Annotated in this window: 208 protein-coding genes, 2 pseudogenes and 1 riboswitch (1 of these 211 running past the window's edge); of the genes and pseudogenes, 99 read left to right on the top strand and 111 right to left on the bottom strand. The window is 71.2% G+C overall.

The window, feature by feature from the left end:
• Positions 1-343 precede the first annotated feature (343 nt).
• Together AC067Z_RS02665 and AC067Z_RS02670 are read right to left on the bottom strand one after the other, a co-directional pair.
• Positions 344-1,363 (bottom strand): beta-propeller fold lactonase family protein, encoded by a 1,020-nt coding sequence (locus AC067Z_RS02665; RefSeq protein ID WP_478788036.1) that lies wholly within the window; start codon positions 1,361-1,363, stop codon positions 344-346.
• A gap of 1,243 nt (positions 1,364-2,606) precedes the next feature.
• Positions 2,607-3,998, bottom strand: a complete 1,392-nt coding sequence (locus tag AC067Z_RS02670; protein WP_478787601.1) for an NAD(P)/FAD-dependent oxidoreductase — start codon at positions 3,996-3,998, stop codon at positions 2,607-2,609.
• Between the two features lie 87 nt (positions 3,999-4,085).
• Here AC067Z_RS02670 and AC067Z_RS02675 point away from each other — a divergent pair.
• Both AC067Z_RS02675 and AC067Z_RS02680 read left to right on the top strand, forming a co-directional pair.
• Positions 4,086-4,969 (top strand): annotated as a pseudogene (locus tag AC067Z_RS02675) (aminoglycoside phosphotransferase family protein).
• A gap of 25 nt (positions 4,970-4,994) precedes the next feature.
• Complete coding sequence (locus AC067Z_RS02680) at positions 4,995-5,465, top strand: N-acetyltransferase family protein (RefSeq protein ID WP_478787602.1); 471 nt, start codon at positions 4,995-4,997, stop codon at positions 5,463-5,465.
• A 136-nt stretch (positions 5,466-5,601) separates the two neighbouring features.
• Here AC067Z_RS02680 and AC067Z_RS02685 read toward each other — a convergent pair whose 3' ends face one another.
• Both AC067Z_RS02685 and AC067Z_RS02690 read right to left on the bottom strand, forming a co-directional pair.
• A complete protein-coding gene (locus AC067Z_RS02685; RefSeq protein ID WP_478787603.1) occupies positions 5,602-6,600 on the bottom strand; it encodes a zinc-binding dehydrogenase in 999 nt (332 codons plus the stop codon).
• Positions 6,601-6,646: 46 nt separating this feature from the next.
• Positions 6,647-7,831, bottom strand: a complete 1,185-nt coding sequence (locus AC067Z_RS02690) for an FAD-dependent oxidoreductase (protein ID WP_478787604.1) — start codon at positions 7,829-7,831, stop codon at positions 6,647-6,649.
• Positions 7,832-7,950: 119 nt separating this feature from the next.
• Between AC067Z_RS02690 and AC067Z_RS02695 the strand changes: the two genes are divergently transcribed.
• Entirely contained in the window at positions 7,951-8,628 is a 678-nt protein-coding gene (locus AC067Z_RS02695) for a pentapeptide repeat-containing protein (RefSeq protein WP_478787605.1), read from the top strand.
• Positions 8,629-8,722: 94 nt separating this feature from the next.
• On the opposite strand, the gene AC067Z_RS02700 is transcribed toward AC067Z_RS02695, so the two are convergent.
• The 4 genes from AC067Z_RS02700 to AC067Z_RS02715 form a co-directional block, all read right to left on the bottom strand.
• Positions 8,723-9,223, bottom strand: coding sequence for a hypothetical protein (locus tag AC067Z_RS02700; RefSeq protein ID WP_478787606.1), 501 nt, complete (start codon positions 9,221-9,223; stop codon positions 8,723-8,725).
• A 13-nt stretch (positions 9,224-9,236) separates the two neighbouring features.
• A complete protein-coding gene (locus AC067Z_RS02705; RefSeq protein ID WP_478787607.1) occupies positions 9,237-9,728 on the bottom strand; it encodes a hypothetical protein in 492 nt (163 codons plus the stop codon).
• A gap of 399 nt (positions 9,729-10,127) precedes the next feature.
• On the bottom strand, positions 10,128-10,748 hold the full coding sequence (locus AC067Z_RS02710; protein WP_478787608.1) for a response regulator: 621 nt from the start codon (positions 10,746-10,748) through the stop codon (positions 10,128-10,130).
• On the bottom strand, positions 10,745-11,896 hold the full coding sequence (locus tag AC067Z_RS02715; RefSeq protein ID WP_478788037.1) for a sensor histidine kinase: 1,152 nt from the start codon (positions 11,894-11,896) through the stop codon (positions 10,745-10,747). The genes AC067Z_RS02710 and AC067Z_RS02715 overlap by 4 nt, the downstream gene beginning before the upstream one ends.
• A gap of 275 nt (positions 11,897-12,171) precedes the next feature.
• Here AC067Z_RS02715 and AC067Z_RS02720 point away from each other — a divergent pair, with 275 nt between their 5' ends.
• Together AC067Z_RS02720 and AC067Z_RS02725 are read left to right on the top strand one after the other, a co-directional pair.
• Complete coding sequence (locus tag AC067Z_RS02720) at positions 12,172-12,711, top strand: GlcG/HbpS family heme-binding protein (RefSeq protein ID WP_478787609.1); 540 nt, start codon at positions 12,172-12,174, stop codon at positions 12,709-12,711.
• A gap of 96 nt (positions 12,712-12,807) precedes the next feature.
• Positions 12,808-14,196 carry a M1 family metallopeptidase gene (locus AC067Z_RS02725; RefSeq protein WP_478787610.1) on the top strand — a complete coding sequence of 463 codons (1,389 nt, stop codon included), beginning with the start codon at positions 12,808-12,810 and terminating at the stop codon, positions 14,194-14,196.
• 63 nt (positions 14,197-14,259) lie between these two features.
• Here AC067Z_RS02725 and AC067Z_RS02730 read toward each other — a convergent pair whose 3' ends face one another.
• On the bottom strand, positions 14,260-14,835 hold the full coding sequence (locus tag AC067Z_RS02730; protein ID WP_478787611.1) for a TerD family protein: 576 nt from the start codon (positions 14,833-14,835) through the stop codon (positions 14,260-14,262).
• A 166-nt stretch (positions 14,836-15,001) separates the two neighbouring features.
• Between AC067Z_RS02730 and arfB the strand changes: the two genes are divergently transcribed.
• Positions 15,002-15,439 (top strand): alternative ribosome rescue aminoacyl-tRNA hydrolase ArfB, encoded by a 438-nt coding sequence (gene arfB / locus AC067Z_RS02735; protein ID WP_478787612.1) that lies wholly within the window; start codon positions 15,002-15,004, stop codon positions 15,437-15,439.
• A 19-nt stretch (positions 15,440-15,458) separates the two neighbouring features.
• Here the strand turns inward: arfB and AC067Z_RS02740 are convergent, their stop codons facing one another.
• Positions 15,459-16,013, bottom strand: a complete 555-nt coding sequence (locus tag AC067Z_RS02740; RefSeq protein ID WP_478787613.1) for a flavin reductase family protein — start codon at positions 16,011-16,013, stop codon at positions 15,459-15,461.
• Between the two features lie 339 nt (positions 16,014-16,352).
• Between AC067Z_RS02740 and cdgB the strand changes: the two genes are divergently transcribed.
• Both cdgB and AC067Z_RS02750 read left to right on the top strand, forming a co-directional pair.
• The gene (gene cdgB / locus AC067Z_RS02745) at positions 16,353-17,993 is read left to right on the top strand and encodes a diguanylate cyclase CdgB (RefSeq protein ID WP_478787614.1); all 1,641 of its coding nucleotides are present in this window, start codon (positions 16,353-16,355) and stop codon (positions 17,991-17,993) included.
• A gap of 87 nt (positions 17,994-18,080) precedes the next feature.
• Positions 18,081-19,049 carry a CBM35 domain-containing protein gene (locus AC067Z_RS02750; RefSeq protein ID WP_478787615.1) on the top strand — a complete coding sequence of 323 codons (969 nt, stop codon included), beginning with the start codon at positions 18,081-18,083 and terminating at the stop codon, positions 19,047-19,049.
• A gap of 79 nt (positions 19,050-19,128) precedes the next feature.
• Here the strand turns inward: AC067Z_RS02750 and AC067Z_RS02755 are convergent, their stop codons facing one another.
• From AC067Z_RS02755 to AC067Z_RS02765, 3 genes are all read right to left on the bottom strand, one after another.
• On the bottom strand, positions 19,129-20,055 hold the full coding sequence (locus AC067Z_RS02755; RefSeq protein ID WP_478787616.1) for a 1-phosphofructokinase family hexose kinase: 927 nt from the start codon (positions 20,053-20,055) through the stop codon (positions 19,129-19,131).
• Between the two features lie 112 nt (positions 20,056-20,167).
• Complete coding sequence (gene nagA, locus AC067Z_RS02760; protein WP_478787617.1) at positions 20,168-21,322, bottom strand: N-acetylglucosamine-6-phosphate deacetylase; 1,155 nt, start codon at positions 21,320-21,322, stop codon at positions 20,168-20,170.
• Positions 21,322-22,254: an ROK family protein gene (locus AC067Z_RS02765; protein ID WP_478787618.1), complete on the bottom strand. Its 933-nt coding sequence runs from the start codon at positions 22,252-22,254 to the stop codon at positions 21,322-21,324. The genes nagA and AC067Z_RS02765 overlap by 1 nt, the downstream gene beginning before the upstream one ends.
• Before the next feature lie 289 nt (positions 22,255-22,543).
• Between AC067Z_RS02765 and AC067Z_RS02770 the strand changes: the two genes are divergently transcribed.
• From AC067Z_RS02770 to AC067Z_RS02785, 4 genes are all read left to right on the top strand, one after another.
• Positions 22,544-23,812: an extracellular solute-binding protein gene (locus AC067Z_RS02770; protein WP_478787619.1), complete on the top strand. Its 1,269-nt coding sequence runs from the start codon at positions 22,544-22,546 to the stop codon at positions 23,810-23,812.
• Between the two features lie 165 nt (positions 23,813-23,977).
• Positions 23,978-24,214, top strand: coding sequence for a DUF3263 domain-containing protein (locus tag AC067Z_RS02775; RefSeq protein ID WP_478787620.1), 237 nt, complete (start codon positions 23,978-23,980; stop codon positions 24,212-24,214).
• 9 nt (positions 24,215-24,223) lie between these two features.
• Positions 24,224-25,072 (top strand): trehalose-phosphatase, encoded by an 849-nt coding sequence (gene otsB, locus AC067Z_RS02780; protein ID WP_478787621.1) that lies wholly within the window; start codon positions 24,224-24,226, stop codon positions 25,070-25,072.
• 152 nt (positions 25,073-25,224) lie between these two features.
• Entirely contained in the window at positions 25,225-26,445 is a 1,221-nt protein-coding gene (locus AC067Z_RS02785; RefSeq protein ID WP_478787622.1) for an FG-GAP-like repeat-containing protein, read from the top strand.
• 92 nt (positions 26,446-26,537) lie between these two features.
• Here the strand turns inward: AC067Z_RS02785 and AC067Z_RS02790 are convergent, their stop codons facing one another.
• From AC067Z_RS02790 to AC067Z_RS02800, 3 genes are read right to left on the bottom strand one after another with little or no spacing between them, the layout of a single operon-like run.
• Entirely contained in the window at positions 26,538-27,923 is a 1,386-nt protein-coding gene (locus tag AC067Z_RS02790) for an alpha,alpha-trehalose-phosphate synthase (UDP-forming) (RefSeq protein ID WP_478787623.1), read from the bottom strand.
• Positions 27,924-27,979: 56 nt separating this feature from the next.
• The gene (locus AC067Z_RS02795) at positions 27,980-28,186 is read right to left on the bottom strand and encodes a hypothetical protein (protein WP_478787624.1); all 207 of its coding nucleotides are present in this window, start codon (positions 28,184-28,186) and stop codon (positions 27,980-27,982) included.
• Between the two features lie 38 nt (positions 28,187-28,224).
• Positions 28,225-29,169, bottom strand: a complete 945-nt coding sequence (locus tag AC067Z_RS02800; protein ID WP_478787625.1) for a glucosyl-3-phosphoglycerate synthase — start codon at positions 29,167-29,169, stop codon at positions 28,225-28,227.
• A gap of 152 nt (positions 29,170-29,321) precedes the next feature.
• Positions 29,322-29,449: riboswitch (SAM riboswitch) on the top strand.
• Between the two features lie 17 nt (positions 29,450-29,466).
• Here AC067Z_RS02800 and thrC point away from each other — a divergent pair.
• The 4 genes from thrC (at position 29,467) to groL (ending at position 33,601) form a co-directional block, all read left to right on the top strand.
• Entirely contained in the window at positions 29,467-30,765 is a 1,299-nt protein-coding gene (thrC, locus tag AC067Z_RS02805) for a threonine synthase (RefSeq protein WP_478787626.1), read from the top strand.
• Positions 30,766-30,794: 29 nt separating this feature from the next.
• Positions 30,795-31,073, top strand: coding sequence for a MoaD/ThiS family protein (locus AC067Z_RS02810; RefSeq protein ID WP_478787627.1), 279 nt, complete (start codon positions 30,795-30,797; stop codon positions 31,071-31,073).
• A gap of 409 nt (positions 31,074-31,482) precedes the next feature.
• Entirely contained in the window at positions 31,483-31,686 is a 204-nt protein-coding gene (locus AC067Z_RS02815; protein WP_005315736.1) for a cold-shock protein, read from the top strand.
• A gap of 292 nt (positions 31,687-31,978) precedes the next feature.
• The gene (groL, locus tag AC067Z_RS02820; RefSeq protein ID WP_478787628.1) at positions 31,979-33,601 is read left to right on the top strand and encodes a chaperonin GroEL; all 1,623 of its coding nucleotides are present in this window, start codon (positions 31,979-31,981) and stop codon (positions 33,599-33,601) included.
• Between the two features lie 124 nt (positions 33,602-33,725).
• Here the strand turns inward: groL and AC067Z_RS02825 are convergent, their stop codons facing one another.
• Positions 33,726-34,259, bottom strand: a complete 534-nt coding sequence (locus AC067Z_RS02825; RefSeq protein ID WP_478787629.1) for an ATP-binding protein — start codon at positions 34,257-34,259, stop codon at positions 33,726-33,728.
• A gap of 606 nt (positions 34,260-34,865) precedes the next feature.
• On the opposite strand from AC067Z_RS02825, the gene AC067Z_RS02830 reads away from it, so the two are divergent.
• Positions 34,866-35,051 carry a hypothetical protein gene (locus AC067Z_RS02830; RefSeq protein WP_478787630.1) on the top strand — a complete coding sequence of 62 codons (186 nt, stop codon included), beginning with the start codon at positions 34,866-34,868 and terminating at the stop codon, positions 35,049-35,051.
• Here AC067Z_RS02830 and AC067Z_RS02835 read toward each other — a convergent pair.
• On the bottom strand, positions 35,041-35,319 hold the full coding sequence (locus AC067Z_RS02835; RefSeq protein WP_478787631.1) for a DUF397 domain-containing protein: 279 nt from the start codon (positions 35,317-35,319) through the stop codon (positions 35,041-35,043). The genes AC067Z_RS02830 and AC067Z_RS02835 overlap by 11 nt on opposite strands.
• Positions 35,300-35,644, bottom strand: a complete 345-nt coding sequence (locus AC067Z_RS02840; protein ID WP_478787632.1) for a helix-turn-helix domain-containing protein — start codon at positions 35,642-35,644, stop codon at positions 35,300-35,302. Before AC067Z_RS02840 ends, AC067Z_RS02835 begins: the two co-directional genes overlap by 20 nt.
• A 115-nt stretch (positions 35,645-35,759) precedes the next feature.
• On the opposite strand from AC067Z_RS02840, the gene AC067Z_RS02845 reads away from it, so the two are divergent.
• Together AC067Z_RS02845 and AC067Z_RS02850 are read left to right on the top strand one after the other, a co-directional pair.
• Complete coding sequence (locus AC067Z_RS02845; protein WP_478787633.1) at positions 35,760-35,987, top strand: hypothetical protein; 228 nt, start codon at positions 35,760-35,762, stop codon at positions 35,985-35,987.
• Positions 35,984-36,202, top strand: a complete 219-nt coding sequence (locus AC067Z_RS02850; protein ID WP_478788067.1) for a hypothetical protein — start codon at positions 35,984-35,986, stop codon at positions 36,200-36,202. Before AC067Z_RS02845 ends, AC067Z_RS02850 begins: the two co-directional genes overlap by 4 nt.
• A 32-nt stretch (positions 36,203-36,234) precedes the next feature.
• On the opposite strand, the gene AC067Z_RS02855 is transcribed toward AC067Z_RS02850, so the two are convergent.
• Positions 36,235-37,431: a serine hydrolase domain-containing protein gene (locus AC067Z_RS02855; RefSeq protein ID WP_478788038.1), complete on the bottom strand. Its 1,197-nt coding sequence runs from the start codon at positions 37,429-37,431 to the stop codon at positions 36,235-36,237.
• A gap of 459 nt (positions 37,432-37,890) precedes the next feature.
• Here AC067Z_RS02855 and AC067Z_RS02860 point away from each other — a divergent pair, with 459 nt between their 5' ends.
• Positions 37,891-38,814, top strand: a complete 924-nt coding sequence (locus tag AC067Z_RS02860) for a phosphotransferase family protein (protein WP_478787634.1) — start codon at positions 37,891-37,893, stop codon at positions 38,812-38,814.
• 1,112 nt (positions 38,815-39,926) lie between these two features.
• Here AC067Z_RS02860 and AC067Z_RS02865 read toward each other — a convergent pair.
• Positions 39,927-40,436, bottom strand: coding sequence for a hypothetical protein (locus AC067Z_RS02865; protein WP_478787635.1), 510 nt, complete (start codon positions 40,434-40,436; stop codon positions 39,927-39,929).
• A 210-nt stretch (positions 40,437-40,646) separates the two neighbouring features.
• Between AC067Z_RS02865 and AC067Z_RS02870 the strand changes: the two genes are divergently transcribed.
• Positions 40,647-41,444 carry an ArsR/SmtB family transcription factor gene (locus AC067Z_RS02870; protein ID WP_478787636.1) on the top strand — a complete coding sequence of 266 codons (798 nt, stop codon included), beginning with the start codon at positions 40,647-40,649 and terminating at the stop codon, positions 41,442-41,444.
• Positions 41,441-41,614, top strand: coding sequence for a hypothetical protein (locus AC067Z_RS02875; protein WP_478787637.1), 174 nt, complete (start codon positions 41,441-41,443; stop codon positions 41,612-41,614). Before AC067Z_RS02870 ends, AC067Z_RS02875 begins: the two co-directional genes overlap by 4 nt.
• Before the next feature lie 27 nt (positions 41,615-41,641).
• Here the strand turns inward: AC067Z_RS02875 and AC067Z_RS02880 are convergent, their stop codons facing one another.
• Together AC067Z_RS02880 and AC067Z_RS02885 are read right to left on the bottom strand one after the other, a co-directional pair.
• The gene (locus AC067Z_RS02880) at positions 41,642-42,094 is read right to left on the bottom strand and encodes a hypothetical protein (protein ID WP_478787638.1); all 453 of its coding nucleotides are present in this window, start codon (positions 42,092-42,094) and stop codon (positions 41,642-41,644) included.
• 170 nt (positions 42,095-42,264) lie between these two features.
• On the bottom strand, positions 42,265-43,875 hold the full coding sequence (locus AC067Z_RS02885; protein ID WP_478787639.1) for a serine hydrolase: 1,611 nt from the start codon (positions 43,873-43,875) through the stop codon (positions 42,265-42,267).
• Between the two features lie 245 nt (positions 43,876-44,120).
• On the opposite strand from AC067Z_RS02885, the gene AC067Z_RS02890 reads away from it, so the two are divergent.
• Positions 44,121-45,584 (top strand): ABC transporter permease, encoded by a 1,464-nt coding sequence (locus AC067Z_RS02890; RefSeq protein WP_478787640.1) that lies wholly within the window; start codon positions 44,121-44,123, stop codon positions 45,582-45,584.
• A gap of 37 nt (positions 45,585-45,621) precedes the next feature.
• Complete coding sequence (locus AC067Z_RS02895) at positions 45,622-46,317, top strand: ABC transporter ATP-binding protein (protein ID WP_478787641.1); 696 nt, start codon at positions 45,622-45,624, stop codon at positions 46,315-46,317.
• Between the two features lie 109 nt (positions 46,318-46,426).
• On the opposite strand, the gene murQ is transcribed toward AC067Z_RS02895, so the two are convergent.
• Both murQ and AC067Z_RS02905 read right to left on the bottom strand, forming a co-directional pair.
• Positions 46,427-47,386: an N-acetylmuramic acid 6-phosphate etherase gene (gene murQ, locus AC067Z_RS02900; RefSeq protein ID WP_478787642.1), complete on the bottom strand. Its 960-nt coding sequence runs from the start codon at positions 47,384-47,386 to the stop codon at positions 46,427-46,429.
• Between the two features lie 54 nt (positions 47,387-47,440).
• Positions 47,441-48,400: a MurR/RpiR family transcriptional regulator gene (locus tag AC067Z_RS02905; protein ID WP_478787643.1), complete on the bottom strand. Its 960-nt coding sequence runs from the start codon at positions 48,398-48,400 to the stop codon at positions 47,441-47,443.
• Positions 48,401-48,456: 56 nt separating this feature from the next.
• On the opposite strand from AC067Z_RS02905, the gene AC067Z_RS02910 reads away from it, so the two are divergent.
• Together AC067Z_RS02910 and AC067Z_RS02915 are read left to right on the top strand one after the other, a co-directional pair.
• Positions 48,457-48,813, top strand: a complete 357-nt coding sequence (locus AC067Z_RS02910) for a hypothetical protein (protein WP_478787644.1) — start codon at positions 48,457-48,459, stop codon at positions 48,811-48,813.
• Positions 48,810-49,076 (top strand): DUF4031 domain-containing protein, encoded by a 267-nt coding sequence (locus tag AC067Z_RS02915; RefSeq protein ID WP_478787645.1) that lies wholly within the window; start codon positions 48,810-48,812, stop codon positions 49,074-49,076. The genes AC067Z_RS02910 and AC067Z_RS02915 overlap by 4 nt, the downstream gene beginning before the upstream one ends.
• Positions 49,077-49,090: 14 nt before the next feature.
• Here the strand turns inward: AC067Z_RS02915 and AC067Z_RS02920 are convergent, their stop codons facing one another.
• From AC067Z_RS02920 to AC067Z_RS02935, 4 genes are all read right to left on the bottom strand, one after another.
• A complete protein-coding gene (locus AC067Z_RS02920; RefSeq protein WP_478787646.1) occupies positions 49,091-49,402 on the bottom strand; it encodes a Uma2 family endonuclease in 312 nt (103 codons plus the stop codon).
• A 117-nt stretch (positions 49,403-49,519) separates the two neighbouring features.
• Complete coding sequence (locus AC067Z_RS02925; RefSeq protein WP_478788039.1) at positions 49,520-50,722, bottom strand: Cmx/CmrA family chloramphenicol efflux MFS transporter; 1,203 nt, start codon at positions 50,720-50,722, stop codon at positions 49,520-49,522.
• An 88-nt stretch (positions 50,723-50,810) separates the two neighbouring features.
• A complete protein-coding gene (locus AC067Z_RS02930) occupies positions 50,811-51,461 on the bottom strand; it encodes an HD domain-containing protein (RefSeq protein WP_478787647.1) in 651 nt (216 codons plus the stop codon).
• 222 nt (positions 51,462-51,683) lie between these two features.
• Positions 51,684-53,951 (bottom strand): heavy metal translocating P-type ATPase, encoded by a 2,268-nt coding sequence (locus tag AC067Z_RS02935; RefSeq protein WP_478787648.1) that lies wholly within the window; start codon positions 53,949-53,951, stop codon positions 51,684-51,686.
• A 190-nt stretch (positions 53,952-54,141) separates the two neighbouring features.
• Between AC067Z_RS02935 and AC067Z_RS02940 the strand changes: the two genes are divergently transcribed.
• Together AC067Z_RS02940 and AC067Z_RS02945 are read left to right on the top strand one after the other, a co-directional pair.
• A complete protein-coding gene (locus AC067Z_RS02940) occupies positions 54,142-54,840 on the top strand; it encodes a copper homeostasis protein CutC (protein ID WP_478787649.1) in 699 nt (232 codons plus the stop codon).
• A 156-nt stretch (positions 54,841-54,996) separates the two neighbouring features.
• The gene (locus tag AC067Z_RS02945; protein ID WP_478787650.1) at positions 54,997-55,431 is read left to right on the top strand and encodes a hypothetical protein; all 435 of its coding nucleotides are present in this window, start codon (positions 54,997-54,999) and stop codon (positions 55,429-55,431) included.
• A 15-nt stretch (positions 55,432-55,446) separates the two neighbouring features.
• On the opposite strand, the gene AC067Z_RS02950 is transcribed toward AC067Z_RS02945, so the two are convergent.
• Positions 55,447-57,528 carry a HelD family protein gene (locus AC067Z_RS02950; RefSeq protein ID WP_478787651.1) on the bottom strand — a complete coding sequence of 694 codons (2,082 nt, stop codon included), beginning with the start codon at positions 57,526-57,528 and terminating at the stop codon, positions 55,447-55,449.
• Between the two features lie 319 nt (positions 57,529-57,847).
• On the opposite strand from AC067Z_RS02950, the gene AC067Z_RS02955 reads away from it, so the two are divergent.
• A complete protein-coding gene (locus AC067Z_RS02955; protein WP_478787652.1) occupies positions 57,848-58,033 on the top strand; it encodes a hypothetical protein in 186 nt (61 codons plus the stop codon).
• Positions 58,034-58,281: 248 nt separating this feature from the next.
• Here AC067Z_RS02955 and AC067Z_RS02960 read toward each other — a convergent pair whose 3' ends face one another.
• Positions 58,282-59,952, bottom strand: coding sequence for a DNA repair helicase XPB (locus AC067Z_RS02960; RefSeq protein ID WP_478787653.1), 1,671 nt, complete (start codon positions 59,950-59,952; stop codon positions 58,282-58,284).
• A gap of 129 nt (positions 59,953-60,081) precedes the next feature.
• Between AC067Z_RS02960 and AC067Z_RS02965 the strand changes: the two genes are divergently transcribed.
• Positions 60,082-60,501 (top strand): hypothetical protein, encoded by a 420-nt coding sequence (locus tag AC067Z_RS02965; protein ID WP_478787654.1) that lies wholly within the window; start codon positions 60,082-60,084, stop codon positions 60,499-60,501.
• Here the strand turns inward: AC067Z_RS02965 and AC067Z_RS02970 are convergent.
• Complete coding sequence (locus AC067Z_RS02970) at positions 60,491-63,016, bottom strand: helicase-associated domain-containing protein (protein ID WP_478787655.1); 2,526 nt, start codon at positions 63,014-63,016, stop codon at positions 60,491-60,493. The genes AC067Z_RS02965 and AC067Z_RS02970 overlap by 11 nt on opposite strands.
• A 101-nt stretch (positions 63,017-63,117) precedes the next feature.
• On the opposite strand from AC067Z_RS02970, the gene AC067Z_RS02975 reads away from it, so the two are divergent.
• Positions 63,118-64,122, top strand: a complete 1,005-nt coding sequence (locus AC067Z_RS02975; RefSeq protein WP_478787656.1) for a hypothetical protein — start codon at positions 63,118-63,120, stop codon at positions 64,120-64,122.
• Positions 64,123-64,902: 780 nt separating this feature from the next.
• Here AC067Z_RS02975 and AC067Z_RS02980 read toward each other — a convergent pair.
• The 4 genes from AC067Z_RS02980 to AC067Z_RS02995 all read right to left on the bottom strand — a co-directional run bounded on the left by AC067Z_RS02980 (position 64,903) and on the right by AC067Z_RS02995 (position 68,867).
• Complete coding sequence (locus AC067Z_RS02980) at positions 64,903-65,874, bottom strand: ABC transporter substrate-binding protein (protein WP_478787657.1); 972 nt, start codon at positions 65,872-65,874, stop codon at positions 64,903-64,905.
• Entirely contained in the window at positions 65,871-66,695 is an 825-nt protein-coding gene (locus tag AC067Z_RS02985) for an ABC transporter ATP-binding protein (protein ID WP_478787658.1), read from the bottom strand. The genes AC067Z_RS02980 and AC067Z_RS02985 overlap by 4 nt, the downstream gene beginning before the upstream one ends.
• On the bottom strand, positions 66,692-67,765 hold the full coding sequence (locus AC067Z_RS02990) for a FecCD family ABC transporter permease (protein ID WP_478787659.1): 1,074 nt from the start codon (positions 67,763-67,765) through the stop codon (positions 66,692-66,694). Before AC067Z_RS02990 ends, AC067Z_RS02985 begins: the two co-directional genes overlap by 4 nt.
• Positions 67,766-67,856: 91 nt before the next feature.
• A complete protein-coding gene (locus tag AC067Z_RS02995; RefSeq protein WP_478787660.1) occupies positions 67,857-68,867 on the bottom strand; it encodes a FecCD family ABC transporter permease in 1,011 nt (336 codons plus the stop codon).
• A gap of 101 nt (positions 68,868-68,968) precedes the next feature.
• Here AC067Z_RS02995 and AC067Z_RS03000 point away from each other — a divergent pair, with 101 nt between their 5' ends.
• Positions 68,969-69,628, top strand: a complete 660-nt coding sequence (locus tag AC067Z_RS03000) for an HAD family hydrolase (protein WP_478787661.1) — start codon at positions 68,969-68,971, stop codon at positions 69,626-69,628.
• Here AC067Z_RS03000 and AC067Z_RS03005 read toward each other — a convergent pair.
• Complete coding sequence (locus AC067Z_RS03005; RefSeq protein ID WP_478787662.1) at positions 69,604-69,843, bottom strand: hypothetical protein; 240 nt, start codon at positions 69,841-69,843, stop codon at positions 69,604-69,606. The two genes, AC067Z_RS03000 and AC067Z_RS03005, sit on opposite strands and share 25 nt — an antisense overlap.
• Positions 69,844-70,016: 173 nt before the next feature.
• Here AC067Z_RS03005 and AC067Z_RS03010 point away from each other — a divergent pair, with 173 nt between their 5' ends.
• Positions 70,017-70,400 (top strand): cold-shock protein, encoded by a 384-nt coding sequence (locus tag AC067Z_RS03010; protein ID WP_478787663.1) that lies wholly within the window; start codon positions 70,017-70,019, stop codon positions 70,398-70,400.
• Positions 70,401-70,407: 7 nt separating this feature from the next.
• On the opposite strand, the gene AC067Z_RS03015 is transcribed toward AC067Z_RS03010, so the two are convergent.
• The 4 genes from AC067Z_RS03015 to AC067Z_RS03030 all read right to left on the bottom strand — a co-directional run bounded on the left by AC067Z_RS03015 (position 70,408) and on the right by AC067Z_RS03030 (position 73,959).
• A complete protein-coding gene (locus AC067Z_RS03015; RefSeq protein ID WP_478787664.1) occupies positions 70,408-71,247 on the bottom strand; it encodes a 1,4-dihydroxy-6-naphthoate synthase in 840 nt (279 codons plus the stop codon).
• The gene (locus tag AC067Z_RS03020; protein ID WP_478787665.1) at positions 71,244-71,918 is read right to left on the bottom strand and encodes a futalosine hydrolase; all 675 of its coding nucleotides are present in this window, start codon (positions 71,916-71,918) and stop codon (positions 71,244-71,246) included. Before AC067Z_RS03020 ends, AC067Z_RS03015 begins: the two co-directional genes overlap by 4 nt.
• Positions 71,919-71,934: 16 nt before the next feature.
• Positions 71,935-72,414: a DUF2771 domain-containing protein gene (locus AC067Z_RS03025; RefSeq protein ID WP_478787666.1), complete on the bottom strand. Its 480-nt coding sequence runs from the start codon at positions 72,412-72,414 to the stop codon at positions 71,935-71,937.
• 195 nt (positions 72,415-72,609) lie between these two features.
• Positions 72,610-73,959 (bottom strand): MFS transporter, encoded by a 1,350-nt coding sequence (locus tag AC067Z_RS03030; protein WP_478787667.1) that lies wholly within the window; start codon positions 73,957-73,959, stop codon positions 72,610-72,612.
• Positions 73,960-74,343: 384 nt separating this feature from the next.
• Here AC067Z_RS03030 and AC067Z_RS03035 point away from each other — a divergent pair, with 384 nt between their 5' ends.
• The 3 genes from AC067Z_RS03035 to AC067Z_RS03045 all read left to right on the top strand — a co-directional run bounded on the left by AC067Z_RS03035 (position 74,344) and on the right by AC067Z_RS03045 (position 80,076).
• Positions 74,344-75,288, top strand: a complete 945-nt coding sequence (locus tag AC067Z_RS03035; RefSeq protein ID WP_478787668.1) for a DUF3027 domain-containing protein — start codon at positions 74,344-74,346, stop codon at positions 75,286-75,288.
• A gap of 350 nt (positions 75,289-75,638) precedes the next feature.
• Entirely contained in the window at positions 75,639-78,839 is a 3,201-nt protein-coding gene (locus tag AC067Z_RS03040; RefSeq protein WP_478787669.1) for a sacsin N-terminal ATP-binding-like domain-containing protein, read from the top strand.
• Between the two features lie 61 nt (positions 78,840-78,900).
• Positions 78,901-80,076 (top strand): epoxide hydrolase family protein, encoded by a 1,176-nt coding sequence (locus AC067Z_RS03045; protein WP_478787670.1) that lies wholly within the window; start codon positions 78,901-78,903, stop codon positions 80,074-80,076.
• A gap of 122 nt (positions 80,077-80,198) precedes the next feature.
• On the opposite strand, the gene AC067Z_RS03050 is transcribed toward AC067Z_RS03045, so the two are convergent.
• Positions 80,199-80,876, bottom strand: a complete 678-nt coding sequence (locus tag AC067Z_RS03050; RefSeq protein WP_478787671.1) for a maltokinase N-terminal cap-like domain-containing protein — start codon at positions 80,874-80,876, stop codon at positions 80,199-80,201.
• 64 nt (positions 80,877-80,940) lie between these two features.
• A complete protein-coding gene (locus AC067Z_RS03055; protein WP_478787672.1) occupies positions 80,941-81,519 on the bottom strand; it encodes a hypothetical protein in 579 nt (192 codons plus the stop codon).
• Positions 81,520-81,797: 278 nt separating this feature from the next.
• On the opposite strand from AC067Z_RS03055, the gene AC067Z_RS03060 reads away from it, so the two are divergent.
• The 3 genes from AC067Z_RS03060 to AC067Z_RS03070 all read left to right on the top strand — a co-directional run bounded on the left by AC067Z_RS03060 (position 81,798) and on the right by AC067Z_RS03070 (position 87,394).
• The gene (locus AC067Z_RS03060) at positions 81,798-82,217 is read left to right on the top strand and encodes a VOC family protein (protein WP_478787673.1); all 420 of its coding nucleotides are present in this window, start codon (positions 81,798-81,800) and stop codon (positions 82,215-82,217) included.
• Positions 82,218-82,359: 142 nt separating this feature from the next.
• Complete coding sequence (locus AC067Z_RS03065) at positions 82,360-83,466, top strand: baeRF3 domain-containing protein (protein WP_478787674.1); 1,107 nt, start codon at positions 82,360-82,362, stop codon at positions 83,464-83,466.
• A gap of 184 nt (positions 83,467-83,650) precedes the next feature.
• A complete protein-coding gene (locus tag AC067Z_RS03070) occupies positions 83,651-87,394 on the top strand; it encodes a Tat pathway signal protein (RefSeq protein ID WP_478787675.1) in 3,744 nt (1,247 codons plus the stop codon).
• 63 nt (positions 87,395-87,457) lie between these two features.
• Here AC067Z_RS03070 and AC067Z_RS03075 read toward each other — a convergent pair whose 3' ends face one another.
• Both AC067Z_RS03075 and AC067Z_RS03080 read right to left on the bottom strand, forming a co-directional pair.
• A complete protein-coding gene (locus tag AC067Z_RS03075) occupies positions 87,458-89,920 on the bottom strand; it encodes an HAD-IC family P-type ATPase (RefSeq protein ID WP_478787676.1) in 2,463 nt (820 codons plus the stop codon).
• 125 nt (positions 89,921-90,045) lie between these two features.
• Positions 90,046-90,330, bottom strand: a complete 285-nt coding sequence (locus AC067Z_RS03080; protein ID WP_478787677.1) for a DUF2530 domain-containing protein — start codon at positions 90,328-90,330, stop codon at positions 90,046-90,048.
• A gap of 175 nt (positions 90,331-90,505) precedes the next feature.
• Here AC067Z_RS03080 and AC067Z_RS03085 point away from each other — a divergent pair, with 175 nt between their 5' ends.
• Positions 90,506-91,960: an NCS2 family permease gene (locus AC067Z_RS03085; RefSeq protein ID WP_478787678.1), complete on the top strand. Its 1,455-nt coding sequence runs from the start codon at positions 90,506-90,508 to the stop codon at positions 91,958-91,960.
• 10 nt (positions 91,961-91,970) lie between these two features.
• Here the strand turns inward: AC067Z_RS03085 and AC067Z_RS03090 are convergent, their stop codons facing one another.
• A complete protein-coding gene (locus AC067Z_RS03090; RefSeq protein WP_478787679.1) occupies positions 91,971-92,153 on the bottom strand; it encodes a ribbon-helix-helix protein, CopG family in 183 nt (60 codons plus the stop codon).
• A gap of 143 nt (positions 92,154-92,296) precedes the next feature.
• Here AC067Z_RS03090 and AC067Z_RS03095 point away from each other — a divergent pair, with 143 nt between their 5' ends.
• The 3 genes from AC067Z_RS03095 (at position 92,297) to thpR (ending at position 94,979) form a co-directional block, all read left to right on the top strand.
• Entirely contained in the window at positions 92,297-92,743 is a 447-nt protein-coding gene (locus tag AC067Z_RS03095; protein WP_478787680.1) for a MarR family winged helix-turn-helix transcriptional regulator, read from the top strand.
• 26 nt (positions 92,744-92,769) lie between these two features.
• Entirely contained in the window at positions 92,770-94,110 is a 1,341-nt protein-coding gene (locus AC067Z_RS03100) for an MFS transporter (protein WP_478787681.1), read from the top strand.
• A gap of 299 nt (positions 94,111-94,409) precedes the next feature.
• Positions 94,410-94,979, top strand: coding sequence for an RNA 2',3'-cyclic phosphodiesterase (gene thpR, locus AC067Z_RS03105; protein ID WP_478787682.1), 570 nt, complete (start codon positions 94,410-94,412; stop codon positions 94,977-94,979).
• 132 nt (positions 94,980-95,111) lie between these two features.
• Here the strand turns inward: thpR and AC067Z_RS03110 are convergent, their stop codons facing one another.
• From AC067Z_RS03110 to AC067Z_RS03125, 4 genes are all read right to left on the bottom strand, one after another.
• Entirely contained in the window at positions 95,112-96,101 is a 990-nt protein-coding gene (locus AC067Z_RS03110; RefSeq protein WP_478787683.1) for an aldo/keto reductase, read from the bottom strand.
• A gap of 229 nt (positions 96,102-96,330) precedes the next feature.
• Entirely contained in the window at positions 96,331-97,245 is a 915-nt protein-coding gene (locus AC067Z_RS03115) for an FG-GAP and VCBS repeat-containing protein (RefSeq protein ID WP_478787684.1), read from the bottom strand.
• 22 nt (positions 97,246-97,267) lie between these two features.
• Entirely contained in the window at positions 97,268-97,582 is a 315-nt protein-coding gene (locus AC067Z_RS03120; protein WP_478787685.1) for an integrin alpha, read from the bottom strand.
• 221 nt (positions 97,583-97,803) lie between these two features.
• A complete protein-coding gene (locus AC067Z_RS03125) occupies positions 97,804-98,331 on the bottom strand; it encodes a MarR family winged helix-turn-helix transcriptional regulator (protein WP_478787686.1) in 528 nt (175 codons plus the stop codon).
• A 21-nt stretch (positions 98,332-98,352) separates the two neighbouring features.
• On the opposite strand from AC067Z_RS03125, the gene AC067Z_RS03130 reads away from it, so the two are divergent.
• Together AC067Z_RS03130 and AC067Z_RS03135 are read left to right on the top strand one after the other, a co-directional pair.
• Positions 98,353-98,874, top strand: coding sequence for a carboxymuconolactone decarboxylase family protein (locus AC067Z_RS03130; protein ID WP_478788040.1), 522 nt, complete (start codon positions 98,353-98,355; stop codon positions 98,872-98,874).
• A gap of 55 nt (positions 98,875-98,929) precedes the next feature.
• On the top strand, positions 98,930-100,084 hold the full coding sequence (locus AC067Z_RS03135) for a serine hydrolase domain-containing protein (RefSeq protein ID WP_478787687.1): 1,155 nt from the start codon (positions 98,930-98,932) through the stop codon (positions 100,082-100,084).
• 16 nt (positions 100,085-100,100) lie between these two features.
• On the opposite strand, the gene AC067Z_RS03140 is transcribed toward AC067Z_RS03135, so the two are convergent.
• The gene (locus tag AC067Z_RS03140) at positions 100,101-101,087 is read right to left on the bottom strand and encodes an aldo/keto reductase (RefSeq protein WP_478787688.1); all 987 of its coding nucleotides are present in this window, start codon (positions 101,085-101,087) and stop codon (positions 100,101-100,103) included.
• A gap of 225 nt (positions 101,088-101,312) precedes the next feature.
• On the opposite strand from AC067Z_RS03140, the gene AC067Z_RS03145 reads away from it, so the two are divergent.
• Both AC067Z_RS03145 and AC067Z_RS03150 read left to right on the top strand, forming a co-directional pair.
• A complete protein-coding gene (locus tag AC067Z_RS03145; protein ID WP_478787689.1) occupies positions 101,313-101,771 on the top strand; it encodes a hypothetical protein in 459 nt (152 codons plus the stop codon).
• Positions 101,772-101,928: 157 nt separating this feature from the next.
• Positions 101,929-102,345 carry an acyl-CoA thioesterase gene (locus AC067Z_RS03150; RefSeq protein WP_478787690.1) on the top strand — a complete coding sequence of 139 codons (417 nt, stop codon included), beginning with the start codon at positions 101,929-101,931 and terminating at the stop codon, positions 102,343-102,345.
• 55 nt (positions 102,346-102,400) lie between these two features.
• Here AC067Z_RS03150 and AC067Z_RS03155 read toward each other — a convergent pair whose 3' ends face one another.
• The gene (locus AC067Z_RS03155; RefSeq protein WP_478787691.1) at positions 102,401-103,099 is read right to left on the bottom strand and encodes a GDSL-type esterase/lipase family protein; all 699 of its coding nucleotides are present in this window, start codon (positions 103,097-103,099) and stop codon (positions 102,401-102,403) included.
• Positions 103,100-103,192: 93 nt separating this feature from the next.
• Here AC067Z_RS03155 and AC067Z_RS03160 point away from each other — a divergent pair, with 93 nt between their 5' ends.
• Positions 103,193-103,900, top strand: coding sequence for an N-acyl homoserine lactonase family protein (locus AC067Z_RS03160; protein ID WP_478787692.1), 708 nt, complete (start codon positions 103,193-103,195; stop codon positions 103,898-103,900).
• 82 nt (positions 103,901-103,982) lie between these two features.
• On the top strand, positions 103,983-104,957 hold the full coding sequence (locus AC067Z_RS03165; protein WP_478787693.1) for a WD40 repeat domain-containing protein: 975 nt from the start codon (positions 103,983-103,985) through the stop codon (positions 104,955-104,957).
• Positions 104,958-104,960: 3 nt separating this feature from the next.
• Here AC067Z_RS03165 and AC067Z_RS03170 read toward each other — a convergent pair whose 3' ends face one another.
• The gene (locus AC067Z_RS03170; protein WP_478787694.1) at positions 104,961-105,728 is read right to left on the bottom strand and encodes a TetR/AcrR family transcriptional regulator; all 768 of its coding nucleotides are present in this window, start codon (positions 105,726-105,728) and stop codon (positions 104,961-104,963) included.
• A gap of 96 nt (positions 105,729-105,824) precedes the next feature.
• On the opposite strand from AC067Z_RS03170, the gene AC067Z_RS03175 reads away from it, so the two are divergent.
• Both AC067Z_RS03175 and AC067Z_RS03180 read left to right on the top strand, forming a co-directional pair.
• Positions 105,825-106,796 (top strand): ATP-binding cassette domain-containing protein, encoded by a 972-nt coding sequence (locus AC067Z_RS03175; RefSeq protein WP_478787695.1) that lies wholly within the window; start codon positions 105,825-105,827, stop codon positions 106,794-106,796.
• The gene (locus AC067Z_RS03180; protein WP_478787696.1) at positions 106,793-107,635 is read left to right on the top strand and encodes an ABC transporter permease; all 843 of its coding nucleotides are present in this window, start codon (positions 106,793-106,795) and stop codon (positions 107,633-107,635) included. Before AC067Z_RS03175 ends, AC067Z_RS03180 begins: the two co-directional genes overlap by 4 nt.
• A 140-nt stretch (positions 107,636-107,775) precedes the next feature.
• Here AC067Z_RS03180 and serC read toward each other — a convergent pair whose 3' ends face one another.
• Both serC and AC067Z_RS03190 read right to left on the bottom strand, forming a co-directional pair.
• Positions 107,776-108,894 (bottom strand): phosphoserine transaminase, encoded by a 1,119-nt coding sequence (gene serC / locus AC067Z_RS03185; RefSeq protein WP_478787697.1) that lies wholly within the window; start codon positions 108,892-108,894, stop codon positions 107,776-107,778.
• A gap of 120 nt (positions 108,895-109,014) precedes the next feature.
• Complete coding sequence (locus tag AC067Z_RS03190) at positions 109,015-109,569, bottom strand: GTP-binding protein (RefSeq protein WP_478787698.1); 555 nt, start codon at positions 109,567-109,569, stop codon at positions 109,015-109,017.
• A gap of 156 nt (positions 109,570-109,725) precedes the next feature.
• Between AC067Z_RS03190 and AC067Z_RS03195 the strand changes: the two genes are divergently transcribed.
• Positions 109,726-112,584, top strand: coding sequence for an FAD-binding and (Fe-S)-binding domain-containing protein (locus AC067Z_RS03195; RefSeq protein ID WP_478787699.1), 2,859 nt, complete (start codon positions 109,726-109,728; stop codon positions 112,582-112,584).
• 6 nt (positions 112,585-112,590) lie between these two features.
• Here AC067Z_RS03195 and AC067Z_RS03200 read toward each other — a convergent pair whose 3' ends face one another.
• The 3 genes from AC067Z_RS03200 to AC067Z_RS03210 all read right to left on the bottom strand — a co-directional run bounded on the left by AC067Z_RS03200 (position 112,591) and on the right by AC067Z_RS03210 (position 118,538).
• Positions 112,591-117,153: a wHTH domain-containing protein gene (locus tag AC067Z_RS03200; protein WP_478787700.1), complete on the bottom strand. Its 4,563-nt coding sequence runs from the start codon at positions 117,151-117,153 to the stop codon at positions 112,591-112,593.
• Positions 117,154-117,170: 17 nt separating this feature from the next.
• Positions 117,171-117,584, bottom strand: a complete 414-nt coding sequence (locus tag AC067Z_RS03205; protein WP_478787701.1) for a Pepco domain-containing protein — start codon at positions 117,582-117,584, stop codon at positions 117,171-117,173.
• A gap of 87 nt (positions 117,585-117,671) precedes the next feature.
• Positions 117,672-118,538 carry a LysR family transcriptional regulator gene (locus tag AC067Z_RS03210; protein ID WP_478787702.1) on the bottom strand — a complete coding sequence of 289 codons (867 nt, stop codon included), beginning with the start codon at positions 118,536-118,538 and terminating at the stop codon, positions 117,672-117,674.
• A gap of 207 nt (positions 118,539-118,745) precedes the next feature.
• Between AC067Z_RS03210 and AC067Z_RS03215 the strand changes: the two genes are divergently transcribed.
• From AC067Z_RS03215 to AC067Z_RS03255, 9 genes are all read left to right on the top strand, one after another.
• Positions 118,746-119,645 carry an EamA family transporter gene (locus AC067Z_RS03215; RefSeq protein ID WP_478788041.1) on the top strand — a complete coding sequence of 300 codons (900 nt, stop codon included), beginning with the start codon at positions 118,746-118,748 and terminating at the stop codon, positions 119,643-119,645.
• A 149-nt stretch (positions 119,646-119,794) separates the two neighbouring features.
• Positions 119,795-120,589 carry a TIGR03084 family metal-binding protein gene (locus AC067Z_RS03220; protein ID WP_478787703.1) on the top strand — a complete coding sequence of 265 codons (795 nt, stop codon included), beginning with the start codon at positions 119,795-119,797 and terminating at the stop codon, positions 120,587-120,589.
• Complete coding sequence (locus AC067Z_RS03225; protein ID WP_478787704.1) at positions 120,586-122,268, top strand: acyclic terpene utilization AtuA family protein; 1,683 nt, start codon at positions 120,586-120,588, stop codon at positions 122,266-122,268. The genes AC067Z_RS03220 and AC067Z_RS03225 overlap by 4 nt, the downstream gene beginning before the upstream one ends.
• Positions 122,265-123,863 (top strand): acyl-CoA carboxylase subunit beta, encoded by a 1,599-nt coding sequence (locus AC067Z_RS03230; protein WP_478787705.1) that lies wholly within the window; start codon positions 122,265-122,267, stop codon positions 123,861-123,863. The genes AC067Z_RS03225 and AC067Z_RS03230 overlap by 4 nt, the downstream gene beginning before the upstream one ends.
• Positions 123,864-123,870: 7 nt before the next feature.
• Positions 123,871-125,805 (top strand): acetyl/propionyl/methylcrotonyl-CoA carboxylase subunit alpha, encoded by a 1,935-nt coding sequence (locus tag AC067Z_RS03235; RefSeq protein ID WP_478787706.1) that lies wholly within the window; start codon positions 123,871-123,873, stop codon positions 125,803-125,805.
• On the top strand, positions 125,802-126,944 hold the full coding sequence (locus tag AC067Z_RS03240) for an acyl-CoA dehydrogenase family protein (protein WP_478787707.1): 1,143 nt from the start codon (positions 125,802-125,804) through the stop codon (positions 126,942-126,944). The genes AC067Z_RS03235 and AC067Z_RS03240 overlap by 4 nt, the downstream gene beginning before the upstream one ends.
• A gap of 44 nt (positions 126,945-126,988) precedes the next feature.
• Positions 126,989-128,572 (top strand): 4-coumarate--CoA ligase family protein, encoded by a 1,584-nt coding sequence (locus AC067Z_RS03245; protein ID WP_478787708.1) that lies wholly within the window; start codon positions 126,989-126,991, stop codon positions 128,570-128,572.
• A gap of 3 nt (positions 128,573-128,575) precedes the next feature.
• Positions 128,576-129,307 (top strand): enoyl-CoA hydratase family protein, encoded by a 732-nt coding sequence (locus AC067Z_RS03250; protein ID WP_478787709.1) that lies wholly within the window; start codon positions 128,576-128,578, stop codon positions 129,305-129,307.
• Complete coding sequence (locus AC067Z_RS03255; protein WP_478787710.1) at positions 129,295-129,891, top strand: TetR/AcrR family transcriptional regulator; 597 nt, start codon at positions 129,295-129,297, stop codon at positions 129,889-129,891. Before AC067Z_RS03250 ends, AC067Z_RS03255 begins: the two co-directional genes overlap by 13 nt.
• A gap of 54 nt (positions 129,892-129,945) precedes the next feature.
• On the opposite strand, the gene AC067Z_RS03260 is transcribed toward AC067Z_RS03255, so the two are convergent.
• Complete coding sequence (locus AC067Z_RS03260) at positions 129,946-131,055, bottom strand: citrate synthase 2 (protein ID WP_478787711.1); 1,110 nt, start codon at positions 131,053-131,055, stop codon at positions 129,946-129,948.
• Positions 131,056-131,430: 375 nt separating this feature from the next.
• On the opposite strand from AC067Z_RS03260, the gene pdxH reads away from it, so the two are divergent.
• Complete coding sequence (gene pdxH / locus AC067Z_RS03265; RefSeq protein WP_478788042.1) at positions 131,431-132,054, top strand: pyridoxamine 5'-phosphate oxidase; 624 nt, start codon at positions 131,431-131,433, stop codon at positions 132,052-132,054.
• 257 nt (positions 132,055-132,311) lie between these two features.
• Here the strand turns inward: pdxH and AC067Z_RS03270 are convergent, their stop codons facing one another.
• The 3 genes from AC067Z_RS03270 to AC067Z_RS03280 all read right to left on the bottom strand — a co-directional run bounded on the left by AC067Z_RS03270 (position 132,312) and on the right by AC067Z_RS03280 (position 135,259).
• Positions 132,312-133,040, bottom strand: coding sequence for an HNH endonuclease (locus AC067Z_RS03270; RefSeq protein ID WP_478787712.1), 729 nt, complete (start codon positions 133,038-133,040; stop codon positions 132,312-132,314).
• Positions 132,995-133,900, bottom strand: a complete 906-nt coding sequence (gene iscB / locus AC067Z_RS03275; RefSeq protein ID WP_478787713.1) for an RNA-guided endonuclease IscB — start codon at positions 133,898-133,900, stop codon at positions 132,995-132,997. Before iscB ends, AC067Z_RS03270 begins: the two co-directional genes overlap by 46 nt.
• Before the next feature lie 225 nt (positions 133,901-134,125).
• Positions 134,126-135,259, bottom strand: a complete 1,134-nt coding sequence (locus AC067Z_RS03280; RefSeq protein ID WP_478787714.1) for a hypothetical protein — start codon at positions 135,257-135,259, stop codon at positions 134,126-134,128.
• Between the two features lie 144 nt (positions 135,260-135,403).
• Here AC067Z_RS03280 and AC067Z_RS03285 point away from each other — a divergent pair, with 144 nt between their 5' ends.
• Positions 135,404-136,780: a PAS domain-containing protein gene (locus AC067Z_RS03285; protein WP_478787715.1), complete on the top strand. Its 1,377-nt coding sequence runs from the start codon at positions 135,404-135,406 to the stop codon at positions 136,778-136,780.
• A gap of 48 nt (positions 136,781-136,828) precedes the next feature.
• Here AC067Z_RS03285 and AC067Z_RS03290 read toward each other — a convergent pair whose 3' ends face one another.
• Complete coding sequence (locus AC067Z_RS03290; protein WP_478787716.1) at positions 136,829-137,584, bottom strand: SIS domain-containing protein; 756 nt, start codon at positions 137,582-137,584, stop codon at positions 136,829-136,831.
• A 201-nt stretch (positions 137,585-137,785) separates the two neighbouring features.
• Here AC067Z_RS03290 and AC067Z_RS03295 point away from each other — a divergent pair, with 201 nt between their 5' ends.
• From AC067Z_RS03295 to AC067Z_RS03305, 3 genes are all read left to right on the top strand, one after another.
• Positions 137,786-138,478 carry an iron-dependent transcriptional repressor DtxR gene (locus tag AC067Z_RS03295; RefSeq protein WP_478787717.1) on the top strand — a complete coding sequence of 231 codons (693 nt, stop codon included), beginning with the start codon at positions 137,786-137,788 and terminating at the stop codon, positions 138,476-138,478.
• Between the two features lie 538 nt (positions 138,479-139,016).
• Complete coding sequence (locus AC067Z_RS03300) at positions 139,017-139,880, top strand: alpha/beta fold hydrolase (protein ID WP_478788043.1); 864 nt, start codon at positions 139,017-139,019, stop codon at positions 139,878-139,880.
• Positions 139,877-140,653: a hypothetical protein gene (locus tag AC067Z_RS03305; RefSeq protein ID WP_478787718.1), complete on the top strand. Its 777-nt coding sequence runs from the start codon at positions 139,877-139,879 to the stop codon at positions 140,651-140,653. The genes AC067Z_RS03300 and AC067Z_RS03305 overlap by 4 nt, the downstream gene beginning before the upstream one ends.
• On the opposite strand, the gene AC067Z_RS03310 is transcribed toward AC067Z_RS03305, so the two are convergent.
• From AC067Z_RS03310 to AC067Z_RS03325, 4 genes are all read right to left on the bottom strand, one after another.
• The gene (locus tag AC067Z_RS03310; RefSeq protein ID WP_478787719.1) at positions 140,646-141,494 is read right to left on the bottom strand and encodes a hypothetical protein; all 849 of its coding nucleotides are present in this window, start codon (positions 141,492-141,494) and stop codon (positions 140,646-140,648) included. The two genes, AC067Z_RS03305 and AC067Z_RS03310, sit on opposite strands and share 8 nt — an antisense overlap.
• Before the next feature lie 43 nt (positions 141,495-141,537).
• Entirely contained in the window at positions 141,538-143,151 is a 1,614-nt protein-coding gene (locus AC067Z_RS03315; protein ID WP_478788044.1) for a transporter, read from the bottom strand.
• A complete protein-coding gene (locus AC067Z_RS03320) occupies positions 143,127-143,939 on the bottom strand; it encodes an ABC transporter ATP-binding protein (RefSeq protein ID WP_478787720.1) in 813 nt (270 codons plus the stop codon). The genes AC067Z_RS03315 and AC067Z_RS03320 overlap by 25 nt, the downstream gene beginning before the upstream one ends.
• A gap of 92 nt (positions 143,940-144,031) precedes the next feature.
• Positions 144,032-144,709, bottom strand: coding sequence for a bifunctional DNA primase/polymerase (locus AC067Z_RS03325; RefSeq protein WP_478787721.1), 678 nt, complete (start codon positions 144,707-144,709; stop codon positions 144,032-144,034).
• 278 nt (positions 144,710-144,987) lie between these two features.
• Between AC067Z_RS03325 and AC067Z_RS03330 the strand changes: the two genes are divergently transcribed.
• Both AC067Z_RS03330 and AC067Z_RS03335 read left to right on the top strand, forming a co-directional pair.
• Complete coding sequence (locus AC067Z_RS03330; protein WP_478787722.1) at positions 144,988-146,373, top strand: transcriptional regulator; 1,386 nt, start codon at positions 144,988-144,990, stop codon at positions 146,371-146,373.
• 168 nt (positions 146,374-146,541) lie between these two features.
• Entirely contained in the window at positions 146,542-148,218 is a 1,677-nt protein-coding gene (locus AC067Z_RS03335) for a hypothetical protein (protein ID WP_478787723.1), read from the top strand.
• A 54-nt stretch (positions 148,219-148,272) separates the two neighbouring features.
• Here the strand turns inward: AC067Z_RS03335 and AC067Z_RS03340 are convergent, their stop codons facing one another.
• Complete coding sequence (locus AC067Z_RS03340) at positions 148,273-149,583, bottom strand: ABC transporter substrate-binding protein (RefSeq protein ID WP_478787724.1); 1,311 nt, start codon at positions 149,581-149,583, stop codon at positions 148,273-148,275.
• 173 nt (positions 149,584-149,756) lie between these two features.
• Between AC067Z_RS03340 and AC067Z_RS03345 the strand changes: the two genes are divergently transcribed.
• Positions 149,757-150,203, top strand: a complete 447-nt coding sequence (locus tag AC067Z_RS03345; RefSeq protein ID WP_478788045.1) for an SCO4402 family protein — start codon at positions 149,757-149,759, stop codon at positions 150,201-150,203.
• A 90-nt stretch (positions 150,204-150,293) separates the two neighbouring features.
• On the top strand, positions 150,294-151,145 hold the full coding sequence (gene purU / locus AC067Z_RS03350) for a formyltetrahydrofolate deformylase (protein WP_478787725.1): 852 nt from the start codon (positions 150,294-150,296) through the stop codon (positions 151,143-151,145).
• A gap of 44 nt (positions 151,146-151,189) precedes the next feature.
• On the opposite strand, the gene AC067Z_RS03355 is transcribed toward purU, so the two are convergent.
• The 3 genes from AC067Z_RS03355 to AC067Z_RS03365 all read right to left on the bottom strand — a co-directional run bounded on the left by AC067Z_RS03355 (position 151,190) and on the right by AC067Z_RS03365 (position 157,537).
• The gene (locus AC067Z_RS03355; RefSeq protein ID WP_478787726.1) at positions 151,190-152,485 is read right to left on the bottom strand and encodes an extracellular solute-binding protein; all 1,296 of its coding nucleotides are present in this window, start codon (positions 152,483-152,485) and stop codon (positions 151,190-151,192) included.
• On the bottom strand, positions 152,482-153,630 hold the full coding sequence (locus AC067Z_RS03360; RefSeq protein WP_478787727.1) for a hypothetical protein: 1,149 nt from the start codon (positions 153,628-153,630) through the stop codon (positions 152,482-152,484). The genes AC067Z_RS03355 and AC067Z_RS03360 overlap by 4 nt, the downstream gene beginning before the upstream one ends.
• Before the next feature lie 82 nt (positions 153,631-153,712).
• Entirely contained in the window at positions 153,713-157,537 is a 3,825-nt protein-coding gene (locus AC067Z_RS03365; RefSeq protein WP_478787728.1) for a tetratricopeptide repeat protein, read from the bottom strand.
• Positions 157,538-157,573: 36 nt separating this feature from the next.
• On the opposite strand from AC067Z_RS03365, the gene AC067Z_RS03370 reads away from it, so the two are divergent.
• On the top strand, positions 157,574-157,882 hold the full coding sequence (locus tag AC067Z_RS03370; protein ID WP_478787729.1) for a trypco2 family protein: 309 nt from the start codon (positions 157,574-157,576) through the stop codon (positions 157,880-157,882).
• Between the two features lie 68 nt (positions 157,883-157,950).
• Here the strand turns inward: AC067Z_RS03370 and AC067Z_RS03375 are convergent, their stop codons facing one another.
• Positions 157,951-159,369 carry a zf-HC2 domain-containing protein gene (locus AC067Z_RS03375; protein ID WP_478788046.1) on the bottom strand — a complete coding sequence of 473 codons (1,419 nt, stop codon included), beginning with the start codon at positions 159,367-159,369 and terminating at the stop codon, positions 157,951-157,953.
• 8 nt (positions 159,370-159,377) lie between these two features.
• Positions 159,378-159,959: a sigma-70 family RNA polymerase sigma factor gene (locus AC067Z_RS03380; RefSeq protein WP_478787730.1), complete on the bottom strand. Its 582-nt coding sequence runs from the start codon at positions 159,957-159,959 to the stop codon at positions 159,378-159,380.
• Positions 159,960-160,229: 270 nt separating this feature from the next.
• On the opposite strand from AC067Z_RS03380, the gene AC067Z_RS03385 reads away from it, so the two are divergent.
• Together AC067Z_RS03385 and AC067Z_RS03390 are read left to right on the top strand one after the other, a co-directional pair.
• The gene (locus tag AC067Z_RS03385; RefSeq protein ID WP_478788047.1) at positions 160,230-160,604 is read left to right on the top strand and encodes an STAS domain-containing protein; all 375 of its coding nucleotides are present in this window, start codon (positions 160,230-160,232) and stop codon (positions 160,602-160,604) included.
• Between the two features lie 250 nt (positions 160,605-160,854).
• A complete protein-coding gene (locus AC067Z_RS03390) occupies positions 160,855-161,373 on the top strand; it encodes an EF-hand domain-containing protein (protein ID WP_478787731.1) in 519 nt (172 codons plus the stop codon).
• A 54-nt stretch (positions 161,374-161,427) separates the two neighbouring features.
• On the opposite strand, the gene AC067Z_RS03395 is transcribed toward AC067Z_RS03390, so the two are convergent.
• Positions 161,428-162,939 (bottom strand): class I adenylate-forming enzyme family protein, encoded by a 1,512-nt coding sequence (locus AC067Z_RS03395; RefSeq protein ID WP_478787732.1) that lies wholly within the window; start codon positions 162,937-162,939, stop codon positions 161,428-161,430.
• A 131-nt stretch (positions 162,940-163,070) separates the two neighbouring features.
• On the opposite strand from AC067Z_RS03395, the gene AC067Z_RS03400 reads away from it, so the two are divergent.
• From AC067Z_RS03400 to AC067Z_RS03415, 4 genes are all read left to right on the top strand, one after another.
• Positions 163,071-164,264, top strand: coding sequence for an amidohydrolase family protein (locus AC067Z_RS03400; protein WP_478787733.1), 1,194 nt, complete (start codon positions 163,071-163,073; stop codon positions 164,262-164,264).
• On the top strand, positions 164,264-165,397 hold the full coding sequence (locus AC067Z_RS03405) for an acyl-CoA dehydrogenase family protein (protein WP_478787734.1): 1,134 nt from the start codon (positions 164,264-164,266) through the stop codon (positions 165,395-165,397). The genes AC067Z_RS03400 and AC067Z_RS03405 overlap by 1 nt, the downstream gene beginning before the upstream one ends.
• A complete protein-coding gene (locus tag AC067Z_RS03410) occupies positions 165,397-166,272 on the top strand; it encodes an acyl-CoA dehydrogenase family protein (RefSeq protein ID WP_478787735.1) in 876 nt (291 codons plus the stop codon). Before AC067Z_RS03405 ends, AC067Z_RS03410 begins: the two co-directional genes overlap by 1 nt.
• Positions 166,273-166,649: 377 nt before the next feature.
• A complete protein-coding gene (locus AC067Z_RS03415; RefSeq protein WP_478787736.1) occupies positions 166,650-167,138 on the top strand; it encodes an ATP-binding protein in 489 nt (162 codons plus the stop codon).
• A 46-nt stretch (positions 167,139-167,184) separates the two neighbouring features.
• On the opposite strand, the gene AC067Z_RS03420 is transcribed toward AC067Z_RS03415, so the two are convergent.
• Positions 167,185-168,111 (bottom strand): cyclase family protein, encoded by a 927-nt coding sequence (locus AC067Z_RS03420; RefSeq protein ID WP_478787737.1) that lies wholly within the window; start codon positions 168,109-168,111, stop codon positions 167,185-167,187.
• Positions 168,112-168,194: 83 nt separating this feature from the next.
• Between AC067Z_RS03420 and AC067Z_RS03425 the strand changes: the two genes are divergently transcribed.
• Entirely contained in the window at positions 168,195-169,106 is a 912-nt protein-coding gene (locus tag AC067Z_RS03425; RefSeq protein ID WP_478787738.1) for an SDR family oxidoreductase, read from the top strand.
• 44 nt (positions 169,107-169,150) lie between these two features.
• A complete protein-coding gene (locus AC067Z_RS03430; protein ID WP_478787739.1) occupies positions 169,151-170,200 on the top strand; it encodes a Zn-dependent alcohol dehydrogenase in 1,050 nt (349 codons plus the stop codon).
• 171 nt (positions 170,201-170,371) lie between these two features.
• On the opposite strand, the gene AC067Z_RS03435 is transcribed toward AC067Z_RS03430, so the two are convergent.
• The 6 genes from AC067Z_RS03435 to AC067Z_RS03460 all read right to left on the bottom strand — a co-directional run bounded on the left by AC067Z_RS03435 (position 170,372) and on the right by AC067Z_RS03460 (position 176,140).
• Positions 170,372-172,309 (bottom strand): ABC transporter permease, encoded by a 1,938-nt coding sequence (locus AC067Z_RS03435; RefSeq protein WP_478787740.1) that lies wholly within the window; start codon positions 172,307-172,309, stop codon positions 170,372-170,374.
• Positions 172,310-172,328: 19 nt separating this feature from the next.
• Positions 172,329-172,628, bottom strand: coding sequence for a hypothetical protein (locus tag AC067Z_RS03440; RefSeq protein ID WP_478787741.1), 300 nt, complete (start codon positions 172,626-172,628; stop codon positions 172,329-172,331).
• Positions 172,625-173,317 carry an ABC transporter ATP-binding protein gene (locus AC067Z_RS03445; RefSeq protein ID WP_478787742.1) on the bottom strand — a complete coding sequence of 231 codons (693 nt, stop codon included), beginning with the start codon at positions 173,315-173,317 and terminating at the stop codon, positions 172,625-172,627. Before AC067Z_RS03445 ends, AC067Z_RS03440 begins: the two co-directional genes overlap by 4 nt.
• 55 nt (positions 173,318-173,372) lie before the next feature.
• On the bottom strand, positions 173,373-173,705 hold the full coding sequence (locus AC067Z_RS03450) for a hypothetical protein (protein WP_478787743.1): 333 nt from the start codon (positions 173,703-173,705) through the stop codon (positions 173,373-173,375).
• A 343-nt stretch (positions 173,706-174,048) separates the two neighbouring features.
• Positions 174,049-175,065 carry an SCO7460 family lipoprotein gene (locus tag AC067Z_RS03455; RefSeq protein WP_478787744.1) on the bottom strand — a complete coding sequence of 339 codons (1,017 nt, stop codon included), beginning with the start codon at positions 175,063-175,065 and terminating at the stop codon, positions 174,049-174,051.
• An 85-nt stretch (positions 175,066-175,150) separates the two neighbouring features.
• The gene (locus tag AC067Z_RS03460) at positions 175,151-176,140 is read right to left on the bottom strand and encodes a GlxA family transcriptional regulator (protein ID WP_478787745.1); all 990 of its coding nucleotides are present in this window, start codon (positions 176,138-176,140) and stop codon (positions 175,151-175,153) included.
• 62 nt (positions 176,141-176,202) lie between these two features.
• On the opposite strand from AC067Z_RS03460, the gene AC067Z_RS03465 reads away from it, so the two are divergent.
• The gene (locus AC067Z_RS03465) at positions 176,203-177,522 is read left to right on the top strand and encodes an MFS transporter (protein WP_478788048.1); all 1,320 of its coding nucleotides are present in this window, start codon (positions 176,203-176,205) and stop codon (positions 177,520-177,522) included.
• Positions 177,523-177,531: 9 nt separating this feature from the next.
• Here the strand turns inward: AC067Z_RS03465 and AC067Z_RS03470 are convergent, their stop codons facing one another.
• The 4 genes from AC067Z_RS03470 to AC067Z_RS03485 all read right to left on the bottom strand — a co-directional run bounded on the left by AC067Z_RS03470 (position 177,532) and on the right by AC067Z_RS03485 (position 183,105).
• The gene (locus tag AC067Z_RS03470) at positions 177,532-178,152 is read right to left on the bottom strand and encodes a flavin reductase family protein (protein ID WP_478788049.1); all 621 of its coding nucleotides are present in this window, start codon (positions 178,150-178,152) and stop codon (positions 177,532-177,534) included.
• A 107-nt stretch (positions 178,153-178,259) separates the two neighbouring features.
• Positions 178,260-179,051, bottom strand: a complete 792-nt coding sequence (locus AC067Z_RS03475) for an enoyl-CoA hydratase/isomerase family protein (protein WP_478787746.1) — start codon at positions 179,049-179,051, stop codon at positions 178,260-178,262.
• A complete protein-coding gene (locus tag AC067Z_RS03480; RefSeq protein ID WP_478787747.1) occupies positions 179,048-181,279 on the bottom strand; it encodes an acetate--CoA ligase family protein in 2,232 nt (743 codons plus the stop codon). Before AC067Z_RS03480 ends, AC067Z_RS03475 begins: the two co-directional genes overlap by 4 nt.
• Before the next feature lie 92 nt (positions 181,280-181,371).
• Positions 181,372-183,105 (bottom strand): ABC transporter ATP-binding protein, encoded by a 1,734-nt coding sequence (locus tag AC067Z_RS03485; protein ID WP_478787748.1) that lies wholly within the window; start codon positions 183,103-183,105, stop codon positions 181,372-181,374.
• A 411-nt stretch (positions 183,106-183,516) separates the two neighbouring features.
• Here AC067Z_RS03485 and AC067Z_RS03490 point away from each other — a divergent pair, with 411 nt between their 5' ends.
• From AC067Z_RS03490 to AC067Z_RS03500, 3 genes are all read left to right on the top strand, one after another.
• Positions 183,517-183,837, top strand: a complete 321-nt coding sequence (locus AC067Z_RS03490; RefSeq protein ID WP_478787749.1) for a hypothetical protein — start codon at positions 183,517-183,519, stop codon at positions 183,835-183,837.
• Positions 183,838-184,003: 166 nt separating this feature from the next.
• Complete coding sequence (locus AC067Z_RS03495; RefSeq protein ID WP_478787750.1) at positions 184,004-184,471, top strand: hypothetical protein; 468 nt, start codon at positions 184,004-184,006, stop codon at positions 184,469-184,471.
• Complete coding sequence (locus AC067Z_RS03500; protein ID WP_478787751.1) at positions 184,468-184,821, top strand: transcriptional regulator; 354 nt, start codon at positions 184,468-184,470, stop codon at positions 184,819-184,821. Before AC067Z_RS03495 ends, AC067Z_RS03500 begins: the two co-directional genes overlap by 4 nt.
• A 104-nt stretch (positions 184,822-184,925) precedes the next feature.
• On the opposite strand, the gene AC067Z_RS03505 is transcribed toward AC067Z_RS03500, so the two are convergent.
• From AC067Z_RS03505 to lxmK, 5 genes are all read right to left on the bottom strand, one after another.
• Positions 184,926-185,126, bottom strand: coding sequence for an LxmA leader domain family RiPP (locus AC067Z_RS03505; protein WP_215178515.1), 201 nt, complete (start codon positions 185,124-185,126; stop codon positions 184,926-184,928).
• A gap of 100 nt (positions 185,127-185,226) precedes the next feature.
• Complete coding sequence (locus AC067Z_RS03510; RefSeq protein ID WP_215178513.1) at positions 185,227-185,418, bottom strand: LxmA leader domain family RiPP; 192 nt, start codon at positions 185,416-185,418, stop codon at positions 185,227-185,229.
• Between the two features lie 302 nt (positions 185,419-185,720).
• Positions 185,721-186,056, bottom strand: coding sequence for a helix-turn-helix domain-containing protein (locus AC067Z_RS03515; protein ID WP_478787752.1), 336 nt, complete (start codon positions 186,054-186,056; stop codon positions 185,721-185,723).
• Between the two features lie 18 nt (positions 186,057-186,074).
• A complete protein-coding gene (locus AC067Z_RS03520; RefSeq protein ID WP_478787753.1) occupies positions 186,075-187,055 on the bottom strand; it encodes a T3SS effector HopA1 family protein in 981 nt (326 codons plus the stop codon).
• Positions 187,052-188,185: a class V lanthionine synthetase subunit LxmK gene (gene lxmK, locus AC067Z_RS03525; protein WP_478787754.1), complete on the bottom strand. Its 1,134-nt coding sequence runs from the start codon at positions 188,183-188,185 to the stop codon at positions 187,052-187,054. Before lxmK ends, AC067Z_RS03520 begins: the two co-directional genes overlap by 4 nt.
• A 192-nt stretch (positions 188,186-188,377) precedes the next feature.
• Here lxmK and AC067Z_RS03530 point away from each other — a divergent pair, with 192 nt between their 5' ends.
• From AC067Z_RS03530 to AC067Z_RS03540, 3 genes are all read left to right on the top strand, one after another.
• On the top strand, positions 188,378-189,691 hold the full coding sequence (locus tag AC067Z_RS03530) for a M16 family metallopeptidase (RefSeq protein WP_478787755.1): 1,314 nt from the start codon (positions 188,378-188,380) through the stop codon (positions 189,689-189,691).
• A gap of 3 nt (positions 189,692-189,694) precedes the next feature.
• The gene (locus AC067Z_RS03535; protein WP_478787756.1) at positions 189,695-191,116 is read left to right on the top strand and encodes a M16 family metallopeptidase; all 1,422 of its coding nucleotides are present in this window, start codon (positions 189,695-189,697) and stop codon (positions 191,114-191,116) included.
• Positions 191,117-191,546: 430 nt separating this feature from the next.
• Positions 191,547-191,930, top strand: a complete 384-nt coding sequence (locus AC067Z_RS03540) for a transposase (RefSeq protein WP_478787757.1) — start codon at positions 191,547-191,549, stop codon at positions 191,928-191,930.
• Between the two features lie 121 nt (positions 191,931-192,051).
• Here AC067Z_RS03540 and AC067Z_RS03545 read toward each other — a convergent pair whose 3' ends face one another.
• From AC067Z_RS03545 to AC067Z_RS03570, 6 genes are all read right to left on the bottom strand, one after another.
• Positions 192,052-192,972: a hypothetical protein gene (locus AC067Z_RS03545; protein ID WP_478787758.1), complete on the bottom strand. Its 921-nt coding sequence runs from the start codon at positions 192,970-192,972 to the stop codon at positions 192,052-192,054.
• Positions 192,973-192,992: 20 nt separating this feature from the next.
• The gene (locus AC067Z_RS03550) at positions 192,993-193,625 is read right to left on the bottom strand and encodes a flavoprotein (protein ID WP_478787759.1); all 633 of its coding nucleotides are present in this window, start codon (positions 193,623-193,625) and stop codon (positions 192,993-192,995) included.
• Positions 193,618-194,598 carry an LLM class flavin-dependent oxidoreductase gene (locus tag AC067Z_RS03555; protein WP_478787760.1) on the bottom strand — a complete coding sequence of 327 codons (981 nt, stop codon included), beginning with the start codon at positions 194,596-194,598 and terminating at the stop codon, positions 193,618-193,620. Before AC067Z_RS03555 ends, AC067Z_RS03550 begins: the two co-directional genes overlap by 8 nt.
• Before the next feature lie 12 nt (positions 194,599-194,610).
• A complete protein-coding gene (locus AC067Z_RS03560) occupies positions 194,611-195,408 on the bottom strand; it encodes an ABC transporter permease (RefSeq protein ID WP_478787761.1) in 798 nt (265 codons plus the stop codon).
• Positions 195,409-195,455: 47 nt separating this feature from the next.
• Positions 195,456-196,271 (bottom strand): ABC transporter ATP-binding protein, encoded by an 816-nt coding sequence (locus AC067Z_RS03565; RefSeq protein WP_478788050.1) that lies wholly within the window; start codon positions 196,269-196,271, stop codon positions 195,456-195,458.
• A gap of 375 nt (positions 196,272-196,646) precedes the next feature.
• Complete coding sequence (locus AC067Z_RS03570; RefSeq protein ID WP_478787762.1) at positions 196,647-197,810, bottom strand: flavin-containing monooxygenase; 1,164 nt, start codon at positions 197,808-197,810, stop codon at positions 196,647-196,649.
• A gap of 155 nt (positions 197,811-197,965) precedes the next feature.
• On the opposite strand from AC067Z_RS03570, the gene AC067Z_RS03575 reads away from it, so the two are divergent.
• Entirely contained in the window at positions 197,966-198,418 is a 453-nt protein-coding gene (locus tag AC067Z_RS03575; RefSeq protein WP_478787763.1) for a DoxX family protein, read from the top strand.
• Positions 198,382-198,810, top strand: coding sequence for a Zn-ribbon domain-containing OB-fold protein (locus AC067Z_RS03580; protein ID WP_478787764.1), 429 nt, complete (start codon positions 198,382-198,384; stop codon positions 198,808-198,810). Before AC067Z_RS03575 ends, AC067Z_RS03580 begins: the two co-directional genes overlap by 37 nt.
• 85 nt (positions 198,811-198,895) lie before the next feature.
• Here the strand turns inward: AC067Z_RS03580 and AC067Z_RS03585 are convergent, their stop codons facing one another.
• Positions 198,896-199,579, bottom strand: a complete 684-nt coding sequence (locus AC067Z_RS03585) for a pyridoxine/pyridoxamine 5'-phosphate oxidase (RefSeq protein ID WP_478787765.1) — start codon at positions 199,577-199,579, stop codon at positions 198,896-198,898.
• A 71-nt stretch (positions 199,580-199,650) separates the two neighbouring features.
• Here AC067Z_RS03585 and AC067Z_RS03590 point away from each other — a divergent pair, with 71 nt between their 5' ends.
• Entirely contained in the window at positions 199,651-200,238 is a 588-nt protein-coding gene (locus tag AC067Z_RS03590; protein WP_478787766.1) for a TetR/AcrR family transcriptional regulator, read from the top strand.
• Positions 200,239-200,330: 92 nt separating this feature from the next.
• On the opposite strand, the gene AC067Z_RS03595 is transcribed toward AC067Z_RS03590, so the two are convergent.
• Positions 200,331-201,524, bottom strand: coding sequence for a thiolase C-terminal domain-containing protein (locus AC067Z_RS03595; protein WP_478787767.1), 1,194 nt, complete (start codon positions 201,522-201,524; stop codon positions 200,331-200,333).
• Positions 201,525-201,557: 33 nt separating this feature from the next.
• Here AC067Z_RS03595 and AC067Z_RS03600 point away from each other — a divergent pair, with 33 nt between their 5' ends.
• The 3 genes from AC067Z_RS03600 (at position 201,558) to AC067Z_RS03610 (ending at position 203,751) form a co-directional block, all read left to right on the top strand.
• A complete protein-coding gene (locus AC067Z_RS03600) occupies positions 201,558-201,929 on the top strand; it encodes an iron chaperone (RefSeq protein WP_478787768.1) in 372 nt (123 codons plus the stop codon).
• 125 nt (positions 201,930-202,054) lie between these two features.
• Entirely contained in the window at positions 202,055-203,281 is a 1,227-nt protein-coding gene (locus AC067Z_RS03605; protein ID WP_478787769.1) for an acyl-CoA dehydrogenase family protein, read from the top strand.
• A complete protein-coding gene (locus AC067Z_RS03610) occupies positions 203,278-203,751 on the top strand; it encodes a nitroreductase family deazaflavin-dependent oxidoreductase (RefSeq protein WP_478787770.1) in 474 nt (157 codons plus the stop codon). The genes AC067Z_RS03605 and AC067Z_RS03610 overlap by 4 nt, the downstream gene beginning before the upstream one ends.
• Before the next feature lie 181 nt (positions 203,752-203,932).
• On the opposite strand, the gene AC067Z_RS03615 is transcribed toward AC067Z_RS03610, so the two are convergent.
• Entirely contained in the window at positions 203,933-204,580 is a 648-nt protein-coding gene (locus AC067Z_RS03615) for a TetR family transcriptional regulator (protein ID WP_478787771.1), read from the bottom strand.
• Positions 204,581-204,837: 257 nt separating this feature from the next.
• Here AC067Z_RS03615 and kbpA point away from each other — a divergent pair.
• The 5 genes and pseudogenes from kbpA to AC067Z_RS03640 all read left to right on the top strand — a co-directional run.
• Positions 204,838-205,638 (top strand): annotated as a pseudogene (kbpA, locus tag AC067Z_RS03620) (AfsK-binding protein KbpA); the annotation flags it as partial.
• Positions 205,639-205,962: 324 nt separating this feature from the next.
• Entirely contained in the window at positions 205,963-206,274 is a 312-nt protein-coding gene (locus AC067Z_RS03625) for a hypothetical protein (protein ID WP_478787772.1), read from the top strand.
• 219 nt (positions 206,275-206,493) lie between these two features.
• Complete coding sequence (gene afsK / locus AC067Z_RS03630) at positions 206,494-208,851, top strand: protein serine/threonine kinase AfsK (protein WP_478787773.1); 2,358 nt, start codon at positions 206,494-206,496, stop codon at positions 208,849-208,851.
• Positions 208,852-209,004: 153 nt separating this feature from the next.
• Complete coding sequence (locus tag AC067Z_RS03635; RefSeq protein ID WP_478787774.1) at positions 209,005-209,664, top strand: hypothetical protein; 660 nt, start codon at positions 209,005-209,007, stop codon at positions 209,662-209,664.
• A 73-nt stretch (positions 209,665-209,737) separates the two neighbouring features.
• Positions 209,738-210,232, top strand: a complete 495-nt coding sequence (locus AC067Z_RS03640) for a hypothetical protein (protein ID WP_478787775.1) — start codon at positions 209,738-209,740, stop codon at positions 210,230-210,232.
• A gap of 13 nt (positions 210,233-210,245) precedes the next feature.
• Here the strand turns inward: AC067Z_RS03640 and AC067Z_RS03645 are convergent, their stop codons facing one another.
• From AC067Z_RS03645 to AC067Z_RS03655, 3 genes are read right to left on the bottom strand one after another with little or no spacing between them, the layout of a single operon-like run.
• Entirely contained in the window at positions 210,246-211,022 is a 777-nt protein-coding gene (locus AC067Z_RS03645) for an enoyl-CoA hydratase/isomerase family protein (RefSeq protein ID WP_478787776.1), read from the bottom strand.
• A complete protein-coding gene (locus AC067Z_RS03650) occupies positions 211,019-211,453 on the bottom strand; it encodes a Zn-ribbon domain-containing OB-fold protein (RefSeq protein WP_478787777.1) in 435 nt (144 codons plus the stop codon). The genes AC067Z_RS03645 and AC067Z_RS03650 overlap by 4 nt, the downstream gene beginning before the upstream one ends.
• A gap of 1 nt (position 211,454) precedes the next feature.
• Positions 211,455-212,603 carry a lipid-transfer protein gene (locus tag AC067Z_RS03655; RefSeq protein WP_478787778.1) on the bottom strand — a complete coding sequence of 383 codons (1,149 nt, stop codon included), beginning with the start codon at positions 212,601-212,603 and terminating at the stop codon, positions 211,455-211,457.
• Positions 212,604-212,660: 57 nt separating this feature from the next.
• Here AC067Z_RS03655 and AC067Z_RS03660 point away from each other — a divergent pair, with 57 nt between their 5' ends.
• Positions 212,661-214,232, top strand: coding sequence for a FadD3 family acyl-CoA ligase (locus AC067Z_RS03660; protein WP_478787779.1), 1,572 nt, complete (start codon positions 212,661-212,663; stop codon positions 214,230-214,232).
• A 52-nt stretch (positions 214,233-214,284) separates the two neighbouring features.
• On the opposite strand, the gene AC067Z_RS03665 is transcribed toward AC067Z_RS03660, so the two are convergent.
• The 9 genes from AC067Z_RS03665 to AC067Z_RS03705 all read right to left on the bottom strand — a co-directional run bounded on the left by AC067Z_RS03665 (position 214,285) and on the right by AC067Z_RS03705 (position 224,032).
• Positions 214,285-215,514 (bottom strand): cytochrome P450 family protein, encoded by a 1,230-nt coding sequence (locus AC067Z_RS03665; RefSeq protein ID WP_478787780.1) that lies wholly within the window; start codon positions 215,512-215,514, stop codon positions 214,285-214,287.
• Entirely contained in the window at positions 215,511-216,749 is a 1,239-nt protein-coding gene (locus AC067Z_RS03670; protein ID WP_478787781.1) for a cytochrome P450 family protein, read from the bottom strand. The genes AC067Z_RS03665 and AC067Z_RS03670 overlap by 4 nt, the downstream gene beginning before the upstream one ends.
• Positions 216,746-217,384, bottom strand: a complete 639-nt coding sequence (locus AC067Z_RS03675; RefSeq protein ID WP_478787782.1) for a GTP-binding protein — start codon at positions 217,382-217,384, stop codon at positions 216,746-216,748. The genes AC067Z_RS03670 and AC067Z_RS03675 overlap by 4 nt, the downstream gene beginning before the upstream one ends.
• Entirely contained in the window at positions 217,359-217,718 is a 360-nt protein-coding gene (locus AC067Z_RS03680) for a DUF742 domain-containing protein (RefSeq protein WP_478787783.1), read from the bottom strand. Before AC067Z_RS03680 ends, AC067Z_RS03675 begins: the two co-directional genes overlap by 26 nt.
• On the bottom strand, positions 217,715-218,137 hold the full coding sequence (locus tag AC067Z_RS03685) for a roadblock/LC7 domain-containing protein (RefSeq protein ID WP_478787784.1): 423 nt from the start codon (positions 218,135-218,137) through the stop codon (positions 217,715-217,717). Before AC067Z_RS03685 ends, AC067Z_RS03680 begins: the two co-directional genes overlap by 4 nt.
• Positions 218,134-219,462 (bottom strand): ATP-binding protein, encoded by a 1,329-nt coding sequence (locus tag AC067Z_RS03690; protein WP_478787785.1) that lies wholly within the window; start codon positions 219,460-219,462, stop codon positions 218,134-218,136. Before AC067Z_RS03690 ends, AC067Z_RS03685 begins: the two co-directional genes overlap by 4 nt.
• A 259-nt stretch (positions 219,463-219,721) precedes the next feature.
• The gene (locus tag AC067Z_RS03695; RefSeq protein ID WP_478787786.1) at positions 219,722-220,105 is read right to left on the bottom strand and encodes a hypothetical protein; all 384 of its coding nucleotides are present in this window, start codon (positions 220,103-220,105) and stop codon (positions 219,722-219,724) included.
• 47 nt (positions 220,106-220,152) lie between these two features.
• The gene (gene afsR, locus AC067Z_RS03700) at positions 220,153-223,098 is read right to left on the bottom strand and encodes an SARP-family global regulator AfsR (protein ID WP_478787787.1); all 2,946 of its coding nucleotides are present in this window, start codon (positions 223,096-223,098) and stop codon (positions 220,153-220,155) included.
• A 124-nt stretch (positions 223,099-223,222) separates the two neighbouring features.
• Positions 223,223-224,032: a polysaccharide deacetylase family protein gene (locus tag AC067Z_RS03705; protein ID WP_478787788.1), complete on the bottom strand. Its 810-nt coding sequence runs from the start codon at positions 224,030-224,032 to the stop codon at positions 223,223-223,225.
• Positions 224,033-224,228: 196 nt separating this feature from the next.
• On the opposite strand from AC067Z_RS03705, the gene AC067Z_RS03710 reads away from it, so the two are divergent.
• Positions 224,229-224,402, top strand: partial view of an amidohydrolase family protein gene (locus AC067Z_RS03710; protein WP_478787789.1) — the beginning only. It continues 1,056 nt past the right edge of the window; 174 of the gene's 1,230 nt are visible here — the first part of the coding sequence; its start codon is at positions 224,229-224,231; the stop codon falls past the right edge of the window.

Here is a 224,402-nt window from a genome sequence, read left to right on the forward strand (position 1 = left end):
CTACGAGCGCAAAGCCGAGCACTTCCTCGCCTTCACAAGCATCGCCTGCACCCTCATCTGCTACCGCAGACTCGCCAAATGAGATGACTTCTTAGGCAGCCACCATGGGGCGAGCCTCGAAGATCGGGGCCCACATCGGGCTGTTGCGGGCAGGTCCAGAGACTGCCCGAGTCGCGGGAAGCTTACGGGCCCCGATCTCTCGCCCCATGGCAGCTCCCGCCCAAAGCCGCTCCACCGCCCTTGACTGAACCACTCCGGCGTTTTGGACGGTCTGCCCCCGGCGCACCGAAGATGCGCCGGGGGCAGGTGGATGCGGGGTGTGCGTCAGGCCGGCACCCACGTGTTACTGGTGGTTGGGGCGGGGTTGGTGGTCGGGGACGTAGCCCTGGGGGCCCGGTCCGTAGTTCACCATCGCGATCGCCACCTCGAGCGGAGCGTTGCCGACGGTGACGGTGTCGACGACTGTGTTGGTGGTGGTGTCGATCACCGACACCGTGTCGTTGCCGTTGTTGGCGGTGTAGGCGCGGGTGCCGTCCGGGGACACCGCCACCGCGAACGGAAAGCTGCCGACGGTGACGGTGTCCACGACCGTGTTGGTGGTGGTGTCGATCACCGAGACCGTGCCGTCGTCGAGGTTGGTGACGTAGGCGCGGGTGCCGTCCGGGGACACCGCCACACCTCTGGGAGCGTTGCCGACGGTGACGGTGTCCACCACGGTGTTCGTCGAGGTGTCGATCACCGAGACCGTGTCGTTAGCGGTGTTGGTGACGTAGGCGCGGGTGCCGTCCGGGGACACCGCCACATCTCTCGGATCGGTGCCGACGGTGACGGTGTCCACGACCGTGTTGGTGGAGGTGTCGATCACCGACACCGTGCCGTCGCCTTGGTTGGTTACGTAGGCGCGGGTGCCGTCCGGGGACACCGCCACCCCGAACGGGCCGTCGCCGACGGTGACGGTGTCCACCACCGTGTTCGTCGAGGTGTCGATCACCGACACCGTGCCGTCGCCGTTGTTGGTGACGTAGGCGCGGGTGCCGTCCGGGGACACCGCCACCGCGAACGGAAAGCTGCCGACGGTGACGGTGTCCACGACCGTGTCGGTGGCGGTGTCGATCACCGAGACCGTGTCGTCGCCGTTGTTGGCGGTGTAGGCGCGGGTGCCGTCCGGCGACACCGCCACCCCGACCGGGAAGTCGCCGACGGTGACGGTGGCCACGACCGTGTCGGTGGAGGTGTCGATCACCGACACCGTGTTGCCGCCGCCGTTGACGACGTAGGCGTAGGTGCCGGGCGGGACGGCATGGGCGGACTGCGGGGCGGCCATGGTCAGGGCCAGCCCGGCCACCAGCACCAGCCCGGCCACCAAGCCCCGCAGCCCACCCCACCGCCGTCGACGCCCCCCGGAACCAGCCGGCACCGGCGACACGGGGTCGTCCTCCGCCCCCGGACACCCCTCGACATGACGAACAGTCATGAAATACCTCCCACGAAGCCATAGACCCACCCACCACACCGGCACCCCAACAGGCACCAGCAGAACGGATAGATCATGACATCTGAGGTCAATAAATATGATTATCGACACACTCGCTGGCATGCACCGTCCAGCGCCACCGGTAGTGGACCTGATGGCCGCGCTGGAGGAGGGCATGAGGACGGCGCGAGTCCCGCGCGGGATGCAGATTGCTTGCTTCCGAAATCGAACCGGTGCCCCCATAGGGCTTGCGGGGCCTCACTGCAGGCGGCAGCGACGACGACGGCGGCGGCGGGTCTGGCGGTTCGGCCCGGTGGTCAGCGGAGCTGCTGTACAGCAGTGGAGTGCAGCAACCATGACGAGCGCCGCCGACCTTCAATGCACCTATGGGGCTGAGCCGCCAGCCCGGCAGACCTCAGCGACCGCCCTGCCGATAGTTCGCATCGAGGGGGCACTCTGACATCTAGTGCTGACATCAACGACGGCGGACAGCAACAGCATTGAGCGGCCGTCAGAGGCTCCGTCGCCCTTGGCGCGTCCAGGCGCAACGGCGGCCCGATTGAACTTGTAAAGCGGGGGTCGTCGGTTCGAACCCGACAGGAGGCTCCAGCGAGAAGACCCCCAACCGATCATGGTTGGGGGTCTTCGACATCCACGGCCGACATGGCAGGTCTACGGGCCCCGATCCCTCGCCCGTGGCAGCTCCCGCCCAAAGCCGCTCCGTAAGTTGTTCAGCGGTCCGGGAGAGTCGGGTGTGGCTCTAAAGCCGCTTGCCCACAGGTGGCTCCGGTGGAGTGGCCGCCCGACTCTCCGGGACGCCCTGGCCGCTGATTGAGATGTGCGCATTGGTCGCTGTTTACGGAGCTGACGGCGGGTGTTCCTCGGACCGAACGGCATGCTGCCTGACGCTGAGGAGAAGCACATGGCCGAGCATCTGACCCGGCTCTGGGTCGGGATCGACGCAGGCAAGGCCCATCACTGGCTGGCCGCGGTCGACGACACCGGGGCAACGATCTGGAGCAAGAAGACTCACAACGACGAGACCGCGATTCTGACCGCACTCGGCGAGATCCTCGCCCTCGGCCCCGGACACCTCGTGTCCGGGGCCCTCGGTGCTCCCCGGGGGAGGACGTCAGTGGCGGCCCGAGATCTTGTCCGCCCATGTGGCGACGCGGTCCGTCGTCGGCATGTGGGCGGTGGCCTCGCGGTGGTCGGCCCTGCGGTAGGCCGCGTACAGCGTGTGGACGCCGAGCCAGCGCAGGGGTTCGGGCTCCCACCTGCGGACCTTGTGGTTCACCCAGGGCAGGGCCGTGAGGTCCGTGGGGCCGGACTGGCCGGAGTCCTGCTGGATCAGATCGCGCAGGGTGCGTGCCGCGAGGTTGGCCGTCGCGACGCCGGAGCCGACATAGCCGCCGGCCCAGCCGAGGCCGGTGGCGCGGTCGAGCGTGACAGTGGCGCACCAGTCGCGGGGCACGCCGAGGACACCGGACCAGGCGTGGGCGACGTCGGTGCCCGCGAGCTGCGGGAAGAAGCGGATGAGGATCTCGCGGAGGGCGTCGATCGTGGCGGGCTGGGTGCGTCCGTCGTTGTCGGTCTTCGAGCCGTAGCGGTAGGGCACGCCGCGACCGCCGATCGCGATGCGGTCGTCCGCCGTGCGCTGCGCGTACATGTAGGCGTGGGCCATGTCGCCGAGGGTCTCGCGGCCGTCCCAGCCGATCTCGGACCAGATGTGCCCGGGCAGCGGTTCGGTGACGATCATCGAGGAGTTCATGGGGAGCCAGGTGCGGTGCTGGCCCTTGAGGGACGCGGTGAAGCCTTCGGTGCAGCGCAGGATGTAGGGGGCGCGGACCGTGCCGTAGGGGGTGACGGCGTGCTTCGGTCTGATCTCGGTGACCGGGGTGGACTCGTGGATGGTGACGCCGAGCGCTTCGACGGCGTCGGCGAGGCCCTTGACCAGTTTGACGGGGTGGATGCGGGCGCCGTGCGGGGTCCAGCTGGAGGCGACGGCGCCGGTGATGCGGATGCGTTCCGCGGTCTCCCGCGCGCCGTACAGGACGCGGTCCTTCTCGCCGAAGGCGATGTCGACGGCGTGGAAGGCCTTGAGGCGGGCGAGCTGGGCAGGGGTGTGGGCGATTTCGAGGACGCCGCCCTTGTGGATGTCGGCGTCGATCTTCTCGTCGTCGGCCACCCGGATGACTTCGTCGACGGTGCCGTTCATCGCCTGTTGGAGGCGGACTGCGGCGTCGTGGCCGTGGAGTTTCGCGTAGCGGTCGCGGCCCGCGATGCCGTTGTAGAGCCAGCCGCCGTTGCGCCCGGAGGCGCCGTATCCGCAGAACCTGGCCTCCAGCACGGTGATGTTGAGGAAGGGGACGGCCTTCTTGAGGTAGTAGGCGGTCCACAGGCCGGTGTATCCGCCGCCGACGATGCAGACGTCGGCTGTGGTGTCGCCGGGGAGGGGTTCGCGGGGGGCGGGCGTGCCGTCCTGTGCGTACCAGAACGATATGCCGCCGTTGACGGTGCTCATGTGGGTTGCTGCTTCCCTGCCGGTGGGGTGCGGGCGTTGGCGGGAATTTACTGCTCCGAGCCCGTTTCCGCGACGTACGATCCCGGCGTGATCGACATTCCGGATGAGCTGGTCGCGTCGTTGGTGGGGTACGGGGAGGAATCCGGGCGGGCGTTCGCGGCGGCGCTGCCGGGGCGGGCGGCACAGTTCCTGGAGCGGTGGGGGCTGGAGGTGTCCGGCCCGTCGATGTACGGACAGTTGTCGCTGGTGCTGCCGGTGGTGCGTACGGACGGGACGCACACGGTGCTGAAGCTGCAGCAGCGCGACGAGGAGACCGACCGTGAGTGGCTGGCGCTGCGCACCTGGGGCGGGGACGGGGCCGTCCGCCTGCTGGCGCACGACGTGGACTCGGGGACGCTGTTGCTGGAGCGGCTGGGCCCGGGGCGCCATCTGTCGTCGATGGCGGACAGCCGTGCGGCGACCGCGGTGCTGGCGGGGCTGCCGGCTCGGCTGTCGTCGGTGGCGGCGCCCGGGGGGATGCGGAGGCTGGGGGACGTCGCGGGCCGGATGCTGGAGCGGGTGCCCGCGGCCGCCCGGCGGCTGGCTGCTGAGGACCATCGGCGGTTGCTGAGGGACTGTGCGGCGGCGGTGCGGGAGGTGGCGGGTGAGCCGGGGGACCGGCTGCTGCACTGGGATCTGCATTTCGACAACGTCCTGGCCGCGGAGCGCGAGCCGTGGCTGGCGATCGATCCGAAGCCGTTGGCGGGGGATCCGGGTTTCGAGCTGCTGCCGGCGCTGTGGAACCGGTCGACGCGGAGGAGACGGTGTGGCGTTTCGACCTGATGACGGAGGTCCTCGGGCTCGACCGGGAACGGGCGCGGGCGTGGACGCTGGGCCGGGTGCTGCAGAACGCGCTGTGGACCGTCGAGGACGGCGACGACGAGCTCGACGCGTGGCACGTGTCCATCGCTCGGTCGCTGCTGGCACGGTAGGCGGGCGTCAGGGCAGGCTGGGGGCATGATTCGTACTGCTACGCCTGCCGATGTGCCGGTGATTCACGAGATGGTGCGGGAGCTGGCCGAATACGAGAAGGCCCTGCACGAGGCGAACGCGACCGAGGAACAGCTGCGCGAGGCGCTGTTCGGGGAGCGGCCCGCCGCGTTCGCGCACATCGCGGAGACCGACGAGGGCGAAGTCGCCGGATTCGCGCTGTGGTTCCTGAACTTCTCGACGTGGCGCGGGGTGCACGGGATCTATCTGGAGGACCTGTACGTGCGGCCGCAGCTGCGGGGCGGGGGCCACGGCAAGGAGCTGCTGACGGAGCTGGCGCGGATCTGTGTGGCGCGGGGCTACGAGCGTCTCGAATGGTCGGTCCTTGACTGGAACACCCCGTCGATCAACTTCTACAAGTCGCTGGGTGCGAAGCCGCAGGACGAGTGGACGGTGTACCGGCTGACCGACGGGGCGTTGGCGGACCTGGGGGCCTAGGCGGCCGGGTGGGGGTTCCCGGAGGAGCCAGGGCCCCCACCATCTGCGATGCGTCCCCTCGGCCCTGGCGGGCCGGGGGGACGCATGCTTCTGACGCCGCTCTGATCCTCGAAATCGCCCGGACAGGGCCTGGACGTCAGCTATGGGGGATCAGGACGACCTTGCCGACGGTGCCGCGGGTCTGGAGGGCGTGGTGGGCCTCGGCGGCACGGTCGAGGGGGAAGCGGGTGACCGCGGGGCGCAGCCGGCCGGCGCCGGCCTCGGCGAGGGCGTGCGTCTCGAGCGCGCGCAGGCCGCCGGCCTTCTCGAGCATGGCCGGTCCGAGGACGCCTTCCGAGGTGATGCCGCGGTCGGCGAGTTCCTCGTCGGTGAGGACCGGTGGCGGGTCCGTGAAGCCCTGGCTGGACCATCCGAAGACGATGTTCCGTCCGCCCTTGCCGAGGAAGCCGGCCGCGGTGCGCGCGATGTCGCCGCCGACGGAGTCGTAGACGACGGTGGCGCGGCGGTCGCCGAGGTGGGCGCTGACCTGCTCGGGCCAGTCGGGGAGGGTGTAGTCGACAGCGAGGTCGGCGCCGTTGGCGCGGACGCGGGCGGTCTTGTCCGGGCCGCCCGCGAGACCGATGACGCCGGCGCCGGCGTTCTTGGCGTACTGGACGATCAGCGTGCCGATGCCGCCCGCGGCGGCGGGGACGATCACGATGTCGTCGGGGCCGAGGTCGGTGTACTGGAGGACGCCGAGGGCGGTGCGGCCGGTGCCGATCATGGCGACCGCCTCTGCGGGGTCGAGGTCGTCGGGGATCTCGTGGAGCCGGTCGGCCTCGGTGACGGCGAGTTCCGCGTAGCCTCCGGGGTTCATGCCGATGTGGGCGACGACGCGCTTGCCCAGCCAGCCCGCGTCGGTGCCCTCGCCGAGCCGGTCGACGGTGCCCGCGACTTCGCGCCCGGGGACGGTGGGCAGTTCGACGGTGACCGGGTAGGGGCCCTGCACGCCTTCGCGCAGCGCGGCGTCGAGGAGGTGGACGCCCGCGGCGGCGACGGCGATCCGTACCTGGCCGGGGCCCGGTACGGGGTCGTCGACGGTCTCGTACGTGAGGTTCTCGGCGGGGCCGAAGGCGTGCAGGCGGATGGCGTGCATGGTGTGGGCTCCCTCGTGATCGGGTCGTGGGGCCCACTGTTCAACCTCAAGTGTGCTTGAGGTCAAGCCGGTTGCGAACGGGCGGGCGGCTGCTGCCGCGCAGGGCGAGCGAGGCGGCCTCCAGGCCGCTGTTGAACGACACCTCGGAGAGCAGACCGGGTGCCGCGACCTGGTCACCGGCGAGGTAGGCGCCGTTGCCGCGGTCGATGGCCGGCCGGTCGCGCCAGGTGGTGCCGGGCAGGTCGACGGCCCCGGTACGGCCGTGGGCCAGTGCTTCGCGACGCCATTCGGTGCGCTCGCGCCAGTCGGGGAAACCGAGGTCGAGCAGGGCCTCGGCGTGGATGATCCCGTCCGCCTTGGACCGGTCGGGGGCGATGGGGAGTTGGCCCTGGATGAGCGACTGCCCGGCGGGCGCGAGGGACGGGTCCTGTGCCGTGAAACGTTCCAGCCAGCCGGGGGCGTCGAGGTCGGAGACGACGAACTGGTCGCCGCGCCGGGTGCGCAGGGCGAGGTCGATCAGCGTGGTGCGGCCGCCGGTCCAGCGCAGGGTGTCGTCGCCGAGGAGCCGGCGTGCGGCGTCGAGGGAGGTGGCGACGATCACGGGGCCGTGGCGCTCGGGCAGGGCGTCGACGCGGGACGTGGTCTCGATACGTACGCCGAGGTCCCAGGCGCGGGCCGCCATACGGTCGATGACCTGGCCCCAGCCGCCGCGCGGGTAGTGGGCCTCGGGCGGCAGTGCCGTCGCGCGGCGCAGCCGTTCCTGGACGAACGCGGCGGACAGGGAACCGGGGTCGTGGTGGAAGAGCGCGACGCCGACGTAGTGCGCTGCGGCGCGGGCCGCCTCCTCGCCGGCGATGCCGGTGGCCCAGCTCAGGAAGTCGCTGTCGACGGGGGCCCGCTCGGCGGGGCGGCGGGTGATGCGGAGCATGCCCAGCGGCGGGACCCTGCGCAGGGCGCCGTTCCGGCGGAAGCGGAACCTGGCGGCTTCCAGCGGCGGCAGCGCGGCCATCGGGCCGAGCAGATCGCGTTGTTTCAGCCAGGTCCAGTGGGGGCCCCGGTGGTAGAGCGCGTGAGGGCCGTCGTTGGTCCTGTACGGGCCCTCGGCGGTGCGGGCGCGGCCGCCGAGGGTGTGGTGCGCTTCGTACAGGGTGACCCGGGCGCCCGCTTCGGCGGCGGTGATGGCCGCGGTGAGGCCCGCGAGGCCGCCCCCGATGACCGTGATCTCCTGCATTGCTTCTCTCCTCGGAGCCGGGATCGTGCTCACTCACGGATGTGACGGATCGCGGGCGGCGATCCGTGACATCGATCGGGCCGAGGGGCGATGTCAGTGGTGCACGTCACTATGAGGACATGGTGAAAGCGCGTGGGAAGAAGACGGCGGCGGCACGGGTGACGGAGGTGCGGCTGCCGCCGCTGACTCCTTTCGGGGCCGGGGAGCTGGAGCCGGACGGGGACTACGACGGGGTGGAGTTCGCCGGACTCGATCTGGGCGATCAGGACGGGGCGGGGGCGCGCTTCATCGACTGCGCGCTGCGGGAGTGCGCGCTGGACGGTACGGCGCTGGTGCGGGCCCGGTTCGTGGACAGCGTGCTGGAGGGCGTCCGGGGGGTGGGGACGGATCTGGCGGGGGCGTCGCTGCGGGATGTGGAGGTGACGGACGCGCGGCTGGGCGGGGTGCAGCTGCACGGAGCGGCTCTGACGGGGGTGCTGCTGAAGGGAGGAAAGATCGACTATCTGAATCTGCGGGAGGCGAAGCTGACGGATGTCGTCTTCCAGGGGTGCGTGCTGTCGGAAGCGGACTTCTCGGGGGCGCAGTTGGAACGGGTGGAGTTCCGTGACTGTGTGCTGCGGAGGGTGGACTTCGGTGCGGTGCGGATGAAGGACGTGGACCTGCGGGCGGCGGCGGAGTTGGACATCGCGCGGGGTGTGGAGCGGCTCGCGGGCGCGGTGATCAGCACGACGCAACTGCTGGACCTGGCACCGGCGTTCGCGGCGCAGATCGGGGTGCGGGTGGAGGACGTGGAGTAAGGGGGCGTTCGACGGGGCCGGGGGTGCGGGCGTCCGGAGCGACCGGCCGGGCGTGGGACGGGGCGTGGGACGGGCGTGGGACGGCTTCGCCGGGTCAGGCCGTGCGCGGGAAGCGGGCCTGGAGGTCCCAGATCGCGGGGTTGTCGGCGAGCCCTTCGTGCATGTCGGTCAGGTCGGCGATCAGGTCGTGGAGGAAGTCGCGTGCCTCGCGACGCAGTTCGCCGTGGTTGAAGGTGAGGGGCGGCTCGTCGCCGGGCATCCAGTCGGCCTCGACGTCGACCCAGCCGAAGCGCCGCTCGAAGAGCATGCGGTCGGCGGACTCGGTGAAGTCGAGCTCGGCGTGCTGCGGCCGGGCGGCGCGGCTGCCGAGCGGGTCACGGTCGAGCTGCTCGACGATGTCGCACAGGGCCCACGCGAAGTCGAGGACGGGCACCCATCCCCAGGCTGTGGACACTTCCCGGTCCGCCTTGGTGTCGGCGAGGTAGACGTCGCCGCAGAACAGGTCGTGACGCAGCGCGTGCACGTCCGCGCGCCGGTAGTCGGTCTGCGGGGGGTCGGGGAAGCGGCGAGAGAGGGAGTAGCCGATGTCGAGCACGTAGGTGATGGTGTCATGCCCGGTGACGCCGGCAGTACGACCAGGTGACGGCCGTCAGCAGGGCAGGGACGGCGAGCAGCGGCGCGAAGGCGAAGCCCCAGACGGTGTTCGCGGTTGCCGACATGTACGTCCGGCTCTCGACGGTGAAGAGAACGACCACCTGCGACAAGGCGAAGACGATCGACAACACCGAAGCGGTCCGGGCGACCATGGCCAGGGTCCGGGGCGAAAGCGGCTGCCACCGGTCGGTGACGAGGAGAAGGGGGAACAGAGCGGCAAGTTCGGAGAGCACGGCAAGACCGACGACGTAGGCGACGCCCCAACCCGGGATGTCGAACACCTCGCGCAGCACCTGCTCGCTGTAGCCGACGTAGATCCCGCAGGCCATGGCGACGCGCCACAGACCGGAGGGCAGGGCGCACAGGGCGATGGCGTGCGCGGCCCGCCGGGCCCAACGGGGCGCGGGAGGGACGGCCGGTGCGCCGACGGTGGTCGATGTGTCCATGGCGTACACAGTGGCCGGGGCGGTGGGGGCTCCGCCTCGTCCGGTACGGCGGACCTGCTCCGCCGCGAGGCGGAGGGGGGCGGCCCTGGGGTCGCACAGCGCGCCCTTTGCGTTGCGCCCCGCCCGGCCCGGCCCGCAACGCAGCCCCGGGGTCGAGCGCCCCGGCCGTGGTGTGGCCGCGACGCAAGTCCCGCGCACGGGCCCACGGGCACGCAACACGCAGACCCCGGGGTCGCACAGAGCGCCCGGTGCCGAGCGCACCCCGGCCCGCGAAGTGGCCCGCAGCGCAGGCCCCGGTGCCGAGCGCCCCGCCCGGCCCGCGAAGTGGCCCGCAGCGCAGGCCCGAGGTCGAGCGCCCCGCCACCCGCAATGCAGGTCCCTGCCCCGCGACGCCGTCGCTCACGGCAGCAGCCGCTGCTCCTTCGCCACCGCCACCGCGCCCGCGCGGGTGTCGACGCCGAGCTTGGCGTAGATGCGGCCCAGGTGCGTCTTCACCGTCGCCTCGCTGATGAACAGCGCGCGGGCGATCTCCCGGTTGCCGAGCCCGCGGGCGAGCTGGCCGAGGATGTCCCGTTCCCGCTCGGTCAGCGAAGGGGCGGCCGCGCCCCGCATGCGGTCCATGACCCGGCCTGCGACCGGCGCGGAGAGCGCGGTACGGCCTTCGGCGGCCGCGCGGATCGCGGCGAACAGTTCCTCGGGCCGTTCGGCCTTGAGCAGATAGCCCGTCGCCCCGGCCTCGATCGCGCGGGTGATGTCCGCGTCCGTGTCGTACGTCGTCAGGACCAGCACATGCACCTGTGGCGAGGCGATACGGCGGGTCGCCTCCACGCCGTCGATGCCGGGTCCGAGCTGAAGGTCCATCAGGACGACGTCCGGTGTCAGTTTGGCGGCCATCGCGACCGCCTCCTCGCCGCTGCCCGCCTCGCCGACGACCTCGATGTCGGGCTCACTGCCGAGGAGCGCGAGCAGCCCCGCGCGCACGACCACATGGTCGTCGCAGAGCAGGATCCGGACCGTCATGACATCTCCAGGGGGATCGCGGCCGAGAGCACGGTGCCCTCGCCCGGCGTCGACTCGACGGTCAGGGTGCCGCCCAGCTGGTGGACACGTGCCCGGATCGCGGGCAGGCCGTGGCCGCGTACGCCCTGAGGGCTCTCGCCCGGCGGCTCGCCGGGTGTTTCACCGGGTGTCCTGCTGGTGTCGAACCCGCTGCCGTCGTCCGCGATGTCGAGGACGACCTGGTCGTCGAGGTAGGTCAGGGTCACGGCGGCGGTGGTCGCGTTCGCGTGCTCGCGCACGTTCGCCAGCGCGCCCTGCGCGATGCGGACCAGCGCCGACTGCACCCGGTCGGGCAGGGCGACCGCCGTGCCGTCCACCCGGAAGCCCGCGGACTCGCGCGCGGCGACCGTGCGCAGCGCCTCCTCCAGGCTGCCTCCCTCGGCGAGGTCGGCGGGAGCCAGGTCGTGCACGAAACGGCGCGCCTCGGCGAGGTTGTGCTCGGCGATCGACTCGGCGGTGCGGACATGGCGGCGCGCGGCCTGCGGATCGACGTCCCAGGTGCGGTCGGCGGCCTGCAGCAGCATCTGCTGGCTGGACAGACCCTGAGCGAGCGTGTCGTGGATCTCCATGGCGAGGCGCTGGCGTTCGGCGAGGGTGCCCTCGCGGCGTTCGGTGGCGGCCAGTTCGCGGCGGGTCCTGATCAGGTCGTCGATCAAGGCGCGCTGGCGGGTCACGAGCCGTTCGGCGTGGACGAAGACGGCGGTGGCGATGGCGGCGACGGCCGGCGGCGCGAGGACGAGATTGGGGTCGAAGCCGCCGTGCGCGAGTTCGAGCTGCGCGGCCACGACGAACACGGTGAGCAGCCCGACCAGCACGATCGCCGCACGCATCGGCAGCGTGCGCAGCCCGGTGTAGAACAGCGGCACCGCGCACCAGGCGAAGCTGGGCGCGAGGACGACCAGCACCATCCAGACCGTGACGACGGTGAACAGCCAGGGCCGGACGAACCGGCGGGGTGTGGCGCGCGGACCGAACACCGGCCCGAGGACGTACAGCAGGGTGAGCGCGGCGGACAGGCCGATGATCCAGGGGGAGCGGATCTCCCAGGGGTGGCGCAGCAGATAGCGGGCGAGGGACGCGCCGAGGAGGAGGAAGAACGCGGCGTGCATGACCCGGGCCAGCCAGCGGGCGTCGGGGTCCTGCTCGTGCACCGTGCACTCCTTCTCGCGGGGGTCCCAGCGGACCGTGGCCCGGGCGTACGCATCCATCGTGACCCGGCCGGACCAGGGCGGCATCAACCGATCGGTGGACACGCCCGTCGTCCGTCATGGGCGGCAGCCGCAGCCGGACCGTGGACCGTACGGGACCGGGGGCGGCCGGAGGATCGATGGCAGAGAGCGCAACACCTCCTCCATCCCCTTCCGGCCTCCCAAGGAGTCACCTCATGAAGAAGATCCTCGTCGGTGCCGCCACCGCCGCTGTCGTCGCCGCCGGTACGTTCGGCGCGGTCTCCGCCAGCGCGTCCGCCCCGGCCGCCGGGACGAAGGCGGCCGTCACCGCCGACGCCGCGGACCGCAACCTGCAGCAGTCCACGCATCTGACCGTCGCGGCCGCCACCAAGGCCGCGCAGGCGACGCTGAAGGCCGCCGAGCAGGAGAACCAGCGCATCACCGTCGCCGTCGTCGACCGCAACGGCAACACGATCGTCACGCTGCGCGGCGACGGCGCGGGCCCGCAGTCCTACGAGTCGGCGGAGAGGAAGGCCTTCACCGCCGTGTCCTGGAACGCGCCGACCTCCGAGCTCGTCAAGCGCCTGGAGCAGGCCCCGAACCTGAAGGACATCCCCGGCACCCTGTTCCTGGGCGGCGGCGCCCCGGTCACCGTCAAGGGCGCCCCCGTCGCGGGCATCGGCGTGGCGGGCGCTCCCAGCGGCGACCTGGACGAGAAGTTCGCGCGCGCCGGAGTGGCCGCGCTGAGCCGCTGAGCCCTGACCCCTGAGCCACGGCCCACGTCGGCCGGACCCGTCCGGCGTCCTATGCAGGGCGCCGGACCGGTCCGGCGCCCTGCATAGGATCACTGTGTGGATCCGCGCGCACATCCCCGTACCGCCGCCGCCCTCGCGACCCTGCTCCTCGCGGGCTGTACGGCCGGCGGCGGCGCGGGCGTGCAGGGCGAGCCGGGGGCCGCGGGGCTGCGGGACCCGTACTTCCCGAAGCTCGGCAACGGCGGTTACGACGTCGAGCACTACGGGCTGACCCTCGACTACGACCCGGCCACCGGCCGTCTCGAGGGCACCGCCAAGCTGACCGCACGCGCCACCCAGGACCTGAGCGCCTTCCATCTCGATCTGCACGGACTCACCGTCGAGAGCGCGAAGGTCGACGGCCGGGAGGCGGCGTCGAACCGGGCCGGCGACGAGCTGACCGTGCGGCCGCGCCAGGACATCGAGGACGGTGCCCGTTTCCGTACGGTCATCCGTTACGCGGGTGTTCCGCAGGCCCTCACGGACTCCGACGACTCGCGCGAGGGCTGGCTCAGAACCCCGGGCGGGGCCATCGCCGTCGGCGAGCCCGCCGGTTCCGCGGCCTGGTTTCCCGGCAACCACCACCCGTCGGACAAGGCCACGTACGACATCACGGTCACCGTCCCGCAGGGGGTCCAGGCCGTCTCCAACGGCGAGATGACCACCGAGCGGACCAGCGGCGGGCGCACCACCCGCACCTGGCGGACGACCGAGCCGATGGCCGGTTATCTGGCGACGCTCGCTGTCGGCGATCTGCAGGTGACGACGGGCCGCACCGCGTCCGGGCTGCCGGTCGTCACGGCCGTCGATCCCGAGGTGGCGACGAAGAGCGCGAAACTGCTCGGCGAGATCCCCGCGTACGTGGAGTGGTGCACGGAGAGGTTCGGACCGTATCCGTTCGCCTCGGCCGGGGCGATCGTCGTGCCGGACGACGAGCTCGGCTATGCGCTGGAGACGCAGACCAGGCCGGTCTTCCCCGTGGATCAGTTCGACGAGGCGACCCTGGTGCACGAGCTGGCGCACCAGTGGTTCGGCAATTCGGTCTCGCCCGCGTCATGGCAGGACATCTGGCTGAACGAGAGCTTCGCGACCTACGCGGAGTGGATGTGGCTGGCGGACCACAAGGACGTCCCGGTCGAGGAGAGCTTCGACGAGGCGTACGAGGACAAGGAGAACTGGGCCTTCCCGCCCGGGAATCCGCCGGGCCCCGAAGAGCTGTTCGCCGCGCCGGTCTACGGGCGCGGGGCGATGGTCCTGCACCAGGTCCGCAAGGCGGTCGGCGACGACGCCTTCTTCAGGATCGTGCGCGGCTGGGCGGCGGAGCACCGCCACGGCAACGCGTCGACCGACGACTTCACCGCGTATGCGGAGCGGGAGTCGGGCAAGGACCTGACCCGGGTGTGGGACGCGTGGCTCTACGGGGACGGGAAGCCGGACGCGGCCTGAGAACGGCGGGGCCCCGGCCGTGTCGGCCGGGGCCCGTCGTGCTGCTCCGTGGCGAAGTCCTCGTCAGAGGTTGACGCCGAAGTCGCGGGCGATGCCCTCGAGGCCGGAGGCGTAACCCTGGCCGACCGCGCGGAACTTCCACTCCGCGCCGTTGCGGTACAGCTCGCCGAAGACCATGGCGGTCTCGACTGCGGCGTCCTCGCTCAGGTCGTAGCGGGCGATCTCGGCGCCGCCGGCCTGGTTGACGATGCGGATGTAGGCGTTGCGCACCTGGCCGAAGTTCTGCGAGCGGGAGACCGCGTCGTAGATGGAGACCGGGAAGACGATCTTGTCGACGTCGGCGGGCAGCCCCGCGAGGTTGACGTTGATCTGCTCGTCGTCGCCGCCGCCCTCGCCGGTGCGGTTGTCACCGGTGTGGACGATGGTCTGGTCCGGCGTCGACTTGTTGTTGAAGAAGACGAAGTGGGCGTCGGAGGCGACCTTGCCCGCGGGGTTGACCCCGATCGCGGAGGCGTCGAGGTCGAAGTCCGTGCCGGTGGTGGTGCGGACGTCCCAGCCGAGGCCGACCGTGACGGCGGTCAGGCCGGGCGCCTCCTTGGTGAGCGAGACGTTGCCGCCCTTGGACAGGCTTACTGCCATTGGGAAGTCCCCTTCATTTCGTGTGTGCGGGCTCCGAGTCCTCCCGAAGCTACCGTCATCCCCCATAACGCGGGCAGGGGACTGTCAGGTTCCACGACGGAGGAAGACCGGGGAAACCGGGCCGCGGCCGAAAAGCGGGTGACGTCGTCCGCCCGGGCACGGGACCATGGGTGTCATGTCCGGGCCCTACATCATCCGCGGCTCGGTCTCCCTGCCGGAGGCCGAGCTCCTGTGGCGTTTCTCGCGGTCGTCGGGTCCCGGCGGCCAGCACGTCAACACCAGCGATTCGCAGGTCGAGTTGCGCTTCGATCTCGCGAAGACCGAAGCGCTGCCACCGGTGTGGAAGGAGCGCGCGCTGGAGCGGCTCGCGGGCCGCCTGGTGGGCGGAGTGATCGCTGTACGCGCTTCGGAGCACCGCTCGCAGTGGCGCAACCGCGAGACGGCGGCGGTGCGACTGGCGGCGCTGCTGGCGGAGGCGACCGCGCCACCGCCCCGCCCGCGCCGCCCGACGAAGATCCCGCGCGGGATCAACGAGCGCCGCCTGCGGGAGAAGAAACAGCGCGCGGAAACGAAGCGCGGCCGCTCCCCCCGCGACTGGTCCTGACGGGCGCGGAGCCCCGGCGTCAGCCCAGGTGGCGGTACCGGCCCTTGAAGTACGCCAGCGGGCCAGATTCGCCCGTCTCCAGGCCCACCTTCAGCACGCGCGCGACAACCAGCGTGTGGTCCCCCGCCTCCACCCGCTGTTCCGTGCGGCACTCGAGCGTCGCCAGTGCGCCCTCGATCAGCGGGGCTCCGCACACCTCGCCCCGTTCGAAGGGCAGGTCCTCGAACAGCAGTCGGTCGCTGATCCTGCCCTTCATCGCGAAGCGGCCCGCGATCTGGCGCTGCGTCTCGCCGAGTACCGAGACGCCCCACAGGGGCTGCTCCGCCAGCAGGTCGTCCATGCGCGAGCCGTTGCGCAGGCTCACCATCACCAGCGGCGGGTCGAGCGAGACGGACAGGAACGCCGTCGCGGTCATGCCCACGTCCTCGCCGCGCGGCCCGTGGTCGTCGTCGCGCGCGGTGACGAGCACCACGCCTGCCGCCAGGCGGGACATGGCGGCGCGGAACTCCTCGTTGCTCACCCCCTCAGCATGGGGGATGCCGGTGGCCGCGGGGGAAGGGGTCGTCTGCAACACACGAGGAACGCTAGACCCCGTGGTTCCGCCCGCACATCGGGCCGGGGGACCAGCCGGGTCCTAGGTCTCCCGGTCCGGGCCTCGCCGCGAGCACCGGCGTTCCGCAACGGATTTGCGCTACGTTCCGCAGTGGTTGTGCGTTCAAGAAAGCGACAGGTTTCCCGTGGCCGACGCATCTGACCCTTCATCACCTAATGTGACTTGAGTCACAGAGGCCAGTATTTGTTGACCCTGTGTACCGGGCAAGCTGCTCGCTGTGATTCAGTGGCCGGGATACCGCAACAAGGACGCCAATCAGAACCCTGGAGTTTGCTGTCGAGGTCTCGGGGAGAGCGAGCGATGGAGACCGAGTCGGAGCCCTACGTCCGTCTTGCGACCCTGAGGCAGCTGCACCAGGTGGTCGCGGACCTCAACACGGCCCGCAGCCTGGCCGACACCCTGCAGACCGTCGCCGACGGCATCGTGGCGGGACTGGGATACGAGCTGGCATGCGTCAACCTCGTACGCCCCGACGGTGACCTCGTCGTCGCCGCGTTCGCCGGCAGCGCCGCCGCAGAGGCCCTGATCACCGGACGCGTCGGCTCCCGCGACTCCTGGGAGCGCCGGCTGTCCATGGGCGAGGGCTGGGGCGAGCTCCGTTTTATCCCGCACACCGAGGGCTGGGTCCTGATAGAGGACGACGTCCCCCAGTGGCACACCGACGGCCCCGAGCCCCGGTTCGAGGACGAGTGGCACCCGCAGGACCGCCTCTACGCACCGATGTACGCGTCGGGCGGCGGCCGCGAGCTGCTGGGTGTGATCTCCGTCGACCGGCCGCGCAACGGACGCAGGCCGGGCCCGTGGGGCCAGGAGGCCCTGCAGATGTATGCCTCCCAGGCCGCCATCGCCATCAGCAACGCCCGGCTGCGCGCCAACATGCAGCGCGCGCTCGTCCGCCTGGAGCGCGAGCAGCAGGCGCTGCGTGCCAGCGAGGAATCCTTCCGCCAGGCGTTCGAGTACGCACCCAGCGGCATGGCCATCGCCGAGATGGGCGGCGACCAGCACGGGCGTCTGCTGCGCACCAACGACGCGCTGTGCCGGCTGCTCGGCAGGCCCGCCTCCGCGATGCGGCGCTACTCCTTCGCCGACCTGGTCCACCCCGAGGACGTCGGCACGCTGCTGCGGACCTCCGCCGAGGGCGGCAGGGCCGAGATCAGACTCGGCCGCAGGGACGGCACGTACGTATGGGTGTCGCTGCGGAACTCGGTGGTCGCCGACACCGCCGACGGGCCGCGTTTCCTGCTCACCCATGTCGAGGACATAGAGGACCGCAAGCGCCACGAGCTCCAGCTCGCGCACCGCGCCTCGCACGACGCGCTCACCGGCCTGCCCAACAGCGCCGAGCTGAGGGCGCGCCTGAGCGCCCGCCTGTGCGAGCGTCCGCACGCGGCGTACCCGACCGACGTCGAGACGTTGGACGCGGCGTACGAGGGCGACAGCGGCTTCCGCGGTGACGGGTTCGACTTCGACGCGGTGGGCGGCCGCCGCCTGTACGACCACCATGTGCACACGGTCGCTCCGGACGACGAGATCGACGACGGCACGAAGGGGCTCGCGGTTCTCTTCTGCGACCTGGACGGCTTCAAATCGATCAACGACCGCTTCGGGCACCAGACCGGTGACGCGGTACTGGTCGAGGTCGCGCGCCGGCTCACCACCGGCGTGCGCGACGGGGACACGGTCGCCCGCCTCGGCGGCGACGAGTTCGTGGTCCTCGCCGACGGCCTCGGCGCGGCGGACGCCGCGGACCTGGCGGTACGGCTGCGGAACGCGATCATCCTGCCCATCAGGGTCGGCGGCCGCGGGGTCCGGGTCGGCGCGAGTTTCGGTATCGGCTGGGCGAGTTGCGGGATGTCCGTGGAAGAAGTGCTGCAGTCGGCCGATCAGCGCATGTACATCGAGAAGCGGTCGCGTTCCAAGGTGCACCGCCGGGCGGGATGAGGCGTACACCACCCAATGGGGTGAGTGGAACCGGGTAGGCTCGCCTCGCGTCAGCGTTGTGCTGACGAGAGGTGAGGAGTGACCGGTATGACGGCCGCGAACAACGGCGCGAGCACGCCCGAGGACGACGACCCGTTCGGCTACCTGTACGAGGACGGGCAGGCCGCGGGCGCGACCCCGCCCGGGCAGGGTCGCGGCTACGGCTACCCCGGTCCCGCAGCACAGCCCGGGGTCCCGCGGACCTCGTACAACCAGGTCCGCACGGTGGGCGAGCGCCGACAGTACGCCCAGCAGGTACCGCAGCAGCCGGGCTACGCCGCCCAGCAGCCGACGCCTGCGTACGCGGCCCCCGAGACGTACCCGGGCGGTGCCCAGACCCGCCAGTCCCCGCTGCCGCCCCAGCAGGGCCACGGTGGCCGTGGCCGCGGCGGTGGCCCCAACACCCGCGGCCTGCTCATCGGCGCGATCGCGGTCGTCGCGGTCGTGGTGATCGGTATCACGGCGGCGCTGATGACGAGCGGCGACGAGAACGACAAGGCCGGCGCGACGCCCGGCGACACGGGCCCGACGGCGGCGGACTCGGTGAAGCCGAGCGAGGACACCCCGAAGGACCCGCAGGAGCCGGAAGAGCTCCCCAAGCAGGACGCGGTGACGCTGACCCTGGGTGGCGGTGCGACCGGGGAGAAGGTCGTCCAGGGTGCGCAGGGCACCGGTGGCGCGTACGTGACCGGATTCAACGCGGTCGGCGCCTCGGTCACCTGGACCGCCGACCTGAAGGAGGCGGCCGAGTACCGGCTGTACGTGCGCTACGCGATCCCGGCGAAGGACGCGAACGCGACGCTGACGGTCAACGGCAAGGCGAACAGCAACCCGCTCGGCCTCAAGAACTTCATCAACTCCTCGGACCCCAACCTGGAGAAGAACTGGCAGACGACGTGGGCGCCGGTCAACCTGGTCAAGGGTGCGAACGAGATCAAGATCTCGTGCGAGGCCGGCAACCAGTGCGATGCCCTCCTCGACTGGGTCCAGGTCAGCAAGGGCCCGCTCGACGACTGAGCCGTGATGCTCCGGTTGCCGGAAGCGCGTTGTGCGGACCGTGGTTCGCACAGCGCGCTTCTGCGTGCCGGGACCGCTCCTACGCCGTCGCCGGGCGTTCCGTCACCCTGACCCGGCCCAGCAGTTCCCCGTACGCCACCGCGTCGAACTCGCCCGCCGACGGGGCCAGGACCGTCGCGGCCGACAGGGCCACCGCGCGGGCCAGCAGGTCCGGCCAGGGGAGGGACTCGACCAGGCCCGACAGCAGGGCCGCCACCGCCGAGTCGCCCGCGCCGGTGGGGTTGCCCTTCACGGCGGACGGCGGGGTGGCCTGCCAGGTGCCCTCGGGGGTTGCCGCGAGGAGGCCGTCGGGGCCGAGCGAGCCGACCACCGCGTGGGCGCCGCGGCGGCGGGCGTCGCGGGTGGCGCGCAGCGGTTCGCGGGAGCCGGTGAGCTGGGCGAGCTCGTCGGCGTTCGGCTTGATCAGGTCGGGACGGGCCGCGATGCCCCGGCGCAGCGGTTCACCGCTGGTGTCGAGGAGGACGGGGACGCCCGCGGTGCGGGCGCGCCGCACCAGTTCGGCGTAGGCGCCGACGTGGATGCCGGGCGGCAGGCTGCCGCACAGGGCCACCGCGTCGGCGTCGGCGAGCAGCGAGTCGTACGCGGCGAGGAACGCGGTCCACTCCTCGGGCGTGACCGTGGGGCCCGGCTCGTTCAGTTGGGTGGTGTCGCCGCTCGCGGCGTCGACGACCGCGAGGGTGCGGCGGGTGGTCCCCGCGATGGGGACGAGCGCGTCGTGCGGTGCGAGGGGCGCGAGCATGTCGCGCAGCACGGCTCCGGTGGGTCCCCCGGCGAACCCCGTGACGACACTCTCGTGGCCGAGCGCGGCGAGCACGCGGGCGACGTTGATGCCCTTGCCGCCGGGGCGCTCGCCGACCTCGCGGACGCGGTGGCTGGTGTGCGGCGTGAGGGCCGGCACCGTGTAGGTGATGTCCAGGGCGGTGTTGAGCGTGACCGTCAGGATCACCCGTAACCCCCGGAGAGTGCGTTTGCCGTCCTCGTACGGGTCCTGATCATGCCAAACGGAGGCGGCCGACCCAAGACCCCGGGTCGGCCGCCTGCCGCAACGTGCGGCGAATTCACCCCACTTGGGGTTCAATCACCCATGCTCCCTGGCGCATCACGCCCTTGAGCGCGAAGTCCGCGTCCAGGACCACCAGGTCGGCGTCCTTGCCGGGCTCCAGTGAGCCGACCCGGTCGTGGAGGCCGAGCAGCTTCGCCGGGTTGGCGGAGATCGCGGCGACCACGTCCTCGACGGGGAGGCGGTCGACCGTCACCGCCCGCCGGAACGCGGTGTCCAGCGTCAGCGTGGATCCGGCGATCGAACCGCCCTCCACGAGCCGCGCGACCCCGTCCTGGACGTCGACCTCGAGCGGGCCGAGCTGGTAGCGGCCGTCGCCGAAGCCGGCCGCGTCCATGGCGTCGGTGATGAACGCGACCCGGTCCGCGCCCGCGCCGCGGAAGGCCAGCTCCAGCGCGGCCGGGTGCAGGTGCGTGCCGTCGTTGATCAGCTCGACGGTGACCCGCTCGTCCTCCAGCAGCGCCGCGATGGGGCCGGGGGCGCGGTGGCCCAGTGCGGGCATGGCGTTGAACAGATGGGTCGCGACGGTGGCTCCCGCGTCGATTGCCTCCCGCGTCTGCTCGTACGTCGCGTCCGTGTGTCCGATCGCCGCGATCACGCCGTGCTCGGCGAGCAGCCGTACGGAGTCGATGCCGCCGGGCAGTTCGGTGGCGAGGGTGACCATCTTCGCCGTCCCGCGCGCGGCGTCGATCAGCTTGCGGACCTCGGCGGGATCCGGGTGGCGCAGCAGGCCCTCGCTGTGGGCGCCCTTGCGGCACGGCGAGATGAACGGCCCCTCGAAGTGGATGCCCGCGAGGTCGCCCTGCTCGACGAGTTCGGACAGGAAACCGGCCCGGTGTGCGAGGAAGTCCATCTCGCCGGTGACGGTGGAGGCCACCAGGGTGGTCGTCCCGTGCGCGCGGTGCGTCCGTACGCCCGTGAGCACCTCGTCGGCCGTGCCGGAGGTGAAGGAGGCGCCGCCGCCGCCGTGGTTGTGGATGTCGACGAAGCCGGGGACGAGCCAGTGCCCGGACAGGTCGAGCACGGGGACGTCGGCCCTCGCGGCGCCGGCGATCCTCGTGCCCTCGACGACGATCCGTCCGTTCTCGACGATCCCGGTCGGCAGCACCACGCGGGCTCCGGCGAGAACGGTGGCTGAGGCGCGAGCGGCCATCAGGCGGATACCTCCGTGGCGAGTAGATCCCAGGCGAGCAGCCCTGCGCCCAGGCATCCGGCGGTGTCCCCGAGGGCCGCCGGGACGATGGAGGGCAGCCGCTGGAACGTGACGCGCTCCTCTACGGCCGCCCGGAGCGGTGTGAACAAGGTTTCCCCGGCCTCGGCGAGACCGCCACCGATGATCAGGGTGCGGGGGTCCAGCAGGGTGAGCGCGGTCACGAGCCCGTCGGCGAGCGCGGCCACGGCCTCGTGCCACACGCGGGCGGCGTTCGGGTCGCCCGATTCGACGGCCTTGGCGCAGTCGGCGGCGTCCGTCTCCGGGTCGCCGGACGCGGCCGCCCAGGCGCGGGTGACGGCGGACGCGGAGGCGAGGGTCTCCAGGCAGCCGCGCTGGCCGCAGCCGCAGTCGGGGCCCTGGGGCCGTACGACGATGTGGCCGATCTCGCCGGCGCAGCCGTGCGCGCCGGCCTCGATGGTGCCGTCGATGCCGATGGCGCCCGCGATGCCGGTGCCCAGGGGGACGAACAGGAACCGGTCGGTGCCGCGGCCCGCTCCGATGCGGCCCTCGGCGAGTCCGCCGGTGCGGACGTCGTGGCCGAGCGCGACGGGTACGCCGCCGAGCCGTTCGCCGAGCAGGGCGCGCATCGGGACGTCCCGCCAGCCGAGGTTGGCGGCGTAGACGGCGATGCCGTTCGCCGCGTCCACGATGCCGGGTACGGCGACGCCCGCGGCCTCGGCGGGTCGGCCGAGGTGTGCCATGCCGTGTGTCCGGAGGTCGCCGGCGAAGTCGAGGATGGACCGGACGACGGCGTCGGGGCCGCGTTCGCGCCCGGTGGCGCGGCGGGCCTCGTACAGCAGCGTCCCGTCCGCCCCCACCAGGGCGGCTTTCATACCGGTGCCGCCCACATCGAGGGCGATGACGTGTCTCACGAGGACAGTCTCGCGCGTGGAACCGGAAAAGGTCTAGTCCACTGCCCGAGATTGTTGCCACGCCATACAAACGGGGGATGCCCGGGTCGGCGCGCCGGGGTGTGCGAGACCGGCGGGATCCGGGCGAGGCTCTGGAGGGGTGCGTCGTGTGCGGACGTTGCGAAAGTGAGACCCCCAATGGTGTAGACCTCATGACGGTCCGTGGAACAATCGTTGCTCATCTCGCAGGACGTCACGGGGGACCGACTGGGACAAATCGACAAGCGACAGCAAAGGGTGGGGGAGAGCTGTGAAGCGGCCCTTCATAGGTCTGACCGCGGCAGTCGCCGCACTCGGCATGACAGCAGCGCTGACCGGCTGCGGCAGCACGGGCTCCGGTGACGTCACCCTCAAGCTCGTCGCCGCCGACTACGACGTCGCGGGCGGCGAGAGCAGCAAGACCTACTGGGCCGATCTGGCGGCTGCCTTCGAGGCCGAGAACCCCGGCATCAAGGTCGAGGTCCAGATCGAGTCCTGGAACGACGTCGACCGCAAGGTCGCCGAGATGGTCGAGGCCGGCGACGCCCCCGACATCGCACAGATCGGCGCGTACGCCGACTACGCCGCCGAGGGCAAGCTCTACTCCGCGGACCAGCTGCTCTCGATCCCCGTGCAGTCCAACTTCCTCGGCCCCCTCACTGAGGCCGGCGAGCAGAAGCGCACCCAGTACGGGCTGCCGTTCGTCGCCTCGACCCGGCTGCTCTTCTACAACAAGAAGCTCTTCGCCGAGGCCGGCATCACCGAGGACCCCGAGACCTGGGCGGACCTCAAGGCGGACGCGCAGAAGCTGAAGGCGAACACGGACGTCAAGTACCCGTTCGCGCTGCCGCTCGGGCCCGAGGAGGCCCAGGCAGAGACGATGATGTGGATGCTCAGCGGCGGTGGGGGCTACACCGACGCGGCGGACAAGTACACGATCGACTCGCAGGCGAACATCGAGACCTTCGAGTGGCTCAAGGACAACCTTGTCGACGCGCAGCTGACCGGTCCGGTCGCGCCGGGCAAGCTCAACCGCAAGGACGCGTTCGCCGCCTTCACCCGCGGCGAGGTCGGCATGCTCAACGGCCACCCGTCCCTGATGCAGGCGGCCGAGAAGCAGGGCATCGAGGTCGGCAAGGTCGCGCTGCCGGGCCGGGACGGCGAGGCCAAGTCGTCGATGGGTGTCGCCGACTGGATCATGGGCTTCAAGGAGAACGGCCACCGTGCGGAGATCGGCAAGTTCTTCGACTTCGCCTTCGACGACAAGAACGTCCTGGAGTTCGCAGGCCAGAACGATCTGCTGCCGGTGACGATCTCGGCGTCCGAGACGATGGAGGACGACCCGGAGCACAAGGACCTCAAGGAGTTCCTCGAGGAACTGCCCGGCTCGGTCCTCCCTCCCGTGGGCAAGACGTCGTGGGCGGCGGTGAGCGACACCATCAAGAAGAACATCGGCAAGGCCGTCGCGCCGGGCGCGAGCCCGTCATCGACGCTGGGCAGCATCGACCGCGAGGCCGCCGCGGCCGAGGCGGCGGAGTAGTTCTCCCACCCGGAGCAGCTCTCCCGCAGGGCGGGCGCGTTCTCCGGGCGGCGGGCCGTGCGGGCGGCGGTCGATGCGGGCAGTGGGCCGTGCGGGCAGCCACCCTGCGGGCGCCGGGCCCGCAGGGTGGCCTGGATGTCGCACTCTGGCGATAGGTTGGATCGTATGACCGACGAGCACCCGCTGTCCGAGCGGGAGCGCGCCGTCCTGGGGATGGAGAGCCGGTCCTGGGCAGGGCCCGGGGCCAAGGAGAGGGCGATCAGGGAGCAGTTGGGGATGTCCCCGGTGCGCTACTACCAGCTCCTCAACGCCCTCCTCGACGACGCCCGCGCCCTCGCCCACGACCCCGTCACCGTCAACCGGCTTCGCCGTGTGAGGGACGCCAGAAGAAGTCGCCGATAGGGTCGGTGCATGGGCAGCTCCCCGTACGCACACACCATGCCGACGCCGTCCACCCCTGCCGGCCGTGAAGGTCTCGCGGCGCTTCTCGAGCGGCCCGGCAGAGCCGTCGTCGCCCTCGACTTCGACGGCACACTCGCCGAGATCGTCCCCGACCCCGAGCAGGCGCGCGCCCATCCGGGCGCCGTTCCCGCGCTGGCGGCGCTCGCCCCCAAGGTCGCCTCCGTCGCCGTGATCACCGGCCGGCCGGCGGGAGTCGCCGTGCGCTACGGGGGGTTCGCCGGGGTCGCCGGACTCGACCACCTCGTCGTGCTCGGGCACTACGGTGCGGAGCGCTGGGACGCGGTGAGCGCCACCGTGCACGCCCCGGACCCGCATCCCGGCGTCGCAGCCGCGCGTGCCGAACTGCCCGGATTCCTCGACAGGATCGGCGCCTGGCACGGCACCTGGATCGAGGAGAAGGGCCGGGCCGTCGCGGTCCACACCCGCAGGGCCGACGATCCGCAGGCCGCGTTCGACGCGCTGCGCGAACCGCTCGCGACGCTGGCCTCCCGCCACGGCCTGATCCTGGAGCCCGGCCGCATGGTCCTGGAACTGCGCCCACCGGGCATGGACAAGGGCGTGGCCCTCGCGGAGTACGTACGGGCGGTGGGCGCCGAGGCGGTGCTGTACGCCGGCGACGACCTCGGTGACCTGGCCGCCTACTCGGCGGTCGACAAGCTGCGGTCGGACGGCGTCCCGGGGCTGCTGGTGTGCAGCGGCAGCGAGGTACCGGAGCTCGTCGACCGCGCCGACCTGGTCCTGCCGGGTCCGGGCGCGGTGGCCGACCTGCTGGCCGCCCTGGCGGAGCGCGTCGCGTAGGGCTTTGTCGCGATCTGTCCGGCCGTTGCCGTGAGGACGGCCGGGCTGCCGAGCGCGAAGGCGAAACTCGTGATCGCGCCATGGCTTGATCACGGTATCTTCCTGCTGCGGCGCGTCGAGCGTCTCTCCGCGCCGCGTCAGGGAGGGAACACATGCGCACGACTCTGCTCCGGCGTGTGGCCGCACTGGCCACGACGCTGGGGCTCACCTCGCTCGGGCTTCTCGGTGCGGGCGCGGCGCCCGCGCAGGCCGCGATCCGCGACTGCCCGTCGGGTTACTTCTGTGCCTGGAAGTCCGACAACGGCACGGGCACGATGTTCAAGACGAACACGAACAAGGCGACGCTGGGGAGCTGGGACAACACGTTCCAGTCCGTCGTCAACCACACGTCCAAGTTCGCCTGTCTCCACGACAACGCGAACTACGACAGGGACGGCGGCGTCTCCATCTGGGGTCCCGACCCCGCGGGCACGGAATGGGGCTACTCCCACCGCACCGTCAGCTCGGTGAGCTTCGTCCCCACCGAGCGTGAGTGCTGGATGGCGGCCTACCCCGAGTGGTACGCGGGCACCGCGCCCCAGGCGTCGGGCTTCGGCGACCTGAACGCCGACAAGCAGGCCGACGTCCTCGTCCGGGACAAGGCGGGCCGGCTCTGGTTCCTGCGCGGCGACGGCTCCGGGAAGCTCGTCGGCACCGGTGGCTGGAACGCCATGAACGCCCTCGTCCGGCACGGCGACTACAGCGGTGACGGCCGGGAGGACGTGATCGCCCGCGAGGCGTCCACCGGGAAGCTGTGGCTGTACCCGGGCGCCGGCACCGGCAGCCTCGGTGCCCGCAAGCTCATCGGCAACGGCGGCTGGAACACGATGAGCAGGCTCGTCGCCCACGGAGACCTCTCCGGCGACGGACGCTCGGACCTGCTGGCCGTCGAGAAGGCCACGGGCAAGCTGTGGCTGTACCCCGGCACGAGCACCGGCACCCTCGGCGCGCGCAAGGTCATCGGTGCGAGCGGCTGGACCGGCATGAGCGCCATGGTGGGGGCCGGCGACATGAACGGCGACGGCAAGGCGGACCTGATCGCCCGCAAGGCCTCGACCGGCGAGCTGTTCCTGTACCCGGGCGCCAACGGTGCCCTCGGGTCCCGGGTGCTGATCGGCAAGGGCGGCTGGAACGTCATGGAGTCCCTACTCGGACTGGGGGACGTCACCGGCGACGGCAAGGCCGACCTCATCGCCGTCACCAAGAGCACCTTCGTGGGAGAGAGCTGCCGCGGGGTGGGCTGCCAGCTCGTCTACCCGGGCACCGGCACCGGCGGCCTGGCGTCGCGCGAGGAGAGCGCCGGTGACTGGTACAGCCTGAACGGCTTCTTCTGATCCACCGCGAGGGCGGGATCCGCTGAACCGCGACAGGGCCTCCGCCTCCGGGCGGGGGCCCTGTCGTCGCGTCCGGCGCCGGGTGGCTCGCCTCACTCCGCCCGCAGAGCCTCCAGCTGGTCCAGGAACCAGCGGCGCGGCGGGAGCGCCACCGCCCCCGCGGCCAGTCGCTTCGTGCGCTCCGCGCGCTCCTCCGCGGGCATCGTCAGCGCCGTTTGCAGTGCCGCCGCCGTCCCGCTGACGTCGTACGGGTTGACCGTGATCGCGTCCTCGCCCAGTTCCTCGTGCGCGCCTGCCTCCCGCGACAGCACCAGCACGCAGCCCGCGTCGGAGACGAGCGGGATCTCCTTCGCGACCAGGTTCATGCCGTCCCGGATGGGGTTGACCAGGGCCACGTCCGCCAGCCGGTACGCGGCCAGCGAGCGTGCGAAGTCGTCCTTGACGTGCACGATGACGGGCGTCCAGCCAGGGGTCCCGTACTGCTCGTTGATCTCGTCCGCGAGGCGCGAGACCTCTGCCGTGTAGTCCCGGTAGACGGCGAGGTCCTGCCGCGAGGGGTAGGCGAGCGCGATGTGCACGACCCGTTCGCGCCACTCGGTGCGGGTCTCCAGCAGCTCCCGGTAGGCCAGCAGCCCGCGGACGATGTTCTTCGACAGTTCGGTGCGGTCGACGCGGACGATCGTGCGGCGGCCCTCACCGATCTCCGCGCGCAGTTCCTCGATCCGCTCGGCCACATCGGGCCGGTGTGCCCGTTCGCGCAGGAAGTCGGCGTCGGCGCCGAGGCCGTGGACGCCGATCGCCGTCGTGCCGGTGCCGCCGACCACGTGGGCGCAGCAGGCGGCGAACGCGTCCGCCCACCGCCTGGTGAGAAACCCGAGCCGGTCCGCGCCGAGCATCCCCCGCAGCAGTTCCTCCGCGATGTCGTCGGGCAGCATGGCGAAGTATTCGGGCGGCGCCCACGGCGTGTGCGAGAAGTGCCCGATCCGCAGGTCGGGGCGGAGTTCCCGCAGCATGCCGGGCACCAGCGCCAGGTGGTAGTCCTGCACGAGCACTGCCGCGCCCTCGGCCGCCTCCTCCGCCAAGGCCTGCGCGAAGGCCCGGTTGTAGGTCCGGTAGGCGGCCCACTGCCGCCGGAACTCCTGGTCGAACACCGGCTCCAGCGGCGTCTGGTACAGCATGTGGTGGACGAACCACAGCACCGAGTTCGCGATGCCGTTGTATGCGTCCGCGTGGACGGCGGCGTCGATGTCGAGCATCCGGATGCCCGGTTCGCCGACCCCGCGCCGTACGGCTTCGCGGTCGCCTTCGCCCAGGGCGGCACACACCCACAGCGACTGTGCGTCGGAGCCGATCGCGGAGAGACCGGAGACGAGTCCGCCGCCGCCGCGGCGGGCGTCGAGCTCTCCGGTCCCGGTCAGTGTGTACGAGACCGGGCCGCGGTTGGACGCGACGAGGATCTGTGCAGCATCGGTGACCATGTGCCGAACCTAGCCCGTACCGCAATCCCTCAAACGTGAGTACGCCTGCTCGCAGGTCAGTGATCCCGGCGACGGCCGCGGGCCGCGACGACGGCGACCACACCGGCGGCGGTGAGGCTCAGCGCGATGCCGCCGAGCAGCCACAGCTGCTCGGCGGTGGAGCCGGTGCGGGCCAGTTCACCGGTGCCGTCGGCCGACTCGGTGGTCAGGGGCATCGCGCCGTTGATCGTGTGCATGGCGATCACGAGGTCCATAGGGTCCATAGATAGGAAATGTAGACAAAATGGACGGCAGTTCCGGCTTATGCCGCGCGACGCGCCGCGTACTCACCGATCTCGCGCATCGGGGGCCGCTCCTCGGTGTCCACCGTGTGGGTCCGCGGCACGAATCCGCCGTCGCCGCGCTCGAACTGCGTGATCGACGGCCGGACCAAGTGACCACGGGCCAGGCGCAGTTGGGCCGTACGGTAGATGGCTGCGGCCATTCGGCCCAGCGCCTGGCCGTCCTGGTGGCGGTGCTTGCGCGTCCCCACGTCGACCTGCGCCAGCGCGTCCAGACCCACCAGGTTCAGCGCGTCTATCAGCATGCCCAGTTCCACTCCGTAGCCGACGGGGAACGGCAGTTGCTCCAGCAGGCTGCGCCGGGCCGCGTACTCGCCACCCAGCGGCTGGACGAAACCGGCCAGTTGAGGCCAGTGCAGATTCAGCAGCGGCCGGGCCACCAGCTCCGTCACGCGGCCCCCCTGCCCGGGCTCGTTGCCGAGCGGCCTGTCGTGCATCGCCTTGACGAACTGCACGTCCGGCTCGGTCAGCAGCGGGCCCACGATCCCCGACACGAAGTCCGCCGAGAAGTCGCGCAGATCCGCGTCCACGAAGCACACGATGTCCCCGCTGGTCACCATCAGTGACCGCCACAACACCTCGCCCTTGCCCGGGACGGCCGGAATCCGGGGGAGGATCGCGTCCCGGTGCACCACCCGCGCGCCGGCAGCCGCAGCCAGCTCGGCCGTACGGTCGGTGGACCCCGAGTCGACCACCACCAGCTCGTCGACGAGCGGCACCGCCTCCATCAGCTCGCGCCGGATCACCGTGACGATGTCACCGACGGTCGCCTCCTCGTTCAGCGCCGGGAGCACGACGCTGACCGACAGACCACGCCCGGCCTTGGCCGTGAGCAGCTGGTTCAGGGTGCGGTCGGCGGCTGACCACGAGCGTCTTTCCAGCCACCGCTCCACCTCATCGAGCACGGGTGCGTCTCCTTGACATCGGGTCCACCGTCGGTCCTGTGATCCATCTCGCGGTTCGGACGACTATCTCAACCGTCCGCGCCTTCGGTTACAGTCTTGAACAACGCAGGTGACCGGCGCATGCCGGGGTTGCCTCGCCGACAATCGAATACCGCTCATCCAGAGGGGCAGAGGGAACGGCCCGTTGAAGCCCCGGCAACCCTCCCGCCGACCGCGAGGTCACGGTGGGGAAGGTGCCAATTCCGTCTCGTGGCGAGATGCGTCACGAGGAAGATGAGGAGAAAGGGCCTCGCCACCATGGCTGCGCAGACTGTCGCAAGCACCACCACCCCCGCCACCGCGTCCGTCGATCTCGGACCCGCCGCCGCACTCTCGTGCCGCGAGTGCGGACAGCGCTTCGACCTCGGCCCCATCTTCGCGTGCGCCGAGTGTTTCGGGCCGCTCGAAGTCGCGTACGACCTGCCGAGCGGCGATCCTCAGAAGCTGCGGGAGCAGATCGAGGCCGGCCCGAACAACATCTGGCGCTACGCCCCCCTGCTGCCCGTCCCCGCCGACGTGGCCGACAAGCCGAACATCAACCCCGGCTTCACCAAGCTCGTCAAGGCCGACAACCTCGCCCGTGAACTGGGCGTCACCGGCGGCCTGTTCATCAAGGACGACTCCGGCAACCCGACGCACTCCTTCAAGGACCGCGTCGTCGCCATCGCCGTCGAAGCCGCCCGCGCCTTCGGGTTCACCACCCTGTCCTGCTCCTCCACCGGCAACCTCGCCGGTGCGGTCGGCGCCGCCGCAGCGCGGGCCGGCTTCCGCTCCTGCGTGTTCATCCCGCACGACCTGGAGCAGGGCAAGGTCGTCATGGCCGCGGTCTACGGCGGCGAACTGGTCGGCATCGAGGGCAACTACGACGACGTCAACCGCTTCTGCTCCGAGCTCATCGGCGACCCGCTGGGCGAGGGCTGGGGCTTCGTCAACGTCAACCTCCGCCCGTACTACGGGGAGGGCTCCAAGACCCTCGCGTACGAGATCTGCGAGCAGCTCGGCTGGCGGCTGCCCGACCAGATCGTGATTCCGATCGCCTCCGGCTCGCAGCTCACCAAGATCGACAAGGGTCTGCAGGAGCTGATCAAGCTCGGTCTCGTCGAGGACAAGCCGTACAAGATCTTCGGCGCCCAGGCCGAGGGCTGCTCGCCGGTGTCCACCGCCTTCAAGGCCGGTCACGACGTCGTGCGCCCCCAGAAGCCGAACACCATCGCCAAGTCGCTCGCCATCGGCAACCCGGCCGACGGCCCGTACGTGCTGGACATCGCGCGCCGCACGGGCGGTGCGGTCGAGGACGTCAACGACGAGCAGGTCGTCGACGCGATCAAGCTGCTGGCCCGCACCGAGGGCATCTTCGCCGAGACGGCGGGTGGCGTGACCGTGGGTGTGACCAGGAAGCTGATCGAGGCGGGCGTGCTCGACCCGGCGCTCACGACCGTCGTGCTGAACACCGGCGACGGCCTCAAGACGCTGGACGCGGTCGCCCCGACCACCGGTCCGACCGCGACGATCCGCCCGAGCCTGGACGCGTTCCGCGACGCCGGCCTGGCCCACTGACCACCCGAGACCGAAGAAAGGCTGCACCCATGAGCGTCAACGTCCGCATCCCCACCATTCTCCGCACGTACACGGGCGGCAAGGCCGAGGTCCCGGCCGACGGCGCGACCCTCGCCGAGGTCATCGCCAACCTGGAGAAGAACCACACGGGCATCGCGGCTCGCGTCCTGGACGACCAGGGCAAGCTGCGCCGCTTCGTCAACGTGTACGTGAACGACGACGACGTCCGCTTCGAGCAGGGCCTCGAGACGGTGACGCCGGACGGTGCGGGCGTCTCGATCATTCCGGCCGTGGCAGGCGGTTGCTGAATTCCCCGTCGCATTACCCAGAGTTACTGAAATTGCCCCCTCCGCGAGAGAAGCGGAGGGGGCAATTCTGTAGGGTTGAGCGCGGTAGAGTCTGGGAAGCCCCCTCCGCCGACCGCTCCGGAATGTGCCTCCGTGCCGTAAGAATGCGGTCAAAGTGTGCGATCGAAATGCCTCGGAAGTTCCACTTTGCCGGGCCCGACTTGCCCAGGAATTCCATGAATTCGCATGAATCGGTCGTTCGGTCCTGCCCAGATTTCTCGTCCGATTGACCTGTTGCAGAGGGCAGTTGGGCAGATACATTCAGCCGCGGTCGACGCGTTCCGGCGCACACCCCTCCTGCTGGGGTGAGGTCTGACCCGGGTCCGCGAAGTGCGGTCCTGTGCAAGGGCCAGTAATAGGGGAGTTAGGCATGGCTCAGGGCACCGTCAAGTGGTTCAACGCGGAGAAGGGGTACGGCTTCATCGCGGTCGACGGTGGTGCGGATGTTTTCGTCCACTACAGCGCGATCCAGATGGACGGGTACCGCACCCTTGAAGAAGGTCAGCGAGTCGAATTCGAGATCTCGCAGGGCCAGAAGGGTCCGCAGGCGGACATGGTCAAGCTCGCCGTCTGATCCAGGCGCGATCGGCCACCGACGCACTCACGCCGAGGGGCCCGCATCCCGGTCACCGGGATGCGGGCCCCTCGTGCGTGCGGGGGCGCGTGGCATCTCCGAAGCCGCTTGCACTCGGGGGGGTCGAGTGCTAATCATTGCGTTAGCACTCTCCCAGTGAGAGTGACAGAAGGACTGGGTCGGCGAGGCCCGCAGGCCGGGTGGGGCAAGGAACCACAGGCAGGCAGGCCGTCCGTCGCGGGCGCCACGCAGTCCGTCGCAAATCCACCCCAGTCCGGGAGGACCACTTCACATGGCCAAGATCATCGCGTTCGACGAGGAGGCACGGCGCGGTCTCGAGCGCGGGATGAACCAGCTCGCCGACGCCGTCAAGGTCACCCTTGGCCCCAAGGGTCGCAACGTCGTCCTCGAGAAGAAGTGGGGCGCCCCCACGATCACCAACGATGGTGTGTCCATCGCCAAGGAGATCGAGCTCGAGGACCCGTACGAGAAGATCGGCGCCGAGCTGGTCAAGGAAGTCGCCAAGAAGACGGACGACGTCGCCGGTGACGGTACGACCACCGCGACCGTTCTCGCCCAGGCGCTCGTCCGCGAGGGCCTGCGCAACGTGGCGGCCGGCGCCAACCCGATGGCCCTCAAGCGCGGCATCGAGAAGGCCGTCGAGGCCGTCTCCGGCGCCCTGCTCGAGCAGGCGAAGGATGTCGAGACCAAGGAGCAGATCGCTTCGACGGCCTCCATCTCCGCCGCCGACACCCAGATCGGCGAGCTCATCGCCGAGGCCATGGACAAGGTCGGCAAGGAAGGCGTCATCACCGTCGAGGAGTCCCAGACCTTCGGTCTGGAGCTGGAGCTCACCGAGGGTATGCGCTTCGACAAGGGCTACATCTCGGCGTACTTCGCCACCGACATGGAGCGTATGGAGGCGTCGCTCGACGACCCGTACATCCTGATCGTCAACTCCAAGGTCGGCAACGTGAAGGACCTCCTTCCGCTGCTGGAGAAGGTCATGCAGTCCGGCAAGCCGCTGCTGATCATCGCCGAGGACGTCGAGGGCGAGGCCCTGTCCACGCTCGTCGTGAACAAGATCCGCGGCACCTTCAAGTCCGTTGCCGTCAAGGCCCCGGGCTTCGGTGACCGTCGCAAGGCCATGCTGAACGACATCGCCATCCTCACGGGCGGCACGGTCATCTCCGAGGAGGTCGGTCTCAAGCTCGAGAACGCCGGCCTGGACCTGCTGGGCCGCGCCCGCAAGGTCGTCATCACCAAGGACGAGACCACGATCGTCGACGGCTCCGGCGAGAGCGACCAGGTTGCCGGTCGCGTCAACCAGATTCGTGCCGAGATCGAGAACAGCGACTCGGACTACGACCGCGAGAAGCTCCAGGAGCGCCTCGCGAAGCTGGCCGGCGGCGTGGCCGTCATCAAGGCCGGTGCCGCGACCGAGGTCGAGCTCAAGGAGCGCAAGCACCGCATCGAGGACGCCGTTCGCAACGCGAAGGCGGCCGTCGAGGAGGGCATCGTCGCCGGTGGTGGCGTGGCGCTGCTCCAGGCTTCCTCGGTCTTCGAGAAGCTCGAGCTCCAGGGTGACGAGGCGACCGGCGCCAACGCCGTGAAGCTCGCGCTCGAGGCCCCGCTGAAGCAGATCGCCGTCAACGGTGGTCTCGAGGGCGGCGTCGTCGTCGAGAAGGTGCGCAACCTGGCCGTCGGCCACGGTCTGAACGCCGCGACCGGCGAGTACGTCGACATGATCGCCGAGGGCATCATCGACCCCGCGAAGGTGACCCGCTCTGCCCTGCAGAACGCGGCCTCCATCGCGGCGCTGTTCCTCACCACCGAGGCCGTCATCGCCGACAAGCCGGAGAAGGCCTCTGCGGCCGCTCCGGGCGGCATGCCGGGCGGTGACATGGACTTCTGATCCGTTTCGGATCGGACCCGTCCTGACCGAGGGCGGCACCTCTCTCCCAGGAGGTGCCGCCCTTCGGCGTTCCCGCGGGCGGGGGTCATGTTGCGCACCGCGCCTCCTGCCGGCGCGTCCGGGATCAACGCTCCCCGGAGTGCTCGGGAAGGAAGTGCATGACGGGGCACGCGTCGGCCAGGCAGGCCACGAGATCCGCGCCGCCCGCGGTGTCGGCGGCGGGGAAGACCGCCCGGATCTCCTTGCCGCCGGCCAGGGCCAGCATGTGAAGGGCGCCGCCGGCCTCGCGCGCGAGACTGCCGACGATCAGCAGGCCGCGTCCGCCGTCCTGCCCCGGGTCGACCGCGACCGGGGGGTGGGGAAGGAAGGGATGCCGATCCTGGACGGCCAGCGCCAGCGTCGTCCCGGTCCTGGTGATCCTCACCGTGGTACTGATCGAATGCGGGACGGCGTGCCGTGCGACATTGCCGACCAGCTCCGAGATCACGAGCGAGGCCGTGTGCAGTCCGTCCTCGTGCAGACCCCAGCCCCGCAGCGCGCCGACCGCCCGCCTGCGGGCCACCGGAACCGCCGAGGCCGCCGCGGGCACGGTGAAAGCGTGCACGGCAAGGGCGTTGACCGGCCCGCTCGGGGAGGCTGGGACCCGGTGTGCGCTCATGGTTCGCCGGATCGTGGACGGGTTCGTGGCGGTGGTTCGCATAAGTAGTTCCCGGTGGTTTGCTCACAAGTAGTCCGGCGGACCGTGGGCCGCGCGCGAGAAGGAACAGGCCCTCTGACCAGTGACGCGTCATTTTGCGTCAACAACCGCGACGATCGGTCCACAGGGATGGAGTGATGGATCTCACCGACCAGCGTTCGACATTGCCGAACTCTAATCAGATATTCGCCAGCGGGACAAGTGGCAGTTCGGGAGGAAATGCCGGGGCGGACTGCTCGGCGGAGCGGCGGCCACCGACAGCTCGGCCTGCTTCGACCCGCTGACCAGGGCAGCAACGGTGGTGAAGCCCTCAGGGACGTCGAAGCGGCGGCGCGGCCGCTCCCACCGGAATCCCCCGGCAGCAGGCCCGCGTACTCCGGCAGCCTGCCGGTGGCGAGGGTGATCCCGACCGGTCCGGCAGGGCGGACTCGTCGCCGTACGCGTGGGTGCAGGCCAGGGGGTGGGCGCCGTCCTTGGGCTCGCTGCGGGCAGGAGAGCGGTCGACGCTCGGCACCCGAGCTCCGGGACGCGTCGCCCGGCTCCTCCGTCCGGGGGCAGGGCCGTAAGGTGACCCGCGCCGACGAGAGCTGCTGCGACGGTTCTCCGCCGCGTATGGAGGGCTTCGCGCCCGAGCAGTTGCTCGCGTACGCGCTGCGGCAGGTCTACGGCGACCTGCCCTGGTGCCTCCGCGAGCTGCCCGCGCGACCGGAGCGGACGCTGCCCGGCTCTGGAGGAGGTGTGGTCAGCCGCTGACCCCGCCGCCCTTCAGGTCCCCGATGAAGGCGGCCCATGCGGGGGCGGTGAAGACGAGCCGAGGACCGTCGATGTTCTTGGAGTCACGGACGGGGACGACGCCGGGGTGGCCGTCGGCGACTTCGAGGCACTCGCCGCCACTGCCGCCGCTGTACGTGGACTTGCGCCAGGTGGCGACCTCCACGCAGTTGCCGCCGCTGCCGTCGCTGTAGCTGGACTTGTGCCAGACGGCTGCCGTCAGGTCGTACTCAGGGCTGCTGATCCTCATGTGCGTAATCCTCCGCCACTGATGCGATCAGGGCCAAGGATGATTCCGGCGACAGTGCGCTGGCCCCGAGCAGATCGTAGGCCAGCGAGTGGCGGCTGACCGTGGCGGGATCGTCGTCCAGTTGGCCTGTTCCTGGGCCTTCGAGATACGCGAGCGGAGGGGCGCGCGTGCCCGCCTCCATCTGGCCGATGTACGAGCCGCTCACGAACAGCGGCTCGCCCAGTTCGTCCTGGGTGAAGCCGGCCTTTATGCGGGCGTGGCGCAGTTCCGCGCCGAGCAGCGCCCTGGGGGACGCGGACGGGTCGAGATCCTTGGGTCCGGGCATGGTGCAACTCCTGGATCAACAGGTCGCGTTGTTGGGCCGCCGCCACTTCCCAGGCTAGCGACCGACGGACACGCTGGGTGAGGAAAGCAAACACTCAGTGGTGGAGGTGCCGGTCATGGGGCAGGGGCAGGTCGTGCGTTCGGCGGAGCGGCTGCGGGCCGCGGAGGAGGTGGTGGCCCAGCTGCGGCACGGACTCGGCGTCGTCTCGGTGACGCTGCCGTCGTTGCGGGTGGACCTGGTGTCGCTCACGAGCGGGACGCCGTATCCGCTGGTGGACCTGGGGCGGTGCAACCTCGACACGGCGCTGCGGCTCGCGGCCGTGCTCCAGGGGCTGGAGAAGTGACCGCCGACGTCCCGGAGCCCGGGGCGTACGCCGTCGACGTGCGCGACGGGCGAGTGGGGCGTGTGATGGGTCGGGTCGGCACGTACGTACAACTACGCCCGCCCGGTGGCGGGCGGGAGTGGGACTGCCCGCCCGCCGACGTACGCACCGCGTCCCCCGCCGAGCTGCTGCGCGCCCGGTTGCGGCAGAGGAACGCGGAAGGGCGGCTCCCGTGACGTGCTGACGTCGGGCGGGAGCCGACGTTCCGTCACGACCCGGTGGGTGACGGGGAGGTGGTCTTGGGCGTAACGGGCACCGGGAGGTTGTACACGTTGTCGGGGGAGACGATGCGGGTGATCGCCTGGCCGAACAGGGTGCTGGGTTCGATCTCGCCGTGGAGTATGTCCGTGTTGAGGACGACGGCCACCGTCGCCTTCGCCTCGGGCAGGTAGATGGTCAGCGTCTCGTAGCCCGGCAGTGAGCCGTTGTGCCCGATCCAGCCCTGGACGTTGAAGATGCCCAGTCCGTATGCCGCGCCGGGAATGCCCGTCGGTTGGACCTTGAGGCGTTCGGCCTGCGTCTCGGGCTCGAGGAGGGTGCCGGTGGCGACGATGGGTGCCCACTTGCGCAGGTCCTGGAGGTCGGAGATTATCGCGCCCGCGGCCCAGCCCCAGGACGGGTTCCAGTTCGTGGCGTTCTCGACCTTTCCGGTGGCGGTCTGGTTGGTGTAGCCCTGGGCGTGCGGGCTGGGGAACGCGGCGTCGGTCGGGAACACGGTGTTGCGCAGCCCGGCCGGGTCCAGGACGTTCTGCTGGATGAAGTCGTTCAGGGGGAGGCCGCCGGCCTTCTCCACCACGAGTCCCAGCAGGATCAGATTGGTGTTGCAGTACTCGAACTTCGCGTCCGGCTCGAACTGCACCGGGTGCTTGAAGGAGTAGTCGAGCAACTGCTGTGGGGTGAACTGTCGTGTCGGGTCGGAGGTCAGCGCTTTGAAGAAGTCCTCGTCCATCGAGTAGTTGAACAGTCCACTGCGCATCCCGGCCAGTTGGCGCAGGGTGATGCGATTCCCGTTGGGGACGCCGTCGACGTACTTCCCGATCGGATCGTCGAGACCCACCTTGCCCTGGTCGACGAGTTCGAGCAGGGCGGTCACGGTGAAGGTCTTGGTCTCGCTGCCGATGCGGATGTGCATGTCCGGATCCATGGGGGCACGGGTGGCCTTGTCGGCGATGCCGAAGGACCGGATGTAGGCCCCCTTGCCCGGAGCTGACACCGCGACGGAGACACCGGGCACGCCGGCCTCGCTCATGACGTCCTGAATGGCTTTGTCCAGGCGGGCGGCGACGGCGGGGGTGAGCTCGCGGAATTCGCCGTCCGAGGCGGACGGCGAGGCGGGGACGGATGGCGCCGGGGTGGGGGTGGGAGCGGCTTGGGCGGCCCCTGTGGATGCCGGTACCGCCAGCATCGCGGCCGCTGCCAGACCCACACATGCCTTGTGCCATCTTGCGTGCGAGTACCTCACGGCAGCCTCCTGCCAGACGAGGAAAGATCCCTCCATCAGGCTAGGCCCGGCCGCGCCCGTCCGCACGACACCCGCTCCCGGCCCGGGTCGGAAGCCGCTTGCGGGGCCTGCGCTCCTGGTCAGGGGGTCAGGAGTCCCGCCAGAGCGGGGCCTTCTCCAGGGGTTGCAGAACCGTCGTACCTGTGCTGAAACCGGACATCGTCGGACAGCGCTTCTCGCGACGCGGCTCCGTCGCTCAGGCCCCGGCTGCCCCGCCCTGCGGGGGGTGGGGCAATCCCTTCTGGGGCAAGGGCAGTTGGTGACCGGCTTCCTGCTCACGGGGGAGCGGCCGGCCCGGGACGCGTACTGCCCACAGCCGTAAAGCAGTTGAAGCTGCCCGTCGGCCTCCCTACCGTCCCCGTCATGCTGCCCCTGGTGGAAACAGACGAAGAGTGGGACGCGGTCGTCCCCGACGAGACCGTGATGCGCCCCGGAGCGGAGGACCTCTGCACCCGGCTCGGCCTCGGCGGCGCACCGCTCGTCCGCTTCACCGCGGGCTCGCAGCCGGTGTACGCGGTCGGGGACGAGCACGTCCTCAAGCTCTTCCCCGCCGCGGCGGCCGAGGACGGCATCGCGGAGGGCCGCGTACTGGCGTATCTGGAGGGCCGGTTGCCGGTGCCGACCCCGCGGGTGCGGAGCTACGGCGCGTACGAGAACGACTGGCAGTACGTCCTGATGTCCCGCCTCCCCGGCGAGGACCTGTCCGTCGCCTGGGACCGCGTCCCGCAGACCGACCGGGAACGCATCGTCACCGAGGCCGGTGAGACCCTGGCCGCCCTGCACGCTCTCGACCCCGCCCCGCTCGCCGACTTCCTCGGGCCCGGCGACTGGGGCGCGTTCCTGGACAGACAGCGGGCGGGAGCGGTCGAGCGGCAGCGTGAACGCAAGCTCCCGAACCACTGGCTGGACCAGATCCCGGACTTCCTCGACGGGGTTGCGCTCCCGAGGAGCCCGCAACCGACCGTGTTGCACACCGAGTTCATGCGCCAGCACCTGACGGTCGCGCCGGAGGGATGGCGCCTCACGGGCGTCCTCGACTTCGAACCGGCGATGATCGGTGACCGTGCCTACGACTTCGTGGCCGTGGGGCTGTTCGTCACCCGCGGCGACCCGAAGCTGCTGGACCGCCTGCTGGCGGCGTACGGCAAGGCCTTCGAACCGGCGGAACTCATGGCGTACACGCTGCTGCACGTCTACAGCAATCTCCCGTGGTACCTGCGGGAACTGCCGGCGCCGGGGGACCAGGCGCTGGGAGCGCTGGCGGAGATGTGGTTCGGGAGGGGGTGAGGGCGGCCCTCACTCCGGCTCGGCGGGTTCGCCGCGTCCGATACCGGGCTGCCGCTGAATGCAGCCTTCCACTACTGGCGTTGGAGGTTGCGGGTCACTCCTGCGGCGACGGTCGTGGCCAGGGTCCAGCCGGCCGCGATGACGAAGTAGGAGAGCCATTGGTGGAGGCCGGCGGGGGCGAACGCCTTTCCCTGGCCGAAGTCGACGACGGGACGTCCCCGGAGATCGGGTCGGCGTCCCTGAGCGTGAACTGCACAGCCTCGCAACTGCTGATGCCCAGTGCGACGCCGCCCGGATTGTGCAGCCGGGCCTCCACGAAGGAGATCCACCCGGTGACCTTGGTGCCGGTGAGTCTGATCCGGCCCTTCGGCGGTGACTCCGCCCGCGTTGAGCCACGGTCCCGATGCTGAGGCGGGGTGCGTCGAGGGCATCACCTTCCGGGTTCGTGAGGGTGGCGTCCTCCAGGTTCAGGGAGCCCCCGACCCGGGCGGCTTCGAGCCGCATCCTTCCGTGGGAGACCAGCTCGGGAGCCCAGATGTCAGCGCCCACAGAGGCGTGGCTCAGCCGGAGCCCCCAGCCGCTGTCGGCGCCGAGACCAGCTCGGTCGAGGAAGAGGCTGCCGGAGATCTGGGCGCTCTCCAACCGGACGCCCCCGGGTATGCGGCAGTCGGAAAGCCGGAGCGCGCCGTCGATACGTATGGCGTCCGCGGCAAGAGCGGGGAGACGAGAAGCGCTGAGGTCGAGCCGGCGGGTCTGTGCCCCGCCGAGCCTCAGAGGTCGCTCGAAGTCGCAGGCCGTGATCCTGACCGGACAGGTGATCTCGGCGTACTGAAGGTCGAGATCACCGGTGATGCGGGCGCCGGTGAGGCGGAGGGCGGGCACGTCACCGCTTCCGGGCCGGTCGTTGATGAGGAGGGCGCGGATGACCTCTGCGCGGATCGTCCGCTCCGGGGCCCACGCACCGTCCTCCACGTCCGCACCGCCCCGGGGACGGACATCGATCGGCTCTCCGCGAGGGAATGCCTCCCAGACGCGACGCTCCAGCGGGGTCAGGTCTGCGATGTCCACCCGCGGGAGATTACCCCGCCGGTTCCGGGCGGACGCGAGGTGATTCACCCCGGCACGGGTGACTCGGGCTCGGCGGGTTCGCCGCGTCCGATGGTCAGGGACCAGCGCATCGCGGCGGGGGCTTCGACGTGGGCAGTGCCGCCTCGATGGGCATCCGAGACGGCGAGTTCGTGGTGGAACGTGCTCGGTTCCCCGGCCGTGCAGGGCTGCGAGGCGCCGGTCTCCCCGGGTGACAGCGTGATCTTGAGGGTGCCCTTGCCCTGGCACCGAAGGGCGATGATCAGCGCCTTGCCCTGCGTTCCGGCGGCGAACGGGACGTTGCGGTTGCCACGCGTCTCGTCCTGGCGTGCGGCGACATCGTCGTTCTGGTCCAGTGCCGGGGGCTCCAGCGAGGCTTCCTGAGGCGGGCTGGTGGGAGGCGGTGCCGGTGTCCGTGTCGCTGTCGGCCGGTCGTGCTCGGTCGACGCGGAGGAGCATGCGGTCAGGGGGAGCAGTGCGGCGGACAGCAGTGCCGCCGTCGCCATGAGTCCGTGGTGCGCCGGCGACTGAGGCATGGTCACTTCTCCCGGATCGGGGGCGTCGCCCGTGCGGCGCTGCGGTGATCGTGTCAGTGCGCGGTGAGCGGCAACAAGGCCGTCACGTGACTTCTGAGCAGAACCTGATCTTCCGTTCCCGGAGTACTCGCCTTGACATGCAGCCGAATGGCTGCCTATCGTTCTTATGCAGCCATTCAGCTGCATGTGTACGTGGGAGAGGGATCGGAGATGGACGAGGTCTTCAAGGCGTTGGCCGACGGCAGCCGGCGGCGGTTGCTGGACAGGCTCAACGACCGCAACGGGCAGAGCCTTCAGGAGCTGTGCGCCGGGCTCGACATGGCAAGGCAGTCCGTCAGCAAGCATCTGGCCCTGCTGGAGGCGGCCAATCTGGTCACCACCGTGCGTCGGGGCCGGGAGAAGCTGCACTACCTCAACGCCGAGCCGATCAACGCCATCGCCGACCGCTGGATCAGTCAGTACGACCGGCGGCGGGTGCACGCACTCGCCGACCTGAAGCGAGCATTGGAGACGGCCCCCATGGACGCCGACACCTTCGTCTACACCACCTACATCAAGACCACGCCCGAACGGCTCTGGCAGGCGCTGACCGATCCGGCCTTCACCCGCCGCTACTGGGGAACCGCCTTCGAGACCGACTGGCAGCCGGGGTCGCCGATGGTCTGGGAGGAGGGCGGCAGCAAGACCTCCCACCCCGACCAGGTCGTCCTCGAAGCCGACCCGCCCCGCAGGCTGTCCTACACCTGGCACACCTTCACGCCCGAGTGGGCAGCGGCGGTCGGGATCGGCGAGGACGTGCTCGCCGAGGTGGCCGCGGAGCCGAGGTCCAAGGTGAGCTTCGAGATCGAGCCCCTCGGCGAGATGGTCAAGCTCACCGTCGTCCACGACGGGTTCGAGCCCGGCAGCACGGTCCTGGAGATGATCGGCGGCGGCTGGCCGGCGCTGCTCTCCAGCCTCAAGACGCTGCTGGAGACGGGTGACGCGCTGCCGGAGCCACAGAGCGCGTGAGCGCTGTCGGTGCTCCCTCGCAGGCCGGGGGCCCGGAGCGCGGCATCCGGCAGGTCGTGTACACGGGAGCCGGTCCCGCCGGAATCCGCGTACACGATCCCGAAGGTGCGACGTCACGGCTCGCGGAGACGGAAGCGGTGCTCACGGCAGGCGCGTCGCGGCTGCCGTGAGCACCGGCGGGGCATCCGCCCGTGGCGTCAGGCCCGCTGTCGCGACGGCAGGATCGCGGCCACTCCGCAGATCAGCAGTGCGAGTATGCCGAGCCCCACCACTCCGAGGCACCCCAGGTGGAGGGCCGTCTCCCAGGACTCCGGTTCGCCGTAGGCGCGGTCGCCGAGTGCCTTCGCCTCGCCCGTGAACGACAGGTCGCCGTCCTCGGTGTTGTTGATGTCCTCGGCGTAGGCGTACAGCGTCCCGGTCTTCGACTGCCCGTCGGCCGTCCACTTCGTGTTTTCGCACGTGGCCGTGGTCTTGCCCTCGCCGCCGTTGCTGATGACGGTCTCGGTGCCGCAGGAGCTGGACAGTTCGACGGTGACGGGAGTGCCGAAGGCGTAGGCGGCCCCCCACCCGGTCGGCTTCTGGGAGGCGCTCCCGACGAAGAAGAAGACTCCGGCCGCAATGACGGTGACGATCAGGCTGAGAGCAGCCAACCCCTTGATCGTGTCCCGGCGTCCTGACATGACAACCCCCCACATGTAGTTGTGTGCACATCAAATGAAGGGGCGAACCGGGCCCTTGGCTGGCCGGAATTCGCCCCTGTGCGTTGCGTGTTTGTACCGCACCGGTGGTCAGGCGACAAGCGATCGCGCACACCGTGTGCTCAGTCGCGGGTGAACGTGCCCAGGCCGTTCCCGTCGAGGCTCTCGACCTTCACCTTCGACGCCTTGCCGTCGTCGCCGACGGTGAACGTGACGCCCGTGCGGCCGGACGCGTTCTCGCCGACCGTCTCGAAGCTGAAGGTGTTGCCGTCGTAGTGGGTCAGCGCGAACCGCATCGGCTTCGGGCCGAGTTCGAGCGTCAGCTCGCCGTTGTCGGCCGTGACGTTCAGGGGGCCGTAGAAGTCGTTGCGGTACGCCCCGGTGTATATGTCGTCGGGGCGGACGTCCGCCGCGTCCGCCGGGGGGTTCGCGTAATTCGTGGGGGAGCGGGCCTGCTGCTCCTCCTGCTCGTAGACCTCGCCGATCAGGGTGAGCCAGTCCTGGGTCGGCTTCCCGTACTGCGCGGTGTCGTAGAAGTCGAACGCGATGGAGTCGGCCAGGCCGACCGGGGCCCCGTTGGTGAGGACGACGATGCCCAGCTTCTCGCTCGGCAGCATGGTCACGTTGGTGTTCGCGCCGAGGCCGAAGGCGCCGGAGTGGCTCAGCTTCAGCCTGCCCTGGTCGTCGTACGCCACGTTCCATCCGAGGCCGTAGAAGCCGGTGCGGCCCGCCGGGTTGTCGGGCGGCTGGGAGACGATCTCGGGGAGGTGGGTGCGGGCGAGCGGCGCGGCGGGAATGATCCGGTCGCCGCCGAGCGTGCCGTTCGCGAGTTGGAGGCGCATCCAGGCCGTCATGTCGCGGGCGGTGGAGCTGACACCGCCGGCCGGAGACTGGGCGTCGGCGTTCCGTACGAACTTCGCCTCCCACCTGCCGTTCTCGGCCTTCACATGGGTGACCGCCTTGTTGCCCGCCCGCTCGTAGTCAAGGAAGCGGGAGCTGGTGGAGTTCATGCCGGCCGGGGAGTACAGGGTGTCCTCGGCGAGCTTGTCCCAACTTGTGCCCTTGGCGTTCGCGGCGGCTTCCGCGGCCGCCGTGACACCGAAGTTGGTGTACGCGTAGCTCGCGCGGAACGGTGCCAGGGGCTCGAAGCGCAGGTGGGACAGGATGTACTCCTGGTCGTAGCCGAGGTCTTCGAGCAGATCGCCCGCGTGGTCGGGCAGCCCGCTCCGGTGGGAGAACAGGTCGGCGACGGTGACATGGTCGGTGACCCAGGGGTCCTTGAGCCCGAAGTTCCGGAGATGGCCCTTGACGGGCTCGTCCCAGCCGATGGCCTTGTCGCCGACGGCCCCGGCGACGACCGTCGAGGCCAGGGGCTTCGACAGGGACGCGAGCTGGAAGACCGTGTCGGGGGTGACGGCGGCCGGCTCGCCGACCTGCCGCTCTCCGTAGCCCTTGATGTGGACGACCTTGTCGTTGTGGACGACGGCGACCGCGACGCCCGGGACGCCGGTCTTCTGCATGCCCTCCCGGACGATGCCGTCGAGCGCGTCGACGGCCCGGTCCACCTCGGCGTCGTCGAGCTGCGGCGGTGGCGGCGGGGGTGGATCCGCGGCGCGGGCGGTCGTGGCGGTCGTCGTGACACACGCCGCCGCGAGCACGGAGGCGAGACCGGCCGAGGCCAGGGCCCTGCCTCTGCGGTGCCTCCCGAGCCGTCGGAACCGTCGGCCACCCATGAGATCCATTGAACGCCCGGGGGCGTGCTCTGTCGCGTGGAGCGGCCGGTGCCGGGCTCGCGGCCATCGTGGCGGAGCGGCCGGGCCCGCTTCGCGGTCGAGCTGCAACATCACCACGTGCACGACGGGGCCCTCTGCATACCGGCCAGGACCCGTTGCGTATCGGTCCGGTCTCGACGGCAACACTCATCCGGCTCTCATCCGCGCCTTAACCCGCCATCACACCCCACGCCTACTTTCACGCCATGTTCTTCACCTACCTCCGGCGCGAGCTGCGCCGCCGCAGGAAAGCGGCGCTCGTCGTCGCCTCGGGGCTCGCCCTCGGGATCGCGCTGGTCATCGTCGTCAACTCGGTGTCCTCCGGCATGAGTCGGGCCCAGGACAAGGTCCTGGAATCGCTCTACGGACTCGGCACCGACATGACCGTCACCAAGGCCGCCGAACCGCCCGAGGAGGGCGGGACCGTGCGGCGGCCGAGGTTCGAGTTCGACGCCCAGGACGAGGGGGACGACGCCGAACAGAGCCAGGACATCGTCATGGTCCAGGGCTTCGAGACGCTCGCGTCGTCCACCGTCGGCAAGGTCGGTGCCCAGGACGGGGTCGCCGACGCGGTCGGCGGCCTGAACGTGCGCGTGATGAAGGTCGACGGGGAGTTCAAGCGCGGGGAGGTGCAGCAACTCCCCAAGCAGGACGGGCCCGGTGGCACCGGGGGCGGAGGTGCCGTACGCGGCGGTGGCGCCGCCTTCGACGTCGACTCCTACACCGCCTACGGCACGGACGTCGCCAAGCAGGACCTCGGCCCGCTGACATCGTCGAAGATCACGTCCGGGCGGACGTTCGAGGCGGGCGAGGCGAACGCGAAGGTCGTCGTTCTCGACAGTGCGTGGGCCAAGGAGAAGGAGCTCACCGTAGGCGAGTCGCTCACGATCTCCGGGAAGAAGTACGAGGTCATCGGCATCGCAACCGCCGACAGCGGTGACGCCGCGGCCAACGTCTACCTGCCGCTCACCCAGGCGCAGACACTGGCCGACGCCAAGGACAAGGTCACGACCGTCTACGTCCAGACCTCCGACTCGCAGCAGATCGACAGCGTCAAGCAGGCCATCCAGAAGAACATCTCCGGGACGACGGTGACGACGTCGGCCGATCTCGCCGAGACCGTGTCCGGATCCCTGTCCACGGCGTCCGACCTCGCCTCGGGCGTCGGCAAGTGGCTGTCGATCCTCGTGCTCGCCGCTGCCTTCCTGGTGGCGGGGCTGCTGACCTCGTCGGCGGTGAGCCGGCGGGTGCGGGAGTTCGGCACGCTGAAGGCGCTCGGCTGGAAGAGCGGGCGCGTCACGCGGCAGGTGGCCGGTGAGGCCGTGGTCAACGGGCTCGTCGGCGGTGCGCTGGGTATCGGTGTCGGGCTGCTGGGGGCGTGGCTCATCACGACGTTCAGCCCGACGCTGACGGCGGAGCTGGGTGGCGGCGCGGGCGGCGGCGGCGCGGCTGGGGGCGGGCTGCGCATGGCCGGGCCCGGCGGTGGCGGCGCGGCCGGTCCGGGCGCCTCGTCCCGCGCCCTCGACATCGCGCTCACCGCGCCCGTCTCGCTCACCACCATCGGCCTCGCCGTGGCGCTCGCCGTCGCGGGTGGCCTCGTCGCGGGCGCCTTCGGCGGCTGGCGCGCGTCCCGGCTGCGGCCGGCGGACGCCCTGCGCCGCGTCGAGTGACCCGCTTCCTTCTTCTTACGTGCAACAGGAGTTGATGATGTACCAGCTCAGTGGAGTCACCAAGCGCTACCGGCGGGGCAAGGACAGCGTGAACGCCCTCGACGGCGTGGATCTCACGATCGAGGACGGCGACCGCCTGGTGATCCAGGGGCCGACCGGCGGCGGCAAGTCCACGCTGCTGCAGATGCTCGGCGGCCTCGACCGGCCCACTCGGGGCAGCGTGCTGCTGGACGGAACCGACCTGGCGACCCTGCCCGAGGCCCGGCTCACGCGGGTGCGCGCCGAGAAGATCGGCTTCGTCTTCCAGGGCTTCAACCTGATCCCCACCCTGACCGCCCAGGAGAACGTGGAAACCGCCCTCGTACCGCTCGGCCTGCGGGCCGCTGAGCGGAGAGAGCGCGCGGCCGAGGCGCTGGAGTCCGTCGGGCTCGCGGAGCGGTTGCGGCACCTGCCCGGTGAACTGTCCGGCGGCCAGCAGCAGCGGGTCGCGATCGCGCGGGCGCTCGTGAAGCGTCCGGCGGTGCTGCTGGCGGACGAACCGACCGGAAACCTCGACGAGTCGATGCGCGACGAGGTGATGGACGTGCTGGAGGGCCTGTGGCAGGAGCACGCCTTCACCTTCGTGATGGTCACGCACGATTCGGCGCTGGCGAAGCGGGCGCGGAGGGTGGCGACGATCCGGAAGGGGCGGGTGGTGGTGCGGGACGGGCTCTCCAGCCCGTCCGGCGTGTGAGAACACGCCCGTAGGGCGTGCCGTGCCAACGGCACGCGGGCGCCGTTGGTACGGCACGGGCCGGGGTTCTGGGCGCTGCCCGAACCCCGGCGGGGCGGTGGCCGGTGGCCTACGCGCCGGTGGCGTTCGCGGGTCCTGATGCCGGCCCGCACTCCGCCAGCGCCGCGCGGAGGTGACCGTTCGACGCCGCCAGCAAGGCGCCCGCCGCCTCCGCGTCAACGCCCCCCAGAACGACCAGGATCGCGTTCTTCACCTCGCCGTCCGTCGACGTCAGCGCCGCCTCGATCTCCTCGTCCGACGCGCCCGTTGCCAGTGCCACGATCCGGCGCGACCTCGCCTGCAGCTTGTCGTTCGAGGCGCGCACGTCCACCATCAGGTTTCCGTACGTCTTGCCCAGGCGGATCATCGTGATCGTCGAGATCATGTTGAGCACCAGCTTCTGCGCCGTGCCCGCCTTCAACCGCGTGGAGCCGGTGAGCAGTTCGGGCCCGACCACCACCTCGATGCCGTGGTCCGCCGCCGCGCCCAAGGCGCTTCCCGCGTTGCAGGACAGGCCGATCGTCAGCGCGCCCCGCGACCGCGCATGCTCCACCGCGCCGATCGCGTAGGGGGTGCGGCCCGATGCCGAGATACCGACGACCGTGTCGTCCGCCGTGAGCTGCAGACCGTCCAGGTCGGCCGCGGCCAGCTCCTTGCTGTCCTCCGCACCCTCGATCGCCTTGACCATCGCCGTGAGGCCGCCCGCGACCAGGCCCACGACCTCCGACGGGTCCGTGTTGAACGTCGGCGGGCACTCGCTCGCGTCCAGTACACCGAGGCGCCCCGCCGTGCCCGCGCCCGCGTAGACCAGGCGACCGCCACGGGACATGCGCTCGGCGGTCGCGTCGATCGCGGCGGCGATGGCGGGCAGTTGCGCGGCGACGGCGGCGGGGACGGTGGCGTCCTCACCGTTCATGATCCGCGCGATCTCCTGCGTGGGCAGACGATCGATGTCGGCCAGCTCCGGGCGGAACGCCTCCGTCGTCAGCGTGGCGAGCTGGGCGCGGAGTTCACCGTAAGTAGAGGTCATGAAGGCGGCTCTGCTTTCTCGGTACGTACGGCACTGTGGGGGGTGTCGTCGGGGTCAGCGGATGCGCGGAGTGTGGCGGTGGGCCAACGCCTCGTACGAGGCGGCGAGGGCAGGGGCCGCCGACTCGTACGTGCGCTGAGCCACGCCGATGAACAGGCAGTCCACGACGAGCAGTTGGCTGGTCCGCGAGGACATCGCGGCCGGGCGCAGTTCGCTCTCGCGGGCCGTGGAGGTGGTCAGTACATGATCGGCGTACTGGCTCACGGGGCCGTCGGGGCGGCCCGTGATCGCGATCGTCGTCGCGCCCCGGTCGAAGGCCACCCGCAGCGGCTCGATCACGTCGCCCGTGGATCCCGAGTGCGTGATGGCGATGGCCACGTCGCCGGAGCGCAGCTGCACGGCGTTCGTCACGGCGAGGTGGGGGTCGGCATGGGCGTGCGCGATCAGGCCGATGCGCAGCAGCTTCTGGGCGAGGTCCATGCCGACGAGGGAGGACGCGCCGACGCCGTAGATGTCGATGCGGCGGGCGGTCGACGCGGCGGCCACCGCCGCGCCGAGCTGCACGGTGTCCAGGCCGGCGGCCGTATCGGCGAGCGTCTGCTGCTCGTCGTAGGCGAGCTTGGCGACGACGTCCCCGATCGGGTCGTCGACGGCGATGTCGGTGGTGAGGGCGGGCGCGCGGCCGGACTCCTGGTGGGCGGCGAGGCCGGCGAGCGCCAGGCGCAGATCGCGGTAGCCGGGGTAGCCGAGGAGGCGGGCGGTGCGGACCACGGTCGCCTCGCTCGTGCCCGTGCGCTCGGCGAGACCGGTGACCGTGAGGGCGGCGCAGCCGGCCGGGTCGTGGGCGACGGCTTCGGCGACCCGCTGCATGGAGCGGGTCATGGAGGGCGAGAGGGTGCGCACCTTCGCCGCGAGGGCGGCGGGTGGCGGGATGTCCCGTGCGGCGGCAGTGGGGGAGATCGGGGCGTCGCGACCACCGTCCCCGTTGAAAATTTCCTTCACTGAATCGGTCACATCTGAAAGATATTTTCGAATTTCGGGTGGAGTCAAGACCCGGCGACAATGGGTGCATGGAGGAGACGAACCCGCTGGAGCAGGCGCTGCATGCTGCCCGCGCCCTGGTCCTCGCCGACCTCGCGGCCCGTGACGTGGCCGATGCAGGGGTCGTATCGCTGGTCGAGGACGCGGTGACGCACCGCCGCTGGTGGGTCGAGCAGTGGCCCGACGGGATGGAGTACGTGGCCGGACTGGTCGCCCAGGACGTCCAGGACGCGTTGCTGGAGAGGTCCGGCCGCTGGCCGCTCTGCCCGGTATGCGACGCGGGCGACCCGCACGCCCTGGAGGTCGAGCCCGAGCTCGGTCCCGATCCGCACTGGGTCTGCGGCAAGGCGGGGATAGTGATCGCGCCGGTCGGCGGCCTCACGTGACGGTCTACATCGACCCGCCGAGCTGGCCGGGCCACGGCCGCATGTGGTCGCACATGGTCAGCGACATGTCGTTCGACGAGCTGCACACCTTCGCCGCCGGTATCGGCTGCCCGCGGCGCGCGTTCGAACGGGACCACTACGACGTACCGTCCCACCGCTACGCGGACGCGGTCGCGGCCGGCGCGGTGGAGATCGGATCCAAGGAGCTCGTACGGCGCCTGACCGAGGCGGGGCTGCGCAGACCCAAGGGACGGCCGGCTTAGCTCGCGCCACGGCTTCAGGCGAGGAAATCCGAGGTGTCCAACTCGCCGTCGAACGGCTCCGGCAGTGGGACCCGCTCGCCGAACGGCCTGCGGAGCCCGGTGCGGTAGCGGCCCTCGTGGGGCTCGGAGAAGAGGGTGACCGTCGGTCCCTCCTCGTCGAAGCGGTCGATCAGCAGGTAGAGCGGCACGTCGCCGTTGGCGTAGGCGCGCAGCTTCGCCGAGCGGTCGTGCGAGGCGTTGCCCCGGGAGGTGACCACCACGGTGAGAGCCGCCTCGGCGGCGGCCAACGGGGCCTTCTCCCTCTTCTTCGCGCGCTCGAAGATCACACCGCGAGACCGTTCCGGTCAGCGTCCCACCATCGGGTGAGCGACGCGCCGCGTCAGACCCGCGGGTGGTGGGCGACGTGCCCTGTCAGACCCGCGGGTGGTGGGCGACGTGCCGCGTCACACCCGCTGGGTGCGGGCCGCGGGCTCCGTCGTCATCGCGCCCGTCACCACCTTCGAGCGGCCGTGCAGCCGCAGCGACACGGCGACGAGCGCGATGGCCACGACCGTCATCGCCGCGCCCGCCCACGCCGTCGACGCGAAGCCGAGGTCCGCGTCGATGACCGTGCCGCCGAGCCACGGGCCACCCGTGTTGCCCAGGTTGAACGCCGCGGTCGTCGTTGCGCCCGCGAGCGTGGGGGCCGCGCCCGCGACGTTGAACATACGGGCGTTCAGCGCCGGGGCCGTGTAGAAGGCGGAGACGCCGAGCAGGAACGACAGCGCGATCACGGCCGCCGGGCTGCCCGCGAACAGGGCCAGCGCGGCCAGCAGCACGGTCGACGCGGTGATGCCGCTGAGCAGCACGCCGAACAGATGCGCGTCGGCGACGCGGCCGCCGATCGTCGTACCGATCAACGCGCCCACCCCGAACAACGCGAGCACGGTCGGCACCCAGCCGTCCGCCAGCCCCGCCACCTCCGTCAGCAGCGGCGCGAGATACGAGAACGCGCAGAACACACCGCCCGCCGCGAGCGCCGTGATCGCGATCGACAGCCACACCTGGCGGTCCCGGTAGATCGACAGCTCGCGCTTCAGCCGCGGCCGCTGCTCGGGCAGCGGGATGCGCGGGATCAGCGTCACCACACCGACGAGGGCAACGGCGGACGCGGCGCCGACGGCCCAGAACGCCGACCGCCACCCCAGGTGCTCGCCCAGGAACGCGCCCGCGGGGACACCGAGCACGTTGGCGATCGACAGCCCGCCGATCATCACGGCCATCGCCCGGGCCCGCGAGGTCACCGGCACCATGGCGATCGCGACGGCCGCGCCGACCGCCCAGAACCCGGCGCAGGCGAGCGCGCTGACGACGCGGGAAGCGAAGAGGATCTCGTACGAAGGAGCCAGCGCGCCGGCGACCTGGCCCAGGCCGAACAGCGAGATCAGCGAGATCAGCGTCGTCTTGCGGGGCAGCCGCAGCGTCGCGACGGCCAGCAGCGGCGCGCCGACCACCATGCCGATCGCGAAGGCGGAGATCAGCAGCCCGGCCCGGGGGATCGAGACGTTCATGTCGTCGGCGATGGGCGGCAGCAGCCCGGAGAGCATGAATTCGCTGGTGCCGAGCGCGAAGACGGACAGGCCGAGTATGTAGACGGCGAGCGGCATGCGGGTGCCGGCGGGGCGTTCCGAAGGGACGGGCATGACAGGTGCCAACAGGTGATTCGTCCCTGTCATTCCCTCGCGGGCCGGCGTCTCACGATGCGGCCAGCAGCTCCAGTTCCACCGTGAGGTTGTGGCGGGCGGGCTCCTCCCATTCCCGTGCGCCGTACGGGGTGTGGAACAGGCGCGGCAGCCGCAGCAACTGGCGCAGCACCGCGGCCCGCCCGTCGCGGAACGCTTCCTCGGGGACGAAGGCGTACTCCTCGCGCACCGCTGCCGCGTAGGCGGCGTACGCCTCCGGGGCAGCCGCCAGGATCGCCAGGTCGGCGTCGCACAGGACCTGGCCGTTGCTGTCGTCGCCGGCCGGATCGTGCGTGACGGTGAGGCGTACGAGACGGGCGACTTCGGCGGCGGCCCCGGCGCTCAGGCCGGCCTCGGGCAGGGCGCGCTCGGCGAGACGGGCGGAGCGCTCCTCGTTCTCCGAGCGGTCGGGCAGATAGACGGCGTCGTGGAACCAGGCCGCGAGACGCACGAGGTCGGGGTCTGCCGCGTGGTCGGCGAGGGTGTCGACGTGGTCCAGCACCGCGATCAGATGCGCCGTGGTGTGGTAGCGCCGCTGCGGCTCGGCCCAGCGGTCGAGGAGGTTGTCGGCGTACGGCACGGGGTCGGGCCCGTCCGCTCCCGCACGCGCGGCGACGAGGGTCCGGGTCCAGCGGGCGCGGAGATCCGCGGCGGCATCGGTCATGTGCCGACTCTAGGAAGCCGTTCTCGTACGGAGCAAGATCGCCCGGCTTGGCACGGCAAGGCCCGGCCAGGCACGGCCCGGCCAGGCCCGGCTCGGCTGCGGCTCGTCCCTGGACGGCGTGATCGCCATCGCCGCGGGCATCGACCACGGTCCGGCCGTCGCCGCGCCTCGTGCCGATCCGGTACGGAGTGCCCCCGGGGCCCGCGCACGCCCGCGGGTGCGTCACGCCGCCTTGAAGCCGCGCAGGCGCAGCGAGTTGCCGACGACGAAGACCGAGGAGAAGGCCATCGCCGCTCCCGCGATCATCGGGTTGAGCAGGCCGGCCGCGGCGAGCGGGAGGGCGGCTACGTTGTAGGCGAAGGCCCAGAACAGGTTGGTCCTGATGGTGCCGAGCGTCCTGCGGGACAGCCGGATCGCGTCGGCGGCGGCGCGCAGGTCGCCCCGTACGAGGGTGAGGTCGCCGGCCTCGATCGCGGCGTCGGTGCCGGTGCCCATCGCGAGTCCGAGGTCGGCCTGGGCGAGTGCGGCGGCGTCGTTGACGCCGTCGCCGACCATGGCGACGCTGCGGCCTTCGCCTTGGAGCCGCTTGACGACGTCCACCTTGTCCTCGGGCATGACCTCGGCGATCACGTCCTCTGCCGGGATGCCGACCTCGGCCGCCACGGACGCGGCGGCCGCCCTGTTGTCGCCGGTCAGCAGGATCGGGGTCAGACCGAGGCCGCGCAGCCGGCGGATCGCCTCGGCACTGGTGTCCTTGACGGCATCGGCGACCTCCAGGACCGCGCGGGCCTTGCCGTCCCAGGCGACGACGACGGCGGTGCGGCCGACGGCCTCCGCCTCGTGCTTGGCTCGGGCCAGGTCGGCGGGCAGGCTCATGGCCCAGTCCGCGAGCAGCTCCTCCCGGCCGACGAGGACGGCGTGGCCGGCCACGACACCCTGGACGCCCAGACCGGGGACGTTGGCGAAGTCCTCCGGGGCGGGCAGGGCACCGACCCGTTCGGTCGCGCCCGTGGCGATCGCCCGGGCGACGGGGTGCTCGGACGCGTGCTCCAACGCGCCTGCCAGCCGCAGCACTTCGGCCTCGTTCTCGCGGGTGTGGACCGCGAGCAGGGTCATCCGGCCCGTAGTGACGGTGCCGGTCTTGTCGAGCACGATCGTGTCGACCCTGCGGGTGCTCTCCAGTACTTCGGGCCCCTTGATCAGGATGCCGAGCTGCGCGCCGCGTCCGGTGCCGACCATGAGCGCGGTGGGCGTGGCCAGGCCGAGCGCGCAGGGGCACGCGATGATCAGCACGGCGACAGCGGCGGTGAACGCGGCGGTGAGACCGGCGCCGTTGCCCAGCCAGAAGCCGAGGGTGGCGAGCGCGAGGCCGATGACGACGGGGACGAACACCGCCGAGATCCGGTCGGCGAGACGCTGGGCCGCGGCCTTGCCGTTCTGCGCGTCCTCCACGAGCCTGGCCATCCGGGCGAGTTGGGTGTCGGCGCCGACGCGGGTGGCCTCGACGACGAGGCGGCCGCCGGCGTTCAGCGTGGCGCCCGTGACACTGTCGCCCACGGCGACCTCGACCGGGACGGACTCGCCGGTCAGCATCGAGGCGTCCACGGCGGAGGTGCCGTCGACGACGGTCCCGTCGGTGGCGATCTTCTCCCCGGGGCGCACGAGGAACCTGTCCCCGATCCGCAACTCCGCGGTGGGAACAATGATTTCGCGGCCGCCGCGCAGGACCGTGACCTCCTTCGCCCCGAGCTCCAGCAGCGACTTGAGCGCGGCACCGGCCTTCCGCTTGGAGCGGGCCTCGAAGTAGCGCCCGGCCAGGATGAACGCGGTGACGCCGGCGGCGGCCTCGAGGTAGATGTTCCCCGCGCCGTCGCTGCGGCCGATCGTCAGCTCGAAGGGGTGCGTCATGCCCGGGGTCCCGGCGGTGCCGAAGAACAGCGCCCACAACGACCAAAGGAACGCGGCCGAGGTGCCGACGGAGATCAGGGTGTCCATGGTGGCCGCGCCGTGCCGGGCGTTGGTGAACGCGGCCCGGTGGAAGGGCCAGGCGGCGTAGGTGACGACGGGGGCGGCGAGCGTGAGGCTGAGCCACTGCCAGTAATCGATCTGCAGGGCGGGGACCATCGCCATGGCGATCACCGGGACGGAGAGCGCGACGGCGGTGATCAGCCGCTGCCGCAGCGGCAGCAGTTCGTCCGTCTCCCGCTCCTCGGCGGCGGGGTCGTCCCCGTGCGTGGTGCGGGGCGGGGGCGGCTGGTGCGCGGTGTAGCCGGTGGCCTCGACGGTGGCGATCAGGTCGGCCACGGCGATGTCCTCGGCGAAGGTGACCTTCGCCTTCTCCGTCGCGTAGTTCACCGTCGCCTCGACGCCGTCCATGCGGTTCAGCTTCTTCTCGATGCGGGCGGCGCAGGAGGCGCAGGTCATGCCGCCGATGGCGAGCTCGACCTCGCGTGCGTCGGTGATGGCCGGGTGGGCGGCTGCGGTCGGCATTCCTGCTCCTCCTGACTTCATACCCCCTGGGGGTATCTCTCTTCCTCCCTGTATACCCCCTCCTCGTATGTTGCGCAAGGGAAGATCGAAGAGGGCGGATTTGTGCGGCTGCCTTCGCGCGAGATGGGTATTAGGCTGGATATTGGACTAGACCTGTCTGCCGTCGTCGTCTTCTGGAGGAATGGGCCCCATGAGCAACCGTGCACTCCTGGAGGTGATCGCTCTCGACGCGGAGGACGCGGTTGCCGCCCGGTCCGGAGGGGCCGACCGGCTCGAGCTGGTCACCGACATGGCAGCCGACGGTCTGACCCCGTCACGGGAGACGTTCGCCCGCATCCGGGCGTCGGTCGACATCCCGCTGCGTGTGATGCTGCGCCTCGCCGACGGGTTCGCGGCGGGCGGACCTGCGGACGTCGACGCGCTCGTGCGCGCGGCCGAGGGGCTGCGGGCGGAAGGGGCCGACGAATTCGTGTTCGGCTTCCTGGACGATCACGGCCAGCCGGACCTGGTGGCCGTGGAGCGGCTGGTGGCGGTCCTGGGCGGCTGCCGGTGGACGTTCCACCGGGCGATCGACCGTGCGGCGGACCGCGCCTCCCTGCGCAAGCAGCTGGCGGACGTACCGGGCCTCGACACCTATCTGACGGCGGGGTCGACGGCAGGCGTCGACGACGGGCTGCCGACGCTGCTGACGGAGGCTGCGCGTCGTAACGAACCGGGCTACGAACCCGCGTTGCTGGTCGGCGGCGGCCTACGGCTGTCCCACGTCCCGGCCCTGCGCGCGGCCGGCGTCACAGGCTTCCACATCGGCGGCGCGGCGAGGCCGGCCGGCTGGGACGCGCCGGTCTCGGCGACGGCGGTCGAGGAGTGGCGCGCGGCGCTGGACTCCTAGGCCCTGCCCGGGCGGATGCGACCTGGGTTCTGTCGGGGCCGGGGCCCTTGCGTGCGACGTCTTCGGCGTGATCGCGCCATGGCGGGATATTGCTACCGGCCCTTGCCCGGAACGATCTAGTGTCTGGAGAAATTGTGTTCGAGGGGGGATTTTTTCGTGCGCAGATCTCTGGCGACCATCGCCGTTCTTGCCTCCACCGTCGCGGGTGTCGGCGTTGTCAACGCTCCTGCCGCGTCCGCCGCGTCCTACGGGTGTTCGGGATCGCTGGTCGGCACCTGGCCGTTGAAGGGCCCTGGTCAGGAAACCTGGTCGAACGTGAACCTGTACTACTCCTCCGCCAACGGTGGCACGAACTGCGCTGCCCTTGTGGCGAAGAAGTACTACGGGACGAGCCACTACATGTCCGTCTCCATCAGGGTCACGGGCACCGCGACCCTGCCGGGCGACGAGAACGAGGGGCAATTCAAGTACTACGCCGGTCCGGTCACCCGGACCGGCACCAACGGAAAGTGCATTTCGATGACAATCACCGAAGGCGCCGGGTCCGAGTGGACGGTCGGACGAAGCGTCGACGGCGTTGCCTGCGGCTGACGTCCTGAACCGCTGTCACCCCAGTTGGGGTGGCAGCGGGGCCGAGTGGACGATCGTCAGGGCCGAGACCGCGCGGGTCAGTGACACGTACAGCCGGCGCAGGCCCGTGCGCTCGTCCGGTTCGGCCGCGACCACCGACGACGGTTCGTCCAGGACCACGTAGTCGTACTCGAGCCCCTTCGCCAACGACGCCGGGACGAGCGTCAGCCGGGATTCCGGCGTCGTCTCCTCGCCCGGCGCGAGATACGCAAGCCCCGCGGCGTTCAGCGCCTCGGCCAGGGCCGGGATGCGGGAGTCCGCCGCGATCAGGCCGATCGACCCCTCGTGCCGCAACGACTCGACGCAGGCCGAGACGACATCGGCGTCGAGGTCGCTGCTCGCACGGACGGACAGCGAACCCGGGTTCTCGCGGACCGAGGAGACCGGAGCCAGGCCCGGCGACATGTGGGGCAGCAGCCGCGACGCGTACGCGATCACCTCCCGCGGCACACGGAAGCCGGCCGTCAGCTCCTCGACCAGGGCCTCCGGCTTGCCGAGGTGGTGCAGTGCCTCTGCCCACGACACCGTCGCCCACGGTGTCGTGCCCTGCGCCAGGTCGCCCAGCACCGTCGCCGAACCCGTCGTGCAGCGGCGGCCCACCGCGCGGTACTGCATCGGCGACAGGTCCTGGGCCTCGTCGAGGACCACATGGCCGAGCGAGTGCGTCCGCTGCACCAGGTCGGTGGCCTCGTCGATCAGTACCGCGTCCGCCGCCGACCACTTCACCGACCGCACGCTGCGGGCCGGCTTCGCCCACAGGATCGCCGCCTGCTCGTCGGCCGACAGCAGCCCGTCCGCGTGTTCCGCGAGGAAGTCCGCGTCCGAGAGCAGCCGCAGCACGAGCTTCGCCGGGTCCACCGGCGGCCAGATCGCCTTGACCGCGGCCTTCACCGCCGTGTTGCGGGCGACGGAGTCCTGGACCCGGTCGTCCGGTGCCTCGCCGCCCTGCTCCATCCGCACCAGCACCGCGTGCGCGATCCGCTGCGGGAGGGCCTCGCGGGCGGCCCCGTAACGGATGTCCCGGTCGAGCAACTCGCTGACGATCTCCTGGAGTTCGTACGCCGGGATCCGCCAGCGCCGCGAACCGCGGACGACCATCACCGGCTCCGTCGGCAGCGTGACATGCGAACGGACCGCGCGTCGCAGCACAGCCGCCATCCGCGCGTCGCCCTTGACGACGGCCGCGCCGGCCGCGTCCGTGCCGCGCACCTCCACGTGCGACACCAGGTCGTCGACCGTGGACTGCTTGACCTCCAACTCGCCCAGCGCAGGCAGGACCTGCTCGATGTAGTGGAGGAAGGAACGGTTCGGCCCGATGACGAGCGTGCCCGTGCGGGCCAGCCGTTCCCGGTGGGCGTACAGGAGGTACGCGACCCGGTGCAGGCCGACGGCCGTCTTGCCCGTGCCGGGGCCGCCCTGCACGCACACCGTCCCGGACAGGCCGCTGCGGACGATCTCGTCCTGCTCGGGCTGGATCGTGGCGACGATGTCCCGCATCGGACCGACGCGCGGCCGTTCGATCTCCGCCTGGAGCAGCTCGGACGTCCGGTCGGCCTCGGACGGGTCGGTGAGGTGCTCGTCCTCGTACGCGGTCAGCTCGCCGCCCGTGTAACCGAAGCGTCGCCGCAGGGCCACGTCCTGCGGGTCCTTGCGGGAGGCGCGGTAGAACGGCTGCGAGACCGGAGCACGCCAGTCGATGACCATCGGGTCGCCGCCGGCGTCATGGACGTGCCGGCGACCGATGTAGAAGCGCTGGCCCTCCTGCGTGGTGTGCAGATAGTCGAGGCGGCCGAAGAACAGCGGGGTGTGGGACAGGTCGGCCAGCGCCTTGATGCGCTCCTCGATCTGCGCCCCCAGGACGACGGCGTTCACCCAGTTCGCCGTGACGTCCTTGATGTCGAGCGACTCGACGTCCTCCCGCATCGCGCGCAGCGCGGCACGGGAGGCGGCCAGATGCCCCCGCTCGCGTCCGAGCGGATCGCCGTCGGGGACGGCGGGGGCCGCGTCGGAAGGGGCGGCTGCGACGGATACGTCGGGTACAGGGGCGTGCGCGGGCACGGTCGACCTCCGGGCTGATGCTGCGTGATCACGACATGGCAGACCGGCCGGTTTCCGTCCGGGCGGTGGCGCTCCTCGAAGGAGGCGGGAGGGCCCCGGCCGAGCCGGGGGCAAGCCCGCGATTCTAGTCAGCGCCTCAGGCGGGGGCGAACGGTTTTCTCCGGGCGCGAGCCCGTGGGGTACCGGCGGCTCCTCCCCCTGAGGGTGCGGGGCTCCTCCCCGTAGGGGACGGGGTCTGTCTGGAGGAGGACAGGCGCCCGCACACGGTTCAGCCCCCAGAGCGATGCTCCGAACGGGTGACAAGGGTCACCATGGAGGTATGACCACAGCGACTTTCACCCCAGGCACCCACGCCGGTCGTGGCGCCACCGCCTCAGGCGCCGGACGGCACCCGCACCACCGCGTCGGGAACGCTCTGCGCGCGGTCAAGGTCTTCGCCGAGGCTGTGTTCTCCGTGGCGGTCCTCGGCGAGTACGCCGAGGAGGCGGGCGTCCGCCGCCACTGAGTCAGCCCGGTCGTGGCTGGCCACGGCCGGGGCCGTTGGTGGTTGCTGTCCGTGGTGGGTTTTCACGGGGTGTGTGTGGGCGCAGCCGGGTCGTGGTTGGCGACGGCCGGGGCCGTTGGTGGTTTCTGTCCGTGGTGGGTTTTCACGGGGTGTGTGTGAGTGCAACCGGCCAGGGCCGGTGAGGCCAGGGGCGCGGCCACGGGCCGCCTGCCTCAGCAGACCCCGGCCGCAGCCACGGGCCGCCCGCCTCAGCGGACCGGGTCCGCCGGACCTTCCGCGTCACCCGACAGCAGCTCGTCCGCGTCCACGATCCGGTACGCGTATCCCTGCTCCGCCAGGAACCGCTGGCGGTGCGCCGCGAAGTCCTGGTCGATCGTGTCCCTCGCCACCACCGAGTAGAAGTGCGCCTTGTGGCCGTCCGCCTTCGGGCGCAGCACGCGGCCCAGACGCTGGGCCTCCTCCTGGCGCGAGCCGAAGGTGCCGGAGACCTGGATCGCCACCGTCGCCTCCGGCAGGTCGATCGAGAAGTTCGCGACCTTGGACACGACCAGCACGCTGATCTCGCCGTTGCGGAAGGCGTCGAAGAGCTTCTCGCGCTGGGCGTTGGACGTCTCGCCCTTGATGACCGGCGCTTGAAGATGCTCACCCAGTTCGTCGAGCTGGTCGATGTACTGGCCGATGACGAGGATCTGCTGGCCCTCGAACTTCTTGACCAGCGCCTCGGTCACCTTCCGCTTCGTCGCCGTCGTCGCGCAGAAGCGGTACTTCTCCTCCGTCTCGGCCGTCGCGTACGCGAGCCGCTCGGAGTCGGTGAGATTGACCCGCACCTCCACACAGTCCGCGGGCGCGATGTAGCCCTGCGCCTCGATCTCCTTCCACGGCGCGTCGAAACGCTTCGGCCCGATGAGCGAGAAGACGTCCGACTCGCGGCCGTCCTCGCGGACGAGGGTGGCGGTGAGACCGAGGCGGCGACGGGCCTGCAGGTCGGCCGTGAACTTGAAGACGGGCGCGGGCAGCAGGTGCACCTCGTCGTAGAGGATCAGTCCCCAGTCGCGGGAGTCGAACAGCTCCAGATGCGGGTAGACGCCCTTCCGCTTGGTCGTCAGCACCTGGTAGGTGGCGATGGTGACCGGGCGGATCTCCTTCTTCGTACCGCTGTACTCGCCGATCTCGTCCTCGGTCAGCGACGTCCGGCGCACCAGCTCGTGCTTCCACTGGCGGGCGGAGACGGTGTTGGTGACGAGGATGAGGGTGGTCGCCTTCGCCTGCGCCATGGCACCCGCCCCGACCAGCGTCTTTCCGGCGCCGCAGGGGAGGACGACGACACCGGAGCCGCCGTGCCAGAAGCCCTCGACGGCCTGCTTCTGGTACGGGCGCAGCGCCCAGTCGGTCTCGTCGAGGTCGATACGGTGCGCCTCGCCGTCGACGTACCCGGCGAGGTCCTCCGCCGGCCAGCCCAGCTTCAGCAGCGTCTGCTTGATCTGCCCGCGCTCGGAGGGGTGCACGGCGACCGTGTCCGGGTCGATCCGGGTGCCCACCAGCGGCTGGATCTTCTTCGACCGCAGGATCTCCTCCAGCACCGGCCGGTCGGTGCTGGTGAGGACGAGCCCGTGGGTGGGGTGCTTGGAGAGGGTGAGCCGGCCGTAGCGGGACATCGTCTCGGCGACATCGACGAGCAGGGCGTGCGGGACGGGATAGCGGGAGTACTCGACGAGGGCGTCGACGACCTGCTCGGCGTCGTGCCCGGCGGCGCGCGCGTTCCACAGACCGAGCGGGGTGACCCGGTAGGTGTGGATGTGCTCGGGGGCACGCTCCAGCTCCGCGAAGGGCGCGATGGCGCGACGGCAGGCGTCCGCCAGCTCGTGGTCGACCTCGAGAAGCAGGGTTTTGTCGCTCTGGACGATGAGTGGACCGTTCACGCGGGCTGCCCTTTCTGCGGCACTCGGCCTGTCGGCCAAATCTCCAGTGTGCCGTATGAGTACGGGGACGGGACCGGATGAGTACGCGGGCTCTGATCCGCCGGGACGGCGCAGCGGTTGAGTAGGGCCATGGGAGATCTGCAGAACGGCCGCGCGCACCACGACCCGAGCGGATGGCCGGCGGGCCTGCGACAGGTGTACACGCCGCCCGCGCCGTACTGGGCACCGGTCGTGGTGCGTGCCTCCGTGCCCGACCCGCAGTGGTGGCGGCTGCCGCTGCTGTTCACGCCGCTGGTGGCGCTGCTCGCCTGGGCCGATGCCGTGACGTCGGACCTGCCGCTCGACACCGGGCTTGCGCTCGGCTACCTCGTACCGCTCGTCATGGTCGCCTTCACCTGGCTGCCGGACGGCACATCCGACCGGCGGCGGATGCGTGTCACCCTCGGCGCGACGGCATGCCTCTTCGCGCTCATGTACACGAAAATCGTCATGACCGTCGGGGTGGCCGTCTTCGTCGTGATGCTGTTCACCGGCAACGTCACGGTGTAGCCGCTCCGTCGTCCGCGAGCTCCGCGACGCCCGTGATGCGGTGCAGCGGGTACGTCTTCACCTCGTCCGCCGTGTGGTCGTACGCCGTCACATAGCCTCCCTCCACCCGGACCGGCGCGATCACGCGCTGGCTCGCCGCACCGTCCGCGTTGACGTAGCCGATCCAGAGCGACGCGCCGGTCATGGCGGCGGCCTGGACGGTGGCAAGGGTCTCGGCGGACGTCGTCCGGGGCAGTTCGCCGTTGCGCAGCGGCCGGGCGTCCTCGGTGACGGGCCTGCGTTCGACCGTGGCCGCGAGATCGCCCGCTCTGATCGCCTTCACGGCCGCGCCGAGCAGGATGCGGTCGGGCACGGGCGGACCGTCGGGAACAGGGGCGGGTGCCGTACGCGGCGGGGTGCGGCGGGCGTGGGCGCGGGCGATCAGCACATCGCCCTCCGTGGACTCGGCGGCCGGCGCGTACCCCAGGGAGCGCAGGCCCTCGAGGAGCGCCGCCGGGTCGGCCTGGGCGGCCAGGACGGTGGGCGCGAGGCGGCGCAGCCCCAGGTTCTGCGAGCGCTTGTCCGCCAGGATCTCGCCGAGGAGCGCGTCGTCGTCGCAGCGTACGTAGGCGGACGCGGCGCCGATGCGGAGATGGCCGTGGCGGCGGGCGACGTCGTCGATGAGGTAGCTCAGCGGCTGCGGCACGGGGGTGCGGGAGTGCCTGGCCAGGAAGGTGTGCAGATCCGACGCGGCGCGTCCGGCGTCGAGCGCCCGGCGCACGGACGCCGGTGTGAAGCGGTAGACGGTGGCGCCGCCCTTGGACTCGACGTCGGCGAGGACGGCGAGCGTCTCCGCGAGGGGGCGCTGCAGAGGGCCGGGAGCGACGGCCGTCAGGTCCGCCTGGAGGAGGACGTGGTCGAGCGGATCGGGAAGCAGCGGCGCGAGGAGGGCGGCGGCGCGAGCGCGGCGGGCGGCGAGTTCGCCGGGGGCGGGGTGCGAGGCGGCGCTCGGGGCAGGCGCGCCGGACGGCTGCGGGGCCGTGGGAGCGAGCAGCGCTCGCGCATGCGCGGCGAGCCCGCCGCGGCCCGTCATGCCCAGCAGCTCCGCCTCCGCGAGCGTCCAGGTCGCCGCCCGTGCCCGCAGATCCTTGGACGTGACCCCGGCGTCGCCGCGCAGCGGCCGTTCCCACCGCAGCCGTTCGAGCAGCGCCTCCGTGTCCGGGGCCGTACCCGCGGGGAGTGCCGCCATCAGTTCGAGGACACGGAGGCGGACCTCCAGCGCGGCCGAGCGGTCGAGGTCCGGGCCGAGCGCGGCGAGTGTGCGGCCCTTGGTGTCCTGAGTGCCCACCAGACCCGGTGTACGGGTCGCCGTCAGCCATGCGGTGGCCAGCGCGGCCCATCGTTCGGCGGCGGGGAGCTCCAGCCAATCGTCGTACGCGGGCGTCGGCGCATAGCGCTCGTCGGCCTCGCCGTCCGACGCCAACAGTCCTGCCGCGTAGGAGAGTTCGAGCCAGAACGCGGCGAGCTGCTCGGTCGTGTCGAGTGCGGCCGCGGTCCGCTTCAGATCCCGTACGGACAGACCGCCCGCGCGCAGCACCGCCGGGCCGCCCTCGTGCCAGTCCTTCAGCAGGTCCTCGACCGTGGCCAGGGAGGTGTACGCCTGCCCGGCGGCCGCACTGTCCACAACCTGTGGACTGCGTTCGACGGACGGCGCGACCTCGGGGGCCACCGGCTGCAGCCTGCGGTGCGCCCGCCCGCCCCGCAGATGGAGCGCCACCTCCCTCGGCAGCACCAGCGTCCGCGGCGATGCGGGCAGCAGCAGCCCGCGGTCCCGCAGCCACTGCACGGGTGGCGTCGGCGACGAGGTCACCTCCCCGTACGGCGGACCCCACACCAGCCGGTCGAGCACCGACAGCGCCTCCGGCGGAGCCGTGTCCAGCAGCAGCGCCATCCGCCGCCGGTCCGTGAACAGCCCGGTCAGCGCCGCAACCGCGGACACCGGATCGTGTGTGCCCGGCAGCCCGGCGGCCGTGAGGATCTCCTGCAGCCGGCCCGGCGACATGCCCGCGGTCGCCTCGACGACGGTCGGCCCGAGACCGGTCGGCGAGGGACGCGTCGGGGACGGCGCGAGCAGCTCACGCACGGTGCGCACCAGCCGCAGCCGGTCGTCGCCGCCCCACACCAGCGCCTGGCGCCGCAGCTCGTCGACGGCCTCCGGCAGCGCCGCCTCGACATCACGATCGCCGTCGTCGCCGGTCAGCAGCGTGAGCAGGCTCCCGTACGAAGCGGGATCCGGCGCGACGGCCAGTGCCTCGGCGGTCTGCAGCACGAAGCGGTTCAACCGCTCCAGCGCGCGGACGACCGAGGCGCGAGTGCCGGCACGGGTGGCGAGCTGGCCGACATCGGTCGGCACCGGGCTCAGCAGATCGGGACGGGCACGCAGCAGCGCGGCCAGTTCGTCGTCGGCGCGGGCGCGCAGCGCTTCGGCGAGTGTGCGCGGGCCGGTGCCGCCGCTTCGTTCGGGCATGGTCCCCATCCGCCCCACGTTAGCCCCTGGAGCGCTACCGTCGAGGGCAGGGCGGGCCCGGGACGACGGCCGCCTTCGCCGGGAACGTACGGGAACGTAGGGGAACGTCCGTGGGGATCGAGAGCGACCAGCTCGTCTACGACTATCTGAGCCGGGTCGGCGACCTGGCTCAGCAGGCCCAGCTTCCGTCGGGCACCCGTATGCGGCTCGTGACGTCGCTGCGCGGCGAGATCGACAAGCAGCGGGCGAAGGCGATGGGGGACACCCCGGCGGGCGTCCGCCGTATCCTCGGGCGGCTCGGCTCGCCGGACGAGGTGGTGGCGGCCGCGGGGTCGGGGACGGGGGAGTCCGCCGGGGCTCCGAAGCCGGCGTCGCCGACGCAGCCGCCGTCGGCCGTTCTGGGGGGCGACGTGCCGACGATGCCGCGGCAGCGCGGCCGCCGGCGCATCCCGCGCCCGCGCACCACGGACGCCCCGGCGCCCCCGCGGGCCGCGTCGCCCCCGCACCTCGCCGGCATGGACGAACTCGGCCCCTCGGGCTCCGAACCGGACTGGTGGCGCGTCGATCCGGGGCCGCTGGGGATGGCGGCGGGGGAGCGGGTCGGTGGGTTCGTCGGCGGGGTGGAGATCCCCGAGATACTGAAGCCGCCGCCGCTCTCGGACACGGCTTCGGAGACGGACGGGAGCGAGGACCCGGAGACCGATGCCCCGGAGGCGGAGGTGGAAGCGGCCTCGCGCCGGTGGCTGCCCCGTATGCGCCGCGGCGAGCCCGTGGCCACCGGCCTCGGCAGCCCGGTCCTGCTGCTGGCTGCCGCGCTGCTCGTCCTCGGAGCGGTCATCGGCTCGCTGATCGCGCTCGCGGGCGGATGGCTCCTCGCATACGCCTCGCGCCGCCTGACCCCGACGGAGACGAAGCTGGCGGTCATCGGCCTGCCGGCCGCGGCCGTGACCGGCGGCGTCGTATGGCTGTGGGGCCGGATCAACGGCCACTGGGGCACGACGATCCCCGAGGACGGCCTGCGGGACGCGCTGACGGGGACGTGGCCGTGGGTGCTGAAGGGGGCGGCGGTGGGGTCGGCGCTGTATGTGGTGTGGCGCGCGCGGAGGCGGGGGTAGTCGGCCGCTGCGCGGGCGATTCCCCTACCCGCCCTTTCCCGAAACCGGGGCAATCCCCGGGCCCCGTAAGCCGCTTCGCGCGTCGCTGTCCGCAATCGCCCCCTACGGCCCGGCGGCCGTGGGGGGCGGACGGAGTCCGGGTGAGCCGGGCGGGCTGAATTCGCTCCGCGAGATCCGGCCCCCGGCCCGGGGCCCATCCACCCGGCCGAGGGGCGTGGGTGGTTCGGGAGGCGGGTCCCCGTCATCCGGCCCCCGGCTGGGGGCACCCGCCCGGAATCCGCCCGGGTCACCCCAACCCACGGCCCCCGGGCCGTAGGAGGGTTCGGGGGCGGGAGTCCGTCGCACCCCCGGCTCGCTGGGGAGGTCACCCTCCCCCTGCGGCCGAGGGGCGTAGGCGGTTCGGGGGCGGTGCGGTGCGGTATCCAGCCCCCGTTGGGGCGGGGGACCCAACCCGCAGCCGTAGGGCCGGAGGAGGGTCCGGGGGAGTCCTCGACACCCAGCCCCGCTGGGGCCCTCACGCCGCGGCCGAACGGCGCAGAGGGTCCGGGGGCGGGAGCCCTTCGACATCAGCCCCGCTGGGAAGGCCGTTGGGGGGCGGCACCCCAACCCGCGGCCCCCGGGCCGTTGGAGGGTCCGGGGTGGGAGCCCTTGGACATCCGGCCCCGCTCGGGAAGGGCATAGGGGCCGGGGCGGGGCGACGGCCGGCCCCCAGGCCGCCGCACATCCACCCCCGCCGGCCGGAAATGGCCCGCGTGGGCGGCCATCTCCCCCGTCATCACCTCACTTCGTGAGGTTCGTCCGCAGCTCGTCCAGGATCTGTGACGCCGCCGTGTAGCCGATCCCCTGGATCCACAGTTCGTCGTCGACGCCGAACGCCCTGTCGTTCTTCACCGCCGACATCCCCTTCCACAGCGCGCTCTCCAGCGTCCCCGTCCGCTTCGCCTTCTGCGGGTCGCCGTACGTCGAGTGGAAGACCACGTCCGCGTCCGCCAGGTCGATCTTCTCCGGGCTCACGTCGTACGAGAAGCCGTCCTTGGCCTTGTCGGTGACGACCGGGCGGCCCAGGCCGACGTCCGCGAGGATCGTGGAGATGTAGTTCTGCCTGCCGTAGATGCGGATGTCCGCGCCCTCGACGAAACGGACCACGTTCACCTCGGTACCGGCCGCCTTCTCCTTGCCGCCGATCGCGTCGGTGACCTTCTTCGCGTGGGAGGCGTAACCGGCGACGGCCTTCTGCGCCTCGGCCTTCTTGCCGAGCGCGTCGGCGTGGAGCTGGAAGTTCTCCTTCCAGGGGTGGCCGGTCGTCTCGGTCATCACCGTCGGCGCGATCTGCCTGAGCTGCTCGTACTTGTCGCCGTGCCGGATCTTGGACGTCAGGATCAGGTCGGGGTCCAGCGCGGCGATCGCCTCCAGGTTGGGGGTCATCATCTCGCCGACGTCCTCGATGCCCGCGACCTTCTCCTCGGGCAGGTAGTCCAGGAAGCCCGACTCGACGCCTGCGTGGGTCGCGCCGACCGGCTTCACGCCCAGTGTGATCGCGGAGTCCAGCTCGGCGGTGTCGAGGACGACGACCCGCTTCGGGGCGTCGGGGACCTCGACATCGCCCATGGCCGTCTTCACCGTGTGCGTCCCGCCGTTCGCGGGCTTCCCCGAGGAGTCCGAGGAGTCCGAGGAGCCGCAGGCGGAGAGGGCGAGTGCCGCAGCCACGGCGACCGAGCCGGACTGCAGGGTGCGGTGGCGGAGAACGGTCATGAGGAAGAAACCCTTTCGGACGGAGACACGGGCGAGGGCGTGTACGGCGCACCGGGCACGACGAGCGGCGAGCCGGTCACCGGGTCGGGTATGACCACCGCGTCCATGCCGAAGACCTCGCGGACGAGTTCGGCGGTGACGACGTCCGCGGGGCTCCCCTCGGCGACGATCCGCCCCGCCTTCATGGCGACGAGATGATCGGCGTAACGGGCGGCCTGGTTGAGGTCGTGCAGCACGGCCACGACGGTGCGGCCGCGTTCGTGGTTCAACTGCCGCACCAGGTCGAGCACCTCGACCTGGTGCGCGATGTCCAGAAACGTCGTCGGCTCGTCCAGCAGCAGCAGATCCGTCTCCTGCGCGAGCGCCATCGCGATCCACACGCGCTGCCGCTGACCGCCGGAGAGTTCGTCCACCGGACGATCGGCCAGCGCCGTCACGTCCGTACGCTCCATCGCGTCGGTGACCGCGCGCTCGTCCTCGTCGGACCACTGCTTCCACCAGGCCTGGTGCGGCTGCCGCCCGCGCGAGACGAGGTCGCCGACGGTGATCGCCTCCGGCGCGACCGGCGACTGCGGCAGCAGCCCGATCGCCTGCGCGATCCGCTTCGTCGGGATCCTCGCCAGCTCCTGCCCGTCGAGCAGCACCGCGCCGCCCTTGGGCTTCAGCAGCCGGCCCAGCGCGCGCAGGGTCGTCGACTTGCCGCAGGCGTTCGGACCGACGATGACGGTGACCTGTCCGTCGGGGACGGCGAGGTCGAGCCCGTGGACGACGGTCCGGTCGTCGTAGGCGAGCGTCAGCTCGCGGGCCGTCAGCCTGCTCACGAATTGCCTCCAGCGGTACGGCCGGTGTGGCTGCGGACGATCAGCCAGATCAGATAGGGGGCGCCGACGGCGGCGGTGAGCACGCCGACGGGCAGTTCGGTGGGGGAGAACATCCGACGTGCCAGCAGATCGGCGAGCACGACGACGACCGCGCCCATCAGGGCCGAACACAGCAGCGGGATCTGTGCGGTACGGGTCAGGCGGCGGGCGATCTGCGGGGCCAGCAGCGCCACGAAGTCGACGGGACCGGCGGCGCCGGTGGCGACCGACGCAAGGACGACGCCGAGGAGAACGAGGCCGAGCCGCACGCGTCCGAGCCGCACGCCGAGAGCGGTGGCGGTGTCGTCGTCCATCGTGACCGTGCGCTGCGCGCGCGCCGCCCAGAGCACGGCGGGCAGGAGGGCGAGCAGGGTCCAGCCGAGGGGCGCGGCCTCTTCCCAGCCACGGCCGTTGAGCGATCCGGTCATCCAGATCTGGGCCTGCTGGGCGACGAGATAGTCCCCCTTGGTCATGAACAGCGTGGTGACCGACCGGAGTGCGATCGCGAAGCCGATGCCGATCAGGACGAACCGGGTGGCGTGCAGACCGCCGCGCCACGCGAAGACGTACACGAGCGCGGCGGCGGTGATGCCGCCGGCGACGGAGAGGTAGGGCAGGGCGGTGTACGAGGTGACCCCGAAGGTCAGCGCGGCGACGGTCACCGCGCTCGCGCCCTGACTGATGCCGATGATGTCGGGGCTGGCGAGCGGGTTGCGCGCAACGGTCTGGATGAGCGCGCCCGCGACACCGAACGCGGCGCCGACGAGCAGTCCGACGACCATGCGGGGCAGCCGCAACGTGCCGACGACGAGTTCGTCGGGGGACGGCTGCCCGAGGAGCACCGTGATCACTTCGCCGGGGGCTACGAAGCTCTCGCCGACGCAGAGGTAGGCGACGGAGGTGGCGGCGAGCACGAGGGCGAGAACGCCGGCGACGAGCGCCGCGCGGCGGTGGAGCAGGAGACTGCCCCGGCCGGCGCGGATGCGGGCGTAGCCCGCGGGGCGGACGGTCGTCAGGGTGTCAGCGCTCACGCGGCGCCCTCCTCGTGTGCGGAACGCCGCCGTCTGTGCCCGTCGGGTGTGGGAGGTGCCGCCGCCGGGACCGACGCCGAAAGCGCAGCGCTCACGCCGGCACCGCCTTGCGGCGGACCAGCGTCACCAGGAACGGCACGCCGATCAGCGCCGTCATCACCCCCGCCGGGACCTCGCTCGGCGGGAAGACGATCCTGCCGAGCACATCCGACACGAGCAGCATCACCGGGCCGACGAGCGCCGCCATCGGCAGCACCCAGCGGTGGTCGCCGCCCACGATCGCGCGGGCGATGTGAGGGACCGCCAGGCCGATGAAGGCGATCGGGCCCGCGGCCGCCACGCCCACTCCCGTCAGCACCGTCGCACCGACGCCGCCGACGACCCGGACCGTCGCCACGTTCTGGCCGAGGCCCTTCGCGACGTCCTCGCCCAGCGCCAGGGCGTCCAGGCCCCGGGCGACCGACAGCACCAGCACCGTGCCCACCAGCAGGAACGGCCAGACCTGGCCCACGATCTCCGCGTCGCGGCCGGCGACCGAGCCGACCTGCCAGAAGCGGAACTCGTCCAGTGCCGCCGCCTTCGTCGTCAGGACGCCCATCGTCACGGACACCAGCAGAGCGTTGATCGCCGCGCCGCCCAGCGCCAGTTTCACCGGTGTCGCGCCGCCGCGGCCGCTGGAGGCGATCGCGTACACCGCGACCGAGGCGAGGGCCGCTCCGGCGAAGGCGAACCAGACGTACCCCGTCAGTGTGTGGATCCCGGCGAACGCGATCGCCAGCACCACACCCACGGATGCGCCTTGGCTGATGCCGAGGATGCCGGGGTCGGCGATCGGATTGCGGGTGATGCCCTGCAGCGCCGTCCCCGCGAGCGCGAGCGCCGTGCCGACCATGACACCGATCAGCGTGCGCGGTACGCGCAGTTCGCGGACGACCTCCGCGTCGGGTCCCTGCCCGCCGGCGAACAGGGCGTCGATCACGGTCGTCGGCGCGATCGCGCGCGCCCCGACGGCGAGGCTCAGCAGGACCGCCAGCAGCAGTGCCGCCACGGCCGCCGTCGTCCACCCGAGGCGGCGGACCGCGACCACGCGTCTGGCTGTCATGGGGACCTATCGAAGCAGGACTGGTAAGGGTTGGCTAAGTCTATGTGGCCGGAATGAGACGCTCCGAGGGGGGCGCCCCCCCACCCGGGCACAATGGCGCCATGGCTTCTGTGTCCTCCTCGCGCTCGAACACCGCGCCGCATCCGCCCACCGTCGGCTTCGACCTCGACATGACACTCATCGACTCCCGCCCCGGCATCCATGCCGCCTTCCGAGCGCTCTCCGCCGAGACCGGAGTGTGGATAGACGCCGATCTGGCGGTCAACCGCCTCGGGCCGCCGCTCGAACAGGAACTGGCGCACTGGTTCCCCGACGAGAGGATCCAGGAGATGGGCGACCGGTACCGGGAGATCTACCCGGAGCACGCGATCGGGCCGACGCTCGCGATGCCCGGTGCCCGCGAGGCCGTCGCCGCCGTCCAGGAACTCGGCGGCCGGGCGATCGTCGTCACCGCCAAGCACGAGCCCAACGCCAGGCTCCACTTGGCGCACCTGGGCATCACCCCCGACGAGACCATCGGCTGGCTGTGGGCGGAGGCCAAGGCGGAGGCGCTGAGTGAACACGGCGCGAGCGTGTACGTCGGCGACCACATCGGCGACGTGCGGGGCGCCCGGGTTGCCGGCACGCTGTCGGTCGCCGTGCCGACCGGGCCGTGCGGCCCGGACGAACTGCGCGAAGCGGGCGCGGACGTGATCCTGACGGACCTGACCGCGTTCCCGGACTGGCTGAAGACGTACTACGACCGGGCGGATCCGGCCTGACGGCGCTGCGCGGCGATCGACCGCAGCACCCCTGCCGCGGCGATCATGAAGCCGACGCCCATCAGCATGCAGACGGCGTACGCGATCGGCGGAAACGGCTCGGTGCCCAGGAACAGCGGGGCGACGGTGACCAAAGTGGCCACCGCTCCGACGATGAACACGATCGCGCCGACGCGCACCAGCCCGTCGCCCGGGGCGGGAGGAGTAGCAGTCATTCGGCCAGGGTAGTTCCCTTGCGCGCAGGAACCGACCGGGGACGTCTTGTCACCAGCCTCTGGACCATTAGCCTTGGGGGTGGCGGGTCAGGCGACCCGCTGTAGTGCTATCAAGAGCCGTTTTTCGGCGCCCCGCATGGCGGCGCCCAACGAGTACGAGGACGAGGACAGACGTGCCCACCGGCAAGGTGAAGTGGTTCAACAGCGAGAAGGGCTTCGGCTTTCTCTCCCGCGACGACGGCGGCGACGTCTTCGTGCACTCCTCCGTGCTCCCCTCCGGAGTCGATGTTCTCAAGCCCGGCCAGCGCGTCGAGTTCGGCGTGGTCGCGGGTCAGCGCGGCGACCAGGCGCTGTCGGTGACCCTGCTCGACCCGACCCCCTCCGTGGCCGCGGCCCAGCGCCGTAAGCCGGACGAGCTGGCGTCCATCGTGCAGGACCTGACGACCCTGCTGGAGAACATCACGCCGTCACTGGAGCGTGGCCGCTACCCCGACAAGGTCCAGGGCGCGAAGATCGCGGGCCTGCTGCGGGCCGTGGCCGACCAACTGGACGTCTAGGCCCTGCTCAGACGAACGACAGCGCATCGCGGCCGAGGGGCGGTACCAGCCCCTCGGCCGCGGCGCGTGTCAGCAGTCCGCGCACGGCCGCGTAGCCGTCGTCGCCGAGGTCGTGGGTGAACTCGTTGACGTACAGGCCGATGTGCTGGTCGGCGACGGACGGGTCCATCTCCTGGGCGTGCTCCAGGACGTACGGGCGCGAGAGAGCGGGGTCGTCCCATGCCATGCGGACCGAGGTGCGCGCGGACTCCGCCAGCAGCCGCAGCATGTCCGCACCCAGCGAACGCTTGGCGATGATCGCGCCGAGGGGGATCGGCAGCCCGGTCGTCTGCTCCCAGTGCTCGCCCATGTCGGCGAGCGAGTGCAGCCCGTACTGCCGGTACGTGAAGCGTGCCTCGTGGATGACCAGCCCGGCATCGACCTTGCCGTCCCGCACCGCCGGCATGATCTCGTGGAACGGCATCACCAAGATCTCGCCGACGCCGGCCGGGACGACGTCCGCGGTCCACAGCCGGAACAGCAGATACGCCGTGGAGCGCTCGCTCGGCACGGCCACCGTCTTCCCGGTGAGGTCCGCCCCCGCCTCGCGGGTGAGGACGAGCGGGCCGCAGCCCCGGCCCAGCGCACCGCCGCACGGGAGCAGCGTGTAGTCGTCGAGGACCCACGGGAGCACCGCGTACGAGACCTTGAGGACGTCGAACTCGCCGCGCTCGGCCATCCCGTTGGTGAGGTCGATGTCCGCGAACGTGACGTCCAGCTCGGGCGCGCCCGGGATCCGGCCGTGTGCCCAGGCGTCGAAGACGAACGTGTCGTTGGGGCAGGGGGAGTACGCGATCTGCAGGGTCACGGTGACTCCTTCAGGACAGGGGTGAGCAGCTCGAAGCCCCGCCGCAGCGCGGCGAGCGCCTCACCGATGCGCCAGGAGGCGCGGTCGCGGGGGCCGACGGCGTTGGAGATCGCGCGGATCTCGGCCACCGGTACGCCATGTGCGGTGGCGGCCTCGGCGACCCCGAAGCCCTCCATCGCCTCGGCGGCGGCCCGGGGATGACGCGTCGTCAGTTCGGCGGCACGTGCGGCGGTGCCGGTCACCGTGGAGACGGTCAGCACGGGCGCGTGGACGGCACCCAGGGCCTCGGCGATACGCGCGGACAGCCCGGCGGGCGGGCGGTGGATGCTGCGGCCGAAGCCGAGTTCGTCGACGGCGAGATAGCCGTCGGGGGTGTCGGCGCCGAGATCGGCGGCGACGATGGCGTCGGCGACGACGAGGGAGCCGACGGGAGCGTGGGCGGCGAATCCGCCGCCGATGCCGGTGGAGACGACGAGTCCGTACCGCCCCGCGGTGAGCGCGGTGGCGGTGCCCGCCGCCGCGGCGGCGGGGCCGACACCCGCGACGAGGACGTCGAGGCCCGACGGGGTGCGGGTGAGCTCATAGCCGCCCGGGAGGGCGACGGTGTCCGTGCTCGTGGCGGCGAGGGCTCCGGCCTCCGCCGCCACGGCGGTCACGACGAGTACGCGCACGGCACGGTCCTCCGGGTCAGGAGGCCTTCTCGAACTGGAAGCGGTAGATGCCGATGACCTTGCTGCCGTTCGTCTCCATGATGTTGACGTCGGTCTTCTTGGTCGGCTCGCCCGTGGCGGAGGTGAAGAAGGCGTTGGCCGGAATGGTCCGGTACGACTTCTTGAACGGCTCCTGTTCGACGGGCTGCGCGCCGAAGAGCAGCGTCCAGCCGTTCTCGGCGATCTCCGGGTCGACACCGATACGGACCTTGTCCTCGGCGGCCACCGTGATCTTCTTCGGGGTGCCCTTGGTGAGGCACGCCTGCACCTCGGACTCCTTGAGGGCCTTGCCGTCGTTGTAGCAGACGGCCTCGGTGTGGACCGAGTCCGAACCGACCGTCACGGTCGCGAGCGGGGTCGGCTTGTCGCAGGCGGAAAGGACGAGGAGCCCGGCGGACACGGCGCCGAGAGCGGCAGCGGCCCGGCGGTGCTTGCCGGAGAAGAACGCAACGGTCATGGCCCGAAGGCTATCGGGCCTCCCCGGCCGCGCCACGCGGGGGTACGGCGCGGCGCGCGTTTGCCCCCACGGGGGCGTAAGCCTTTCGGCCCGTCGGGCGGAGCCGGCCGGCCTCTCGGCCCTCCGACGTTCGAGGACACGGCCGCGGGCCGTGCTGCGCGCACCGACGCGCGGCGGGGCACGACCGCGGAGCCGCTATGCCACCCGCGCCCGGGGAGCGTTCCCGTGCCGTGCCGCCGTCAGCAGGCCGCGCCAGGCCAGCGCCGCACCCGTCGCGACGATGCACGCCGCGACCGACATGCCCACAGCCCCGTTCAGCGGCAGCGAGATGCCGATCGCGCCGCCCAGCACCCACGCCATCTGCAGCAACGTCTCCGAGCGGGCGAACGCGGACGTACGCACCTGTTCCGGTACGTCGCGCTGGATCAGCGCGTCCAGGGACAGTTTCGACAGCGCCTGCGAGAAGCCCGCCGTCGCGCCCAGCACCGCCACTATCCCCGCCCCGAAGAAGACCGCCGCCAGGATCGCCGCGGTCAGTACCAGCGCCAGCATCGTGGCGATGATCAGTTCAGGGCCGCGTGCCCGCAGCCACGCCCCCACCGCCGTGCCCAGCGCGTTGCCCACGCCGGCGGCCACGCCCACCATCCCCAGCGACACCGCGGCCGACTGGCCCGCCAGCGGATGGTCGCGCAGCAGGAACGCCAGGAAGAAGATCAGGAACCCGGAGAGCGCACGGTGCGCGGCGTTCGCCTGGAGACCGTGGAGCACCGAGGGCCCCACCGTCCTCAGGCTCGGCTTCTTCTCGCCGTGCGTCAGCATGTGCGCCTTGCGCTCGCCCTTCGCCGAGTCGACCTTGGGCGGCATCGTGAACGCCCAGTAGGTGCCCAGCAGGAACAGCGCACACGCCCCGTACAGCGGCCACTGCGGACCGATCCGCTGCAGTCCCACCCCGATCGGCGCCGCGATCCCCGTCGCGAGCAGGCCCGCGAGCGTGACGCGGGAGTTCGCCTTCACCAAGGAGAACCCGGGCGGCAGCAGCCGCGGCACGACCGCGCTGCGGACCACCCCGTACGCCTTCGACGAGACCAGCACACCCAGCGCAGCCGGATACAGCTCCAGACCGCCCGTGGCGACCGCGCCCGACATCAGGATCGCCAGCAGCGCCCGGGCGAGCATCGCGCCCGCCATCGCCGCGCGCCGCCCGTGCGGGACGTGGTCGAGCAGCGGGCCGATCACCGGTGCCAGCAGGATGAAGGGCGCCATCGTGACGGCCAGGTAGAGCGCGACACGGCCGCGCGCCTCGTCCGTCGGCACGGAGAAGAACACCGTGGACGCCAGCGCCACGGTGATCATGACGTCGCCGGCCCCGTTCACGGCGTGCAGCTCGATCAGTTTGCCGAGACCGGATTCGCCCGCGCCGTGCGCGTGCGTCGCCTTGCGGATACCGCGCGCCGTGCCTGTGAACGGCAGGTGCAGGGCACGCCCGAACGTCCGGCCCGCTCGTCGGAGCGGCCCGGCTGCCTCGGACGACCTCTCGGCTGCCACCCCGTCATAGTGCCCCAACCCCCGCCGACACGAACCGTGATCCGGTCCGGCGGTACGGCGTGTCCGTCCACGTCGGCCGTGTCCCGAGCCCGCTTCCGGACCCTCCCGGGCGCCGTGCCGGTCCCCTCGGTTCATCCCGTGTTGGGACGGGCAGGTGGGCGGGGAGCTGTGAAGGGGGTAGCGTGCGTAGCGCGCCACCGGCGGTTGTTCTCGGCCGCGCGCCTCTTCGGCATCCCGCAGAATGGATGACGTCAGGTGTGCCCGGAAACGGATCGGTACGGGCGTGGACGTCGATGCGGCCCCCAGGTCCGCTCCGCCCACGGCCCCGTAGCTTCCCAGCCGGCAGGTGCACCCGTGAGACGGCGTAGGAGAGAAGCGAGACCTGTGAGTGCTGCGACGACGCGAAGCCGTACCCCCGACCGTCTGTGCGCCGAGGCGGTAGACCTTGCCCGGGAGGCGGCCGAGGAGGCCGCGTTCCCCGGAGTGGTCGGCGAGCATGTGTCCCTCGTGTCCGAGGGGGACCGGGTCGTCACCCACTTCTTCGAAGCCAAGGAACCCGGATACCGGGGCTGGCGCTGGGCCGTCACCGTGGCCCGCGCCTCCCGCGCCAAGTTCGTGACGCTCGACGAAACTGTCCTGCTGCCCGGCCCCGACGCGCTGCTCGCCCCGGAGTGGGTGCCCTGGAGCGAGCGCCTGCGGCCCGGCGACATGGGACCCGGCGATCTGCTGCCGACCGAGGCCGACGATCTGCGTCTGGAGCCCGGTTACACCGGCGAGGACGTGCCCCCGCCGAATTCCGCGCTCGCCGAGCACCCGCCCTCGCACGACCTCGCCGAGCGGGTCGACGCGGAGGACGCCGAGCTCACCGACCGCCGCCCCGCGATCGAAGCCACGGCCTCCAACGGCCGCGGCCAGATCGCCGCGCTCGCCGAGGAGCTCGGCATGCGCCGGGCCCGTGTCCTGTCCCGGTACGGCCTGCACACCGCGGCCGACCGCTGGGACGAGTCCTTCGGCTCTAGGACGGCGATGGCCCAGGCGGCCCCGGCGGCATGCGTGACCTGCGCCTTCCTGGTGCCGATCGCCGGCTCGCTGCGGCAGACGTTCGGTATCTGCGCGAACGAGTACTCGCCGGCGGACGGACACGTGGTGTCCCTGGCGTACGGCTGTGGTGGTCACTCCGAGGCGGCGGTCATGCCGAAGCCGCCGGTCCCGGCCCCGCCGGTGTTCGACTCGATGGCGACGGACGAGTTCCCCCTGCGCCCCGCGCGGGACGGCGGCTCGGTCTCCCCGGAGACGGACACCGAGTCGGAGGACCTGGGCCACTCGTAGCCTGACCGGCCGGTCCGCCCTCACGGGGGCGATCCTGGGCCGGGCACCCTCACCCACGCCCGCAGGGCGTCCTGCGGCCACGGGCGCTGCGCCCGGGAAACCTGGCCCCGTCCCACGGCGGCCCGGCCGTAGGGGGAGCGTGAGGACACGGCCGTGGCCGGGCTGCGACCACCGGCACGGGGCCGGGATTCGAGACCCCGGCCGGGTCATGCCGGGCGCTGCGCCCGGGAAAACCGGCCCGGTCGGAGACCTCCGCCGCCAGGCCCGGCAACCGCCCCGCATCCGTACGCGGTACCTTCGGCCCCGTAGGGCATACGCAGGCAACGGGGCCGGAAGAGCGGAGTCACAGCGTGGGCGTCAGGACGACCGAGTGGGCCGACCCGTTCGGGACGGCGCGGCTGCGGCGCGGTGTGCTCGACGCGTGGGCAGCGAGCCCGGCCCGTTTCCGTGAGGACGCGAACGCCGAGGAGGACCTCGCCCTCGGCGGCTACCGGGACCGCCTCGTCGTCGAGCTGGCGCAGAACGCCGCCGACGCCGCCGCCCGCGCCCGGGTCCCCGGCCGACTGCGTCTCACCCTGCGGCCCGGGACGGACGGCGAGCCCACCGTGCTGGCCGCCGCGAACACCGGCGCGCCGCTGGACGCCACCGGCGTCGAGTCCCTGAGCACCCTGCGCGCGTCCGCCAAGCGAGAGGGCCATGAATCGGCCGTCGGCCGCTTCGGCGTCGGTTTCGCAGCCGTCCTCGCGGTCAGCGACGAACCCGCGGTCGTCGGCCGCCACGGCGGCGTGCGCTGGTCGCTCGCCGAGGCGCGGGAACTCGCGTCGCAGGCGTCGGCGGGCAGCCCCGGCCTGGGCGACGAGCTGCGCCGCCGCGACGGCCATGTGCCCCTGCTGCGGCTGCCGTTGCCCGCCGAGGGCACGGCGCCGGACGGCTACGACACGGTCGTCGTGCTGCCGCTGCGGGACGGCGCCGCCGTGGACCTGGTGGAGCGGCTGCTCGCCGGGATCGACGACGCGCTGCTGCTGACCCTGCCCGGCCTCGCCGAGATCGTCGTCGAAACACCGGCCGGGGTACGAGAGTTGCGGCGCAGCGTGGACGGGCCGTACGTCCTGGTCGACGACAGTGCGCGCGGCGAACGCCGCTGGCGCGTCGTCAGCCACGCGGGCGACGTCGAGCCCGCGCTGCTCGCGGACCGGCCCGTCGAGGAACGGCTGCGTCCGCACTGGGCCGTCACCTGGGCCGTGCCCGTCGACGCGGAGGGCACTCCGGCCCGGCCCGGCACCGCACCCGTCGTGCACGCGCCGACCCCCACCGACGAACCCCTGGGCGTCCCCGCCCTCCTGATCGCCTCGCTGCCCCTGGACACCACCCGCCGGCACCCGGCGCCCGGACCGCTCACCGACTTCCTCGTGGAGCGCGCGGCCGACGCGTACGCCGAACTGCTCGCCGGCTGGCAGCCGGTGACCACCGGCACGATCGACCTGGTGCCCGGCGCGCTCGGCAAGGGCGAGCTGGACGGGGCGCTGCGCGCGGCGATCCTGCAGCGGCTGCCGCGCACGGCGTTCCTGGAGGCGGCGGTGCCGCGCGAGGGCGAGCTCCCCCAGACTTCGTCCGGGGATACCCCCACCCACGACCGCCTGGGTGCAGGGGGAGTCATGGCGGACGACTCCGGCCTGCCGGGCCGTGAGGCGTCCCCGGCGCTGCGGCCCATCGAGGCGGAGGTCCTGGAGGGGGCGGGCGCGGAGACCGTACGCGTACTGGCCGAGGTGCTGCCGAGCCTGCTGCCCGCCGGCCTGGAGCGCCGGGTCGAGCTGCGCACTCTGGGGGTCGCGCGGGTGCCGCTGACCGAGGCGATCGACCGGCTGGCCGGTCTGGAACGCGAACCGGACTGGTGGCGGCGGCTGTACGACAGCCTGGCGGGCGTGGACCCCGACCGGCTGTCCGGCCTGCCGGTCCCGCTCGCCGACAACCGCACCACCATCGGCCCGCGACAGACGCTGCTGCCCCTTGCGGACACGCCGCCGAGGCTGGCCAGGCTCGGCCTGAAGGTCGTGCACCCCGACGCCGCGCACCCGCTGCTGGAGAAGCTCGGCGCGCTGCCCGCGACACCGCGGGCCGTGCTGACGACGCCGCAGGTGAGGGCGGCCGTGGCGGCCTCGCTCGACGAGGGCGAGATCTGGGACGAGGACGCGCTCGACGCCGAGGAGCTCGCGGAGACGGTGCTCGCGCTCGCCCGGGACGCGGAGCTGGAGCCGGGCGACGAGCCGTGGCTCGGTGCGCTCGCTCTCCCCGACGAGGACGGGGAGCTCGCGCCCGCCGGTGAACTCGTCCTCCCCGGCAGCCCGTTCGCCTCCGTGATGCGCGAGGGTGAACTCGCCCTCTGCGACACCGAACTGGCCGATCGCTGGGGTGAGCAGCCGCTCGCCGCCTGCGGAGTGCTGGCGGACTTCGCGCTCGTCCGCACCACGGACATCGTCCTGGACCCCGACGAGCTGGAGCCCCGCGACGGGGACTTCGCCGAACCCGACGACGTCGGACTGCTCGACGCGGTCGACGTCTGGTGCGAGGACGTGCTCGACCGGCTGCCCGAGACACCCCTGCCACCGGTCGCCACGGAGATCGTCGCGGTGCGCGACCTGGACCTGGTGGACGACGACTGCTGGCCGCAGGCGCTGGCGCTGCTGGCACAGCCGCCGCTGCGGGACGCGCTGACCCAGCCCGTACGCGTCCTGCTGCCGGACGGCACGACGGAGACGGTGCGCCCGTACACGGCGTGGTGGCTGCGCGACCACCCCGTACTCGACGGCCGTCGCCCCGCCGGCCTGCGCGCCTCGGGCGCGGACCCGCTGCTGGAGGGCCTGTACGAGTCGGTCGACACGACCGGCTTCGACGACGCCCAGGTGCTGCACGCCCTCGGCGTCCGCACGTCCGTGGCCGCACTCCTCGACGAGCCGGGCGGCGCGGCGGAACTCCTGTCCCGGCTCGCCGACCCCGACCGCCCGGTGCGCGCGACCCAACTCCACGCCCTGTACACGGCTCTGGCCGACCTCGATCCGGATCAGGTCACGCTCCCGGACGACCTGAGGGTGGTCGTGGACGGCGAGGTGCGGGTGGTGGACGCCGCCGACGCGGTCGTCGCGGACACTCCCGACCTCCTCCCCCTCACCGCCGGCATGCCGCTCCTCCCGGTGGCACCGTCGCGCGCGGCGGATCTGGCGGAGCTGTTCCAGGTACGCCGCCTGAGCGAGAGCGTCACGGCGGAGATCACGACCGAGGGCGAGGAGCACGAGGTCCCGGATTCGGTCCGCGTCCTGCTCGGCCCCGCGACGCCGACGTCCTACGTCGAGCACGAGGAACTGGTCGTCGACGCCACCGAACTGGACTGGCGCCGCACCCCGGACGGCGTCCTCCACGCCGCCACGCTGGAGGGCGTGGCAGCGGCCCTCGCCTGGGCCGCGGGCCAGTGGCCCCGCCGTTTCGAGGTGGCGGCACTGCTGGAGGACGCGTCACGGACGGCGGAGCTGGAACGGGACAGGTGGTTCGACGCATAACCCGCAGTGTGTTGAGGGCTTGCGGACAGTACCTGTCCGCAAGCCCTCCTACTTTGGGGACATGGAAAAGAACAGCTCCTCGCAGGAGATCCGTCCCTTCCGTATCGAGGTCCCGCAGGCCCAGCTCGACGACCTGCGCAGCCGTGTCGCCGGCACCCGCTGGCCGGACGAACTCCCGGACGCAGGCTGGGCCTACGGCGCCTCCGTGCCGTACATCCGCTCGCTCGCCGAGTACTGGGGAGGCGGATACGACTGGCGCAAGCACGAGTCCCGGATCAACGAGTACCCGCAGTTCCTGACCGAGATCGACGGGGCCCAGGTCCACTTCCTGCACGTGCGCTCGCCCGAGCCGGACGCCCTGCCGCTGATCCTCACCCACGGCTGGCCCGGTTCGATCGTCGAGTTCCTCGACGTCATCGGCCCGCTCAGCGATCCGCGCGCCCACGGCGGCGACCCCGCCGACGCCTTCCACCTGGTGATCCCCTCCATCCCCGGCTTCGGCTTCTCCGGGCCCACCGCGGACAAGGGCTGGAACGCGGCGCGCGTGGCCCGCGCCTGGGCCGAGCTGATGCGGCGACTCGGCTACACGAAGTACGGCGCCCAGGGCGGCGACCTCGGCGCGCTGATCTCCCCCGTGCTGGGCAGGACCGATCCCGGTGCGGTCGTCGGGGTCCATGTGAACGCCGCGTCCGTGGGGTTCATCCCGCTGGGTCCGGTGCCCGATGACGTGGTCGGGGAACTCACGGACGTGGAGAAGGCCCGCGTGGCGGCGATCGGAACGTTCACCACGGACGGCTTCGGCTACAACGTCCTGCAGTCGACCCGCCCGCAGACCCTGTCGTTCGCCCTCACCGATTCACCGGTCGGCCAGCTCGCCTGGATCCTGGAGAAGTTCAAGGAGTGGACCCACACCTCGGCCGAACTCCCCGAGGACGCCGTCGACCGCGACACCCTGCTCACCAACGTGATGCTGTACTGGCTCACCGCCACGGCCGGGTCCGCGGCCCGCATGTACTACGAGAACGCCCACGTCATGGACTGGTTCCCCGCCACCAGGTCCGAAGTGCCCACGGCGGTGGCCAACTTCGCCGAGGACGTGGCCATCCGCCGCTTCAGCGAGGAGCTCAACAACGTGGTGCGCTGGACGGATTTCGACCGCGGCGGTCACTTCGCCGCCCTGGAGGCGCCGGACCTGCTGATCGGGGACGTCCGGGCCTTCTTCGGCACGCTGCGCTGAGTCACGTCGACCCGCCGGCCGTGCCGGCCCCTCGGGCACGGCCGGCCTGTCGTACCCCGACCTGCCGTGCGTCCGTGTCGGCGACCCTGTCGCCGACACGAACACGGCACGGGCGGGCAGAGTCAGTTCGCCGAGGCGTGGACGACGGCGAACCGGCCGCGCCGTTCGTCGCCTTCCGGCGACTGCCAGCCGGCGGTGACGTATCCCCGGAGCCCGGTCGCCTCGGTGTCAGGAACCTGGTCCACCTGGTCCGGTCGGAGGACGCGTGTCACCGCGACCGTCGTCGCAGGGTCGGCGTCCACCACCACGTCGGTGCCGTGCGGCCCGTTGGTGACGGCTGCCGACGCGATCGCGGTCGGAAGGGCGGCGCCGGTGAAGTGGCCGGTGACGGACGGGTCGGGCGTGTTGCTCACGCTCTGCGCCTGCGCCTCGGCGTGGCCTTGGAGCAAGGCGAGCAACTGCGCGACGAGAACGGGGTCATGGATGCCGTCGTACACCCACCGCCGTCCCAGTACGCCGTGCTCGGACGTGCCGATGAGGGCCGACTCATCGGCTCCGGCCAGCGGCGCACCGCGGTAGCTGAGCGGTACGTGGTACGCGACCGGCCGGTCGCCGGACGTGTCCGTGACGACCATGAACTCGATGCCCACCTCGCCCTTCGGGTCGTCCAGGCGGAAGCCGCCGGCCCTGGTCAGTTCCGGCGCACGCGCCGTGCTCACGTACCACGGCTGCGTGGGAAGCCACGCAGCGAGCAGTTCCAGCTTGCCGGGCGACAATGTCGTGTTGTGGATGAAGGCCATACCCCGTGAACTGCCCCTGACGGCACATGATTCCCGAAGGGCGGGGCCGCCCGGCGCCCGACGGTCAGTGCCCGCCCTTGGGCTCCATGCAGCCGCCCTCCATGTAGGGGCCGTGCGCCTCGACCGTCACCGGAGTGCTCAGGGTGCCGGTGATGCACGGGCCGGCGTCGGGGACGCCGAAGGTGAAGCCGAGAGCGCCTTCCGTTCCGTGGACCTCGATCGTGTCGCGCGGATACCCGAGCTTGTCCAGGGCGGACAGCAACGCGGCCCGGTCGTCGACACCTTCCAGTGCCGGGACGATGCGCCGTGCGTGGGCGTCGCCCCGGCAGCGTGCGTCGGCGTTCAGGCGTACCTGCTGCTTGAACGCGTGGTTCTCCGCGTACTTGGCGGCCTCGGGGTCAGTCGGGCTCGACGAGGCGGCAGGCTCGGCCGGCGGGCTCGCGGGAGTGTCCGAGCAGAGGGCTGCCACCTTCGGGAACTTCCGGTTGTGCGCGGCGACCGCCGCCTTCGCCCGGGCCTTGTAGTCGACGCCGGGTGACGACGGCGTGTCCGGGGCGCCGCCGACGGTCTCGGTCCCGCAACCGGCCAGGGGGAGGGCCAGCAGTGCGACAAGTCCGGCTATGGCAAGGGCGGGACGCTTCACAGGACGCTCCGGTGCGGATTCGGCGGTCGGTGGTCGGGATCGTAGCCGTCGATCATCCCAACGGGCCGGTGTGCGGCCGCCGTCGGGTCTCCGGGAACCGCGTTGCCCCGGCCCGGGCCGGCGGCTAGGGTCGGCCGGGTGACTGCCGGGTCGGCCATGGGCCATGCACGAGTGGGGCTCCCGGCCTCGGCGTGAGCGCGAGGCGGGCCAGAGCCCCGCCGTTCCCTCTCCAGCTTCTTCCTGTCCCCTCGGAACCAAGACCTGGAGAGTCACCACACATGCCGCAGGACCAGCTGCACCCGGACGGGTCCGTCACCTCCGTCCAGCTCGACCACACCGCCGTGTACGCCGAGGACCGGCAGCTGTCGGCCGAGTTCCTCGCCACGATCCTCGGCCTCCGGGTCGGGGCACCGTTCGGCCCGTTCCTCCCCGTCGATCTCGGCAACGGCGTGACGCTCGACTACTACGAGCTGCGCGACGAGCCGATCCAGTCGCAGCACTACGCCTTCCAGGTGCCCGACGACCGGTTCGACGCCATGATCGCCCGCCTGGAGGCGGTCGGGGTCACCTACTACGCCGACCCGAACCACACCGAACCCGGAGCGATCAACCGCCTGTTCGGCGGCCGCGGCGCGTACTTCGCCGACCCGTCCGGCCACAACATGGAGATCATGACCCGGCCCTACGCACGGCCTTGAGTCCTGTCCGGGCGACCCACATGGGTCGCCCGGACACGACCTCGGCCCTGGCGTCCGGTCGCCGAGGCGTCCGGATGCGTGAGCGGGGCGCCGGAGAGAAGGTTGAGCCCATGAGCATCCGGGGGGAGACCGAGAGGGAGACATGGACACCGACGCCCTGACCCCCGCGCTGCTGCAGGAACTGCGGACCCCGAAGCCCTATCCCGCCGTCTCGGTGACGATGCCCACCCACCGCAACGGCCGGGAAAGCGACCAGGACGCCGTACGCCTGCGCAATCTGGTGGCCGAGGCCGGGCGCAAACTGGACGACGACGGGGTGGACCGACGGGCACGCGCCGGAATCACGGCCCAGCTGGAGCGGGCGGTGGCCGAGCTGGACCTGCGCCGGGCCCTCGACGGCCTGGTGCTCCTCGCCGACGCCGAGGAGCACCAGCTGTGGCGGCTGCCGCGCGCCGTGCCGGAGCGCGTGGTGCTGAGCGACAGCTACCTCACGCGCAACCTGGTCTCGGCGAAGGCGCAGGCCCGGCCCTTCTGGGCGCTGATGGTCGCAGGTGACCGGGCCACCCTGTGGAGCGGGTCGGGTGACGAGCTGCACGCACACATGGGCGACGGGTTCCCGCAGTCGAAGCCCGAGGAGCCGGCCGATCCGCAGCGCGAGGAGCGCCGTGGCGACGTGGCCGGCACCTTCACCGACGAACGCACCCGCCGGTTCCTCCGCGAGGTCGACACCGCGATCGGAGCCGTGCTGGAGTCCGACCCGCGCCCGCTGTTCCTGGTCGGTCTGCCCCCGGCGCTGAGCCTGCTGGAGAACGTGGGCACCGTCGCGGCGTCGGCAGCCGGAAAGGTGGCCAAGGGCGGTCTCACCGACGGCCCGCCGGCGGCCTTGTTCGAGGAGCTGCGCCCGGCGATCGAGGAACACCGTACGGCGGCCGCGGCGGCGACCGAGGCTCGCCTCACATCGGCCCGGGGACGGCGCGTGTTCGCCGCGGGCCTGGACGAGGTCTGGGGAGCGGTCCGGGACGACCGGGCCGCGCTGGTCGTCGTGGAGGAGCACTTCCAGCGCACGGTCCGGGTCACCGGTGACCATCTCCAGCCGGTCGACCCGGCCGGTCCCGCCGCACTCGAGGTCCGTGAGGACATCGTCGACGAACTGGTCGAGAAGGCGCTCGACGGCGGCGCGGACGTGATGTTCGTGCCGGACGGCGAACTCGCGGACCACGGCGGTCTGGCGGCGGAGCTGCGCTACTGAACGCTGTCCGGCGGACCCGCAGGTGGGGCCCTGCGTCGCCCTGATCGTCACCCATGCGGAACCCCCTTGGGATCGCCGCATACCGCATGCGAAGATCTCGTGAATTCCACGCAGCCCTGGGGGGGCCATGCCGAGATCGGCTCCGACGCGCCCACGCGTTCGAAGATCCATCACAACCACCGCCGTGACAGCGGTACTCACGACACTGCTGTCGCTCCTGATGCCCGTGACCGCCGCGTACGCGGACGAACCCGCCGCGGCACAGGAACCGGCGCCGTGCTCCGCACTGGACCTGGCGTCGTTCGGGGATCCGGGCGACGACGCCGTTGCGAGCGGCACGCTCGCCGCCGGCGAACAGCAGTGCTTCACCGTGCAGGCCGAGGCCGGCGAGCACCTGTTCATGATGCGCGACAACAGAAACGTGATCACCGGAAGGATCGAGGGCCCGGACGGCGACCTCGACTGCTACGCGAGCAGCTCGAATGTCGGCCGGTGCAACGTCCCCGCCGACGGCACCTACACCGTCCGCCTGCGCAACGATCAGGTGGACCCCAGCGACTTCCGTGTCTTCGTCGTGCCGCTCGCCGAGGCGGAGCCATGCGCGTCCGCGATCGGTACCTCCTGGGACCAGCCGGTACCGGTCCGCACCACCGCGGAGGACTTCCAGGTCGACTGCCAGCGGATCGACGCGAAGCCCGGCGAACGGATCATCACCTATGGCAGCACGGTCGTCTATGGCGGCGTGTCCGAGTGGATCACCGACGAGACGGGCAAGGAGATCTGCGAGAGGGACTTCGACAAGCCGGGCTGCGTGCTGCCCGGTGACGGCCCGTACCGGGTGTTGTCGTACGCGTCCTCCGATGAGGAGCCGGTCGACTACCAGCTCCAGGTCGCCCGGCTGAACGACCCCAAGGGCTGCCCCACCGTCGATGTCGGACAGTACGGTGCCGCGCCCGCTTCCCCGTCCGGCGCGGTCCGTTGCCGCATCATCGAGGTGCCCGCCGCAGGGCGCTACCTCGTGACGCCGACCGACGAGCGGAACAGCATCTACTGGACATACGTCTACGACGGTGACGCGGCAGAGGCATGCCGGGGCGGCTGGTGCACCTTCCCCGCCGCCGGCTCGTACACCCTGGTAGTGGGCGACCCGAACCGGGTGTTCGAAGGAAGCTACGCGACCGCGTTCCTCGACCGGGCCGGATCCGAGGGGTGCGTACCGATCGGGAACGGGCTGTACGAGGGCGAGCTCCGCTGGTCCGGTCAGTACGACTGCCTCGAACTGCCGAGCCCGACCGGCGCCCACATCGCCGGCCAGGTGCGCAGTGGTTCCGGGCCGGCCATCGAGGTGGAGGTCGTCGACGCCACGGGGGCGACCCAGTGCGGCGAGAGCGAACTCGGTCTGGGTGACTGTGAGTTGAAGGGCGTCGCGCCGCACCGTGTGCTGGTCAACGCGGACGAGGGCGAGGAGCCCGGTACGTACGCCATCAACTTCAACCGTCTGGACACCCCTCCGGACGGCTGTGACGTGATGCCGCAGGGCACGTTCACCGACGAGTCGGCGACCACGCTGACCACGGGTGGCGGTGTCTTCGCCCACTGCCTGACCATCCCGGCCGCCGACCACTCCCCGGCGGAGGTCGTCCAGCTCCGGACACTGTCGGGCAACGCCTACGCCTACATCGGCATCGTCGACTCCGACGGGAAGCAGGTGTGCGAACGCAGCGCCGTCAAGGACGGCTGGTTCGTCTGCGGCCTCACCCCGGGCAAGGCCCACACCGTCCTCTTCACTGGCAAGGACACCGCGGCTTCGTACGCGCTGTCCCGCAGGGACGTGACCGACGCGGCGAAGGGATGCGCGGCCGGCGAGGCCACGAACGTCGGCGGCCCGTCCCAGGCGGGCGAGTCCGGCGCCGTCGGCGAGCTGCGGTGCCACCGCATCAGCACGCAGGCAGCCACGGACCGACTGCACCTCGACGTCCGTGACGCCGAGGGGACGATCAACATCATGGCGCTGGGCTCCGAAGGCCAGGGCACCGACTGCTCCTTCCGCAACCGGGCCTGCGTCGTGACCGGATCGACCTCCTACCAGGTGCTCACGCAGGTGCCGCTCGGGCTGAAGGCCGCCGGTACGTACCGCATGGACGCGTGGCGCGTCGCCACCGCCGACGGTCCGGCCGCCGAGTGCGCCCGTCCGGCCTCGATCGCCTACGGGTACGGCCCGGTGACCGGGACGCTGACCGAGGCGAAGACGGGTGTCTGCGCCGTGCTGCCGACGGTGGAGTACGACTCGTTCGGCGTGAACGTGGCGGACACCTCGGGCGGTACCGGCCGGGCCAACGTCGCGTTCTACGGCCGTACATGGACGAACACCTGCACGTACGGCACCGACGGGTACAGGTGCAGTGCGCCGAGCAACGAGACGGGCAGCGCCTCTCCCGGCATCATGACCGTCTCCCTGCCCGAGAAGATGTCGGAGCTGCAGTACCGGGCCGAGGCCGTCTGCGCGTTGTGCGGCGGTGAGAAGTTCCGCGCGGAGTCGGTGACTCCGGGTTCGGCGCCGTCGGGAACGACCGCCGAGCTCACCGTCCGCGGTACGGCCCTGCACAAGGACGACCGGGTCGAGCTGCTGGTCAACGGCAAGCGCCACCCGTCCACCGTCACGTCCGTCTCGTCGGACTGGCGGACCCTGAAGGCCGACATGGACCTGACCGGTGTTCCGGCCGGGACCTGGACCGTGAGCGTCATCTCCCATCGGGGGCTGGAGATGCACCCGAGCACCCTGACGGTCACCCCTCCGCTCACCAAGCCGACCGGCACGTTCGAGCCGGTGCAGCCGGTGCGGTTGATGGACACGCGGGCGGGTCTGGGCGTGCCGAAGGCGAAGGTCGGTGCCGGGAAGACGGTCAGTCTTCAGGTGGCGGGCAGGGGTGGTGTCCCGGCGACGGGTGTCACCGCGGTCGTGCTGAACGTGACGGCGACGAACCCGACCGCGCTGAGCTACGTCTCGGTGTATCCGGACGGGACGACGCGTACGAGTGCGTCGAACCTGAACGTGGTGGCGAAGCAGACGCGGCCGAACCTGGTCGTGGTGCCGGTGGTGAACGGGAAGGTCGCGTTCTACAACAACGCGGGTTCGGTGGATCTGGTCGCGGATGTGTCGGGCTACTTCACCTCCGCGGATTCCGGTTCGACGTACGAGCCGGTGCAGCCGACGCGGTTGATGGACACGCGGGCGGGTCTGGGTGTGCCGAAGGCGAAGGTCGGTGCCGGGAAGACGGTCAGTCTTCAGGTGGCGGGCAGGGGTGGTGTCCCGGCGACGGGTGTCACCGCCGTGGTCATGAATGTGACGGCGACGAACCCGACCGCGCTGAGCTACGTCTCGGTGTATCCGGACGGGACGGCCCGTACGAGTGCGTCGAACCTGAACGTGGTGGCGAAGGAGACTGCGCCGAACCTGGTGATCGTGCCGGTGGTGAACGGCAAGGTCGCGTTCTACAACAACGCCGGCTCGGTCGACCTGGTTGCCGACGTCGCCGGCTACTTCACGGAGGCCGACAGCGGTTCCACCTACCGTCCGGTGCAGCCGGTGCGGTTGATGGACACGCGGGCGGGTCTGGGTGTGCCGAAGGCGAAGGTCGGTGCCGGGAAGACGGTCAGTCTTCAGGTGGCGGGCAAGGGTGGTGTCCCGGCGACGGGTGTCACCGCGGTCGTGCTGAACGTGACGGCGACGAACCCGACCGCGCTGAGCTACGTCTCGGTGTATCCGGACGGGACGACGCGTACGAGTGCGTCGAACCTGAACGTGGTCGCCGGGCAGACCGCGCCGAACCTGGTGATCGTGCCAGTGGTGAACGGCAAGGTGACCTTCTACAACAACGCCGGCTCGGTCGACCTGATCGCCGACGTCGCCGGCTACTACACCGACTGACCCCGGACCACCCGGTCGAAGGCCCCGTCGCCCGCCACGCCATGGCGGGCGACGGGGCCTTCGTCACGCCGGGAAGCGCCGCCCCACCACCCGCCACGAGACCTCCAGCAGCACCGCCCCCGCCGCCGCGATCCCGACCGCCGCCCACGGCATCGTCGTGCCCACCAGCTTCAGCGCGAAGAACTCCTGGAGCCACGGGACCGTCAGCACCAGCAGGAAGCCCAGCCCCATCGCCGCCACGAGGCCGACCCGCCACCAGGTGTACGGGCGGGCGATGATCACCAGAACCCACATCGCGACCAGGAACAGCGTCAGTGTCGCGACGCTCGTCTCGGCGTCCAGTGCGCCGGCGCCCGCATAGTGCGAGCGGGCGAGCAGATACGCGGTGAACGTCGCCGCTGCCGCGATCACGCCCGCCGGGACCGCGTAGCGCATCACCCGGCGTACGAAGTGGGGCTTGGCGCGCTCCTTGTTGGGGGCCAGGGCCAGGAAGAAGGCCGGGACACCGATGGTCAGCGTCGAGAGCAGGGTGAGGTGGCGGGGGAGGAACGGATACTCGACCTGGGAGCAGACCACCAGGATGGCCAGGAGGACGGAGTAGACCGTCTTCGTCAGGAACAGCGTCGCCACGCGCGTGATGTTGCCGATCACCCGGCGGCCTTCCGCCACCACCGACGGCAGCGTCGCGAAGCTGTTGTTCAGCAGGACGATCTGCGCCACCGCACGGGTGGCCTCGGAGCCCGAGCCCATCGAGACGCCGATGTCCGCGTCCTTGAGTGCCAGGACGTCGTTCACGCCGTCGCCCGTCATCGCGACCGTGTGGCCCCGGGCCTGCAGCGCGCCCACCATGTCGCGCTTCTGCTGCGGGCTGACCCGGCCGAAGACGGCGTTCGCGTCGATCTCCGCGCCCATGGCCGACTGCTCCGACGGCAGGCTGCGGGCGTCGAGTGTCGAGGACGAGCCCGGCAGGCCCAGCTTGCCCGCGACCGCCCCGACCGCGACCGCGTTGTCGCCGGAGATGACCTTGGCGGTGACGTCCTGGTCCGCGAAGTAGCGCAGCGTCTCGGAGGCGTCGGGGCGCAGCCGCTGCTCCAGGACCACGAGTGCGGCCGGTTTCGCGCCCTCGGCCACCGCGGGTGCGTCCAGATCGCGCGCGGCGCGGGCCAGCAGGAGAACCCGCAGGCCCTGCTGGTTGAGGGAGTCGATCTCGGCGAGGGACGGATCCCCGTCGGGGAGCAGCACGTCGGGCGCCCCCAGCAGCCAGGTGGAGTTCTCCCCGTTGCCCTCGCTGAAGCTCGCTCCGCTGTACTTGCGGGCGGAGGAGAAGGGCAGGGACTCCGTGCAGCGCCAGTCCTCGCTGTCCGGATACGCCTCGATGATCGCCTGCAGCGAGGCGTTGGGCCGCGGATCGGACTCGCCGAGCGCGCCCAGGACCTGGCGTACGTACTGCTCGTCCGTACCGCCCAGCGGCCGCACCTCCGTGACGTCCATGCCGCCCTCGGTCAGCGTGCCCGTCTTGTCGAGGCAGACCACGTCAACACGGGCCAGGCCCTCGATCGCGGGCAGTTCCTGGACGAGGCACTGCTTGCGGCCGAGGCGGATCACGCCGATCGCGAAGGCGACGGAGGTGAGCAGCACGAGCCCTTCGGGGATCATCGGCACGATGCCGCCGACGGTCCGGGCGACCGAGTCCTTGAAGTTGTTGTCCCTGACGACCAGCTGGCTGATGATCAGGCCGATCGCGGTCGGGACCATCATCCAGGTCACGTACTTGAGGATGGTGGAGATACCGGAGCGCAGCTCGGACTGGACGAGCGTGAAGCGCGACGCCTCCTCCGCGAGCTGGGCGGCGTACGCCTCGCGCCCCACCTTCGTCGCGGTGAAGGCGCCGCCTCCCGCGATGACGAAGCTTCCGGACATCACCTGGTCGCCGGGCTGCTTGAGTACGGGGTCGGCCTCGCCGGTCAGCAGCGACTCGTCGATCTCCAGGTTGTCGGCCTCGACCATCTCGCCGTCGACGACGACCTTGTCACCCGGTCCGAGTTCGACGAGGTCGTCGAGGACGATGTCGGATGTGGAGACCGAGGAGGCGACCCCGTCGCGCCGTACGCGCGGCTTCGCCTCGCCGATGACGGCGAGCCCGTCCAGGGTCTTCTTGGCGCGCAGCTCCTGCACGATGCCGATGCCGGTGTTCGCGATGATCACGAAGCCGAAGAGGCTGTCCTGGATCGGCGCGACCAACAGCATGATCGCCCACAGCACGCCGATGATTGCGTTGAAACGGGTGAAGACGTTGCCGCGGACGATGTCGACGGTGGAGCGCGAGCTGCGCACGGGCACGTCGTTGACCTCGCCGCGCGCCACGCGTTCGGCGACCTGGTCGGTGGTCAGACCGGTCGCGGGCGCTGCCGTGCGGCTCGGCAGCTCGTGGGGATGTACGGGATCCAGCTCGGCACCCGCGTCGATGACGGGTGCGCGGCCCCCCGGCTCGGGGCCGTCCTTGTCGGTCTCCGCCCGCTGCGTCATGGTTCCGACGGTACGGCGGGCGTGGCCGCTTCACCCCCTGAGCGGACGGAGGATCAGACCGGAGGAGGACACAGATGGTCCTGCGGTGCTACACGAGCCACTTGCTCCTGCTGGGCCCGCGCTCGTCAGGCCGAGTGATCCGCCTCCGGCGCTCCCGGCGCTTCTGCCGCCTTCGCGCGCTTGATCGCCGTGTCCCGGCTGCGTACGTACCAGATGCCGATCAGTCCGAGGCCGGCGCCGGCCAGGCAGGTCCACACCCACCAGGTCAGATCCCGGTCGGCGAACCAGCCGTAGAAGGGGATCTGGACGAGGAACATCACGAACCACAGGATCGTGCCGCCGACGATGGTGGGGACGATCGGCCCCTCAAGGGGTTCGGGTGCCTCGTGCCGGGGGGTCCACTTCGCCATGCGGACAGTGTAGGCGCGGTGCCGGTTATGCCTCGGAGGGCGGGTCCCGCAGGGGTCTACGCGCGGAGATACCGATCTTTCATTTATATGTTCATACTGAACGAGTTTGCGTCCGACCGGTTTCGTTCGTATGAATCTCCAGGGAACCGGCAAGAAATCAGCCACGAGGTCCTGCATGTCCACCACGGCCACCGCCAAGGTCGATTCCCCCGGCCTGCCGCCCGCGCCCCAGCAGCCCACCGGCAGCCTGGACCGCTTCTTCAAGATCTCGGAACGTGGCTCCACAGTCGCCCGCGAGGTCCGGGGCGGTTTCGCCACCTTCTTCGCGATGGCCTACATCCTCGTGCTGAACCCGATCATCCTCGGCAGCGCCAAGGACATGTACGGGCACCAGCTCGACGGCGGGCAGCTCGTCACCGCCACCGTGGTCACCGCTGCCTTCTCCACACTCCTCATGGGAGTCATCGGCAACGTCCCGATCGCGCTGGCGGCCGGACTCGGCGTGAACACCGTCGTCGCCCTCCAGCTCGCCCCCAAGATGTCCTGGGCGGACGCGATGGGCATGGTCGTGCTGGCAGGTGTCGTGGTGATGCTGCTGGTGGCCACGGGGCTGCGGGAACGTGTGATGAACGCGGTGCCGCTCGGTCTGCGCAAAGCCATCGCGATCGGTATCGGCCTGTTCATCATGCTCATCGGCCTGGTCGACTCGGGTTTCGTCACCCGTATCCCCGACGCCGCGCACACCACCGTCCCGCTGCAGCTGGGCACCGGCGGTCATCTGCTCGGCTGGCCGGTCCTCGTCTTCGCCCTCGGCACGCTGCTCACGCTTGCGCTGATCATCCGCAAGGTGCCGGGCGCGATCCTCATCTCGATCGTCGTGATGACGGCCGCGGCGATGGTCATCCACGCCGTGGCGGACGTCGAGTCGTGGGGTCTGACCACGCCCGAGTGGCCCGGCAATCCGGTCTCGACGCCCGACTTCGGCCTGATCGGCCAGGTCAGTCTGTTCGGCGGCTTCGGGAAGGTCGGCCTGCTGACGGGTGTGCTGTTCGTCTTCACCGTGCTGCTGTCGTGCTTCTTCGACGCGATGGGCACGATCCTCGCCGTCGGTGACGAGGCGAAGCTCATGGACAAGGACGGCAACTACCCGGGCATCAACAAGGTGCTGGTCGTCGACGGCCTCGCCGTCGCCGCGGGCGGTGCCACCTCGTGCTCCGCCAACACCTGCTTCGTGGAGTCCACGGCGGGCGTCGGCGAGGGTGCCCGTACGGGCCTGTCGTCGGTCGTCGCCGGTGCGCTGTTCTCGGTCGCGCTGTTCCTCACGCCGCTCGCCACGATGGTCCCGTCCCAGGCGGCGACCCCGGCTCTGGTGGCCGTCGGTTTCCTGATCCTCGCCGGTTCGGTGAAGGACATCGACTGGAGCGACTACACGATCGCCGCCCCGGCGTTCCTGGCCATCGTGATGATGCCGTTCACGTACTCGATCACCCATGGCATCGGTATCGGCTTCATCGCCTTCAGCGCGCTGCGGCTGGCCGCCGGGCGGGGCCGTGAGGTGCCTGCCGCGATGTACGTCGTGTCGGTGGTGTTCGTCTTCTTCTACGCGATGCCGGCTCTCGGTCTCACCTGATCAGGGCCGATCACGGAACGCCGTAGAACTTCTCCGTCTCCTCGACGGCCACCTTGAAGCGCTCGTCGAAGTCGTCGCGAATGAGCGTCCGGACCACATAGTCCTGGACGCTCATTTGTCGTCTGGCGGCATGCTGCCTGAGCCGGTCGAGCAGCTCACCGTCCATCCGAAGGCTGAGCACTGTCGATCCCATGCCACTCAGGGTCGCGGTGCGCCCACCGCCCGCGCGTCACTTTCTGGTTCCGCCTCACTCGTATGAGTGATACATCGATCCCGCCCGTGACGGAATCGGATACGACTGGTCTTTAGGCAGGGTAATGAGTTACGCTAAGAAACATGCCTGACCTGTCCCACGGCACTGACGCCGACGTCGCCGCCGTGAACTCCCTGCGCTCGGCCGTCATGCGGCTGGGCCGGCGCCTGAAACACCAGCGCGTCGACGAATCGCTGAGCCCGACCGAGATGTCCGTGCTCGGCACGCTCGCCCGTTGCGGTTCCGCCACCCCCGGTGAGCTGGCCCGCAAGGAGCATGTGCAGCCGCCGTCGATGACCCGCATCGTGGCGCTGTTGGAGGCCAAGGGGCTCGTCCGGCTGGAGCCGCACCCCGACGACCGCCGGCAGAAGGTGGTCAGCCAGACCGAGCAGGCCGAGGCCATGCTCGAAGAGAGCCGCCGCAAGCGGAACGCCTGGCTGGCCACGCTCGCCGACGGCCTGGACGAGGACGAGTGGGCCAAGCTGCGCGCAGCCGCCCCCGTGCTGGAGAAGCTCGCCCACCTGCCGTAACCGCCGACGCCGAGGAGGCGACCCGATTGAGTACGGGATCCGGAGCAGACTCCGCCCCCGCACCGACCGCCACCGACACCCCGCCCACCCGCAAGCAGACCATGTTCAGCTCGCTGAAGATCCGTAACTACCGGCTCTTCGCGACCGGACAGGTGGTCTCCAACACCGGCACCTGGATGCAGCGCATCGCCCAGGACTGGCTGGTACTGAGCCTGACCGGATCCGCGTCCGCCGTCGGCATCACCATCGCGCTGCAGTTCCTTCCCATGCTTCTGTTCGGCCTGTACGGCGGGGTTCTCGCGGACCGGATGCCCAAGCGGCAGCTGCTCCTCGTCACCCAGTCCGCGATGGGCCTCACCGGACTGGCGCTCGCCGCGCTCACCCTCAGCGGCCACGTCCAGGTCTGGCACGTGTACCTCACGGCGTTCCTCCTCGGACTCGTCACCGTCATCGACAACCCGGCACGCCAGTCGTTCGTCGCCGAGATGGTCGGCCCGGACCAGCTGGCCAACGCGGTCTCGCTGAACTCCGCGAACTTCCAGTCCGCACGGCTCGTCGGCCCCGCCGTCGCCGGTGTCCTGATCACCGCCGTCGGCAGCGGCTACGCCTTCCTGCTCAACGGACTGTCCTTCCTCGCACCCATCGCCGGACTGCTGATGATGCGCGCGACCGAACTCCACAAGGTGGAGCGCGCGCCGCGCGGCAAGGGCCAGCTGCGGGAAGGTCTGCGTTACGTGGCCGGACGGCCCGAGCTGATCTGGCCGATCGTGCTCGTCGGCTTCATCGGCACGTTCGGCTTCAACTTCCCGATCTGGCTCGCCGCCTTCGTCGACGACATCTACCACGCCGACGCCGGCACGTACGGCCTGCTCAACACCCTGCTGGCGGCCGGCTCGCTGACCGGCGCCCTGCTCGCGGCCCGGCGCGGCGCCTCCCGGCTGCGGACGCTGGTCGGCGCGGCGGCGCTGTTCGGCGTGCTGGAGGTCGTCACGGCCTTCGCCCCGACGTTCTGGATCTTCGCGGCGATGATGGTCCCGATCGGGATGTTCGGCCTCACCGTCAACGTCACGGCGAACTCCAGCGTCCAGATGGCGACGGATCCGCTGATGCGGGGCCGGGTGATGAGCCTGTTCATGATGGTCTTCACCGGCGGCACCCCGCTGGGCGCCCCGCTCGTGGGCTGGGTCACCGACACGTACGGCCCGCGGGTCGGCTTCGCGGCAGGCGGCGCGGTGGCCGCGGTCGCGGCGGCCGGGGTGGGCGTGATGCTGGCGCGAGTCGGCGGGCTGCGGCTGTCGGTCGGCTGGCACGGTGGGCACCCGCGGGTGCGGTTCGTACCGCGGGAGGGGCTGGTGACGGCGGCGTAGCGCACCGCTGCCTGTCCCCTCCCCGCCCTTTCCCGTAATCGGGCTCCGCCCGGGCCCGTGACCGGGCTCCGCCCCCGTGCCCGGCACCGCGCTCCGCGCGGTGTTTCGGGGGCTCTGCCCCGGACCCCCGCGCCTCAATCGTCGGCGGGGCTTGAACGGACCCCCGCGCCTCAATCGCCGGCGGGGCTTGAGTTGCAGGCAACGTCAGGGGGAGATCGAGGACACCGCGCGGAGCGCGGTACGGGTCCGGGGCCTGGCACCGGTTACGGGAAAGGGCGGGGAGGGGAGAGACTCGGCTCATGAGACTCTTCGCCGCCGTCCTTCCCCCGCCCCCCGCCGTCGGTGAACTCGCCCTCGCCGTCGAGCGGTTGCAGGGACTCCCCGGAGCTGACGGGCTCCGCTGGACCGGGCAGGCCGGGTGGCACTTCACCCTCGCCTTCATGGGGGAGGTCGACGACACCCTCGTCCCCGAGCTGCACGAGCGGCTCGGCCGGGCCGCGCACCGGAGCGAGGCGTTCCCGCTGCGGCTGCACCAGGGCGGGCGGTTCGGGCGGCGGGCGCTGTGGATCGGGGCGGCGGGCGGGATCGAGGGCATGCGGATGCTCGCCGAGCGGGCCGACGCCGCCGCGCGGCGCTCCGGGGTCGACATGGAGGAGCACCGCCGCTACCAGGCGCACCTCACCATCGCCCGTGCCCGCGAGGACACGGACCTGCGCCCGTACGTCGAGGCCCTCGACGGTTTCGAGGGCACGCCCTGGCAGGTCGGGGAGCTCGCCCTCGTCCGCAGCAACCTGCCGGTGAGCGGGGTACGCGGCGAGCAGCCCCGGTACGAGGTGGTCGGTTCCTGGCCGCTGCAGGCCACGGGTTAACCTCGACGGGTGAATCCCAAGACCCGCAACCAGATCATGGCCGCTGTCCTGGTGCTGCTGTTCCTCGTCATCGCCGTGGCGGCCGTGGCAGGCCAGTAGCCCGCCACCGCCCCACCGGTCGTACCACCAGGATCACCAGGCGAATGCCTCCGGCGACGGCCCCGGTCCCGGGAAGATCTCGTCCAGTGACGTGAGCACATCCTCGGACAGCTCCAGTTCGACCGCCCGCAGCGCCGACTCCAACTGCTCGGTGGTGCGCGGGCCGACGATCGGTCCCGTCACCCCCGGCCGGGTCAGCAACCAGGCCAGAGCCGCCTCGCCGGGCTCCAGGCCGTGCTTGTCGAGCAGGTCCTCGTACGCCTGGACCTGCGCCCGGACAGCCGTGCTGGCGAGCGCGTCGGCGCTGCGGCCGGTCGCGCGGCGCGAGCCCTCGTTCTCCTTCTTGATCACGCCGCCGAGCAGTCCGCCGTGCAGCGGCGACCAGGGGATGACGCCCAGGCCGTACTCCTGCGCGGCCGGGATGACCTCCATCTCGGCGCGCCGCTCCGCGAGGTTGTACAGGCATTGCTCGCTGACCAGCCCGTACGAGCCGAGCCTGCGCGCGGTCTCGTTGGTCTGGGCGATCTTCCAGCCGGGGAAGTTCGACGAGCCCGCGTAGAGGATCTTGCCCTGCTGGATCAGGACGTCGATCGCCTGCCAGATCTCCTCGACCGGCGTGCGCCGGTCGATGTGGTGGAACTGGTAGAGATCGATGTGGTCGGTCTGCAGCCGCTGGAGCGAGGCGTCCACGGCGCGGCGGATGTTGAGGGCGGAGAGCTTGTCGTGGTTGGGCCAGGGGTCGCCGTCGGTGGCCATGTTCCCGTAGACCTTGGTGGCGAGGACGACCTTGTCGCGACGGCCCGCGTCCCCGGCGAACCAGTTGCCGATGATCTCCTCGGTGCGGCCCTTGTTCTCGCCCCAGCCGTAGACGTTGGCCGTGTCGAAGAAATTGACGCCCGCGTCGAGGGCGGCGTCCATGATCGTGTGGCTGGTGGCCTCATCGGTCTGGGGCCCGAAGTTCATCGTCCCGAGGGCGAGTCGGCTGACCTTGAGTCCGGTGCGTCCGAGCTGCGTGTACTCCATGGCGCCCAAGCCAACGCCTTCGAGCGTGCTCGAAGCAAGGGTGACGGGCCGGTCACAGCACGCGCCGGCCGGTCTCCACGTCCGCGCAGTACAGCTCGGACCATGTGCCGTCGTCGGTCCTCGACCGGCAGGTCACCTCGGGAGTTGCGTGTCGCGGGGGCCCGACGACGAGGACCGCCCCCTCCGCCCCGGTGCCGGAGCGTAGGAGGCGACGCAGCACTCCCGGGGTCTACGGCGCGAGTTCGCTCGTCCACTCGGGGAAGCTGTCCGGGGTGATGCCGGTGTCGCCGGCTCTCAGGTAGTGACCCGACGGCTTCAGCCCCGACGCGCTTCCGGGGAGGAACCAGAGAGCTCCCTCGTAGCGGAACTCGCCCGGGGCGCCGGCCAGCAGATCGGCCTTGCCGTCCCCGGTCATGTCCACGAGGCGGACCGTCTGCCCGAAGGTGTCGCCGTCCCCGGCCGCGCCCGGAACACCCGAGGTGTCCTGGCTGATCGCGTAAGCCCCGGTGCCGTCCGGACCTGTCGTACGCCCCGGGATGACGAACACGGCCCCTGCTGTCCCCTTGCCGCTCACCGTCCTGCCGGGTGCGCCGACGGCGATGTCGTCGATGCCGTCGCCGTTGATGTCACCCACGGCCACGTCCTTGCCGAACACGTCGTGCTCGCCCGGGGATCCCGGCACGCCAGGGCTGTCCTGGTGGAGGATCCGCGGCGCGGCATCGGCGTCGATGCCGCTCGCGCTGCCGAACCAGATGGCGATCTGGCCGCCGCGGTGGATCGTGAGGTCGTCACCGGCGTAGCTGGACGGTGCGCCTGCCACCAGGTCGTCGAAGCCGTCGTTGTTCACGTCGCCCAGGGCGGCGTTCGTCGCGTCGTGGCGGAGCGGCCGCGGCACGCCCGAAGAGTCGCCAGGGTTGACGAAGACCGCGCCACCCCTGACGGCGGGGATCAGCACGTGGTCCGCCCTGCGGTCGCCGTTCAGGTCACCGGAGGCTGCGCCGATGACGGAGGCGGTGCCGTTCTGCGGGCGGACCGAGGCCGGCTTGCCCGTCCTGGTGAACGGGCCGACCAGTGCGGCTCCTGTCCCGTTGCCCGCGATCAGCAGTTCGGGGCGGGTGTAGGCGCCGCCGCCGGTGCCGGCCATGTCGATGCCCAGCCATGCGTGACTAGTCGTGGGCCTCGGCGGTGCCGGGGAGGCCCGGCGAGTCCTGGTGCAGGATGGCGCGCCGGGCGCCGGACAGTCCGTTCGCCGAGCCGTACAGCACGACCACGGCGCCGGCGTCCGTCTTGGAGCCGACCTCGGCGAACGGCGCGCCGACGACGAGGTCGGCGTATCCGTCGCCGTTGAAGTCCGCCTGCGTGCCGGTGGGCAGCGCCTGGGGCACGGCGGCGGCCGCCGGCCCGGCGGTGGCGGACAGCAGGCCGCCGGCGAGTGCGGCGACGAGTACACCGGTCGTGACGAGGCGGTGTGGCGGTGGCATCGGGACCCTCCTGAGCCTGGCGAACGGTGAGTTCGAGCGCGCGTCGAGCGGGCGCAGATCGCTCGCGTGGAGACCGAACGCGCGGAGATCACGTGCGTTCGACAGCCAGATCGTCGGGGGAGGTGCCGGGTTGGAGGGGTGAGGCGTTCCGTTACGGCAAGGTGATCTTCGGGCGGACGGAGGGGGAACGGGGCGGGCGGAACGGGTGCCACGCCGTGTGATCACGCGCCGCCCAGCCAGCCCGCCGCGTCCAGGCGGAAGCTCTCGGGTGGGGTCACCGTGCGCAGATCCGCCTCCAGTTCGCGCAGCCGCTGCGGTCCGATGGCCCGCGCCCACTGGGCCCTCAGCTCGTCGAAGACCGTCGCCGAGCGGGTCAGGGCGTCGAGGCCGTGCGCGGTGAGCCGGATCAGTTTGCGGCGGGCGTCGGCGGGATCTTCGGTGCGTTCCGCGTAGCCGAGGGCGATGAGGCGGTCGACGGTCTTGCCCGCCGCCTGCTTGGAGACGCCGAGCCGGCGGCCGATGTCGCTGGCGGTCGCGCCTGCCGGGCCGATCGCCTGCATGGCGAAGCCGTGCGCGGGGCGTACGTCGGGGTGACCCTGTTCGGCCAGTTCGGCGTGCAGTTTGTCGATCAGCGACCGGAATCCGGCGAAGAGCAGCAGGGGCAGCTCATAGCCGGGTGCGTCCGGAAGTGCCTTGCGGACTTCGACAACCTGGTTTACGTTTTTGGGGTCGTCAACCATGTTGTCCATTGTAGGAGCTGCCCCGTGACCGTGTTCGTCGAGCACACCCTGGAATCCGCCCCGCAGGCGTCCCGATCCGCCATGGAGACCGCGGCCCGCCGCCTCGGGCATCTGCCGCCCGCCGTGGCGCGGCTGGCCACCTCGCCGCATCTGCTGGACGGCTTCCTGAAGCTGAGCGCCGCCTTCGAGCGGACCACTCTCGACCCGCTCGCGCGCGAGACCGTCGTCCTGACCGTCTCGGCGCGCAACGACTGCGGGATCTGTATCGCTATGCACAGCGCCGCCCTGCGCAGGCTCGGCGCGGACGAGGAACTGATCGCCGCCCTGTGCGAGCAGCGGACGCTCCCGGACGAAAGGCTGGAGGGCGTACGGCGGTTCACGCTGGAGGTGTTCCGTACGGCCGGCGGGGTCGGCGACGACGAGCTGCACGCATTCCTCGCCCACGGCTTCACCGCGCAGAACGCGCTGGAGGTGGTCATGGGCATCGGCGCGTACACGATGTCGACGTTCGCCAACCGCCTGACACACACGTCGGGGAATCCCCGGCGATGAGTTCGCGGCGCGGCGTGGGTCCCCCCTCCGACCGACACTTGAGAGGGTGGGCCCCATGGCCGAGCTGCGCGACACGCTGGAGACGCACGTCAGCAAGGGCTCCGTGCCGGGAGCCGTGGGCCTGATCGCCCGCGGCGACCGGGTCGAGGTGGCCACTGTCGGATCCGTGGACACCGAGGGCACCTTCCCGATGGCCAGGGACACCATTTTCCGGGTTGCCTCGATCACCAAACCCGTCGTGGCCGCCGCCGTGATGATGCTGATCGACGAGGGCCGGCTCCGGCTGGACGACCCGGTCGGTGAGTGGCTGCCGGAGCTGGCGTCACCACGCGTCGTCCGCACGCCGTCGAGCCCGGTCGACGACGTCGTCCCGGCGGTCCGGCCGATCACCGTCGAGCATCTGCTCGGCTCCCGCGCCGGGCACGGGTTCCCGTCCGACTTCTCGCTGCCCGCCGTCGCGCCCCTGGTCAGCGAGCTCCGGCAGGGGCCGCCGCAGCCGCTGAACGTGCCCGCGCCGGACGAGTGGATGGCGAGGCTGTCCCGTATCCCGCTGCTGCACCAGCCCGGTGAGGGCTGGCTGTACAACCTGAGCTCCGACATTCAGGGCGTGCTGATCGCCAGGGTCACGGGCACGTCGCTGCCCGAGTTCCTGGCCGAGCGGATCTTCGAGCCGCTCGGCATGGTGGACACCGCCTTCTGGGTCCCCGCCGAGAAGCTCGACCGGTTCACCGGCTACTACCGGACCGACCCCGAGGGCGGCGGTCTCGAACTGCTCGACGCCGCCGGCGGGCAGTGGAGCAGCCCGCCGCCGTTCCCCTCCGGTGCGGGCGGGCTGGTCTCCACCGTCGACGACTGGCTCGCCTTCGGCCGGATGCTCCTCGCCGAGGGCACGGCGGGCGGCCGCAGGCTGCTCGCGCCCGACTCGGTGCGGCGGATGACCACCAATCATCTGACCCGGCCCGAGCGGAAGTCGGCCGGGCTGTTCCTGGAGGGGATGGGCTGGGGCTACGGCGGCGCGGTGGACGTCGAAGCCGTCGAACCGTGGAGCATACCGGGCCGCTACGGCTGGGTCGGCGGCACCGGAACGGCGGCGCACATCACGCCCTCCACCCGCAGCGTGACGCTCGTGTACAGCCAGCTGCAGATGGGCGGGCCCAGCTTCCCCGAGCTGATGAGGGACTTCTGGCGGTACGCGGCCGACGCGAGATGATCCGGCCCGGCGACCCTCAGTGCACGGTGTCCAGCCGTGCCCGCTGGTCCTCCGTCAGCTCAAGGTCCACCGCCGCCAGGTTCTCCTCCAGCTGTGCGACCGACGAGGCCCCCGTGAGCGGGATCACCGGCAGCCGGCCGCCCATCTGCCAGGCCAGCACGACCTGGTTGACGCTCGCCCCCGTCTCGGCGGCGATCTCACGCAGCACCGCGAGCCGGGCGGGCGTGCCAGGGTGGTCGTAGTCCGACGGGACGGGCTTGTCGGGGCGGGTGTACGCGCCGGTCAGCAGCGGGGAGTAGGCGACCAGCGTGAGCCCGGGCTCGGCCCGCAGATAGCCGATCAGCTCGGGCCCGGCGTGGCCGAGGCTGCCGTCCTCGAAGAGCGGGCTCGGCACGTCGAAGCGCGGGCGCAGATGGCTGTGCTGGTACTGCAGCACCTCGTAGCCGGGCAGCCCGGCCGCGGCCGCGAGGGCGCGGGCGCGTTCGACGCGCCAGATCGCGTGGTTGCTGACGCCGAGCAGTCCGACGGTCCCCTCCGCCGTCAACTCGCCGAACGCCTCGACGGTTTCGCGCAGTGGCACGGTCCGGTCCTCGATGTGCGCGTAGAGCAGATCGAGCCGGTCCACCCCGAGGCGTTCCCTGCTGCGCTCGGCGGCCTCCCGGATCGCCTTGGCCGACAGCCCCTCCGGGTTGTCGACGAATCCCGTGCCCGGCGCGAGCGGCTCGGCGCCCAGCTTGGTGGCGATGACGATCTCGTCGCCGACACCACGGCTGCGGCGCCACTTCCCGAGCAGCCGCTCGCTCTGTCCGCCGAGGCCGCCGTCTACCCAGTACGCGTAGTTGTCGGAGGTGTCGATGAACGTGCCACCGGCCTCGACGTAGCGGTCCAGCAGGGCGAACGACGTTTTCTCGTCGGTCACCGAGCCGAACAGCATGGCGCCGAGCGCGAGGACGCTCACCTCGCGGCGGGTGGCCGGGTCGGTTCCGATGGTGCGGTACTTCATGGCTGTCCCCTCCGGGTCGTCCGGCCCGTGGAGTCCGGGCCATGAGGGGGAGTGTGGTTGTTGAAGTGCGCTTCAACACAAGGGCCGGAAAGGGGCGATGGGGAGGACGGGTTTCGGCCGTTGTGTGTGAGCCGGGTGGTACGGGTCTTCCAATCTTGAGGTGTGCATGCCGCAATAGCGGACGTCCGACCAGCCCGTGACCCCCACACGAAGGCGGATCCCCCCATGAAGTACTCAACCGTCACAGCCCTCACCCTCGGAGTGCTCGCCGCAGGCACGCTCGCGATGGCGCCCGTCGCCCATGCGGTGACACCCGAGACGGCAACGTTGTCATTCGACTGCGGCTCGTTCGGCTCCGGTACGGCGACGCTCAAGGCCACGCAGGACGGCACGGCCGCCACCATCGACGTCTCCACGGAGGCCATCACCGCCCCCATCCCGATCGGGGCCAACTCGGCCCGGTCCACGCTCACTCTGACGAAGAACGGCTCCGGCACGACGACGTTCACCGGCAACGCCAACCCGGCGATACCCGCAGGCGGCGCGGTCTCCACCGGCCCGCTGGACGGCACGGTCGCTGCGGGCGACAGCCTGGAGGCGGCGTCCCTGACCGTCGTGGTGTTCGGCGTCACGGCCGAGTGCACGGCGACCTCCCCGCAGAACCCGGGGCCGTTCGTCTTCTGACGGCGCTCCTGCGCCACGGCCCTACGGCCTCCCCGGGTCGACGAGGCCCCGGCCCCCTCCGCAGGCGAGGGGGCCGGGGCCTTCCGGCGGGTGGGCCGCCGCCCTGCCGCGACGCGGGCACAGGAATGCCGCATCGGCGCGCGCTGTTGCGACGTTCATGACCTTCTTTGTGGATGTGACGGTGCGTGGCTACGAACTCGACACACAGGGGCACCTGAATCAGGCCGTCTATCTGCAGTACGCCGAGCACGCGCGATGGGAGCTGCTGCGCGCCGCCGGACTGTCGCAGGAAAAGCTGCTCGCCAGTGGCGTGGGACCGGTCGCGCTGGAAGTGACACTGAAGTTCGTGCGGGAGTTGCGCGGCGGTGAACGGGTGCGGGTGACCTGCCGGTTCGACTACGGCCAGGGCAAGACGTTCAGGGTGGTGCAGCAGATCCTCAAGGAGGACGGCACGGTTGCCGCGGAGGTCAGCGGCGTGGCCGGGATGCTCGATCTGACGACGCGACGGCTGATCGCCGACCCGGAGGGACATCTCGCCGCGCTGGCCGACAGGCCGGAACTGCTCAGCGGCTGAGCGAAGCCCCGCCGGCCGGTCCGCCCGCCGGGTGCATCGAGCCGCTTCCGCCAGGTCAGCCGGCCTGGGCGGTGAGCGCCGCGCGATAGGGGGCGCCGAGGCCCCACGCCTGGTGCATCGCGTCCGCGAAGGTCCCCGCGAGTTTGTGCTCGCCCGTCGGGCCAGGGTGGGTGCCGTCGTACGTGTCCGTGTGGATGTCGTACGCGCGCGGCCGGGACGCCAGCAGGATCGGGGACGCCGCCGTGTCCAGGTCCGCGACCGCCTTGGCCAGCAGCTCGTTGAACCGGGCGCATTCGGCGGCGAAGGGCGCGTCGGACTCGGCGCGGATATTGGGGATGACGGGGAGCAGGACCATCCGCACGTGCGGGTTGGCCGCGCGGGCCTGGCCGATGAACTCCCTTGCGTTCACGGCTGTTTGGACGGCGTCGGTGTAGAAGCCGAGGTCTATCAGGCCGAGGGAGATCAGGAGGACGTCGGCCTGTTCGGCGTCGACCGTCCCGCGGATCACCGGGGCCATGTGCAGCCAGCCCTCGCCCCAGCCCGCGAGATGGCGGCGGGCCGCCGCCGGGAAGGCGGGGTCGGCGTACTCGGTGGACATGGGGGCGTTCGTGTCGGTGTCGTACAGCCCGGTGCGCGGGCCGACGATCTCGTACGGCATGCCGAGGGATGCGAGGTGCTGCCACATCCGGTAGCGCCAGCTGTAGTCGCCGGCGCGTCCGATGGTCATGGAGTCGCCGACGAACATGAAGCGCATGGGCGACATCATCGCCGAACCCGTCAGTAACACGGCAGTGATCGTCGATGTGAGGCTGGACACGGCCGGGGGCCCGCCGGGCAGGATGGCCCGATGGCGACGGAGACAGTGGTGCACCGACTGGACCTCGGGTACTTCGTGCGGCCGGCGGAGGAGGCGGGCGGGCCGCATCCGCGGGTCGAGCCGGTACTCGCGTATCTGGTTCGCAGGGAAGGGGAGTTGATCCTCTTCGACACGGGGATCGGCTCGGGCGACGCCGAGGCGGAGGCGCACTACCGGCCGCGCCGCCGCCCGCTCGCGGAGGCGCTGAGGGGCGTCGGGGTCCGGCCGGGCGACGTGAGCCTGGTCGTCAACTGCCACCTGCACTTCGATCACTGCGGCGGCAATCCGCTGCTGCGCGGGGTGCCCGCCCTGGTGCAGGGCGTCGAGCTGGCCACCGCCCGGCGCGGCGACTACACGATCGACGCGCTGGTCGACTTCCCCGGCGTCCGGTACGAGGAGGTGGACGGGGAGGCGGAGATCCGGCCCGGGCTCTGGATCGTGCCCACTCCCGGCCACACCGAGGGGCATCAGTCGCTGGTGGTGGAGCGCCCCGGTGGCGCGCTGGTGCTGGCGGGGCAGGCGTACGACACGGCCGCCGGTTTCGGCGCGGGCATGCTCGCCCTCAGGGCCGCGCTCGACGGGGTGGCGCCGCCGCTGCCTCCCCGTCCGGCCTGGGTGGAGCGGCTGGCCGGTTTTGCACCGAGCCGGGTGCTGTTCGCGCACGACAACGCGGTGTGGGAGCCCTCGCAGGGCGAGTGAAGGCGAGTCGTGTACGCCGATGCCGGCATGGCCGGTATCCCCGTACACGACCCCGTGTCGGCGGAGGTGGCAGTCTTGGGGCATGCGTTCGCTTCCCTACGTCACCGGCCTCGCCGCCGCCCTCGTGCTGGCTGTCGCCGTGCCCGCAGCCGCCGACGACGAGTCCGCGTTCACGATCAAGGATCCGCGGGTCACCGAGTCCAGCGGGCTCGCGGCGAGCCGGGCGCACCCGGGGATCTACTGGACGCACAACGACCAGGACCAGCCGCGGATCTTCGCGGTCGACTCGGAGACCGGCGAGACCGTGGCGACGATCACGTTGCAGGGTGTCGGTGAGCCGAGGGACATGGAGGCGATCTCGGTCGGGGCCGACGGGAACATCTACGTCGGCGACATCGGCGACAACCTCGACGGCGGCTGGGACCACGTCTGGATCTACCGTCTCCCCGAGCCGCGGCAGTTGCGGGACCAGACCGTGCGCGCCACGCAGTTCACGGTGAAGTACGCGGACGGGCCGCGCAACGCCGAGGCGATGATGGTGCATCCGAAGACCGGCCGGGTCTACATCGCCTCGAAGAACGAGGACGGCGGCGGGCTCTACGAGGGCCCCGCGACGCTCAGCGCGTCCGGGACGAACACCTTCCGCCGGATCGGCGAGGTGCCGTGGGTGACGGACGGCGCGTTCTCGCCGGACGGCAAGGAACTGGTGCTGCGTTCGTACTTCAGCGCCCGCGGCTACGAGTGGAAGAACGGTCGCCTCGGCGCCGACCACCGGGTGCGCGCCCCCATCCAGGGGCAGGCGGAGTCGGTGACGTACACGCCGGACGGCAAGGCGCTGATGTTCGGCACGGAGGGTGAACAGAGCCCGGTCGAACGGGTGGAGGTCGAGTCCCGTTCGGGCGACGACGCCGAGGGCTCGGGCGGCAGCAGTACCGGGGACGCGGCGGGCGACGGTGCCCTCGACGGCACGTCGGGCATGACGACGTACGGCCTGCTGGTCCTCGGCGGCGGGGCGGTGCTGGTGCTGGCGCTGCGGCGGCTGACGCGCCGCCGTTAGGGCCTAGCGGGCGGCCGAACGCTGGGCCACCAGCGTCTCGAAGCCGTCGATCAGGCGGGCGAGGCCGAAGCCGAAATGGTCGAAGTCGGGGGCGAACGCGTCCTCCGACAGGGCGGCGAGGCGGGGGTAGTCGCCGGTCGCCATCGCCCGCTCCAGGAACGGTTCCTGGCTCTTCCAGAAGTCCTCGTTGCTCTGGCCGGTCTGCTGCGCGGCCTCGGCCGTCTCCTGTTCCATGCGGGCGATGCCGCCCGCGAAGGCCGTCACCGCGATGATCACCGAGATCAGCTCGGGGTCGCGCAGCCCCATGCCCCCGAGGGCCTGCAGCGACGTCTCCAGTCCGCGTACGGCGCTGGGGCCGAGGACCGTCCGGGACTGGTTGACCTTGAGCAGCCAGGGGTGGGCGCGGTAGAGCGCGAGGTGCGCGCGGGCCATGGCGTCCACCGCGGCGCGCCAGTCGGGGGAGTCGGCGGGCTCGGGGGCGTGGGCCTCCAGGGGTTCGCCCGTGACGCGGTCGAGCATGAGGTCGAGCAGTTCGGCCTTGCCGGGGACGTACCGGTAGAGCGACATCGTGCCGGTGCCCAGCTCCGTGGAGAGACGGCGCATCGAGACGGCGGCCAGGCCCTCGGCGTCGGCGACCTCGACGGCGGCCGTCACGATCCGGTCGAGGGTGAGGCCCGGTTTGGGGCCGCGCGAGGGACGCTCGCCGGTGCCCCACAGGAGTTCGAGGCTGCGCGAGACGTCGCCGCTGCCGCTCGTGTCGGTCGTCGTCATGGCCTCACCCTAAGCCCGCGAACAGAAACTGAGTACGGTGTACTCTCTTGCGGGTACACTGTACCCAGTTAGCCGTTCGCGAGGGGTGGAGGAAACATGACCGCGGCCGAACACGCCGTAGTGGCCGAAGGGATCGAGAAGCGGTACGGGGACAAGCGCGCGCTCGCGGGCTTCGACCTCTCCGTCCGCAAGGGCACCGTGCACGGCCTGCTCGGGCCCAACGGCGCCGGGAAGACCACCGCTGTCCGCGTCCTCGCGACGCTGCTGCGGTTCGACGCCGGCCGGGCGGAGGTGGCCGGCACCGATGTCGCACGCGACCCGCGGCAGGTGCGCCGCCGTATCGGACTCACCGGCCAGTACGCCGCCGTGGACGAGGTCCTGACGGGCCGGCAGAACCTGGAGATGTTCGGCCGCCTCTTCCACCTCGGCAACAGGCGAGCCGCACGCCGCGCCACCGAACTGCTCGAGCAGTTCGACCTGGTGGAGGCGGGCGACAAGGGCGTCGGCAAGTACAGCGGCGGCATGCGGCGCCGGCTGGACCTCGCCGCGTCCATGATCCTGGCGCCCGAGGTGCTGTTCCTCGACGAGCCGACCACGGGACTCGACCCGCGCTCGCGCGGCGAGGTGTGGGAGGCGGTACGGCGGCTGGTCGCGGAAGGCACCACCGTGCTGCTCACCACCCAGTACCTGGAGGAGGCGGACAAGCTCGCCTCCCGTATCACCGTCATCGACCAGGGACGGGCCATCGCCGACGACACCCCCGACGGGCTGAAGAACCGCGTCGGCGGCGACCGCATCGAGGTCGTCGCACGCGACGCCGCGGACCTGCCCGCCGTCGCCAAGACCCTCGCGCGCGTCTGCGGCGACGCCGAGCCGACGACGGACGACCTCGAACGGCGGGTGCACGCTCCGGTGACCGACCGGGTCGCCGCGCTCACCGAGGTGGCGCGCACGCTTCAGGACGAAGGGATCACGGTGGAGGACATCGGACTGCGCAGGCCGAGCCTCGACGACGTCTTCCTGCGCCTGACCGGCCACGGCACCGGCGACCTGGAGGAGGCGGCATGACCACGCTCGACACCCTGGACACCGTGGACCTGAAGGCACCCGAGACGCACGGGCGCGCCTACTGGGCGGTCGTCGACTGCTGGAACGTCGTACGGCGCGGGCTCACCTACTACCAGCGCCAGCCCATCCTCATCGCCTGGCAGCTCGGCTTCCCGATCGTCTCCGTACTGCTCTACGGGTATGTCTTCGGCGGCGCGATGAAGTCGCCCGACGGGGGCAGCGTCACCGACTTCCTGATGCCCGGGATGTTCGCGATGACCATGGCCTTCGGCTTCATGAACACCGCGATCGCGGTCGTCACCGACGCCTCCAAGGGGGTGATCGACCGGTTCCGCTCGATGCCGATGGCGCCCTCCGCCGTCGTCACCGGCCGCGGCGTCAACGACCTCATCGTGGCCTGCGCCGAGCTCACGATCCTGGCGGCCACCGCCTTCGCGATGGGCTGGCGCTCGGACGGGAACGTCGGGGAGACCCTGGGCGCGTTCGCGCTGCTGCTGCTCCTGCGGTTCTGCCTGATCTGGGTCGGCATCCTGCTCGGCCTGATCGTGCCGACCCCGGAGGCGGCGGGCGGCCTCTACGCGGTGGCGTTCCCGCTCACCATGATCTCCAGCGTCTTCGTCCCGCCGTCGACGATGCCGGACTGGCTCGGCACGATCGCGGCGTGGAACCCGATCTCGTCCACGGCCGCGGCGGCCCGTGAACTGTTCGGCAACCCGGTCGCGAGTGACGGCAGCTGGGTCCAGGAGAACGCGCTGCTGATGGCGGTCGTGTGGCCGGTCGTGATCACGGCCGTCTTCCTGCCGCTGGCGGTCCGGCGCTTCCAGCGGCTCAGTCGCTGACGGTCCCTGTCCGGTGCTCGCCGGCCTTCGGCAGCTCGGCCACGTCGAGCTCGACCTCGGCCCCGATGCGTGAGTGATCAACGGCTCGGGGCGCCGACCACCTGGTCGGCGCCCCGAGCCTCTCGCCGTACGGTTCGCCGCTACAGCTTCTCGATGACGTAGTCGATGCAGGCGGTCAGCGCCTGGACGTCCGCCGGGTCGATCGCCGGGAACATCGCCACGCGCAGCTGGTTGCGGCCCAGCTTGCGGTATGGCTCGGTGTCCACGATGCCGTTCGCGCGCAGCGCCTTGGCGACCGCCGACGCGTCGATCTCGTCCGCGAAGTCGATCGTGCCGATGACCTGCGAGCGCTTCTCCGCGTCCACCACGAACGGGGTCGCGTACTTCGACGCCTCGGCCCAGCCGTAGAGCGTGCGGGAGGAGGCGGCCGTGCGCCCGGTCGACCAGTCGAGGCCACCTTGGCCGTTGATCCACTTCAGCTGCTCGTTCAGCAGGAACAGCGTGGACAGGGCCGGGGTGTTGTACGTCTGGTTCTTCAGCGAGTTGTCGATCGCCGTCGGGAGCGAGAAGAACTCGGGGACGTGGCGGCCCGAGCCGTGGATGCGCGCGGCGCGCTCCAGGGCGGCGGGGGAGAAGACGCCGATCCAGAGGCCACCGTCGGAGGCGAAGGACTTCTGCGGGGCGAAGTAGTAGACGTCCGTCTCGGCGATGTCGACCGGCAGGCCGCCCGCGCCGGAGGTGGCGTCCACGAGGACGAGCGCGCCCTCGTCAGCGCCGGCGACCCGCTTGATCGGAGCCGCGACACCCGTCGAGGTCTCGTTGTGGGTGAAGGCGTAGACGTCGACGCCCGCCTCCGCCTGCGGGTCCGGGTGCGTGCCCGGGTCGGAGGAGATCACCGACGGCTCGGCCAGCCACGGCGCCAGCTTCGCGGCCTTCGCGAACTTGGAGGAGAACTCGCCGAACGACAGGTGCTGGGACTTGTTCTCGATCAGCCCGTGGGTCGCGATGTCCCAGAAGGCGGTGGAGCCGCCGTTGCCCAGGATCACCTCGTAACCCTCGGGCAGGGAGAACAGGTCGCGCACGCCGTCGCGGACCTCGCCGACCAGGTTCTTGACCGGGGCCTGGCGGTGGGAGGTGCCGAGGAGGGAGGTGCCGGTGGCGGCCAGGGCGTCCAGCGCCTCCGTACGCACCTTGGAGGGGCCCGCGCCGAAACGGCCGTCGGCGGGCTTGATGTCAGCGGGAATCTGGATATCAGCCACGAGCCGGAGCGTAGTCGCTCCGGCGGCCGGGCGGGGACGCGGTCCGGACGGTGAGACGGGCCTCATCGCCCCCTGAGCTGCGGGATCGGGCCGTACTGCCGCGCCGCGGAGGTACCCGGGTCAGGTGACACTGCCGGCGGCCGGGGCGTTCAGATGGTCCATGAGGGCGATCAGCACGAACTTGCTGGAGGAGTGGTCGCGGGCGTCGAACTCGACCATCGGCACCCCGGCCCCGAGCGCCAGCTCGCCGCGGATCTCGTCCTCCGAGCGGAACGGTCCGCCGAAGTCGTTGACGGCGACGATGAACGGCGTGCCGTGCCGCTCCAGCCGCTCGATCGCGAACCGGGCCTCGTCGAGGGCGCGTGTGTCGACCAGGACGACCGCGCCGATGGTGCCGTCCAGCAGCCGGTCCCACAGAAAGCGGAATCGTTCCTGTCCGGGGGTGCCGAACAGATAGAGGACGCTGTGCTCGTCGATGGTGATGCGGCCGAAGTCGAGCGCGACGGTCGTCGCGGTCTTGCCGGCGGCCGGAGCGAGCACCGGCTCGCTCATGATCTCCTCCGTGTGCAGCGGGCGGATCTCGCTGACGGAACGGACCATCGTCGTACGGCCGGAGCCGAAACCGCCGACCACGACGATCTTCATCGCGCCGAGGGCTTCCCCTGCGGGGGTCATCGCTGCTCGTCGGTGACGGTCATCGAGTGGTGCCTTCCGGGGGTGCGGTGGGCGCAACTGGAGCCGCTGCTTCCTGATCAAGTGGTGGTCACTATAGGGGTGTTCCACGGTGTTCCGCAGGTGTGACGAGTGGCCCGTGGGGTCATCCTGGGACACATGGCGCAGCACACGGCCCGGCAGGGCGGGAATCGGTTCGGACACACAGGGGATACGAAGGAGCTCGCGCGATCGCTCACCGCGGCCGTGAGAGGTGATGTCGACTTCACCACCGCCGCCCGCGCACTGATGACCATGGACGCGTCCAACTACCGCCGTGTCCCGGCCGGAGTCGTCGCGCCGCGCGACGCGGACGACGTCGCCGCGGCGCTGGAGGTGTGCCGGCGCCACGGGGTGCCGGTGGTTCCGCGGGGCGCCGGTACGTCCATCGCCGGGCAGGCCACCGGGACCGGTGTCGTACTGGACTTCACCCGCCACATGAACGCGATCACGGCCGTCGACCCCGAGGCGCGGACGGCCGTCGTGCAGCCGGGAGTGGTGCTGGACACGCTGCGCACGGCGGTGAAGGGGCACGGGCTGACCTTCGGTCCGGACCCCTCGACACACAGCAGGTGCACGATCGGCGGGATGGTGGGCAACAACTCCTGCGGGGCGCACTCGGTCGCCTGGGGGACGACGGCCGACAACATCCACCGCCTGTCCGCCCTCACCTACGCCGGCGCACCGGTCGTGCTCGCCCGCGGCGACGCGTCCACCGGCGCGCCGCCGGGCCTCGCCGACGTCGTCGCGTCCCGTCTCGCCCTGCTGCGCACCGGCTACCCCGACGGACTGCCGCGCCGAATCTCCGGCTACGCCCTCGACGCGCTGCTCCCCGAGAACGGCGTCGACCTCGCGCGCGCGTACTGCGGCAGCGAAGGCACCCTCGCCGTCATGACCGAGGCGACCGTGCGGCTGGTCGAGGCCCCTGCCGCCCGCGCTCTCGCCGTACTCGGCTACCCGGACGAGAGCGCCGCCGCGGAGGCCGCGCCCGCCCTGCTGCCGCTGCGCCCCCTCACCGTCGAGGGCATGGCCGACGACCTGGTCCCCGACGCACACCGACTGCCGCGCGGCAAGGCGTGGCTGTTCGTCGAGACCGGCGGGGACACCGCCGCCGAGGCACGCGCCCGCGCGGCCGGGATCGTCCGGGCCGCCGACGCGCTCGACGGCGCCGTCGTCGTCGACCCCGCGGACATGCGCGCGCTGTGGCGGGTGCGTGAGGACGCGGCCGGCACCGCGACCCGCACCGCGGACGGTGGCGAGGCGTGGCCCGGCTGGGAGGACTGTGCCGTACCCCCCGCTCGGCTCGGCGCCTATCTGCGCGACTTCCGGGCCCTGCTCACCGAGCACGGCCTGCGCGGCACCCCCTACGGCCACTTCGGTGACGGCTGCATCCATGTCCGTATCGACTTCGACCTGATGAGCCGGGACGGAATCGGGGCCTTCCGTACCTTCTCCGAGGAGGTCGCCGAACTGGTCGTCGCGCACGGCGGCTCGCTGTCCGGCGAGCACGGCGACGGGCTGGCGCGCGCCGAACTGCTGCCGAAGATGTACGGCGAGGAACTCGTCGCCCTCTTCGGTGCGGTGAAGGATCTGTGGGACCCCGACGGCGGGCTCAACCCCGGCATTCTGGTCCGGCCCGACCCGCTCGACGCCAATCTCCGTTTCGACGTGCTGCCCCGGCGTCCGGTCGACGTCGCCTTCGGCTACCCGCACGACGGCGGCGACTTCGCCGGCGCCGTACGGCGCTGTGTCGGCGTCGCCAAATGCCGTACGGAACAAGCCCCTTCGAGTACGGCCGTGATGTGCCCGTCGTACCGGGCGACCGGCGAGGAGCAGCACTCGACCCGCGGCCGGGCCCGGCTGCTCCACGAGATGCTCGCGGGCGAGATCGTCACCGACGGCTGGCGTTCGACGGAGGTGCGGGACGCGCTCGATCTGTGCCTGTCCTGCAAGGGCTGCCGCAGCGACTGCCCGGTGGGCGTGGACATGGCCACCTACAAGGCGGAGTTCCTGCACCACCACTACGCGGGCCGCCGCAGGCCGGCCGCCCACTACGTGATGGGCCGACTGCCGCAGTGGCTGCGGCTCGCCGCGCCCCTCGCGCCCGTGGCCAACGCGCTCGCCCGGGTCCGGCCGATGTCCGGGCTGGCCAAGCGGGTCGGCGGGATCGCGCCGGAGCGCGAACTGCCGCGCCTCGCCCGTCAGACGTTCCGCGGCTGGCTCCGCGAGCACATGGGCGGGCGGACCGAGGTGCTCGCCAGGAGCCGTACGACGGTGCTGTGGCCGGACACGTTCACCGACCACCTCTCGCCGGAAGCGGGGCGGGCGGCGGTGCGGGTCATGGAGGCGGCGGGCATCGGGATCGTGCTGCCGCCCGGGCGGGTGTGCTGCGGGCTGACCTACGTCTCGACCGGGCAACTGGACCAGGCGCGCAAGGTCATGCGGCACACGCTGGACACGGTGGAGCCGCTGCTCGAACTGGGCGCCCCCGTCACGGTGCTGGAGCCGAGCTGCGCGGCCGCGCTGAAGACGGATCTGCCGGAGCTGCTGGGCGACGATCCACGGGCGGCCCGGCTCGCCGCCTCCGTGCGGACGTTCGCGCAGACGCTGGAGGAGTGCGCACCCGACTGGACGCCGCCGCGTGTCGACCGTCCGGTGGCGGGCCAGACGCACTGCCACCAGCACGCGGTACTGGGCGACGCGGCGGAGCGCAGACTGCGTGAACGGGCGGGGTTGGAAGGCGAGTTGACCGGGGGCTGCTGCGGCCTCGCGGGCAACTTCGGCTTCGAGGCGGGACACTACGAGGTCTCGGTGGCGTGCGCGGAGGACCAACTCCTGCCCGCGGTGCGCGCGGCACCCGAGGGCACGGAGCTGCTGGCGGACGGCTTCTCCTGCCGTACACAGCTCGACCAGCTGGCGGGCCGCCGGGCCAGGCACCTGGCGGAGGTCCTCGCGGAGAGGCTCGACCGAGGCGTGTGACGAGGGTCAATGCCCCGCCGGTCGGGTGAACGCTACGGAGGGGGGCGGGGTGTAGCCCAGCTCCGCCAGCCGAGCTGCGACTTCGGCGGGGAGTCGTCCTGTGGCCGCTGCCACGCGCACGATGTGCGAGAGGCGTACCGGTTCCTCTGCTGTCAACCATTCATGGGGGTTGCGGTCGGAGACTGTCAGGATCACCGCATCATCCGGATGAGGCTCCTCCGGCAGCGGTGTTGCGTTGGACGGCCGATAGCCGAGCTCGTTCAAGCGGGCTACGACGTCCGAGGGAGACCGTGCAGTGATGGCGGCGGCACTGAGGATGTGGCCCAGTGGAACCGGATGATTATTGGCCAACCACTGGTCCCTGCGGTCCAGGTCACGGCTCATCAGGAGGAGATCGTCTCGCTCCACTGCTTCCGGCACTCTGAGCTCGGCCGGCACTCGCAGCCCGAATTCCTCCCAGCGCTTCATGACCTCGGTGGGGGAGCAGCCGACTCGCGCGGCGGCCACGAGGACGTGCCGTGCGGTCACGCTCTCCTCGGCGGACAGCCACAGGGCCCGCCCGTCGCCTTCCTGGCTGAGCAGGGTGAGGTCTTCCGTGCGAAGTGGTGGCTCGGTCATCGCGGTCGCAGGGGACGGGCTTTCCGGCTGGAAGCCGAGCGCCGTCAAACGCTCGGCGACTTGGCTAGGCCGACGCCCCAGCCGGTCGGATGCGGCCAGCACATGCCCCCACGGAACAGGGGCGTCGACATCGAGCCACGGGGCGAGACCGTCCACGTCACGACTCATCAGGCGCAGGTCGTCGTGGCTGATGTCGTCGATGCTCACGGCACAAGCCGGAAGTCGATAGCCGAAAGCCTCGAAGCGTTTGGCCAGTTCCCGTGGCTGGCATCCACGCATCCGCGCGGCGTCCACCACTCTGCCGACCGATACAAGTGGTCCGGATTCGATTCCGTGGACCACTTCGAGGTCAGCTTCCTGCCCGTCACCGGGAAGCGCGAACCAGTCGGGAAGCCGGAATCCGTAACCCTCTAGGCGCTCGGCCACCTCTCCCGCTCGGCAGCGCAGACTCTGCGCCGCGACGAGCACGTGATCTGGACGAATCGGCTCACCACTCTTGCGGGGTGTGAGGATCCCGTCGTACGTCAGCAGAATCATGTCATCCGCTTGCGGGACCTCCGGCACGGACACATGGGCAGGTAGGCGGTGACCGAGCGCCGCGAGACGCTCGACCGCGTCTGCGGGACGCAGTCCGTACTCGTGTGCCACTCGCACAGCGCTTCCCGCGATCGACAAGTCGTTGGCAACGAGCCAGTTGCTGACGAGACCATCAGGCTGAGCGATGGCTCCGTTGACGGGGCGATGAAGGAGGGCGTGATCGACGGGGCGTGCCAGGAGGACTGCGTCCGGTGCCGTGACCAGGACCCCGGGGTAGGCACCGGCTTTTGCCCACGCCAGGACCCGCCACTCGACGATGTGTGGGGGCACCGCTGTGTTCCCGTCCTTGGGGAGGGGCCACGCGACCGAAGCATTGGGATCGAAAATCGCTGAATCCGCGGGGAAGCACCCGACAGCCTCTACCCTGCCGTCGAACTTGTGGACCCCCCAAGGGCGGTAGTCGACGGCCATCGCTTCCGCCATGACGGCGTCGGCCAACTCCAGCTCATTGCGTAGCGCGAGTTGGGTCAGCCACTGCGGGGTGAGGATATTCGTCCCGCTTCGGACGAGCGCGGGTACTTCGGCGTGCAGAAGACGCCGCACATACGCCTTGTCGACCTCGAGGCAGCGCTTGCGGTCCACGGTCAACTGCGGTGCCCACTCGTCAGTGAGATTGACCACGGCGCCGAACAACGACGTGCCGGACCACAGACCGTCGGACAGCAAGGCCCCTTGAGTGCTGCACCACCACACTCGCTCCGATGATGTCCTCGCCACCACCACATCGGCGTTCCGGTCGGCCGTGTCCGTGTAGGCATCGTCCGTGCCCAATGGGGCCGCGTCGGAGAGGTCCCCGGGCAGCCACGTCAACGGACTCTCATCGGGCCCGGCCATGAGGTCTCGCGCAGTCACGCGGTACTCGGAGATCCAGAGCAATCGGCGAAGCAGGTCCTTGGCGGAGGGGGCCGAGTTGGAATCGCGGAGGTAGAGGCGGACGGTGGTGCCCGCCTCGTGGCCCCGGCCCAGGTCCTGGATGTGAAACAGTGCACCCGGTCCCGCGATGTCCACGCGCAGCCGTCGGCCGGGGTGTCCCTCATGGTCCAGCCGACAGGTGGTCACCTGGATGTCGTCCGCGATCATGAAGTAGCTCAAAACCCCGATGCCGAACCGACTGTTGGGATAGAGCTCGATCCCCTCGGCCCGCCATTTCGACAGCTCCTCCAGATACTCCGGCAGGTCGGCGAAGCGCATACCCGCGTGGGAGAACACCTCCCGGAGTTCCCGCTCGCCCATCCCGATCCCGGTATCGATGCATTCGATATACGGCCGGCCACCTGTCTGTCCTTGCGTGAATTCGATTGCGCCGGTCCACTGTCCGGCATAACCGGTGTCCTTCACATGCAGGTACCGAGTCCTTGCGTCTCGATATCGGCAGGCGTCCAATGCGTTCTGGTACAGCTCCCGGATGGCCAGTGCCGGGTCTCCGTAGAGTTCCTTGCCCATGAGCAGTTCCTGGATACGGTCGTCCGCCAGCCGGAATCGCAGGTCGGTCGACTCGTATACTCGCTTGCCATCCGGTGTGAGGGCCGCGAGGACCTGGTCGGCCGTGGCATGTGCGGGAAGATCTTCGAGCGCAGTCAGTTGCGGTTCGCTCTCCGCCAGTACGTCGATCGTGCCGAGCACGGCGTCCAGGGCACCGGCCTGTTGTTGCAGGGCGAGTCCTACAGCGGGATGTCCGCACACGGCGTGCAGAACGCGGGTGCGGCCACGGGGGTCCCAGCGAGCTTTCTCGAGGGTGTCGTGCAATTCGCCGAGTGTGACGGAATAGCTGATGCCTACGTGGTCGACGACCACTTCTCCCAGCATGCAGGGATCGATCGCCGATCGGTGTGCGACGGTCAGCAGAGTGAACACGAGTTGCTGCCGTAGCCCTTGCTCGAATCCGGATGAGCCGGCGACCTGGCGCACAGGCCGATCGGCCCCGAAGTTGGGAGAGGACTGCAGAGCGCGTAGCAGAGCAAGCAGGTCGCTCTGCCCGAACACTTCCGAGGCCAGTCTGGCTTCGGCGGGCGAGGCGGTACCGGAGAGTGCCGCCACAGGCGTCAGCAACTCGCTCAACGCGCCGTGCTGTTCCTCCGGTGTCCGGCGTACGAGCCAGCGGTGGAAGAGCCACCACGCGATGCCTGCCGCTCCGGCCGAGTCGTTTGCACCAGCTGCGCGGGCAGCCCTCCGCACAAGCCGCGAATGGCCGGCAAAGAACTGTTCATAGTTCCCTCTGGCTTCAGACGGGTCCTTCACCCGCTCCAGCCGCATCGGCTCCACGTCCAGTGCGCGGGCGGCCGACCGCTTCCAGTACGCGTAGTGCAGAAACGGGAAGGTAACCAGGAGCGCGGCTTCAGCCGGCGACAGCTGCAGTTTCTTCGGATTGAGAATCTTGGACAGCAGCCAGCTCACCCGCTCGGTCATGCGCTCGGCGAATCCCGGGGGTGACCACGGGTCGTCCCTGAGGAGCCATTCGTCTGCCGTGGCACATGCCGCCAGGTGCTCCACCAGCCTTGTGGTGGCTTCTTTCAGAATCTCCGCGCCCGGGCCGTCCTCGACCTGCTGCCAGGCGGGATGCTCCCTGACCAGAGCGGTCCACGGTGACTCACCCGGCACCAGGGGTGCAGCACGCTCCGGTCGAGCAAAGACGACGAAGTCGTCGATGTCCGACTCCGTGCGGACGCGCACCTGCTGCCGCTGACACTCGTGCTCCGACGTGAGGGCATCGAGCGTCATCTGGAGCCGGTCCTGGATCTCGCTCAAAGTGCCGGGGCCCGACTCGTCCGCCACCAGGGTGCTCAGAGCTCGGGAGAAGAGACTGAAGGTGCTGTGGCCGGCAGTCGCGTACCGCGCGAACTCGCCCTTGGAGCAGGCGTATACGTGGCAGTAATGTCGATTGCCGACGCGTCGCACCTGGACGTCCGACCAGCGCATCACGTTGGTTACGGACTTCTCCCGCAGGTCGATGCCCTCGCGGCAGGCATCGACGAATACGACGACATTGCCGGCGGAGCTCCGCTCCGCATACTCGCCGAAGTCGATGGCGACACACTTGCCGGGGAAGTCGTGCACACGGGTGAGTGCACCGCGCGGCACCAGGTAATCCATGTCCTTGTGGTGGATACCGTGTCCGCTGATGAACAGCAGCAGCGTCTGCTCCGGCGAGGCCTCCTGGAAGAAGATCTCCACGGCCGACTCGATTTCGTCCCGACCGGTCTGGACGACGTCGTGGACCTCAACCGCGTAGCCGACCTTCTCCAGAGCGTCGGCCAGTTCTGACAGGTCGTCCTCGACGAAGGGCAGGTCCTTGATGTTCTCGTCCTTGTATGACGGTACGCCGATCAACAAGGCACGGAACGACGGCTGCGGCATTCCGGGACACCGTTCTGTCAGTCGCCGAAGGTGAGAGTGATGGCACCCTTGGCTGCCACCTGAGCCGATGTCCCCACCAGAGCGATCCCGCCGCTCGCGGTCACCTCGAAGGACACTTGCGCCTGACGCAAGGGCATGCCGTCTTCCGGCACGGTGATCGCCCCGATGACCTGTTGGAGACCCGTGACCGCCCGCTGGAGGTTGTCACGGAGCACTGCTACGGGAATGTCCCGCACCGAACGGTCGCCCTCCTCGCCGCCGCGCCGGCCGAAGATCCCCTTGTCGCCGGTGCGGTCCTCATCCAGGGCCGCTTCGCTGTCGTCGATCGACACGAGGAAGGGCAGTGTTTCCAAGGACGCATCGGCTGCTGTGGCGCTCGTCTGACCGTTGTTGAACATCGTCCCCCCAGAGACCGTCGCGACGAGCGTCATCGTAGGGGCAAATAGGCTGCCATGTACGGGCGTTGGGGCGAGGCGCGGCAGAGCGTACGGCGGTGCCGCACGGCTCCGCCTCCCGTATCAGCTTCCCTGTGGCTGTCCCGCCACCTCGCGCGCCAGCGCCACCAGGCCCCCGATCGCCGGGTGCGGCGCGCCCGACCGCCAGGCGAGGAGGACCCGGACCGGCGGGGCGTCGGCGAGGGGGCGGTAGGCGACGCCCGGATTCGTGTGCATCTTCGCCGTGGAGGCCGCGGACACGCCCGCGCCGCGGCCCGCGGCGATGGCCGTGAGCCAGTCGTCGGTGTTGCCGACGGTGAGCGTGGTGGTGGGGCGGCCCTCCGGCGGCCACAGGTCCAGGGTCGTCATCCCGGAGACCGTGTTCAGGACGACGGGCTCGGCCGCGACGTCGGCGAGCGTGAGCGAGCGGCGGGCCGCCAGCGGCCCGTCCGCCGTCACCGCCGCCACCCGCGCCTCGAGGAACAGCAGCTCGGTGACGAGTCCGGGTGTGTCCACGGGGCCGCGCAGGACGGCGGCGTCGACCCGGCCCTGGGTGAGTCCGGCCGTGCGGTCGTCGATGCGCAGCAGTTCGAGCGGGGTCTCGGGGTGCTCGTGGCTCCAGCGACGGAGCAGCGGGGTGGTGTACGGGCCGAGCGCGGACCAGGCGTGGCCGATCCGCAGGGGTGCGCGCAGCAGCCTGCCCGCGTCGAGCGCCTCGTCGAAGGCGGCGACGGCGACGGCCGCCTTGTCGCGGAACGCCCTGCCCTCGGCGGTGAGCGCCAGATGATGCGTGGAGCGGTCCACGAGCCGGGTCCCGAGGTGTTTCTCCAGGGCGGACAGCGAACGGGAGACGCTGGGCTGGGTGAGATGCAGCCGGGCCGCCGCCCTGGTCACGCTCGACTCCTCGGCGACCGCGAGGAAGCAGCGGAGGTGCCGCAGCTCGATGCTCATACGTCAGGAGCATAACCGCACGGAAATCGGCATTTCACGGGTGGCGCTGCAGTCCGTAGCGTGGAGGGGGTGAGCCGAGTGACCCGTTCGGCCGGGGAGGTTTTGGTGAAGAACGCGCACGCCACGAAAGCCGACTCCCTTTCGCCGGGGCCGGCGGGTTCTCCGGGGTCGGCGGGCGTCGCACCTGCCGCGCAGGCCGGTGCGGCGGTGGCGCTGCCCGAGGCGGCGGGCGCCCTCGGCCAGGACGGCAGCGGAGGGCGGCGTTCGCTCGGGCCCGTGGCGCTGGTCGTGGCCGGCGCGCTGTCCGTGCAGTTCGGGGCCGCCATCGCGGTGATGCTGATGCCGCGTACGGGTCCTCTGGGTGTGGTCACCCTGCGGCTCGTGCTCGCCGCGGTCGTCCTGCTGGCCGTCTGCCGGCCGAAGCTGCGCGGTCATTCGCGTGCGGACTGGGTCACGGTCGTCGCCTTCGGCACCGCGATGGCGGCGATGAACGTGCTCTTCTACCAGGCGGTCGACCGCATCCCGCTCGGTGCGGCCGTGACCCTGGAGGTGCTGGGCCCGCTCGTCATGTCCGTGGTCGCCTCGCGGCGGCTGATGAACCTGCTGTGGGCGGGTCTGGCGCTGGGCGGCGTGTTCCTGCTGAGTGGCGGCGGCTTCGACCGGCTCGACCCGGTGGGAGCGCTGTTCGCGCTGGCCGCGGGTGCGATGTGGGCGGCGTACATCGTGTTCAGCGCCCGCACCGGACGACGGTTCCCGCAGGCGGACGGCCTGGCGCTGGCAATGGGTGTCGGTGCCCTGCTGAGTCTGCCGCTGGGGCTGGCCGAGGCCGGTTCCGCGCTGGCCGTGCCCTCCACGCTCGGTCTCGGCCTGGCGGTGGCGCTGATGTCGTCGGTCCTGCCGTACACGCTGGAGCTGCTGGCGCTGCGAAGGCTGCCGGCGGCGACGTTCGCGGTGCTGATGAGCCTGGAGCCGGCGATCGCCGCGACGGCCGGCTTCCTCGTCCTGCACCAGGCGCTCTCGGTCGCCGAGGTGTCGGCGATCGCGCTGGTCGTGGTGGCGAGCATGGGGGCGGTGCGGACGCAGGTGGGGAAGAAGCGTCCCGGGTGACGCCGGGGGGAACAGCCCGCCGCCCCCGCGGCGGGCTGTTCCCCCCGGCGACAGTGCCGGGAGAATTTCAAAGCAAGCATGCTTGCTTGTTTTCTCGGGCGCTGCCATGCTCCAGGGCACGAACCGTCGTGCCCACAGGGGAGCGTCACGTGTCCGACCCTGCCGTCGTCCTCGACGACCTGCGCAGCGAAAGCGATGAACTCGACCGGCTGGTGGGCGGATTGAGTCCGCACCAATGGGCGGTTCCGACGCCCGCGAAGGGCTGGAGCGTCGCCCACCAGATCGCACATCTCGCCTGGACCGACCGGGCGGCGCTGATCGCCGTCACCGACCCCGAAGGCTTCAACGCCGAGGTCGAGAAGGCCCTCGCCGCCCCCGACGCCTTCGTCGACCAGGGCGCCGCCGAGGGCGCGGCGCTGCCGCCCGCCGAGCTGCTCGCCCAATGGCGCAAGGGCCGCGAACAGCTCCGGCAGGCACTGCGCGACGCCCCGTCCGGGACCCGCTTCCCCTGGTACGGGCCGCCGATGAGCGCCGCGTCGATGGCCACCGCCCGGCTGATGGAGACCTGGGCGCACGGCCAGGACGTCGCCGACGCACTCGGAGCCGTACGGGAACCGACGGCCCGGCTCGCGCAGATCGCGCGTATCGGCGTGCGCACCCGGGACTTCGCGTACGGGGTGCACGGGCTGACGCCGCCCGCCGAACCGTTCCGGGTGGAGCTCGCGGGACCCGGCGGCGAGCTGTGGACGTACGGCCCCGAGGACGCGGCACAGAAGGTCACCGGACCCGCACTCGACTTCTGCCTGCTGGTCACCCAGCGCGCGCACCGCGCCGATCTGGCCCTGCGCGCGCAGGGGGAGGACGCCGATCGCTGGCTGGACATCGCCCAGGCCTTCGCCGGCCCGGCGGGCGCGGGCCGCGAGCCGAAGGGGGCAGGTGCATGAGTGGGGACGTGCTCCGTGTCGGGAACGCGTCCGGGTTCTACGGGGACCGGTTCGACGCCATGCGCGAGATGCTCACCGGCGGACCGCTCGATGTGCTCACCGGTGACTATCTCGCCGAACTGACCATGCTCATCCTCGGCCGCGACCGGCTGAAGGACCCGCGCCTGGGCTACGCCAAGACCTTCCTGCGGCAGCTGGAGGACACCCTCGGTCTCGCCCACGAGCGCGGCGTCCGCATCGTCGCCAACGCGGGCGGCCACAACCCCGCCGGACTCGCCGCCGCGGTACGGGAACTGGCGGAGAGGACGGGCATCCCCGTGCGCGTCGCCCATGTCGAGGGCGACGACCTGTCCGCCCGCTTCCCCGACGCGCTGACCGCCAACGCCTACCTCGGCGGCGCCGGAATCGCCGCTGCGCTCGGCGCCGGCGCCGATGTCGTCGTCACCGGCCGCGTCACCGACGCCGCCCTCGTCACCGGACCCGCCGCCGCCCACTTCGGCTGGGGGCCCGAGGAGTACGACAAGCTCGCGGGCGCGGTCGTCGCCGGCCATGTCCTGGAGTGCGGCACGCAGGCCACCGGCGGCAACTACGCCTTCTTCACCGGCCACGACGTGCGCCGCCCCGGCTTCCCCGTTGCCGAGATCCACGCCGACGGCAGCTCCGTGATCACCAAGCACGACGGCACCGGCGGCCTCGTCGACGTCGGCACCGTCACCGCGCAGCTGCTCTACGAGACGGGCGGCGCCCGGTATGTCGGCCCGGACGTGACCGCCCGGCTCGACACCGTACGGCTGGAACAGGAAGGCCCCGACCGGGTGCTGGTCTCCGGCGTGCGGGGCGAGGCCCCGCCGCCGACCCTCAAGGTCGGCCGGTGCAGGCTCGGCGGCTGGCGCAACGAGGTCGTGTTCGTGCTCACCGGCCTCGACATCGAGGCCAAGGCCCGTCTGGTGCAAAACCAGTTGGAGGACGCACTCGGCAAGCAGCGTCCCGCAGAGGTGCGTTGGGAACTGGCCCGTACCGATGCGGCCGACGCCGACACGGAGGAGCGCGCCGGCGCCAGTCTGCGGCTCGTCGTGCGGGACCCCGACGCCGAGCGCGTCGGGCGGGTGGTGAGCGGTGCCGCGATCGAGCTGGCGCTCGGCAGCTACCCCGGCTTCCACGTCACGGCCCCGCCCGGCAAGGGCGCGCCGTACGGGGTGTTCGACGCCGCGTACGTGCCGGCCGGCACCGTCCCGCACACCGCCGTGCTCCCTGACGGCGAGCGGTTCGTCGTCCCGGAGCCCGCCGACACCACGGCAGTTGCCGACGTGCCGGGGCCCCCGCTGCCCGAGCCGCTGCCGCCCGGCCCGACACGCCGCGCGCCGCTCGGCCTCGTCGTCGGCGCCCGCAGCGGGGACAAGGGCGGCGACGCCAACATCGGCGTGTGGGCGCGCACCGACAACGCCTGGCGCTGGCTCGCCCACGAACTGACCGTCGACCGGCTGCGCGCCCTGCTGCCGGAGACCGCCGAACTGACCGTCGTACGCCATGTGCTGCCGAACCTGCGCGCCCTGAACTTCGTCGTCGAGGGAATCCTCGGCGAAGGGGTGGCCGCGCAGGCCCGTTTCGATCCGCAGGGCAAGGCGCTGGGCGAGTGGCTGCGCGCCCGGTACGCCGACATCCCGGAGGTACTGCTGTGACCGTGCTCGCCTCGGCCGTCGATCCGACGAGCCCCGAATACGCCGCGCACCGCGAGGCGATGCTGGCCCGGCTCGCCGAGCTGGACACCGAGCACGCCAAGGCGCTCGCGGGCGGCGGAGAGAAGTACGTCGCGCGGCACCAAAAGCGCGGCAAGCTGCTGGCGCGTGAGCGCATCGAGCTGCTGGTCGACCCCGACACCCCGTTCCTGGAGCTGTCGCCGCTCGCCGCATGGGGCAGCGACTACCCGGTCGGTGCGTCGATGGTCACCGGCATCGGAGTGGTCGAGGGCGTCGAGTGCCTGATCACCGCCAGCGACCCGACGGTGCGCGGCGGGGCGTCCAACCCCTGGACGCTGAAGAAGGCGCTGCGGGCCAACGAGATCGCGTACGCCAACCGGCTGCCCGTGATCTCGCTCGTCGAGTCCGGAGGCGCGGATCTGCCGTCCCAGAAGGAGATCTTCATCCCGGGAGGGGCGCTGTTCCGGGATCTCACCCGGCTGTCGGCCGCCGGGATCCCCACGATCGCCGTGGTCTTCGGGAACTCGACGGCGGGCGGGGCGTACGTGCCCGGCATGTCCGACCACACCGTCATGATCAAGGAACGGTCGAAGGTCTTCCTCGGCGGTCCGCCGCTGGTGAAGATGGCGACGGGGGAGGAGAGCGACGACGAATCGCTCGGCGGCGCGGAGATGCACGCGCGCACCTCGGGCCTCGCGGACCACTTCGCGCTCGACGAACCGGACGCGCTGCGGCAGGCCCGGCGGATCGTCGCCCGCCTCAACTGGCGCAAGGCGCAAGCCGATCCGGCGCCGGCTGAGCCGCCGAAATACGCGGCGGACGAACTGCTCGGCATCGTGCCGGAGGACCTGAAGACGCCGTTCGACCCGCGGGAGGTCGTGGCGCGGATCGTGGACGGCTCGGACTTCGACGAGTTCAAACCGCTGTACGGGCCGAGCCTGGTGACGGGCTGGGCGTCCCTGCACGGATACCCGGTCGGGATCCTCGCCAACGCACAGGGCGTGCTGTTCTCCGCCGAGTCGCAGAAGGCCGCGCAGTTCATCCAGCTCGCCAACCAGCGCGACGTGCCGCTGGTCTTCCTGCACAACACCACCGGCTACATGGTCGGCAAGGAGTACGAGCAGGGCGGCATCATCAAGCACGGCGCAATGATGATCAATGCGGTGTCGAACTCGAAGGTGCCGCATCTTTCGGTGCTGATGGGCGCGTCGTACGGCGCCGGGCACTACGGCATGTGCGGCCGTGCCTACGACCCGCGGTTCCTGTTCGCGTGGCCGAGCGCCAAGTCGGCGGTGATGGGACCGCAGCAGCTGGCGGGCGTCCTGTCGATCGTGGCGCGGGCGTCGGCCGCCGCGAAGGGGCAGCCGTACGACGACGAGGCCGACGCCGGTCTGCGCGCGATGGTGGAGCAGCAGATCGAGGCCGAATCGCTGCCGATGTTCCTGTCCGGGCGGCTGTACGACGACGGGGTCATCGACCCCCGCGACACCCGGACGGTGCTCGGTCTGTGCCTGTCCGCGATCCATACGGCACCGGTCGAGGGCGCGCGCGGCGGCTTCGGCGTCTTCCGAATGTGAGGCCCTGATGATGCGGACCCTTCTGGTCGCCAACCGTGGCGAGATCGCGTGCCGGGTCTTCCGCACGTGCCGTGAACTGGGCATCGCGACCGTCGCGGTGCACTCCGACGCCGATGCCGGCGCGCTCCACGTACGGGAGGCCGACGCCGCCGTACGCCTGCCGGGGGCGACGCCCGCCGAGACGTATCTGCGCGGCGACCTGATCGTGAAGGCGGCGCTGGCGGCGGGCGCGGACGCCGTGCATCCGGGATACGGGTTCCTTTCCGAGAACGCCGATTTCGCCCGGGAAGTGCTGGACGCCGGCCTGATGTGGATCGGCCCGCCGCCCGCCGCGATCGAGGCGATGGCGTCGAAGACGCGGGCGAAGGAACTGATGGGCATCGCGCCCCTGGCCGCGTCCTCCGTGACCGAGGCCGACCTCCCGGTCCTGGTGAAGGCGGCGGCGGGCGGCGGCGGCCGGGGCATGCGGGTCGTGCGCACGCTCGACGCGCTGGAAGGGGCCCTGGCCACGGCCCGATCGGAGGCCGCGTCCGCGTTCGGCGACGGAGAGGTCTTCGTCGAGCCCTACGTCGAGAACGGACGCCACGTCGAGGTCCAGATCCTGGCCGACGCGCACGGGACGGTGTGGGCCCTGGGCACGCGGGACTGCTCGTTGCAGCGCCGCCACCAGAAAGTCGTCGAGGAGTCCCCCGCACCGGGACTCGCCCCCGAACTGGTCGGCACGCTCCACTCGCTGGCCGTGGAGGCCGCGCGCGCGGTGGACTACCGGGGCGCGGGCACGGTGGAGTTCCTCGTCTCGCCGGACGGCCGGGCGCAGTTCCTGGAGATGAACACCCGGCTGCAGGTCGAACACCCCGTCACGGAAGCCGTGTTCGGCGTGGACCTGGTGGCGCTCCAGCTCGCGGTCGCGGAGGGCACCGCGCTGCCCGCGGAGCCGCCGGAGGCGAACGGCCACGCGGTGGAGGCCCGTCTCTACGCGGAGGACCCGTCGTCGGGCTGGACCCCGCAGGCGGGGGTGCTTCGGGAGCTGTCGTTCCCGACCCGCCCGGCCGACGACCCCCGGGTGCGCGTCGACGCCGGATACGCGCAGGGCGACGTCATCGGGGTCCACTACGACCCCATGCTCGCCAAGGTCATCGCCTGGGCACCCACCCGGGACGCGGCCCTGCGCCTGCTCGCCCACACGCTGCGCAGGGCGCGCGTGCACGGGCCCGTCACCAACCGGGCGCTGCTCGTCGCGTCGTTGGAGCACCCCGACTTCGCCGCCGGGCGGTTCGACACCGGCTTCTACGAGCGCCACCTCGACGAGCTCACCGCGCCGGCGCCCGGGGAGGCGTACGCCGCCGTCGCCGCGGCGGTCGCCGACGCCGCTGCGCGACAGGGGGGAGACACCCCCGCCGGTGTACCGCAACGCCTCGGCGCCTGGCGCAACCTCCCCTCCGGGGCACAGGCCAAGACCTACGGCGACCACGAGGTCCGCTACCGGCCCACCCGGGACGGGGGCTACGAGATCATCGGCGTCCCCGGGGTCCGGGTCGTGCACGCGTCCGCACGCCGCGTCGCGCTCGAGGTCGACGCCGTCGTACGGAACTACGACGTCGCCGATCACGGGGACACCGTGTACGTCGACTCACCCGCCGGGACGTACGCCCTCACCCCCCGCCCCCGGTTCACCGACCCCACCGACCGCGCCGAACCCGGTTCGCTGCTGGCACCCATGCCCGGGACCGTCGTCCGGGTCGGTGACGGCGTCGTCGAAGGCGCCCGCGTCGTCCAGGGGCAGCCGCTCGTCTGGCTGGAGGCGATGAAGATGGAGCACAGGATCGTCGCTCCCGCCTCCGGCACGCTCACCGCGCTCCACGCCCGCCCCGGCCGCCAGGTCGAAGTGGGTGCACTGCTCGCCGTTGTCACCGAGGAAGCACAGGAGGCCCAGCAGTCATGAGCACCATCGAGAGCCAGGAGATCAAGGACCTGCGGGACGCCGTGGCGGCGCTCGCCCGGCGCCACGGCCGCGACTACGACCGGGCCACCCTGTGGGCCGAGGCGGGCAAGCTCGGCTACCTCGGTGTGAACCTCCCCGAGGAGTACGGCGGGGGAGGCGGCGGCATCACCGAACTCTCCGTCGTGCTGGAGGAGTCCGGCTCCGCCGGCTGCCCCCTGCTCATGATGATCGTCTCGCCCGCCATCTGCGCCACCGTCATCGCCCGGTTCGGCACCGACACGCAGAAGCAGACCTGGCTGCCCGGCCTCGCCGACGGCACGCTCAGCATGGCATTCGGCATCACCGAGCCCGACGCCGGGTCGAACTCGCACCGCATCACCACCACCGCCCGCCGCGACGGCGACGACTGGATACTCACCGGCCGCAAAGTCTTCGTCTCCGGCGTCGACATCGCCGACGCGACACTGATCGTCGGTCGCACCGAGACTGCATCCTCTCCGGGGGCCGCACCGGTGCTGAAGCCCTGCCTGTTCATCGTCCCCCGTGACGCCGAGGGCTTCCAGCGCTCGCAGATCGACATGGAACTGGCCGCCCAGGAGAAGCAGTTCGAGCTCGTCCTCGACGACGTGCGGCTGCCTGCCGACGCGCTCGTCGGCGACGAGGACGCAGGTCTGCTCCAGCTGTTCGCCGGCCTCAACCCCGAGCGCATCATGACCGCCGCGTTCGCCATCGGCATGGGCCGCTACGCCCTCGCCCGAGCCGTCGAGTACGCCAAGGAACGCCAGGTCTGGAAGACGCCCATCGGCGCCCACCAGGCCATCGCGCACCCCCTCGCCCAGGCCCACATCGAGCTGGAACTCGCACGGCTGATGATGCAGAAGGCCGCCGCCCTCTACGACGCGGGGGACGACATCGGCGCGGGCGAGGCCGCGAACATGGCCAAGTACGCGGCGGGCGAGGCGTGCGTGAAGGCCGTCGACCAGGCCGTGCACACCCTCGGCGGCAACGGCCTCACCCGGGAGTACGGTCTCGCGCACCTGATCGCCGCGTCGCGCGTCGCCCGGATCGCCCCCGTCAGCCGGGAAATGATCCTCAACTACGTGGCCCACCAGTCCCTGGGTCTCCCCAAGTCGTACTGACAGACGACATTCTGGCCGTCCACACCCACGCCGAGGGGGCTGTCATGGTGTTCCGCAGCAGCTACGCAGATGTTCCGGCCGTCGTCGAACCCATCCACGAGGCCGTACTCGGCCGGGCCGCCGAGTACGGCGACACGGTGGCCCTCGTCGACGCGGTGAACGGCACCACCGTCACCTACAACCAGCTCGACCTCTTCCACCGGCGGATCGCCGCCGCACTCGCCGCCGCCGGGCTGCGCAAGGGCGACGTCCTCGCCCTGCACAGCCCGAACACGGTCGCCTACCCGGCCGTGTTCTACGGCGCCACACGCGCCGGCGCGTCCGTCACCACCGTTCATCCGCTGGCCACGGCGGAGGAGTTCGCCAAACAGCTGCGGGACTCCTCCGCCCGCTGGATCGTCACCGTCTCCCCGCTGCTGGAGGTCGCCCGCAGGGCCGCCGAACTCGTCGCCGGGATCGAGGAGATCTTCGTCTGCGACCGCGCCGACGGACATGTCAGCATCACCGACATGTTCACCTCGGACGCCCCCGAGCCGGATCTCGTCATCGACCCCTCCGAGGATGTCGCGGCGCTGCCGTACTCGTCGGGCACCACCGGAGTGCCCAAGGGCGTGATGCTCACCCACCGGTCCATCGCCACCAACCTGGAGCAACTGGCCCCGCTGATCCCGATGGGCCCCGGCGACCGCATCCTCGCCGTGCTGCCCTTCTTCCACATCTACGGGCTCACCGCCCTGATGAACGCCCCGCTGAAAAAGGGCGCGACCGTCGTCGTCCTGCCCCGCTTCACCCTCGAAACGTTCCTCGGCGCGATCCAGGAACACCGCATCAACGGCCTGTACGTCGCCCCGCCGATCGTCCTCGCGCTCGCCAAGCATCCCGCCGTCGACGGATACGACCTGTCGTCCCTGGAGTACATCGTCAGCGCCGCCGCGCCCCTCGACGCCCGCCTCGGCGAGGCGTGTTCGCGCAGGCTCGGGCTGCCGCCGGTGCGGCAGGCGTACGGCATGACCGAGCTGTCGCCCGGCACGCATGTCGTCCCCCTGTCGGCCGAGAACCCGCCGCCCGGTGCCGTGGGCCTGCTGCTGCCCGGCACCGAGATGCGGATCCTCGCCCTCGACGGCTCCGGCGACGACGCCGGGCCGGGCGAGGAGGGTGAGGTCGCGATCCGCGGTCCGCAGGTGATGAAGGGCTACCTCGGACGGCCCGATGCCACCGCCGCGATGATCGACGCCGACGGCTGGGTGCACACCGGCGACATCGGGCGCGTCGACGAGGACGGCTGGCTGTTCGTCGTCGACCGCGTCAAGGAACTGATCAAGTACAAGGGTTTTCAGGTCGCCCCCGCCGAACTGGAGGCGCTGCTGCTCACCCACGAGTCGATAGCCGACGCCGCGGTGATCGGGGTGCACGACGAGGACGGCAACGAGGTACCGAAGGCGTTCGTCGTACGTCAGCCCGCCGCCGGCGACCTCACCGAGGACGACGTCACCGCCTTCGTCGCCGCACGCGTCGCCCCTTACAAGAAGATCCGCAGGGTCGAGTTCACAGGCGGCATCCCGCGCGCCGCCTCGGGGAAGATCCTCCGGAGGGAACTGCGGGACCGCGAGCAGGGCTCCAAGGAGTGACACATGACCATCGCCACCACCCATGACCGGGGCATCGCCACCCTCACGCTGGACTCACCGGCCAACCGCAACGCGCTGTCGGCGCGGCTCGTCGGCGACCTGGCCGACGCGCTCGGCGACTGCGCCAAGGACGAATCCGTACGGGCCGTGGTCCTCACCCACACCGGCACCACGTTCAGCGCGGGCGCCGATCTGAGGAACCCGCCCAGCCCGTACACCTTCGTGGCGCTGCTGCGGCAGATCGTGACCCTGCCCAAACCGGTGGTGGCGCGGATCACCGGCCATGTCCGCGCCGGCGGCCTCGGCCTGGTCGGCGCATGCGACATCGCGGCGGCGACGACGGACTCCGACTTCGCCTTCACGGAGGTGCGCATCGGTGTCGCCCCCGCCGTGATCTCGCTGCCCCTGCTGCCGCGCATGGACCCGAGGGCCGCCGAACGCTACTACCTGACCGGGGAGCGTTTCGGCGCGTCGGAAGCGGCCCGCACCGGGCTGCTCACCCTTGCGGCCGACGACGTGGACGAGGCACTCGCGCCCCTGCTCGACGGGCTGCGCAAAGCCTCGCCGCAGGGGCTGACAGCATCGAAACAGCTGGTCACGGCTAGGGTGCTGGAGACCTTCGACCGGGACGCCGAAGACCTGGTGCAGCGCTCGGCGACGCTCTTCGCGTCGGCCGAGGCGCGCGAAGGGGTGACGGCATTTCTCGAACGACGGGACCCCGCATGGGTGTTGTGACATCACCTACGGCGACGAAGGCGCCGAAGCAGGACCGCAGCCGGGCGACCCGACAGCGGCTGCTGGAGGCCGCCGTGGCCTGCCTCGCCGAGGTCGGCTGGGCCGGCTCCACCGTCTCGGTGGTCGCCGAGCGCGCCGGTGTCTCCCGCGGCGCGGCGCAGCACCACTTCCCCACCCGGGAGGATCTGTTCACGGCGGCGGTCGAGTACGTCGCCGAGGAACGTTCGCAGGCGCTGCGCCAACTGCCCTCGCAGAACCGTCCCGAGGTCGTCGCCGCCCTCGTCGACCTCTACATCGGGCCGCTGTTCCGTGCCGCGCTCCAGCTGTGGGTGGCCGCGTCGAACGAGGAGCAGCTGCGGCCGCGCGTCACGGAACTGGAGGCGAAGGTCGGCCGGGAGACCCACCGGATCGCCGTCGGCCTGCTGGCCGCGGACGAGTCCCGCCCTGGCGTGCGCGAAACCGTCCAGGGCCTGCTCGACATGGCCCGCGGCCTCGGCCTCGCCAACGTCCTCACCGACGACGCGGCCCGCCGCCGCAGAGTGGTGGCCCAGTGGGCCGCACTGATCGACGAGGCACTGGGCTGAGAGCCGTCGTGCGTCGGACACCGCCCGCCGCGCGGGGCGGCGGGCGGTCCCTCCTCAGCCGACCAGGTCCGCGATGTCCTCGTAGCCCACGATCTCGCGCGGGTCGCGCCCGGCCGGGCCCACGTAGCGCGCCGACGGGCGCACCAGCCGGCCCGTGCGCTTCTGTTCCAGGATGTGCGCCGACCAACCCGCCGTACGGGCACAGGTGAACATCGACGTGAACATGTGCGCCGGGACCTCGGCGAAGTCCAGCATGATCGCCGCCCAGAACTCCACGTTCGTCGCCAGCACCCGGTCAGGGCGACGGTTGTGCAGCTCCTCCAGCGCCGCCTTCTCCAACGCCTCGGCCACCTCGAACCGCGGCGCGGCGAGCTCCTTCGCCGTGCGGCGCAGCACGCGTGCGCGCGGGTCCTCGGCGCGGTAGACGCGGTGACCGAAGCCCATGAGCCGCTCGCCCTTGTCCAGGGCGCGCTTCACATACGCCGTCGCGTCGCCGGTCCGCTCGATCTCCTCGATCATGCCGAGGACGCGGGACGGCGCACCCCCGTGCAGCGGACCGGACATGGCGCCCACGGCACCCGACAGCGCGGCCGCCACATCGGCGCCGGTCGAAGCGATGACGCGGGCGGTGAACGTGGACGCGTTCATGCCGTGCTCGGCGGCCGAGGTCCAGTAGGCGTCGACAGCCTTGACGTGCCTCGGGTCCGGCTCGCCACGCCAGCGGATCATGAACCGCTCGACGACGGACTGCGCCTTGTCGATCTCGCTCTGCGGCACCATCGGCAGCCCCTGGCCGCGCGCACTCTGTGCCACGTACGACAGAGCCATCACGGCCGCGCGCGCCAGATCGTCACGAGCCTGCGCCTCGTCGATGTCGAGCAGCGGTTTCAGGCCCCACACCGGCGCGAGCATCGCCAGCGCCGACTGCACGTCGACCCGGATGTCACCCGAATGGACCGGGATCGGGAACGGCTCCGCGGCCGGCAGCCCCGGATTGAACGCCCCGTCGACGAGCAGGCCCCACACGTTGCCGAAGGAGACATGACCCACCAGGTCCTCGATGTCGACGCCGCGGTAGCGGAGCGAGCCGCCCTCCTTGTCGGGTTCGGCGATCTCCGTCTCGAACGCGACGACTCCTTCGAGTCCAGGTACGAAGTCGGACATCAGGCGGCTCCTCGAGATGTGTACGACACGATGTGTACGACGGGGTCGGTCACCCCGGTGATGCCCCGTGCGGTCGGTGGTCACCCAACCGTCGGGGAGCAGGCACGATATCCCCTGCTGTATAGAGGCCACAGTGGCCCGACCCAAGATTTTGGCGGGTCCGCCCGGTGCGGGGAAGCGTGACATCCGGCACACTGCCTCACTTTCCGTAAGTGGGTTGAGGGCACTGCGTGCCGGGCAAACTGGGCCCTGCGGCAGGATGTCCCCGTGACCGACCACGCCGCCCACGAGCCCTCCGCCCCGGACGTGACCGTCTCCGGGCTCCCCCTGCCCGACCCGGCCGACACCGAGCTCGTCGTCCCGGACCCCGCCGTGATGCGCGAGCAGTACCGCTCCACCCCGCTCGACGAGACCACGCTTGCCGCGGGGCCCATGGAGCAGTTCGCCCACTGGTTCGCCGAGGCCGCGGCCGCCGCGCTGCACGAGCCCAACGCCATGATCATCGCCACGGCCACGCCCGACGGCCGGCCCTCCTCGCGGACGGTCCTGCTCAAGCAGTACGACGAGCGGGGCTTCGTCTTCTACACGAACTACGACTCCCGCAAGGGCCGCGAGATCGCCGCCAACCCGTACGTCTCGCTGCTCTTCCCCTGGCATCCGCTGGCCCGCCAGATCATCGTCACCGGGACCGCGTCCCGCATCGGCCGCGACGAGACCGCCGCGTACTTCCGCAGCCGTCCGCACGGCTCCCAGCTCGGCGCCTGGGCGAGCGACCAGTCGACGGTGATCGACTCCCGCGACGAACTGCTGCGCCGCTACGAGGAACTGGCCGGGCGCTACCCGGAAGGCGAACAGGTCCCGGCGCCCGCGCACTGGGGCGGCATCCGGGTCGTGCCCGACGCGGTCGAGTTCTGGCAGGGCCACGAGAACCGGCTCCACGACCGCCTGCGCTATGTGCGCAACGACGGCGGCTGGACGGTGCAGCGCCTGGCGCCCTGAGGCGCCGGGAACGCAGACGACCCGTGGGCCTTGGTCCCTCCGTCCGGACGGAGGAAGCCGGCCGGACTTACCGGCGGCCCACGGGTCGGGTGACTGCTTGGGTGTTCGGCAGGCGGCCTGCCGAGGTGCACAGAGTGCGACGGCAGGCCGTTAGCCCGCAGTCACCTCGCTTGTCCGGTAAGAAATCACTTCCGGATCACCTCCTTTCTGAGCGTGGCACAGACGATAGGCGCCACTGCAGGGGGGATCAACCCGTTTTATCGGATCTCTCTTTCTTCGCTGTACGAGTAACCGTCCGCACGCTGGATGAGCTGCAGATTCTGATGTGAAACGTTGACGCGGCCCGGTGGGATCGCCACGCTGTGGCGGCCCGAAGCGCGGACTGCGACCCGCCCGATCCACATCCCTTTCCAGCGGCCGTTCGGCACTGCGGCGCGCACCAGGTCACCGGTGGCGAATCCGTGGTGCCGCTTGTTGCGCGGGCGCTGCAGCCGGGGGAAGCCGAAGCGGTCAGGGGTCGTGCGGGCATACACTCCGCGCCCCTGGGCTTTGACGACGCATACCTGTTGGGGCACCCGGACGATGGTGTCCCCGCTTGCCTGCTCCAGGAGCCCGACGGACAGCGCGTCGAGGGTGTGGGACTTGGGCAGGCCCGTGACGCTGCGGTTCCACTTCGTGCGCGCAGCGGTCCATCCGTGCAAGGTCGGCCCGAGCGTGCCGAGAGCGCGGATCAACTGTGCTCGCGTCGCGTTCATCGCCGCTGCATCGGACAACGGACTACGGGCCTGTCGCAGGACACTTCTCAGCCGCTCCCACCGACGCTTCAGGAAGTCCTCAACGGGGCGGGATCCTTTGGCTTCGTTGCAGCTGACACAAGCGAGCGTCAGATTCGACAGGCGATCGGAACCGCCACGGCTTCGGGATCGGATGTGTTCGATGTTCAGCGGAACGCCGGTGACCCGCAGTAGGAGCAGGAGCGTCCCCATTTTGCAAGCAGATATTCACGGATCTCGTAACCGGCGAGAGTGCCGTTCCTGTATTCGGCTGCGCTCAGGCTCCGTCCCTCACTCATTGCGTGGGTGTCGAAAGCAACCTGCTCGATGTGAATCTCGGTGATCGGTGCGTAACGGCACAGACGGCCCACGACCGAGACTGTGCTGTCGACACGGTGCCTGAGCGACGGGGGCAACCAGCCCTTGGGGCGGCTGCGGTTCACGTATCTGGGTGCTCGATAGCGGCAATTCGCAGAACGCCGCCTTCGGCGGTATCCCGCACGCTTCGTCATGGCGTTGCGGATGCGGTCTCCGCGGTGCCGGAGCTCGACGGCGACGAGCCCGCGCCGAACGGTGACTACTCCTCGGGCAGCGTCCCGCTCCGCCTTGGTGTCGGTGATCGACATGCCGGTGTACCCGGAGCCGGGGTCCAACCGCAGTTGCACGCCCGCGACCTCGGAGTGGGCGCGTGTGCGGGTCCTCAGGTGAATGGTGAACGGCGCATACCGCGCAACCACTGCCGCCCCCCTCCTCAGCAGTTCCCGTGCACGGGCCGGATGGCATGGCATCAGTGGGGATCCATCCCTGGCGAGGACGAAGACCCGCCCGGATCGGTACGAGGGAGCGTCACCGCTCCTGGTCTCTGCCTGTACGGCGTGACGCCGACGGGACTCGGTGCGTCTCCCGCCGGTCTCCCCTCGCCCATGTCCCGTGCCGGTGTCCCGCACGCGTGCGGGGCGTCCGTGAGCCGTTTCGTCCCTGCTCCCAGGGTTGTCTGCTCCCACGGATTCCAGAGCAGGCTGCTGAGGAAGCACAGCCTGGTGGGTCTGCTCACCTACAGGAAACGTAGCCATCACGCGCACCTCGCCGATCTTGTGATCACGATGACTGGGGCTGGTCACTCCGAGCGCTCGAAGAGCGTGTCCGGCTCGAGCCGGGGAGCGAGTGACCTCACGAGTCCGAAATCACCATGACGCTAGACGCTGTGCGGCGCGGCGGATCGGCGGATGAGAGAGCTTCGCTCCATCGCATGACTCTGGAACAGCCGTGCGACGCTCGACCGGTTCCCGTGCCGGCGATCAAAGTCGCGCTTGCGTGAGCAGCTCCTCCATCGCCTCCACGGGCAGTGCCGGGGAGCTCGCCGCCGCTCTGACCACCGACTCGTCCTCGTCGTCGTCCGCCAGCAGCGCACGCAGTGCCGCGACCGGCAGGTCGGGATGGGTCGCTGCCTCGCGGCGGATCCGGACGTCGTCGTCGGCCGCCAGACGCGTCGCCAGGTCGGGCGCGAGCGAGGCTGCGAGGTCCGGCGGGGCCGGGTCGGTGTCGGGGCCGGCCGTGCGGGAGGCGATCGTGTCCAGGGCGGCCCGGCACAGCAGGTCGTCCTCGGTGACCGCGAAGGCGGCGTCCGCGCGGGCCGCGCCCGCCGTCAGGCCGTTGCGTATCTCCGCGTGCACGTCGGCGGTGGTGTCCGCGCGGAGCAGGATCTCGGCGCGGACCAGCGGCGAGCTGTCGCGGGCCAGGGTCGCACGCAGCTCGGGGGGCAGGCCGGGGTGGGCGGCGAACGCCCTGCGCACCGGCTCGTCCTCGTCGGTCGCCAGCTCCTTCGCCAGGGCCGGGTCCGGCGCGAGGTGGCGGACGACGGCGGCTCGGGTCGCGGGGTCGGCGAGCAGGGCCGGGTGCAGATCGGGCGGCGGGGCGCAGGCCGCCTCGCAGGCCGCCGCGCGGACGTGCGGGTCGTCGTCGGTCAGCAGATCGCGGCGCAGCTCCTCCGGGGCGCCGGCCCAGGTGCGCGCCGCTTCGGCACGCACGTGCGGGTCGGGGTCGTGTGCGAGGCGGGTGCGGAGGGTGGCGGGGGTGCGGTCGTCGGCCGCGATCCTGGCGCGTACGCGTGGGGACGCGTCCTCGGCGAGGAGGGCGACCGCCTCTTCGGGCAGGTCCCGGATCCGGGCGGCGAGGGTTCCGCGGACCAGGACGTCGGTGCTGCGGGCGAGGGCGGTACGGGCGGACTGCGGCAGGTTCTCGTTGCCGGCGAGGCACAGGGTGCGCCAGTCGTCGTCGAACGCGAGGATCTCGGCGACGGTCTCCTCGGTCAGATCGGCGCGCCACCGCGCGACCTCCCCGCATGCCTCCCGGTGGTGCAGCAGCCTTCGCAGCAGGTCGGCAGGGAGGGCGGGGTTGCGGGCCAGCCCGCGCAGGGCCTTGTCGATCTGCATGGGCGGTCATGTTAGGGCCTGTCCGGCGCGACCCGATTTCGGGCGGGGGTGATTTCGGGGAACCGTATGTGTCCTGGGTCACGTTGAAGTTGAATGGGCTCAGGTCTTCAGCACACGTGGACGCGTCCGGCAGGGGGTCCCGGAATGAGTGCTTCCAGGAGTGAGATCACCGACGCGGTCGGGGCCGGGGATCCGGAGCCGGGTCCGCGGCCGACCGCGCCGCCCGACGCCGATCTGCTCGCGGCGCTCCTCGACGGCATGGATGCCGCGTTGTGCGCGTTCGACGCCGATGGGACGGTCACGCACTGGAACCGCGAGGCGGAGCGCATCCTCGGCTGGTCCGCCGGGGAGGCCGTCGGCCGGCGCGGGTTCGCCGGGTGGGCCGTGCGCAGGGCGGACGCGGGCGAGGTGCAGGGGCGGCTGATGGCCGCGATGGACGCGCCGGGGCGGCAGGTGCACGAGTTCGCGCTGCTGCGCAAGGACGGCGGCCGGGTGCTGGTGCGTACGCAGTCGGCCCGGGTGCTCGGCGCCGACGGGAAGCCGGCGGGCGTGTACTGCGCGTTCAGTGAGGTGCATGCACAGATCGATCTGGAGCGGTCCATCGCACTGAGCGAGGCGCTCTTCGACGACGCTTCTTGGGGCGTGGTCCTGGTCGACGTGGATCTGCGCCCGGCCGTCGTCAACGGCGAGGCGGGTCGGGTGCTCGGCGCGGGCCGGGCGTCGGTGCTGGGGCGTCCGCTCGGGGAGGACGTCGTGCAGGGCATCGAGGAGCTGGAGGGCGCGCTGCATCATGTGCTGGCCGAGGGTGCGCCGCGTGGGCTGGTCGACCTGTGGGTGAGTATCGCGACGCCGGAGGGCGAGCAGCGTCGCTGTCTGCGCAGTGGGTTTCTGCGGCTCGCCTCGCCGCTCGCGGAGGAGCCGGTCCCGCTGGGTGTGGGGTGGCTGTTCCACGATGTGACGGACGGGAAGCTCGCGGAGCAGGAGGCGGACCGGCAGCGGTTCCGTTCGAGTCAGCTGCACCGGGCGGGGCGCGCGGCGGCCGAGTGCGAGGATCCGTTGGAGGCGGCGACGGTCTATGTGGACTTCGCGCTGGCGGGGTTCGCCGACCATGCGCTGATCGACCTGGCGGAGGAGGACGGGCAGCGTCTGGTGCGGGCGGCGGCGTCGCCGTCCGGTGAGCCGGGGCCGACGGCGACGACCGGGGGCGGCGGACTGCCGGTGCGTTACGCGCCGGGCCACCCGGCGTTCCAGGCGATGGACCGCATCGGTTCGGTACGGGCCGACGCGGGTGCCGAGGGCACGGCGGGGGACTGGGCGGCGGGCCGCCAGTGGCCGCGGGACGCGGTGCACGCGCTGTGCACGGCGCTGCGGAGCCGGGGCCGCACGGTGGGCGTCGTGACGTTTCTCCGCACGGCGAACCGCCCGCCGTTCGAGCGTCCGGACGCGGTGTATGCGGAGAGCCTTGCGGTGCTGGTGGCGGCGTCGCTGGATCTGGCGCGTTCGGCGGGCGGCGGGAGCTGAGTCTCGCGGGTGCCCGAGCAGGTCGGGGGCCCGTGGGCCGCGTCTGCCTCAGTGGCGGAAGAAGATCCGGTCGCGGTATTCGGTCATCACGCGGCCGTTCCATTCGTGTCCGCCGTCGACGTTGCCCGAGCGGAGCAGCGGCGGCTCGATGCCCCGCTCGACGAGCTGTTCGGCCGCCGCGGCCATCGTGGCCTGCATCAGTGCGCTGGTGACGACGGTCGACGCGGGTGCGAACGGCGCCTCGATGCCCTCGTGGGTGAGTTCCGCGTCTCCCATGGAGATCCTGGAGTCGAGGACGACGTCGCAGTGGTCCTTGAGGAAGGTGCCGGAGGCGTGGCGCGATGTGGTCTCGTGGGCGTAGGCCACGGAGGTGACGCCGATGACCGTGAGTCCGAGGGCTCGGGCGTTCATCGCCATCTCGACGGGCAGGGCGTTGCGCCCGGACAGCGAGATGATCACGAGTAGGTCGCCGGCTGCGGCGGGGCTGGAGTCGAGGACCGCGCTCGCCAGTCCGTCGACGCGTTCCAGCGCGGAGCCGAGGGTGGCGGGCATGACGTCGACACCGACGGTGCCGGGTACGACCAGCAGGTTCATCAGTGCGAGGCCGCCCGCGCGGTAGACGACGTCCTGCGCCGCGAGCGAGGAGTGGCCCGCGCCGAACGCGAAGAGCCGGCCGCCCGCGGCGACGGTGTCGGCGATGGCCGTACCGGCGGCCGCGACGTTCGCGGACTCCTCGTCCCGTACGCGCTGCAGCAGACCGATCGCGGCGTCGAAGAACTGACCGGCCAGCTTGCTCTCGCTCATCGCCGAGCCCTTTCCGGAGGTGGCTACGGAGGATTTCCGGCGCGGGGGAACATCCGCGTCGCGGATCACGTTGCGGTCTGGACCATTGCGCTGTCAATACGGGCTCGGGCGCGAACGGCACGGTTGTCGGCGGGATGCGCAAGAATTGAGCCGGGGCCAGCGCACGACTGCTTTTTCACGTCACAGCATCGAGGGGCACGTATGTCCGGACTGATCGACACGACGGAGATGTATCTCCGCACCATCCTCGAGCTCGAGGAGGAGGGTGTGGTGCCCATGCGGGCCCGTATCGCTGAACGGCTGGACCAGAGTGGTCCGACGGTCAGCCAGACGGTGGCGCGCATGGAGCGGGACGGCCTGGTGACGGTGGCGGGCGACCGGCACCTGGAGCTGACCGACGAAGGCCGGCAGCTGGCCACGCGCGTCATGCGCAAGCACCGTCTCGCCGAGTGCCTGCTCGTGGACGTGATCGGCCTGGAGTGGGAGCAGGTCCACGCGGAGGCGTGCCGCTGGGAGCACGTGATGAGCGAGGCGGTGGAGCGGCGGGTGCTGGAGCTGCTGCGCCACCCCACGGAGTCGCCGTACGGGAACCCGATCCCGGGCCTGGAGGAGCTGGGCGAGAAGGCGGAGGCCGACCCGTTCCTGGACGACAGCATGGTCTCGCTGGCCGAGCTGGACCCGGGCACGGACGGCAAGACGGTCGTCGTGCGCCGGATCGGCGAGCCGATCCAGACCGACGCCCAGCTGATGTACACGCTGCGCCGGGCGGGTGTTCAGCCCGGTTCGGTGGTGAGCGTGACGGAGTCCGCCGGTGGGGTGCTGGTGGGCAGCAGCGGTGAGGCTGCGGAGCTGGAGGCCGAGGTCGCCTCGCACGTCTTCGTGGCGAAGAGGTAGTCGGCGGCGCAGACGCCTGTCGCCCCTGGTTGACATGGTCGGGCGGTCCTGGAGCGCGGATGCTCCCGGGCCGCCCGAGCGCGTTTCGGTGCGCGCGGGTCCCGCCTCGGCGCAGGGCGATTCCATCGGACCGAAATCGTTTTCCGTCCGGAATGGCAGCGGCCGGGCGAATCGCGTGCCACCCTGAAGTCGAGGCATATGACCACTGCCGGGGAGGGGACAGGGTGATGCGCCTGCCGTGTGCTCCGCATGTCCTGACATGGAGGAGTCCCGGCGCCTATCGGCGCCGGGACCTGTCCTCCCCGGTGCTGACCCGGAGCCCCGAGCTCCCAGGGTCAATCCCCTCGGACCGTCATCCCCGAGCGGCCCGCCTCCCGCTGAAAATCTCCCCACGGCAGCCGCCGTCAATCCCCGGACATGGTCACTCGATTGAGGGGTGTTGCACGGCAGAACGACGTTTTCGAATACAGGTTCGATAGTCTGGCCTGACTCGACACGAGCTACTCGACCCGGGGGAGAGAAGGGGGTGCCAGGCCAGATGGTGCGGCGCATCGATGTGACCGGAGCCGGCGGCGTACGCCTGGCTGCCTGGGAGTTCGCGGACCCGCCCAAGGGCCGCGGAGAGCATGAACGTGCTCCGGGGGTCTTACTGCTCCACGGGCTGATGGGCCGTGCCTCGCACTGGGCCCCCACGGCGCGCTGGCTCGCGGAACGCCACCGCGCGGTCGCGCTCGACCAGCGGGGCCACGGCCGCAGCGACAAGCCGGCCGACGGCCCGTTCACCCGCGAGGCGTATGTGGCGGACGCGGAGGCGGCCGTCGAGCAGCTGGGGCTGGCCCCGGTGACGCTGATCGGCCACTCGATGGGCGCGCTCACCGCCTGGCAGCTCGCCGCGAAGCGCCCCGACCTGGTCCGCGCCCTGATCATCTGCGACATGCGCGCGTCGGCGCTGGGAGGGGCGTCCCAGCGGGAGTGGGAGGACTGGTTCCGCACCTGGCCGGTGCCGTTCGCGACCCTGGCGGATGTGCGCAAGTGGTTCGGCGAGGACGACCCCTGGGTGGAGCGCCCGAATCCGGCGCGGGGCGAGTTCTTCGCCGAGGTGATGGCCGAGCGCGCGGACGGCTGGCGCCCGGTGTTCTCGCGCCGCCAGATGCTCACCTCCCGGAAGACCTGGGTGTTCGACGCCCACTGGGAGGAGCTGGCCCAGGTCCGCTGCCCCTCGCTGGTGGTCCGTGGACTCGACGGCGAACTGGGGCGCGCGGAGGCCATGGAGATGGTCCGGGTGCTGCCCCGCGGGGAGTACGGCGAGGTCCCCGACGCGGGGCATCTCGTCCACTACGACCACCCGGACGGCTGGCGCACGGCGATCGAGCCGTTCCTCGACGGAGTACTGACGCAGTGACGGGCGCGACGCCGCACGGCGAACTGCACATCCACACCGTGGAGTCGACCGCTTTCGGCACGGCCGTGTGCGTCGCGCGGTGCAACGAGGGGATCGTGCAGGCCGGGCAGACGTACGACGGAGGGACACTCGTCGTCGAGTGGGTCGAGAAGTACGGCAGGCTCATGGACTTCATGGATGCGCCGCACAGCGTGCGCGTGGCGCTCGCGGGGGACGGGGTGCCCACCCTCGCCGAACGGACCGTCATCTCGACCGACGGGCCCCGCCGGTTCGGTTACGTCGGCCCGCCGGAGGTCTGGCGCGCCGCGGCGGACGCGCCCGGGGGCCGGGTGATACGCACCGCCGACGACTTCGAGGCGTGGGTGGAGCAGCAGCATCCGGCCGATCTCGCCGAGCCGTTCACGTATGTCGTGGACGCCGACGCGTTCCTGCGACTGGCTCCCCGGCGCACCGAACATGTCGCCTGCGGCGTCCGTGCCGCGGTCGCGGGCGCCGGTGAGATCGCCTTCCGGCACAGTGGCACGACCTGGGAGACGGTCTACGTCAGCAACCAGTCCACGGGCTACTGCCCCGACCTCCACTCCTGGCACGCCGTCGCCGCCGCCCTCGACCGGGCGGGCATCGACCGGCCCGGTGAGGGCTTCACGCACGAGGTCGTCTTCCGCCGCTGCGAGAGCTGCCGCGAGCTGAACGTGGTGCGCGAGGCGGACTTCGTGTGCGTCTTCTGCGGCGACGACCTCCCGGCCGCGTGGAACGTGCGGCGCGTCAGCTGATCGGTGTGCGCATCTCCGACCGGACCTCGGCGGTCGTCGCGGCTGCGGCAGCCAGGTCGATGTCCTCGGGCGACTTGGTGGCGGTCTCCGGCGTGACGACGGCGACGGAGGCGGCCGTGTTGTCGTCGGCCCAGACACAGATGGGGAGTTGGCCCTTCGCTCCGCCTGCCTGGTCGGCGGTCACGACCTGGCAGCTGATCTCCACATCCGATCCGGGCGGCGTGAAGTCCTCGGCGGGCCTGGCGAGCGTGGAGCCGTCCGCGGTGGCCGAGCCCTCGAGCATGTTGTCGCGGATCTCGTCCGGGTCCTTGATGCGGCCGGACAGCCCGGAGACGACCAGGACACCGCCTTCGGGGGTGGAGGTGTACTGGGCCACGGTCGCGCGCGCATCCCGGACGTCGGCCTGGCTCACGTCGGCAGTGGCCTCGGCCTGGTGCTCCTCCGACTGGTCGTCGGCCAGTTCGTAGGCTCCGTCGAGCAGGTTCTTCGGGACGGTGAGTTCGTGCGTCGCCCCGGGGAAGCCCGTGTCCGATCCCGGCAGGCCGTTGTTGCCGATCCAGGACAGCACCAGCAGGCCGACGACGGCGCCGACGGTGATGCCCACGACCTTGCCCGCGCTGGTCTTCTTCGGCGGCCGCGGCGCGCCCCAGCCGCCGGGCGCGCCGCCGTGCGGCGGCTGCCCCCAGCCCTGCTGCGGCTGAGGCCCGCCCCAGCCCTGCTGCGGGTGAGCCCCGCCCCAGCCCTGCTGCGGGTGAGGGGCCTGCTGGGGCTGCCCGTAACCCTGCTGCGGATACGCGGGGAGCGGCGGCTGACCGTACGGGTTCTGCGGTGGCGTGGACATGATCGCCAGGTTACGGGACGACCACTCTCCGTCCCGCCCCCGATCAGCCCTTGCTCACCGCCGTCAGGATCTCGGGCAGCCGCATGGCGGTCCGGGGAGCCGCCAGCCGCAGACCCACCCAGGCGATCAGCGCACCGTACGCCGAGCCCGCCGGCAGCAGCAGCCACAGCGCGCCCGATCCGGAGACATGCAGCCAGATCGTCAGCGCCAGCACCGGGGCGCACAGCAGCGCCGACAGCAGGATGCCGCCGAGGACGGACATCCAGGCGAGCCCGCCCTGCCCCGGCGCCACGTTCTTGTACGCGCTGTCCTGCGGGATGGAGTACGGGAAGAGCGCCGATGTCACCGCACCCGTCGCCAGCATCGCGCCCAGCAACGCGAAGGACAGACCCAGCACCTCCGGCAGGTCCTCCCAGGTGCCGAGCACGGCGACGGTGACGACGCCCACGAGCGTCATGAACGGCAGGGTGATGAGCAGCAACGCCAGGGCGCGGGCACGCAGTTCGGCGTACGCGTCGCGCGTCGACGAGATCGTCAGCGCCACCATCCAGAACGCGGACGTGTCCTGGCCGAACTGGTTGTACATGAGCAGGCCGAGCATGCTCGCCGCGAAGCAGGCGAGGTAGATCGAGCCTGCACCCTGCAGCGCGTTGAAGACGGGCACGATCAGCCCGACCGCCAGCGAGGTCACCCACGCACCCTTCGTCTTCGGGTCCCGCCACACATAGCGCAGGCTGCGCAGCATCACCGTGCCGGTGCGGCCCTCCGGCAGCAGCCGGTGCAGACCCGTGGCCGACTCCTTGCGCGTCGGCTCCGACGCCGCGGCCAGAGTCGAGCCGTCGGGCGTCGTCATCAGCTTCGTCAGGCTGTGCTGCCACCACCACAGCAGCGCGGCCAGTGCCAGTGCGGACAGGGCGAGTTGGGCGGCGGCGACCCCGTAGGAGCCCTCACCCGCCGCCGCCACCGCGGCCGCGGCGGACGCCGGCGGGATCCACCGGACGATGTCGGCCGCCGGGTCCAGCGCGGACAGACCGCCCGCGTCGCTGATGCGCTGCGCGCCGAAGTTCACGAACTGGAAGCCGATCGCGACCACCAGGCCGCTCAGCACCGCGAGGTCCCGGCCCTTGCGCGAGGTCAGCAGCCGGATGTTGGCTGCCGCGACCGCCCGCGCGAGCGCGACGCACCCCAGCAGCGTCAGCGGCACGGCGAGCACGGAGACGATCACCGCGGCCGCTCCGTGGGCCAGCGCGAACGCCGAACCGATCGCCAGGCACAGCGTGAACAGCGGCCCGATGCCCACCACCGACGCACCCAGCAGTGCCGTCACCAACGGCCCCGGCCGCAGCGGCAGCATCACCAGTCGCGTCGGGTCCAGCGTCTCGTCACCGCTGGGGAAGAACAGCGGCATCACGGCCCAGCCCAGCGCCAGCACTCCCGTGAGCAGCACCACGACCGACGCGGCGTGCGCATCGCCGCGCAAAAGGATCAGCCCGGCCAGTTGGCCCGCGGCGAACAGCAGCGTGAACACGATGGAGGCGATGTAGGCGGTACGGCGGCCGCTCGACTGGCGCAGCCCGTTGCGCAGCAGCGACAGCTTCAGTGCGACGAAGACCCGGGTCAAGGAAGCGGTACTCACCGCGCACCGCCGCCGAGCCAGTCCAGCGACTCGCCCGTGTCCCGTCCCTGCGCACCTACGAGCTCCAGGAACGCGCTCTGCAGCGTCGGGGCGTCTCCGCGGACCTCGGCGAGAGGTCCCTGCACCCGGATGCGGCCCGCGGCCATCACCGCGACCCAGTCGCACAGCGACTCGACCAGCTCCATCACATGGCTGGAGAAGACGACGGTCGCGCCCGAGCCGGTGTAGCGCTCCAGCACGGCGCGGATCGTCTGCGCGGAGACCGGGTCGACCCCTTCGAACGGCTCGTCCAGGAACAGGACTTCGGGATTGTGCAGCAGCGCGGCCGCGAGACCGATCTTCTTGCGCATGCCCGTCGAGTAGTCGACGACGAGCTTGTGCTGAGCGCCCGCCAGATCCAGGACGTCCAGCAGCTGGGTGGCCCGCTTGTCGACCTCGTCGCCGGGCAGGCCGCGCAGCCGGCCGTTGTACGCGAGCAGTTCGCGGCCGGACAGCCGCTCGAACAGCCGCAGTCCTTCCGGCAGTACGCCGATGCGCGATTTGACGTCGACCGGGTCACGCCACACGTCGTGACCGGCGACGAGCACCCGCCCCTGGTCGGGGCGGAGCAGGCCGGTGACCATGGACAGTGTCGTCGTCTTGCCCGCCCCGTTCGGGCCGACGAGTCCGATGAACCTGCCTGCCGGAAGCGTCAGATCGATCCCCTGGACGGCGATCTGCTCGCCGAACCGCTTCCACAGGCCTTCCACCTGGACGGCGGGCGGCGCCGTGCGCACACCGCTCGCCTCGTCAACTGCCTGCTCCGGCATGTTCACTGCCTCTCGCCGTCCCCGTGCTTACGGAGACAGCCTACGGACGCGCCGCGCCGGGCGCGCCCGATTGATCCGGCAGTATGCGCTGGTCAGCCTTGCCGGGACCGGGCAGCAGCGGCCTCCCTGCCGCATGCGTACGCGAGCGGGCTGATCAGCTCGTCCGCGTCCGGCAGCCAGCGGTTCGCCGGTGTGGGGCGGCGAGCCCACTGCACGGCGCCGCGGCCGCCGATGCGGGTCGGCGGCGCCGCGATCCAGTGGCCCTCGCCGCGGGTGACCAGATCGATCGCCGAGGGCATCCAGCCGAGGTTGCGGATGAGTTCGGGGGCTTTGACCGAGGCGCCGGGGAGGACGAAGAAGAGCATCCGGCGGTCGGGGGTGCAGGTCACCGGGCCGAGAGGCAGATCCATCCGCTCCAGTCTGGCCAGCGCCAGGAAGCCGGCCGACTCGGAAACCTCCAGTGCGTCGAAGGCCCGCCCGGTCGGCAGCAGGATCGAGGCCCTGGGCTGCTTGGACCACAACCGCCGGGCCGCCGTCGCACTGCCGGTCGCCTGGTTCGCCCAGTCGGGCCGGGCCGGGTGGGCGCCGGGCGCGGCGCAGTCGGCGTCGGCGCAGGAGCAGCGTTCCGCGCCGTCGACAGGCTCCAGCCAGGTGCCGGGGACCACGTCCCAGTGCCGCTCTTCCGCGTACCGCACCGCGTAGTCCAGCGGCTGCTCGGCTCGCTGTTGGGGGATCTGTGCGGCTTCCGTGACTCCGATGGTCTCATCCACGACACACTCAACTACCGCCACAACCTCGGGTTACGGGCCGTTCGCGGGAGCCGCAGGAGCATCGATCCTGCATGCGGGGCGCACGGGTGCACGGCCGGGGGCGCGTGCGGGGCAGTGCCCGCAGGGGTGGGTACGCAGTGCGGGGGACGCGTGCGGTACCGGCCGGAACGGGGGTCCGTACGGCAGTAAAAGGAACCAACCCGACCAACTCTGCATTCTCCGTATATCAGCCGGGCAGTGATCAACTCATTGATCATCGCGGCATCAGGGGGTAGTTCATGGCAGCCAGGCCTCTCGTCGCCCGACAGCCGAACGAACGGTTGCAGGCGCTCATCCAGGAAGCCGGGTGCTCCAACGCCGGCCTCGCCCGGCGCGTCAACATGGTCGGCACCGAGCGGGGCCTCGACCTGCGCTACGACAAGACGTCGGTCGCCCGCTGGCTTCGCGGCCAGCAGCCGCGCGGCCGGGCACCCGGCATCATCGCCGAGGCGTTGGGCCGCAAGCTCGGGCGCACGGTCACGATCGACGAGATCGGCATGTCGAACGGCAGGAATCTGGCGACGGGCGTCGGGCTGCAGTTCTCGTCGACCGTCGTCGGTGCGATCGAGCAGGTCTGCGAGCTGTGGCGGTCGGACGTGGGCCGCCGTGACTTCCTCTCCGGCTCCGCCGTCGCCGCGTCCGCCCTCGTGGAACCGAGCCGCGACTGGCTCATCACGGGCGCGGACAGTCAGGTGGCGCGCACGGCAGGGGCACGGGTGGGGCCCTCGGACGTCGAGGCGGTGCGTGCCATGACGGCGGCCATGACCGAGCTCGACCACCGCTTCGGGAGCGGGCATGTCCGCCCCGTGCTCGTCCACTACCTGAACAGCGTGGTGTCCGGGCTGCTCGGCGGGTCGTACCGGGAGGCCGTCGGCCGTGAGCTGTTCGCGGCGGTCGCCCGGCTGACCGAGCTCGCCGGATACATGGCCGTCGACACCGGCCAGCCCGGCCTCGCCCAGCGCTATTACATCCAGGCGCTGCGGCTCGCGCAGGCGGCCGGGGACCGCGGCTACGGCGGCTATGTGCTCGCCGCCTCGATGAGCCACCTGGCCGCCGAGCTCGGCAACCCGCGCGAGATCGCCCAGCTCGCCCGGGCCGCGCAGGAGGGGGCGCGTGGGCGGGTCACGCCGCGGGTGGAGGCCATGTTCCACGCGGCCGAGGCCAGGGGGCACGCGCTGCTCGGCGACGCCCGCACCTGCCACGAGGTGGCGGGCAGGGCCGTGGCGGCGCTGGAGCGGGCCGAGCCGGACGCCGGCGACGACCCGGCGTGGATCGCCCACTTCGATCACGCCTATCTCGCGGACGAGCTGGCCCACTGCTACCGCGACCTGGGCGAGGCGGACACCGCCGCCCGGCACGCCCAGGACGCTCTGTCCGCCCACCCCGCGTCGCGCGCGCGACGCCGTGCGATCGGTCTGGTGCTGCTCGCCTCGGCCCAGGTCCAGCAGCGTGAGGTGGAACACGCCTGCCGCACGGCCACCCAGGCGGTGGATCTGCTGGACACACTGCGCTCCAGCCGGGGAGCGGAGTATCTCGATGATCTCCAGCTGCGTCTGGAGCCGTACGCCCAGGAGCCTGCGGTGCGGGAGTTCGCGGCGCGTCTCGAACTGCGGACGGCGGCATGAGCGATGCGCGGCGGGGGCGCGGGGCGGTGCTTTCTGCCGGGCGCGCACCGGCTGTTAACAGCGTTCTGTGTCCCCATCTTGTTACTGCCGCTGCACGTGTGTGCGGAGGGCTCCGGGCACCCGGTAGCGTGAACCGACGATTCCGTAGGTCCACGTGTAGGAGTCCCGGTGACGCAGAGCGGACAGGGTGACGAGCAGCGGCTTCCGGCTGCGCGGCCCGCGCACGAAGGCGTCGTGCTGCCCGCCGACGGCAGTGAACCCCTCATACCCGGAGCCCAGGGCGTACAGGCCGCCCCGGCCGGCGGGCAGCCCTGGGGTGCGCCATGGGGGCCGGAGCAGCAGGCGGCTGCGGCGCCGCAGGGTGGTCACGGCCACCCCGCCGCCCCGCAGCAGACCGGCGGATACGGATACCCGGCGGCTCCCGCGCAGTACGGCGCACCGGCGCCCCACGACAACGGCTACGGACAGCCCGCTCCCGTGCAGGGACAGATGCAGGGTCAGACGAACGGCTACGGATACCCAGGTGCCGTGGGCGCTCCCGGAGCGCAGCCCCAGCCGGGGGCTCAGCAGGGCGGCTACGGCTACCCCGCCGCCCCCGTGCCGCAGGGACAGATGCCCTCGCAGGGCGGCGGCCACGGCCACCCCGGCGTGAGCGCCCAGCCGCTGCCGCCGCAGGAGGACCACACCCAGATGCTCCCGCCGCAGGGGGCCGGTCCCGCGTACGGCGTTCCGGGCCACGCGCTCCCGCCGCAGGGCGGCGCGGCCGCCGGGGCCTCCGACGCCACCCAGTACATTCCGCCCGTGGCCGCGGGTTCGCCCGCGGCCGGGCCGCCCGGTGCGCTGCCGCCCGAGGTGCCCTCCGAGTCGACGACGTTCCTCGGGACCCGTCCGCTCGCCCAGACTGCCGGCGGTGCGGGCAGCGGCGCCGGTCGTGACGCCGACGCCACCCAGCACATCGCGCCGGTGCCGCCCGAGCCCGGCAGGGCGCCGTTCGGGATCCGGCCGGGCACGCCGGGGGACCGGCAGCCGCCCGCCGAGTTCGACAGCCTGTTCCGTTCGGACGAGCCCCGGGTCCAGCCTGCCGACTCCACGCAGCAGTTGCCGCGGTTCGAGGCCCAGCAGCCCGGCTACCGGCAGGCGCCGCAGCAGCCCGCCTACCAGGAGCCGTCCTACCCGTCGGACCGCTACGACGACGAGCCGGAGCCGCGTCGCCGGTCGACCGCGGCCGTCGTCGCCGCGCTCGTCATCGGCTGCGCCGTGCTCGGACTCGGTGTCGCCGCGGCGGTGTTCGGCGGTGACGACGACAAGGATCCGGCTCCCGACGCGAGTGTCGCCGCCGACTCCCAGGCGCCGAGCCCGAGCGAGAGCGCCTCGAAGGAGGCCGCGGATCCCGCAGAACCGCAGGCCAAGGCGCTCGACAAACTGCTCGCGGACAGCAACAACAGCCGTGCGGCGGTCATCCGTTCCGTGGAGAGCATCAAGTCCTGCAAGAACCTCGACCAGGCCGCCGCCGACCTGAAGGGCGCGGCCGCGCAGCGCCGCAGCCTGGTGACCCGGCTCGGCGGGCTGACCGTGGACAAGCTTCCGGACCACGCCGCCCTGACGGCCTCGCTGACCAAGGCATGGCAGGCGTCGGCGTCGGCCGACGACCACTACGCGGCCTGGGCGCAGCAGGTCAAGGGCAAGAAGGGCTGCAAGGGCGGCAAGGCCCGGGTCACGGGGCAGACCGCGCAGGGCAACGCGGCCAGTGGTGAGGCGACGAAGGCGAAGAACGAGGCGTCGCCGCTGTGGAACGGCATCGCCCGCACCTACGGTCTGACCGAACGCCGCAGCGACCAGCTCTGAGACCGGAAGGGCCCGGGACACTCCCCGGGCCCGTGCCGTGCGGCCGGGCAGGTGTCAGGACGCGGCGGACAGGGTCTTGCCGACGTCGATGAAGTCCTTGCGCTGTGCGACCAGTTGGCCGTCCTTCACCACCTGGAAGGTCACGCTGCGGTTGACGATCCGGGGGTAGCCGGGCGCGCCGAGCATGTTCTCGTAGCCCCAGCGCAGCTTCGGGGTCAGTCCGTTGGTCGACACTTCGAGACCCTGGTCGAGGGCGTGCGAGAGCCGGCTCGGGGTGATCGCATCGCTGTCGAGCGAACGGATCACCTGCTCCAGCACGTTGTACGCGATCCATGTGGTCTGCACACCGGCGTCGGCCGGGTCGATGTTGTTGTCGCCGAAGGCGTGCTCCGTGATCACCTTGCGCATGGTGTCCCAGCGCGGGTCGGCCGCGTCGGGGTACCAGCTGGTGACGTACGCGCCCTCGAAGGGACCGTTCCGGCCGCCGGTGGAGTCGACGAGGGGCTGACTGACACTGCCCGTCACGGAGGAGATCCTGACCTGGCGGCCGTCCTCGGGCAGTCGCCGGTAGGAGTCGAAGAAGGTCTCGGTGCGGTCGCCGAGCGCGGCCGTGACGCAGCCGGGCCGTTCGCCGGACGCCGGGGACGCCCATGTCGGCTTCGCCGCCCGCGCGCGTGCCTCCTTGGCCTGGCCGGTGTATTCGGTGGCGTCGTCGGCGGCGAGGATGTCGGCGGACGAGGTGCCCTTCCGGCCTTCCTTGAGGCCCGAGTTGAGCAGCTGGAAGAGCTCGTCGCCGGCAAGGCTGTCGGGGCGCACGAGGGAGACTCCGGCGCAGGCGTCCGCGAGCTGCTTGCCGTTGCCGGCGAGCAGTGCGGGCTGGCCGCCGTTGACCGGGTAGGAGAGGTAACTGTTGAACTCCTCCTCGGAGATGCCGTATCCGCCGATGAAGGGAATGCCGGCGGCTTCGAGGGGCGCCATGAACGAACCGTGCTGGCTGTAGGAGCCGACGACCGCCGCCACACCCTCCTTGACGGCCCGTCGGGCGCAGACGGCCGCGCCCTGCGGGGTGTTCTCCTCGTTGCAGGTGAGGACGCGCAGTTCGTGGCCGTCGATGCCGCCGCGCGCCTCGGACCACCGTGCATAGGCCCTGGCCATGGCCGGCATGCCGGGCATGTTGGTGGCCTTGGTCTCCACGGGGGCGAACGTCATCACAGTGACGGGCTCCCTGGAGCCCCCCGGGTCTCCAGGGAGGACGCCGCAGCCGGCGATCAGCGACGCTCCGGCCGCCACGGCTGCCGTACAGATGGCACGGACTCGGGTTGTCCTTGAGGGGCGGGGGGAGGAGAAGCGACGCCAACCGGTCATGACTCCGCACACTTCCTCCCCCCGGGTAACGGCACAGTGAGCGTTGCTCAACGCTGGGTGACCGGAAGGTGAATTGCAGGGGTGGGTTCGGGTGATCGACAGGGGAACGTACGATCGAAGGCGTGCAGCAAGGTTCGGTCACCCCTTCCCGTCGCGGCCGTCGCTCCTCCACCATGGGCGGCATGCCGCTCAATGACATGCCCTGGTGGCGCTGGCGCAGCAACGTGCGCTCGGCGCTGCACATGCTTTCCGACCCCGTCTTCCACCAGGAGTGCTGGCTGGCAGGACGCGAGGGGTACGGCGATGTGACCGACGCCGTCTACCGCCTGGTCGAGGACACCTGGCTGGACAACTGGTCCGCCGAGAAGTACGTCGGGACGATCTTCCGCGACTCGGCCGAGGCCGCGCTCGTGGACGTCGCCGTGCTGCGGGTGCTGCGCATCATGCACCAGGTCGGCGCGGACGCCCCCGTCTCCGCGTACATGGAGCACCACGGCTGGCCGGAGGCCGTCCGCGCGGCGCGCGAAGCGCACCAGCTCCTCGCGTCCAACGACGGTGAGAACCCGGACGAGCCGCCGCGCTCGCTGGACGTGCTGCGGATCATGACGCGCAGCGCCTGACCGCAGGACCCGTCCGTCTCCGTGTCCCTGCCCGCGTCCGCGTGACGGACGCCGTCCGGACCCGCCCGCCGGGTGTGGCAGGCTACGAGGATGACCGACCAGTACGTCCTGACGCTCTCCTGCCCGGACAACAAGGGCATCGTGCACGCCGTGTCGAGCTACCTGTTCATCACCGGCTGCAACATCGAGGACAGCCAGCAGTTCGGGGACCGGGACACAGGTCTGTTCTTCATGCGCGTCCACTTCTCCGCCGAGGCCCCCGTGACCGTGGAGAAGCTGCGGGCAAGCTTCGCCGCCGTCGGCGACTCCTTCGCGATGGACTGGCAGATCCACCTCGCCGAGGAACCCATGCGGATCGTCCTGATGGTCAGCAAGTTCGGCCACTGCCTCAACGATCTCCTGTTCCGCACCAGCATCGGCGCGCTGCCCGTGGAGATCGCCGCGGTCGTCTCCAACCACACGGACTTCGCCGACCTCGTCACCTCGTACGGCATCCCCTTCCACCACATCCCCGTGACGAAGGACACCAAGGCCGAGGCGGAGGCGCGGCTGCTCGACCTCGTGGAGGCGGAGGATGTCGAGCTCGTCGTCCTCGCCCGCTACATGCAGGTGCTCTCCGACGATCTGTGCAAGCAGCTCAGCGGCCGGATCATCAACATCCACCACTCCTTCCTGCCGAGCTTCAAGGGCGCCAAGCCCTACCACCAGGCGCACGCCCGCGGTGTGAAGCTGATCGGCGCGACCGCGCACTACGTGACGGCCGACCTCGACGAGGGCCCGATCATCGAGCAGGAGGTCGAACGCGTCGGACACGAGGTCACCCCCGAGCAGCTCGTCGCGATCGGCCGCGACGTGGAGTGCCAGGCGCTGGCGCGCGCCGTGAAGTGGCACGCGGAACACCGCATTCTGCTCAACGGGCGGCGCACGGTCGTCTTCGCCTGATCCGCCGGCCGGAACGGCTCGCCGCTCGCGCGTCACCGCGCGCCTCACGGCGGACCCGTTCCCGACGTCCCCGCGACCGGGTTGTCGCACAGGTCGTCCAGGACGAACGCGCCGTCCTCGAGCTGCAGGAGGCGTTCCGCGTCCAGGCGGCTGAGCAGCCGGTCCAGGAGCCGGGCATCCTTCGGGTCGCCCACGAACTCCAGCACGGCCCGGTAGAACGCGTCCCGCAGTGTCGGCGGCATCGCGTCCGAGGCGTCCAGACAGATCTGTCGTGCCGAGTCGAAGAGCTGCTGCACCGCCCGGGTGGCCGGTGACGGGGGCGCGAGATCGACGGTGCCGCCGGGGAAGTACGGCCGCTCGCCGGGGGCCGCGGCGTCCGCCCAGCTCCTGCGGGCCTCACCCGACGTCAGCCGGCCGAGCAGATCCCAGGCGGCGGCGCTCGGCTTGAACACGGCCGCCAGGTCGCCCGACACCTCGAACGCGTTCTCCCCGCCCTCCTCGGCGGACCGGACCCCGTCGAGATAGCGGGCGGTGGGGCGCGGCTGCACATCCTCCGCGTAGTGACGGCGGATGAAGGAGCCCTGGTGCTCGTGCGTGCAGTCGCCCCGGTTCAGGAGTCCGTACTTGTCGTTGCCCAGTGCCTCGAAGGAGTCCGTCAGGCTCTCGGGGCCCGGCGTGCGACCGTTCGCGGTGAGCAGCCGGCCCCACTCCTCCCACACGCTCCTGGTCGCACTCCACGGCGTCCGGCCGGTGGCCCACGCCTCGTACCCGGCCGGGCCCCGGCGCTGCAGAAGCAGGTCCTCGATCCAATCCGTGCCCGGCCAGCCGGAAGTGGCACCCGAGCCCATGCCCAGACACCACGCGGGCTCCTCGTCGGCGACGTCCGCACGGCTCCACACCAGCGACTTCAGATCGACACGCACCGGCACCCAGTACGCCCGTGTCCGCGCCCCGTCGCCGGTGCCCGGCACGGTGACCGTGGGCGCCCACGGAGGGATCGCCGCTCCCGCCACCTTCTCGGGCAGCGGGTACGCGTGACCGGCCCGCGCGTACTCGGCCAGCTCGCCGGGGCTGCTGAGCACGGCGACGTCCGGCGGCGCCCCCGCCTGGAGCTGGGCGACCAGGGTCTCGCGCAACGAACGCGTGCCCTTGTAGATGTACTGCTTGCCGGTCTGCCGCTCGATGCTGTCGAGCGCCTTGCGGAACGGCTTCTCCTCGCCGTCCGTCCACGGCCCGAGCACGACCAGCGTGCGGTCCTCGGCCGGGGCCGAGCACCCGCCCGCCATCACGCCCGACACCGTGAGCAGCACACCCGCCAGCAGCGGCCCGATCCGCCTCACTCGTCCGTCTCCTTTCGCCGGGGAAGACGGGCCGGGTAGGGCCTGCCGTAGAGATAGAGCGTGACGCCGCCCGCCAGTGCGCCGAGAGCGGCCACCGGGACCGCGACGCCCGCGGTCAGCGACCAGCCCTCCGCGTGCGCCGCGTGCATGCGGCGGGCCGCGGCGTCGGACGTCGCGGTGATGCGCCGGGACACGTCCTCGCCGCCCGTGATGTACGTGAGCTCGGCCACCGTGTCGCGCACCCGCAGCTGCGCACCGTGCTCCTGTATGCCGCCGGCCGTGAGCAGGAGAGGGGTCAGCAGCACGGGCACCGACGAGACGAGCAGCTGGACGCTGACCAGCCGCAGCCGGTCCCGCAGGAACACGGACGTACCGGCGACCGTGAACACGAACAGGGCGGTGACGAGCGCGGCGACCGCAACGGCGGTCAGGGTGAGCGAGCTCCAGGCCGTCAGATCCCGGTTGTGCGCGAGCAGCTCGCTCTCGATCCGCTCGATGCGGTCGAGGACGGCGACGGGATCCGCCTCGCTGTTCCCGGACGAGGGGCTGCGCAGCATCCCCGCCGCGTACTCGACACCCGCCTCGCGCAACAGGGTGCTGGTGCGATTGCGGTCCGCCCAGGCGATCTTGTCCCCGTAGGCGACCACGAGCCCGGACACGACCCGCAGTTCCTGCTCCTGCCCCTTGTCCAGGGCGCGCGTCTGGGCGACCCGGGTCAGGCTCTGGGAGGCCTCGGTGAGGTGCGAGCGGTACTTGTCCCCGAGCTCGACGAGCCCCTCGGAGCCGGTCCGCAGCAGCCTCGACTCGGCTTCCGCCTGCGCCAGTTCGAGGGACGTACGGGCCTGGGCCAGCCCCACGAGGGCGGGCACGGACCGATCGCGCAACCGCTCGGAACGCCCGTGCACATCGCCGAAGGCGGCGGCGCACAGGGCAAGGGCGATCAGCGCCAGGGCGGGCAGCACGAGCATCCTGCGCCGCAGGAACGCGGCAGTGGCCCGGCGCCGTCCGGGCCGCCCGCGTCCTGTGGCCCGGCCCCACAGCGCGGGCGGCGCGAGCGCGACCCACCCCCGCGCCCGCGCACCCCACCGCCGGGCCCGCGCGACACCTGCCCGCCGTGCCCGGGCCGGGCCCGGTTCCGCGCTCATCGGCCCTCCCAAGGCTGCCGTCGGGGCTGTGCGGGACCGGCCCGCCGGATCGCGGGCAGCGCACGCGTTGCGCGCGGCGGCGTCATGCGCCCCCGTCCCCGGTGCCGACGGCCCGGCGGCGCCGGCCGAGACCGGAGCCCAGATGGCGGATGCCCAGGGGGCGGGTGCGGAACGCGTTGTCCAGCAGTGCTTCCGCCAGGGCCGCACCCTCAGGGTGGTCCGTGCGCGAGACCTGTTTCGCCAGTCGGCGGTAGCTCGCCGACAGTTGGTGCCGCAATTCCCGTTCGTTCGCCGGGACCTCGATCGGTGCCGGAAGCATCGCCCGCAGCTCGGCGAGGGGATCGCCCGCGCCCTTCTCCCGTGCCACGAGGACCAGTTCGAGCAGCAGCTCACGCAGCTCCGCCGTCAGCCGCTCGTGCGCATGTCCGTCGGTGAGCCCCTCGTGGCCGGCCAGCCGGTGCAGCGCCGTCAGCGCGCGCGCCGCGGACGCCACCGTCGGCGGTGCCCCCGCGTGGATCCGCACCATCGCCGTGCGCGCGGCCGTCCGGTGCCGGGAGTCCGGCGGCACGCCCTCCAGGGACGCCAGCGCCCGGCCCGGGCTGTGCCGGGCGAGATGGATCCGGGCGAGACCGAACGCCGCCGCTCCCAGCGCATGGTTGCGCTGCCACACCGCGTCGTAGAAACGCATGGCCTGTTCCTCGTGCGCCTCGCGCGCCGCCGCGGCCTCCGGGGCGAGCGTGCGCTCCCCGGTGCGCCACTCGTGGGCGAGCCTCTCGTGGCAGTAGCCGAGCGCCAGCTTGGGCGCGTACTCCCCGGGGATCGCGCCGTACACCGCGTCGAAGCAGCTCAGCGCACGGTTCACCGCGCCCTGCGCGAGCTCGGTGAGCCCCCGGTGCCAGTCGAGCCGCCAGTCGTACCGCGCCCGGTCGCCGAGGAGCCGGCGCGCACGGTCGAGTTCCATCCTCGCCGTGACCAGTTCGTCGTTGCGGCTGCGGCGCCGCCAGCCCGCGAGCTCCAGATGGAGCCGGCAGCGCAGCAGATGCAGCTCGGGCGAGGGCAGCCAGTCGTCACTGAGCTGGAGCAGGCCGGCCGGGTCGTCGTACGACGTGCGCCGCAGTTCCTTCCAGTTGGGGTCCTGCTCGTCCGGTGCCGGGACGGGCAGCGCCACTGCCGCCTCGGCCGGCCCCGGCACTTGCGCGCCCGGCCCCTGCCCGGGGCGGTCGTCCGCGTCCGCGCGCCAGCGTTCCAGCGGCGGGGCCTTGCCGAGCCGGCCGTCGAGCGCCGCCGCCGGGGAGGCGAACAGCGACGACGGCTGGAACGTCTCCTCGCCCAGCCGCAGCGAGCGCAGTTCGCGCAGGACGCCCCGCAGCTGCACGCTCATCTCCCGCGCCGATGCGTACCGCAGCCGCGGATCGGCGGCCGTCGCCCGGCGCAGTGCCCGCTGCAGCGACTCCGTGCCGAGGTCGGCCGGGGACGCGGGGTCCTTGGCGAGCATGTCGCCGAGGACCGCGCCGACCGTGTACAGGTCGCTCGCCGTCGTCATCTCGCCCCGCGTCCCGGCCTCCGGCGGCCGATGGCTGACCGGCCCCGGCGCGCCCGGCTCCCGCACCCCGGCGACGTCGATGAGCTTGATGCCGTTGCCGCAGTGCAGGACGTTGGTGAGGGACAGATCGCCGTAGACGAGCTTCTCCTGCTCGTGCAGATAGCTGAATGCGTCGAGGATCAGCAGCCCGTACGCCACGATGAACTCGCGCACCCGCGGCCCCGCGAACGGCGCGTCCTGCTGTCCGATCCTGGCCGCGACCCACGAGAGCGGCGCGCCGTCGGCGAACTCCATCACGATGAAGTCGGCGGAGGACGACTGCGAATCGGCCGTGTGCCGGGCGTAGTTGACCACACGGATGACGGAGGGGTGGTTGAGGCTGACCAGCCGGTGCCGTTCCCGGTCCGCCCCCGGCACGGCGTCCGGACTGTTCGGGTCGAGGATGCCCTTGAGGGCGACGGGCCGCATCTCCAGCAGCAGATCACGCGCCAGATACACCTGGCCGTGGCTGCCCTGCCCGATCGGGCCCGCCACCTCGTACTGCTGATGCAGCAGGTCGCCCGCGGAAAGCCGCGCACGGGTCCCCGGCGTGACGAGGGCGTCCGGGTCGCGCACGGCGACGACCGGGAGATCGGTCAGTTCGTCGCCGGGCGGCTCGACGACGAACTCGCGCGGTCCCATGGGCCCGGCAAGCACCGCCTCCGCGGTCTCGGCCTCCAGCAGGGCGGCCTCGATGCCGATGGCCAGCCGGAACAGCCCGTGCGGCAGGGCGGGCGTGCCGTACAACGGGCCGCCGGGCCGCAGTTGCTGGAGCTCGCGGCGCAGCCGGGGCGCCCGGGTGCGCGGATGCGTGCCCCGGCCGGGGGCCGGGCCACGGGCCGGGAGCGCGCGCAGGCGCCGCTCGGTCTCGGCGAGGCGGCCGACGCGGCCGGCGAGCCGTTCGGCGCGGCGGTCCGGCCAGTCGGGTTCCATCAACTGTTCGCGGACGAGGTCCAGCAGGGGTGAGTGCGGGTCGCTGAAGACGAGGAGGAGCCGGGTTTCGCCGCCGGCGAGGAGGGCGCGCAGCAGCTCCACGATCTCGGCGTCGGGTGAGGCGGAACGGTCGATGGAGAGGAACGCGGCGCTCAGCGGGGTGCTCTCGTCGGCGATGCGCTGCAGGACGAGGGCGTGCGGGCCGGCTGCCCGGAGCGACGGCGACGGGGACGCTGATGCGCCGCCGGGTGCGGTTGCGCCTGCCGAGTCCGCGCCCGGTTCCTGCCCCGGGTCCGGCCCGGGGTCCGGCCCGGGGTCCGGCTCAGGTGCGAGCTCCGGCTCGGGGACGTCCAGACCGATCCGGTCCGCCGCCTGGAGCGCCAGCTCCGCCGCCGTGCGGTTCGTGGCGTCGACCGCGAAGTCGATGCTGCCGACCTGCGGTTCTTCCGCCGACGCGGCCGTGGCGGACGGGCGCGGCGGGCCCGGCGGGCTCTGTTCGCGGTCGGCGAGTGTCAGCACCGTCCGGATGGTGTGCAGCAGTTCGTGCTCGCCCTCACCGGCGAACGCGGGCTCCACCGGGTCCGTGTCCGGCGCGCCGTCCAGCCAGCGCGTCAGCCGCCGGTGCAGCCCCGGCACCCGGCCCGACACCGTCCGGTCGTGTGCCACGGCGATGTCGTGCGACACGGCCCGCGATCCCCTGATCACCAGCCCCAGCCGCTCCAGCGGCAGATGCTTGAGCACCGTCTCCGTCGGGATCATGTACGCGTGGTCCCGGCGCACCCGCGCCTGCGGAGTGCCGAACTGGTGCGCCACGATGCCGATCACCCGGCGGGAACGGCTGTGCACGACCCCGCAGCCGCTGTAGCCGTGCCGTACCACGTACGGCGATCCCTGGGTGTCGAGCTGCACCCACTCCGGCTTCGGCGCGGGGCCGCCGCGCCCCATCAGCCTGGCGTCCAGATGCTCGCCGCCGGGCAGATCCTCGGGGTAGCCCGTGAAGTGCACGTGCTCGCCGCGCGCCGGGATCTGGCGGTGCAGCACGGCGGGTGGCACGGCAGGTTCGTGGTCCAGTTTGAGCAGCGCCAGATCACCACTGAACTGCGCGGTGGGCGGCACGAGATATTCGTGCAGCAGCCGTGCGCGCAGCGGCTCGAGGGCACCACCGGACCGCGCGCTGCGCGGCACGTCGACGTACACGGTGTCCAGCGGGACGCGGACGCCCGAGGGGCCGGGGCGGGACAGGACGGTGTGCGCGCAGGTGAGCACCAGCCCTCCGGGGAGCAGCACCCCGGCGCCGAGCGGCCGGCCTGCCCGGTCCCGGGTGCGGAGCAGGCATACTCGCCAACTCTCTTCGTGTGACGGAGAGTTGGATGTGCGATACAGCTCGCTCATACTGCTCAACGATAACTACGGGAGACGGGGGGCGCGATGGCCGAGCGTGACGAAACCGCGGTTGCGGGTCTGGCCGAGGTGATCGGGCAGGTCCGTGACGAGCTCGAACGGGCCCAGCACGCGGCGGAGGGCCGCGATCTGCGGTTCCGTGTGGAGAGCGTGCATCTCGAGTTCGGGGTGCAGGTCAGACGGGAGGGCAGCGGCAGCGCGGAGCTGCGGATCGGGGTGCTCACGGCGGGCGGGGGCGGTACGCGGGGCAGCGAACGTACGCACACGATCCAGATCGAGCTGAAGCCGCACGGCGCGGACGGCGACCCGAACATCAGCGTGGGCGGCGAACGCTGACCCCCGAACCGCGGAACGGCACCGCACGGGCGCCGCGCCAGTGCGGGAGTTCCGGCCGCCGGCCGTCCTCACAGACGGCTGAGCGCGGCCGCCGCGAAGAGCACGTCCCGGATCGCGTCCCGGTCGCCGTCCTGACCGGCCGCGGCCTCCTCCGGCGACACATGTCCGGCGACGAGTTTGCAGAACTCGACTCCATCGAGCGCCACTTGGGCGATCGACAGATCGGCGGAGCCGACCGCGGCGGGGGAGTCCAGGGCGATGTACCAGCTGCCGCCGCCGCTCCCCTCGACCTCCAGATGCAGCGAACGCCCCGGTGCGCCCGCCGCCACCAGGTTCCGTGCGGGCCCGGCGAGCCCCGCGCGACGGCGTTCCGCGAGCGCGGCGGGCAGCAGTCGCGCCGCAAGGTCGATCATCCGGTTCAGATGGGCGCCGCTGGGCGGCGCGTACGGATAGTCGACTGCGTCGGCGATGTCGTCGGCGTGGATCCAGCACTCGAAGGCGCGGTCGAGCAGCGAGTCGCGCAGCGGCAGGGAGAACGCCCCGTACGAGACGGACAGTTCGGCGACGCCACGGCCCGCGAACGACACCGTGCGGATGAGTGTGTGGCTCTGGTCGCGCCATGGTTCGCGGATGGTGTGGGTCGGCGGACGATCGGCGGCGCTCCAGAACGTCTCGGTCCGCGCGGTGGGCGGCGCCGGAGCCGAAGGACCGAGCGGGTCGTTCAGCCCGAGCGCACTCGCTACCAGCCCGTCCACGACCATCAGATGCCCTATGACACCGGCGACGGTGGTGCGGCGGTTCACCTGCCGGTCGCCCTCGAACCACTTCAGGCGTACCGGGGCGTGCCACTCGGAGTCGCCGATGTCGCGCAGCAGGGCGTCGAGCCGTGCGGTCTCGGCGTCGTAGGGGTCGGCCCAGTCGGGCACGGGGATACGCGCGGGCCGGCGGCCCAGGCAGTTCTCCAGCACCCGGAACCGCAGCAGGGGGTCGAGGTCCAGATCGCGGTCGGTGTGCAGCAGCCCTACGGCGTCCCGCAGCCGCAGCGCCTCCTCGGCGCAGGGCGCGCACTCGCCGAGGTGCTCCTCGACGGCGGCGGTCTCCTCGGGCGAGCAGGCGGACAGTGCCCATGCGCCGAGGAGGGACTTGAGCACTCTGTGCGTCGGCACCGACGGGGCGCCGGTGCCCGGCGCGGGGTGGCCGTCGTCCGGCGGCCGTACGGCGTCCTGGCGTTCGCCGGTCGCATCCCTTTGCGCATCCGTACGCGTGTCGGCCTCCGGCTCCGCCGGGCCGGCGCCGGCCTCCCGACGGACGGGGTCCGCGGGACCGGTCGCATCGTCCTCCGCGGCCGGGGGCCGGTGGCGGCGTGGCAGCGGAGGCCGCAGCGCCTCCGGGGAGAGGTTGTCCGCGGCAGGCCGAGGAGACGGTATGCGCGGAACGCCCCGCACCTCGTCCCGCTCCTGCTCGCGTCCGTCGTCGCCGCCGTCCAGTGGCCCGTTCACAGCGCCCGTCCGTATCCGGGCGGTGACGAGCCCTCCAGCGGGCGGGTGTGCGCCGTGGACAGCAGTTGCAGGCCCAGTCGCAGTCTGCGCCTCGCCTCGTCCTCCGTGACGCCCAGGTCCGCGGCCGTCTGCCGGTAGTCCCTGCGCTGGAAGTACGCCAGCTCCAGCGCGGCGCGCAGCGGCGCCGGCATCGACGTCACGATGTAGTCGGCGCGGGCGGCCACCGCCGCACGGCGCACCTTCTGCTCCAGGTCCTCCGCCGTGCCCTCGCCGCCCCGCGCGAGCGCGGCTGCCTCGCTCTGGCGGAGGCGGTGCACGGCCTGGTTGTTGGTGAGCCTCGCCACCCAGGAGCGCATGGAGCCCTGTTTGGGGTCGTACGCGTCGGGGTTCTCCCAGATGTAGCCGAAGACCTCGCGGGTGACCTGGTCGGCGGCCTCGTCGTCATCCAGCACCCGGTGCGCCTGGCTGTGCACGAGGGCGGCGAATCGGTCGTACAGCTCCCCGAGCGCCGCGGCCTCGCCCCGCGCCAGCCGCTGCTGCATCCTGCGGTCCCAGCGCGGTGGTGCGTCCTTCGCCATGCGACCCCCAGACCTCGCGTTCCGTGTCTGTTGCTCTGCCCTGTCGCTCTCGCCGCCCCGTGTCTTCTTCGAATGTAGTGCGCCGAATGAATTACGCATGCCCCTTTGCCCCAACTACGCCCCAGGGCGTCGCCCGGGATGGTAACGCCGCGGAGGGCGGAACTCCGGGTGATGTCCGTCGCGTTTCAGGGTGGGGCGGCAGGGCAGTGGCCAGTGGAAGGACGGCTTCCGGTCTCCGGACCGGCCGGTTCGAGGAGAGGTCCGTACGTGATGATGCTCAAGGTGGCCGAGACCCGGCAGGGCACGTGGACCGTGCTGCACGTGTCCGGAGAGCTCGATCTCGTCTCCTCTCCCGTGGTCCGCCAGCGGGTGCACGACGCCGTCGCGGCCGGCGACCGCGATGTCGTGCTCGACCTCTCCGACGTGCTGTTCTGCGATTCGAGCGGTGTGGGCGTGCTCGTCGCCGCCCGCCGGCTGATGCGGTCCTGCCAGGGCAGGCTGCGGCTGATCCTGCCCGCGCGCGGCGCCGAGGAGGGCTCGCACGTCAACAGGGTGCTGGCCGCTCTCGGCGTGCGCCGCCTCTTCGAGGTCTACGCCGACACGGTGTCGGCCACGGACGAGGAGGCCCGCCCGCTCTCGGCCTAGGGTCTTTCGTTCGGATCGAGCCCGCCAAGATCCGAACGAGAGGGTCTGGCCCCTCTCCGGTCGCGCCGACAGGCAGGACTCCGCGCCGGTCAAGCAGGATATAACGGACATCACCGGCTCCGCGCCCCCCGTGCATCCGTGCCTCCGTGCGTGCGTTCCTGCCGGTCACCCGCCCTTCTCCCGGATGTCGTCAGTGCGCAATTCACCGGGTACGTACACGCGTCAGCGCCCGGGGCCGTACTCTCCCCGCATGGACAGCGCAGAGTACGAGCGGAAGATCGCTTCCCGCTTCGCCGCTTTCGATCAGGACGGCAACGGCTTCATCGACCGCGAGGACTTCAGCAAGGCCGCGGCCTCGGTCCTCGCCGAGTTCTCCGTCGCCGCACGCTCCGACAAGGGCCAGGCTCTCTACAGCGGCGCCGAGGCGTTCTGGCAGGGCATGGCCGGGATCGCCGACGTGGACGGCGACCAGCGAGTCAGCCGCCAGGAGTTCGTGACAGGCGCGGTCAAGAGACTGCGCGACAACCCGCAGCGGTTCGGCGAGATCGCCCGGCCGTTCCTGCACGCAGTCGTCGCCGTGGCCGACCAGGACGGCGCCGGGGTGACCCCGGCGGCGGCCGAGCGCGTCCTGCGCGCCCTGGGCGTCGACCCGCAGATCGCGGCGCAGGCCGGGGCGGCTCTGGACACCGACGGCGACGGCCGGATCTCGGAGGAGGAGGTCCTGACGGCTTTCGCCGCGTACTACGTCACCCCCGAGCAGCCCCAGTAGCAAGCAGCCCCGTGACCCCGCGGCCGCCCGCCCCGCCGGCGGGCGGCAGCGGGGTCACGCGTAGCGCTCCCTGAGCTTGTACTTGAGCACCTTGCGCAGTGCGTCGTTGCGAGGCAGCGCATCGACGACCTCCAGCTGTTCCGGCAGCTTGTGCACCGAGAGGCCCGCGGCGCGCAGGTGGGCGCCGATGCTCTCCAGGGTGGGATCCGGTGCGCCCGGCGCCCGTTCGACGACCGCGCAGACCCGCTCCCCGCGTTCGGCGTCCGGCAGTCCGACGACCGCGGCGTCTGCCACCGCGGGATGCTGATGCAGCAGATCCTCGATCTCCTTGGCGGAGATGTTCTCCCCCTTGCGGATGATGACGTCCTTGATCCGTCCGGTGAGGACCAGATGGCCGCTGCCGGTGAGGTGCCCGAGGTCGCCGGTGATCAGGAAGCCCTCGGAGTCGAAGGCCCCGGCCGTTGCCGCCGGGTCGAGGTAGCCCCGGCAGACCGCCTCGCCGCGCAGCCGGACCTGGCCGTCGACGATCCGTATCTCCATCCCGGCCGGCGGGCGGCCCTCGGTGGTGGCGAGGTTCTCGGCGGTGTCGTCGGGCGCGCCCATGGTGATCATCGGGACTTCGGTCATGCCGTAGCCGTGGGTGAGCGCGCAGCCCATTTCGCGGACGACGGCGTGGTAGAGCTCGGGCGGCTTGGGCGCGCCGCCGCCCGCGAGCAGCCGCAGTGTGGGGATCAGCTTCTCGCCGGGCTGTTTGCGCTGTTCGGCGAGGAACATCGAGTAGAAGGCGGTGGAGCCGCCCGCCGTGGTCACCCCGTGTCTGCGGTACTCCGCCAGCGCGTCGGGCAGGGTGAACTTCTCGAAGAGCACGGCGGGGAATCCGTACAGCAGCAGCATCACCAGGTAGTCGGGGCCGCCGATGTGCGCGAAGGGGAAGGCGATCGAGCCGACGTCGTCCGCCGTCAGCCGCAGCGCGTGGGCCAGGCACGAGCCGCCCGCGATCAGGGAACGGTCCGTGTGCAGCACGCCCTTGGGGTCGGACGTGGTGCCCGAGGTCCAGTAGATCCAGCGCACGTCCGTGCCCTCGGACGGTGGTGGGGGCAGCGCCGAGGGGTCCGCGTCGGGGAGGGTGTCGTACGCGTCGAAGACGCCGCGCGTTCCCAGCCGTTCCGCCATCGCCCGATGGTCGAAGCCCCGCCATTCGCCCGGTACGGCGAAGTGCTCGGCCTTGGACTCGCGCAGCGCGAAGCCGACCTCGCGGTCCCGGTAGAAGGGGATGACCGGGGACTGCACGGCGCCGAGCCGGGCGAGCGCCACGGAGAGCAGCACGGTCTCGATCCGGGTGGGCAGCTGCCAGGCGACGACTGTGCCGGGCCGCACGCCCTGCGCGTACAGCCCGGCCGCGACGCGTTCGGAGCGGTCGCGCAGCTCGCCGAAGGTGAGGGTGCGGTCGTCCTGGAGCAGAACGGGGCGGCCCGGGGTGAGCGCGGCGCGCCGGGTGACGAGTTCCCAGAGCGTGCGTGACTCCCCGAGTGCGTGTGCGGTCTCGTTCGCAGCTTCCGTCGCCATCGCCGGACCTCCGTAACTGACGGACTGTCAGATCGTAGAGCCCGCCGCCTTGTCGGTCCAGGGGTGCGGGACTAGCCTGAGATCTGACGACCCGTCAGACACCTGTGGAGTCATCGGCAGCGGAGGCCTCGATGGACAAGGAACTGCCCCGGATCGTGAGCGTCGACGACCATGTGATCGAGCCGGCGCACCTCTTCCGGACCTGGCTCCCGGCCAAGTACCGCGACCGCGGCCCGCAGCCGCTGACCACCGGGATCGGCGAGCTCGCCTACGTCGGCGGGAAGTACCGGATCACGATGGACCCGGACGGACCGCCCGCGGACTGGTGGATCTACGAGGACCTGCAGTTCCCGTACAAACGGAACATCGCCGCCGTCGGCTTCGACCGCGACGACATGACCCTCGAGGGCATCACCCGCGCCGAGATGCGCCCCGGCTGCTGGGACCCGGCCGAACGCCTCAAGGACATGGACCTCAATCACGTCGAGGCCTCGCTCTGCTTCCCCACCTTCCCGCGCTTCTGCGGCCAGACCTTCGCCGAGGCCCATGACAAGGAGGTCGCCCTCGCCTGCGTACGGGCCTACAACGACTGGATGGTCGAGGAGTGGTGCGGCGACAGCGGCGGCCGGCTCATCCCGCTGTGCATCATTCCCCTCTGGGACATCGGCCTCGCCGTCGCCGAGATCCGGCGCAACGCGGCACGCGGCGTCAAGGCCGTCACCTTCTCCGAGATCCCCACGCACCTCGGACTGCCGTCCATCCACTCCGGCTACTGGGACCCGTTCTTCGCCGTCTGCCAGGAGACCGGCACGGTCGTCAACATGCACATCGGGTCCAGCTCCCAGATGCCCGCCGCCTCGCCCGACGCCCCACCCGCCGTCCAGGCGTCGCTCAGCTTCAACAACGCGATGGCCTCGATGATGGACTTCCTCTTCAGCGGCGTGCTGGTGAAGTTCCCCCGCCTCAAACTGGCCTACAGCGAGGGCCAGATGGGCTGGATCCCGTACGCACTGGAACGCGCCGACGACGTGTGGGAGGAACACCGCGCCTGGGGCGGCGTGCGCGACCTGATTCCCGAGCCGCCCTCCAGCTACTACTACCGGCAGATCTTCTGCTGCTTCTTCCGCGACAAGCACGGTGTCGCCTCGCTCGACGTCGTCGGCCGCGACAACGCCACCTTCGAGACCGACTATCCGCACGTCGACTCGACCTTCCCGCACACCAAGGAGGTCGCGCTCGACCACGTGAAGGACCTCGACGACGAGACGGTCCACAAACTCATGCGCGGCAACGCGATCCGGATGCTGGGCCTGGACCTGGTCTGATGGATCTCACGTACACGGCCGACGAGGAGGGCTTCCGGGCACGGCTGCGCGAATGGCTGGCGGTCGTGCTCCCCAAGCTGCCGCCGAGACCGTCACCGGACGACTGGCCCGGCAGGCGCGCCCGCGACAGCGCATGGCAGCGGGCGCTGTACGACGCCGGATACGCCGAGGTGCAGTGGAGCGCCTCCCCGACCCTGCGGCTGATCTACCTGGAGGAGACGGAGCGGGCCGGTGCCCCCTACGTCGGGGCGAACTTCGTCGGGCTGCTGCATGCGGGCCCGACGATCGCCGCCGAGGGCACCGAGGAACAGCGCGCGCGCTGGCTGCCGCCGATCCTGCGGGGCGACGAGATCTGGTGCCAGGGCTTCAGCGAACCGGACGCCGGCTCCGACCTCGCCGCGCTGCGCACCCGGGCCGTGCGCGACGGGGACGCGTACGTCGTCACCGGATCGAAGATCTGGACGTCGCACGCGGAGGTCGCCGACTGGTGCGAACTGCTCGTCCGCACCGACCCGGACGCCCCGAAGCACCGCGGCATCAGCTGGCTCGCCCTGCCCATGGACGCGCCCGGCATCACGGTGCGGCCGCTGCGCACCCTTGCGGGATCGGCCGAGTTCGCCGAGGTCTTCCTCGACGAGGTGCGGGTCCCCGTCGCGAACCGGGTCGGTGCCGAGAACGACGGCTGGCGCGTCACCCAGGTCACGCTCTCCTTCGAGCGCGGCACCGCCTTCGCCGGCGAGGTCGTCGCCTGCCGCCGCACCCTCGCCGAACTCGCCCGCGCGGCCAAGGACAACGGCCGCTGGGACGACGCCGCGCTGCGCCGCAGGCTCGGGCGCCTGCATGCCGAGTTCGCCGCGCTGTGGCGGCTCATCCAGTGGAACGTGAGCGAGGCGTCCGCGTCCGGGAGCGTCCCCGGTGCGGGCGGATCCGTCTTCAAACTGCGCTACTCGCACGCCCGTCAGGAGCTGTACGACGCGGCGGCCGACGTCCTCGGCCCCGAGGCGTTCGACCTCTCCCACGACTGGACGCTGGACCGGCTGTCGTCCCTCTCGTACACGATCGCGGCCGGCACCTCCCAGATCCAGCGCAGCATCGTCGCCGAGCGGATACTCGGCCTGCCGAAGGGGCGTTGATGGACTTCCGGCTCACCGACGACCAGCGCGCCCTGCGGGCCGGGGTGCGCGCACTCCTCGCCGCGCGCTTCGGGCACGAGGCCCTGCGCGCCGCCGTGTCCGCGCCGGAGCTCGACCGCGGGCTGTGGCGGGAGCTGGGAGCGGCCGGGTTCTTCGCGTTGCGGCTGCCCGAAGCGGACGGCGGCGTCGGCCTCGGACTGCCGGAGGCGGTGCTCGTGTTCGAGGAGGCGGGCCGTGTGCTCCTGCCGGGACCACTGGTGGCCACCCATCTCGCGGCCGGTACCGTCCCCGGTGCCGCCACCGGCGAGACGGTCGTGACCGCGTCCGACGGCGTGCTCGTGCCCTGGCTGGACGCCTCCGACGCCGTGCTCGGCGACGTCGCCGACCCCGTGCCGGTGCGTTCCCTCGACCCGTTGACCCCGCTGCACCGGACCGCGGGCGGCCGCGGCGGGCGGCCCGATCCCGTCGCCGTGCTCCTCACCGCCGCCGAACAGGCAGGCTCCGCGGCCCGGACGACGGACATGGCCGTGCGATACGCCCGTGAGCGCAGTCAGTTCGGCCGCCCGATCGGAGCCTTCCAGGCGGTGAGCCACCTGTGCGCCGGAATGCTCGTACGGACGGAGCTGGCCCGCACGGCCGTGTACGCCGCTGCCGTCACCGCCGACCCGGTGGAGATCGCCGGTGCCAAACTCCTCGCCGACGATGCGGCGGTGAGCGGTGCGCGGGACTGTCTCCAGGTGTTCGGCGGGATGGGCTTCACCTGGGAGGCGGACGTCCACCTCCACCTCAAGCGGGCATGGCTGCGGGCCGGGATGTGGCTGACGGCGGCCGAGGCGGAGGAGATGCAGGCTGAGGCATTGGCCTGGGCACTCTGAAGCGTCACCGTCTGTTGATATCGGGTTGTGTCCTTCGGGCGTCTCGTCACGGCCCGGAGTCGACACCCTGCTCCGGTACGCTCCGTCAGATGCGAGTCGCTGCGAGGACGAGGTCCCACGGCGCGGCCGGTCCGGCTGCCTCCGACCCTTCGATGCGCGCTGATCGGCCGGTAAGGACACGGCCTCCGAGCCTGTGTTCGACTCCCTGCGAGGTGCGTCGCACAGTATGCACCATGCGTACTCCTTCCCGCTGGAATATGCCCGAAGCGCTTGTTGCGGTGACTGTACGTCAACCATGCTGTCCTGCAAGGAAATCACGTTCCGTGAAGGCTGCGAGGCGCAAGGCGATGTGTCCGCCGGTTCGGATGGTGTGAGCGGTGCAGGTGCTTCTGGTGCAGTTGGAGGTCGGACCCGACCCTGCGGAGGTGGGGCGGGCGCGCAGATGGGCCCGTTCCCGTCTGGTCGGATCGGGCATGAGGGACGACGAACCGCTGGCCGAGACGCTGATCCTGCTGATCTCGGAGCTCGTCACCAACGCCGTGGTGCACACCGGCTGTCCCGCAGTGCTGAGGATGCTGTTCGGCGCAGGACCCGCCGAGGCGGGCACCGTCCGGGTCGAGGTCGCCGACGCCAGCACCTGCCCGCCCCGCCCCCGGCGTGCGGAGGGCGAAGACACGAACGGTCGTGGTCTGGAACTCGTCGACGGGCTCGCCGACCGATGGGGCTGGCGGGCCGAGGGCCGGGGCAAGTCCATCTGGTGCGAGGTGGACCGATGTCCCCGCCCCGCGGCGACGCCGGTGTACGAGCCGACGGCGTACGGCATCGAGCAGTGCGTCGGCCTCCGTGCGACGGCCCGCGGCGCGTGACGCCGTAGCCGGCGTCGCGGACCCGACAAGATCGCCCGGACAGTGCTTAGAGGACGGCCACCGGCGCCACGGGTGTGCCCGTCCCGCCGACGAACGGTTCCGGCATCGCGCACAGCAGGAACGCGTGGCGCCCCTCCTGCGCACAGGCCTCGGACAGTTCCTCCAGGTTCCAGTTCTGGCCCTGGAGCATGCCCATCTCCACGAGGTGGAGCGCATGCACGGGCAGCCACAGATTCTCGATCTCCGGCGGGAAGATCTCGAAGGTGAGTGTGTCGTTCGCGACGGCCGCGACATCGCGGGCGTGGAACCACTCGGGAGTGCGGACCGAAAGGCCCGGTGAGGGATACCCGTAGCCGTGCCGGTCCCCGCCGAGGAGCACCTGCATCTGGCCCGTCCGTACGAGCACGATGTCCCCGGCCCGGACCGTGACCCCGCCGAACTCGGCTGCTTCGTCCAGGTCCTCGGGTGTGACCGCGTGATCGCCCGGCAGCCGGTCCAGGCCCTTCGCTCGGGCCACGTCCAGCAGCACGCCGCGTGAAACGACCGGCGGCGCCTTGTCGATACCGCTGAACCGGGCGCGGGTGTGCGGTGTGATCGAGTCGGCCGGACGCCCGTTGAAGATGCGCCCCGAGTGGGAGGCGTGGGTCAGCGCGTCCCAGTGCGTCGCCGACTGCAGGCCCATCGTCACGATGTCGTCGCTGGTCGCGACGGTGCCGGGCCCGAAGAGCTCCTGGTTGATCTGCACCATGGAGTGCAGGGGGTTGACGCGGCCGGGGATCATCCCGGTCTGCACGCCGTCCTGGTGGAGGGGGAGCGCGAGGGGGATGCGGCGCCCGGTGAGGACGGTGCCGGCAGCTTCTCGCACCACCTCCTCGGTGATCAGGTTCAGCGTCCCGGTCTCGTCGTCCTGACCCCATCGCCCCCAGTTGTTCACGCGCTTGGCGATGTCGTGGAACTCGGCCGGCAGGGACATGGGTCCTCCTGGGGCTTGTGCTCTGCTGTCCGCCTGACCGTAAAATCTAACGGTCCGTCAGAAACCGCGGGAAGGGGCCGGGCATGGGGAACTTCTTGGCAGGCAAGGTGATCGCCGTGACCGGCGCGGGCCGCGGCATAGGCCGCGCGGTCGCCCTCGCCGCCGCCGCCGAGGGCGCCAAGGTCGTCGTCAACGACTACGGCGTCTCCGTCGCGGGCGGCGCCCCGACGAGCGAGATCGCCGCCGCCGTCGTCAAGGAGATCGAGGCCGCGGGCGGCGAAGCGGTCGCCGTCGCCGACGACATCTCCACGATGGAGGGCGGACAGCGGGTCGTGGACGTCGCGCTCACCCGGTACGGGCGGGTCGACGGCGTCGTGTGCGTCGCCGGGATCCTGCGGGAGCGGATGCTGTTCAACATGTCCGAGGAGGAGTGGGACCCCGTCCTCGCCACCCACCTCAAGGGCACGTTCACGCTCTTCCGCGCCGCTTCGGCGGTCATGCGTAAACAGGGCACCGGCACACTGATCGGCTTCACCAGCGGCAACCACCAGGGGTCCGTCTCGCAGGCCAACTACTCGGCGGCGAAGGGCGGAATCATCTCCCTCGTCCGCAGCGCGGCGCTCGGCCTGCACAAGTACGGCGTCACGGCGAACGCGGTCGCCCCCGTCGCCCGCACCCGAATGTCGGCGGGCGTCCCCATGGAACTGAAGGAGATCGGCGACCCGGAGGATGTGGCGGCGCTGGTCGTCTATCTGCTGTCGGAGCGGGCACGCACCGAGCGGATCACCGGGCAGGTGTACACGGTCGCGGGCCCGAAGATCGCGGTCTGGGCGCAGCCCAGGGAGCTCCGGGCGGCATACGGCGACGGCCCCTGGACCCCGCAGCGCATCGCCGACTTCCTCCCGGGCACCGTCGGTACCGACCCGATGCCGATGCTGGCGCAGCTGGAGGAGATGCAGCGGGCGGCGGCCGAGGGCGCCCGCCCGAACACCTGAGACCGGACGGACCACCGCACCACCCCACCGAAGGGAAGCGGGACATGAGAGGCGTCGTGTTCGACGGCAGGCAGGCGCAGGTCGTCGACGACCTGGAGATACGACAACCGGCCCCCGGAGAGGTCCTGGTCGCCGTCGCCGCGGCCGGACTGTGTCACAGCGATCTGTCGGTGATCGACGGCACGATCCCCTTCCCGGCCCCGGTGGTCCTCGGCCACGAGGGCGCCGGGATCGTCGAGGCGGTCGGCGCGGGCGTCGGCCATGTCGCCCCCGGCGACCATGTCTCGCTCTCCACCCTCGCGAACTGCGGTGCCTGCGCCGACTGCGACCGCGGCCGCCCGACGATGTGCCGTCGCGCGATCGGCCGCCCCGGCCGGCCGTTCTCCCGCGGCGGCGCCCCCCTGTTCCAGTTCGCGTCCAACTCCGCCTTCGCCGAGCGGACCCTCGTCAAGGGTGTCCAGGCCGTGAAGATCCCCGCCGACATCCCCCTCACGTCGGCGGCGCTCATCGGCTGCGGTGTCCTCACCGGAGTCGGGGCCGTCCTGAACCGCGCCAAGGTGGACCGCGGCGACACCGTGGTCGTCATCGGCACCGGCGGCATCGGCCTCAACGTCCTTCAGGGTGCCCGGATCGCGGGCGCGTCGGCGATCGTCGCCGTCGATTCGAACCCGGCGAAGGAGGCGGCGGCCCGGCAGTTCGGTGCGACGGAGTTCCTCGCGTCCACAGCCGGCGTACGGGACCTCCTGCCCACGGGCGCCGACCACGTCTTCGAGTGCGTCGGCAGCACCGCGCTGATCCGCCAGGCGATCGACCTGCTCGACCGCCGCGGTCAGGCGATCCTGCTGGGCATGCCGTCCCCGACGGCGGAAGCGTCGTTCCTGCCCGCGTCGCTCTTCCTGGACAAGTCGGTCCTCGGCTGCCGCTACGGATCGTCGCGCCCGCAGCACGACATCGCCCTCTACGCCGAGCTGTACCGGCAGGGCCGCCTGCTGCTCGACGAACTGGTCACCGAGACCTACCCGGTGGAGGACTTCGCCAAGGCGGCGGACGACGCGCACCACGGGCGGGTGGCGCGGGGGGTGCTGACGTTCTGAGCGGGCGGACGGTCACACGCCCCGGGCCAACGGGCTTATCCGCGGGAGCCCTCACCCGAGTCCTCGACGAATCCCGGCTCGAGCTCGAAGGCCCCGCACTGGGTGCAGCGCATGGGTTCACCGCGCAAGTGTGCGGGGCCACAGGTCCGTTGAGCTCGGGCGCACAGCTGCCTAGTCGCGGCGAATGAGCTCGGGATCGATGCGTCGCCCGACCAGCGGCAGCGTCCCCGCGGCCGCCACTGCGACCACGCCCGCCGTGGCGATGGCGAGGCCGGGGATGCCGGCGAGGTCCCAGAAGACCTCGCCGCCGCCGGTGATCAAGTAGCTGGACTCGGCGAGCTTGCCCGCAACGAGTGCCAGTACGAGGCCGATACTCAGCGGCATGACGACCTGGGCGCATTGGACTGCCCGCATGGTCCGGGCACGGGCTCCGATCAGGGTGATGGCGGTGACCTGCGCCCGGCGTTCCACGGCACGGTCTGTTACGGACACGAGGAAGGCCGACACGCCGATGATCAGGCCCATGATCATGCCCAGGGCCAGCAAGGTCTGGATGACGGCGATCTGCTGGAGGCCGTTGATGTTGACTCCGATGGGGTCTATCTCGGCTGTCGGGACGATGGCTCCGATGCCGTCGAGGACCTTGCGCACCTCGTCGGGGGCGGAGCTGCTGGTGAGGATGAACTGCGCCGATTGCGGTCGGGCCCCGTCGGGCAACGCCGAGGGCGGCACGAGGACGGCTGCTGAGCCGACCGCCGACGGGGCGTGCGCCGTGTAAGTGATCTGGGTGGGAGGGAGGGTGATGCTCAAGGTCTTGTCCTGCCCGCCCCCTCGTAGCCGATAGCGGAACGAGGCGCCGGGTTCCACGCCCGGGTCGGTGCTGGAGTTGGGATCGATGAGCCGCAGTACCTTGCCGTCCACGCAGCCCTTTGAGTGCTGTACGAGTTCGGACAGTTGGGCACAGGTGGCGACGAGCGCGGTGGCTCGGGGCTGGACGTCGGAGCTCGACTCGTCGGGGTCGGTCCAGGACTCCATGGTCAGAGCGTGTGCGCGTACGCCGGGCACCTCGGCGAGATCGAGCTGCTGTTGAGGGGTGAGGCCGGACAGGGAAATGGCGTAGTCCTGCGCGGTGGTGTGCGGGCGGGTGACCTGTTTCAGCTCGATGAGGATGCCCTGGGCGAGTGAGGCGGCGTAGACCAGCAGCACAAGACCGGTGACGACGCGCATGGTGCTACCAGGCTCGACCTCGTTGCGGCGCATCGCCAGGTTGAGGATGAGGGATTGCGTGGACCTCGCTACCTTGCGTGCGAGGGTGAACGAGATCAGCGGCAGTGTGAGCACCAGCCCGATGCTGGTCAGCAGTACGCCGGCTGGGACGAGCAGCGCGTTCGGGCCGGTGTTCGAGGCAGGGTGTGCAGTGAGGCCGGTGGCGCAGTAGCCGGCCACGATGCCCAGGCCGGTCACCAGCAGCAGGCCGCCCCACTTCGACGGCGGCCTGGGTGCCGCGGTGCGCCGCACGGCCAGGGGATTGGCCGCCGCGTCACGTGCGCTGGACCGGCCTACGAACCAGGCGAGGGCCGGGCAGCCGATCAGGCAGATGACGACGGTTGTCGTGGACAGGGCGCCATCGCCCGGATACCACTTCAGGTCGGGCAGACCTGTGCGGGACATCGCCTGATTGAGGATCCAGTACTCACCGAGCCCGAGGAGTGCTCCGAGCAGGGCGGCGACCACGTTCTCGGCAGCGTTCACACGCTGGGTGCCCTTGGCGCTGAGCCCCAGCAGGCGCAGCGATGCGAGGCGGCGCATCCGGCTGGCGGCGGAGAGGCGGGCACAGACGGAGAGGAAGATACCCAGCGGAAGCAGGACGAGTGTGCCCAGGGCGAACCGGAGGTTGGTCAGGGTGGAGGGCTCGACGGCCGGGAACGGTGCGTAGCTGTACCCGAAGCCTGTCAGTACCCGTGCCTCGTCGGCGATCTGGCCCTTTGTGGTGCCGATGTAGGCATACAGCTCGTCGGGGTGCGCGAGGCCGGATGCGTCGATCACGCCTGACTCGCGGCCCGGCAGCATCCCCTCGACGGCAGGCTGGTCCCGCAGCAGGTTGTGCACGCGCGGGGAGACCCACACCTCACCCGGGTTCGGGACGGCTGTCAGCCCCCTTGGCGATGAACACGCGGGTGAATGCCTTCGAGCCGTACGGGTCCGATCGCTGAAGGACGAGGGCCGCGTCCACCGGCCCGGCGGCGGCCGTCCGGGGTTCGCGGGCCGCGGCACGACCGTCGTGTGCGTCGAGTATCGCTGGGATGGTGAGGACGAGGGCGAGACAGCACACGCCGATGGAGCCGCCCGCCGCCATCAGGAGGAAACGCACGCGGTTGCCGCGGCCGGCACCGAACAGGAGCCGTAGGCCGAGGAGGAACTCCTTCACGCCGCCCCCTGAGGGGAGAGAAGCCCGTCGGACATCGTGTAATGGCTGTCCGCCTGGGCGGCGACGGCAGGGTCGTGTGTGACGAGGATGACGGCCGTGTCCTGCGACCGGGCAAGGTCGAGAAACTCCTTCAGCACGGTGGAAGCGTTGGCGCTGTCCAAGGAGCCGGTCGGCTCGTCCGCGAAGACGACGGCCGGGCGGTGGACCAGGGCGCGTGCGACGGCGACACGTTGGCTCTGCCCGCCCGATACCTGCGAGGGGCGGCGTTCGCGCAATTCTCCGAGTCCGAGCCGCTCAAGCACCTCGCCGGCTACCGCGAGGGCGGGTCGCTTGCGCTGCCCGGCCAAGCGCAGCGGCAGGGCGGTGTTCTCCTCGATGGTCAGCTCGGGGAGCAACTCGCCGTACTGGAAGACGAAACCGAAGCGTTCGCGGCGTAGCGTACTGATCTGATCGTCGGTAAGGCGGCCGAACAGGTGGCCGTCGAACCGTATCTGCCCCCTCGTGACGGGCAGCACGCCTGCCAGGCAGTACAGCAGCGAGGACTTTCCCGAGCCGCTCTGCCCCGTGATGGCCACCACCTCGCCCCGCGCAACCGAGAGGTGGGCGCCGCTGACGGCCGCCTGGGTGCCGTAGAAGAGGTCGACTCCGTCGGCACAAAGTATTTCTGACGTACTGATGGCTTCCCCCAAGAAGCGAGTGGGCCCAGGTGGTGCGCACCTGGGCCCGGCCTTGCTGATGTGCTGCCTACCTCTGGTAGTGCTTGGTCACGGAGCAGTTGTCGGGGCGAAGCGAGCCACGGTCACGGCACACACGTATGTAGCCGTCCTTGGTTCGGAGTGCGGCACCGTCGTAGCTGAGGCGGTTGAGAGCAACGGACTCCCGCTGCTTCCCGTTGTATCGGCTCCAGCTGTAGCCCTCGACCCTGACCTGAACGTAGACGTTGTGTCCGTCGCCGTGGTCGGTGTCCTTGAGGTTGCCCTTCCACTGGAAGGCTCCGCGGGTCTCGCGACCGGAGGGCAGGAACTGCCGGAGTTGAACTCTGCTCCGCCGGTCCTGAGCGTAGGAATGCTGTGCCATGAGGCGGCGAATGCGGTCCCCGCCCCGACGGCGAAGAGGCCCGCCGTGAGGACGCCTGTTGCCAACTTGCGCACTGTTTCTCGCGTTTTCTATTTTCTTGTCCCTGGTGGTCATGCCAGGGCCGGCCGTGAAGCTAGCACGGCGCCGGCAGCTCAAATGATCTTCAGAGGGCGCTCCGGGCAAGTGTGATCGATTCCTCAACAGGGCGGTTCCGACGCCGCGTTGGCAGGCGTGCGCCCTGGCAGCGGGCCCGAGGGCGCCGCTGACAGCGGAGCCCTGAAGACCGGCCGTAAAGGCTGCGGCACCGACTCGGACTCGGGCTGCGTCCGGCCGCGTCGGACGCTCAGTCCAGCGGCGGCAGCCGCAGCGCGCCACGCCCATCCCGTATGTCGCTCACCACTGTCGGCTTGCCCATCAGACGGCCTTCCAGGTCCACCGTCACCGCCAGCGCCTTGTTCCCGAGGCAGCGCTTCTGCTCCTGGGGGCCCTCGCAGAACAGGACCCAGCCCCGCATCCGGTCCACGCGGCCCGGCAGCAGGGTCCATGCGCCGCCGTAGCCCTGCGACAACTCGGCGTCCGGGTACCTGCGCTCGAGCCATGCGGCAGCGGAGGCATGCACCTTGCCCTTGAACTCCTGTTTCTCCTCGAAGGGCCGCACGATCCGCACCGACCCGCTGTCCGGCCGCACCGCACCGTCGCGCCAGGTGTAGGTCACCGCGTGGTACGAGCGGCTCGCCAGCGCCGCGTGGAGCTTGCCGTCCGTCCTGCGCAGCAGGGTCGGGTCGCCCTTCCGGCCGCTCGGGAGGTCGCGGACCGCCGGCGGGGCCGTGACGTTGACCGTGATGCTTTTGCGGGCGGCCGCCGTCCCGGCCGGCAGGGCGCGTGCATAGGTCTCCAGGCAGCCTCCGATGCGGGCAAGTACGTCCGTCACGTTGTCGTTGGTCAGCGACTGGGCGATCCACGGATCGGTCACCGTGCCGCGCACCACGTTCACGGAATGCACCTCGTACCCGCAGCGCCCGAACTCGGCCTTCAGCGCACGCCATTCGGTCGCGGCCGCCTCGCCCCTGGCCCTGGCGTCCCGTAGTGCCTGTGCGCAAGGCTTGCCGCCGCACCTGTCGCTGCCGGCCTCCACGCGCAGCCGTACGAACGCGTCGGGATCGTCCCGGAGTGCGTACGTGACCTCGGAGCCCGACCTCTCGGGGAACAGCGGCCGTGCACCGACGACCCGCAGCTCGCCCGGGTACACCGCCTCGGCCAGCTCCGCGGCGCGCTTCCGGTCCTCCTTCGTCGACAGCACACCGCAGCCGCTCACCAGGAGCGCCAGCAGAGTCACCGCCGTGCCGCGTCGCCATGTCATCCGAGCCCCCGTTTCCCCCGCATCTGCGACGAGCGTAGGAAGCGGCGGGCTGTGCGTGATGAGTACGCGTACCCGGGGTGCGTACTCAGCCGTCGGCGCCCGCGCCCGCCCGGAACGTGCGCCGGTACACCGTCGGCGGCACCCCGAGCGCCGCCTGCAGATGCTGCCGCATCGACTGGGCCGTGCCGAAGCCCGCGTCCCGCGCCACCTGGTCCACCGTGAGGTCCGTCGACTCCAGCAGATGCCGGGCCCGTTCCACACGCTGCTGGGTGAGCCACTGGCCGGGGCTGATGCCGACCTCCTCGCGGAAGCGCCGCGTGAAGGTGCGTACCGACATCGACTCCTGGTCGGCCATGTCCCGTAGCTGGATCGGTTCGTGGAGGCGGGGTAGCGCCCATGCCCGGGCGGCCGTGGTCGTCGCGAACTGCGGCTCCGGGACGGGGCGGTGGATGTACTGGGCCTGGCCGCCGTCGCGATGCGGCGGGACGACCGTGCGGCGCGCGACCTCGTTGGCGACGGCCGTGCCGTGGTCGCGCCGCACGATGTGCAGGCACAGGTCGATCCCGGCCGCGACGCCCGCCGAGGTGAGCACGTCGCCGTCGTCGATGAACAGCACGTCCGCGTCGACCCGTACGGAGGGGAACAGCTGCTGGAAGTGCTCGGCGGACGACCAGTGCGTGGTGGCCGGCCGGCCGTCGAGGTAGCCGGCCGCGGCCAGCACGTAGCCGCCGGTGCAAATGGACACCATGCGGGTGCCGGGCCGGATGTGCGCGAGGGCGGCGGCCAGCTCCTCGGTGAGGCGGCCCTCCTCGTAGACCGGACCGAGTTCGTACGAGGCGGGGACGACCACCGTGTCGGCGGTGGCCAGGGCCTCGGGGCCGTACTCGACGGCGACGGCGAAGTCGGCGTCCGTGCGGACCGGGCCGGGAGCGAGGCCGCAGGTGACGATCTCGTACAGGAGGTTGCCCGCGGCGTCCTTGGCACGGCCGAAGATCCGGTGCGGAATGCCGAGCTCGAAGGGGAGCAGCCCGGTCAGTGCCAGGACCACCACGCGATGCCTTCCGGTCTCACTCATGGCCCGATCCTAGCGAATGCTGTCCCTCGGGCCACTCGTTGCGGACCGGACGAACACGGAAGCTGGGTGACGTGACCCAGACAACCGCGCCGCACACCGGCTCCCAGCAGCCTCTTCGCCGTCCGCCCCGGATCCACCGCGCCTGGTTCGTCGCCGCGGTCACCTTCGTGACGATCATCGGCGCCGCCGCCTTCGCGTCCCTGCCCGGCCTGCTGATCGAGCCGCTGCACGAGGAGTTCCACTGGTCGCGCGGCACGATCGGCTTCGCCGTCTCGGTCAACCTCGCGCTGTACGGCCTGACGGCCCCCTTCGCCGCGGCCCTGATGGACCGGTTCGGCATCCGTCGGGTCGTCGCCGTCGCGCTGACCGTGATCGCCGCCGGATCGGTCCTCACCGTGTGGATGACCGAGCCCTGGCAGCTCGTCCTGTACTGGGGCGTCCTCGTCGGCCTCGGTTCCGGGTCCATGGCGCTGGCCTTCGCCGCGACGGTCACCAACCGCTGGTTCGTCAAGCGCCGCGGCCTGGTGACCGGCATCCTCACCGCGGCCGGCGCCTCCGGCCAGCTGGTATTCCTGCCGCTGCTGTCCTGGCTCGTCGAGCGCCACGACGACTGGCGCCCTGCCGCGGTCACCGTCGCGCTCGCCGCGCTCGCCGTGGTCCCGTTCGTGTGGCTGCTGCTGCGCGACCACCCGGCGGACGTGGGGCTCCCGGCCTACGGCGCCGAGGGCTTCACTCCCAAGCCGGATCCGGTGCCGGGTGCCGCGCGCAGGGCCGTCACGGTCCTGTTCAAGGCCGCACGCACCGGCCCGTTCTGGCTGCTCGCCGGTACCTTCGCGATCTGTGGCGCGTCCACGAACGGCCTGGTCAAGACCCACTTCGTGCCGGCCGCCCACGACCACGGCATGCCCATCGTGGCGGCCGCCTCGCTGCTCGCGGTGATCGGTGTCTTCGACGTCGTGGGCACGATCGCGTCGGGCTGGTTCACGGACCGTTTCGAGGCACGCCGCCTCCTCGCGGTGTACTACGCGCTGCGCGGCATCTCGCTGCTGTTCCTGCCCGTGCTGCTGGGGCCCTCGGTCCAGCCGCCGATGCTCTTCTTCATCGTCTTCTACGGCCTTGACTGGGTGGCCACGGTCCCCCCGACGATCGCCCTGTGCCGCGAGCACTACGGCGAGGACAGTGCGATCGTCTTCGGCTGGGTCCTCGCCTCGCACCAGGTGGGCGCGGCGGTGGTGGCCTTCGCGGGCGGTGTGGCACGCGACGTCTTCGGCAGGTACGACGTGGTCTGGTACGCCGCGGGCGCGCTGTGCGCGGCGGCGGCGCTGATGGCGCTGGTGATCCGCCGGAAGCCGCTGCCGAAGCTGGAGCCGGCCGCCCGGTAGGAATCCGCCCTAAGGCGTGTCCTGGGATTCGAGCCGCCCGAACCGCCCTCGGTGGAACAGCAGTGGCGCGCCCTCCTGTTCGGGGGTGCCCAGCGCCTCGACCCGGCCCACCACGATCAGATGGTCGCCGCCGGTGTGGACGGCCTGGATCGTGCAGTCGATCCACGCCGTCACGCCGTCCAGGCGCGGTGACGCGGTGACGGGCGCCGGGTGGTGGACGACCCCGGCGAACTTGTCGGCGCCGCTCACGGCGAACCCCCGGCACAGCTCGCCCTGGCCCTCGCCGAGGACATTGACGCAGAAGGTCCCGGCGCGGGCGATGCGCGGCCAGGTGGTGGACGTGCGGCCGACCATGAAGACGACGAGCGGCGGATCGAGGGAGAGCGAGGAGAAGGACTGGCACGCGAACCCGGCCGGCCCGTCCTCGTCGTGTGCGGTGACGACGGCGACACCGGTCGCGAAGTGCCCTAGCACCCGCCGGAACTCGCCACCGTCGACGGGTAGCCGTTCGTCGACCCCGACGGCGCGGAGCTCGGGCCGCGGCAGGGGGTCGTACGGCGGTGCGGCGGTGGCGGCGCCGACCGACCGGAGATAGCGGACGGCGGTGGCGGCCATCGCTGCGTGTCCCATCATGTCCACCATTGAAGCTGACGGTTCGTCAGATAGGAACCCCCGTGTAACGCGAAGGGCCCGGCGGCATCCGCCCCCGGGCCCTCCTGCGATCGGGCTACGCCCCGCTACCGCCCCTCGAACTCCGCCGCCCGTCTCTCCGCGAAGCTCGTCACGCCCTCCTGTGCGTCCCTCGTCGCCATGTTCAGCTCCTGCGCCGCCGCCTCCGCCGCGAACGACGTGGCGCGGTCCGTTTCCAGCGACGCGTTCACCAGTTGCTTCGTCAGCGCCAGCGCCCTCGTCGGGCCCGTGGCCAGGCGGGCCGCCCACTCCGCTGCCGTCTTCTCCAGTTCGTCCGCCCGCACCACCCGGTTCACCAGGCCCAGGCGTTCCGCGTCCGCCGCCGGCAGCGCGTCGCCGAAGAACATCAGCTCCTTCGTCCGCTGCGGGCCGATCAGACGCGGCAGGAGATACGCCCCGCCTCCGTCCGGCACCAGGCCGCGCCGTACGAACACCTCGATGAAACGCGCCTCCTCCGCCGCCAGCACCAGGTCGCAGGCGAACGCCAGATGCGCGCCGATGCCCGCCGCCGTGCCGTTGACCGCCGCGATCACCGGCTTCTCGCAGTCCAGTACGGCGCCGATCAGGCGCTGCGCACCGAGCCGGATGGTGCGGGCGACGTCACCCGGGAGCGGTTCGCGCGCTGCTGGGGCGCCCCGGAGGTCCGCGCCCGCGCAGAAGCCCCTGCCGGTGCCGGTGACGACGACCGCCCGGACGCCGGGGTCCGACGACGCCTCGCCCAGCAGGGCGATGATCCGTTCACGCTGCGCCCGGTTCACCGCGTTCATCGCCTCGGGGCGGTTGAGCGTGATCCAGGAGACGGCACCCTCCACGCGGTGCAGCACGTCGTCGGTGCTCATCGGCACACCGCCAGCGCGTCCAGCGCCACCGCGCCCTGTCCCCGCGGCAGCACCATCAGCGGGTTGACGTCCAGCTCGGCGAGCTGGTCGCCCAGTTCCAGCGCCATCCGCTGCACCCGCAGCACGACCTCGACGAGCGCGTCCACGTCCACCGGCGGACCGCCCCGCACCCCCTCCAGCAGGGCCCGGCCGCGCAGCTCCGCGAGCATCGCGCGGGCCTGGTCCTCGCCGAACGGCGGGACGCGGACGGCCACATCGTTCAGCACCTCCACCAGAACGCCCCCGAGCCCGGCGGTCACCGTCGGGCCGAACAGTTCGTCCCGGGTGACGCCGACGACCATCTCCACACCCCGCTCGACCATCTGGCACACCAGGACCCCGTCGAGGTCGATGCCCTCGTAGCGGGCGATGTCCGTGAGTTCGCGGTACGCGTCGCGGACCTGGCTCGCCGAGGTGAGGCCGATCTTCACCAGGCCCAGCTCGGTCTTGTGGGCCAGCCGGGGCGCCGACGCCTTCATCACCACCGGGTAGCCGACCAGCCCCGCCGCCCGCACCGCCGCGGCCGCGCTCGTCACCAGCTGCTCGCGCGGCACCCGGATTCCGTACGCCCGCAGCAGCTGCTTCGCCGCGTGTTCGCTCAACTGCTCGCCCGGCCGCATCAGTGCCTGCGCCTTGCGGAACGACGGGGACGGGGTGCGTGGCGCCTCGTCGAAGGGAGAGCGGTAGCCGGCAGTGAAACGATGGTGTGCGAGGTGGGCGCGCACGGCGGTGATGCAGTTGGCGAACGTACGGAAGGTGGCGACGCGCGAGGACCCCAGCAGCGTCGACCGGTACGCCTCCTCCGTGCCCACGGGTGAACCCCACACCACGCACACCAGCTTGTCCGTGGTCTCCGCCGCGTCCACCAGGTCCTGGGCGAGGCGGTCGCTCATCGGCGGGAACGGGCCCGTGATCGGACAGATCAGCACCCCGATCTCCGGGTCGGCGAGGATCGCGTCGATGATCTTCCTGCCGCGCCAGTCCCCGACCGGGTGGCCGCCGTTGTCGATCGGGTTCGCCACGTTCAGGTAGGGCGGTATCCACTGGTGCAGTTCGGCCTGCCGGGACGTGGACAGCTGCGGGATCCGCAGGCCGGCCGCGCTCGCGAGGTCCGCGAAGTGGGCGCCGGTGCCACCGGATATCGAGTACACGGCGACCCCGTCGGCGGCCGGGGTGCGGGCGCGCGCCAACAGGGCGGCGGTGTCCTGGAGTTCGTCGAGACCGTCGACGCGGATCACGCCGTACTGCCGCATCGCCGCGTCCACCACCGCGTCCGTGCCGGTGAGTTTGCCGGTGTGGGAGGCCGCGGTGCGCGCGCCCGTCTCCGTGCGCCCGACCTTGACCGCGACGACCGGCACCCCGCGGCGCGCGGCGCGGTCGGCGGCGAGCAGGAAGGAACGGCCGTCCTTCAGCCCCTCCACGTAGCAGGCGATCGCCCCGACCTCCGGCTGCTCGGCGAAGTACGAGATGAAGTCCGCGCTCTCCAGGTCCGCCTCGTTGCCCGTCGGCGCCCAGTGGGAGAGCCGTACGCCGAGCTCCTGCATGGTGAACACGGGCCGGCCCTGGTGACCGGACTGGGTGATCAGGGCCACGGCCGGCCCCTGGAGGTCGTCGCGGAAGTGCTCGAAGGCGTTGAGGTTGGTGTTGGGGCCGAGCAGCCGGATGCCGGAGCGCTCGACGGCCGCGGCGAGCCGCGCCTGCGCGGCGGCGCCCTCGGCTCCGGTCTCCGCGTAGCCGGACGCGAAGGCGACCGCGAACTTGACCTTGGTCTCGGCGAGTTCCGCGATGACGGGCAGCGGATCGCCGACCAGGAGAACGGCCAGGTCGACGGGCTCGGGCAGATCGCGCACGGACGGGACGCAGTCGATCCCGAACACGCTCGCCCGCGTCGGGTGCACGGGGTGCAGCCGGGCTCCGACGCGCTCCGCCCAGTCGACGAGCCGGCGGGTGATGCCGGCGTTGGGGCGCCCCTCGGCGTCGGAGGCGCCGACGACGGCGACCGATCCCGGCCGGAAGAACCGGTCGAGGTCCGGCACGGGCGCGTACAGCGGCCGTCCGCTCACATCGAGGTCACCGGCCGACGCGGTGACGGCGGCCGTCTCGTGGACGGCGTTTCTGGCTGTCTCGCCGCAGGCGACGACGCGCGCGCGGAGGTCGGAGGTGAGGGTGCCGTGGGTTGATCCGAGCATCGCTGGTCCCCGCTCCCGCTCGATGGTCCGGGCCGGCAGGCCCTGAACTGACGCATAGTCAGATTACCGAATTGACGATGCGTCAGGAACACCTAGGCGGGCACACCTTGTGGGGCACCGGCTTCCTCCGCCGACCACTGCTGATTGCGGACGAGGTCCTGGTACTGCGGGCAGCGTGAGAGCAGTTCCTGATGCGTGCCGGCATCCAGGGCGTGGCCGGATTCCATGATCAGCACGTGATCGGCATGCTGCACGGTGGACAGGCGGTGGGCCACGACGACCACGGAGCGGTCCTGCGCGAGCCGTGTGACCAGGTCACGCAGGCGCTGTTCGTTGATGCTGTCCAGTTGCGAGGTGGGTTCGTCCAGCAGGACCACGTCGGCGTCGGTGAGCAGCACGCGTGCCAGGGCGAGGCGCTGGCGTTGTCCGCCCGAGAGGTCCGTCGCCCGGCCGAGCACGGTGTCGAGCCCGTCGGGGAGTCGCAGCACCTCGTCGCGCAGCGCCACGGAGTGGAGGGCGTCGAGGAGTACGTCGTCGTCAGGGGCCGTGTCGCAACCCAGCAGGAGGTTGTCGCGAACCGTCCCTTCGAGCAGGGTGAAACTCTGATCGACGTAGGCCACACGGCGGCGGAGGTCGTTCAGCGGCCAGTTCTCCACGTCGTGCCCCAGGACGCGGATCGTGCCCTTGTCCGGGTGCACGAATCGTTCGATCAGCGTCAGCACCGTGGACTTCCCTGCTCCCGAGTGTCCGACGAGCGCGGTGAGCCCGCGGCGGGGTGCCGAGAAGGTCAGGTTTCCCAGGACCGGCTCGTCGTCATAACCGAAGGCGATGTCGCTGAATTCGACACCAGGGGCGCCCTTGACCGGCACGGGGCTGATGGTGGCCGTGTCGTCGGCCTCCTGAGGAAGCGACAACAGCTCGTCGAAGCGCGTGCGGGCGGCAAGCCCCGCCTGCAGTTGGCTGATGCTGGAGGCCACGATCGCGACAGGAGCGACGAGTTGGAGCAGATAGAGAAGGAACGCCGTGAAGTCCGGCATGGACAGATCACCGGATGCCATCCTGGCGCCACCGCCGAGGATGATGCTGACGAGGGCGATCTGCTGGCCGAGGCCCATCACGGGTCCGATGAGTGACTGCAGCCGGGCGCTGAAGAGTGTGGATTCCGTCAGCTCGGTGGCGTCCTTGGCCAGAGAGGCGGTCGCGTGTTCCTCGGCGCGGTACGCCTTGATGGTCGGCAGCGCGGCGAGTGTGGCGGTGAAGCGCTGCGCCAGTTCGCCGAGGGCTGTCTGCTGGACGACGATGCTGCGTCGTACGCGGACGATCACCAGGCCGATGACAGCGCCGGCAAGGGCGAAGGATCCTACGGTGATCAGGACGAGCACCCAGTCGAGCACGCTCATGACGACCAGCGTGGCCAGGACGGTGATGGTCGACAGCGGAAGCTGGATCGCCCCGACATCGATCACGGAGCGCAGCATCATCGCGTCGGAGGTGACCCGTGCGACGAGGTTGCCCGGACCCTGGGTGCGGACTTCGCGCAGGGGAAGCCGCATGGTGTGTTCCATGACGCGCGAACGCAGTCGCAGGATCATCTGTTCGCCGATACGGGAGAGCAGATAACCCGACACGGTCGCCGACAGTGCTCCGGCGATGGCGACGGCGGTCATCAAGACGACCGGCCACAGCAGTCCGCGGGTGCCCGACAGCGCTTCCACGAGGTCTCTGACCATCAGCGGTACGGCCAATGTCGCGGCCGTCGATATCAGTGCCAACAGGGCCGCGAATCCCAGCTGCAGGCGGTCTCCACCGGCGAGATATGCACCCAACCGCAGTCCCGGGGCAGATTTGTTTCGGGCGACTGGCATTCGCTTGTTCCACCTCGTGTGAGAATTTCCGGGATTCACGAGTTCATCCGTATCGCGATGGCGGCGGCGATGGTGATGGCCCCTGTCATGCATCCGGCGTCCGGATACGAGCCAGTCCACCACACGCACGCGCGACAAAGTAACGACAATTCTTGGTCCTTGGGTGTCGCCCCGAGCAAGGGTGCTCCGGTTCCTGTCAATTGGCTCAGTACCGGGCGCTTCAAAGTTGGCGTCGCTGCGAGGGTTCTTTCGGGCGGTGGTCACCGAGGTCAATGGCTGCCTGTAGCGTGACCGGACGTCAACCATCCGGATTTCCCGGACGGTTGGGCTCAGTTGTTGGTTCAGAAGGTCGGCGAGAGAGAAGGAACGGGCATGTTCAGCAAGAAGGAAGTGCATCTGATTGCGCTCAGCGACCTCGGCGACGCTCGTGATGCGGTGCACCAGGCCTTGTCGGATGCCCCCGGTGACGAGCTCCCCGGACTGCGGCGCGCTGCGCGGATCCTGGACGACCTGGCGGAGCGGGCCGATGACCCGCGGCTGCGCTGGGCCCGGGGAATCCTCGAGCGTGAAGGCATCGACCCCGTGAGCCATGAGGTGTCGGCCATACGGGCCTTGCGGCAGGAGCTCCCGGGTCTGAGCCTGGTGGCCGCCACCGAGCTGGCCCGGGAGGTGAAGTCGGCTCAGGGGAGGTGACCGGCCGCCTGCGGCCATCGTGGTGAGAGCCCCTCCGGGATCCCGTACCGGAGGGGCTTTCACGCGTCCGCGGCCTTGTTGATGGAAAGTACTTGCCAGTATGGAAAGTTCATGCCAGTCTGGAACACGTAAGCGCCTCCCGTCGACACCAGAACCCGGAGAATCGATGAACACCTCAGGAGCGATGCAGCCGAGCGCAGAGTCCGCCGCGGCGGCGCTGCGCGGCGCGCGTGCCGCCCAGACCGCGGCCCGGCGCCCCCGAGCGGTGCCCGGCTGGTATCCCGCCACGCACGGGCTGTTGCTCGCCGCGGGATTCACCGGCTTCGGCGCGGCACGCATGTGGCCCCAGTGGCAGGGCTGGTTCCTCGCGGCAGCCATGCTCTGCTCCGCCGGCTTCCTCGCGGTGACCTGGATCGCGATGCGCAGCTCCGGGATTGCTCCCTGGTTCGACCGGCGTGAGCGCGGGGCGGGGTGGCGCTCCTGGGGCCCGCCCCTCGTGCCGTTCGTCGCGGGCCTGCTGATGGCGATCCCCTACGGTACGGCCGGCTGGTTCGTCGGGTTCGGTGTGGTCGCCGGGGCTGCGTCCTGGGTGGGGGCCGCCCGTCGGCGTGCCCGTGCGCTGGAGTCGTCGTGAACCGTGCGGACGTTCCCGGCCTGGACAAGGAGATCCATCATCCGACGCGGCTCACCGTGGCGGCGTTCCTCTCCGGCTGCGCGGAGGCCGAGTTCGGCGCGGTACGGGACTACTGCGGGGTCACGGACTCCGTGATGAGCAAGACGATCGCGGCGCTGGAGAAAGTCGGCTACGTGAGTGTGCGGAAGGGGTATCTCGGAAAGCGACCCCGGACATGGGTGGCACTCACGTTGAACGGCAGGCAGGCGCTCGACGCCCACCTCACCGCGCTCGAAGCCCTCGCGGAAGCCTCCCGGAAGGCGGGTGCAGGGGGGCCTGCTCCCGGACACGCCGAGCGTGAGGAGAGCTAGGTGTTCTGTCCGGGTGTCTTCTGTCCTGAACAGAAAACACCGCTGGGTGCCTGGGGGGAGTCAGGCACCCAGCGGTGGGTGTGAATCTGTGGGCAGGAGCTGGTTCAGCAGCCCCAGTTCGCCGTGGCCGAGACGCCGGCGCCGCTGATGGCGCTGACAGCCGCGCCGCAGCCGCCGCTGGAGCCACCGATGAAGCTCAGGACCGTCGGCGTGATGGCCGGGGCGTCGGCCGAGACGCCGGCGCCGAACTCCTCGGCGTTGGTGTAGGCGGTGTAGCCGGCGAGGAGCTGGTCTGCGGTGTTCATGAGAATCCTTTACTGAATGCTGTGGGAAGTGCGAATTAATTCTGCCCGAATGTCCGCCTTCTTCAGGCGGCCACCCACCGGGACAATCAGCGGTTGCTGATCAGCAGCCCCAGGCCTTGGTGCTGGCGATGCTGCCCGCGGAGGCACCGAGGGAGAAGTAGATGCACTCGGGGGAGGAAACGGTGGTGATGGTGGGCGTCGCCGCCGGGGACTGGTTGTCCGCGCTGGCGCCGAAGTCCTCGGCGGTGGTGTAGGCGGTGTAGCCGGCGAGGAGCTGGTCTGCGGTGTTCACGGCGATCCTTCACTGATCGAGTTTCGGGGCGGGTTTTCCTGCCCGGCCTCTATTCGATCGCATGGACTGCCCGGAACGCCACGGAAAAATTATCGTTGATTGGCTCGCCCGCCTTCGCGACCTGCGCGTTGTCTCCCCAGGCCACAACAAGTGGCTCACCGACCGGACCCGTCAAACATATGTTCCGGGATAAGCCTCGGCATGCCGGGGCCATCTGCGCAGGGATACAGGACGCAGAAATGCAGGCAGCCCCCACCAGGAATGGTGAGGGCTGCACGGCTGTGAGCGCCTTGAAGGGCCGATCATTTCGTATCGTGTGTTCGGCGTCGGTGTTTTCTCAACGCCTGCCATACATTCAGTTCGAGGCACACCTCTCCCAGAGCGGTCTTGAGCTCGGTCACCTCCGCAACGAGCCGGCTCTCCCGCAGAGGCGGGCGGTGCGCGTCGGCCCCCTGGAGCCCCAGCAGTCCGCCTTCGATGAACGCTTCACGCCAGTCCTGGATGGACTGCTCCGAGATGTTCGTCCGCCGCCCGGCTGCCTCGGCAACCGATTCCCGGCCCGAGATGACGCTCAGGACGATGCTGACCTTGTCTTCGACGGAGAGTGCCTGGGACGGGTCGTGCGTGCTGTCTTCCATCCGCTCACGGCCCGGTGGTCATGCCAGGCCGATTCCCGGCAGCACCGGAGAGTCCAGGTTGCGGGCCGGCATCAGCGGGTCCGTACCGGCGTTGAGGAACGCCTCGGCGACGACGGCCTCGCGTGAGACGCCGTCGGCCCGGACCGCGTGTCCCACCAAGGCCTCGGCGAGAACCTGGCAGCGGTGCTCGCCGAAGCTCAGCTTGCCCTTGCCGGGCCTCGGGTCGTCGGGCTCCCAGGCCGCACCCACCCCGTCGGCCACCCGGCGGACGAACGGGGAGGTGGTGGAGCCCAGACCGGGCAGTCCCTGGACGGATGCCGCGATGTCGCCCGCCGCATGCCAGGCATCCGGGCCGAGATAGACCACCAGGGCGTCGCGGCGCGGGAAGTGTTTCAGGGACGAGGTGACCTTGGCCCGGTAGCGGAGCTCCAGCTCCTCCATCCGTGACAGCACCGTCCTCCAGGCATCCGGGGCCGACTCCGCGTCGGTCAGGTGGATGTAGAGGCGCAGCATCTGGGATCCCGTGACACGTCCGCGGGAGCCGTCAGTCAGGAAGAACCCGGTCGAGAGGGCGGGCCGCGGCGCCGGGATGTGAAGGGTGACGAGATCGGAGTCCGCGTCCGGCAGACGGTCGGCGAGGCGGTCGCGGGGAATGCGTACCCGGAGGCCGTCGAGCCGGACGATCACGCTGTCCGCGCCGGGGACATCGCTGAGCACGGTCGCCTGGACGCGCGTGGTCCGGTGGGGCATTGCGGCGAAGAGGCGTTGGTCGAAGTCGTCGTCGCGCAGGCTTCGTTGCCGGGTGGTGTCGCCCTGATCCGCCATGCCGGCATGCAGATTCTGGTAGAGGAGTCCGCCGAGTTTCTTGGCGAGGTCGCCCGGGGTCTTGGCGTCCAGTTCCTCGTCTCCGACGACGGCCGTCAGGCCCTCCTCGGCGACCTCGATCTGTTCCAGTGCCTCGGAGATCTCGGGAGCGATGAGCCCAATGGCGGTCGTCATGAGGTGCCTTCCAGACCGAGTACGGAGATGAAGTTCTGCGGTGCCAGCAGCACCGTGCGTCCGATGCCGGCGGCCGCGCGGTCGCCGGCCGTCAGCCGGGTTCCGAATTTGGCGCCGGCGAGCATGCGGTCGATCATGTGCCAGCCGGCGAAGGCCGCGACCCGGGTCGTGAAGCCTTCCTCGGTCGTGGGGCGTGTCTCGCGGTACCCACTCCGGAACGCTTCGATCCGCGGCCGCAGACGGTCTATTTCACGGGCCCCGTGGGCGAGGATGTCCTCGTGCGACGCCTCGCGGCCGAAGCTGTACCCCGGGTCCTCGCTGATGGACTTGGGGATGCCCTGGATCGCCCGGTACAGCCATTCGCCGACGAATCCGCCGACATCGCGGGCGGCGTCGCCGAAGCGGAATTCCTCCCAGTCGGTCAGATAGAGGTCGTCACCGGCGAGGAGGTACTGGTCGAGCCGGACGTCGCAATGTGCGGGCACCAGCGGCGCGTCCGCTTCCCGGCGGCGCAACTCGTGCAGGGAGGCGATCAGTTCGGTGTCCGGCTGGAGAAGTGCCCAGGACTCGATTTCGGCGAAGGCGGAGTGGATGTAGACCGGCATCGACAGCGCGTCGAAGTCGTCCATCGGCGGTGTCGGGTGGGGAGTGCTGTCCAGGGTTCCGGGTTCGAGCGGCAGCGAGTGCAGGACTCCGAGGACGCGGCCGGCCCTGCGGCACATGTCGTCGTCGAAGGCGTCGTCGGCGGAGAGTTCGGATCCGGACCGGGCGTCTTCGAGCCGCGTGAAGGCGACCAGGCGCTGTTCCTCGTCCGATCCGAGCAGTTCGGGAGCCTGGAGTTCTGTTCCGCCGAAGCGTGACGCGATCTCCTCGAAGGCCATGATGCGGTGGAACCGCCGCAGTACGTCGGCGGGTTCGCCGCCGACCCGCTTGACGAACACCTTGGCGCCGGTGCTGGTCGTACCGGCCCAGTTGTCATTGCGGCCGATATGGGCGACGACGGTGTCCGGGTCGAAGCGGCCCAGTCCGAGCCGTTCGAGGAACATCTCGACTTCGGGGGCCTTCTCCAGTTGGACCGGATCGAAGCGGGCGCGGGTCAGCGAGGGCTTCGATTCTTGATCTGTAATCACGATCACGGAGCGTAGGGACAGCCGGGTGGGCCGACAACAGATGGCTCACTATCGCCCGTTGTTGTGTTGGGGGGAGGCCAGGTTTCAGGGCGAGAGGGGCGTCGGTACCGGTGCGGCACGGCTCTGCCGGTCCAAAGTAACGGGTTTTCTGTGACCTTTTTGCCGGTGTCCGGATCCCATAAGGTACCCGGCATGTCCACTCCGATCCTGCAACGCTTCACGCTGCCCAACGGGCTGCGGGTGGTTCTCTATCCGATATCAGGTGTTCCGGCTGTCGGTGTCAGTGTTCACTACGACGTGGGTTTTCGGTCCGAACCCCAGGGGCGTACCGGCTTCGCCCACCTCTTCGAGCATGTGATGTTCCAGGGCAGCGAGAGCGTGGACCGGATGGAGCACTTCGGGCATGTGCAAGCAGCCGGCGGTACCGCCAACGGATCGACGCACCAGGACTACACGGATTTCTATCAAGTTGTTCCGTCAGCCGCTCTGGAGCGCATTTTGTTCCTCGAGGCCGATCGGATGCGCGCGCCGAGACTGACGGAAGAAAATCTCCGGACCCAGGTGAACGTGGTCAAGGAGGAGATCCGGCTCAATGTACTGAACAAGCCCTATGGCGGCTTCCCTTGGACTGTGCTGCCGGGCCTGCTGTTCCGGACCTATCCCAATGCGCACAACGGTTATGGGGACTTCACCGATCTCGGGCGGGCCACGGTGGACGAGTGTGCCGCGTTCTTCGATGCCCACTACGCGCCGGGCAACGCCGTCCTGACGATCGCCGGCGACATCGACCCGGCCCGGGCCGCCGACCTGGTCCACCGGCACTTCCACGATGTCCCTTCGCGGCGCCTGCCCCCGGCCGTGGACCTGAGCGAGCCGGCGCCCGATCAGGAGCTCAGGGGGGAGCACCTCGACCCTCATGCGCCGATGCCCGCCACAGCGGTCGGCTACCGCATGCCGGACCCGCTCACCGAACTCGACGCCTATCTGGCGCACATGGTGCTCTGCGTCGTCCTCACCGGTTCGGGCGAGTCGTCCAGGCTCAAGCGGCGGCTGATCCATGGCGCCTCCCCGCTCGTCACGGACGTGAGCACCGGCTGCGGCCTCTTCGGTGCCCTGGAAGCCCGGGATCCCGAGACGTTCCTGTGCGTCGCGACGCATCCGCAGGAGACCTCGACCGGCCTGTTGCTGGAGGTGCTGGACCGCGAGCTCGAGGACTTGGCGGCGAAGGGCCCGACCGAGGAGGAACTGCTGCGGGCCACGGCGTTGAGCAGCGTTGGCATGCACCGCAAGGCCGACGTGCTGCTGGCGCGGACGCGCGCCCTCGGTGCGCAGGAGGTGCTCTTCGGAAGGGCCCAGCTCGTGGACGAACTGCCCGGCCGGCTCGCCGCCGTCACCGCGGAAGACCTCGCCCTGGCAGCCAAGTCGCTGCGGCCGGACTCACGTGCCGTGCTCAGTCTCCGCCCCGCTCCGTCACCGGTATCCCGCCCGCGCCCGTCAGAAAGCTGATCCGTGATCGACACGCCTTTGGTCCGTGCTCCCTCGGGGGAGCCTGCCCGTACCCATCGCAGCGCCGCGGAGATCGGCCGCACCGCTGCCGGCCCTCGCCCGCTGCCGGCCCTCGATGTCCGCCGGCGCCACATCTCGCCGGCGATGGCCGACACGGTCCTGCCCAACGGGCTGCGGGTGATCGCCGCCCGGCATCCGTCCATCCCCATGGTCGAGATGCGGATGTCGGTGCCCTTCGCCGGTGCCACGTTCGCGCACGCGGCCACGGCCGAGGTGCTGGCCACCACCCTCTTCCGTGAAGGGCGTCCGTCCCGGGAGGGCATGGACGCGGCGATGGCCCGTCAAGGTGTCACGCTGGCCGCCAGCCGCTCGTCCCGGTGGCTGCACATCTCCGGGTCGGCCCCCGGGCATGCACTGGGTACGCTGCTGGGCGCCCTGGCAGACCCGCTCACACAGGGGTCCCCCGACGAGGAGGAGATCCGCCAGGTACGTCTCCGGATGGTGCGGCAGATCTCCATGATCCGGGCGCAGCCGCAGGTGATGGCGCAAGAGGCTCTCCTGGCGCACTGCTACGGAGAGATGCCCGGTCTGCAGGAGGTTCCCTTCCCTGCGCCGGTGGAAGCCGTCACCGCGGAGTCGGTACGGGAGTTGCACAGGGCCCTCGTGCGTCCGCGAGGCACCGCGCTGGTCCTGGTGGGGGACCTCGATCCGGAGCGGGCTGTCGCCCTGGTGACCGCTGCGACCGCGGATTGGGGCGGCGCCGGGACGATCACGGCACCGGCGACGCTCCCGCCCGTGCCCAGCGGGCGGGTTGCGCTCGTGCCCCGGGCCGATGCGGTCCAGTCACAGATCAGACTCGTCCGTCCTGTGGTGGCACGCACCGATGACCGTTTTCCGGCCCTGAGTCTGGCCAGTCTGGTATTCGGTGGCTACTTCTCCTCACGACTGGTCATGAACCTCCGTGAGGCCAAGGGGCTGGCCTACCGCGCGGATGCGGGTTTCCACGACCACCTGGACAGGCTGGTTGTCGGCATCGAGGCGGACACCGCCACGGAGGCGACGGCGCAGGCCTACGCCGAGATCCGTGCCGAGCTGGGGCGTCTGGTCGGCGACCCGCCGTCCGAGGCGGAGATCGACGCGGCCCGTGAGTACACCGTCGGTATGGCGATGCTCGCTCTGTCGTCCCAGGCGGGGTTCGCCACCAGTGTGATGACGGCCGTGACTCTGGGACATGAACCGGAGCGGGTGACCACGTTCCCGGAGCTCCTGCGGACCGTCACTCGGGACCAAGTGACCGACGCAGCACGGGAGTTCTTCGATCCCGGCGCTTTCAGTGGGGTCATTGTCGGCGATGAGGGCAAGCTGGCCGCCCTGTTGAGCGCGGCGGGCGAAGCCGGCGTCACGGCGAGCGCCGCATCGAGCTGATGGCTGCGCCACCCCGGGCGCATGGTTCGGAAAGTCCGTATTGGGCAACCTCAAATAAGGCCCAAGTTTGTTGCCCCACATAATGTGCCAGCTATATGATCTTGGTGTCGGTACGCATTCTGTGCGCGATCGACGGGTTTTACTTGAAAGATCGACCAAATCTTTCCAACGGGGAAACAGTGAAATCATCAGAAGAGGTTCGACTGCTGCTTGTGAACAGATTCACGACTGTTTGAGCCACGTCTTCAGGCGAAGTGCCTGGACCTGGTCTCGCAATCGTTGAAGTTCACGAGGGGATGCGTCGGTGGAGCGGGATGACCTCCGTTCCACACATGGCACCCCGCAAATCTGACGCCAGGGCTGCTTGCCGATCGGCGGGCTCCTGCGGGTGATGAAATGGAGACGAGAGGCGATGTCACGCCCTCCTGTAATGCCAGCTGCCGAAAAACTAAAGATCGTCCTGGGGGTTCTCTCGGGGGAACACACGATCGCCGAATCCGCCCGCCGGGCCGGTGTGTCCGAACAGTCCGTGGGTAATTGGAAACGACAATTCCTGGACGGCGGACGTACGAGCCTCGAAGGCGGGGCCTCGCGCAATGCCCAACGTGAACGCGATCTTCTTTCCGAAATCACGGAACTGAAGACGGCGCTGGGTGAGGCGTATGTCCAACTCAGAGTACGGAGAAAGTCGGGCGAATACCGCACGGTCCCTTTTCAGAACTCGAGGCAATCAGAGAGGACGCCAGGATCAATGTCTCGAGGTTCTGCGAGATCTTGGGAATCCCGCGGCGAACCTACACGCGCTGGAAGATGAAGCACACGCCCTCGGCCCGGCCCGGCGCGGCTGAGGTCCGGCTGAGGTCCGGCTGATCCGGATGTCTGCACAGACACCCCCTGGCGGCGACTGCCGCCAGGGGGTGTCGTGCTCGTGGTGGTTACAGGACCGACAGCCGGCCGGGCAGTGCCTGCGCACCGTCCTCGTCGATCAACTCCGCGATCGACGAGGCGTACTCGAGCAGTTCGGCGTGCCATCCCATGTACGCGGCGAAGTCGTGCGCGTGAGTGAAGATCCGCAGCACCGCCGCGCGCCCCGCCGTCACCCGGTCGGCCGGCGCACCGTACGCCCGGCACAGCCCGCCGAGAGCGGCGTGGTAATCCTGCGGGTCCATGATCAGGCCCGGTGTCCTGCGCAGGAGGGTCATCCGCCATTCCGCGAACTCCCCCAGCAGCCAGCCGAGATCGAAGTCCGCGGGCCCGCGTGCCACGTCCTCACCGGTGAGCAGGCAGCCGCTTCCCGGCCGGCTCCCCGCGATGACCGATCCCAGGCTCGGCGCCCCGTGCAGGAAGACGCCGTCCGCGAGATCGGTGGCCAACGAATCGCACCAGCCCTCCACGTGGCGCCATCGGGCGGCGCCGAGCCGTCGGTGGACCACGGTGTGGAGGGCCGTCGCGGCCCGCGGTCCTCGGCCGTGACGCATCCATGCCGCCAGCCGGGCCGGTCCCGGCGGCCCGGACGTCGCCAGGGAGGGATCGGCGGTGTGGAGCAGGCGCAGGCCATGGCCGGTACCGGCCATGGCCGCGGTGACGCGCTCCGGAGTGAGGCGGGGATCGCTGCCCACGCAGAGCTTCGCCACCGCGACCGGCCCGGGGACCCGGTAGTGCAGGGCGTCAGCGACCACCTCCGGAAGCGCCAGGAACGGGCTCACGGGTTCCAGAGAGCGGATCGCGGAGCGGACGGCGGCACTGGGAGCGGTCAGGGGTGCAGGGCGGTCGGCGCCCGGCCGACGGACCCACACATAGCCGTGGTCGTCCGCGTGGACGGCTGTCCGCAGGAAGCCGGTCGCGAATTCCTCCACCGGAGGCGCGGTGAAGCCCTTCACTGCGTGCCCTGGCGCTCGGCGCCGCCGGCCGCCAGCCGCACCCGGAGGCGTTCGAGCGCGGGTACGACCTCGGGCAGCGGTGTGGCGACGGCGGCGTCCATACGCCCGGTTGTCACGCTGAAGCCCGGCTGCGGGGGCACCACGGTCACATTGGGCCGCTGTTCGAGCGCAGCGACGTGTTGCCGGTACGCGAACGATTCCACTCCGGAGGGTGGCAGCGCCGGGGCGACGGCGATGGGTGCCCGGGTGCATTGCAGGGCGAGCAGGAGGGGCGTGTCCGCGACGCCGAGCGCCAGGCGGCTGACGAAGTGGAACGTTGCCGGGTGAACCACGATCGCGTCCGGCCACTGCGCGAGCTCGACGTGCCGAGCACCCACTTCGGGCTCGTCCGGCCACGCGTCCCGCAGTACCTCGTCGCCGGCGAACGCCGTCAGCGCGGTGCGCGTGACGAACCGTTCCGCGGACCGGGTGACCATCGTCCGCAGCTCGACATCGGGATACGCGGTCCGCAGCCAATTGACCCACATCGGCATGAACATCACCCCGATGGCGCCGGTACCGACGAAGAGCACCCTGCGCGCACCGAACGCCGGTGCCGACCCCGTGGGCACCTGTGTCGCTTCAGCCATGGAGCCGGTCTTCGGCCGCGAGAATCTCCTGGAGATCGGTCATGGTGGCGCCCAGCCCTTCCGTATGGATCACACCGGCCGGGTTCAGCACGACCTCGTCCACGCCGTTGAGCCGGTAGCGGTGGAGTTCGGCCGCGATCTCGTCGGGCGTCCCGGACACGAACACACCCGCGTCCACCAGGGCGTCCGCCCCCGCGTCCGGATCGTCCGCGTACGCCTGCACGCCCGCCCGGCGCAGCATGTCGGTGTAGTGGGCGGCGCTGAGATGCGCGCCCGCGCCCCGGCGGGCCGCCAGCCGGATGTCACGACCGGGCCGGGCGACGGCGACATGGACCACGGTCGCGACACGTGGCGCCTTGCGGCCCGCGTCCGCCGCTCCCTCGGCCAGTGCGGGTACCAGCGTGTCGGCGACGTAGTCGGCGGGCGTCATCCAGGTGACGGCCACATCGGCGACCGCGCCCGCCATCCGTGCCATCCGCGGGCGCAGCACACCGAGGCCGAGTTCGACCGGCGGGGCGTCCAGGGAGATGAGTTGCGCGTCGATGGAGTGGTATTCGCCGTCGTGGCGCGCCACTTTCCCGTCGAGCAGCTCCCGCATGGAGGTCATGTACTCCCGCATCGCCGTGAGGGGCTTGGCGTAGCGGGCCGGCAGCAGGGATTCCTGGAACTCCGGGGCGGCCGGGCCGATACCGGCCACGTACGGTGCTCCGGTGAGCGCGGCGACGGAGCGCGCCTGCACGGCGGCGTCATAGGGATGCCGCAGGGGCGCGAGGGTCACTCCGCTGCCCATGGGGATCCGTAGTCCCATGCCGGCCAGGGTCGCGAAGAGTTGGTGCGTGTCCAGACGCAGGGACTGCCCGAGCCACAGCCTTCCTGATCCGCGGCGTTGCAGCAGCCGGGCGACGGGAAGGATCTGCCCGGTGTTCGTGGGCTGGATCGGGTACATGATGCTGGTCTTGTGCTGGGGGGCCATGGTGTTCATCCCTCAGTAGGAGCGTTGGCCGACGAGTTCGCGGCGTGCCGTCAACCGGCTCCCGGATTCACGGCGTGCGGAGTTGAGCAGGAGCCGGGGGGCGAGCAGCAGGCCCAGCAGGATCCAGCCGCCGAGAACACCGAAGGTCTCCAAGTGCTGCCACGCCTGACCGGTTTCGGCGACGACCGCGCTGTCCGGAAGCATCGCCGAGCGAACGCCCTGTGCGATCCACTTGAGCGGGAAGACCTGGGCGACGATCTGGAGCCACTGCGGCATGCTCGTGACCGGGAAGAAGATTCCCGAGATGAACAGCAGTCCGATCATGGGGATCATGACCCAGGCCAGTGCCTGGCGCGGATTGGGCAGAACGGCGCCGACTGCCGCGCCGATCAGGGCGAGGGCGACCAGACCCAGGGTGATGACCCAGAGGAGCGTGCACCACTGGCCGAGACTCTGCGGGAACCCGGAATCGGTGATGGCCGCGCCGCCGACGAGGAGGACCACGGCGCTGAGGACCGCGATCGTGATGACCATCAGAGTCTTGCCCACGAGGTAGGCGAACATTCCGCCGGGTGTGCCCCTCAGGCGCAGCAGCGTGCCGTCCTCGCGGTCCGTGGCCAACTGCTGCGGCAGCCAGACCATCGCGACCAGGAGGAGCAGCGACGCGACACCGCCGGCGATCACCAACTGGGACGAGGCCACCGAGCTGCCCGGGATGTTCCCTGTTTGCAAGGACGCGGTGAAGAGGAACATGGCCGGGTTGCCCAGATGCCCCAGATACTCACGCGGGGTGCGGACGGTCTGCCGCATTTCGGTTTTTCCCCGGTGCAGCCCAACGACGAGGGCCTGTCGGCTGATCACGCTTCCTCCTGGTGGAGCATGCCCAGATAGGTGTCTTCCAGCGTGGGCCGGCGCACCTCCAGGTCGGGGACGGGTCCGCCGAACCGGGTGTGGAGGTCCCACACCAGACGGGACGGGTCCTTGGTCTGCTGATGGCGCCGCTCTCCGGCCTCCGACCAGCGGACCTCCGCGTCCGCCTGGATCTGGGCCGCCAGTTCGTCGATGGACCCCGAGGCGATGAGACGGCCCGCGACCAGCACCGCGATGCGATCGGCCAGCCGTTCCGCCTCGGCGAGATCGTGGGTGGTGAGCAGGACGGTCATGCCTTCCACCGCGCTGAGCCGTTCGACCAGTGTGTGGAAGTCGCGCCGAGCCTCCGGGTCGAATCCGGTGGTCGGTTCGTCGAGGAAGAGCAGCTCGGGCCGGCCGATGATGCCCAACGCGACATCCAGGCGCCGCCGCTGGCCGCCCGACAGCTTCTGGCACTCCTGGCCGGCCTGCTCGGTCAGCCCGACGGTGTCCAGCAGCTCCTGCGGGTCGCGGGGGTCGGGGTAGTAAAGCGCGAAGTGCTCGACCAGTTCCTGGACCTGCCACCGGGCATGGTCGCGCCAGGACTGCATGACGATGCCCACCCGGGCCCGCCACGCGTCTCCGGCGTCCTCGGGATCGGTCCCCAGCACGCTGACGTCGCCGCTCGAACGGCGACGGAACCCTTCGAGGATCTCGATCGTGGTGCTCTTTCCCGCCCCGTTCGGGCCGAGCAGTGCGAGCACCTCACCGCGCTGTACGTCGAGGTCCACTCCGTGGAGTACGTCGCGTGACCCGTAGCGCATGCGCACGTTGCGGATGCTGATCGCGGGAGGAGCTGTGCCGGAGGACGGCGCCGCTACCAGCGGCGCTGCTGCGGGGGGAATGACCATACTGCTGGACACTAATGTTCGGACGATCTCCGCGCGTGCCCGCAGAGGAGGTTGGCCCAGTTGCCGGCTGCGTTTCCCGCGGCGTGATTCACGGCTCTGACCTGGTCAAACGGTTCTCCGGGCAGCCGTGTGCCCAAATAAACGAGTCTGTCGCTTACTTGTCGAACGGCCGCCCCGACCCGCACGCCATGGGGCGAGGCAGTGCCTGGGTTCGACGCGAGCCGGATGCGCCCGGGGCGTCGCGCGCGCGAACCCGAAATGGCTCCCGCCCACTCGGGTTGCCGCCGCTCAGCCCCTCGACACGGTCCTCGCGATCCACCCCGCGTCGATCGCCAACTCCCGCAGCATCCCGCTGATCGGGTTCGTGTAGCCCGTGAAGTACAGGCCCTCCGCGTCCTCGGCCGCGCACCCGCGTCGCGTCCGCGGCCGCCCCCGGTCGTCCAGTACGCCGAGGTGGCCCACCAGGCCCTCCAGGCCCCGTCGGTAGCCCGTCGCCGCGATCACCGCGTCCGGGGTGATCCGGGTGCCGTCCGCCAGTACCACCTTGCGGTCGTCGAACGACTCGACCGCCGCGACCACTTCGACCCGCCCGCCGCGCACCGCGTCGATCAGGCCCGCGTCCTGCACCGGGATCGCACCCTCGCGCACCCGGGAGTACAGGCCCGTGTCGGGGCGCGGCAGGCCGTGTTCGGTCAGGTCCGGGACCGCGACGCGGCACAGCAGGTCGCCCGCACGGTCCACCAGCCGTACCGGCAGCCGGCGTACGAGGATGCCCGTGCGCTGGGCCGGCCAGCCCACCGTGGAGCGGCGCACGATGTGCGGGACGGTGCGGATCGCGAGGCGGACACGTGCAGCCCCGCCCTCCACCAGGTCGACCGCGATCTCCGCGCCCGTGTTGCCGGCGCCGACGACGAGCACGTCCTTGCCCGCGTAGGGCGCGGCGTTGCGATACTGCGCGGCGTGGACCAGCGGGTCCCCGTACTCGCCGCGGCCCGGCCAGTCGGGCACGTACGGCGTGTGGTTGTGGCCCGTGGCCACGACCACCGCGCGCCCGGTCAGCTCACGGCCTCCACTTGCCCGCAGCAGCCAGTCCGTGCCGGCGCGCTCGATCCGGGAGACCTCGACCCCCGTGACGATCTCCAGTTCGTGGTGCTCCGCGTACTTCTCCAGGTAGCGGATCACGTCGTCGCGTGCGACCCAGCGCCCGAACGAACGCGGCATCGCCAGCCCCGGCAGCCCGGAGAGGGAGCGGGTGGTGTGCAGGTGCAGGCGGTCGTAGTGGCCGCGCCAGGACGCCCCGACGGCGCCGGACTTCTCCAGCACCACTGCCCGTACACCGCGCTCCCGCAGCAGCGCCGCGGCCGCGAGGCCGCCCGGCCCACCGCCGACGACGTAGACGGGCCGGTCGTCCGTGCGGTCGATGCCCTTGATCCTGCCCTTTTGGTCGACCATGAACGGTGAGCGTATTTCCTCCGTTTTCTTGATGGGTCTCAGTCAAGACCGGGTTCGGTTGCGAATCGATCACGCCGTGCGCACCTCTTGCGCACGCCGTCTCCATCCGCTGAACTGACGTACCGTCAGATAGCGAGGATGGGGGTGGCTGCCCGATGCAGACCGTCTGGCTCACCGGCGCCGAATGGGTCGCCGTCCTGCGCATCGGCCTCGGCCTGTGGTGGCTGGAGAGCTGGCGCCACAAGGACCGAAAGGGCTGGTTCGAGCGCGGAACCGGGATCGCCTGGGCGGCCGGGATCGCCGATGCGCACCGCTGGCCCGCCGTGCGCACCGGCTTCGAGAAGGTCGTCGCCCCGCGCCCGAAGCTGATGGCGTACGTCGTCGTCAACGCCGAACTCGCTCTCGGCCTCGGCCTGATCGCCGGCCTGCTGACCCCGATCGCCCTCGTCGGCGGCCTCGTGCTCAATCTGCTCTACCTGGTGCTGATGATCCACGACTGGGCCGAACAGGGGCAGAACGCCATGATGGCCCTGATATCACTCGTCACCCTCTTCGCCATTTCCTGGCAGACGTGGTCCCTCGACAGCGCGATCGGGCTGTTCCTGTGACCGCGACCCCCGACATCGACGACTTCACCCGCCCCTTCTGGGATGCGGCGGCCGACGGCACCCTGCTCGTCCGCCGGTGCAGGGCCTGCGGCCGGGCGCATCACTACCCGCGCGAGTTCTGCCCGTACTGCTGGAGCGAGGACGTCGACTGGGAGCGGGCGAGCGGGCGCGCCACGCTCTACACCTGGTCCGTCGTCCATCGCAACGACCTGCCGCCGTTCGGCGGCCGCGTTCCCTACACCGCCGCGGTCGTGGATCTGGACGAAGGCCCGCGGATGATGACCGAGGTCGTGGAGTGTGCGCAGGGGGACCTCGCCGTCGGGATGGCCTTGACGGTGAGCTTCCGCACCGGGGAGGACGGCGTCGCGGTCCCGGTCTTCCGGCCGGCCTGACGGCGGCGGTGGTCGGCTTCGGAGGTGGTGCAGCCGGAGTCCGGTGGCTCCGGACATCCGGTACGCGACCTCCGTCGAACAGGCCCTAAGGCCACAGCAGCTCCCGCTCCCACCCGCCGTCCGTACGCCGCCGGTAGCGCAGTCGCACATGTCTGCGCCGCTCGTCGCCCTGGAAGAACTCCACCTCCCGCGGCTCCACGACGTAGCGCGTCCAGGTCGGCACCGGCGCGTCCGGTTCCGCCTGCGCCCGCTCCCAGGCGGCGCCCGACGCCTGAGCCAACTCGGCCGCCGACCCGAGGACTTCGCTCTGCCGCCCGGTCAGCGCCGCGGCCAGCGCGCCCGTCGAGCGGGCGTGCAGATCGGCCTGGCTGTCCGTCGCGCCGGCCGCGGTCACCGGACCGCGCACCCTGATCTGGCGCCCCTGGACGGCCCAGTAGAAGCCGAGCGCGGCCTCCGGGCGGGCCGCCAGCTGCCGGCCCTTCGCGCTGGTCGCGTGCGAGGCGAAATGCCAGCCGTGTGCGTCGGCGTCGTGCAGCATGAGGGTCCGCAGGTCGGGGCGGCCGTCCCCGTCCACGGTCGCCAGGGTCATGGTGTGGGGTTCGGTCTGCCCCGCGGCCACGGCATCGGCGAACCACCGGTGGAACAGCGGCAGCGGCTCGTCCGGCGCCGTGTCCGTGTCGAAGCCGGGGAGGGACGGCACGTCCCACACCCGCTGTTGGTGCAGGAGCGCCCGGAACGTCTCCTGTCGGCTGCTCTGGTCCTCGCTCATGTGGCCATTCAACAACCCTGGCCCTACGCCACTACACTTGGAGTGGTTTTCCGTGGTGACGAGGAGCAGGCATGAGGCAGAACCCGGCCAGGCGCGCGGCGCTCGTCGACGCCGCCATCGAGGTGCTCGCCCGTGAGGGCGCGCGCGGTCTGACGTTCCGGGCCGTCGACGCGCAGGCCGAGGTGCCCAAGGGCACCGCGTCCAACTACTTCGCCAACCGCGACGAACTGCTCAACCAGGCCGGATCCCGTATCTACGAACGGATGCGCCCCGACGACGCCACGATGGAGGCCATGGTCACGGGCCCGTCGACCCGTGCCAGAACCGCGCAGCTGGTGCGCGAGGTGGTGGAGCGGGTCACCTCCTTCCGTACGGGCTACCTCGCCCTGCTCGAGCTGCGACTGGAGGCGACCCGCCGCCCCGAACTGCGCGCGGTCCTGACCGCCCGTGTCGCGGAGGACGTCGAGAACAACGTCACCGCCCACCTCGCGGCCGGTCTTCCCGGCGACGAGGCAGCGGTCAAAATGATCTATCTCGCGGCGAACTGGCTGGTGGTCGAGCGCCTGACTCTCCCGGACGTCTTCCCGGACAAGGAGGCGGGCGACCTGATCGAGGATCTGGTCCACCGACTGCTCCCGGACGACGCCGATCAGAACTAGGGGGTCTCGTTCGGATCTTGCCGGGCTCGCGTGCCACTGATCCGGCCTGATCCACGAAAGACCCCAGGGCCTGCCCGGGGCCTGTCCGGCGCTCAGTCCCGCCCCAGCACCACCGTGCCCGACGAGCAGAACCATCCCCCCGTCCCCGACGCCACCGCCAGCCGCGGCGGGCTGCCGTCCGGTCGGTGCACCTGGTGGCCGCCCGCCTCGCCCCGCAGCTGACGCACGGCTTCCACCAGCAGGAACAGTCCGCGCATCCCGGGGTGGCAGGCGGAGAGCCCGCCGCCGTCGGTGTTCACGGGCAGCTCGCCGTTCCGCAGCAGCCGCCCCTTCTCCACGAACGCCCCGCCCTCGCCCTTGGCGCAGAAGCCCAGATCCTCCAGCGTCACCAGTGTCATGTAGGTGAAGGCGTCGTAGATCTCGGCGATGTCGATCTCGTCCGGCCGTACCCCCGCCCGCTCGAAGGCGAGCCGTCCGCTGACCGCCGCCGGGGAGACGGTGAAGTCGTCCCACTCCGACATGGTGGTGTGCGAGACATGCTCCCCCGTGCCGAGGATCCACACCGGTGCCTTCGCCGTGTCCGGTACGTACTCCTCGGCGGCCAGCAGCACCGCGCAGCCGCCGTCGCTGCGGATGCAGCAGTGCAGCTTGGTGAACGGGTCGGCGATCAGCGGCCCGTCGAGGACGTCGTCCACGGTGATCGGGTCACGGAACATCGCGTCCGGATTGGCGGCCGCGTTCGCCCGCGCCTGGACGGCGACCTCGGCCAGCTGCGCCGGCGTGGTGCCGTACTGGTGCATGTGGCGGCGCGCGGCCATGGCGTACTTGGCGACGAGCGTGTGCCCGTACGGCACCTCGAACTGCAGCGGGCCCCGGGCCCCGAAGGAGAGATTGCCGGTGCGGCGCCCCGCCCGGATGTCGGCGCGGGCGGTGGAGCCGTAGACGAGGAGGACGGCGTTCGCGTGCCCGGCGGCGATCGCGTCGGCCGCGTGCGCGGCCATGACCTCCCAGGTGGCGCCGCCGACGGCCGTCGAGTCCACCCAGGTGGGGCGCAGGCCCAGGTACTCGGCGATCTCGACGGGGGCGAGTGTGCCGAGGCCGGCGGAGCCGAAGCCGTCGACGACGGAGCGGTCGAGCCCCGAATCGGCCAGCGCGCGGCGGGCGGCCTGGGCGTGCAGGGTGTAAGGAGTGGGGCCGTCGACGCGACCGCAGTCCGAGAGGGATGCGCCGACGACGGCGACCTTGCGCGGTATGCGCGTGCGTACCTTGCTCGGAGTGGAAGGCATGAATCTGACGGTACATCAGAAAGGTTGGCGGACATGGTGTCGAGCAGTGCGGCGGACGTCGACGGATACCTGGAGGAGGTCGCGGACCCCGACCGGCTGACCGCGCTCGTGCGGATCCGGGAGCTGTGCTGCACGGAGCTGGTCGGGTACGAGGAGAGCATGGCGTACGGCATGCCCGTCTACCGCCGGCCCGGCAGCGACCCGGAGATCGCGTTCGCCAGTCAGAAGCAGTACCTGTCCTTCTACCTGATGCGCTCCGACGTGCGCGACGCCTTCGCAGAGCGGCTGGCCGGGCAGGACATGGGCAAGGGCTGTCTCCGCTTCCGTCGGATGGAGCTGATCGACTTCGATCTCGTACGGGACCTGGTGCGGGCCACCGCCTCCGCGCCGGGCGCGATCTGCTGAACCTCGCACCCTTCCCGCCTCTGTGCATCTGGCGCCGCCCGACCTAGCATGACGCCCCGTCAGATCCGGTCCTCCGGAAAGCCTCGGGAAATCTCTGGAAACGCCTCTGGGAAGGAGCCCGCCGGATGGACACCGTTCTCACCCCCCGGCAGGACGAGATCCGCCGCACACTGCGCGACCTGCTCGCCCAGCGTCCCGGCCTCGACGTCACCCGGGCCGTCGGGCGCCCCGCCGCCGGCCACGACCGCGAGCTGTGGACGCAGCTGACCGACCGGATCGGTCTGCCCCGCCTCGTCCTGCCCGCGTCACGCGACGCCGAGGATGCCTCGCTCGCCGATCTCGCCCTCGTCTTCGAGGAGGCCGGCCGGCTCCTGCTGCCCTCCCCGCTGCTCGCCACGGCAGGACTTGCCGCACCGCTGATCAGCGCACTCGGCACCCCCGCGCAGCGCGAACGGCTCCTGCCGCCCCTCGCCGACGGCTCCCTCACCTGCGCCCTCGCCGTGCCGGGCGGGGCGCTCGCCACCGCGCTCGCCCTGACCGGGGAGAGCCCCGCGCACGGCGAGTGGGCAGGGGGCGGCCGGGCCGGCGGCATCCAGGCCCGGCCCGCCGGCGCAGACCGCTGGCAGCTCTACGGGGAGGCCGGCCAGGTCCTCGACGGACAGAGCGCGGACCTGCTGCTCGTCGCCGCGCACACCGGCGGCTTCCCGCACAGTCGCACCCTGCTGTTCCTGGCCCGCTCGGACGCGGTCGGCCTCTCCCGCAGCCGGCGGACCGTCCTCGATGCGACCAGACCGCAGACGCGCATCCAACTGCGCGACACAGAAGCCGAGTTGCTGGGCGACGATGACGGAAACATGGTCCGGGAGGCACTGGCGGCGGTCGGTGAGCAGGCAGCGGCACTGCTCGCCGCCGAGGCGGCGGGCGCGGCCGCCGGGGCGCTCGACATCGCCGCCGGGCATCTCGGGTCGTCGGTCCGCCGCGCGACGGGCGGGACATCCGGCCCTGCCGTTCCGGAGAGGCGCGCCCTGGCCGATGCCAATGCCCTGGTGCAGTCCGCCCATTGGGCGGCGCACTGCGCGGCGCGGGACCGGACGGCCGGCCCGCTCGCCCTCGCCCAGTGCCTGGAGGTGCTGCGCGCGGTCGCGGGGGAGGCCGTGCGACTGCACGGCGGCATCGGCCTCCCCGGGGAGCACCCGGCCCATGCGTTCGCCGTGCGGGCCGCGGCCGACGAGCTGCTGTTCGGTCCGGTCCGGCAGCTGCGCGACGCGGCGGCCGAACGCCGCGGACTCTTCGCGGCCGGTCCGTCGCAGGCCACGGCCGCGCCGCTCGCGTCCGAGGCGGCGACCGCATGAGCGGCACCGGCCTCCGGCTCATGCAGCGGGCCTCCTCGACACGGGCCTTCGCGAGAACGGCCCCGTACGTGATCCCGCCCCTCGACCGCGCCGTCCACCGGCTCACCGGCGGAAAGGTGCTGCTCAGTGCGCGGATGCTGCCGGGCGCTGTACTCACCACCCGGGGCGCGAGAAGCGGGCTGGTGCGCACCACGCCGCTCGCCTGCCTCCCGGAGGATTCGGGGGACTGGCTGCTGATCGGCTCCAACTTCGGCCGCGATGCGCATCCGGCCTGGACGTCCAACCTGCTGGCCCGTCCGGAGGCCGAGATCAGCCGGCGTGGCAGCACGATCCCGGTCCGAGCGGTGCTGCTCGTGGCGGAGGAGAGGGAGACGGCCTGGCGGACGGCGCTGAGGTTCTGGCCGCCGTACGCGACGTACCAGTCGCGCGTCTCGCGTGAGATCCGCGTCTTCCGCCTCACCCGCCGCTGACGGGGACGGGGACGGGGACGAGGACGGGACCGGGGACGGGCCGACGGGCCCGGAGCGGCCCGGACGTGGATTCGCGCATCGAGGGTGCCGGTTCGTGTTCCGCCCCCGCGAACGCGACGACGGCGGTCACCTCGAGGGGGACCGCCGTCGGCGTGACAGGACGTGGGGGTGGTGCGTGGCGCTACCTCGTCGGCTTCTTGCCGGTGATGCCCAGATGCACCAACAGCGCGAGATTCGGCTTCAGTTCGGCCTGCTTCACGCCCCAGGTGGTGAAGCCCTTCTGGTGCGAGGCGACCGCGGCCAGCATCGCCACCAGGGAGCCCGCCATCGCGGCCGGACTCACGTCCTTGTCGACCTTGCCCTTGGACTGGAGCTCCTGCACCGATTCCGTAAGGGAGTTGGTGACGGAGTTCAGGATCTTCATGCGGATCTTGTAGAAGCGTTTGTCGCCCTCGGCGGCGCCGAGGTCGATCACGCGGAGGATGGCGTCGTTGCGGCGCCAGAAGTCGAGGAATCCTTCGACCAGTTCCTCCGACGTCTGCCAGCCGGCCTTGCCGACCCAGGAGCGGCCGGAGACCAGATCGGTCAACGATGCGCCCTCCTTGGCCATTTCCTCCGCGATCTCGAGGACGGCTCCCTCGACGTCCGGGAAGTACTGGTAGAACGTCGCGGGCGAAGTGCCCGCTTTCCGAGCCACGTCGATGACCTTGACGTCCCGGTACGGCGAGGAGCTGAGCATCTCGCTGAGGCAGTCGAGCAGCTTCTGCCGCGTCGCCTGGCCGCGTCGTCCGGCCACCCGGCCGTCGACAGTGCGCACTTGTCCTGTCATGCCGTCAGCTTACCGAGGGGTGATCGGCGCGCGATTCGGCCGACTGCAAATGGGGTGGGGGTGCGCGAGACCAATAGTGTTATCAACAGCCTGTGGACAACTTTCGTGGACAACTCTGCGCGACAGCCCTTCGCCGACCGTCACCACGGGATGGAAACCACCCGCAATGGGTCATTTGTTCGAATATGGGCCGCGCGCCTCGCGTGATGCGCCGTTAGCTTGAGTGTGACGGGCACCACACGGAAGGAATCACGTCCATGGCCGCATTCGCAGAGGGCACGCCCTGCTGGGTGGACGCATCACTTCCCGACGTCGAAGCAGGCAAGCGCTTCTACGGTGCGTTGTTCGGCTGGACCTTCGTCGACGGCGGCGGCGACAGGCTCCCGGGCGGCAGCACCCGCGGCCGTTACGCGGACGCCTACCGGGGCGACAAGCTCGTCGCCGCCCTCACCCCCAAACGGGACGGCCGCATGCCCACCGTGTGGGGCGTCTACCTCGCCACCCCGGACGCGGCCGCGCTCGCCCGCAGGATCACCGACGGCGGCGGTCAGATGATCATGGCTCCGCTGCCCGCAGGGCCGGCGGGGACCATGGCGGTCGCGGCGGACCCCGGCGGAGCGGTCTTCGCCCTGTGGCAGGCCGGTGAGCGCGCGGGCTTCGAGAAGCAGGGCGAGCCCGGCTCGTTCTGCTGGACCGAGGTCTACACGCGGGACAAGGAACGCGTCGACACGTTCTACGAGAGCGTCTTCGGTTTTCAGGGCACCGACCTGACCGGCATCACCTCCGCGGATTTCCGCATGTGGTCGCCCGCCGGGACGGAGCCGGGCGAGAGTACGGCCGTCGGCGGGCGCAGTGTGATCACCGACTCCCTCCCCGCCGAGATGCCCGGTCATTTCCTCGTGTACTTCTGCGTCGAGGACTGTGACGCAGCGGCGCAGACGGTCGTCCGGCTCGGCGGGAGGGTGCGGACGCAGCCGTTCGACATCCCGTACGGGCGTATCGCCGTTCTCACCGACGATCAGGGCGCCACCTTCGCGGTCCTGGCGGAGCCGTCGGAGGCTGCCGCGGCGGGTGAACCCGGTGGCACCGCCTTCGGTGACGCCGATTCCGGTGGCGCCGGGCGTGAGGGCGACGAACCCGAGGGTGCCGAAGGGGGCGCCGAAGGTGACGGCGAAGGCGAGGTTGAGGGCGCGGGTGAGGGTGAAGGTGAGGGCGAAGGCGAAGGCGAAGGGGAAGACACCGGTCCAGGGGGCGCCGAGGAGGGTGGCGGGCGGCCGTCCAACCCGGCCTGAAACAACCGTAGTTGATGCGAACAATGGTCTAGACCTGGCGTGATGTCTGATCCATAGTGGTGTCCCCACCCCCCAGGGAAAGGACCCCCCGTGCTCCGCACGAAGACAGCCCTCGCGCTCGCCGCCACGGCGGCCGTCGCCACCGGGCTGCTCGCCGCCACCCCCGCATCCGCCGCGCGCCTCCCCTGCAACCTCGCCGGCAGCGGGAACGCCGCCTCCGCCAACTGCTACAGCGGCTCCTCCTACACGTGGCGGCTCGTCGTCGACTGCGACGACGTGAGCAACCCCAAGTGGCCCGTTCGCGTCAAGACCGAATACGGGGCGTGGCACACCGGGGACGGCAGCGACACGGTCTCCTGCGGCGGGCCGCTGCGCGCCACCGGGCGCCTCGAGGCGCGCTGACCTGCCCGCCACCTCCCCGGTGGACCCCGCGCCCGTGGCCGCACCTGTGCCCGAAACGCGGTGAGACACCCCGATCCGCCCCCGGGTTCGCAACCGCCGCCCCGGACAGGAAGAATCAGGGTGCTCACCGCAGAAGGGCTCGATGGTGAGACCCTGCACGGGGCTGTAAGTGACGGGCTCCCTTTCGACGGAGCCCGTACGGGGAGGTGGCACGCAAGTATGGAGCAGCTGACGCAGCACGACCCGAGACGGATCGGTCCGTTCGAGGTGCTGGGCCGGCTCGGTGCCGGCGGCATGGGACTGGTCTATCTCGCCAGGTCGGCGTCCGGCCGCCGGGTCGCGATCAAGACCGTGCGTACCGAGCTCGCCGAGGACCAGCTGTTCCGCGTCCGGTTCACGCGTGAGGTGGAGGCGGCCCGCGCGGTCAGCGGCTTCTACACCGCCGCCGTGGTCGACGCCGACCCGCGCGCGGCCGTGCCCTGGCTGGCCACGGCCTACGTGCCCGCGCCCTCCCTCGAGGAGATCGTCAACGAGTGCGGGCCGCTGCCCGCGCAGGCCGTGCGCTGGCTGGCCGCGGGCATCGCCGAGGCCCTCCAGTCCATCCACGGCGCCGGGCTGGTCCACCGCGACCTCAAGCCCTCGAACGTCCTCGTCGTCGAGGACGGCCCCCGGGTCATCGACTTCGGCATCGCGTCGGGTGTCTCCAACACCCGGCTCACCATGACCAACGTCGCGGTCGGCACCCCGGCCTACATGTCGCCCGAGCAGGCCCGCGACTCGCGCAGCGTCACCGGTGCGAGCGATGTGTTCTCGCTCGGCTCCACCCTCGTCTTCGCGGCCACCGGCCATGCGCCCTTCCACGGCGCCAACCCGGTCGAGACCGTCTTCATGCTGCTGCGCGAAGGCCCGGACCTGGAGGGCCTGCCCGACGAGCTGCGGCCGCTCATCGACTCCTGCATGCAGATGGAGGCGGGGCTGCGCCCCACCCCCGAGGACCTGCAGGCCCAGCTCGCGCCGCACCTGTTCTCCTCCGGCGACGACGACAGCGGCACCGCCTCCGCGTGGCTGCCCGGCCTCGCCACCGCCATGATCGAAACCCGCCGCGGTGGCGGTCGCGCGGCGCCGGCCCACCGGCCCGCTCCGCAGACGCCCCCCAGGCCCCCCGTGCCTCCGGCCCCCGACCGGGAACCGTCCTGGCACGGCGCCGGCGACCCCCGCGGCGGCGGCCAGGTCGCCGCGCACTCCGGCGGCGGGCCCGTACGGCTGGCCGGTGCCGCCGTGCCCATCGGTCCCGGCCCCCGTGCCGCCGACGCGGGGCGCGCGCCGCTCTCCGACGCCGGCCCCGCCACCGGCTGGATCCGCCCGCCCGGCGGGCTCGCCGAGCCCGTCATCGCGTCCGCGCCGCCCCCCGTGCCCGCACCCGTGCCTGCGCAGGAGACGGGGCCCGCGCACTGGCGCCCATGGCGTTTCCGCATGTCGAACGACGTCTGGGGCACACCCGTCGTCTCCGACGACCTGCTGTACGTCACGTCTTTCGAGGTCCACGCGCTGGACGTGGGCAGCGGCCGCCGCCAGTTCAAGACCCGTGACGTCGCCTGGTCCATGGCCGTTGCCGGGGGCCGTATCCACGCCTCCGACGGGCCCACGCTGTTCGCGCTCGACGCGAAGGACGGCACCGAGCGCTGGCGGCTGCAGACCGACGCCTGGATCTACTCCCTCCAGGCCGACCGCGGCACCCTCCTCACCGGCACCCGCGGGGGCGGCGTCCAGGCATGGGAGGCGTCCAACGGCGAGAAGCTGTGGGAGATCACCGGCGCGCAGTCCGACTTCGAGACCGCCGAGGCCGGGCCCGCGATCTTCGGCGACACCGTCTACGTGTGGAAGGACGCCCGGCTGCGGGCCCTGGAGGCCCGCACGGGTGACGAACGCTGGTCGTACCCCGTGGGCGACGCCGCGTCCTGCGGAAACGTGCCCGTACGCGTACAGCCCGCGCCCGACGGGTACGTCTACGTCTCCGCCGGCACCCGCGTCCTCGCCGTCGACATCGCCTCCGGGCTGGTGCGCTGGCACTTCGAGGCGCCCGCGGTCTTCCTGTCCCCGCCCACGTTCGCCCCCGGGCCCGCCGTGACCGGCGGCGGCGTGTACCTCGCCGACTACCTCGGCACGGTGTACGCGCTCGACGCCACCACCGGCAAGGACCGCTGGCGCATCGCCACCGAGTCCCGCCAGTCCATCGAGCCGGTCCTCGTCGCCGCGGGCAACGTCCACGTCGGCAGCGGCAGCGCTCTCTACACGCTCGACGCCGTCACGGGCACCCCGATGTGGCGTTTCGCGGCGGGCGGCGAGGTCGTCGGCACCCCCGTCGTCGCCGACGGCAGGGTCCACTTCGGGTCCGCGGACCATGTGCTCTACACGCTCGACGCGAGCGGCGGCCAGCTGCGCTGGAAGCTCGCGACGGGCGGCGAGATCACCGGCTCGCCGGTGGCGCAGAACGGTGTGGTGTACGCGTGCAGCAAGGACCGCTGCGTCTACGCCCTGGACGCGGTCAAGGGCACGGCCACGGGCCGCCGCCCCTGAGCCGTCCGCGGGACTCCGCCCCGGTCCCTCCCGCGAAGCGCGGTGCAGGGCCGGGCCGGGGCGCAGCCGGCCCCGTGCCGACGCCACTGGCGGCGCACCCGCCCCCGGCGTAGCGTCGGGGGCGAGAGCGGCTCACCGAAGGAGGCGCCTGCGATGGTCCGCAACCTCATCGGCTCGATCCTCGCTCTCGCCGGAGCGACGGCCGCCGTATGGAGCCCCTTCCGTGACTGGTACGACGGCCGTCACGGACAGGACTACCGCGTGCAGGACCTGTTCAACGGCATCACATCGGCCGGCGCCGCCCTCGCCACTTCCCTCCTGCTGCCGTTCGCGTTCGCCGCGCTCATCACCCTCCTCGGGGTCGTGCTGCGCTCCCGGCTGCTCGTCGCCCTCTCCGGGCTGATCGTGCTCGGCTTCACCGTCCTGTGGATGGTGCGCCAGGCGCAGGTCGCGGGCAGCCTCACCGTCGGCGGCGACGTCAACGGTCTCGGCACCGGGGTCGCGCTCGCCGCCGGAGGCGGGTTCCTGCTGCTGCTCGCGGCCGTCGTCATGAGCGGCCGCCCCCGGCGCGAGGACCGGTACGAGGAGGAAGCCCCGGCACCGCCCGCCGCCGACGACTGGGGCCCGTACGGACCCGATCCCAACGGTCCCGTCCCGTACAGCGACAGTCCGTACCGCCTGAGCCCTTACGACGACACGTACGGCACCGGCCCGCACGGCAACGCCCCACCCGGCGACGGACGTTACGACGACGGATACGGCCCCGACGGGCCGCCCACCCTTCCCGCGCCCGGGAAGCGGGACGAGCGGTGAGCCAACCGCTGCTAGGGTGACGTGCGCCCGTCAACCGGGCCCATCCATCCACACTTTCAACGGGGGTTGAAACGTGAAGATTCGTCATGTCCGCGCTCTTGCCGTCTTCGGAATCGCGCTCGTCGCCCTGACCGGAGCCCGCGGCTCGAACGGTGGTGGCTGCGACAACAACAGCAGCAGCTCGAGCAGTTCCAGCTCCGGCGGCAGCAGCCACCGCGACGACGACTCGTCCAGCAGCAGCGGCGGGTCCCTGCCCGGCGGTTCCTCCAGCGCCGACAAGGCCGCCCGTGACGTGACCATCGACGAGTGCAAGCTCGACGCGTCCGGCAAGAATCTCACCGCGAAGATCACCGTCACCAACAGCGACTCGCTGGACTACGACTACGACGTCACGATGAGGTTCACCGGCGGCACCGGTGGCACGGCCGTCCCCGCCACCGCCCAGGTGACCGACCTCGCCGTCGCCGCGGGTGCCTCCCAGACCACGGTCGCCACCACCCCGTACACCGGTTCCGGCGACGGCTCGGAGTACACCAAGTGCGAGGTGTCCCGCGCCGGCCGCAGCTGAGTCGCCGGACTCGCTAACGCACCTGGTACGAACCTCTGCCCCGCCCCTGTGCGAACAGCTCGGCCTGCCGCTCCGGCGGCAGGTTCCCGAGCACCACCAGGTGCGGGGCAAGCGCCAGCCCCCGGGCACGCGCACCCTCCGTGGCCGACCACACCGCGCGCACCGTCCCCTGGACGGCCTCCGTCGGGTGGGAGGCGATCACCGCGGCCGCATGCAGCGCCGCGGCTGCCGCGCCGCCCGGTTCGGTGAGCTCCGAGACCAGGCCCGTCTCGTACGCCCGGCGTGCGGACAGCCGCTCCGCGGTCCCCATCAGCGCCGTCCTCGCCACCTCGCCGGGCGGCATCCGCAGGGCCATGTGGACCGATTCGTAGGCGCTGACCATGCCGTACGTCGTGTGCGGATCGAAGAATGTCGCCTCCCGCGAGGCGATGACGAACTCGCTCTCCCCGAGCAGATAGAACGCCCCGCCGCAGGCCATCCCCTCCACCGCCGCGATCACCGGCTTCCACAGGTCGTTCGCCTTCGGCCCGATGCGGAGCAGCGGATCGTCCACCGAGTACGGGGACGAGGGCTGGGGCACGTCGGCCGAGCGGTCGATGCCCGTGCAGAACGCGGCGGTGCCGGCGCCCGTGACGACCGCCGCGCGTACCGCGTCGTCGTGCCGTAACTGCTGCCAGACAGCGGCCAGTTCGCCGGCCATCGCCAGATCGACGGCGTTGTGCTTCGCCGGCCGGTCGAGGGTGACGAGCGCGACGCCGGTGTCCTTGTCGGTCTCGACCCGGATGCTCATGCGCGTTCCAGCAGCCAGCGCGGCACGGTGATCCCCCCGCCGAAGTCGCTGAACGCGACGCGCACTCCGGCGCCGATGCGCAGCCGTGCCGGGTCGAGCGAGTTCAGCGGCGCGTCGGGCGAGGTGACGACATTGCCGACGAGGCGGATCCGGGGGGCGTCGAGGAGTTCGACGACGACCGCGTTGTACGGGGCCTGCTCCGCGTAACCGGGCAGCAGCGGCGGATGGGGGAGCACGAACGACCAGATGCGGCCCCGCCCGGACATCGCGCGCCACTCGCTGTCGAAGGATCCGCAGTGCGGGCAGCACGGACGGGGCGGGAAACGCAGCTCTCCGCAGGCGGCACCGGCGCAGGCCTGGATGCGGAGTTCACCGCGCGAGGCGTACTCCCAGAAGGGCGCGCCGTCGTCGTCGATCACCGGTTGCAGCATCTCAACTCCTCAGCAGAAGGGCCGACGTCGGTACGCCCTCGCCCGCCGTCACCAGACAGGTCCCCGCCCCCGGCACCTGGGCCGTCGATGTGCCCCGCAGCTGCTTGACGCCCTCGGTGATCAGGTTGAAACCGTGCACGTACGCCTCGCTCAGCCCGCCGCCCCCGGTGTTGAGCGGCAGCCGGCCGCCGATCTCCAGTGAACCGCCCTCGGTGAACGCCGCGCCTTCGCCGCGCCCGCAGAAGCCGTAGCCCTCCAGGGACAGCGGGATCAGGGGCGTGAAGGCGTCGTAGATCTGAGCCACGTCGACGTCGTCCGGGCCGAAGTCCGCCTGCTTCCACAGCTGTCGGGCCGCCGTCCAGGCGGGGCCGGTGAGCGGGTCGTCGTTCCAGTAGTTGACCATGCCGTGGTGCTGGGCGGGCAGGCCCTGGGCCGCCGAGTGGAGGTAGACGGGGCGCTGCCGGCAGTCGCGGGCGCGTTCGGCGCCGACCAGGACGCACGCGAGGGCGCCGTCCGTCTCCAGGCAGTTGTCGAAGAGGCACAGGGGCTCGCTGATCCAGCGGGACGTCATGTACATCTCGCGGGTCAGCGGCCGTTCGTACATCATCGCGGCCGGGTTCTGGTTGGCCCGGTTGCGGCAGGCGAGGGCGACGTTGAACAGGTGGTCGCGGGTGGCGCCGTACTCGTGCATGTAGCGGCGGGCGAGCATGCCGATCTCGTCGGAGGGCCGCAGCAGCCCGAAGGGGCGGGTCCACTGGGCAGGGGTGGGCAGCTGGACGGCCGTGTTCGTCCAGGGCCGCCGCCCCGAGCCCCGTTTGCGCGAGCGCCAGGCGACGCCGACGTTCGCCTGGCCGGTGGCGATGGCGGCGGCGAGATGGGCCAGGGTGGCGCAGGAGCCGCCGCCGCCGTAGCCCACCTTGGAGAAGAAGGTGATGTCGCCCGCGCCGACAGCCTTGGCGATCTCGACCTCGTCGGTCTCCTCCATCGTGTAGGAGGCGAAGGCGTCGACCTCGGCGGGGGCGATGCCGGCGTCGTCCAGTGCGGCGAGTACCGCCCGGCAGGCCAGGGTCTTCTCGGACTCCGGGAGATGCTTCGCGAAGGCGGTCTGTCCGATCCCGACTATTGCTGCTCGGTCCTTGAGGGTCGCCATGTGAGGGAGGGTACAGCTAATCTGACGTACCGTCAGCTACTGTGAGGGAGGCTTGCGATGCGACGCGGCGACCTTGAATGGGGCTCGATCCCGAAGCTGGTGCAGAGCGCCGCGCGGCGCCACGGGGAGCGGGAGGCCGTCGTCGACGGCCGCACCCGCGTCAGCTACGCAGAGCTCGGCGAACGCGTCGAACGGGCGGCCGCCGCCTGCATCGCCGCCGGCGTCGAGAAAGGCGACCGGGTCGCGATATGGGCCCCGAACACCCTCGACTGGATCGTCTCCGCGCTCGGCGCCGTGAGCGCGGGAGCCGTTCTCGTCCCCCTCAACACCCGCTTCAAGGGCACCGAGGCCGCCTACGTCCTCCGGCGCTCCCGCGCCCGTCTGCTCTTCGTCACCGGCACCTTCCTGGGCACTTCGTACGTCGCCTCCCTGCGCCGCGCAGACATGGAACTGCCCGATCTCGAACAGGTGGTGGTCCTCGCCGACAGCGCCCCCGACGACCCCGGCTACCGCACCTGGAAGGACTTCCTCGCCGGCGGCGACACCGTCACCCCGGACCGGGTCCGCACCCGCGCCGACACCGTCACCGCCGCCGACCCGTCCGACATCGTCTACACCTCCGGCACGACCGGCCGGCCCAAGGGTGCAGTCATCACCCACGCCCAGACCCTGCGCTGCTACGACCTGTGGAGCGAACTCGCCGGGCTGCGTGAGGGCGACCGCTATCTGATCGTGAACCCGTTCTTCCACACCTTCGGCTACAAGGCGGGCATCATCGCCTGCCTCACCCGCGGCGCGACGATGGTGCCGCAGCCCGTCTTCAACGTGGACACGGTCCTCGCCAACATCGCCGCCGAGCGCATCTCGGTACTGCCCGGACCGCCGACCCTGCACCAGTCACTGCTCGACCACCCCTCCCGCGACCAGCACGATCTGTCCGCGCTGCGGCTGGTGGTGACCGGCGCAGCCGTCGTCCCGCTCCGCCTCGTCGAGCGACTGCGCACCGAACTGCGCATCGCGACCGTACTGACGGCCTACGGCCTCTCCGAGGCGAGCGGCATCGTCACGATGTGCCGCCGGGGCGACGACCCGGCCACCGTCGCCACCACCTCGGGCCGCGCGATCCCCGGCACGGAGATCAGCGTGCTCGCCGCGCAGGGCGAACCGGGCGAGGTCCTGGTCCGCGGGCACAACGTCATGCAGGGCTACTTCGAGGACCCGGACGAGACCGCCCGCGCCATCACGCCGGACGGCTGGCTGCGCACCGGGGACGTGGGCGTGCTGGACGAGGCGGGCAACCTCCGCATCACCGACCGGATCAAGGACATGTTCATCGTCGGCGGCTTCAACGCCTACCCCGCGGAGATAGAGCAACTGCTCGGCCTGCACCCGGACATCGCCGACGTCGCGGTCATCGGCGTGCCGGACGGCCGGCTCGGTGAGGTGGGCAAGGCGTACGCGGTCCGCCGCCCCGGCTCCACTCTCACCGCGGACGACGTGATCGCCTGGTCGCGCCGCGAGATGGCGAACTACAAGGTGCCCAGGCAGGTTGAGTTCGTCGCCGAACTGCCGCGCAACGCGAGCGGCAAGGTGGTGAAGACGGAGCTCCGGGCCCGGCAGGAAGACTAGGCCATGTCCGCCGGACACGCCCCGGGTCACGACAGCCGGACCCGGTCCCGGTTCAGCCGTGCAGACGGACCGGGATCTCCTGCCAGCCGTACGCGATGAACGACGGAACCTGCGTCAGCTCGTCCGGCTTCACGGCCAGGGCGAGGTCCGGGTAGCGCTCGAACAATGCGGGCAGCGCGGTGATCGCCTCCATGCGTGCCAGCGGCGCTCCGATGCACCGGTGCACGCCGATGCCGAACGACATGTGGTCGTCGGCGGCGCGGGTGGCGTCGAAGGCGGCCGCGGTCTCGCCGTAGTGCGTCGGGTCGTTGCCCGCCGCCGCGTACGTGGTGAGGATGGCGTCGCCCGCCGGGATGGTGATCCCTTCGACCGTAATGTCCGAGACTGCGAACCGCAGTGGCAGGCTCGCGATCGACGGGTGCACGCGCAGCACCTCGTCGATCACCTGGTCCCAGCTGATCTCTCCCGCGCGCACGGCGGCGAGCTGGTCCGGGTGCCGGAGCAGGGCGACGACCGCGTTGCCGATCAGATTGACCGTCGTCTCGAAGCCCGCGCCGATGACCAGCAGCAGCGTGTAGAGCAGCTCCTCGTCACCGAGCCGGTCGCCGCCGTCCCTGACCTTGATCAGTTCGGTGGTCATGTCGTCGCCCGGGTGCTCGACCTTGTGGGCGATGAGCGAGCCCAGGACCGTGCCGATCTGCTCCTGGACCCAGGCCGCGCGCTCCGGGCTCGGGTCCGAGGTGTCCATGAGGGCGGCGATGAGCCGGCCGGTGTCCTCGTGCAGATGCGTGGGGACACCGAACAGCTCGCAGATCATCTGCATCGGAAGCGGATGCGCGAACAGGGCCTTCACATCGACGACCGCCCCGTCGGCACCCGCCGCCTCGACCTCGGCCAGCAGTCCGGCGGTGAGGGCCTCCACCCGGTCGCGCATCGCCTCGGTACGCCGGGCGGTGAAGCTGGGGGCGACGAGCTTGCGCAGCCGGGTGTGGTCGGAACCGTACGTGGACAGCATGTTGATCACGCCGACCCAGCCGAGGATCCAGCCCCATTCGGGGTGTTCGCCGATCGTGGGGAAAAGCGACCAGTGCTTGCGCGGATCCTTGGACACCTGCGGGTCGAGGATGAGGGCTTTGAGGGTGTCGTATCCGGTGGGTGCCCAGGCGGGGATGCCACCGGGCAGTTCGACGGGCACGACGGCGCCGATGGAGCGCAGCCGGGCGCTCTCGGCGACGATGTCGGCGCCGAAGGGGTCGATGGCCACACGGGTGGACACGGTCATGCGCGGTCTCCTGCCTGATCGGGAGTACGGGGGGTGAAACGGACGGGCAGCGCCGTGAGTGAACGGTGGAACGGCCCCGGCCGCCAGGTGAGGTTCTCGCGGGGTACGACCGGCTCCAGGTCGGGGAGCCACTGGGTGAGGCGTTCCACGGCCTCGGTCGCGATCAGCAGGGTGGGTTGCTTGACCGGGCAGGAGTGCGGGCCGGCTCCCCAGGACATGTGGGAGGCGTCGTGCGGATGGTGGGAGCCGGCGAAGTCCTGTTCGGAGAAGCGGGCCATCGCGCCGAAGGAGATGACGATCGGGACGGCGGCCCGCAGCCACATCCCGTGGAAGCTCATCGGCTCACGGGCGAAGTGGATGCCGTAGTTCGACAGCGGGGTCTCGTAGCGCAGCACCTCCATGACCGCGTCCATGACGGGCCGCGAACCGGAGGTGAGAGTGGAGTAGTAGTCCGGGTTTCCCAGGATGCGCGACAGCGCGTTGGAGACCAGGTTCGCGGTCGGTTCATGGCCGGCGCCGAGGGTGAGGAACACCTGCCAGGTGACCTCCTCGGGCGTCAGCGCGAGGGGGTGGTCGAGGAGCCGGCTGGTGAGGTCCGGACCGCGTTCGGCCATCTTGGCGCCGATCAGCTCCATGACGTACCTGCCGTACTCGGCCTCACCCGCGGCCGCCCGCTCGCCGCCCTCCATCATCTCCCCGAGCGCGGCGTCGAGACGGCCGGATTCGCTGTCGGGCAGACCGAAGAGGTTGTTGAAGATCAGCGCCATCATGGGGCGGGCGAACTGGCCTACCAGGTCCGCCTGTCCGTCGGGCCCGAACCGGGACACCAGGATGTCCACGGCACGGTGCACCCGCTCCCGCAGGTCGTGCGGCTCGATCAGGTCGAAGGCGTCGAGGATCGTACGGCGGAAGCGGGTGTGCTCCTCGCCGTCCGAGAACAGGGCGTTGGGCCGCCAGCGCATCATGCCGAGGACCGGCGAGTCCTCGGAGACCGTCGCCTCCCAGGGGCGTGGATCGACGGAGAACGACTCGGTGTCGTGCAGCAGGTCGAGCGCGGCACGGCGGTCGGTGACGACGTACGCGGGGACACCGGGGGCCAGTTCGGCCCAGCCGACCGGTCCCTGCGCCCTGAGGGTTGCGTAGTAGCTGTGCGGATCGGCGGCGAAGCCCTCCTCCCACAGCCTGACCGGCGCGGAGAGGGAGAAGGCGTCGGCACGGGCGGGGTAGGCGTTCACCGGGCCTCCGGCTGCGGGGAGTTGCGGTCGATGAGGTGCTGGACGAGGGCGAGGAGTGCGTCCACGGAGGCGTTGGTGTCGCGCGCGTCGCAGGTGACCAGCGGGGTGCCGGGCTCCAGGTCGAGGGCGCGGCGCAGAGCCTGCTCGCTGTACTGCCGGGAGTCGGGGAACGTGTTGAGTGCGACCGCGTACGGCAGCCCGGACTCCTCGACGAGCCCGAGGACGTCGAAGGAGTCGTCGATACGGCGGGTGTCGACGAGGACGAGGGCGCCGAGCGCCCCGTAGGCGATGTCGTCCCACAGCGCGCGGAAGCGTTCCTGGCCGGGGGTGCCGAACAGGTAGAGCACGATGCTGTCGCCGAGGGAGACCCGGCCGAAATCGATGGCGACGGTGGTCGTGGTCTTGTCCCGTACGCCGGCGAGATCGTCGACGGTGACCGACGCCTCGGTCAGATGCTCCTCGGTGTGCAGCGGGCGGATCTCGGACACCGAGTCGATCAGGGTGGTCTTGCCGACGCCGAACGGGCCGGTGACGAGGATCTTCACCAGCTCGCGTGCGGTGTCGGGCAGATGCAGCCCGCGGTCGCGGGAGGGCGGGCTGAGCAGCTGGTCAGAGCTTGAGGGCGCGGAGGCCATCGGCCACTCTCTTCAACAGGTCACGGTCGGGCAGGGCGGCGGAGGGTACGGGCGGGCGCGCGCTCACCAGTCCCTGGTCGATCAGGGCGGCGGCGAGCACCCGCACGGCGGAGACCGGCAGTTCCAGCAGGGCCGCCGTCTCCACGACGGTCAGCGAGCCACCGTCGAGCGTCTGCAGCAGGGCGAGCTGGGCGGCGGGCAGACCCGCGGGAGCGGGGCCGCCGGCGCCGGTGAGCACGGACAGGCGCTCCAGGCTGTTGCGGCTGGGTCTGGCCACCCCGCCGGTGGAGAGGTAGGCGGGGACCAGCGGGCGGCCGCTCCGGCGGCCCGTCATACCGGCCGGTCGCCGTCGGCTCCGCGGGGCGCGGCGGCCATGGCCTTCTCCCCGAGGCGCGCCACCTGGGAGTGGACGCGGTGACCGAGGAGGTCGAGACGCACGTCGGGGTCGCCGTAGGCGGCGACGCAGGTGCCGTGGTCGGTGGGCGCGACGAGGATGTAGCCGTGGTCGGACTCGACGACGACCTGGCGCAGCTGGGCGGCGTCGGCATCGGCGAACGCGGCGGCGGCCGTGCGGCAGGCACCCTGCACCGTCGAGACGATCGCGGCGACGCGTTCGGCGGATTCCTGCGCGAGGGCCGCGGAGAAACCGGAGACAAGACCGTCCCGGGTGAGCAGGACGGCGGCCCGCACATGCGGGATCTCCAGGATCGGATCGAGCACCCAGGCCGTGTCACCGGTCTCGCGGCTGGTCATCGGGGATCGCTCCGTTCGGCGTCGGCGGCCCTGCGGGCCGCGAGGGTGGCGGACTGCAGGGCACCGAGGGCCGCGGCGGACTCCTCGGGGGTGCGCGTGGGGGCCTTCTCGGGGACGGCCTCGGACTCGGGGAGGGCGCGCGTACGGCGGCGGCGCTGCGGCAGGGCGTCCTCGTGCGGGTCGGCTGGGCGCTCGCGTACGAGGTCCTGCGCGGGCACCCGGCCCAGCTCCGGCTCGTGTTCCCCGGCCCGCCGGGTGGAGGGCGCGGCGCTCGCCGCGGGCGGGCGCAGGACGGGGTCGATGTGCGAAAGCAGATGGCTCCTGACGAGCACGATCGCGCGGACGCCTCCGTACGGAGAGGGCGTCGACAGATCCACGGACAGGTCGAACTGCCGTGTCAGCTGCCCGATCGCGGCGAGCCCCATACGAGGCGGATCGCCGAGGTCGGCGAGCAGGATCGGGTCGGTGCCGGCCACCATCCGCTGGGCGTGGGCCCGTTCGTCGCGTGCCATGCCGACCCCGGCGTCGTCGATGGTGACGGTCACGCCGTGGTGGGCGCGTTCGAGACTGACGGTGACGGCGGTGTCGGGGGAGGAGTGGCGCAGCGCGTTGTCGAGGAGTTCGGCGACGATGATGGCGACCGGCTCGACGGCGTGGGACACGAGGGCGGTGCCCGGTTCCAGGTGGTGGTGGACCTGGACGCGGTGGTAGCCGACGAGCCGCGCCTGGCCGCCGGTGACGGCGTCGACGAGGTGCGACTCCTCGCGGGCCAGCCCGACCCAGGCCCCGCAGACGACGGCGGCGACCTGCGCGCGGCGGAGGGACTGCTCGTTCTCGTGGTCGAGGGCGTAGAGGGTCGCCGCGAGTTCGGGGTCGTCGTAGCGCTGCTGGAGTCCGCGGAGCACGTCCTGGAGACGGTAGAGGCCGGCCTGGATCTCGCGAGTGGTGCCGCGCATTCCGGCGCGGGCCGCGGCGTCGACGCGCTTGCGCTCCTGCGCGATGCAGGTACGCAGACGCTCGAGCACGGCGTCGGTGCCCTCGCCGGACGGGCCGAGCGGCCCGGGGACCTGCACATGCGGGTGGGCGGTCCGTGTGGCCTCGGCCGGCATGCGCGTGCTCGCAAGATGGGCGACCTCGGCGGCGAACGCGGCGCCCGCACGGTCGAGTTCGTGCCGTGCGGCGTCGAGGTGGGATCTCAGGGCCTCGATCTCGGCGCGCTGCCGGTCCCGCGCCTTCCGGGAGCGGACGAGTCCGCCGCCGAGGACGAACGCCGACAGTGTCCCGGCGGCCAGGCCACCGAGGGCCAGCTCCGGTATCTCGATCATGAGTGTGGACCTCGGGAAGGCAGGGGGGTGTGATCCGCTTGGCGGGACGGACCCGCCAAGTACACACCGCCGCCGAGCGATTGCGCTCGGTTTCCGCACAAGATCCTTTTGGAATTGTCCGAACGGGGGCCAGTTCTGGACGAATGTCTGAGTGTGTGTCAGGACACAGTCCGCGTCAGGAGGATGGGAAACACGCCAACGGCCGCGACGGCTCCCCCTCCGCGCCGCCGCGGCCGTTCCCCGTCGAAGTGGCGTCAGATCACGGCTTCGGCGGGGCCGGGATGTGGTTGTCCATCGTCGTGATGGTCCCGTCCTTGGGCGGCGCGGGAATGTGGTTGTCCATCGTGCTGATGGTGTCGTCCTTGGGCGGGGCCGGGATGTGGTTGTCCATCGTCGTGAAGGTCCCGTCCTTCGGCGGCGCGGGAATGTGGTTGTCCATCGTCGTGATCTCGTCGCGGTTCTGCTCGTTCGTGCTCACGTTGTCCCCCGTGGGATCGTGCCGATGACTGAAGGTGGACTTCCGCCCGGCGACTCCCCCGAGGGCCGCCGGACAGAAGGCCTGGGACCTGTCGACCTCGAAGGAGGTGAAGGTCCGGTGATCCGCCTGCCCCCCGATAGCGGCGGATGCGATGCGCTTGAGCATGTCGGATGAGCATAAACAAATGCTGAACGCGCAGCCGAGGGCTTTTCTCATGCCGCCGCGAGAGGCGACAGCAGTGTCCGCACCTGGTCCGCCTCGGCCGCGCCCAGCTGCTCGTAGACGGAAAGTGCCTCGCGCCAGCACGCGCGGGCGCGGTCCGTCTGGCCGAGAGAGTGCAGCGCCCTGCCGAGCGTCGTGAGGACGTTGCCCCGCATCCGGTCGCCGCCGATGCATCCGCTGGCAAGGGCCTGTTCGGCGTGCTGAGCGGCGACAGCCGGCTTGTGGACCCTCAGGTACGCGTCGGCGATACGGAAGTGCGTGGTGCCCTCCCAGAGCCGCTGCCGGTCCTCGGCGAATATGTGCAGCGCATCCGCGAACTGCTGCAGTGCCTCGGCATGGCGGCCTGCGTGCGTCAGGGCGACGCCGAGGGCGTACATGCCGTTGGCGAGGCGCACCGTGAGCCCCATGCCGTCGTAGATGGCGATGCCCTGCTGGGCGAGGTCTATCGCACTGGACGTGCGTCCCAGCAGGAGATGCACGCGGGACAGATTGCACAGCGCCGTTGCCGCGCCGGGGAGGTTCCCGTCGGCACGGTATCCGTCAACGGCCTTCAGCAGATGCTGTTCCGCGTCCTCGTACCGCTCCTGCGTGTAGGCGATGATCCCCCGGTCGTTGTCCGACCAGGAGACCGGTGCGGTGTCCCCCGCCTCGACCGCGAGCAACCGGGCGCTGCAGGCCTCCTCGTCGGCCTCGTTGTAACGTCCCGCGACCAGGTGGGCATTGGCCAGCGTCGTCCGGGCGCGTCCCTCGGCGCGCGTGTCCCCGGCGGTGCGCGCGGCATCCCGGGCCGTCAGCGCCGCCGACTCGTACTGCTTCGAGTTGGCGCCCGACTCCGCCAGATCCTTTGCCGCCCAGAGCAGGTCCACCGCACGGCGCAGACCGGCGCCGCTCGTGGCCTGGCGGGCGCAGGCCAGCAGGCAGTTCGCCTCCGCGTACAGCCAGTCGAGAGCGGCCTGCCGGTCGGCGAACGACAGACCCGCGCCGCCCGTCGGCTCCAGGTGGTCCACGAGCCGGTCGCCCGGCCGCTCGATCGCGTACACCCGCGCCGCCGTCGCCAGATAGAAGTCCAGCAGCCGCGACAGCGCCGCCCCGCGCTCCGCCGGAGGCTGTTCGTCCCGCTCCGCGCAGGAACGCGCGTAGAGGCGCACGAGGTCGTGGTACCGGTACCGGCCCGGCGCGGCGGACTCCAGCAGCGAGGTGTCGACCAGCGCCTCCAGCAGGTCCTCCGTCTCGTGCAGCGGCAGGTCCAGCACCGCCGCGGCTGCTGCCAGCGACATGTCAGGGCCGTCCGCAAGGCCCAGCAGGCGGAAGGCCCTGGCCTGGGCCGGTTCGAGCTGGCCGTAGCCCAGCTCGAACGTGGCCTTCACCGCCAGGTCGCCCGCCTGGAGTTCGTCCAGCCTGCGCCGCTCGTCGGCGAGCTTCGCGGCCAGCACCGAGACCGTCCAGGTGCGCCGCGCCGCCAGCCGCGACGCCGCGATGCGGATCGCCAGCGGCAGGAAGCCGCACGCCGCGACCACGTCCAGCGCCGCTTCCCGTTCCGCGCCCACCCGTTCCGCGCCGACGATGAGGGTGAAGAGCTGGAGCGCCTCCTCGGGGGACATCACGTCCAGGTCCACCAGGTGCGCGCCCGCCAGGTCGACCATCCGCACCCGGCTGGTGATCAGGGCCGCGCACCCGGCCGTGCCCGGCAGCAGGGGGCGGATCTGCGCCGCGTCCCGCGCGTTGTCCAGCAGCACCAGTACCCGGCGGCCGTCCAGCGTCGAGCGGTACAGCGCGGCCCGTTCGTCCAGAGTGTCCGGGATCGCCGAGTCCGCCGTGCCGAGCGCCCGCAGGAACGCGCCGAGCACGGTCTCCGGCTCGGCGGCCCGGCTGCCCGCGCCCTGGAGGTCGACGTAGAGCTGGCCGTCGGGGAAGTGGGGGCGGGCCTGGTGGGCCAGATGCACGGCGAGTGTCGTCTTGCCGACGCCCCCGATCCCGGCGAGCGCGGACACCGCCATCACCGAGCCCTCGGCGCCGGCGAGCTGCTCACCGAGCTCCGTCACGAAGGCGGCACGGCCGGTGAAATCGGGGACCGTGGCGGGCAGTTGGGCCGGGCGTGTGACCTTGGGGGCGGGCTTGGACTCCTCGACCGGCCGGGCAAGCTCCGCATCCGCCTGCAGGATGCGCTGCTGGAGGCGGGCGAGCTCGGGCCGCGGGTCGACGCCCAGTTCGTCCGCGAGGAGACGGCGTGTGTCCGCGTACACCGCGAGCGCCTCGGCCTGCCTGCCGCTGCGGTACAGCGCGAGCATCAGCAGCTCGCGCAGCCGCTCCCGCAGCGGATGCTCGGCGGTGAGCGCCGTCAGCTCGGAGACGGCCTCGGCATGGCAGCCGACCTCCAGATCGAGGTCGAGCCGGGTCTCCAGCAGCGTCAGACGCCATTCCTCCAGCCAGGCGCGCTGGTTCTCCGCGTACGGCCCCGGGACGTTGGCGAGCGGTTCGCCGTCCCACAGGCCGAGCGCCTTGTCGATCAGCGTGCGCGCCTGACAGCGGTCGGACGCGGCACGGGCCTTGTCCGCCTCCGCCGCCAACTCCTGTGCCAGGGAGAGGTCGAGGGCGCCGTGCCCGATCCGCAGCGCGTATCCACCGGACTCGCTCACGAGCGCGTCGCCGGCGAGAGCCTTGCGCAGCCGGGAGGCGTACGTACGGACGGCGGCGAGTGCCTGCGAGGGCGGTTCCTCGCCCCAGAGCGCGTCGATCAGCTCCCCGGCGGTGGCAGTGCGTCCGTCGCGCAGCAACAGGGCGGCGAGCAGGGCCTGCTGCTGCGGTGAGCCGGGCGGCAGCGTCTGCGCGCCGCGCCTGACCCGCACCGGGCCGAGGACGCTGAAGTGGAGCTCGGCGGCGTCACTGCGCAGCGGAGCGCGCTGGTTCGGTACGCGTGGCCCGCTGTCACGGTCCATTGGCTGCCCCCTGCCCGTACTGCCGGAAATCGCCCTCGACAGTCTGCCCTGTGGGGGGCGGCCCCGTCAGCAGCGGGGCACCTCCGTCTCCCGCCTGCCCATGTGAGGCTCGTCCCAACCCTGATCAGGGACGATAGACCTTTCCGGGCTCCGGCTCGGCGGGCGCGAGCAGCTCCGGGACCGTGACGAAGGTGTAACCGCGCTTCTTCAGCTCGTCGATGATGCCGGGGACGGCGGGCACGGTTCCGTCGTAGATGTCGTGGAGCAGGATGATGCCGTCGCGGCCGGCCTGGTCGAGGATGCGCTTCTCGATGAGCGCGGAGTCGGTGGTCGAGAAGTCCTTGGCGGTGGCGCTCCACAGGATCTGGGAGAGGCCGAGCTCCTTGCTCACCGCCGTCACGTCGTCGTTGATACGGCCCTGGGGCGGGCGCATCAGACGGGGCTTCTTGCCGGTGATGTCGGCTATGGCGTCCTGGGTGCGGCCCAGTTCGTCCCGTATCTCGTCCTTCTCCAGCTGATCGAGGCGCTGGTGGGTCCACGTGTGGTTGGCGACCTCGTGGCCCTCGGTGGCGAGGCGGCGTACGACGTCGGGGTGCTTGAGGACGTGGTTCTTGCCGAGCAGGAAGAAGGTGGCGTGGACCTTCTTCTCCTTGAGGGTGTCCAGGAGTTCCGGGGTGTCCTTGCCGGGGCCGGCGTCGAAGGTCAGGGCGATGCACTTGGCCTTCGAGCAGTCCACGGCGGGTTCGGCCCCGACACCCTTGCCGCTGCCGAGCGGCTTGCCGTCCGACAGCGGGGCACCGGCGTCCACGGCGTCCTCGCGGGCGTCGGCGGGTGAGGTGGTCTCCAGGGAGCAGCCGCCGAGGACGAGCGCGAGCGAGGCGGCGGCCAGGGCGGAGACAACCCGGGACCGGTGTTTGTACGTCTTGGCAGGCATGACGAAGTTCCCCCGTGTGTGGTCGGTGCGTGCGGGCGCGCGGAATGCGGAGCGTTGCCGCTGGTCGGTCGTACGCCCGTACTATACACACGATGTATAGACGCAGTGCATAGTGAGCAGAATGGATGCGGCGGCTCCGCGTTCCGAGGGCTCCGCAGTAGCTGACGAACCGTCAGATCGGCGCTACCGTGAAACCATGGAGACCTTCCCCAAGATCATCTCGGTGGACGACCACACGGTGGAGCCCCCCAACGTCTGGCGGGACCGGCTCCCGTCCAAGTACCGCGACACAGGCCCCCGCATCGTTCGGGCACCCCTGAAGGAAATGACCTTCCTGGGAGGGAAGTTCGCCCCCGTGATGGGTGCACCC

The sequence above is a fragment of the Streptomyces sp. NPDC043812 genome (assembly GCF_056436245.1).

Bases quoted from the DNA above. Each gene is read 5' to 3' on its own strand.
- AC067Z_RS02890 (WP_478787640.1), top strand. From the start codon at position 44,121: ATGTTCTTCACCTACCTCCGGCGCGAGCTGCGCCGCCGCAGGAAAGCG.
- AC067Z_RS03330 (WP_478787722.1), top strand. From the start codon at position 144,988: ATGGCAGCCAGGCCTCTCGTCGCCCGACAGCCGAACGAACGGTTGCAG.
- AC067Z_RS03600 (WP_478787768.1), top strand. From the start codon at position 201,558: ATGGTGTCGAGCAGTGCGGCGGACGTCGACGGATACCTGGAGGAGGTC.
- AC067Z_RS03245 (WP_478787708.1), top strand. From the start codon at position 126,989: ATGGTGTTCCGCAGCAGCTACGCAGATGTTCCGGCCGTCGTCGAACCC.
- AC067Z_RS03685 (WP_478787784.1), bottom strand. From the start codon at position 218,137: ATGACCAGCCGCGAGACCGGTGACACGGCCTGGGTGCTCGATCCGATC.
- groL (WP_478787628.1), top strand. From the start codon at position 31,979: ATGGCCAAGATCATCGCGTTCGACGAGGAGGCACGGCGCGGTCTCGAG.
- AC067Z_RS03420 (WP_478787737.1), bottom strand. From the start codon at position 168,111: ATGTCCCTGCCGGCCGAGTTCCACGACATCGCCAAGCGCGTGAACAAC.
- AC067Z_RS03095 (WP_478787680.1), top strand. From the start codon at position 92,297: ATGCCTGACCTGTCCCACGGCACTGACGCCGACGTCGCCGCCGTGAAC.
- AC067Z_RS02695 (WP_478787605.1), top strand. From the start codon at position 7,951: ATGGTGAAAGCGCGTGGGAAGAAGACGGCGGCGGCACGGGTGACGGAG.
- AC067Z_RS03085 (WP_478787678.1), top strand. From the start codon at position 90,506: ATGTCCACCACGGCCACCGCCAAGGTCGATTCCCCCGGCCTGCCGCCC.
- AC067Z_RS02840 (WP_478787632.1), bottom strand. From the start codon at position 35,644: ATGCCCGGACCCAAGGATCTCGACCCGTCCGCGTCCCCCAGGGCGCTG.
- AC067Z_RS02690 (WP_478787604.1), bottom strand. From the start codon at position 7,831: ATGCAGGAGATCACGGTCATCGGGGGCGGCCTCGCGGGCCTCACCGCG.
- AC067Z_RS03520 (WP_478787753.1), bottom strand. From the start codon at position 187,055: ATGACGACCGCCATTGGGCTCATCGCTCCCGAGATCTCCGAGGCACTG.
- AC067Z_RS02710 (WP_478787608.1), bottom strand. From the start codon at position 10,748: ATGACGGTCCGGATCCTGCTCTGCGACGACCATGTGGTCGTGCGCGCG.
- AC067Z_RS03075 (WP_478787676.1), bottom strand. From the start codon at position 89,920: ATGACGCAGCGGGCGGAGACCGACAAGGACGGCCCCGAGCCGGGGGGC.
- AC067Z_RS02870 (WP_478787636.1), top strand. From the start codon at position 40,647: ATGGACGAGGTCTTCAAGGCGTTGGCCGACGGCAGCCGGCGGCGGTTG.
- AC067Z_RS03270 (WP_478787712.1), bottom strand. From the start codon at position 133,040: ATGGGGACGCTCCTGCTCCTACTGCGGGTCACCGGCGTTCCGCTGAAC.
- murQ (WP_478787642.1), bottom strand. From the start codon at position 47,386: ATGACCTCTACTTACGGTGAACTCCGCGCCCAGCTCGCCACGCTGACG.
- AC067Z_RS03390 (WP_478787731.1), top strand. From the start codon at position 160,855: ATGGACAGCGCAGAGTACGAGCGGAAGATCGCTTCCCGCTTCGCCGCT.
- AC067Z_RS03115 (WP_478787684.1), bottom strand. From the start codon at position 97,245: ATGGCCGGCACCGGCGGCGGCGCCTACACCCGCCCCGAACTGCTGATC.
- AC067Z_RS03165 (WP_478787693.1), top strand. From the start codon at position 103,983: ATGCGTTCGCTTCCCTACGTCACCGGCCTCGCCGCCGCCCTCGTGCTG.
- AC067Z_RS02825 (WP_478787629.1), bottom strand. From the start codon at position 34,259: ATGAGCGCACACCGGGTCCCAGCCTCCCCGAGCGGGCCGGTCAACGCC.
- AC067Z_RS03255 (WP_478787710.1), top strand. From the start codon at position 129,295: ATGGGTGTTGTGACATCACCTACGGCGACGAAGGCGCCGAAGCAGGAC.
- AC067Z_RS03360 (WP_478787727.1), bottom strand. From the start codon at position 153,630: ATGAGCGCGGAACCGGGCCCGGCCCGGGCACGGCGGGCAGGTGTCGCG.
- AC067Z_RS02715 (WP_478788037.1), bottom strand. From the start codon at position 11,896: ATGCACGCCGCGTTCTTCCTCCTCCTCGGCGCGTCCCTCGCCCGCTAT.
- AC067Z_RS03135 (WP_478787687.1), top strand. From the start codon at position 98,930: ATGGCCGAGCTGCGCGACACGCTGGAGACGCACGTCAGCAAGGGCTCC.
- AC067Z_RS03550 (WP_478787759.1), bottom strand. From the start codon at position 193,625: ATGGCTGAAGCGACACAGGTGCCCACGGGGTCGGCACCGGCGTTCGGT.
- AC067Z_RS02750 (WP_478787615.1), top strand. From the start codon at position 18,081: ATGACGGCCGCGAACAACGGCGCGAGCACGCCCGAGGACGACGACCCG.
- AC067Z_RS03610 (WP_478787770.1), top strand. From the start codon at position 203,278: ATGAGCGGCACCGGCCTCCGGCTCATGCAGCGGGCCTCCTCGACACGG.
- AC067Z_RS03320 (WP_478787720.1), bottom strand. From the start codon at position 143,939: ATGCCGGAGCAGGCAGTTGACGAGGCGAGCGGTGTGCGCACGGCGCCG.
- AC067Z_RS03190 (WP_478787698.1), bottom strand. From the start codon at position 109,569: ATGACCCCCGCAGGGGAAGCCCTCGGCGCGATGAAGATCGTCGTGGTC.
- AC067Z_RS03400 (WP_478787733.1), top strand. From the start codon at position 163,071: ATGGACAAGGAACTGCCCCGGATCGTGAGCGTCGACGACCATGTGATC.
- AC067Z_RS03175 (WP_478787695.1), top strand. From the start codon at position 105,825: ATGACCGCGGCCGAACACGCCGTAGTGGCCGAAGGGATCGAGAAGCGG.
- AC067Z_RS02885 (WP_478787639.1), bottom strand. From the start codon at position 43,875: ATGGGTGGCCGACGGTTCCGACGGCTCGGGAGGCACCGCAGAGGCAGG.
- AC067Z_RS03120 (WP_478787685.1), bottom strand. From the start codon at position 97,582: ATGCCACCGCCACACCGCCTCGTCACGACCGGTGTACTCGTCGCCGCA.
- AC067Z_RS02720 (WP_478787609.1), top strand. From the start codon at position 12,172: ATGAAGAAGATCCTCGTCGGTGCCGCCACCGCCGCTGTCGTCGCCGCC.
- AC067Z_RS02865 (WP_478787635.1), bottom strand. From the start codon at position 40,436: ATGCCTCAGTCGCCGGCGCACCACGGACTCATGGCGACGGCGGCACTG.
- AC067Z_RS03450 (WP_478787743.1), bottom strand. From the start codon at position 173,705: ATGGCACAGCATTCCTACGCTCAGGACCGGCGGAGCAGAGTTCAACTC.
- AC067Z_RS03065 (WP_478787674.1), top strand. From the start codon at position 82,360: ATGGACACCGACGCCCTGACCCCCGCGCTGCTGCAGGAACTGCGGACC.
- AC067Z_RS03200 (WP_478787700.1), bottom strand. From the start codon at position 117,153: ATGCCGCAGCCGTCGTTCCGTGCCTTGTTGATCGGCGTACCGTCATAC.
- AC067Z_RS02680 (WP_478787602.1), top strand. From the start codon at position 4,995: ATGATTCGTACTGCTACGCCTGCCGATGTGCCGGTGATTCACGAGATG.
- AC067Z_RS02685 (WP_478787603.1), bottom strand. From the start codon at position 6,600: ATGCACGCCATCCGCCTGCACGCCTTCGGCCCCGCCGAGAACCTCACG.
- AC067Z_RS03290 (WP_478787716.1), bottom strand. From the start codon at position 137,584: ATGAGCGAGAGCAAGCTGGCCGGTCAGTTCTTCGACGCCGCGATCGGT.
- AC067Z_RS02955 (WP_478787652.1), top strand. From the start codon at position 57,848: ATGACCACAGCGACTTTCACCCCAGGCACCCACGCCGGTCGTGGCGCC.
- AC067Z_RS02995 (WP_478787660.1), bottom strand. From the start codon at position 68,867: ATGACAGCCAGACGCGTGGTCGCGGTCCGCCGCCTCGGGTGGACGACG.
- AC067Z_RS03490 (WP_478787749.1), top strand. From the start codon at position 183,517: ATGTTCAGCAAGAAGGAAGTGCATCTGATTGCGCTCAGCGACCTCGGC.
- AC067Z_RS03155 (WP_478787691.1), bottom strand. From the start codon at position 103,099: ATGCGCTTCATGTTCGTCGGCGACTCCATGACCATCGGACGCGCCGGC.
- AC067Z_RS03195 (WP_478787699.1), top strand. From the start codon at position 109,726: ATGGCGCAGCACACGGCCCGGCAGGGCGGGAATCGGTTCGGACACACA.
- AC067Z_RS03560 (WP_478787761.1), bottom strand. From the start codon at position 195,408: ATGCGGCAGACCGTCCGCACCCCGCGTGAGTATCTGGGGCATCTGGGC.
- AC067Z_RS03000 (WP_478787661.1), top strand. From the start codon at position 68,969: ATGGCTTCTGTGTCCTCCTCGCGCTCGAACACCGCGCCGCATCCGCCC.
- AC067Z_RS03260 (WP_478787711.1), bottom strand. From the start codon at position 131,055: ATGTCCGACTTCGTACCTGGACTCGAAGGAGTCGTCGCGTTCGAGACG.
- AC067Z_RS03605 (WP_478787769.1), top strand. From the start codon at position 202,055: ATGGACACCGTTCTCACCCCCCGGCAGGACGAGATCCGCCGCACACTG.
- afsK (WP_478787773.1), top strand. From the start codon at position 206,494: ATGGAGCAGCTGACGCAGCACGACCCGAGACGGATCGGTCCGTTCGAG.
- afsR (WP_478787787.1), bottom strand. From the start codon at position 223,098: ATGGACCGTGACAGCGGGCCACGCGTACCGAACCAGCGCGCTCCGCTG.
- AC067Z_RS03410 (WP_478787735.1), top strand. From the start codon at position 165,397: ATGGACTTCCGGCTCACCGACGACCAGCGCGCCCTGCGGGCCGGGGTG.
- AC067Z_RS03235 (WP_478787706.1), top strand. From the start codon at position 123,871: ATGATGCGGACCCTTCTGGTCGCCAACCGTGGCGAGATCGCGTGCCGG.
- AC067Z_RS02835 (WP_478787631.1), bottom strand. From the start codon at position 35,319: ATGAGGATCAGCAGCCCTGAGTACGACCTGACGGCAGCCGTCTGGCAC.
- AC067Z_RS03680 (WP_478787783.1), bottom strand. From the start codon at position 217,718: ATGACGGGCCGCCGGAGCGGCCGCCCGCTGGTCCCCGCCTACCTCTCC.
- AC067Z_RS03555 (WP_478787760.1), bottom strand. From the start codon at position 194,598: ATGGCCCCCCAGCACAAGACCAGCATCATGTACCCGATCCAGCCCACG.
- AC067Z_RS02910 (WP_478787644.1), top strand. From the start codon at position 48,457: ATGGAGGAGACGAACCCGCTGGAGCAGGCGCTGCATGCTGCCCGCGCC.
- AC067Z_RS03590 (WP_478787766.1), top strand. From the start codon at position 199,651: ATGAGGCAGAACCCGGCCAGGCGCGCGGCGCTCGTCGACGCCGCCATC.
- AC067Z_RS03460 (WP_478787745.1), bottom strand. From the start codon at position 176,140: ATGAGTGAGACCGGAAGGCATCGCGTGGTGGTCCTGGCACTGACCGGG.
- AC067Z_RS03340 (WP_478787724.1), bottom strand. From the start codon at position 149,583: ATGACCGGTTGGCGTCGCTTCTCCTCCCCCCGCCCCTCAAGGACAACC.
- AC067Z_RS03425 (WP_478787738.1), top strand. From the start codon at position 168,195: ATGGGGAACTTCTTGGCAGGCAAGGTGATCGCCGTGACCGGCGCGGGC.
- AC067Z_RS03380 (WP_478787730.1), bottom strand. From the start codon at position 159,959: ATGGCGAAGGACGCACCACCGCGCTGGGACCGCAGGATGCAGCAGCGG.
- AC067Z_RS03150 (WP_478787690.1), top strand. From the start codon at position 101,929: ATGACCTTCTTTGTGGATGTGACGGTGCGTGGCTACGAACTCGACACA.
- AC067Z_RS02785 (WP_478787622.1), top strand. From the start codon at position 25,225: ATGCGCACGACTCTGCTCCGGCGTGTGGCCGCACTGGCCACGACGCTG.
- AC067Z_RS03470 (WP_478788049.1), bottom strand. From the start codon at position 178,152: ATGGGACACGCAGCGATGGCCGCCACCGCCGTCCGCTATCTCCGGTCG.
- AC067Z_RS03655 (WP_478787778.1), bottom strand. From the start codon at position 212,603: ATGGCGACCCTCAAGGACCGAGCAGCAATAGTCGGGATCGGACAGACC.
- AC067Z_RS03300 (WP_478788043.1), top strand. From the start codon at position 139,017: ATGGTGCGGCGCATCGATGTGACCGGAGCCGGCGGCGTACGCCTGGCT.
- AC067Z_RS03365 (WP_478787728.1), bottom strand. From the start codon at position 157,537: ATGAGCGAGCTGTATCGCACATCCAACTCTCCGTCACACGAAGAGAGT.
- AC067Z_RS03540 (WP_478787757.1), top strand. From the start codon at position 191,547: ATGCCAGCTGCCGAAAAACTAAAGATCGTCCTGGGGGTTCTCTCGGGG.
- AC067Z_RS02970 (WP_478787655.1), bottom strand. From the start codon at position 63,016: ATGGGGACCATGCCCGAACGAAGCGGCGGCACCGGCCCGCGCACACTC.
- AC067Z_RS03295 (WP_478787717.1), top strand. From the start codon at position 137,786: ATGTCCGGACTGATCGACACGACGGAGATGTATCTCCGCACCATCCTC.
- AC067Z_RS02775 (WP_478787620.1), top strand. From the start codon at position 23,978: ATGACCGACGAGCACCCGCTGTCCGAGCGGGAGCGCGCCGTCCTGGGG.
- AC067Z_RS02815 (WP_005315736.1), top strand. From the start codon at position 31,483: ATGGCTCAGGGCACCGTCAAGTGGTTCAACGCGGAGAAGGGGTACGGC.
- AC067Z_RS02980 (WP_478787657.1), bottom strand. From the start codon at position 65,874: ATGACCGTTCTCCGCCACCGCACCCTGCAGTCCGGCTCGGTCGCCGTG.
- AC067Z_RS03110 (WP_478787683.1), bottom strand. From the start codon at position 96,101: ATGGAGTACACGCAGCTCGGACGCACCGGACTCAAGGTCAGCCGACTC.
- AC067Z_RS02930 (WP_478787647.1), bottom strand. From the start codon at position 51,461: ATGACCGATGCCGCCGCGGATCTCCGCGCCCGCTGGACCCGGACCCTC.
- AC067Z_RS03430 (WP_478787739.1), top strand. From the start codon at position 169,151: ATGAGAGGCGTCGTGTTCGACGGCAGGCAGGCGCAGGTCGTCGACGAC.
- AC067Z_RS03495 (WP_478787750.1), top strand. From the start codon at position 184,004: ATGAACACCTCAGGAGCGATGCAGCCGAGCGCAGAGTCCGCCGCGGCG.
- otsB (WP_478787621.1), top strand. From the start codon at position 24,224: ATGGGCAGCTCCCCGTACGCACACACCATGCCGACGCCGTCCACCCCT.
- AC067Z_RS03240 (WP_478787707.1), top strand. From the start codon at position 125,802: ATGAGCACCATCGAGAGCCAGGAGATCAAGGACCTGCGGGACGCCGTG.
- AC067Z_RS03045 (WP_478787670.1), top strand. From the start codon at position 78,901: ATGGAAAAGAACAGCTCCTCGCAGGAGATCCGTCCCTTCCGTATCGAG.
- AC067Z_RS03645 (WP_478787776.1), bottom strand. From the start codon at position 211,022: ATGAGCATCCGGGTCGAGACCGACAAGGACACCGGCGTCGCGCTCGTC.
- AC067Z_RS03345 (WP_478788045.1), top strand. From the start codon at position 149,757: ATGGGCGGCATGCCGCTCAATGACATGCCCTGGTGGCGCTGGCGCAGC.
- AC067Z_RS03225 (WP_478787704.1), top strand. From the start codon at position 120,586: ATGAGTGGGGACGTGCTCCGTGTCGGGAACGCGTCCGGGTTCTACGGG.
- AC067Z_RS03690 (WP_478787785.1), bottom strand. From the start codon at position 219,462: ATGATCGAGATACCGGAGCTGGCCCTCGGTGGCCTGGCCGCCGGGACA.
- AC067Z_RS03140 (WP_478787688.1), bottom strand. From the start codon at position 101,087: ATGAAGTACCGCACCATCGGAACCGACCCGGCCACCCGCCGCGAGGTG.
- AC067Z_RS02670 (WP_478787601.1), bottom strand. From the start codon at position 3,998: ATGAGCACCGTCAACGGCGGCATATCGTTCTGGTACGCACAGGACGGC.
- AC067Z_RS03695 (WP_478787786.1), bottom strand. From the start codon at position 220,105: ATGCTCAAGCGCATCGCATCCGCCGCTATCGGGGGGCAGGCGGATCAC.
- AC067Z_RS03595 (WP_478787767.1), bottom strand. From the start codon at position 201,524: ATGCCTTCCACTCCGAGCAAGGTACGCACGCGCATACCGCGCAAGGTC.
- AC067Z_RS03530 (WP_478787755.1), top strand. From the start codon at position 188,378: ATGTCCACTCCGATCCTGCAACGCTTCACGCTGCCCAACGGGCTGCGG.
- AC067Z_RS03615 (WP_478787771.1), bottom strand. From the start codon at position 204,580: ATGACAGGACAAGTGCGCACTGTCGACGGCCGGGTGGCCGGACGACGC.
- AC067Z_RS02730 (WP_478787611.1), bottom strand. From the start codon at position 14,835: ATGGCAGTAAGCCTGTCCAAGGGCGGCAACGTCTCGCTCACCAAGGAG.
- AC067Z_RS03180 (WP_478787696.1), top strand. From the start codon at position 106,793: ATGACCACGCTCGACACCCTGGACACCGTGGACCTGAAGGCACCCGAG.
- cdgB (WP_478787614.1), top strand. From the start codon at position 16,353: ATGGAGACCGAGTCGGAGCCCTACGTCCGTCTTGCGACCCTGAGGCAG.
- AC067Z_RS02940 (WP_478787649.1), top strand. From the start codon at position 54,142: ATGAGCAACCGTGCACTCCTGGAGGTGATCGCTCTCGACGCGGAGGAC.
- AC067Z_RS02790 (WP_478787623.1), bottom strand. From the start codon at position 27,923: ATGGTCACCGATGCTGCACAGATCCTCGTCGCGTCCAACCGCGGCCCG.
- AC067Z_RS03050 (WP_478787671.1), bottom strand. From the start codon at position 80,876: ATGGCCTTCATCCACAACACGACATTGTCGCCCGGCAAGCTGGAACTG.
- AC067Z_RS03635 (WP_478787774.1), top strand. From the start codon at position 209,005: ATGGTCCGCAACCTCATCGGCTCGATCCTCGCTCTCGCCGGAGCGACG.
- iscB (WP_478787713.1), bottom strand. From the start codon at position 133,900: ATGGCTACGTTTCCTGTAGGTGAGCAGACCCACCAGGCTGTGCTTCCT.
- AC067Z_RS03405 (WP_478787734.1), top strand. From the start codon at position 164,264: ATGGATCTCACGTACACGGCCGACGAGGAGGGCTTCCGGGCACGGCTG.
- AC067Z_RS02935 (WP_478787648.1), bottom strand. From the start codon at position 53,951: ATGCCGACCGCAGCCGCCCACCCGGCCATCACCGACGCACGCGAGGTC.
- AC067Z_RS03675 (WP_478787782.1), bottom strand. From the start codon at position 217,384: ATGGCCTCCGCGCCCTCAAGCTCTGACCAGCTGCTCAGCCCGCCCTCC.
- AC067Z_RS03025 (WP_478787666.1), bottom strand. From the start codon at position 72,414: ATGACCGTTGCGTTCTTCTCCGGCAAGCACCGCCGGGCCGCTGCCGCT.
- AC067Z_RS03565 (WP_478788050.1), bottom strand. From the start codon at position 196,271: ATGCGCTACGGGTCACGCGACGTACTCCACGGAGTGGACCTCGACGTA.
- AC067Z_RS02855 (WP_478788038.1), bottom strand. From the start codon at position 37,431: ATGCTGGCGGTACCGGCATCCACAGGGGCCGCCCAAGCCGCTCCCACC.
- AC067Z_RS03705 (WP_478787788.1), bottom strand. From the start codon at position 224,032: ATGCCTGCCAAGACGTACAAACACCGGTCCCGGGTTGTCTCCGCCCTG.
- AC067Z_RS02845 (WP_478787633.1), top strand. From the start codon at position 35,760: ATGGGGCAGGGGCAGGTCGTGCGTTCGGCGGAGCGGCTGCGGGCCGCG.
- AC067Z_RS03660 (WP_478787779.1), top strand. From the start codon at position 212,661: ATGCGACGCGGCGACCTTGAATGGGGCTCGATCCCGAAGCTGGTGCAG.
- AC067Z_RS03280 (WP_478787714.1), bottom strand. From the start codon at position 135,259: ATGCAGATCGACAAGGCCCTGCGCGGGCTGGCCCGCAACCCCGCCCTC.
- AC067Z_RS02860 (WP_478787634.1), top strand. From the start codon at position 37,891: ATGCTGCCCCTGGTGGAAACAGACGAAGAGTGGGACGCGGTCGTCCCC.
- AC067Z_RS03210 (WP_478787702.1), bottom strand. From the start codon at position 118,538: ATGAGCATCGAGCTGCGGCACCTCCGCTGCTTCCTCGCGGTCGCCGAG.
- AC067Z_RS03160 (WP_478787692.1), top strand. From the start codon at position 103,193: ATGGCGACGGAGACAGTGGTGCACCGACTGGACCTCGGGTACTTCGTG.
- AC067Z_RS02925 (WP_478788039.1), bottom strand. From the start codon at position 50,722: ATGCCGCTCGCCGTCTACATACTCGGCCTGTCCGTCTTCGCGCTCGGC.
- thrC (WP_478787626.1), top strand. From the start codon at position 29,467: ATGGCTGCGCAGACTGTCGCAAGCACCACCACCCCCGCCACCGCGTCC.
- AC067Z_RS03170 (WP_478787694.1), bottom strand. From the start codon at position 105,728: ATGACGACGACCGACACGAGCGGCAGCGGCGACGTCTCGCGCAGCCTC.
- AC067Z_RS03090 (WP_478787679.1), bottom strand. From the start codon at position 92,153: ATGGGATCGACAGTGCTCAGCCTTCGGATGGACGGTGAGCTGCTCGAC.
- AC067Z_RS03005 (WP_478787662.1), bottom strand. From the start codon at position 69,843: ATGACTGCTACTCCTCCCGCCCCGGGCGACGGGCTGGTGCGCGTCGGC.
- pdxH (WP_478788042.1), top strand. From the start codon at position 131,431: ATGCGCGAGCAGTACCGCTCCACCCCGCTCGACGAGACCACGCTTGCC.
- AC067Z_RS03575 (WP_478787763.1), top strand. From the start codon at position 197,966: ATGCAGACCGTCTGGCTCACCGGCGCCGAATGGGTCGCCGTCCTGCGC.
- AC067Z_RS02705 (WP_478787607.1), bottom strand. From the start codon at position 9,728: ATGGACACATCGACCACCGTCGGCGCACCGGCCGTCCCTCCCGCGCCC.
- AC067Z_RS02895 (WP_478787641.1), top strand. From the start codon at position 45,622: ATGTACCAGCTCAGTGGAGTCACCAAGCGCTACCGGCGGGGCAAGGAC.
- AC067Z_RS03080 (WP_478787677.1), bottom strand. From the start codon at position 90,330: ATGGCGAAGTGGACCCCCCGGCACGAGGCACCCGAACCCCTTGAGGGG.
- AC067Z_RS03515 (WP_478787752.1), bottom strand. From the start codon at position 186,056: ATGGAAGACAGCACGCACGACCCGTCCCAGGCACTCTCCGTCGAAGAC.
- AC067Z_RS02965 (WP_478787654.1), top strand. From the start codon at position 60,082: ATGGGAGATCTGCAGAACGGCCGCGCGCACCACGACCCGAGCGGATGG.
- AC067Z_RS03370 (WP_478787729.1), top strand. From the start codon at position 157,574: ATGGCCGAGCGTGACGAAACCGCGGTTGCGGGTCTGGCCGAGGTGATC.
- AC067Z_RS03385 (WP_478788047.1), top strand. From the start codon at position 160,230: ATGATGCTCAAGGTGGCCGAGACCCGGCAGGGCACGTGGACCGTGCTG.
- AC067Z_RS03145 (WP_478787689.1), top strand. From the start codon at position 101,313: ATGAAGTACTCAACCGTCACAGCCCTCACCCTCGGAGTGCTCGCCGCA.
- AC067Z_RS03395 (WP_478787732.1), bottom strand. From the start codon at position 162,939: ATGGCGACGGAAGCTGCGAACGAGACCGCACACGCACTCGGGGAGTCA.
- nagA (WP_478787617.1), bottom strand. From the start codon at position 21,322: ATGGCCGCTCGCGCCTCAGCCACCGTTCTCGCCGGAGCCCGCGTGGTG.
- AC067Z_RS03505 (WP_215178515.1), bottom strand. From the start codon at position 185,126: ATGAACACCGCAGACCAGCTCCTCGCCGGCTACACCGCCTACACCAAC.
- AC067Z_RS03205 (WP_478787701.1), bottom strand. From the start codon at position 117,584: ATGACGCTCGTCGCGACGGTCTCTGGGGGGACGATGTTCAACAACGGT.
- AC067Z_RS02810 (WP_478787627.1), top strand. From the start codon at position 30,795: ATGAGCGTCAACGTCCGCATCCCCACCATTCTCCGCACGTACACGGGC.
- AC067Z_RS03455 (WP_478787744.1), bottom strand. From the start codon at position 175,065: ATGACATGGCGACGCGGCACGGCGGTGACTCTGCTGGCGCTCCTGGTG.
- AC067Z_RS03285 (WP_478787715.1), top strand. From the start codon at position 135,404: ATGAGTGCTTCCAGGAGTGAGATCACCGACGCGGTCGGGGCCGGGGAT.
- AC067Z_RS03060 (WP_478787673.1), top strand. From the start codon at position 81,798: ATGCCGCAGGACCAGCTGCACCCGGACGGGTCCGTCACCTCCGTCCAG.
- purU (WP_478787725.1), top strand. From the start codon at position 150,294: ATGACCGACCAGTACGTCCTGACGCTCTCCTGCCCGGACAACAAGGGC.
- AC067Z_RS03475 (WP_478787746.1), bottom strand. From the start codon at position 179,051: ATGAGCACCGACGACGTGCTGCACCGCGTGGAGGGTGCCGTCTCCTGG.
- AC067Z_RS03250 (WP_478787709.1), top strand. From the start codon at position 128,576: ATGACCATCGCCACCACCCATGACCGGGGCATCGCCACCCTCACGCTG.
- AC067Z_RS02795 (WP_478787624.1), bottom strand. From the start codon at position 28,186: ATGGACCCTATGGACCTCGTGATCGCCATGCACACGATCAACGGCGCG.
- AC067Z_RS03585 (WP_478787765.1), bottom strand. From the start codon at position 199,579: ATGAGCGAGGACCAGAGCAGCCGACAGGAGACGTTCCGGGCGCTCCTG.
- AC067Z_RS03665 (WP_478787780.1), bottom strand. From the start codon at position 215,514: ATGACCGTGTCCACCCGTGTGGCCATCGACCCCTTCGGCGCCGACATC.
- thpR (WP_478787682.1), top strand. From the start codon at position 94,410: ATGAGACTCTTCGCCGCCGTCCTTCCCCCGCCCCCCGCCGTCGGTGAA.
- AC067Z_RS03480 (WP_478787747.1), bottom strand. From the start codon at position 181,279: ATGCTCGGATCAACCCACGGCACCCTCACCTCCGACCTCCGCGCGCGC.
- AC067Z_RS03125 (WP_478787686.1), bottom strand. From the start codon at position 98,331: ATGGACAACATGGTTGACGACCCCAAAAACGTAAACCAGGTTGTCGAA.
- AC067Z_RS03310 (WP_478787719.1), bottom strand. From the start codon at position 141,494: ATGTCCACGCCACCGCAGAACCCGTACGGTCAGCCGCCGCTCCCCGCG.
- AC067Z_RS03650 (WP_478787777.1), bottom strand. From the start codon at position 211,453: ATGCTGCAACCGGTGATCGACGACGACGGCGCGCCCTTCTGGGAGTAC.
- AC067Z_RS03570 (WP_478787762.1), bottom strand. From the start codon at position 197,810: ATGGTCGACCAAAAGGGCAGGATCAAGGGCATCGACCGCACGGACGAC.
- arfB (WP_478787612.1), top strand. From the start codon at position 15,002: ATGGGTGTCATGTCCGGGCCCTACATCATCCGCGGCTCGGTCTCCCTG.